This is a genomic window from Anaeromicrobium sediminis, assembly GCF_002270055.1.
GTDB lineage: Bacteria > Bacillota > Clostridia > Peptostreptococcales > Thermotaleaceae > Anaeromicrobium > Anaeromicrobium sediminis.
In genome coordinates this window covers 1-207,095 of the sequence record NZ_NIBG01000006.1, presented here as the reverse complement: position 1 = coordinate 207,095, position 207,095 = coordinate 1, and the positions used below count along the sequence as shown (strand labels likewise).

Sequence of the window (207,095 nt, the reverse complement as noted above, 5' to 3'; positions counted from 1 at the left end):
AAAAACTCAAGACTTTTAATATCAATCCTTCTTATAGTGGCAAATAAAGCGTCTTTGTAATGAATAATACTATCTACACCCATGACAGAAATGCACGATTCTACAATGAGTATATAAAGAATTCCTATAACTCCTACCATAAAGGCTGTATATTTAAATATTCGTTTATTATTCTTTTTATTAAAAGGTATGATTATAAGTATTTCTATCCCTATAAATGGAAGTATTGTAACTAGAGTGGCTTTTATATATGATTGTATTTGTCCTACAACGAAAAAGGGTTTTAAATTCATTAATTCTCCTTGAGTTAATACTGTTAATTGTATAGTTATATACCCTATAATAATGATAAGACCATATATTTCACAAATCCTTGCGATTACTCCTAGTCTTTTTACTACAGCGTAATATGCCACTGAAAGAAATAGTAAACTTAATGCCCATACAGGAGTCTTTATTAATATGGTAAGCTTAATAGCTTCACAGGCCAGTCTTATGAGCATAGTAAAAATTGTAAAAAAATATATACTATATATAAGTATGAATATATATGTAATATATTTTCCAACTAATATGTTACTGTACTCATATATTGTTTTGTTTTCATGGACATATCCAAGATATGTAATTATATATGTAGAAATCATTGTTATTGCTGTAGCAATTAATAAGGTAAACCATCCTCCTGTACCTGCATTTTCTGCAACATTTTTAGGCAGACTTAAAACACCATATCCTACTACTAATCCGAAAATACAAAAAGCAATTTGTCTATTTGTAAGAGATTCTTTCATGTACTTATTCCCTCCATACTATTAGCTTTTCCATTAATAGTTAACTAATGCATGATTTGCATAAAAGGCACCCTTATTATCTTAAAGTAAAATTCTCAATAAAATTAAAATACAGCCAACACTGGCTGTATTTATCTATTTTATATATAATTTATAATCTATATGTTCTATCATTTTTATAAAGGCCTTGGCTGTAACATAGGCATCACTTTCAGCTCTATGGGCCCTTTCATTAGTAAGGTTAAAGTGTCTTACTAAATCTTCTAACTTTTCTCCCTTTGACCCTATTCCATTTAGCTTTTTATATTCCTTAAATAGCTTCTTTGTACAAAGATAATTATTAATTCTCTCTTCTCCCATAGCTTCTAATTGATTATTTAAAAATCTCATATCAAAGGAAGCATTATGGGCCACTATTAATTTATTTTTCAGAAATTTATGAAATTTAGGGAATATATCCTCTATCTTGTCTGCTTTTTTTACCATATCTGTAGTTATACCTGTAATAGCCGTTATTCTAGAGCTTAGCCACTTTATTCCTGGATTAATTATTTTTCCTCCAGTTCTCACTATGTCATTCCCTTTCACATGGGCATATCCTATTTCTATAATCTTATCTTGGTTAGATAAGCCTGTAGTCTCAAAATCTATAATTACAAATTCCATATTAATCTCCTCATCTGTCTTTTATCTATTGTAATTATACTATTATACCACAAGATTACTCTCATATTTAAACTGGAATTTAATGATTATTTCCGTCTTTTATCATATAGGCTCGCTCCCCACAAAAGTATGTCATCCCAAAATTGTTCTAAACATATTACACCTATGGGAATAAGTACAAACAACAATACAGGCGTAAATACTACTATAGCCCCCACTCCCATTAAAATGGCAATTATAGTAGAAATACTAAATCTCTTTTTCTCCAACATGATCATCTCCCTGTTGAATTATTTTTCTCTTTTTAATACTCATAATCCCTTAGCACCTACGAGGCACAATACGTTTAACAATTTTTGAAAAGGTGGAACATCAGAATATCTTTTGCTGCAAACAATTATGAATCTTCTACCTTAATTATAAAATTTACACTCTATAGTCTGATAGTGACTTCCTTTGAAAAAACTTTAAATTTATTGTGGCCAAGTAGGTTCACACAACTTCAGATTAAATATAACATATCTATATTTTCTATTTTAATCATTAATTGTCCTTTTCATAAGAAAAACTCCTTCTAAAAATAGAAGGAGTTTTAATTCTATAGTATGCTATCTAATGCATCTATAAATTCTTTAGTTTGTTCTAATGTGCCTGTACTTACTCTTAACCAATCATCATATTTCCATAGGAATCCTGGTCTTATGATAATACCCTTTTTAAGTAATTCTTCAAATACAACCCTAGAATCTTTACCCACATTCATAAAGATAAAGTTTGCATTAGATTCTACATATTCAAGGTTATTTTCATTACAATAATCTGTAATCATCTTTAATGACTCATAATTTAACTTAACAGTATTTTCAATATGCTCCTTATCTTGTAGAGCTGCCCTAGCTGCTGCTTGAGCTATTTTGTTCACATTAAATACGGTCTTACTCTTAGTCATTTCACTTATGATTTCTTCACTTGAGATTGCATAGCCCACTCTCAATCCTGCAATACCAGAAGATTTAGAGAAAGTTCTTATAATTACTGTGTTTGGTCTTTCTTTTAATATGCTTAAACTATCTGGATAATCTTCATTCATAATAGCATAATCATAATATGCTTCATCTAAAACTAAAATTAAATCCTTAGGAATATTGTCAACTAAATACTTAACCTCTTCCTTAGTCATAATATTTCCTAATGGGTTATTTGGGTTACATACAAATATGGCTTTAGTCTTATCATTAATACTAGCAATAAACTTTTCAAAGTCATGCTTGTAATCCTTTAGTGGAATCTCTACTGCTACTCCGCCCATGTGCATAGACCAGTTTTTATATAATATAAACGAAGGAGTTGCCATTATAACCTCATCATCCTTTTCAACAAAGGTCTGAGCTATAATCCTTATAACATCCTCTCCACCATTTCCAAGTATAATATTATCTGCCTCTATTCCTAAGTCTTTAGCTATATCGGCTCTCAAATCCATACTTGCAGCATCTGGGTATACAAATACATTCTCCGCTTCATTCTTAATAGCTTCAACTGCTAATTTTGATGGTCCTAATGGATTCTCATTAGAAGCGAGCTTAATGATTTTATCTAAGCCATATTCCTTTTTAACTTCTTCAATAGGCTTTCCTGGAACGTAACAGCCTAAAGTTAATAATTCTTTTCTAAACTTACTCATAGATATTGCCCCCTTATCCTAAATCATATTCGTAAGCCGTCTCCTCACCATTTAATACCCTTAGTCCACCTAAGGCTAAAGCTTCCAATTCATTTTCTCCTGGAACTATTTCAACGGGTGCTATAAATTCAACTCTACTTTTAATCCATTCACTTATTAATTTAGAATGAGCTATTCCACCTGTGATTATAACTCTATCTACCTTTCCATCTACAACTGTGGCAAGTTCTCCAATACCCTTTGCTACTTGATATGCCATGGCTTCATAAACAAGCTTAGCTTCTTCATTTCCTTCATCAATCATTTTTTGTACATCAAGTGCACTGTTAGTGTCTAAGTAAGATATTAATCCACCTTTACCTCTTAACATTTTACTCATAGTTTTCTTGTCATATTTGCCTGAAAAACAAAGATTGATTAATTCTCTACAAGGCACTCTTCCTGCCCTCTCTGGAGAGAAAGGTCCTTCATCATCAGATACTATGTCAACCATTTTCCCCTTATTGTGAACACTTATGGAAATTCCGCCACCTAAGTGAGCAACTATAAAGTTACAATCATAATAGGATTTCTCAATCTTCTTAGCAGTTTTTATGGCCATAGCTCTCATGTTCAGTGCGTGAGAGAAACTCTTTCTCTCAATTTCTTTCATACCAGATATTCTAGCTATAGGCATTAGTTCATCTACAGCCACAGAATCATATACATATGCATTAATCCCTAATGGATTAGCTATTTCATAGGCAATAATACCTCCTAAGTTAGATGCATGCTCTACTACAGGCCTATTAGTAAGTCTGTCAATCATACTCTCATTTACCCTATAGGCACCTGACTTTACTGGCGGCAACATGCCACCTCTACCTACTACTCCAGACAATTCTTTAACATCAAACCCAACTTCTTCTAAAAACTTTAGTATGGCATCCTTTCTCATAGAACATTGCTCTATGGTCTTGTCATACTTTTTAAGTTCTTCACTTGAATGGTCTATGGTAGTTTTATGAATTTCTAATTCATTTTCATATATGGCCACCTTAGTAGATGTGGACCCTGGGTTTATTGATAATACATAATGTTTCATATTACTCCCCCTTATCCATAGCTGAAGATAGTACTAAAGATAAATATTTTTCTTCTGTAGAAGAACCCCTTGATGTAAGTACTATAGGAACTTTGGCACCTACCACTATTCCAGCCATTTTGGCATTGGCTGAATATATAAGTGATTTTGAAACTATGTTTCCAGTTGCTATGTTTGGCATTAAAAGTATATCTGCTTCTTCTACAATAGGACTCTCAAATCCTTTAATTCTTGCAGATTTTTTACTCATAACTAAATCGTATGAAATAGGACCCTCTATTATGCAGTCCTCTATCTTACCATTTAAACTCATATCCTTTAATTCTTTAGCATGAACTGTTTCTTCCATCTTAGGATTTACTTTCTCGACAGCACAAAGTGCTGCCACTTTAGGCTTTTCATAGCCTATTAGCTTTAAAGTTCTCACTGCATTTTCCACAATACCCTTTTTTTCTTCTAATGTGGGATACATTACCATTCCGCCATCAGTTACTACTAGTAACTTTTTATAAGTAGGTATTTCTAAAAATGCCACATGGGACATGACACTACCTGTTCTTAATCCTGATTCTTTACTTACTACGGCCTTAAGAAGTTTTGAAGTATCAATTTTACCCTTCATTAAATAATCTGCTTTGTTCTCACGGATTAAATCCACTCCACATTTAGCTGCCTCTTCCATAGAGTCAGCATGGATTATGTTTTCATGGTCTATCTCATTCTTTTGATTACTTAATATTCCTTTTATTTTCTCACTATCTCCTATTAATATAGGATTTACTATTCCATCACGTTTAGCTAAGAATACGGCCTCTAGTGTGTGCTCATCTCCAGCACACACTACAGCCACTCTCTTTTTTTCTTGATTATTTTTAACTTTATTTATAAGTTTGTTGAAATTTTCAAAAACCATATTATCCCTCACTTTTACAATTCCATTCCCTTTTTCAATGCTTTGATATTTATATCATGTAATTTTTCTGGAATATTTTCCTTTAATACTTCTACCCAATCTATAGTATCTATTCCTAAGGCCTTTATTAAAGCTCCTAATATTACTATATTTTGAGTAAGGACATTTCCAACTTCCTCTGCCACAGAAAAGGCATCAAAAACCTTACAATGCTCCACTACTTCCTTTAGTTTCTCTATTACACCCTTTGGATATTCTTCTTTTCCTATTAAAACAGGAAGGGAATATATTTCATAATCATTTACTAATAGTGTACCACCTTTTTTCAATTTGTCTAACCATCTTACGGCTTCTATTTTTTCAAAGGCAATTACTAAATCTGCACTATTCTCCACAATACATGGTGAATATACCTTTTCTCCAAACCTAATTTGAGTAGTTACACTTCCACCCCTTTGAGCCATACCGTGAATCTCTGACATTTTAACATCATATCCTATTTTCATAAGACCACTTACTAATATTTTAGATGCAAGGATAATCCCTTGTCCGCCAACACCTACTAATAATAAACTCTTAGTCATATTATTCACCCACCTTTACAATTGAATCAAATTTACATACTTGTTTACATAGTTCACAACCATTACACATAGCCTTATCTATTAAAATATCTCCATCCTTTAAAGTAATAGCTGGACATCCTATCTTTAAACACATTCTACACTTTTTACATTTTTCTTGAACTACTTCACAATTTAGATGAGCTCTTTCTTTTCTAACTTCCTTAATTAAAGCACAAGGTCTCTTTGTGATTAATACAAATGGCTCCGTTGCATTGTATGCCTTTTCAACACCTTCTCTAGTCTTCTCTAAGTCATACGGATCTACCACTACTACGTTTTCCTCTTTTATTCCACAGGCCTTTACTACTGCTTCTATATCAATAACTTCTGTTATTTCACCCATTAAAGTTTTTCCTGTTCCAGGATTTTCTTGATGACCAGTCATGGCTGTTATAGAGTTGTCTAATATAACTAATGTTATTGGAGTTTTATTATAAACTGCATCAATAAGACCCGTTATTCCAGAGTGGAAGAAAGTAGAATCTCCTACAACTCCAAATACCTTCTTATCCACATTTCCCATTTGGAAAGCCTTTTTAAGACCTATAGCTGCAGAGAAACCAGCTCCCATACATATTACCGTATCCGTTACATTAAGAGGTGGAATTAATCCTAGAGTATAACATCCAATATCTCCAGATACAACTAAGTCCTTATATTTGCTCATGGCATAGAATATACCCCTATGAGGACATCCAGCACATAGCATAGGAGGACGTTTTGGTAAGCTAACATCCACATCATATCCTGCACCTTCATCTTCCTTCTTAAAGGCCTTTCTTAGTATATGAGGATTTAACTCTCCACATACGGATAGTACTTCTTTACCTGTACACTTAATCCCCATGGCTTTCACAAAATTTTCAATATATGGCTCATTTTCCTCTATTACATAAATTTCATCAACTTTATCTGCAAATTCCTTTATTAATTTGTCTGGCATAGGGAAAGTAAGCCCTAATTTTAAATAAGATGCTTCTTCTCCAAATACTTCCTTAGCATGTTGATACGAAACACCACTTGTTATGATTCCTATCTTAGTATCATTCATTTCCATTCTATTTAAAGAACATTTATTTGAATATGCTCTTAGTCTATCTAAATTTTCTTCTAATACTACGTGCCTCGCTCTAGCGTGGGCTGGCATCATAGCATATTTTTGCACATTTTTCTCATATTTTTTAACGCCAACTTCTTCTCTGTCTGATAAAGTAACTAATCCCTTAGAATGACAAATTCTTGTAGTTACTCTAAACATAACGGGCACATCAAATTCTTCACTGATTTTAAAGGATTCTTTTATATAATCTAAACATTCCATGCTATCGGATGGTTCTATCATACAGACTTTAGCGTGGGGTGCATATAATCTATTATCCTGCTCATTTTGTGAACTATGCATTCCAGGTTCATCTGCACTTATTACTACTAATCCTCCATTTACACCTTCGTATGCTATAGTGAAAAATGGATCTGCTGCCACATTAAGTCCTACATGTTTCATAGCTACTAATGTTCTAGCTCCACCTATAGCTGCTCCACATCCAACCTCTAGAGCTACCTTTTCATTAGGTGACCACTCTGAGTTAATTTCCTTGTAGTTAGCCACATTTTCAAGTATTTCTGTACTTGGTGTTCCTGGATAAGCCGCTGCTACAGTACATCCTGCTTCATAGGCACCTCTAGCAATGGCCTCATTGCCTGACATGATTTTTTTCATATAACCTTCCTCCTTAGTCCCATTTTAGTAATTTATATAGGTAGACAAAACATTTTTAGACAAATAAATTTTTTTAGCTTTTACACCTATAATTTTCTCAATTCATTTCCCTATATACTTAATAGCAAAGTTCGTACCAACTTTTTTTGCATGACATTTTCAGTGTTTTTGCCTTTTTCAGAAAATTCCACATACAAAGAAAGGGTTAAATGGTGTAAGCTACTTCCCCATTTAACCCTTTTTCATATAAGATAATGACCTTTTACCAAAGTCTGTTATAACCGTACCACTTCTCCCCTTATATATTTCTACCATTAAAAATTTTTCCAATGTAACAAGGATACTTCTAACTTCATTCTCACTTATATACAAGCCTTCTTCCTTTGCCAACTGGTACAAACTGCGCCTTCCCATTCTTTTACTAATTATTTGACTCTTTTCTAATTGTTCTAATACAAATACATACTTCCTTATGCCCTTTCCCACTTGCTTTTTTAATTTATCTATAAAAGCCAAATCTTCTTCTTCCAATCCTTCTTCATATATACCTATATCATCAAAGGGTAGATCCTTTACTCCAACTTTCGTTAAGCCAATATTAGTAAAGTATTCTACATAATTTCTAAGTTCCCTCACATTCCCTCTCCAATTATGGGTTAAAAGGGCGTCAATGGCATTAGGCATGAAATAAAACTCACTATTAAATTCATCTTTCATTTTTTCTATAAGTGGAATAATATCCTCCGTTCTAGTTCTAAGGGGAGGTATTCTTAAGGGTAATACATTTAATCTAAAATATAGATCTTCCCTAAATTGTCCACTTAAGACCATTTCCTTTAAATTTCTGTTTGTTGCAGCTATAATTCTAATATCTACTTTTATTAAGGTATCTCCGCCTATTCTCATAACTTCTTTTTCTTGCAATACTCTAAGCAATCTTAATTGCAACTTAAGTGGCATTTCACCTATTTCATCTAAAAACAAGGTTCCCCTATGGGCCAATTCTAATAGTCCCGGTTTTCCACCCTTTTTAGCTCCTGTAAAGGCTCCTTCTTCATATCCAAAGAGTTCACTTTCAAGAAGACTCTCAGGCAGCGCTCCACAATTAATAGCCACAAATTGGTACTCTCTTCTATCAGAACTATTATGCATGGCATGGGCAAATAACTCCTTCCCAGTTCCACTTTCTCCAGTTATAAGAACAGAAGAATTAGATTTGGCCATTCTCCTAGCCATCTCCTTACACTTTTCTATTTTTTCACTCTTTCCAACAATATTGGAAAATTTATATTTTGCCCTATGTCCTTTACCTATTAATTTGGCCCTTATTTTATGCTGCTTTCGCTCCAAGTCACTAAACTTTTTAAACAAGCCTACCATTCCGTACATTCTATTTGAATGAAATATAGGATATATTGATACTATAATGTCATCTCCGTTTATCTTTATAAGTTGCTCCTTTATATATATATAATCTTCTAAAACTGGATTAAAATATATTTGTGGAAATAATTCTATTAAACTCTTATTAATCACATCTTTTTTCTTATATCCAATTATGTTACAACAATTATCCGTACAAATATTTATCATTCCATTTTTATCTGCTATTATAACCCCTTCATCAATGACTTTAAATAGTATATCCAGCTGGCTTTCAAATTTATTAACCCTTCCAAGCATATTAAGAAATCCAGCTTCATTAGTAATCATTTCTTTGTATTTTTCCATTATATTTTCGTTTTTTATTATGTAATCTATATTAAACCTTACTGCAATTTCTATTATTGTACTTAAATCTAATAATACTCTTCCAATAAAATCTTCTTTTTTTTCATCATTTAAATCTAGATATATATGTGAATTTTCACATTCGCAGGTATGTAGCTTTTTTCCTGTGAGATTATATATTACACATACTATTTTATTCATTATTTCAATATTTTCATGAAAAAGACTAACCTTCTTATCATTGTCTAAGCTTTTAATCTTATCTATGGATTCTTTAGACAAAGTTAACTTGGCCTCTATTACATTACATCCTTGTCCTAATTTTTCTTTAATACCTATAAAAGTCCTATTATCAGGAACTAAAATTAAGCACTCCCCTTTAGGAGCACTTAATTCCTCTGATTCTATACACCTAATATCTATATTATCTTCAAATAGATTGTCCAATTGCTTTTTTATGTTTTTTCCGTCCTCATAATTAAAGTTTAATATATACAATTTCTTTTCCAAAGTTGCCCACCTCTTTGCTCCCACAAATCTTGTTAACTTTTTCTATCTTCAATTATATCATTTTATATACACAAGTTAAATTTCATAAATTGTAAAGGCCACATTCCTATCTTCCTTGTCTTTAACTACTTCCACATTTATAAAGTGATGGTCTATAGTTTCATTAAAGTTTTTACACAATAATCCACCACCGCCTCCAGTAACTATTATGGGTACATTATCTATAGTCTGCAATCCATAGGCATGAATGTGACCACAAAAGACAACTTTTATATATTTTTTATAGGTTTTAATTATGTGTATAAACTCTTCTACACCATGTTTAAAGGTGTGGTTATCAGTTTTTCCTCCATCAGTCCAACTGCCCCAATTAGGTGGAATATGCATGCTTATAAAAAAGTTTGATATATTATTTTTAATTGCATTTTCCATAGGACCTATTAAATTTTTTTCAAGATACTCTTTAGAAAATCCCATGTATTCTTTCCCATTCTCCACATGCCCTGTATTATTAAGCCATATGAATCTACTTCCATCCACGTCTATAAAGTAATCAGAAGGAGCAATATGTTTATTAAAAGCATCTGTGTCTCCTACAACCTCAAAAGAGCCTATTCTATCATGATTTCCGGTGGCACAAAATATGGGAATTTTATTTAGTGTTTCATCATCATTTATAATTTTCACAAAATCTTTCATTCTATCTTCAGATCTTTTGTGAATCGTATCTCCCACATGGATTATAAATAATGGATCTAATTTTTTTTCTTTAAATAAATTAACCACCTTGTCTAATCCATTTCTACAATCAGAACCCTTATGAAACAAATGAGTATCTCCAACCACTACAAAATTCCATTTATCCTTTAAATTCTTTTTTCTTTCTTTTAATAATTCCAACGATTTATCATATAAAGATTTATAGTACAAAACTTTAACACTCCCTAATCTATTATAATATTCTATTTTTCCCTTTTAACAATTAAAAAAAACTGTGTTTAAAACACAGTTTTTTCTAATTTTTTCACCTCATGTTATACCTTAACAACTAGCTTTCATTTATTAAGTTATACATAAAAATATATGGTATTTTTTTAGTTAAATCCAATTACAGTAGCTATCATGACAAATGCAGATGCACATGCAAATAATATCATTTGGAATTTGAATTGCCATTTTGCCCATGTCATCCATTCTATTTTAGTAATTCCTAAAACAGCAATTAGAATTCCTGAAGTTGGAACTATTAAGTTTGTAAATCCATCTCCTAATTGGAATGCTAAAACTCCTACTTGTCTACTTACTCCTACAAGGTCAGCAAGTGGTGCCATTAGCGGCATAGTAAGAGCTGCTTGTCCTGAACCTGATACAACAAAGAAGTTAAATACTGATTGGAATATATACATAAACCATGCAGCAACTGCTGGTGGTAATTTTCCTACAATATTTCCCGTATAGTGAAGTACAGTATTAAGTACTGTTGGTGTAGTTGGGTCAGAACCTCCTAAAACTAGGATAATTCCTTTTGCCATACCTACTACTAATGCTGCACCTAATAAATCTTTTGAACCCTCTTTAAAGGCTTGTGCCATACCATTCATTGTCATATCATTTAATTTAAATATGATACCAATGATTCCTGATACAATACCCATAATAAAGAATTGTGTTGCAATCTCTGGAATATAATAACCATACTTCATTACACCCCATATAACCCAAGCCATACCTAACACAAGAGTTAAAATAACTAATGTATGCCCTAGTCCAAAATCTGAACTTATATCTTCATCAGATTTAAGTTCATTTCTATAAACTTCATCTTGCTCATAAGAAATAGATATTGTTGGGTCTTTTTTTACCTTTTTAGCATGGATCATAGTATATCCTATACCAAGAAGTGTAAAGAATATCCACATAGATACTCTAAATCCAGCCCCTGATAAAACAGGGATTCCTGAAACTCCTTGTGCTATAGCAACACTAAAAGGATTCATCCAAGAAGTTGCAAAACCTATTTGTGTTGCCACATATGTGATTAATATACACGTAACTGCATCATAACCCATAGCAACAATAATAGGAACTAGAATCATTACAAAGGGAATAGCTTCCTCCCCCATTCCAAATACTGCGCCTCCTAATGAAAATAAAATAAACAGTATAGGAATAATTGCAACGTCGAAGCCTTTTGTTCTCTTAATCATTGCAAACATTCCCGCTTCTACGGCTCCTGTTTTTAAAATAATTCCAAAGGCTCCTCCAATAACTAAGATAAATGCAACAACCCCAACGGCTGAACCCCATTTATCTCCACTTACAAGACCTTCAAACATGTAGTTTGTAACTCCTACTCCACCATAGGGTTCAAATAATTTTATCCCATTTTTTACGGATTCACCGTTTTCATCTTGGACAATTCTAAAGCTTTCTGGAATAAGAACTGTCTTAGTTTTTTCAGTTCCATCCGCCTTTGTAAAACTAATATCATGGGTATCAAACTGGCCTACCGGTACAATATATGTTAATGCCGCTGCCAATAAAATAACAAAAAATATGATTACATATGTATCTGGTACTGCAAATCTTTTTTTATTTCCCATATATTCTCCTCCTGTCAAATTTTATATTGTAAAATCGATTTCCTGTATTATCATACATGCTACAAGTATAAATAGTCAACACTTTCTATCCTAAAAGATTAGTTTTCTCTAAAAAATATCGTTTTTTTCATTTGAGTGTATATTGTAACCAACCATTCGTTCGAATAGCAAACACAATTCTCATTATCCATTAATTGGTAACCATGATTTTATAAAAAAATCCTTTTGTTTACACCGAATAAAGCTAGCTCATACCAATGTAAATAATGATTGGTTATTTAAGAAAAAAAACTGTGTTTAAAACACAGTTTTTTAATTTTTCCATTTGAAATTTATTCTAGTTCTATAGCTATATTTTCCATATAATAGCTATAAATTTCACTGAAGTTAAGTCCTATTAATTCTGCTAGATTTAAGTATCTAGTAAACAATCTTACATAGGTATTTAAAGCATGGAAATAATCATCTTTTTTAGCTGATTTCTTAAGATCAGTTATATCATCATATATGTATGAAAATAATTTTATTATATTATCCTCATATTTTGATTTATCTATAACCTCTTCATTTATAATGTTAAAGTTATGGTCGTTACCAATAGATAACAGAAATTTCAAAGCATCAATATACCTTATTAATAGTTTTTCTTTAGATATAATTTTCTTTACCTTATAGTATTTATAGCATTTAGTAGTATTAGCTATTTCTCCAGTTTTAACCTGAAGAGCCAAAAATTTTAAATCAAATAAATTTTCTTTTCCCTTAATCTCTTCATCAATATTAGAAAGTTTCTTAATGTGATTTTCCATAATTTCTTGTACTTTAAATAGTTCATTTAATTCCATATCTAGACCTCCACTTACTTTATATTTTAAAATATAATATATAATATTTTTAATATAAAGTAAAGAAAGCTTCTGATACAGATTCATATTCGTCATTTGATTTTATCTCTGAGAGCTCTGCTCTATCACCAGTTTCCTTATATCCAAATAAATATACTTCTTCTTCTTGTCCTTGTGGCAATAGGGCCACATAACTCTTCCCTTCCATTTCAAATTGAGCTAATATCTCACAGGGAAGATCATCTCCATCTTTATCTTCTATATATATAACATCTGCTTTGTTGTTATTATCCATTTTCTACCTCCTTATTTGTCATTACTATTAGGATTTCCTAAATCCTTATATGAATACATGTAATTTATATTCAAAATAAAAAGCAGCCAATTGACTGCTTATATTTTGAATACTTTTATTTGACCTGCAAGTTCCTTAGAAAGATTGTTCATTTCATCTGCAAGTTTTGCCACTTCTTCAGTTGCCATTAATTGTTGTTGCATAGAAGCATTTACTTCTTGAGATGAAGATGCACTTTCTTCTGATACTTCTGCTATATTCTGTATGGATTCTACTATTAAATCTTTTTCTTTATTTATACTGTTTACAAAATCACTTATCCTATTGGTTTTATATGTTATATCACTAACAGATTTTGATATTACCTCAAAGGAATCATTAACTTTAGAAACAGATAATCCTTGTTCTTTAGATAACACTTTTACTTCATTCATTATATTAACAGTATTTTCACTATCATTTTGAATATTGTCTATTATATCTTTTATATTATCAGTGGCCGCCTTTGATCCTTCTGCAAGCTTTCTTATCTCATCTGCCACAACGGCAAATCCTTTACCATGTTCTCCTGCTCTTGCTGCTTCTATAGATGCATTAAGTGCAAGCAAATTTGTTTGCTCTGCAATTGATGTAATTGTATTTAATATATCTTCGATATTTTTTGATTTTCTACTAAGTTCAATTATAGCTTCTTCTATTTTATGAGTAGCTTGAGCATTTCTATCAGTCTTTTGTACTAAATCTTTAACAGCTTCAAATCCTTGAAGATTAGAATTAACTACATTTTCAGTTGATTCAATCATATCTTTTGTATTGTTCATAAGTTCATCAAATTTATTAGACAAACCATTAACTAATTCATATCCTTTTTCTGCCTCTTTCGCCTGAGATAATGCGCCCCTTGCTATTTCTTCAACTGTTGCTCCTACTTGTTCTGAAGTTGCACTAGTCTCCTCAGCTATAGCTGCTAAATTCTCAGATGAGTTTCTAACTTCACTAGATGCATCTTGTATATTGCTTATTAAGTTACCTAAAGTCCTTACTGTATCATTAAATATATTGGAAAGTTTTTCAAATTCATCACCCGTTTTAATATGAGATTTTATAGATAAATCTCCCTGTTTCATTTTCTCAGTATTATTTACTATATTCTTTATTTGCTTAGTTATATAATTTGAAAATATATATGCTAATCCTATAGATACTATTAGAAATATTACTCCTATTATTATAATCCTATACAACATTGTATTAGCTCTATGAAATACTTCATTAGTATATAAACTTCCTATTAATGTCCATCCAGTTGATTTTATAGTTTTAAATATTGCTAATTTAGATTTTAATTCTCCATTTTGTTCATATTTATATGATACACTTTTTTTATTATTATCTAGTGCATCTAATATCTCTTTACTATCTACATATTTCCCTATTTTTTCTTTTTCTACATGTGTTATCATTATTTTTTCTGAAGAAATCAAGGCAGCATATCCATCTTTACCTATTTTCATCTTATTTATTTTTTGGGATAATGTATCTAAATCAATATCAATTCCAATAACTCCTATAAATTCATCCTTGCTATTATATACAGGAGTTGATGCTGTTACTACTAATTTATTAGTAGTAACATCTATATAAGGCTCAGTCCATGATATGGTATTTTTTTCATATGCACTTTTATACCAAGGTCTTGTTAACGGATCAAACCCTTCTTCAAATTCTGTATAAGGATATGTATGCATAGTTTTATCTTTAAGGCCTAAGTATATAGATATACAATCTTCATGAGAATCTATGAAGTTTTTGAACATTCCAATCATATATACTTCATATTCAGGATGTTCTATAATTTCTTTAACATCTGTATTCTTAGAAATCATATTTAAACTTTCACTAAAGTTATTTAAATAATTATCAATAGATATTTCAATCCCATCTATTGTACTAGTACATAATTCATTTAAATCCCCTTCTATTATTTTTATAGTTCTGTTATAAGAAGTAAATCCTAAAAATAACAAGGGAATAGATATTAATATTATAAACATCCCTACCAATTTAGTTTTAATTCCCAGCTTCATATGTGGTCCCCCCTAATTGAGCCATAGCTTTTGTATTTCCTGTTCCACTTAATATATTATAACTGTTTTTTCATGGGCCCCTCCCCTTCTTTTTGATAATGATTATCATTATCATCTATAATTTACCATATTATCTAATATTTGTAAACATTTTCTTGTTAACTATGTCATTTCTTAGTTTTCTATGTGTATTTATTAGAAAACTTCCCATTATTTATAGGTTAAAATATTATAATTTTCTTGCATATAAAAAATGGTTAAGAGATTATCTTAACCATTAAACTTCTTCAATATTAGTACCGTGTTATGTCCTCCAAATCCAAAGGAATTACACATGACATAATCCATATATTTTTTTCTACTTTCATTTTTTACATAATCTAAATCACATTCTTCATCATAAACTTCATGCCCAACAGTAGGATGTATACACCCTTCCTCCATTCCTTTAATGGAAGCTATAACCTCAACAGCTCCTGCTCCTCCTAATAAATGGCCTATCATAGATTTTGTAGAACTTATAGGAATGTTAGATGAATTTTCTTTAAATACTTCCTTTATGGAGTGGGTTTCTATCTTATCATTATATGGAGTAGAAGTTCCATGGGCATTAATATAATCAATTTGCTCTGGACTTATATTACCATCTATCAAGGCTAGTTCCATACTTCTAATGATTTCTTTTCCGCTTTTTTCAGGAGCCGTTAAATGATGAGCATCACAAGTAGTTCCGTACCCTACCACTTCTCCATATATATGAGCACCACGGCTTATGGCATGATCAAGGTTTTCCATAATGAGCATTCCTGCTCCTTCTCCCATTACAAAACCTTCTCTCTCTTTATCAAAGGGAATGGAAGCACGTTTTGGGTCATTACTTAAAGATAGGGCATTTAAATTAGTAAAACCACCCATCATAAGGGGATTTATACAACTCTCACTTCCTCCGGCCATAACTACATCCATATATCCATGCTTTATGATCCTATAAGCATCTCCTATGGCATTAGCAGATGCTGCACAGGCTGTTATGACTGTATTTACCATACCATTAATCCCAAATTCGATAGCCAGGTTTCCCGATAATATATTTGGAATAAATTTAGGAACTAACAGAGGAGATATCATATTACTTCCGCCATTTAAGAAGTTTTCGTGTTCTTCTAATATGGTATTCATCCCCCCTACACCTGTGCCAACCATAATTCCCATTCTACTTTTATCCACATTTTCGTCATTTAGACCTGAGTCCCTATAAGCTTCCCTTGCTGCTATAATGCCTAATTTAGAATATCTATCTAATCTTCTACTTATTTTTCTCTTAAAATGATCTGTTTCATTTAAATTTTTAATTTCTGCTGCTACCTTTACTTTAAAGTTAGAAGGATCAAAGGATTTTATATGATCAATACCGCAAATTCCATCTTTGCAACTTTTCCAAAATTCTTCAACATTATTTCCTATGGGAGTTATAGCCCCAAGTCCCGTAATAACTACTCTTTTATTCATAGTTCCTCCTATGCTGCTAGTTTTTCAACATATTCTACAATATTTCCAACCGTATCAAATTCCTCAAAGACCTCATCATCTATCTCTATAGAATATTTATTTTCTAAGGCCAACACTATTTGTGACATATCTAATGAATCCGCATCCATTTCATCATATAGATGTGAACCTAACTCTATTTCATTCATTGGTATATCCATTATTTCATTTATTATTTTCTTAAGTTCTTCAAAAACCATAATGACCTCCAAAATTTATGTATTTTATTTGAATTATATATTATTTTGAGACAATTGTAAACTTGTCAGTTGAAATAAGTTTACAATTAATATAATATAACTATATAGATAACATTTAACTTATCAAAATTAGGAGTTGGAGTATGGATAAAATAAAAGAAAAACTAGAAAATATCAAATCTAAAGGATTATATCGAAATTTTAAATATCTCCAGTCTTGCCAGAAGAGTAGAGTTACCATAGATGGAAGCGAAATATTATTATTAGGTTCTAACAATTACTTAGGTCTATCAGATAATCTTCTTTTAAAGGAAGCTTCTAAAAATGCCATAGATAAATATGGCTTAGGAGCAGGTGGCTCTCGTCTCACCACAGGTACTTATGATTTAAACAAAAAATTAGAAGAAAAAATAGCTTCATTTAAAAATACAGAATCAGCCCTAACTTTTAGCACGGGGTATATGGCAAATGCGGGAGTAATATCTTCCCTTTGTGATAGAAAATGGGTAATATTCTCTGACAAATTAAATCATGCAAGCATTATAGATGGTTGTACCTTAAGTGGTGCAAAGCTTGTAAGATATAAGCATTGTCATATGGATGATTTAAGAAATAAAATAGAGATTCATAAGGGTGAATATAATCTTATTGTTACAGATGGAGTCTTTAGCATGGATGGAGATTTAGCACCACTTGATGAAATTGCATCTATAGGTAAAGAACATAATATATTAACCATGGTAGATGATGCCCATGGATTAGGAGTATTAGGTAAAAACGGTAGTGGGACTCCATCTCACTTTAATGTATCTAGTGAAATAGATATTCATGTGGGTACCTTGAGTAAGGCCATCCCATCCATAGGAGGATATGTGGCTGGAAAAAAACATATTATTGATTATATAAAGAACTCAGCAAGAAGCTTTATATTTTCAACGGGTCTTCCTCCAGTGAATTTAGCCACAGCCTTAGAATCTATAGATATAGTAAAAAATTCAGATGAAAAGCGAAAACATCTTTTAAACCTAGTTTCTTGGTTCAAAGAAAACTTAATCCAGTTAGGATTTCAAGTTCCAAATACATGTACACCTATTATCCCCATAATAATCGGTGATCCAAATATATGTACTAAATTTAGTGAGTATTTATTAGAAGAAGGCATATACGTAAATGCCATCCGCCCGCCTACAGTACCAAAAAACACTAGTAGACTTAGAATATCTCTAATGGCAACTCATACTTATGAAGATTTAGAATATGTTATTGATAAATTAAAATATTATGGAAATAAATTAAATATAATTTAGGAGAATCTATGAAAAAAGATTTATTAATATTATCTGGCTGGGCATCTAATGAAATACTATTTCATAATTTAATTCATTTACTTAGTAAGGACTACAATGTAACCTTAATGGACTGGAATCATATAAAAGATATATCTTTTATAGAAAAGTCAGCTATGGATTTTTTTAAGGCTAAGGATAAAGTACATATAATAGGTTGGTCTTTAGGAAGTTTAGTGGCTCTAAAGCTATTAATGTGTAGTCCTAATAAAATAGATAAGTTCACACTTATTAGCGGTTTTAGTAGATTTACATCTTCTACAGATTATAAAATAGGTTGGAGCAAACGTATCGTAAAGAACATGATAAAGGAAATGGACAATGATCACACCATTATATTGAAGCAGTTTTATGAAAATATGTTTTCTCCTAGTGAACATGAATTTTATAATATATTCTTAAAAAATATAAATATTTTAAATTTTCATAGGGAATCTCTACATTTAGGATTAGAATATTTGATGGATAGGGATTTTAGAGAAGGTTTAAGTAAAATAAAGCATCATGTGACTTTAATTCACGGTACTGATGATTTAATAGCGCCTATTACTTCTTCGTTTTACCTAAATGACCATATAAAATGTTCCACCCTATACGCCTTAAAAAATGCAGGGCACGCACCCTTTTATACAAATCCAGTGGAAGTTTTTAAAATAATTAAAGAGGAAGATGACAATGATTAATAAGGATAAATTAAAGAGAAGATTTTCTAGAGGAGCTAGGGAATACGACAAATATGCAAATGTACAAAAGATCATGGGCGATAAATTAGTAAATCTAATAGATAACAAGAAGGTTCACTCTATTTTAGAAATTGGCTGTGGTACTGGATATGTTACTAAAAAGCTAGTTAATGATTTTCCTAATGGATCTATTACAGCCCTAGATTTAGCTCCTGGCATGATAGAATATGCACAGGAAAGAGTAAACTCTAATAAAGTAAATTTCATATGCGGTGATATTGAGTCTATGGATTTAGAAGGTAAATACGATTTAATAATCTCTAATGCCACCTTTCAATGGTTTAATAATTTAAAAGAAACGGTAGATAAATTACATGACCTATTAACTCCCCATGGAATAATACTATTTTCTACCTTTGGAGAAGAAACCTTCTTTGAATTAAAGGAAACTTTCTTAAAGGCTAGTACTGAATTAAAAATAGACCCCATATTACCAAGTCAGAGCTTCTTTTCTAAAGAGGGATTAGAAAAGGAACTAAATAGAAATCTACAAATAGTAGAGTCCAATGAAGTGGAATATTTTAATGATTGTAATGAATTTTTCTTGTCCATAAAAAAGATTGGAGCCAATAATAGCTCTTCTAATAGAAAAAAGCCTAACCCTACTTTTATACAGAAGGTTATGGACATATATAACGAAGACTATCGAGTAGATGATAAAGTAAAGACCACATATCATGTTATATGGGCTAAGTTAAATAAGTAATATGTATATTAATAAAAATACTACTTCCTCTCTCTCTAAGATTAGAAGTAGTATTTTTACTTTCATAATTATTTATGTGTCAGTATAACTTTTCATTGCTTTCTTGCCTTTTTAACTCTGTTCTGCATTGCTTAATTCCGCCTTATTTAGTCTTGTTTTTAATTTTTTCAATTCATATTTCTCATAATACTTCATTTCTTCTTTTAATGATATAAACAGTGAATAGCACATAATTAATACTAGAACACCAAAGGGTAACCCAGTAATTATAACGGCCCCTTGTAATGTATTCAATGCTTTCGTTCCACCTAGTACTAAAACGGAAGCTGCAATAAGACCTTCCATTACTGCCCAAAATACTCTTTGTGTTTTAGGAGAATCTAATTTTCCTCCACTAGTTAAATTATCTACCACTAAAGAACCTGAATCACTACTTGTAACAAAGAAAAGTATAATAGCAACCATTCCTACAAATGATATGATTCCTTGTAAAGCCTTTGAGCTTACAAAATTTGCAATCATTTCAAATAAGGCCGTAGAAATATTTGTATTAACTGCTTTCACTATGACACCATCATTTACACCATTAAGAAAAACAGCTGTAGCGCCTAAAATTGTCATAGCAAAGAAGATAACAAGGGAAGAACAGAAAATAGTTCCTATTCCTATTTCTCTAATGGTTCTACCTTTAGATATCCTTGCAATAAACATACCTACAAATGGAGTCCATGCAATCCACCAAGCCCAGTAAAATATAGTCCAACCACCTTGCCATGCTATATCAGCCTTATCCATTCCTATAAAAAGTGAAATATTAACAAAATCCGATATATAAGAGCCAAGACTATTAGAGTATGTTGATAATATAAAAGAGGTAGGCCCTAATACTAGAATTCCAAATAAAAATATACCTGTTATATAAAAGTTAGCTTCACTAAGTAATTTAACTCCCTTTGAAATACCGCTCACTACAGATAAAGTTGCAATAAATGTAATACAAACAATCAATATAATTTGCACTTGGTAACTTATAGGTATTCCAAAAATATAATTTAGTCCTGAATTAATTTGCTGAGCTCCTAGACCTAAAGAGGTTGCCAACCCAAACAAAACTGATAGTACTGCTAATGTATCAACAATATCTCCCCATATTCCAAATATTTTTTCCTTTAAAATAGGATAAAACAAACTTCTTAGAGAAAGGGGTAAGTTTTTATTATATGCAAAATATCCTAGGGCAATGGCAACTATACTATATACAGCCCACGCATTAAATCCCCAATGTAAATACATAATCTTAAAAGCATCTGTAATTGGATTATCTCCTGAAAGAGCCTTTGGTAGTGACTGCATATGATAAATAGGTTCTGCAACACCAAAGAAAAAGATTCCAATTCCAATCCCTGCACTAAATAGCATAGAGTACCATGCAAAATTAGAAAACTCAGGTTTAGCCTTTGGTCCCCCCAATTTAACCTTACCAAATTTAGAAAAGGACAAATATATAGTAAATATTAATGCAAAATTAATTGTAAATACAAAGAACCAATTATATTTAGTGTTTATATAGTCTTTAATTCCATTAAACACCTCTGCCGATTCATTTGGCTTAGCTATAGTAAATACAATAAACCCTAAAACCAACACTGCAGATACAATAGATACGAATAAATTCATATCTAATCCATATTTTGTGAAATTTCTGTTGTGTAACTTTTTACTTAAATCAATATTATTCATTTTGCCTCCTTATTGTAACTATTTTAATATATGTATAAACAACCTGTGAGTATGTTGTTTATTCACCTATATTAAACCGCCACATTCTTTATATACAACTGACACTCATTCTTAGTATAAGGATATAAATCTCCTTATTGCCAATACTAGATCATGAATATTCTTTGAAAATTAAAATAGCACTCTAACTCATATCATAAAGATAAGAGTTAGAGTGCTTAAGTTTCGCATAAAATACTCACATTATACCATTAATATAGTATAGTTCATTACCTATAAAATAGATCCTGAACAAGCCCCAGTTCTTTAATTTACTGATTTTCAAAATTACTTTTGCCTATATATGTGAATTTGTACAAAATCTGCATAACTTAAGAAATTTTAGCATATCTTGCCTTATTCACAGGCTACTAGAAATTTTTACTTCTCTCATTTGTATTTAGATATAATCATAGCACATATTGGCATACTTCGCAAGTATACAATCATTTTACTTAATTATTCAAAAATTATATCCCTCCTAATTTATTGCACAGTTTTAGCTGTTTCTTCCACATCACCATAATAATTTAAACCAACTAGACTTTCATTAGCTATTTTGGTATAGCTACGTGCTAATTGTGTTTCTTCACGTGTAGTTCATACTCTATTTCCATTTCCCACTATATAATATAAAAAAATGTGGCTAATTTTAGCCACATCTTTTAACATCTATTTCTTTAATTTAAAAGAACTCTTTAAAGCTACTATTCTAATAAATACTAATTTTTCATCAGTACTATATTTATAGTCCACATTAAAGTATCCATTTCAAAAGAATTGAAACTTATCTTTGGCCTTAGCTTTAGCATATACTCTGACTGGCATTATTCTGGAAGATAATCTTCACTCCATTTCAATCCAATAACTTTGTCTTCCACCATTTCATCTATTTCTTTTTCTATATATCCTAATCTTTTTAAAATTTCCACTGTACTTTGCCCATATTTTTGAGATGGAACCATAGGATTTATTGTAGCTTCTTTCGGCCTTACTGCACATGGAGCTGATAAATATACTCTACTTCCACATGGATGATTGTTATATTTTACAAACTGATACGTAGGCTCTTCATAATATGCAATACCATTTTCATCAAAGGAATAATCCCTTCTTAATTCTGTTAAAGACCCTAACCGACCAGCACCAATGCCAACTTCTGAAAGTTTTCCTACCCAATAATCAACCCTTTGAGATTTAAAGATATTTGATAAAAATTCTATTCTTTCTTCTTCATTCATTCTTTTAACGCCTTTAATTTCTTCAATTTTTTCCAGTTCATGAATCTTATCTTCTCCGCAGCGTAAAAAAAACCATTTGTCCTCAGCTTCATAACATCTTATTAGAGAATTCCAACCTTTAACTTCTCTTCCACTTGGCTCATTGAAAGGTTCTCGTCCTTCATAATCATACATAAAAGGTACTTGTATTAACTGTCCTGCACTTGCTAAAGATGCATGAGCCATTTCCGCTACACCTGTTTTTCTTAATTTGTAAAGGGCAACCATTGTAGCAAAAGCAGCACAATGTCCACAAAGTACATCTATAGTTCCCATATGTGCATGTTCTTCTGGAGTATCCATTCCACCACCAAATCTAGACATAACTCCTGTTGACGCTTGTAATAAATCGTCATATCCAGGATAATGGGTTTTAGGACCTTCCATTGGTCCACTATAAGCATCTACTTTTACTAAAATTGTTTTTGGATTAATCCTTTTTACAGTTTCAAAATCTATTCCTAGTTTTTCAAATTGTTCATCTCTTCCGTTATAAGTTATTACATCTGCCCTTTTTATAAGTTTATCTAAAATCTCTTGACCTTTTTCAGTTTTTACATTTGTAAGCATACTTTTTTTACTTTGCTGAGTAAGAATTCCTATAGCAATTGTATTCCAAGGGTCAAAAGTTGGCTTCACAGCATCAAGTTTTATTACTTCCGCTCCAAATCTCACTAAAGTTCCTGCAACCATAGGTCCCGCTATAACATTTGTCATATCTAAAACATTTAAACCTTCTAACCAACCTTCCTTAGGATGATTTTTATTACTTTGTATAGGTTTTACATCTTCTAAACTTTTTAAAATTTCATCTCTATTGCCATCTAATTTTGGCGGCAATTCTCCTGTTCCACAAAGTTCTTTACTACTGTCTACCCATCCAATTGGTCCAATTTGTCTTACTAATCCCCGTTCAGGATGATTAACTTCATGTATTAATCCTGATTTTATCGCATGTTCAGAATTTATCCATTCTTTAGTTGTTCTGTGAGCCCCCAATGGACAACCAGCTTCCCCAAAAATCTTTTCCCATTCAAGGCTAGTTTTTTCCGAAAATTTTTCTTTCATCTTTGGTGCTATCCATTCAGCCCATTTCCTTGATAAAGGATATAATCCTAACGCACAATCTACTCCTTTTGGCCACTCATTTGTTGGTAAATACCAATCACCTAATTCTGGAAATCCAGCTTCCATAGCTTCATCATATAAAGATAATAGTTTTAAGGCTGTATGAGAATGTGTTATTTGAGATGCACAAACAAGATATACTGGTCTACCATCTTTACAAAAATATGATCTGTAAAATGGATCTAAAAATTCTTGTAAATCATCGAATTCCATATCCATAGGTCTACCTTCTGCTCGCCTTTTATTAATTTCTAATTCTCTAGGTGAACAATATCTATCTGGATAGTTTTCTACTAGCATAGAATTGTAAGCTAGGCCTTCTGTTAGGGCTGTTGCAATAGGAACCTCTATATAATCTCCTATTTCGTGGGCTTCTCTTGCAAATAAAGCCCCTGAAGCTGCCATAGCCGCAAATACACTTGCATATGCAGAAGAAAGTGTAAGTGAAGTAAAGGAAGGATTTATTCCCATTAGAACTCTATTAAGTCCCATATCTGTAAATTGTCCCGATACTGCTGCAATAACTTCTTCCCATGCTTTTAAATTTATAAATTCCTCATCCTTTGAAGAAAATCCAGGAATAGACACATATATTAATTTGTCATTTAATTTTTTTGTTTCTTCGTAAGAAAGGCCTAGTCTTTCCATAACTCCTAATCCAAAATTTTCTATTAATACATCCGCCGTCATTATTAATTTTTTTGCTATTTCCAAATCACTTTCATCTTTTAAATTAAGTGCAATACTTTTTTTCCTTCTATTTAATGCATCAATTATTGGATTATCCCATTTGTTGCCTGTTTTATAATCAATTCGTATAACCTCTGCTCCTTGATCTCCCAACATCATTGCCGCTGTAGGTCCCGCCACATATTGTCCAAAATCAAGAACTCTAAGTCCTTCAAAAGGAGCTTTTTCCTGTAAACTTTTATTCATATCAAATTCCTCCTTCTCAACTTTTCAAGAAACTATTTTGATTCTAAGTTTTCATTTTTTAAAATCTATTTTTTTCTCTTAAGTTTATAATTCCTTTTTCTTGGTCAGCTTTTACCATTTTTATAAATGATATTGCCGCTAATATAATTACAAAACTTACAGGTAATCCTAATGCTATTGATAAAGTTTGAAGAGGTTGTAATGGTGAACCAATCATTATAAACCCTAAAGGTATTAGTCCCAGTGAAAATGCCCAAAAAAGTCTTAACCATCTTAAAGGCTCCCCATCTTTATCTAATTTCAGTTGGGAACAAGAGGCTAAAATGTATGAAGTAGAGTCATATGTTGTTGCTAAAAATATAGTTGTAAGTAAACCTACAATAAATACAATTAATTTTCCAACAGGGAGACTTTCCATTATTGCCACAATAGTTGTAGGAGTACCTTCATTTGCCAAAGATGCCATTACATCTAATTTTCCGGTTACCTGTAAAGATAATCCATAATTCCCTAAGATTGTAAAAAACATAAAGCAACCTAAACTTCCCCACAATATAGTTCCTAGAAGCATTTGTCTAATAGTTCTTCCTCTAGAAATTCTAGCAAAAAACATGCCTTGGAAAGGGGCAAAAGACATCCACCAAGCCCAATAAAAGACTGTCCAGCCTTGAGGAAATCCACTATTTCCTACAGGGTCAAGCCAAGTACTCATTCTCATGAAATTTTGTGCAACATATCCTATAACAGTTGTGCCCATATTTATAAGGAAAAACGTATCTCCAACGAATAAAACAAATAATAAAAGAACAAAAGTTAAAATTACATTGATATCACTAAGAACTTTTATCCCTTTTTTCAAACCTAAGTAAGCGCTTACTCCAAAAATCGCCGTTACACAAAATAAAACTGCAATTTTAACAAATAAAGTTTCTTCAATTCCAAAAACACTATGAAGACAAGCTGTTACTAAAGGGGTTCCAAGTCCCAAAGAAGTTGCAACACCACCAATTAATCCAAAAATAAAAGCTATATCTATAACTTTTCCTAAAATTCCATCAGCTTTATTACCAATTGCACCTCTACAAGCTTCACTTAATTTAAGAACATTTCCTTTTCGCACATAAAGAATGTATCCAACAGCACAACTTGTAACTGCATAAATTGCCCACGCAGAAGGTCCCCAATGAAAAGGTCCATAAGATGCTGCAATTTCTGCTGCTTGCCAAGTTCCAAATTCAGCACCTAAAGGTGGCGCAGCATAATAACTAGCCCACTCAATAATTCCCCAATAAACTACTCCGCCACCAACACCAGCACAAAAAAGCATGGCAACCCACGAAAAAGTTCTAAATTCAGGTTTTGAGTCTTTATCCCCAAGAATAATATCTCCGTATCTACTAAAAGAAATATACAGAACAAAAGTAATACTGGCTAATCCAAACCACAGAAAATAAAAACCATAATTGTAAGTTATGTAAGCATGAATAGAATTTACAATCTCAGCACTTTTATCTGGATTTACTATTATTGGAATTGCAATTAATAATAAAATTGCTAATGCACCAAAAAATATGTGTTTATCTAATTTCCCCTCTAAATTAGAATTCATTTCTTTTTTTACCTTTTCACTCATAAGTTGATCCCCCTTTACTATTAAAACTGTGACAACCATTTTCTCTATTCCTAAAATAATTTTTTTACATATATCACTCCTTTTTTAGTTTTTTAAACTCCTTTTTATGACTATTAATATTGCAAAATATATGCCAATAAAGTTCTTTGGAAAATTCAAGAAAAAGAATATTATTTTATTCTATTTTGACTATTTAGTCATTTTTGAATAAATTGTGTATTCAATTTTGACTTAATTATAAGTATAAGTTATAATTTCAACAAGAGGAGGGTTGGAATAATATGAATTATTTGGAAAATATTTACGGAATAAATTATGACGAATTTTTGAATTTAGTAGACAATTTTTATGAAGCAGTTTGGATATACGATAATAATTATACAATAATTTATACAAATAGTGCTACTGAGCGAAATTTTGGTAAGTTAGCAAAAAGTTATATTGGAAAAAATGATTTAGAAGAATTTTATGAAAAAGACTGGGATCCAAGACTTCTTCCCCTTGTTTATAAAAATAAATCTACATATATTTCAAGACAAAATACTCCTACAAATTCAACTATACAAATAGCAACTCCCATATTTGATATTTATAATAATATAAAGTATGTAATTTTAAATGTTCGTCACCTCCTTGATAATTCTGATTTTCACATTCCTTCAAGTAATGCTATAGAACTTAATGACGTGGATACAAATGTATCTGATTCTATTTTTTTTAATAGCACTTCCATGTCTAATATGATGAAGCTAGTTCAAAAAATTTGTAGAATTGATGCAACTGTACTTATAACAGGAGAAAGTGGTACAGGAAAAACTATGCTTGCAAAATATATACATAATATAAGCGAAAGAAAATCTGAAAATTTTGTTAGCATTAATTGCGCAAGCCTTCCAGAGAATTTAATTGAAAGTCAATTGTTCGGTTATACAAAAGGGGCTTTTACCGGGGCGGTAGCCACAGGAAAAACAGGACTTTTTAAACAAGCTCACAAGGGTACAATTTTTTTAGATGAAATAAGTGAGTTATCCTATGGTTCCCAAGCAAAGTTACTTCACGTACTTCAAAGTAAAGAATTTACTCCAATTGGGGCAAGCTCTCCTGAAAAAGTTGATGTAAGAATAATAACCGCTACAAATATTGATTTAAAGAAAATGGTGGAGATTGGAAGGTTTAGAGAGGATTTATATTATAGATTAAATGTTTTTGAAGTTTCTATTCCTCCTTTGCGAGAAAGAGGTAATGATATAGAAGCTTTAATATATCATTTTTTACATGAATAAAATAATAAATATGGATTGGAACATGATTTTTCTAAAGAGGCCCTAGATATTCTATGCAAATATCCTTGGAAGGGAAATGTTAGGGAACTTAAACATGTTATAGAAAGACTTGTAGTAATAGTAGATGTTTTCATAATAGACGTGGAACATTTACCAAAGACTCTTTTTTCCATAACTCCTGTTTTAAAAAAGGACGAAACAGAATTTGATTTTAAAAATAAAAATTTTAAAGAGTATTTGGAAGAGTATGAGGAGAAATTAATAAAATCTGCATATTCAAAATATAAAACTTCCGTCTCCGTTTCAAAAAATATTGGAATTAGTCAATCTAAAGCATACAGATTAATTAGAAGATATATTAAAGAATAAATAATCGATGTATTTAAAATATGAAATTAAAAAAATGACCTATAGGTCATTTTTTTAATTCTTCACACTTATATCTATAAAATCAAATTTCGTCACATCAAATAGTCCCACATCCGTAAGCTTTAGCTCTGGAATTACAGGAAGTGCAAGAAATGCCAATGTCATAAATGGATCAATATCTTTATTTACACCCATACCATAGGCTATTTTTAACATTTCCTTAAGTTGGAGACTTACTTCGTCCAAAGCTTTATCAGATATTAAGCCTCCTATAGGAAGAGGTAATGATTTTAAGACCTTTCCTTTGGAACAAATTGTAATTCCACCACCTATTTCTCCTAGTTCTTTAATTGCCAAAAGAATATCCTCATCGTTATCACCAACCACAATAAGATTATGTGAATCATGGGCAACAGTTGAAGCTATAGCGCCATCTTTAAGATTAAAGTTCTCAACAAGGCCAAGACCAATATTACCCGTACCCTTATGTCTTTCAACAACTACTAGCTTTAAAATATCAAGCATGTGGTTGTATTTAAAGTAACTATCTTCTGTATCTACCTTTCTAACAACCTTCTGAGTTACTAGGCTGTGGGGAATCAATCTCATTACATTGACAATGCCACTACTAAGTTTTATTTTTAACATATCCTTATCTATCTGCTTTAGATTTACAGTATTCATTATTTTTGAATCCTTCTTAGATTTAACCTTGAATAATGATTTACCATTTTTAGCAACTATCTTACCATTTTTTAAAACTTTTTCTATGTTAAATTTTTTAATGTCATCTATAACTATTAAGTCTGCCATATAGCCTGGAGCAACGGCTCCTCTATCATATAATCTATAACATTCAGCTGCATTTAATGATGCAACCTTAATTGCAGAAATTGGATCAATTCCATTCTTTATAGCTAACCTAATGTTATTATCAATATGTCCGTCATTTAATATATCTTCTGGATGCCTATCATCTGTACAAAAAAGTATTCTTCTAAGGTTAGCCTTAGTTATTCCTTTTGTTAATACCTCTAGATTTCTTGCGGCAGAACCTTCCCTGACTAAGACATACATACCTAATCTAATTCTATTTTCCATTTCTTCTATAGTAGTACACTCATGCTCTGTTTTTATTCCTGAGGTTACATAAGCATTTAGATCTTTTCCATCAATACCTGGGCCATGTCCGTCCTTCATTTTATTTCCAGCTATTTTTATCTTTTGCAAAACCTCTTCATTTCCGCCTATTATAGCAGGGTAATCCATTAATTCCCCTAAACCTAGTACTCTATCTATGTGAATCATTTTCTCAAGTTCTTTAGCCGAAAGCTTTGCACCTGAATTTTCAAATGCAGTAGATGGCACACATGAAGGAAGCATGACAAATACATCCAAAGGAATATCCTTGCTCTCCTCCAAAATATACTCTATTCCATCTAACCCACACACATTAGCAATTTCATGGGGATCAGCTATTATGCTTGTGGTTCCATGGGGAACTATTGCTTTTGCAAATTGACCAGGTGTTACCATTGATGATTCAATATGAACGTGTCCATCTATAAGGCCAGGAGCCACATATTTACCATTTAGGTCCACTTCCTCTTTTCCAGAATACTCTCCTATTGCTGCTATTCGTTCATTACTTATTGCTATATCACCTTCAATTATTCTTTCAGAAAACACATCCACAATTTTCGCATTTTTTAAGACTAAATCCGCCGCTCTCCTTCCAGCTGCAATATCTATTCTCTTTTTTATGTCATCTGTCAAATTCATCACTACCTTTCTTTAAGAGCCTTTAAAATTTTCTCAGGAGTAGCGGGTAAATCTCTTATTCTAACTCCAACTGCATCATATATTCCATTTAAGATTGCTGGAGCTACAGGTATGATAACGGGTTCTCCAATTCCTTTTGCCCCATAGGGGGCAGTTGATTCGGGATCTTCAATAATAATTTTCTCTATCTCTGGTATATCAAGGCTTGTAGGTATAATATATCTTGAAAACTTATTATTTTTAATCCTTCCATTCTTAAGACCTAAATCTTCAAATAAAGCATAGCTCACTCCCATGGCAAATCCCCCATCTATCTGCCCTTCTACCATGGAGGGATTTATTGCCTTTCCCACATCATGAGCACATACTGCCTTGATAATATCAACCTTTCCAGTTTCTGTATCAACTTCTACCTCCACACCGTAACAATTAAAAGTATAGGGCCAATATGGCGCCCCCTGTCCCGATTCAGCATCCATTTCAGTTGTTTGAGCAACAAAACGCTCTGTTACTTTTAGTTTTTTACCCTTATTTTTAAGATTCTCAGCTATTTTCTTAAAGCTTATTCTCTTTTCAGGAAACATTTTCAAAAAAACAACATTATCCTCAACCTCTAAACCTATAGGTGAATTTAGCTTTAACTCGTTCTTAACTATTTCAAAAAGTTTACTCTTAAAAGATTCCATTCCTAATTTCACAGCATTTCCCGTATTGTAGGTTTGTCTGCTAGCAGCAGCAGTACCAGAATCCGGAGTTTTACTACTGTCTTCATTAATAAGCATAATATCATTAATATTAAGATTTAAAACCTCAGCTCCTATTTGACACAAAATCGTTTTGACTCCTTGCCCTACTTCAGAAGCTCCAACAGAAATAGATATTCTTCCATCATCTTCTAATCCAATTATAGCTACTGAAACATCTGGGAATCCGTTGCCATAGCCTGTGCCATAAAATGATGCTGCAATTCCTCTACCCCTTTTCTTCATATTACCCCATCTCGCTTTCGTTAAATGACATTTGTTTTGCAACAGTTTCTATACATCTTTCAAGGGGAACACTCTCGATAAGTACCTGTCCAGTTGCAGTTGTACTATTATTTCTAAAACAATTCTTAAGTCTCATTTCTATAGGACTTATACCTAGTTTTTCTGCTAATATATCCATTTGCTGCTCACAGGCTACGGGAGTCTGTGTAGCTCCAAAGCCCCTCATTGCTCCGCAAAAGGGATTATTTGTATAAACAGCATAGCTATCAATTTTAACGTTAGGAATTTCATAGGGGCCTGTTGCATGAACTCCCGCTTTTCTAAGTACATTAACTGCCCACGAAGCATATGCCCCTGTATCGCCAACTATTTCAGCCTCCATAGCTACCAATTTTCCTTTGTTATCAGCACCAGTTTTAAATTTCATGTAAAGTGGATGTCTTTTAGAATGAGCATAAAAAGATTCTTCTCTAGAATAGTCAACTTTAATTGGTCTTTTGGTAAGAAGGGTTCCTAAAGCAATATGTATCTGCATTGTTATATCTTCTCGCCCACCAAAGGCTCCACCTACAGCGGGGTTTATTATCCTTATCTTTTCTTTAGGCAATCCTAAGGCTTCAGCTATTTCAATCTGATCAAAATGAGGATATTGAGTAGCTGCACATATTACAACGGTTTCATCATCCTCTAAATAAGCTAAACCGCTTTCAATTTGCAAAAATACATGGTCTACCATAGAGGTTTTGTATTCATTTTCTACTATTACATCACATTTCTCAAACCCATCCTCTATATCTCCCTTTCTACATTTATAGTGATAAATCACATTACTATCCCCATGTATTTTAGGAGAATTTCCTTTCATAGCCTCCCTAGGGTCAAATACAGTAGGTAGCTTCTCATACTCTACTTTTATACGTTTTTTTGCTTCGATGGCTATATTTTTACTTTCGGCAATTATAAAGGCCAGAGGATCACCGATTCTTCTCACTTTATTCTTACAAAATACCTCATGGTCTTTAAAATATACTCCATGATGATTCTCTCCTGTAATATCTTCATGGGTCAATATCTTTACTACTCCATGTAAATTTTGTGCCTCACTCAGGTCTAATGAAAAATATGCATGGGGCTCCGTTGATCTAACTGTAACTCCATAAAGCATATCCTCCATATATAAATCTCCTGGATATGTTGCTTTTCCAAGTATCTTTTGTTTTCCATCTACTCTGACTAGATTCTTTCCTATATTCCTAAAATCACTCACGGGCTTCACTTCCTTCCTCTTGCATGAACTCAGAAGCCCTTTCAATGGAATCTATAATTTTTTCATATCCCGTACATCTACATAAATTGCCTGAAATAGCCTCTCTTATTTCCTCCCTCTTAGGTGTGCTATTTGTATCAAGAAAAGCCTTTGCCGATAAAACCATTCCTGGTATACAATACCCACACTGTACAGCACCTTGCTCTAGAAATGCCCTTTGTATAGGGTGTAAATTGTTTTCATCTCCTAGTCCTTCTATAGTTGTAATCCTTTTACCATGTACCTGAGCTACTAAAAGTAAGCATGAGTTAACACTTTTCCCATCTAGTATTACCGTACAAGCTCCACATTCACCCTCACCACAACCTTCTTTTGTTCCTGTTAGATGTAATTTATCCCTCAGTAAATCTATCAGTCTTAAATCGTCCTCCACTTCAAGCCTATAGTCCTCACCGTTAATATTTACCTCTATATTAATCATGGAATCACCTCCATTATTTAGTTAAGAGTTATTAGGATCATAACTATTAACTAAACTATATATTGCTTTCTTAAAAACGCCCTTTGATGCTTCTTTTTTATATGGCCAGGAGTTCCTGCCTGAGAGCCTTTTTTCTAAAGCTTCTGAATATTTCATTGCTGCAACTTCTATAAATTCATCACTTAAAACTTTTCCCTTTATAAAATCTTCAACAATATATTCCCTAATAGGATAGCCTCCTAATGCTCCCGAAGCAATTCTAATATTATTTATTGATTTATCTTGAACTTCTAAATAAACAGCACAGCTGATTTTTGATATGGCCAAAGCATTTCTTACTCCAAGTTTTTCAAACCCAATATGTTCCCTCCTATTTTTAAGATGAGAGAATCCTACGCTAATTATCATTTCATTGGGTTTTAATGCAGTTTCCCCTTTATCTCCATAGAACTCACAAAGTTTTATACTTCTTTCTCCATCATTACTCATCACCCTCAAAGTAGCATCTAATGCTAATAATGGCGGAACAGTATCTGCTGCTGGTGAAGCATTGCCAATATTCCCTCCAATGGTGCCCATATTTCTTATTTGAGGTGATCCCACTGACTTTGCCGCCTTCCAAAGGCCTGTAACATTCTCTTTTATATAATCATTTTGGACTATCTCTGAAAAAGTAGTTAAAGCCCCTAATACTATTTCCTTTTCTTTAATCTCTATTTTTTTCATTTCCCTAATATTAGAAATATCTATAATTATGCTTCCTCTGTTTTTTTCTTCTCTAAGGTGAACTAATAGATCTGTACCACCTGCTAAAAGTTCTGCCTTTTCTTTATACTTTTCCAATAGAGTTATAGCATCACCTATATTTGATACCTTATGAATCTTTTCAATTGCCACAAAATATCGCCCCCACTTTATGTTTCTTAAAATCCCTATGAACTCATATTTTAAGCTTATCCATCTGTCCTTTAATAAGTCTGTTTGCATCACTCATAATTGATTTTTCATTTAAGGTTAGAAGTTCTCTATCCTTCATAACAATTTTTCCATCTATAATTGTTGTTTCAACATCAGAAGCCGATGCGGAGTATACTAATTGTGATATGATATTAGCTCCTGCATTAGGTGCATTACTGATCTTGTTAAGATCTATTATTACAATATCAGCTTTTTTTCCTACTTCTAAACTTCCAAGGTCATCTTCCATCCCCATTGCTTTAGCTCCATTTAATGTGGCTAACTCAAATACTTTCTCCGCTGGCATTACAGTAGGACTAAGAAGTCTTGCCTTTTGAATTAGTGCTGCACTCCTCATTTCTCTAAATATATCCAAATTGTTGTTACAAGGTGCACCGTCAATCCCTATTGATACATTAGCTCCTAAGTTAAGTAACTCTGGAATTTTTGCAATACCTGAGGCCAACTTCAAATTAGAATTTGGACAGTGGGCCACCTTCGTTCCCGTATCCGCCAATATTCTCATTTCCTCATCATCAAGCCATACACAATGGGCTAATATAAGATCTTCTCCTGTTATTCCAAGCTTATGCAAATATTTAATGTTTCGCATACCCCTATCCTTTTCAACTAATTCTATCTCTCCTCTATTCTCTGACGCATGGGTATGTACCATAACTCCGTATTCTTTTGATAAATCCCTAACCTTAACCAGTAATTCCTCTGTACACGAAACAACAAATCTTGGGGCAAATGCATACTGAATTCTTCCATTTCTACTTTTGTGCCATTTCTTTAATATCCTAACACTCTCCCTTATGGATTCCTCAGTATTCTCCATTAGACTATTTGGAACACCTGTCCCGTAATCCATCATACATTTACCTACTATTGCTCTAAATCCGCTTTCATCTATGGAGTTTAGGGTAGCTTCAGTATGATTTACTGTCTCCATATCTATTATTGATGTGGTACCACTTTTTATAAGTTCTGCTAATCCAAGCTTTGCAGAAATATAATTTGTTTCCTCAGTATGGTTTCCTTCTAGTGGCCATATTCTTTTTCTTAGCCAATCAAGAAGCTCTAAGTCATCTGCCATCCCCTTGAATAATGTTTGAGTCAGATGGATATGGGTCTGTATCAGTCCAGGAATTATAACTTTCCCCTCTGCATCTATCTCTATATCTGCATTTCTCTCAATAGATGGGGCAATTTCATCTATCCTATCATCCTTTATAAAGATATCACCTTTAAAAATTTCTCGTCCCTTATTCATAGTTACGATTGTTCCTTTAGAAATCTTCACCGTTGACATATATATCCCCCTTTAAATTATTAAGTCTATAGATTTATGAATTCCAAGCTAGGTTTATTCAAATTTTTCCTGAACTAGGTTTAAATGAACCTAGTTTGCAATTTACAAATCTATATACATAGTGTAATTTAATAAACCCCTGTCCCTTACTAAAAAGATAGGGGTTTTTAAATTTACACTATGTATTTAAATAAAGAATTTAATTACGAAAAGTATACTAATTATATACATCAATGGAGATACTTCTTTAGATTTTCCTGTTAATGTTTTTAGTAACACATAACTAACCATACCGAATACTATACCTTCAGCAATACTGTATGCAAGGGGCATCATTATTATAGCTAAGAATGCTGGAATTGCCTCAGTGAAATCATCAAAGTCTATCTTAAGAATAGGACTCATCATGAACAAACCAACAAGAATTAATGCTGGAGCAGTTGCTGCTCCTGGTATCATAATAAATACTGGAGAGAATAGTAAAGCTAAGGCGAACATGCCAGCTGTTGATAAAGCTGTTAACCCTGTTCTTCCACCTTCTGCAACACCTGAAGCACTTTCAACATATGTAGTAACTGTACTAGTTCCTAAAAGGGCTCCTAATGTTGTTCCTACAGCATCAGCAAAAAGAGCTTGCTTAGCTCTAGGCAAAGTGCCCTTTTCATCGAGCATATCTGCCTTAGTTGCTACTCCAACCAACGTTCCTACCGTATCAAACATATCTACAAATAAGAAGGTAAATAATACAATTAGCATATCCATAGAAAACACGTTTGAGAAATCAAGCTTAAACAGAATTGGCGTAAGTGATGGAGGCGCACTTATGAGCTTAAAACCTTCTACGTTAGTAACTCCCATAGGTATACCAATAATTGTGCTTAGTAATATACCAATTAATAAAGCTCCTTTAACTCCTCTTGCAAGTAATACACCTGTAATTAGTAATCCAATTAAACCTAACAATGGTGCACCAGAAGTCACATCACCTAACTTCACTATAAGTCCATCAAGTTTTCCATCACCTACATGAAATTTACCCGATACTATAATGCCTGCATTTACTAATCCTATTAATGCAATAAATAATCCAATACCAACTGAAACAGCTCTTTTTAGATTTAATGGTATACTATTTATTATTGCTTCACGAACATTAAAGAAGGTAAGGATAATGAAGATAATACCTTCTATAAATACTGCTGTTAATGCGAACTGCCAAGAATAACCCATGCCTAAAACAACACTAAAAGCAAAGAAAGCATTGAGACCCATACCTGGAGCCAATGCAAAAGGTAGGTTAGCATATAATGCCATTATTAAGGTTGCAAATATTGCTGATACAGCTGTAGCTGTAAATACTGCTCCAAAATCCATTCCCGTTGCAGATAATGTTAATGGGTTGACTATGAGGATATATGCCATGGTCATAAAGGTAGTAATACCTGCCATGATTTCTGTTTTTACATTTGTATTATTCTCCGAAAGCTTAAATTTTCTTTCAAAAAATCCATCATTCTTTGTGAAACTTGACAATTGTTTTCCCTCCTTTATTTTCATAAATTACTGACTGAATTTATAGATGAAACCTCCTTTCTAAAAAACTTGTAAGTCAGTGCTTTTTAGTCAACTATCTGCTAATGGTTATCTGGGTTTGGATCATGACACTAATTTTCTTATATACTCTATTCTCAGTCTTTTATTGGATCTAAAATCCTAAAATTATTAACATCTATAAGCCCTTTGTCGGTAATCTTCCATTTAGGGCTAGTTGATAAGGCAAGGAAAGACAAGTGCATGAATGGCGCATGAACCTTACATCCTAACTTAGTCTTTACCGTATTTTCTAATTCCTTAATTTTTCTACTAACTTCACTACCTGTAAGTTCATCTGTTATTAGTCCTCCTACAGGCAATCTAAGTTCATCTAATATTCTACCTCTATCTGCAATAGCCAGTCCTCCACCCATTTCTATAACTCTATTTACTGCCAGTGTCATATCTTCCATATTTGTACCCACAGCGATTATATTATGAGTATCATGGGCAACACTTTCTGCAAAGGCCCCACTAGTCATACCAAATCCCTTTACAAAGGCCTTTCCAATATTACCGTTTCTTCCATATCTTTCAACACAGGCTATTCCAAGAACATCCTCTGAAGTATTAGGTAAAACTACACCATTTTTCACCTTCAAATCAAACTCAAGACTTCCAGATAGATTTTGGTCAGGTATAAGCTCTATACATCTTACAGTAGCCATACTTCCAGAAGCATTTATTTCCAGATCATCCTTAGAAATTGGTCCTCTTTTAACAGAATTTTTCACCGTATTTGGATATACGTACTTTGGTATATCTATTACCATTTGTCCCTTTGCTGCAACTAAATTACCTTCTACAAATACTGCATCAATGGTCATATTCTTTAAGTCACTTATTATGGCAATATCTGCAAGTTTTCCTGGAGCTAAAACCCCTCTATCGTCAAAACCAAAATATGTTGCAGGATTTATTGTTACCATTTGTATAGCCTCGAGTGGGTCCACTCCCTCAGCTATAGTCCTCTTTACTATTTCATTCATATGACCTAGATTTTCTAAATCCTCCGCCACCATATCATCCGTAGCAAGTATAGCTCTCCTTGAATCTAAACCATCTTCCGTTATGGCTCTTATACATTCTGCCATATTCCTTTGGGTAGAGCCTTCTCTCATGAAAACATATACCCCTTGTCTAAGCTTTTCTACACACTCTTCCTTAGTTGTAGTCTCATGGCATGAACATCTGCCACCTGTTGAAATAATATGGGCTGCAAGCTCACTTCCAAATAATTCAGGAGCATTTCCATCTACAACCTTACCTATACTTGTAGCATAGGTAGTTGAAGCTACTAAATCAGTTATTATTTCTGGAGTATTTCTATATACATGTTTAGCATTACTAAATCCTTGAAGTTCTCCAATACCAATTATATTCTTATAGTTTAAAAGCATGGCCATGTCCTTGGAGCTAACATCTACTCCAGCAGTTTCAAGTTGAGGACAATCTGGAGTCAAGGCAGGTACTACTAAGTGCACATGATTGGGTGTGACACTAGCTTCATCTGCCATGGCTAACATGCCTACAGGTCCTAATGCATTTCCTATCTCATGGGGATCTGCCACTAAAGTTGTAGTCCCTGAAGGTATAGAAAGCCTTGAAAACTCAGATATGGTTAGCATACTACTCTCAAAATGCATGTGAGAATCTATAAAACCTGGTGATATGAATTTTCCACTTACATCTATAACCAATGTATCGTTGCCAATAAGTTTTTCAGATTCTCCAACCACTAATATATGCTTACCCTTTATGGCCACATCAGCCTTATAAGCTTCTCTAGTGATTACATTAATTACATTTCCGCCGTATAAAACTATGTCAGCATAATTAAAATCTGACATGAGTACATCAATAAGCTCTCTATATTCCATAGCCTTTTTTATAACATCTGGCTTCATTCCCATCACCGCCTTTCTAAAGTTCCTAGATTTTAAAAAAGTATTTAAATATATTTTTGAACCTAAGTTATCTATGTTTATTTCTTGTCAAATACATCCAAATATATATCAACATTATCAATTATTCCAATAATTGCAGCATCTATGGGAGCATCATTCTTTCTAGCAGCATAACGGGCTGCTGTTCCCTTAGTAAATATTACATATTCTCCAATACCTGCTCCAACTGTATCTACAGTAATTATTGGCTCTCCAATAGGTTTTTTGTTAATATTTAGGGGTTGTGTTATCAACAATTTACTACCAACGAGCCTTTCATCCTTTCTTGTAGCTACAACCGTTCCAATTACTACTCCTGTATACATAGAATCTCTCCTTCAAACAAAGCATCTGACGAGGCTTTGTTAGCGCCTAGCTCTCATCTCTTAGCTTGTAAAAGTCATTCTTTCAGGTCATAAGAGGCAGTGGCTTTCTCCAAAAATTTTACTCCTAATTTATTTCCGTAAAATTTTTACTTCCTTTTCTTTAGCTACATCTTTAGCTAGTGGAGTTATAATCGTCCTTTTATCAATAACTAATTCATTCGATGTACCTACTAAATTCAAAACGTCTTTTTCGGTTACTACCTTCTTAAAACCTACTCTTTCATTCTTTCCTTCCTTACTATTGTCATATCTTAATTTTTCTGGTTCCTTATTCATATATGACATATAGTTATAATCATTTATAATTTTTGCTCCAAATTCCCTTAATCTTTCCACATGATTATTTATTAGCTTAAGCATTTTTTTATTTTCACAGGGCATATTGTTTTTATCTAATGCAGAATTTGGATTAACAAACACCTTTTTTCCAGACCATAAGAGTTGCCATAATAGGCCCGATATGAAGCTATCCTGTATTCCTACAGCTACCTTTGCCAAGGTGTTTTGCGTTAGGACAGGTACTATGACCATATCTGAGGATTTTATTATCTCTAAATAATTATTCTTATCCTCTTCTAAGTAAAGTTTATCTACCCTTAATAAATCTGAGATTCCTTGAATATCAAGTATTTCTCCTCCATTCTTTGAGAAGCATAAAGTCAATGAATAATCATTTTCTTTAAGCTTCTTTAGGCCATCAAGGGCCTTATTAATCTGGAAATTGCTCCCTGTAAATAATACTAAAATTTTTTCTTTTTCTACTTTAAGGTTTTTTCTTGGTTCTATACTTTGACTATTTATTCTTGTGGTGATATCTCCAAGAACCTTCATTATTAATTCTTTATTAGACATGAAAATATCTCCCTTTTAGAAGTTGAATGTTATAGGTAAAATGTTGATCATTAATCAAAATAAAACTTTCCTTAACTTTCAACATTTTCCCTTCACACATCCCTATTCTTTATTTAATATAACTCTTTCAACTTCAGCGTGTGGACGTGGAATTACGTGTATAGAATGAAGTTCTCCTACTGATCTAGCCGCTTCTGCTCCTGCATCTGTAGCTGCTTTAACCGCCCCTACATCTCCTCTTACCATAACTGTTACTAGTCCAAAACCTATCTTCTCATAACTTACTATTGTTACATTGGCTGCTTTAACCATGGCATCTGCTGCCTCTATAGCTCCTACTAAACCTTTAGTTTCAACTAAACCTAATGCTTGACTCATATAAATGACCTCCTTAGTTTTATTTTTTTAAGTTACTTTCCTTTTATTCTTCATTTTCATTTCTTTCATCAGTTTGTTTTTTCTCAACTTCTTTCTTTTTATCTTTTTTGATATTTTTGTTAAACATGTCTATTAGTTTATCCACATCTTCGTGGGGTCTTGGTATTACTTTAGATGATAAGACTGTGCCCACCTTTTCAGCAGCCTTAACTCCATATTCAACTGCAGCCTGTACTGATGCTACTTCACCAACTAGATTTATGGTTACACTTACAGATTTACCTACACCTATAACCTTTTCATATCCAGCAAGCTTTACATCAGCAGTATCTGCTGCTGCATCCAAGGCTGCCGCTGCTGCCGATAGTCCTACGGTCTCTATAAGTCCTAGTGCCATACCCATAAAGCCTTACACCTCCAAACTTCTATCTTTTCTTCCCAATGGAAGTTAAAGAAACCTTTGGAACTATGTCTTCTAAACTTACTTTATTAATTCCTTTTGTATAGGAATCTTTAATTTTTTCATTTTCTGAGCCTTTTGAGGATTTATTATCTCCTACACTTTTATTTATGAGCTCATCTAATGTAATACGCTTTCTTGAATCTCTGCCTTCAAGTTTTGTATTAGCTTCCACTTTTACACTTATACTATTTTCCTTATGAATAATATTCCTTAGCATATTCACGTCTCTATTGCCAATATGTATTTTAGATGTATCATTTCTTTTATTATCTGAACACCTATCAACAATATTTTTCATAATTACTCTAGTTAATTCATTTGACATGCTACCACCCCATTACTCGCCAAATAATTTGTCAACTTCTTCATTAGGCCTAGGTATTACATTAATGGATATTACCTCAGCCATATTTCCAGCTGTAGCCTTTGCATTCTCAATTGCAGCTCTTACTGCGGCTACATCCCCTTCAATAATAACTGAAATCACTCCGGAACCTACTAAATTAAAATCCTTTATCCTTACATCGGCGGTCTTGAGCATAGTATCTGCAGCCTGTATTGCGGCTACCTTGCTCCTAATCTCGAAGAATCCAATTGCTTGCCTCATTTACAAACCCCCTTAATCCTTTAAATTGGGGAAATATTTTTCTATATCTATCTTTTCATATCCAGGAATTATTGCCTTATTAAACTTCATTCCATTTTCTCCTAGTGGCTTTGTTGCATCAATCCCTATCTTATCAGTAATCCCCCTCATATTATGTGAAGGATCTAGCCCTGAACCATGGGCTCCATTTATCATTACTACATCCCTTGATCCTTGAACTCTTGTTGCAAGAGCCCCCTCTATATCATCTCCGTTAAAAATGTCTATATCATCATCCACAACAATCACGTGCTTTAAATCCTTATTGCTTCCAAGTGCTCCTAAAATAACACCCTTGCCATCTCCCTCTTGCTTCTTGTTGATTGAAACAATTCCATGGAATCTGCATCCACCACCGATGGTCACATTTACATCCTTAACGTCGGCAAATTTCCTAACATGCATATACAGTTCAACTTCCCTTATCAAGCCATTTGAAAGATGCTCTTCCCTACAAGGAAATGAAACTTGAAAGATTGGATTATTTCTAAACATAACTGCTTTAACCTCTATAACAGGATGATTAGCTACCTTTCCATAGTATCCCATTAACTCACCAAAGGGACCCTCTTGCACCTCTCTGTCATGGGGTATAACCCCTTCAAATACTATCTCACAATGGGCAGGAACCTCTAAATCGATTGTATGGCATTTAACTAGTTCTAGTGGCTCGCCCCTTAGAGCACTATCTACTTCATATTTATCCACGCCATAAAGTTCACTACTGAGTTGTGATGCTAAAAGAAATGGGTAATCATAACCTAATATTACTGCAACCTCCAGGTCTTTTTTCTTACCTTTTAGTTCCTTTAATTGATTTGTGAACATTGGTGATGCAATTAAAATGCTGAGATTGTCCCCACCATTTACCTGAAGCCTTCTAATAGAGGTGTATCGATTTCCAGTTTCTGGATCTCTAATCACTACTATTCCTGCTGTAATAAATGATGACGAATCATTTTCATGGAATGTTGGTATTGGAAAAGTATTTGATATATCTATATTTCTAGTAATGATATTTTCTTTTATAGGACCATTATCAAGTAGTTTGGTCCTTTGGGGATTGACTATTGTATCCATGAACTTGAAAATTCGCTTTTCATGGTTTGTACCTAGCATGTCATAGAATATATGTCGGTCTCCAAACATGCCTCCTATAATGGATAATTTACTTCCCTTTAAATTGTTAAATAATATTGGTTTTTTATTGCTAAAGTGTTTAAGAACAGCTCCCAATTCATATTTGGGGTCAACTTCTTTGTCACATACTAAAAGTTTTTCATTTTTCCTTAATTTTTCTAAATCAGCTCTTAACATTTGCCTTTCCATTTGATCACTCCTATAACAAAGGTTCCTTTGACACTTTGTTAGCTCCTAGCTCTCAGTTCTTAGGGGGTCAAGGTCATCCTTTTAGGTATTTTAAATAAATTTTTTAATTGACCTATTAGAATGACCTAGACATTATTAATTATTTATTGCGTGTAAAACACATTTGACAGCCTACTTCCATCTTTCAAAAAGGTTTGCTTCTATACCTAACTGATCTAACACTCTCCCCACCATGATATTCACTAAATCACCTATTGTTTGAGGGTTATGGTAAAAGCCTGGGGACGCTGGGACAATTTTCACTCCTATCCTAGCGAGCTTCAGCATATTTTCAAGATGTATTACACTAAGAGGTGTTTCTCTAGGTACTATAACCAGCTTTCTACCTTCTTTAATAGTTACATCTGCTGCTCTATGAATCAAATTTAAACTTAAGCCACTCGCAATAGCTCCTAAGGTATTCATGGAACAAGGTATTATTATCATTCCATCAGCTTTGAAGGAGCCACTAGCAACAGGTGCTGCTAAGTCATTAATTTCATGAAAATAGGTTGCCATTGACTTTAATTCACTTATGTCTATGTCACATTCATGCTTAGTAACATACTCTCCCATCCTTGATACAATTAAATGAGTCTCGATACCTAGCTGTTCGAGAGCCTTAAGGAGGGCTACTCCATATAAAGAGCAGCTTCCTCCTGTCATCCCAACTATTATCTTCATAGTTTTGTCTCCCTTTACTCAACTTTGTTTTCTTTGTCTCCTCCACCAATCCATGGATCAAGACCCTTTTCCCATGATTCAATATATTCATCAATACTCATTACCTTTGTAAATATACTTAAATCATTTAATCCATATTCATGCATTTCTTTAGTTTTTGATGCACAACCATCACTTAATGTGATAACCTTATAAGCATTATATAAAGCATCAGAAGCAGTACTTCTTACACACACATTAGTCCAAACCCCTGTAACTACTACTGTATCTATATTTTCTTCTCTCAAATAAAGGTCAAGATCAGTATGGGCAAATCCACTATGTCTTCTCTTAGGAACTATATACTCATCTCCCTCAGGGTAAAGCTCCTCTATAAAGTCAGAACCCCATGTACCTTTAACAGCGTGAACAGGTCTAACTCTAAAGTCAGCATCATTCTTTCTATGAGCCTCTTGAATATGAACTAGATGGATATCATCATTTTCTCTCTGTCTAACCCATTTAAATAATTTTTGTAAATCAGGTATAATATCATCAGCTCCCGGACATCTCAGTGGAGCCTTCTCTCCAACAAAATCATTTAACATATCTATTACAACTATGGCGTGTCTTGGCATATTAATCCCTCCAAATTTAATTTTTATTGAGCAATAAATATCTAACTTACCTGTAACTTAGTATTTAATGGCCTTATCAAGCTTTTGAATATTTTGTCTTCTTATGAACTCTCCATATCCTTCTTCTCCAACGATTCCAGATTCATCATCATAAACTAATTTACCTCTAACTACTGTTTTAACTGGCTTACCCTTTAATTTATAGCCATGGAAAGGAGTATACTTAGCCATTGTATACATTTTGTCCTTGTCTATAGTCCATTCTTTTTCCAAGTCTATAATAGTAAAGTCGGCATCTGATCCAATGAACATGGCACCTTTCTTAGGATATATTCCATAGTGTTTTGCTGGACTACTGCAAAGTACCTCTACTAATCTGCTCAAGCTCAATCTGCCCTTATTGTATCCTTCACTTACTATCATTGGAACCATAGTCTCTACTCCTGGAATTCCTGGAAAAGCATTCCATATATGCATTCCTTCCGCTTCTTTCTCAGTAGGTATTTCATATGGAGCATGATCTGTGGCTACGAAGTCGATTCTACCATCTTGTAGCGCCTTCCAATGTTCTTCATTATCTGACTTAGTTCTAAGTGGAGGAGCAATTTTTGCAAACTGCATGAATTCTGTCATTGCATCTTTATAATTTAGAGTTAAGTAGTGAGGGCAAGTTTCAGCAGTAACATCTAATCCTCTTTTCTTTGCATCTCCAACTAGTTTTGCACCGACTCCAGTACTCATGTGAACTATATGTAATCTAGCTCCTGCTTCTTCAGCAAAGCTAATACCTAACTCAATGGCAACCTTTTCAGCTAAAGTCATTCTCGCTTCAGCCCATGCAGGACCATCAGTTCTTCCTTCTTTTTCAAACTTCTTAACATAGAAATCGCACATTGCAAAGTTTTCAGCGTGAATTCCTATTGGAAGCCCAGTTTCTGCTACAGCCTTGAAAGCTTCAAGCATTTCAGGATCAGTAACCCTTGGATATGTTGGAACTGAAGGAGTCATATAAACTTTAAACGCTAAAACACCGTAATCAGCTTGTTCTTTAACATTATGAAGCCATCCATTTCTAACGTCTTCGCCAGTAACTCCTCCCCACATACCATAATCAACTATGGCCTTATTCTTTATAGCATTAAGTTTGTGTTCTAAGTTTTCTACGCTTCTTACTGATGGTACGGAGCAACATGGCATATCAACTATAGTTGTAACTCCACCACTTGCTGCTGCAGAGGTTCCAGTTAAAAAGTTTTCTCTATGGGTAAATCCAGGGTCATTTATATGTGTATGAGAATCTATGCATCCTGGTAGAGTAAGATGTCCCTCTGCATCTATAACCTTATTACCTTGAATACCATCTAAATCTAATGTAAAGCCTACAATTTTTTCGTCCTTCACTAATATATTTGTAAGAACTGTATCATTCCCCTGTGGTATGCGTGCATTTTTTACAATAACATCGTAATTCATGAGTAAGTCCCCCTTATTTTTTTATATTTATTTGCCTAATAGCTAATGGTAAAACTCTAAAAGTAAATCTTGGGTCATCTATATTTATGTCAGACTTTAAAGCTTATACCTTTAAAATAATCAAACTATTTCTTCTTAGTCCATCAAGTGTGTTTCTAAGATTTGTTCCTTTGTAAAGTTTTCAAGACCAAGTAAATACTCTAAAGAATTTAGTAAATAATCTAATTTAACTGGACCAACTAGCTCAGAGCCAGTAACTGCAACACCGTATCTTACTGCTTCTTGTTTTACAAAGTTGAAAGTCCTATATAAAGGTGTCTTGCCACAATCAAACATATTCATTGATACAACTACACCTTCTCTTTCAGGGAATTTGATCCCTACTGCTCTTACTGTTGAGAATCCACCACTTGGACCTCTTACAGCCTTTGCTATCTTTTTAGCTATCTGCACATTCTCCGTATCTAAGAAAACATTGTATGCAGTTAATCCTTCAAAGTCAGCACTTAGAATAGTTGCTCCTGCAGTTGTATGTAATTTAGCAGGTCCCATATCAGGTTTTCTTTCGTCTGTGTGTGCAACTTCCTTTAAACCTTCATATTGTCCTTTTCTAATAAATGATAAAGCCTTTCTTTCCTCACATCTTGCATTTAACCCTGAGAAATATAATGGTACTTCACACTTTTCATAAAGTTCTACAGCTAGGTCTTCTATAAAGTCTTTGCATTCTTCTATGGAAATGTTCTTAAATGGGAAAATAGGTATAGTGTCCTGAGCTCCTATTCTAGGATGGGTACCAGATTGTTCTTCCATATTAATCAGTTCATAGCTTTTACTTGCCAAATTAATAAGTGCTCCCTTAAGTGGTTTAGGTTCACCTATTAAAGTTACTACAGTTCTATTGAAATCATGTTCTGGTTCATAGCTTACAAGTTTTACCCCATCTATGTTTTTAACTTGATCAACTATAGCTTCAACTACTTCTGTTCTCCTTCCTTCACTAAAGTTTGGAACTGCTAAGATGTACTTTCTTTCATCCATAATATATATTTCCTCCTTTTCTATTCACAGCTGTTACTTGTTTTTTTCCCTATTAAATATCTAATTCAAAATTCAATAAAATATGCTAAATAACCTTTGTGTAAATTCTATGAACAACAGCTAATTTTCAGAATTTTTTTACATCTATTTTTGTATATTTTTTATAAGGGAATTTTATATATAAACATCAAATATAATTAAGAAATATACTTACTTTAATAAGGAGGAGTAATAGAGATGGGATTAAGTTTAATTGATCTTTCCCAGGAAATATTTCAAGGAATGTCCGTTTTCCCTATGCATCAACCTACCTTTATAATGGTTAATATGACCCATGAAGAAAATATGAAGGTAACAGGAAGTAAAACATTAGGTTTTTCTGCAAGAAATTTACTTATTAGTGAGCATGGTGGTACCCATAGTGACGGAGTATGGGAATATAATCCTAATGGCCCCACCATAGATAAAATGCCTATAGAATATTTTTGGGGCAGTGCAATCTGCATAGATTTATCTCATATACCGGCAAGCAGATATATCGAGCCACAGGATTTAGAAGAAGCTTTAAAAAAATCTGGACAGGAAATTTTAAAGGGAGATATAGTTCTACTCTATACGGGTCACCATGATCGAAATTTTGGTACTGATAAGTGGCAGACTGAATATACAGGTTTAAGCTACGGGGCTGCAAAATGGCTAGCTGATATGGGAGTCGTTAATATAGGAGTTGATGCACCTGCAATTGACCATCCTGATGATTTAGATTTTTCCGGTCATTTAATCTGTGGAGAATACCATATTTCAAACACGGAAAATCTTTGTAATCTAGATAAGGTTGTCAATAGAAGGTTTCTTTATATAGGACTTCCATTAAAGATTCGAGATGGTTCAGGTTCACCTATTAGAGCCGTAGCCTTAGTAGAAGATTAACAAATATCTATAGTTTTTGTGGAATGTTCCTTGAAGAATGAACAAAAAAAGATTAAGTCATATGACTTAATCTTTTTTTATTTCTAAATTACTTTAAAATATATATTATTTATCTACAAATTTTATATTCCCATAATTTTTTTTATCTTTAGGGCAGTTTCTAAATTAAATCTATCTCCCTCATCATCTAAATTCATCTTAGTAATTTCGCTTATCCTATTAATTCTATATAAAATTGTATTATAGTGGGTGTAAAGATGTTCTGACATCTTTTTTAGATTTCCATTCATTTCAAAATATACTTCAAGGGTTTTCACTAGCTCCGTGTCCCTCTTTTCATCATATTGGCATAATGGAAGTAATGTGGCTTGAAAAAATTTTTGTAACTCATCCCTTAAATTATCATGACAAAATATTTTATATATGCCAAGATTATCGAAGTCAATAACAGTTTCATTTATAAATGTTTTTCTTGCTTCAATTGCCTTGTCAGCATCCTTAAGGCTCTTGTGAACATTCTCTAAACCCCTATAAACTCTTCCTATTCCAATACTATATTCAATAAAGCTCATTTTTTCCTTAATTGACTTATCAATATTCTGTACTATATTGTTTATCTTTTCCTTTAAATTTTTATTTTTGTTCCACATGAACATGATAATTATACTTTGTCCTTTGCTTGTAATTAAATGTTTCATGCCCTCATCTTTGCAAATCTTATTTATAAGATAAATGCCTTTATTTTTGTATTGATTAAAGTCATATTCATTGGTTATACAGGGTGTCTTTTGATTGAAATAAATATTTATAATATTAAAATATGCCTGTGGATCAAACTTGTAATATTTTGCTCTTTTTATAGCTTTTTCTTTTCTTCTTTTATCTAATGAAATAATGTCTTCAAAAAACTCTGCTGTATATCTGTTCTCTACATCTTGAATTGACATTCTCTTTAAAAATTCTAAAGCTATAATTGTAGATGCCGTCTCTATTGATACAACGTCAAAACTTGTTACACTTTTTTCTGCCTCTACAGCTATAATGTGTCCATAGACACTATTTTTCAACACTATTGGAACCATTACAATTTCATAGGTTTTATCATGAATCTCTATATTACAGGAGTATGTTTTTGATAGACTTTGGTTATATACATTCTTGTTTATGAGTTTTTCAATTTTAATCGTAAGTTCGTTGTAATCGAAGGGATAGAATTTATCATCATATATAAACTCATCAAAATAGTTATTTAAAACTAATATGGGATTGCATAATGTTTTAGACAAAGTAGTGACAATATCTTTCACTTCTCCACCTGTCAAAATAATATTCATTAAATTATCATGTAAATCCTCAACTTTTTGAAGTAACAGGGCCTGCTTATTAAATATCTTCTTAAATATGGGGCCCATTATATCAGTAAAGGGTATTGCATAATTTAACTCAATAATTGGAAACTTCAATTCATTTGCTAATTCTAGCACCTCTTTTGGCAGTCTATCTAAGTAGGGATATATTTTTATTGCTATCCCAGCTAACTTTTTCTTTTTAAGGGACCTTATGAACTCAAGTTGTTTTTCAATTTCTACAGCTTTAAAAAAATAGGCTGTAGTTAATAACAATTCATCCTCGCTAACCCAATTTAGAATCTCAGAATCCGCCATAATATTGACTCTATAAATAACATTATTATAGCCTTCAAATCCAGCAATTAGCTTACAAGTTTTTAAACAATCCATTTCTAGCGCTTCCTTAATAGAAATCCCTGTTTCTTTTAACAAACTTCCCCCCCCTTTACTAAAGCTGAATACCTATAATATACTCTTTCTCAAAAAATAAGAAAAAACCTTCCTCTTTTGAATATATTTAACAAAGTTATTTCCTTTATATACCTATTTATCTGCTTTTATTTGTATGTTTTATACAAACAAAACTTAGTATTGATTCTTTTTTAACACATTGTCTCATTGATAATTGAAAATTTCTCGGGAAGTTTTTGTATACATTTTACAAATCAATTAAAACGAGGTTCGAAATATCGAACCTCTTTTATCTACTACTATTTTACAGCTACCTCTTCATCTATATATTCTTCCTTAAGAATTATATTAAGCAATAATGCAGTTATAGTTCCAGCACTTATCCCTGAAGAAAATAGACTCTTTAACACATTCGGTAAATGCTGTAAAAAATCAGGTCTTACAGTAACACCAAGGCCAATTCCTATAGATATGGCTAGTATAAGCATATTTCTATTGTTCAGCGGAACATTTTTGATGGTTTTTATACCAGCTGCTGCTACCATACCAAACATTATTATACCTGCTCCACCTAACACTGGATTAGGCATTATAGCTATGAGGGCTCCAAATTTAGGGAATAGTCCTAAAAGAATAAGTATTATACCTGATATTATTACTACAAATCTACTTGCCACCTTTGTTAAAGGAATTAAACCAACATTTTGACTAAAGGATGTATTAGGTCCTGCATTAAAAAAGCCAGCAATAAAGCTTCCTACTCCATCTGCTAAAATACCTGATGAAATTTCTTCACTACTTAGCTCTTTTCCAGAGGCTTCGCCAATAGCCATTAAACACCCTACTGTTTCAATAGTAGTAACTAGATAGGCTGTTATAAATGGAATCACAGCTGTTAAGCTAAAGGTAATTCCATACTTAAAAGGTGTAGGTATTGCCACCCATCCTGCATCCTTAATTGGTGTAAAGTCTAAAAGACCTAAAGGATAAGATATTATATAACCAAAGATCAACCCTAAAATGACTGCTGCTGAACTAAATATTCCCTTAGCATATCTATTCAATAACATGATTACAACCAAAACCGATACTGCTACAGAAACATTAGTTAAGCTTCCATAATCAGGAGCTCCATATCCTCCAGCAGCCCAATCAATAGATACTGGAAGCAATGTTAATCCGATTAACATGACCACTGTGCCAGTTACTATCGGTGGAAAAAACCTACGTAAAGGTTTAATAAAACGACTAAGGATAATTTCTACAAAGGACCCTAGTATTGTAGCTCCAAATATGCCCGGCAATCCCATTGTTGATCCAACAGCTATTGATGGTCCAACAAAGGTAAAATCAGTTCCCATTACACATGCAACCCTCGCTCCTACTATACCAATACCCTTTGCTTGAATAAAAGTAGCTATTCCCGCTGCAAATAAAGCAGCACTAACTAGAAAAGCCAAATCATTTACAGGTAAACCTAATACCCCTCCAACAACTAATGGAACCGCAACAATACCACCAAATGCAGCCATAATATGTTGAAATGCCAGAAGAATACTAATCTGAATAGGTGGTTTGTCATCAATCTTATACATAATTTCTGAACTAGCTCTAACCTTCTTGTTACCTTCCATTCGACATACCTCCAAATTTGTTAATTTAAATTACTATGTCACCTCCACCTTTTTATTTCTGAATTTTTTATATTTTCATATAATTATTTTCTAAATAATCACGAGTTAATCCTTTATAATAATTTTATAAATAGTTTTAATAGTGTTTTTCAACTGTTAAAGTTTTAACATCCTTCTTTGGATTTTTCACGTCTATAGCTTTCTATGTTATATGTGAGAGTCTAATGTTTTTTATAACTCATGTAAATTCTACACAAAATTATTCGTCGAATAAGCATACTTTACACATGTAAGTTGTAATTTTTTTATAATATGTTATTTCTTTACAATGAATGCTTGATTGAAAATATAGTAGCCCAGTTACAGGTTATTATAGAATTTTAAAAAGATGTAACTAATTTTAGTTACATCTTTTCATATCTACTTATTTAATTTGAAAGAACTTTTTAAAGCTACGATTCTATTAAATACTAATTTTTCATCAGTACTATATTTAGAATCCACATTAAAGTATCCATGTCTAAAGAATTGGAACTTATCTTGTGGTTTCGATTCAGCCATATTTGGCTCAATGAATCCTTCTAATGTTTCCATAGAATTTGGGTTTATACAATCTAAGAAATCTTTTCCTGGTTCTTGTGCTTCATCTAATAATAAAGGCTCATATAATCTAAATTCAGCTGGCACTGCACCCTTAGCATCTACCCAGTGAAGAGTTCCCTTTACTTTTCTTCCTGTAAATCCAGTACCACTCTTAGTTTCAGGGTCATAAGTACAATGAATTTCTACTACATTTCCATTTTCATCTTTAACTACATCATTGCATTTAATGAAGTATGCATGCTTTAATCTTACTTCATTTCCAGGATATAATCTATGATACTTCTTTGGAGGCTCTTCCATGAAGTCTTCTTGTTCTATATAAATTTCTCTTGAGAATGGAATCATTCTAGTTCCCATCTCTGGGTTTTCAGGATTAACTTCTGCTTCAAGCATTTCTACTTGATCCTCTGGATAGTTTGTTATAACCACCTTAAGAGGTCTTAATACCCCCATAGTTCTAGGAGCCTTTAACTTTAAGTCTTCCCTTATGAAATGCTCAAGCATTTGAGAATCTACAGTAGAATTATTTTTAGCAATTCCAATTTCCTTAGCAAATGTTCTTATAGATTCAGGAGTATATCCCCTTCTTCTAAGACCCGATATAGTAGGCATTCTTGGGTCATCCCAACCATCTACCACATCTTCATCTACTAATAATTTTAATTTTCTCTTACTCATAACTGTATTTGTCATATTAAGTCTTGCAAATTCATATTGATTTGGTACACATTCCATTTCACATTCTCTTACAGCCCAATCATAAAGTGGTCTATGATCTTCAAACTCTAATGAACATAATGAATGAGTTACACCTTCTATGGCATCTTCCAGAGGATGAGCATAATCATACATAGGATAAATGCACCACTCATCTCCCGTATTATGGTGAGTTGCATGAACTGTACGATAAATTACAGGATCTCTCATATTTAAGTTAGGAGAAGTCATATCAATTTTAGCTCTTAATACCTTTTCTCCATCTTTAAATTCACCCTTCTTCATACGCTCAAACAAATCTAAGTTTTCTTCTACAGATCTATTTCTATAAGGACTTTCCTTACCTGGTTCAGTTAAAGATCCACGATACTCTCTAATTTCCTCAGCAGTTAAATCACATACGAAAGCCTTATCCTTTTTAATTAATATTACAGCTCTATTGTACATTTCTTGGAAGTAGTTTGATGCATAATATAATCCATCCCAGTCAAACCCTAACCACTGTACATCTTTTTTAATAGACTCAACATATTCTACATCTTCTTTTACTGGGTTAGTATCATCAAAACGTAAATATGTCTTACCTTCAAACTCATCTGCCAGTTCAAAGTTTAAGCATATAGCTTTTGCGTGCCCAATATGTAAATAGCCATTTGGCTCTGGTGGGAAACGTGTCACTATTTCTTTATGTTTTCCTGACTTTAAATCATCAATAATTATATTCCTTATAAAATTTGAAGGAACATGATTATTCTCCATCGTCTAACAACTCCTTTTAAGTTCAAGTATAATCTTTATATAATGCGGCCTAATAGTACTTATTGTATTAGAAAGACACATGTATTTATTCCATTTATACAAATATATCACAAAAACTGTCTCTTTTCCAGTTTGTAAGGACCTACTCATAAACATATAAAAAAAATACTAATATTATATTAGTATTTTTTTCTATATGTTTAATAATTATTATATTTTTTATATGTCTTTTTTACCATTTTTCTATTTCTTTTCTCTCTGGTTTCTTATTGTTTTGTACCTTATGCCTACTGGCTAGTATATGACCTACATCATCTAAACTTACATCCATTTGAACCATAAGTACCATGAGATGATATACTAAATCTCCTATTTCTTCTTTCAAGTTTTCCTTATGCCCTTTACTAGCCTCTATTATGGTTTCTGTACATTCTTCTCCAACTTTTTTTAGTATTTTGTCTATTCCCTTTTCAAACAAATAGGAAGTATATGAACCCTCTTTAGGATTATCCCTTCTATTTTCTATGGTCTCATATAGACCTTTAAGTATATTATTCTCCATATAATCACCCTAATATTTTAGTATAAAAACAAGATTCTGCCCCTGTATGGCAAGCTACTCCATCTTGCTTTACCCCTATTAAAATAGTATCCCTATCACAATCAATATAAACTTCTTTCACATGTTGAAAATGTCCAGATGATTCTCCCTTGTTCCATAGCTTTTGTCTAGACCTACTATAAAACCAAGTTTTCTTAGTATCCATGGTCCTCCTAAAAGATTCTTCATTCATGTAAGCTAACATTAAAACCTTACCACTTTCATAATCTTGTATAATAGTAGGAACTAACCCCTTTGAAAAATCTATATTATATTCGCTCATATTAATCACAACCTTACAGGAATATTTTTTTCACCTAAATATTCTTTAACTTTTTTTACAGTAGATTCCCTATAATGAAAAATAGAAGCTGCTAAAGCTGCATCCACATTACATGAGTCAAACACTTCATAAAAATCTTCTATTTTACCACATCCCCCAGAAGCTATCACAGGTATATTAACTGCTTCACAGACAGCCTTAGTCAGTTCTATGTCAAAGCCACTTTTTGTTCCATCTCCATCCATACTAGTTAAAAGTATTTCTCCAGCCCCAAGGGATTCTACTTCCTTAGCCCACTGAACTAAATCCATGCCAGTATCTACACTTCCACCTTTTACATATACGTTCCAACCCATATTATCTTCTCTCTTTTTTCCATCTATAGCCACTACTATACATTGACTTCCAAATATTTTAGCACCCTCTGTTATCAACTTAGGATTTTTAACAGCACTAGAATTTATAGACACCTTATCAGCACCAGCCCTTAAGGTATTTTTTATATCCTCCACAGTATTTATTCCACCACCTACAGTTAATGGAATAAATACCTCCTTAGCTGTATTTTTCACCACATCTAACATAATATTTCTACCTTCTTGAGATGCAGTTATATCTAAAAACACAATTTCATCTGCCTTATGCATATTATACACCTTAGCAATCTCAACAGGATCTCCCACATCCTGTAACCCTACAAAGTTTACCCCCTTAACCACTCTTCCCATCTTCACATCCAAGCAGGGGATTATTCTCTTAGTAAGCACCTACATCACCTCTCCATTCTCATAACTCTTTTCAATCTTTTAATCAATTCATCATATACAAACTCCATCACTTACAAGGGAATATGAATAAAAAATTTTTAGAAGGTGGAGCATCAGAGCATCCTCTGCTGCAAACAATTATGAACCTTCTACCGTAAGTATAATATTCACATCCTATAGTCTGATAGTGACTTACCTTCTAAACGTTTTTATTTATATGACCGAAGTAAGTTCACATACCTCAATTTAGAACAATTTATTTACTAATCAAAATAGCCTCATCCAACTTTACATTCCCCTTATATATAGCCTTACCTACTATAGCACCACAAAAATCCTTTTCTCTCAAAGTCTTTAAATCATCCAAAGAACTTATTCCTCCTGATGCTACTATATCCATATTGATATTTTCCTTTAATTTAACTAGTTGTTCCACATTAGGCCCCTGTAATGTGCCATCCTTACTAATGTCTGTGAATATGATAGTCTTAACTCCTATCTTCTCCATCTCCTTAGAAAAGTCTATATAATCTATAGAACTCACATCAGTCCATCCATCCACTGCCACATAGCCATTTTTAGCATCTATCCCAACGGCTACCCTATCTCCATATTTCTCTACCACTTCTATTAAAAAGTCCTTGTCTTTAATGGCACTAGTTCCTAATATGACACGAGCAACTCCCATATTTATTAATTTTTCCACCTTATCCATAGTCCTAATTCCCCCACCTATTTGGACGGGAATATTTATACTTTCAACTATGGTTGCAATCACCTCTAAATTTACTGATTCACCCTTTAGAGCTCCATCTAAATCTACCATATGTAAAAATTCTGCCCCTAAAATTTCAAACTCTTTAGCAACTTTTAATGGGTCATTTCCCATAACTTCCACCCTATTAAAGTCCCCTTGATACAATCTTACACACTTTCCTTCCTTTATATCTATAGCTGGAAATATGATCATTTTACAACCTCCCAGAAATTCTTTAGTAATCTCATACCCACTACTCCACTTTTTTCAGGGTGAAATTGCATACCATATATGTTTCCCTTACTTACTATGGCTGGTATATTTATTCCATATTCACAATAGGCATCTACCACCTCGACTAGTGTCTCTGCATAATAGGAGTGAACAAAATAAACATAATCCTCATCTATATCCTTTAATATGTCACTTTTATTATTTATTTTTATATTATTCCAACCTATATGGGGCACCTTATAATCTACTTCCATTTTCTTTACCGTCCCCTCTATTAAACCTAAACCTTCTATTTCTTTTACCTCTTCTCCCTTTTCAAATAATATTTGCATTCCCAAACAAATTCCTAATATTGGTTTTTTAGTACTTTCTTTCTTGATGAGCTTATCAAGACCCATGTCCCTCATATTTTTCATGGCATCATAAAAGGCCCCTACGCCTGGAATTAATATGGCCTTGGATTTTTTTATTTCTTCTTTATTATTAGTTATCATAAAGGGAATATCTAAGTAATTTAGAGCATTTGATACACTTTGCAAGTTCCCCATTCCATAATCTATTACACTGATCATATTTTCACCCCTTAAATTTCAATTGAGCCCTTAGTAGAAAGAAGAGTATCTTCTATAGTTACTGCCTCTTTCAAGGCTCTTCCAAATCCTTTGAACAAACTTTCTACCTTGTGGTGATTATTTTTCCCATATAATATATTTAAGTGGGCCGTTATTTTACTGTTATATACTAAACTTCTAAAAAACTCTTCTATCATTTCCGTATCCAAATCTCCAAGCCTTTCCACAGTAAATTCACCATTAAATACTAAATAGGGTCTTCCACTCACATCTAAGGAAACAAAGGATAAAGTCTCATCCATAGGCGTATAGGTAGTGGCATATCGTCTTAACTTCATATTTTCCTTCAACCCTTCATTAATAGCACAACCTAGCACAATTCCCACATCTTCCACTGTATGATGACAATCCACATTTAAATCCCCTGCGGCCTTCACATTTAAATTAAATCTCCCATGCTTAGCAAACAACTCCAGCATATGATCTAAAAATCCTACCCCCGTATCAACCGAATACTTCCCACTCCCATCTAAATTTATCTCCACACTTATCTGAGTTTCTTCCGTCTTTCTCTCTAACCTGCCAATCCTACTCATCTCAATCTCTCCTTACCACTTCAAAACTCTAGCTACCTACTAGGATTCACACACCTTTAGTTTAGAAAAGTTTTTCTATAGATATACTCCTTCATAACTCAATAAACTCTGCTCACCTACGAAGTGAAATGAATCAAAAATTTTTCATAAGGCGGAACATCAGAACATCTTCCGATGTAAACAATTGTGAACCTTCTACCCTATATATTAAATTCACACTATTTAGTCTGATAGTGACTTGACTTTGAAACGTTTTGATTTATTGAACTGAAGTAGGTGTCTATACATTTAGCTTAAACACCACTTAAATATAACTTCATTCCTAAATTTTCAAAATTTCCTCTAAAAGCCTTTCATTCTCTTCCTCACTACCTATTGTTATCCTAAAATAATCCTTCAATTTCCCACTAAAATTGCGAACCTTAATGCCCTTATCTAAAAGTTTTTCATATATATAATCTGCACAATCACTTTTAATAAATATGAAGTTTCCATTAGGTTTTGTAGACTTTATCTTTGGATTATCCTTTAATTTTTCATATACTTTATCCCTTTCCCTTAAAACTCTACCTATATTTTCATATATTACTTCCCTATTTTTAAAAACCACTTTTCCCAATTCTCCACTTAATCCACTCACATTAAAGGGAGACTTTGCCTTTAAAATTTCACTTTTTAACCCTTTGTTACACATACAAAATCCTAATCTTAAAAATGCTAAACCTAGAGCCTTAGAACAAGTTCTTAGTACTATTAGATTCTCAAATTCATTAACCAAATCCACCACAGATTCACCTGCAAATTCCATATAAGCTTCATCTATAACTACTAGACAATCTACGCTATTTAGTAATCTTATTATGTCATTCTGGGCAATTATCTTCCCTGTTGGATTGTTAGGATTGGATAAAATAAACATGTCACATTTAGAATCATTTATTTTTTCTATAATTGAATCCACATATATTTCATCCACTGTATAGTCATATATTTCCTTAAAGTTTACACTTAATAATTGAGAATAGACCTTGTACATGGAGAAGTCAGGAAAAACCGTTCCTAACGTATCTCCCCTATTTAAAAAGGCATTAATAATAACTTGGATAAGTTCATCAGAACCATTTCCAGCCACTATATTAGCTTCATCTACACCTATATACTCTCCATATAACCTGCATAGGTCTTCACAAGAACCATCTGGATATCTATTTAAACTTACATTTTTTATAACCTGTGCCATTTCATCTTTTATTTTCTCTTCATATTCTAAGAAGTTCTCATTGGAATCTAACTTTATTTCATATTTTTCTTTTCCCACTTCATAGGGCTTTAAATTTTTTAAGTCTTCCCTTCCAAACTTACTCATTCTTCCAACCTCACTTTAATAGAATTTCCGTGTCCATCTAATCCCTCTACATTGGCAAAATTAATGATGTTTTCCCCAATACTCTCAAGAGCTTCCTTTGAATAATATATATAACTAGATTTCTTTATAAAATCGTCTACACCTAGTGGAGAGAAAAATCTTGCCGTTCCATTTGTAGGTAGTACGTGATTTGGACCTGCCATATAATCACCTAAGGGCTCTGGTGAATAGGCCCCTAAAAATACTGAACCTGCATTTTTAATTTGTCCCAAATATACAAAGGGATCTTTTACCATTAACTCTAAATGTTCTGGACCTATTTTATTAGCTACCTCTATGGCTTTTTCCATATTTTCCACTACAATTATTACGCCATAATCATTTAGAGATTTTTCTATAATCTCTTTTCTATTTCTTTCTTCAATCTGTCTCTTTAATTCTACTTGGACCTTTTTAGCTAACTCATCACTAGTAGTTACTAATATGGATGATGCCAATTCATCATGCTCTGCTTGAGATATTAAATCGGCACTTACAAACTTTTCATTTGCACTTTCATCTCCTATAACTAATATTTCACTAGGACCTGCTATCATATCTATGTCCACATCTCCGAATACTTGCTTTTTAGCTAACGCCACATAAATATTTCCAGGACCTACTATCTTATCTACCTTCTCAATAGATTCTGTCCCATAGGCTAAGGCTCCTACTGCCTGAACTCCACCTATTTTGTATATGTGATCTACCCCTGCCATATAGGCGGCTACGAGTACAGCTTCGTTAACTTCACCGTCCCTATCTGGTGGTGTTACCATAATGACCTCTTCTACACCTGCTACCTTTGCGGGTATTACATTCATTAGTACGGAGGATGGATAGGCTGCCTTTCCACCAGGTACATATACTCCAACTCTTTTTAAGGGTCTAATTTGCTGACCTAATATGATTCCCGTTTTTCCATTATCAATCCATGAATTTCTAAGTTGCTTTTGATGAAAGTCCTTAATGTTTTCTATGCTAATTTTTAATGCATCTATATAGGATTTATCTGCTTTTTCATAGGCCCTTTCCATTTCCTCTCTAGGTACTTTCAAATCATTTAACAATACCCTATCAAACTTATAAGTGTATTCTAAAAGGGCCGCATCTCCCTTATTTTTCACATCCATTAATATTTTATCTACATCCTGAAGTACATGTTCTTGTACTTCATTATCTCTCTTCTTCAAACTGTTCATATATTTTTCTATTTCAATTTCTGTTTTTAATATCTTCACGCTAGGGCCTCCTCTCCATAATTATTTAAGTAGTCTTCCAGTCTTCTAATAATAGAAGATATGTGCTCCTTTTTCATTTTCATACTGGCCTTATTAACTATCATCCTGGCACTTACATCACATATTTCATCTACTATTATTAATCCGTTTTCCTTTAAGGTTCTACCCGTTTCCACTATATCTACAACGGCATCTGTCAATCCCAGTATGGGAGCTATTTCCACAGATCCTTCTATACGAATTATTTCCACATCTTCTCCTCTATCTACAAAATACTTCCTAGCCACATTAGGATATTTTGTAGCTATCTTTTTTCGTCTATAAGAACCATCTAATTTAAATTCTGGTGTAGATGCTAAGGCAAATCTACATTTCCCTACTTTTAAATCTAACACTTCATAAAAATCTCGTGTTTCCTCTAATATAGTATCTTTCCCTACTATTCCCATATCTGCTGCCCCATGTTCCACATAAGTAAGTACATCTTTAGCCTTTACTAGTATGAACTCTAATGTATTATCATCACTTTTAAAAATTATTTTTCTACCCTTATTTTCCAGTTCCTTTGAATTTATACCAATACTTTTAAATATCTTAATGCTTTCCTTCTCAAGCCTTCCCTTAGTTAAAGCCACACGTACTACAGCCAACTTTACTCCCCCTCAAAAAAGTTTCTTACTTTATCATAATTAATTTCTGTAGTTTCTTTATTTTCTCTTATATATACTTTATCTAATGAGCCAATTTCTATTAAATAATCATATGATTTCTCTTTAAAATATTTAATACAATCCTCTTTAGAATCTAATAGGCACAATTCTACTTTATAAGTATCCCCTAACTCCTCATAAAGATAATTCCCTTCCTTTATAAAATCACTTTCGTACCAAATTAATATTTTCTTCTTTTTAACCTTATTTTCCACATCTACCAATTTCACTAATGAATCTATATTTATAGCCATACCCGTTGCTGGAATTTTTTCTCCAAAGGTTTCAAATAGTTTATCATATCTTCCACCACTTAAAACTATTTCACCTGAATTATTAACATACCCCTTTAACACAAGGCCTGTATAATAACTTATATCCTGTATCATACCTAAATCTATGGATAAGTATTTAGATAATCCTAATGAATCTACAAGACCATAAATATTTTTAATTTCTTCTAATGCATCCTTTCCATCTTTATCCTCAATTAGACTTTCCACTTCATCTATAATATCCATGTTCCCAAATAGATTAGGAAGCTTAGTCAGTAAATTTACGTGTTTATCTCCAAGATTCATATGAATATCTTTCAAAAAGTTCTTAATTCCTAAAGAATTTTTATTCTCCACAAGTTCCTTTAACTCTTTTTCCTTTTCCTTATTAAGATTTAATTTTCTAGTTATGGCCCTATAAAAGCCACTATGACCTATTTCTATTTTAAATTCACTAAATCCAAGTTCCTTCAGTGCATTTATGGATGTTACTATTACTTCCACATCTGCCTTTATACTTGAAGAACCTATTATTTCAATTCCCCCTTGGGTAAATTCATTTAATTTACCCTTTAGGCTTTCATTGATCCTATAAACATTACAAGTATAAAAAACCTTTGTAGGAGTGATTATACTCTTCATTCTTGAAGATATTATTCGCGCAATAGGAAGGGTCATATCCGGTCTTAAAACCAATATATTTCCCTTCCTATCTAGTAGCTTATACATGACCTCTTCATTTATAGGCCAAGCTCCTTGATTAAATAAATTATAAAATTCTAATGTGGGAGATATGATCTCATCATAGCTCCTGTTCTTAAAAACATTTCTTATGGTAGATTCTATTCTCTTTTTTTCCTTAGCCTCAGAGAATAAGACATCCCTAACTCCATCTGTGGTCACCCTCATATCTATAATTTCCTTTCATTATTCTTTTTATTTTTACTTTATTATGATAAAGCGTTAAAGTGGATATAGAAAAGAATAACAGTTAAACGAGTTAACTGTCAAGTGTTTTTTTATATTTTTTTATCTATATATATTCACATTTTCTTCTTTTATAATAAACGGGTCTTAAATTACAACTACTAGCCAATTCCATTGCCTCTTTAAAATTAACACCTATACTTTCTGTAGTGTGTCCATCAGAGCCTATAGTTACAGTTTTTCCACCTAGTTCATAGAATCTTTTATAAGTATTAAATAACTCATTTAAAGTACTTCTATTTCCAAGTCTTCTCGTATTTATTTCTAAAGATTTCTCCCTCATTGCCACTTCTCTTAATATTTCATCTATTACTTCCCTATAGTCATCATAATATATTTCCGTATCATCATACTTTGCATATCTTCCTATATAATCTATATGGGCTAGACTATCTATGAACTCATTTTCCCTAACTCCATCTAACATGGCTTTAAAGTATTCTACATAAGCTTCCTTTTTACTTTTTTCTAAATAAAATCTTTCTTCATATATATCCACACTATTTACCACATGAATAGAGCCTAGTACATAATCGAAATCATAATTCTTTTCTAAATTTCTATTTTCGTCTATGGCATCAGGTCTCAAACCCATTTCTATTCCCAATAAAACTTTATCACTTCTATATTTTTCATATCTATTAAAAAAATCATCCACATCAAACACAAATAAATTATCTTTTGGATAATTTATATCCATATGATCTGTTACAACCATTCCTATACCTAATCCTTTAGCTCTTTTTATAGCATCTTCTATGGGCATCTTGCAATCATCAGATATGCTAGTATGTACATGTGTATCAAACATTCTTACCCCTCCTTTTGAAAATATCAGCTATATTGTATCATATTAATTCTAAGAGTCAATTTTAAAATTTCCTAAACTAAAAAAAGTAATTACCCCAAGAGGTAATTACTTTTTATAATAAACTATATTTTTTATAACATAAGAGCTCCTATAACACCAAATATTACAAGTGGAATATTAAAGTGAAGGAAAGTTGGAACACACGTATCCCAAATATGATCATGTTGTCCATCTACACTTAATCCTGATGTAGGTCCTAATGTACTATCTGATGCTGGTGAACCTGCATCTCCTAATGCAGCTGCTGTACCTATTAGTATAGCTGTAGCAAGAGGGCTAAAGTTTAATTTTAAACAAAGAGGTACATAAATAGTTGCTATAATTGGAATAGTTCCAAATGAAGTACCTATTCCCATAGTAATGAATAAACCGATTAAAATCATTACTACTGCACCTAATAACTTACTTCCACCAATAATACTAGCAGTTGAAGTTACTAGACTATCTACACCACCTGTTTCTCTTATGACACTACCATAACCTGCTGCTACTAACATAACAAAGGCTATGAAACCCATCATTTTTATACCGCCGCTCATCATATCATCCATCTCAGACCATTTAATAGCTCCACCAGCAATCATAATTACTAGTCCTACTAAAGCTCCAAGAGGTAATGATCCTATAGTAAGCTGTATCACTAATGCAGCTACAGCTCCTATTAATGCTACAAAATGATTCTTTCCAAATACAATTTCCTTTTCCATAGTAGCTGCCGCTTCATCAGCAGCACTTATGTCTTCATATGTTCTAGGCTTTCTATAAGTTATAAGTACGGCTATTAATAAACCTACTAACATTCCAAGACCTGGCATCCACATACCTTTCCATACGGCTGTTTTTGCAATTGCCATTCCATTGTTAGTCATTTCATCAGCGATTATTCCGTGGAATATTAGTCCAAATCCAATAGGTAGAGCAATATATGGAGTTTTAAGTCCAAATGTTAAAGCACATGCAACTGCTCTTCTATCTATTTTTAATTTATTCATTACTCCTAATAGTGGAGGTATTAATATTGGAATAAATGCAATATGAACAGGTATTACGTTTTGAGAAAAACAACTTATAAAGGCAATTATAAAAACTAATATTTTTCCTCTTCCAGAAATTGCTGAAGCTATCTTTTTAGATAAAATCGTAGCTAAACCAGTTTTATTTACTGCCACTGCTAGTGCTCCTAGTAGTATATAACTTAAAGCAGTTTCTGCATTACCACCCATACCACCAATTAAAATACTCATTACTTCAGATAATGGTATGCCCGCTAATAATCCTCCTATAAGACCAGAGATTATTAGGGATAGAATTACATTCATTTTCATTAGACATAATATGGTCATTACAAATACTGATATTACAACTGGATTTGTCAACATAAAATTCTCCCCCTTATTCTTTTTATCATACTGCCAACAAAATTCATTCAATGTTCTTATTGACAGGTTGATTTCAATGCTTAATATTTTCTTTGTCATACAAGGGCTTTTGTGATTCTTATTATAGAATTAACATTCTCAATTTTGCCACCTCTTACAAATATTCTTTGCATTTTTTTCTAGGTAAAAGGTTTTCACAATCACACGATGCCACTTTTTCTGATTTACTAATTCTTTTTTCAGACTTTTCTAACTCTATATCCATCATAATATCTAATGCATATTTTGTCAAATACTTAGATATATATTCAAACAACTTACAGTAGTACCACTTTATTCATATAAAGCAATTTCCTTGCATCCACTTCACTTCTCTTTCATTTTATCATACTAAAGTAGTATAGTTGAAAATAAAGTAAATTCAATATTTTCTGTATATTTATGCATTTTCACAATGTAAATGCATGCCTCTTAGCTAAATTTAGCATAATTTTCAGTACCGAATTGGTCATTGCAAATATTATTAACCCATGAAACTTACCATTTCATTAATTGTTTTCAATATATTATCTTTAGCAACTACTAAATTATATCTATCCAACTATTGACTAAAAATCAGTGTTCGTTGCAGTAATATGTGATTATTCTGTCTTTATGTTTACGTAATTTCTGCAAAGGGCTCTTTTCACTAAACTCTTAATAGTAGCCTCTTTTTATAAAAACTTGAGTGAAAAATTACTAATTTGAGTAAAAAATCACTCAATTTTAGTTTTAAAAATTGATCAAAATTTAGAAGAATGCAGTAATTTCAACAAAAAATTAAGATGGCATATATATTGCTACTATATATAACATGTAGCACTCATAGTCTACTTTAAATACAAAATCTATTAAATAGGAGGTATTATGATTGAAAAAAGTTATAAAAAAATCTAGTAATGATAATGTGGCAACCGCATTAGAAAGTATTAATTCTAGTGAGAAAGTACAAATAATTTCTGATAAGAATGAGAATTTAGGAGAAATTGAAGCACTTGAATCAATTCCCTTTGGTAACAAAATAGCACTTGTCCATATTAAAGATAGTGATGAAATAATAAAATGTGGATTTTCTATTGGTATAACAACAAAAGAAATTTCAAAGGGAAAATTAGTTCATGTTCATAATGTGGAAAGTCAAAGAGTTGACATACCAGCAATGGCAAAAAAAGAAATTATAAAACAAATGGGAATTAAAGTAGATTAATTTTTTTAGTATGTGATAAGTGAAGGAGAGACAAATATGAAACTTAATGGATATTTAAGACCAGATGGCAGCGTAGGTGTTAGAAATCTAATTTTAATTATTGCAGTAGATGAATGTTGTGAGGGTATTGCAAGAAAAATTTCTGAAAAAATAGATAACTCTGTAGTGGTTACAAATTATTATACTTGTATGCTTGGAGGAAATGAAGAAACCTTAAGCAATATGATTAATGCTGGATGCAACCCAAATGTTGCAGGGGCATTAGTATTAGCTATGGGATGTGGAAGTATAGACCCTAATTTAGTAGCAGGTCCCATAAACAATGCAGGTAAGTTAGCTAAAACTTTAACTTGCATTAAAAACACTGGAACAAGAAACACAATTAATAAAGGAATTGAGTTGGCAAAAGAAATTGAAGAGTATGCTAATACTTTTAAACGTGAACCTGTGGATATTTCAAAACTAATCGTTGGTGTTAAATGTGGTGGCTCTGATACCAGTTCAGGTATTGCATCTAATCCAAGTGTGGGAAAATCAGTTGATCTATTAGTAGATGCAGGAGCAACAGCTGTATCTGGTGAGTTATTTGAACTTATCGGATGTGAAGACGCCTTATGTAATAGGGCGGTTAATGATGACGTTGCTCAGAAGATTAGGAAGCTAATTGCAGATGAAGAAAAAAGATGGAGCGTACCAGGAGCAGACCTTGAAACTATGAGTGTTGGTAACAGTGTTGGTGGACTTACAACAATTGAAGAAAAATCACTTGGTGCCCTTCATAAAACAGGTTCAAAACCAATTCAAGGAATTCTTCAGTTTAATCAGATGGGATATGAGAAGCCTACAAAGCCTGGAATGTATTTGTCAGAAGCAACAATGCTTTGTGGTGGATCTGCAATGCACTTTGCAGCAGTAGGTGCTCAAATTATATTATGGACTAGCGGTGGAGCTGGATTTAATAATCCTCTAGTACCAGTTATACGTGTAAGCGGAAATGAAGATTTAATAAATGAAGATATAGATATTGATGCAACAGACATAATGAAAGGTTTAAAATCATCTGATGAAATTGGAAAAAGAATTTTTGATGAAGTAATTGAAGTGGCTAATGGAAAGAAAACTAGTATAGAAGATATTGGATATTCTTATTGTAGTCTTATTCAAAAGGATATACGACTTGAACATTATTTAGGTATCAAATTAGATAAATGTAAATAAGGAGGATTTAGGATGAAAAAAATTGATAAACTATTAATCTCAATCAGTCTTAGTGTTGTATTAGCTATAGTAGGCTTATTGTATTTTAAACCAGATGAATCACAAGCTGTGGCAAACGTTATTTTTGGTAAGATGACAAATTGGTTCGGATCAGCCACATTATTGTTCACATTCTTTGGTTTCATATTATTAGTATATGTTGCCATTAGTAAGTATGGAAATATTCGTTTTGGCGATAGTGAACCAGAGTATTCCACATTTAAATGGGTTTCTATGATGATTAGTTGTGGCCTTGGTTCTGCTACCATATACTGGGCATTCATTGAATGGGCATATTATATTGGTACTCCCGGTTTAGGTATTGAAGCAAATACACAAAGAGCCTTTGAAATGGCCCTTCCATATAACATGTTCCATTGGGGATTTAGTGCCTGGACATTATATGCTTTAGTGGGTTTACCAATGTGCTATCATTTTCATGTGCGCAAAAACAAAGGATTAAGTCTTAGTTCTATAATAAGTGAAATTACTGGTATTAAGCAAAATGGAATTATAGGTAGAATTTTAGATGTTATGTTTATTTTTATATGTTTTGGCGGATTAAGTATTACATTAGGAGTATCAGTTCCGTTGGTTTCTCAGGTTCTTTCAGCTGTACTAGGAATTACACCTTCATTCATGATGAATATAGTGCTTATTTTAATAATATCTGTAGTTTACTCCTTAAGTTCATATATTGGAATACAAAAGGGAATGGCTATGATATCCAATATGAATACTAAGCTTGCCATAGGGTTTTGTGTAGGAATTGTAATACTTGGACCAGGGTTATTTATAATTGCTAATACAACAAATGCCTTAGGTTTAATGCTTCAAAACTTTGTACAAATGAGTCTGTATACAGATCCAATAGGAAAAACAGGATTTCCACAGTCTTGGACTATCTTCTACTGGTTATACTGGATCACTTACGCGCCATTTACAGGAATATTCATAGCAAAGGTTTCAAAGGGAAGAACTTTACGTTCAGTTGTAACGAATACCATAATTAGCGGAAGTGCTGGTTGTTTCTTCTTCTTTGGTGTAATATCTAGTTTATCCCTTGATCGTCAATTAAGGGGAATCGTTGATATGGTTAAGATGCTAGGTGAAGGAAATGATACAGTTGCAATCATAGAAGTATTAAGGACTTTACCTTTTAGTGGAATCTTCATGTTAATATTCTGCATTGTTTCCGTATTATTCCTTGCAACAACTTTAGATGGAGCTGCCTTTACAATGGCATCAACGGCAACACCTGGGCTTAAGGAAAATGAAGAACCTCATCCTATGCATAGATTATTCTGGTGTGTTGCATTAGCTCTTGTTCCACTAACATTGATTTTTATCGGAGCAAATCTTAATACTATAAAAACTGCTGCTATTATTACAGGTATTCCAATTCTTGTAATTATGATTGTTATGATTATTGGTTGGATGAAGTGGATGGCGAAAGATTTTGATTCTCTATCTATAAAAAAAGAGCAGGTTTAATTTCTAAAGCCTGATGTCAACAAGATATCAGGCTTTTTTTACACTTTATATGGCATAATTTTTTTAAAATTAGATAGGCTATAAATAGGTTTTATATGCAGAAATTTTATATTTGCATGCTACTTTCCAGAGATTTTGAAATTATATTCACGTAGTATATACTAAGATTATTAAAAAAATTAGAGAATTTATTGTGCTTAAAAAACCTATGTTATAATTTATGTTAAATTCAATTATAGTATTTAAAAAAATATTATAGCTAGAAATAGTATAACAGTTTAATAATAAAAAAATATCTAATGTGAGGTTAGAAATGGATAAACAATTTAGTGGAAATAATAAGGAAGAAGTAAAAAGTTTAATTTCTCCTGAAAAGCTAAAAAAGATATTAGATAATGCCTACGACGAAATTTTTGTTTATGATAATAACTATGATGTAGTTTATGTGAACAGAGCATGTGAAAGGCATTACGGCATGAAAGCAGAAGCCATTATTGGGAAAAACTTTTATGAATTAGAGGATGATGAAAATTGGTATCCTTCCGTATTACCTATGGTTTATAAGAAAAAAAGAAGAATGACTATTGAACAGAAATCCTATCTTGGACAAACACTAATTACAACAGCAGTACCTGTATTTGATGATGATGAGAATATCGAATTTGTAGTTATGAGTGTAAGAGATACTCTCCCTGACATAGCCTTAATAAGAAATGAATTTGAAAAAAATCAAGATAATCTTAGGAAAAAAAAATCAAAGAAATTAGAACGTGATGAAATTGAAATAGTATCAGATAAAATCATTCACAAAAGTGATAGTATGAAAGAATTGATTAGCTTCACAAATAGAGTTTCTAAGGTTGATTCTACAATAATGATTCTAGGTGAATCGGGGGCAGGCAAAGGAATCCTTGCAAAGTATATACATAGTATGAGTAAGCGCTGTGATAAATCAATCCTAACCTTAAATTGTGCTGCAATACCTGAAGATTTGCTTGAGTCAGAATTGTTCGGTTATTCTAAGGGAGCCTTTACTGGAGCGGATTATGGTGGAAAAGTAGGACTATTAGAATTGGCAGATAAAGGCACATTATTCTTAGATGAAATCGGAGAACTTTCTCCAAGACTTCAAGCAAAGCTTTTACATGTAATTCAAGATAAACAATTTATCCCTATAGGAAGCAAGGAAATAAAAAGTGTTGATATAAGAATAATAACTGCCACTAACCGTGACTTGCTAGAACTTATAGAACAGAAGCAGTTCAGAGAAGATTTGTATTATAGACTAAATGTTGTTGAAATTGATATACCACCCTTAAGGGAAAGACCAGATGATATTATAGCATTAAGCAATTATTTTATAAATAAATTTAATAAAAAGTATGAGCGTACTTGCAGTATATCAAAAGAATGTATGAATTTTTTCATTAGATATCATTGGCCTGGGAATGTGAGACAGCTCATGAATGCAGTTGAGCGATTAGTTGTAACATCAATTAAACCTACTATTGAAATTAACGATCTCCCAAAAGTATTTTTTAGAAAGTTAGAGTCGGATAATAGGTATTTTCCTGAATCTTATGCTTCTGCTAAGGAGAGCTTTGAGAAAGATTTAGTTATTAAAGCTTTTAAGCGATTTAAAACTACTCGAAAAGTATCAGAAGCACTAAAAATAAGTCAGAGTAAAGCATCCTATCTTAAACGAAGATATTGTCCTTCCGAATAAAATAACCACTATAATTTATATAAAAATAAGCTCTAAATTGATATTTTAAAATTCAATTTAGAGCTTGTTTTTATAGATTATATTCTTGCTACACCCGATTCTCTAGCAGCTTTTTTAACAGCTTCTGCCACATTATCTGCAACGGTTTTATCAAATGCCTTTGGTAATATATGATCTGTACTTAATTCTTCTTCTTTCACCGTATTAGCCACTGCATAGGCTGCAGCTATTTTCATTTCTTCATTTATGTCACTTGCCTTCACATCTAAGGCTCCTCTAAATACTCCTGGGAATGCTAATACATTATTTACCTGGTTAGGGAAATCACTTCTTCCAGTTCCCATAATGTAAGCTCCTGCCTCTTTAGCTAAATCAGGCATAATTTCTGGTACTGGATTAGCCATGGCAAATATAATTGACTTTTCATTCATAGAACTTACCATTTCCTTAGTTACAATATTAGGTGCAGAAACTCCTATGAATAAATCCTTTCCTACCATTATATCTCCTAATTTTCCCTTTTCATTATTTTTATTAGTTATCTTAGCCATTTCCTTTTGAGCCCAGTTTATATCAGGGCTATCTAGTGTTATAGCTCCATTAATATCACTCATTACTACGTTTTTAATTCCCATGTTTAATAAGAGTTTAGTTATGGCAATACCAGCAGAACCGGCTCCATTTACAACGGCCTCTATATCTTCAATTTTCTTATCTACTAACTTTAATGCATTTATCACTCCTGCTGCCACTACTATGGCTGTACCATGTTGATCGTCATGAAACACTGGAATATCTAATATTTCCTTTAATTTAGATTCTATTTCAAAACATCTTGGTGCTGCTATATCCTCTAAATTTACTCCCCCAAATACAGGTTCCATAAGTTTTACAGTTCTCACTATCTCATCCACATCTTGAGTATCTAAACAAATAGGAAATGCATCCACATCTCCGAAAGCCTTAAACAATACAGCCTTCCCTTCCATTACTGGAATAGATGCACTAGCTCCAATATCGCCTAAACCTAATACGGCACTTCCATCACTAACTACAGCTACTAAATTTCCCTTTGATGTATATCTATACACGTCATCTTTATTTTTATGTATTTCTCTACAAGGCTCAGCTACTCCTGGAGTATATGCTGTAGATAAATCATCCTTATTTTTAACTTCTACTTTACTTACTACGGCTATTTTCCCCTTCTTTTCTTCATGGATTTCTAATGCTAATTTATTATAATCAGCCATTATTAACTCCTCCTACTTTTCGTATTTTGCTCTTTCTGTCTTATATACATTGTTTCCTTCACTATCTATTACAGCTATAACTGGAAAATCCTCTACTCTTAATTTTCTTATGGCTTCAGGTCCTAAATCCTCATACGCCACAATTTCTACTTCCTTAATAGAGTCAGCAATTAGTGCTCCAGCTCCTCCTATGGCAGCAAAATAAATAGCCCCATACTCTTTCATACCTTCTATTACTTCGTCACTTCTACTTCCCTTACCTATCATACCATTTAATCCTAGTTTCAACAAAGGTACTGTTAAATCATCCATTCTATAACTAGTAGTTGGTCCAGCTGAACCAATTACTGCTCCTGGTTTTGCAGGGGCAGGTCCCACATAATATATTATTTGGTCTTTTACATCAAAGGGTAATTCTTCCCCTTTATTCAATGATTCTATTAATCTTCCATGGGCCGCATCTCTTCCCGTATATATGGTTCCTGTAATATATACAGTATCTCCAGCCTTTATATCTTTAAGCTTTTCTTCTGTTAAAGGTGTTGTTATCTTCTTTATACTCATATTATTCCCTCCCCCTATATAACTCTTTCTTCATGTCTTGAAGCATGACAATTAATATTAACAGCCACAGGTAATCCTGCTATGTGAGTAGGGAAGGTTTCCACATTTACTGTTAAGGCCGTTGTTCTACCGCCTAACCCCTGTGGTCCTATACCTAAATTATTAATCTTTTCAATTAGTATCTCTTCTATTTCTTTTATATGTTCTTTGCTACTTGCTTCTCCAATAGGTCTAAGTAATGCTCTTTTAGCCATGTTACAGGCCTTATCAATTGTTCCTCCAATTCCAACACCTACTACTATAGGTGGACAGGGATTAGGACCAGCTTGAGACACTGCATCTACTACAAAATCAATTACACCCTTCATTCCATCTGATGGCTTTAACATTTTAGTCTTACTCATATTTTCACTACCAAATCCCTTTGGAGCCACAGTAATTTTCACTTTATCTCCAGGTACCATATCATAATAGATTACAGCAGGTGTATTGTCCTTAGTATTTTCTCTAATTAGGGGATCTTTGACTACAGACTTTCTTAGGTACCCTTCTGTATATCCTCTACGAACCCCTTCGTTTATAGCATCTGTAATTAAACCACCAGTTATATGTACATCTTGTCCAACTTCCACAAACACTACTGCCATTCCCGTATCCTGACACATGGGTACTTGATTATCTTTAGCTATATTAGCATTTTTAATTAAATTATCAAGTATTCCCTTACCTATAGGTGACTCTTCCTTTTCCCTAGCACAATTAAATGCATCCATCACATCTTTACCTAAATTATAGTTTGCACTCATGCACATTTCTTTTACAGATTGAATAATTTCATCAACATGAATTTCTCTCAACAATAATCCCTCCCGCTTAATCTTCTCTTCTTAATTTTAACAAATTTTGTGTAATTTTTCGACAACTTAGATTAGATTATTTTGCACTATAGATAAAGGTTAAGAGATTCCCTCCCTTAACCCTTATCTATTATACCTCAAATGGCTCATTTAATTCTTCTGTTCCCTCAAGTACAAATCTTCCGTCTCTTATAATCTCTACTTCTTCCTTCTCCTTACTTATAACCACTATAGTATCTAATGACTCATAAGGAAGGGTTATGTCCGTATGACAATTTGTATAGGCTTCATTTATATTAGTTTTTCTAAGTAATGATTTTTCATTATCCCTTGCTATAATTTCCTTTTTATCTAAGAAATTATAAACAGGTATATCTTCTGCCCAGGAGAAGCATGTGTCACCTACGGCAAAATGTGGTCCCATCTTTTCTATTATTAGGATAGGTAACTTATCCATAATGTCATATTTTTTAGCTATTACATAGGCTAATGTGTTAGTTCCTATGGCAAACTCTCCTAGTGGTAGAGTATTGTGTGGGAATATTAGATTTTCTTTTATGTATTCCTTATTTTCTTCTTCCTTTTCGAAGTTTGTGCATGAATATTCAGTTATGTATCCATCTTCAAACTTTAACTTTAAGTTATAATATCTAAATCCATCTAAATATATATCTTCCACATGTAGTACTCCATTAGTATCCTTTAAAATTGGAGAGGTAAATACTTCACCCAGTGGAATATTAACGTCAGCTACACAGTTTACAAAGTTAGTCTCTTTTTCTGGATCCTTTATTTCATGCATTTTTACATATATATCCGTATCGTTTCCGTCTTTCCCCTTAACATGGACAAATTCACCCTTGTCTAGGGCATCTATTATATGTTGTTGAATTCTTTCATATTTATTACTATCTAACATATTAATTTTTACTGTTTCTTCAAATATTTCCTCAAAGTTATGTCCTATATCTGGAGTTGGGAATGCAACTATACAAAAGCTTCTTTCCTTTTCTGGAATGTATTCCTCTATAGTTTTTCTGAGTTCATTTCTCATGTTTTGGTATAAACCTAATTGATTCTCTGATAATTTTAATCTCTCTTTTTTACTACTTGGTGAAAATGGTTCTTCTCCAAATCTTTCAATAAATAATATTCCAGAGTAATCCCTTAATTTTTCTTCATTTTCCTTAGCTTGGTTCTTAAGGCTTTCCATATATAATTTTTCATATTCCTTATTTAAATAAATAGAGTTATCAAACTTATGGTCATAATCAAATTGTTTATTGTACTCTGTAGATTGAACCTCTGCCACAAATCCATTTAAGTTATTGTCCTTTAGTTTTTTAATTATTTCCCTAGTTATTCTTTCCTGCCCCACATTAGCCACTATTCTCACATTGTGTCTCTTTGTAATATCCTTATTATCTCTAATAAAGCCATTTATGTAGGCCTTCACAATACTATCACTTACTGTGTCTATTTTATCTTGTTCATAACCATTTAAGAACTTAGCCGTATTAATTTCATTGTCACTTATATATTTTCCATACTTAAATAAATAAGATAGATCATTTAAATCAGATTTCATCACTATATTAGTATAAAAATCAAAATCTAAATCATAAGTTTCCTTAAAGAATAAATTATTATTAAGATCTAATGTGCTTGTTACATGCTCACCCATTAGAGATTTAAACTTTTCGTAATTTAATTCTTTATTTTCATGGCTAGTATAAACTTTCATGAAAAACTCATTTAACTCATTTATTTTAAATAATTTCCCTTTAAATATATAATCAACATAGTTTAAGTATTTATCATAAAATCCACAAAAGACCTGTCCCAATCCATCTCCTAGTCTATTAACTGCATAAGTAGGATTTGAATAGGATTTATTATAGTTTTCACCTATTAACTCCTTATATAAGCTATTATTCTCTTCTCTAAGGTTTTCGATAGAACCCTTGAAGTATTCTTCATTAAGTTCCTTATGAAAATCTACTAATTCTAATATTAACTTAGCCGTATGATGAAAAAATTCATCTACAGGATCTTTTGAATCTCCAGTTTTTTCCACAATTTTTTTTATTCCCTCTAGTTTCTCTTCATATCCAGTTATAGATTCATTATACACTTTGTACATATGCATATTCCCCTCCATTAGATGCTATTTTGAAACAATCCTATATATTCAATTTTAACCATTTATATCTATTATAAATCTTTTTTTCCTAAAGTTCATTAATATGTAAAAATAAAATGTGACTAGGATAAAATCCTAATCACATTTTTAAAGGAATTAAGTGAGAACAAATTTATTTTATTGGATTTTGATCTACACTCCAAATTTCATTAGCATATTGAAGTATAGTCCTATCACTACTGAATTTTCCAGCATTAGCCATGTTTAACCAACATTTTTTTGCCCATTCTAATCTATCCTTATAGGCATTATCTACTTCATCTTGTGCATCTTTATACATATTAAAATCTGCAAATATAAAATAATTATCTGCTGTATGCCAGCTAGCCCCTTCTAGTAATGACGTATATAATTCATAAAACATTCCAGTGCCACCGTCACTAAAAGTTCCATCTATTAAAGTATCTACCACTCTCCTAAGGGCTGGTATCTCTTCATAGTATTTCTTTGGATCATATGAATCCTTCATTTCTTTTATATCTTCTACTCTAAGTCCAAATATAAAGTTATTTTCTTCTCCTGCCTCTGCCACTATTTCCACATTGGCTCCATCATAGGTTCCTAAAGTTGGAGTACCGTTTAACATGAATTTCATGTTTCCTGTTCCAGAAGCTTCCTTTCCAGCTGTGGATATTTGCTCTGATACATCTGCTGCTGGGAATAGTTTTTCAGCGTAAGATACCCTATAGTTTTGCACAAATATTATTTTTATTTTTTCATTCACTTCTTTATCATTGTTAACTAAATTAGCAATCTCATTTATGAACTTTATAATTCCCTTTGCCCTAAAATATCCAGGTGCTGCTTTCGCCCCAAATATGAAGGTCCTTGGATTTATGTCCATAGTTGGATTTTCCTTTAATCTATAGTATAGATCTAATATATAAAAGGCCTTTAATAATTGTCTCTTATATTCATGAAGTCTTTTTATTTGAATATCAAATATGGACTTATCATCTACTTCTATACCTTCATTCTTCTTTATATAAGAAGCCAATTCCCTTTTCTTTTCATCTTTAATTGATAAAAATCTTTCTAACAGTTCTTCATCATTAGCATATTTTTCTAGATTTTTTAATAAATCTAAATTTTTAACCCACTCTTCAGTTCCTAAAAGTTCTGTAATAAGGGATGATAATTCTTTGTTGCAAAGCCTTATCCATCGTCTAGGAGTTATACCATTAGTTTTATTTTGGAATCTTTCTGGATATAGTTTATACCAGTCATTTAACTCTGTTTCCTTTAATATATCCGTATGAAGTTGTGCAACTCCATTTGTAGCATAAGTACCATGGATGGCTAAGTGTGCCATTCTGATCATGTCATCACGTACAATTCTCATCTCTGCGATTTTTTCTTTTTCATAATTCTTAGCCTTTAATTCTCTAATAAATTCTTCATCTATTTTTTCTATTATTTCATATATTCTAGGTAGTATTCTTTTAAAATATCCATTCCACCACTTTTCTAATGCTTCTGATAAGATAGTATGGTTAGTATAAGCAAAGGTCTTTCTCGTTACTTCCCAAGCATCTTCCCAACTTAATTCTTCATCATCTACTAGAAGCCTCATCATTTCAGGTATGGCCACCGTTGGATGGGTGTCATTTAATTGAACTGAGTTGTATTTAGCAAAATCTAGTAAATCCCTATTTAGACTCTTATGTTTTCTAATAAGGTCTTGTAGTGATGCTGACACAAAGAAATATTGTTGCTTTAATCTAAGTATTTTACCATCATCATTAGAATCATTTGGATATAATACTCTAGAAATATCTTGTGCCTTATTTTTTCCTCTTACAGCCTCATCATATTTCTGTTCGTTGAACAATTCAAAATCAAAGTCCACTAAAGGCTCACATTGCCATAATCTTAAAGTATTAATATTATTAGTTCCATAACCAATTACAGGAGTATCGTAGGGAATAGCTTTTACTATTTGATCTGCAAACCTAACTAAAACTGTATTTTCTTCTCTTCTTATAGACCATGGATCACCATATTTTAACCAGTTGTCTCCCTTTTCCACTTGAAATCCATCTACTATCTTTTGTCTAAAAATACCATGGCTATATCTTATTCCATAACCTGTTAGGGGTACATCACAAGTTGCCGCTGAATCCATAAAACAAGCTGCCAATCTTCCAAGACCACCATTTCCAAGGCCTGCATCCTCTTCTATTTCTTCTACTTTATTAATATCTATATTCATTTCATTTAATAATTCTTTTACATCTTCGTAAATACCTAAGTTTATTAGATTATTACCTAGGGCCCTTCCCATTAGGAATTCTGCTGATAGATAATAGGCTTCTTTACTTTCTTCATAAGTTTCCTTTGTACCTATCCATCTATCTACTATTTGCTCCATTATACTCTTAGATAAGGCCACATACTTTTCATGATCCTTCGCCTTTTCTAGAGTTTTTCCATAATCTATTTTAATAATTTTTTTCATAGTATCCTTAAGTGCTTCTTTGTTTAACATGAATGTCCCTACCTTCCATACAACTTAGTCATATCGTATATATTCTTAGCTAGATCCCTTGTTAAGTCTTCTTTTTTAACTCTCCATTGCCAATTGCCACCTATAGTTGATGGTATATTCATTCTGGATTTACTTCCTAAACCTAAGAAGTCTTGCATTTGTCCTATAGCCAGGTTACCTACACTACTCCAAGTACCTCTAATAAATCCCCAATGTTCCCCTTCATCTTTATTTAATTTTAAATATTTTTTAGAATACTCTATATCTTCCTTTATTCCATTTTCAAGCCATCCTGCTACAGTGTCATTATCATGAGTACCCGTGTATACTATACAATTTTTATCATAATTGTGAGGTAGATAATCACTCTCCTCCCTGGTGTCAAAGGCAAATTGTAATACCTTCATTCCAGGATAGCCACTATCTTCCCTAAACTTTATAACTTCCTCTGTTAAATAACCTAAATCTTCTGCTATTACATCTATATGTCCCATTTCCTGTTGAATAGCATTAAAAAGTTTCATTCCAGGACCCTTTACCCATTCTCCATTTATGGCCGTATCCTCACCATATGGAACTTGCCAATAGGATTCAAAACCTCTAAAGTGATCTATCCTTATGACATCATAAAGGTCTATACTTCCCTTCATCCTGTCTATCCACCACTTATATCCTGTCCCATCTAAATATTCCCATCTGTAAATTGGATTTCCCCAAAGCTGTCCCGTAGCTGAGAATGCATCAGGAGGGCATCCTGCCACCTTAATAGGATTTTTTTCTTCATCAAGTAAAAATACTTCACTATTAGCCCAAGCATCAGCACTATCTGCTGCCACATAAATTGGAATATCACCTATTATCTTTAATCCCTTTTCATTAGCATATGACTTGAGTTTTGTCCATTGTTCAAAGAATATTACCTGTAAAAAAATCCAATAATCTATTTCATCCTTTAATTCTTTTTCGTATCTTTCTAAGGCATCTTCTTTTCTAAGCTTTATATCTTCATCCCACTTTTGCCACTCTACCAAGTCAAAGGTTCCTTTAACTGCCATATATAGGGCAAAATCCTTAGCCCAAAACTTTTCTTCCTTAAATCTTTCTATTTCTAAACTATACTTTTCATAACCCTTTTTATAGGCCTTTTTTAGTATTGGCATTTTATTAAAAAATATCTTTTCATAATCTACAGATTCCACATCTTGTCCAAAGTCTATATCCTTATAATCGTCTTCTTTTAATAGACCCTCATCCTTCAGTAAATCAAAGTCTATAAAGTATGGATTCCCTGCAAAGGCTGAAAAGGATTGATATGGTGAGTCTCCATATCCCGTACATCCTATAGGTAGTATCTGCCAATAACTTTGCCCCGCCTTACATAGGAAATCTACAAATTCGAAAGCTTCCTTTCCAAAAGTTCCTATACCATATTTCCCTGGTAATGATGTTATATGCATTATAATTCCGCTACTTCTTTTCATCCTATCACCCACCTACATCTTCTTATAACATCTATATAGACATACTATTTTCAAACTCTATAAAGCCTAGCTACTTACAAGGAAATATGAATGAAAAATTTTTATAAGGTGGAACATCAGAACATCCTATGCTGCAAACAATTATGAACCTTCTATCGTAAATATAATATTCACACCCTGTAGTCTGATAGTGACTTACCTTATAAAACATTTTTCATTTATATGACCGCAGTAAGTTTAGATACACTTTGCTTGGACATAGTTTTTCTATACTTCAACTGTCTTCTCAATTACATTTCCCGACATATCTATAATTTCAAACTTAATAGTTTTAATCTCTTCATTACCAAAGTTTTCAATAGTTACTTCAAAATCCTCATCCTTCTTTTCTATAACTATTTCTATCTCAGAATATTTTCCTTCTTTAAATTCTTTAGTTAATCCATCATCATCATATAATGTATATGTGGCCCTATGTTCCACAAATGCTATTACATGTACACTAGAATTGTCCATACTATCTACATTTTTAGCTGGATTTCCTAGTACTAGCATTTTATTTTTTCTAATAAATATTGGTGCTTCTTCTAAAGGCACATCTATGTATGCATGGCCCTTTTTCATTACTTCATAACTTCTTTCATCATATCTTCTAGCCTTCCATAAAAGCATATCCTCTGGTAAATATACATATCTACCTAAACTATTTTCTTCATATACAGGAGCCACCATTAAGGAATCTCCTAGTAAAAGTTGATTCTCCACCCTCTTTGACATGGCATCTCCATAGACAAAGGATAAAGGCATAAAATACATATCCCTATTTAATATGGCTTTCATATATTCAGAATAGATATATGGTATTAAACTATATCTAATTTCAATCATATTTTTTAATATATCTTTAGTTTCTTCCTCAAAGGCATATGGCTCTTGCCTTCTCGTTCCCTTTGCTGCATGGTTTCTGTAAAGGGGTGTGAACATGCTAAATTGATTCCATCTTATTAATAATTGAGAGTTGGCATCTTCACTAAATCCTCCCGTATCTGCACCAGAATATAATAATCCACACATGCTTAGGGAAGGCATCATCTTTAAATTTAAAAGAATGTGATCCCACCATGAATGATTGTCTCCAGTCCAAATTCCAGAGTATCTATGCATTCCTATATAAGAAGATCTAGAGAACATTAAAAACCTTTTGTTTTCATCTATATGTTCAAAGCCCTCTGCTGCTGATCTTGTCATGTTGTATCCATATAGATTGTGTACATCATAGTGATTTAATCTTTTTCCATCCATATTGTGATACATGGCCTTGTAGTCTTCATCATTATTGTTAACATTCCTAAAAGTGTCCATAAGTCCAAAGAAAGTATCTATATCTAAGTTCTTTCCCTCAGATTCCTTTGCCTTATCTATTGCTTCTTTTATTCCTCTTTCTGTGTAGAATATGGCAGGTTCATTCATATCATTCCAAAATCCTTCTATACCACAATCTACAAGGGTCTTATATTTTAATCCAAACCAAAGTCTTGTGTCCTTATTTAAGAAGTCAGGAAAATGTACTTTTCCTGGCCAAACTGCTGCCACAAAGGGCTTACCATTTTCATCAGTACAGAAATAATTGTTTTTTATTCCCTCTTCATAAACTTCATAACCCTCTTCAATTTTTACACCTGCATCTATTATGGGAATTAATCTAAATCCCTTATCTTTCATCTTCTTAACAAAGTTACTAAAATCAGGAAAAGCTTTGTCACTTACAGTAAAATCCTTATATCTCTCCATGTAATCTATATCTAAATATATAGTGTCACATGGTATGTTGTTTTCAATAAACTTATTAGCAACTTCCTCTATTTCATTATTATCTTCGTAACTCCATCTACATTGTTGGTACCCAAAGGCCCATTTAGGTGGTACATAACCCCTACCAATTATATTTAAAAAGCTCTTTACTATGGCTTTAGAATTTTCACCTTCAATAATATATACATGTACATTATTATCATCTAAACTTATTTCTAAATTTTCTTTATGAGTAAATCCTATATCAAACTTTACTTTTCCCGGGTAATCTATAAACATTCCAAACTTTTCTCTACCCTCTACTATGATAAAATTGTGTGCTCCGTATAAGGATTTTTTATTAGGAGTATGATTAGGGTCATCAGAACAAAAGCTCTCATATATTCCGCCTCTTTTGTTAATTCCCCTTTGATTTTGACCTAATCCATATACAATATCTGAGTCGTCCATCTTATATGTGATTAATAAATTTTCCTTACAATTAATATTCACGTAAGGTATTTCCTTCTTGTCTATCTCTTTTCCACTTACTACTACTGCATCTGTATTTACTGGTTTTCCAAATGTATATCTAATTATTTTTTCATCAATTTTATATGCCTTCACCATAATCACCTTTTTCTATTTAATTGAACCTTGTGTAACCCCTTTAATAATGTGTTTTTGTGCAACAAAGTAGAATAATATTATTGGTATCATTGCAATAACTAGTCCTGCTAGGGCTAGATCCCATCTCTTAGAGAATTGTCCAAAGAAGTAGAACATCTTAAGAGGTATTGTATGCCACTTAGGATCATTTATCACTAATTGTGGTAATAGGAAATCGTTCCAAATCCACATAACATTTAATATGGATACAGTCACTGTAATTGGCTTTAATAATGGGAATATAATATAGAAAAATACTTGAAGCTTATTACATCCATCTATTGTTGCTGCTTCTTCTAACTCTTTAGGAATTCCCTTTATGAATCCATGGTATAAAATTATTGATAAACTAGATCCAAATCCAAGATACATAAACATAAGTCCACCTGGATTTAACAATCCCACTTTACCCATTATGTTAATAAGTGGTAGCATTACAGATTGAAAAGGTATAAGCATAGCTGCTGCAAATACTAAGAATAAAAAACTACTTAACTTAGTCTTCGTCCTCACTAACATCCAAGCTGCCATGGCAGATAGGACTATGATTATTAAACTACTACCTACTGTAATTAATAATGAGTTAGTAAATGATTTAACAAAATCTAAGGCTATAAAAGCTTCCACATAATTGTTTGTAGTGAAAAAATCCTTTGGTAATCCCATTACATCAGTGAATATACCCTTTTGAGTTTTAAAAGAGTTTGTTAAAACTATATAAAAAGGAGATAAAAATAGTAATCCACTTAAAATAGATATTATCCATAATGAAAGTTTGTTTTTATTCTTCATTACATTTCAACCTCCTTCTTCTTACTATAATAAATTTGGGTTATTGATATTGCTGCCACTGTAATTAAGAATATTACAGCCTTAGCCTGAGCTAATCCAAAGTCATTAAATTTAAATGCCGTATTATATATATTCATGGCAAGCATTTGAGTAGAATTATATGGACCTCCACCTGTTAAGGATAAGTTTTGATCATATAACTTAAAGGAGTTAGATAGTGTTAAAAACAACCCTATAGTAAATGCTGGAGCTACAAGAGGTATAGTAATATGAATTAATTTTTCAAAACTTCCGGCTCCATCTATTTCTGCAGCTTCTAGTAGTGAGTCTGGTATGTTTTGCAGTGCTGCTATATATATGACCATCATATATCCGGACATTTGCCAAGACATTAATATGACAAGTCCCCAAAATCCTGTCTGCGTATCTGCAAGCCATCCTCTTAAAAATTCAATTCCAAGCTTTGCTCCTACAGCATCAAAGCCCTTGGTGAATATAAACTGCCATATGAATCCTAATATAAGACCACCAATTAAATTTGGTAAGAAAAATGCACTTCTTAGGAAGTTACTTACTTTAAGTCCTTTTGTTACAAGTAAGGCCAATAAAAATCCTATTAAATTAATACTTATTACAGATACAATTGCAAATTTTGCTGTGAATAAAAATACATCTAAAAATTCTTTATCTTCTGTGAATATTTCTACATAATTTTTCAAACCTACCCATGTGGCATTATTGTTTATTCCATTCCAAGAAGTGAATGAATAATATACTCCCATAAACATAGGGATAATTACTACTACAATAAATGCAAATAATATAGGCCCTACGAAAATACTAAACCAACCCTTTGAAGTTTTCATCAGTAGCCTCCTTATTAAACGAGGGGGAACTCTCCCCCTCTTTTTTTAGATTATTAACTTCTTTCCTTTGTCCATCTTTCTTGAGAGTCTTTAATTAATTCATCCCAAGTCATTTCTCCTGCTAAATACTTTTGAATATTTGCTCCTAACATATCCATTCCCCATCCTGTAGGATATCCCATGAATACCCAAGGAACAGTCTTTCCAGCTTCAGCATAGGCTTTAACTGCTTTTCCTAATGAGTCCTGTGGCTCAAAGTTTTCATATCCTTTAAATGCAGGAATGAAATAGAACTTGTTAACTACATAATCTTTTCCCTTTTCAGAAGTGTATAACCAGTTTAAGAAATCTTTAGCTGCTGCCTTAGAAGCATCATCACTATCCTTGTTGATTGCCCAATGCATTGGAACTCCCACTGGAATTGAATCTTCTTTAGCTCCTACAACTGGCATTGGTAAAATTGCTAAGTTATCTGCTACCTTTTCATCTATACTCTTAACTCCACCATATACCCAGTTTCCTTGTTGGATTATAGCTACACGCTCAATTGCTAATCCTTGCTCTACTTGAGTTGAATAGTCAACTGCATTTAATTTTGCTCTAGTCTTTCCATTTGATGAATAATCTGCTTGTAAATCAATTATCTTCTTTAAAGAATCTCCATACTTAAACTCCACGTTTTTAGAGTTGTAAGCATCTAATGAACTAGGGAATTCTTGGCTAAGTGCCACATTTGATGTGTGTAATCCTGTTACCCAAGTTTCCTTTGCCGCATACTCAAATACAGCTTCTAGCGTAGGATACTTTTCTTTTAATTCTCCTGCTTTAATCTTTCCATCTAATGTCTTAACTGCTTCTTCTAAAGAAGCATAGTCTACTATTTTAGTAGGATCAATTCCTGCTGCTTCAAAGATTCCCTTATTATATACGAATCCATATCCTTCAATGTTAAATGGTAATGCATAAACTTTTCCGTCCATAGTAGCTCCTGATAATACTCCGTCAAGTGCCTTTTCTACCCATGGCTCATTTGATAAATCTTCTAACTTTGAAGTCCAATCTTTTAGATCTTGTGGACCACCAACGTTGTATATATCTGGCTCATTTCCAGATTGGAATCTAGCCTTTAGAGCTGCACCATAGTCATCTCCACCACCAACAGTTTGAATGTTGATCTTAACATCTGGATGTTCTGCTTCATAATCTCTTGCTGCATTTTCTAATTCCTTTGCTATTTCAACTTTAAATTGGAATACATCCACTTCTACTTTTCCTGTTTCTTGAGCTACTTCTTCCTTCTTTGAGCAGCCTGTAAAGAACATACTAGCAGCCATTACTAATATGATCGTTAAAGCTAATAGTCTCTTTGACTTAAACATTTTTCTTCCCCCTTAATTTTATAAGCTTATATTTTTTTCAGTATCATAATCAAATATATGACACTTATCCATGTCCACATAAAAAGCAGCCTTAGTATTAGTTTTTAACAATTTAGAATCTAGCGAATCTATTCTAGATGTGATCTGTAATTCACCTAGCTTAAAGTATATGAATGTTTCATTTCCCATATGTTCTAATACTTCAACTAATCCATCCATTTTCGCCCTAGACCCTTCTTCTTTAAGACCTATATACTCTGGTCTTATACCAAACCATACTTCTTTGCCAACATGGTCTTTAACTTTTTCAGCCTTTTCTTTTGATAATTTTAATAATGTATCATTTACTTCCACCATTAAATCATCATTTCTTTTAACTAACTTCCCCTTTATTAAGTTCATGGCAGGTGAACCAATGAATCCTGCTACAAACTTGTTTTCTGGGTAATGATATAGATTAAGTGGCGTGTCTACTTGCATTATGTTTCCCTTGTCTAGTACACATATTCTATCTCCCATAGTCATGGCTTCTACTTGATCATGGGTTACATAAATCATGGTAGTCTTTAACTTTTGATGAAGTTGAGATAATTGAACTCTCATGTGAACTCTTAACTTTGCATCTAAGTTTGATAAGGGTTCATCAAATAAGAATACTTCTGGATCCCTAACTATGGCACGGCCAACTGCAACCCTTTGTCTTTGACCACCTGATAATTGTTTAGGCTTTCTCTTTAGTAAATCCTCTAACTCTAAGGCTTTTGCTGCCTCTGTAACTCTTTTATTAATTTCATCTTTAGGCATTTTCTTCATTTTTAACGAAAATGCCATATTATCATAAACGGTCATATGAGGATATAAGGCATAATTTTGAAAAACCATAGCTATCTTTCTATCTTTCGGTGCCACATCATTTACGACTCTATCTCCGATTGATATGGTCCCTCCACTTATACTTTCAAGACCTGCTATCATTCTTAAAGTTGTAGATTTTGCACAGCCAGATGGTCCTACGAATACCATAAATTCCCCATCTTTTATATCTAGATCTATTCCGTGAACTGCTTTAAAACCATTTGGGTAAACCTTTTCCACATCCTTTAAAGTTACCTTAGCCATATTATTCCTCCTACCTTACTTTTTTACATGATTCTCTTTCTAGTAATTCTGTCTTAAGTACTATATGTTCCTGTTCTTTCTTTCCCTTTATTAAATTCATAAGTATTTCTATACTTTTTTCTCCCATCTCTTCACGTGGCTGTTTAACAGTGGTTATGGATGGATGAAAATATTCTCCAAACTCTAATCCGTCAAATCCTATTATGGATATGTCCTCAGGTATTTTATACCCTCTACTTAAGATCGCCTTAGCAGCTCCTATGGCCATAATATCTGATATGGCAAAAACTGCTGTTATATTTTCATTTCTATCTAGTAGTTTGTTCATAGCTTCAAATCCAGATTTAAAACTATAATCACCAAACTCTACTAAATCATCCTTCGGATCTATGTCATACTCCCTAAGGGCTCTCTTATACCCTTTATGCCTTAACTGTCCTACATTCGTATCTCCTTCACCAGTAGTTATAATGCCAATATGTTCATGTCCTAGTTTGCAAAGATACTCTACTGCATCGTATGAAGATTTTTCATTTTCTATGATCACACTAGAAAACTTCTCTTTATCCACGTCATCATTAATATTTATAGAAGATAATACTAAAGGTGTGTTTAACTCTACTAAGTTATCTTCTTTTAAATCATTAAAATCTCCACCTAGACAAATAAGACCTTGTAGCTTTTTTTCCTTTATTAATTGTATTGCTCCTTCTAGGTCACTAGTTACATCATCGTTGTAGTGAAGTATCATAGAATATCCTTCTTCATCAATTCTCTTTTCTATAGAATTAACTAATTCTGCAAAAAACGGATTATATATACCTTTTACTAATACTCCAATATTCTTTGAGTTACTTCTCTTAAGATTTCTAGCACTATTATTAGGTATATAGTTCACTTCATCTATGACTTTTAATACCTTTTCTCTAGTGGCGGCTTTCACATCGGGGTGATCATTAAGGACCCTGGATACGGTACTTACCCCAACCCCTGCCAACTTTGCTATATCTTTAATATTTAATGCCTTCATAGTTTCCCCTCAATTCTGAAATCGTTTTCGGAATCGTTACTGGAAACGTTTCCAATTTTCATTATAATATTATTTTAGCATAACGTTTTCATATGTCAATATATTATTAATTTGTATAATTTTCCAAAAACTTATACAAGTAGCTATTTTACCAATTTAGTGATACATTATTATTATAATTTTTTCATTTTATCAAATTGGAGGTTTTTATGGTTACTCATAGTTTAAGACTCACTAAACATATGGATTTAAAAGAAAAATTGGTGGAGTTTACGAAAGAAAATAACATAAGTGCAGGAATAATACTTACCTGTGTAGGTTGTATATATAAAGGCACTATTAGGCTAGCAGATGGGGTTAGTACTAAAGCTTTTGATGAAAAGTTAGAAATTCTATCTTTAAGCGGAACCCTTTCAAAGGATGGAGTTCACCTTCATATTTCCCTTTCTACTAAGGATGGAATGGTCTTTGGAGGTCACTTAATGGATGGATGTTTAATAAATACTACAGCTGAAATAGTTATTGGATCATTACCTGACACTATTTTTTCTAGAGAATTTGATTCATCTACAGGCTATACAGAATTACTTATATCAAAAATATAAATATCACATTATTTTCCTTATAAACTCATATGAAATAGTTAATACTCATATAAATACTAGGAGGTGTTTATATGAGTATTAATCTTATATTGTGCTTATTATCTTTTTTAATGGTAATTGATTATATTGTCACATATATTGAAATTCATATATTAAATATTGCTACAGAAATGAATCCTTTTATGAATAATTTTATGGATCGTCCCTTTTTAGAAGGGATTTTCTTAAGAATATTATTGGCCTTATTTTTTGTTACATTATTTAAATCCATAGAAAAGTATAGGGATAAAAAGTACTTTAAAAAAATACTTGTCATCCCCTTGTCTATTCAAATAATACCTGTTGTTATGCATATTAAAACATTATGTTTATATGGCTTTTCTAAGCTTTAAGCCGTCTGCCCTTTATTATCTATTTTTTCAATAGTCCATCCTAAATTACCTATAATTATAGATACAATAGGGTTTACTAAATTTAATATGGCATAAGGAATATAAACGTATGGACTTATGCTTAAGGCTCCCATTATAAATGCTGCATCTGTACTCCACGGAACTAAAGGTGCTACTAATGTACCTGAATCTTCTAATGCTCTAGATAAATTCTTAGGTGCAAGCCCTCTCTCCCTATAAACATCTTTAAACATTCTTCCTGGTAATACTAGAGCCACATATTGAACTCCCGTTGCAAAGTTAGTAAATATACAAGTGCATATGGTGGCTGTTATTAAGGATCCGTCATTCTTTGCAAGTTTTAATATTCTATCAACAATAGCTTTTACCATTCCAGTTCTTTCAACTACACCAGCAAAGGATAATGCTATTAGTATAAGTGATACGGTCCACATCATGCTATGGATTCCTCCACGGTTCAAAAGCTTATTTACCACTTCAATACCCGTATCTGTAGAATATCCATAATGGGCCGATGCAATCACTTTACTAATGCTAGCTCCTTGAAATACAGTTCCAAACAAGGCTCCCAATACACTTCCCCCTATAAGACCTGGTAAAGCTGGAACTTTCTTCGCAACCATAAAAATTATTAATAATGGTGCTAACAGTAAAATAGGACTAATAAAGAATTCATCATTTAAGGCAGATAATATAGTATTTATACTAACCGCATCTATGGATTTTCCAGCAAATTTCATACCTAATACTCCATAGAATACTAAAGTAATAATATAACTTGGGCCTGTAGTAAATATCATATGTTTTATATGATCAAACAAATCTGCTCCAGCCATGGCAGGTGCAAGGTTTGTAGTATCTGATAGGGGTGACATCTTATCTCCAAAATATGCGCCAGAAATTATAGCTCCAGCAATCATTCCTGTAGGAATTCCAAGCCCTGTTCCGATTCCTAATAAAGCTATACCTACAGTTCCCATAGTTGACCAGGAACTTCCTGTGGCTACAGATATGATAGAACAAATTAAACATGTGGCTATTAAAAATATACCTGGTGATAATATTTTTAGTCCATAAAATATCATGGCAGGTACAATACCACCTAATATCCATGTTCCTATTAAGCTACCAATTATCATCAGAATTAATATTGCTTGCATAGATGCCTTTATAGTGTCTATAATACCACTTTCTATATCACTCCATTTAAATCCATCTAATACAGCAACTATAGCTGCCACAATGGCAGACACTAATATGGGAATATGAGGGCCCCCATCAAATACTTTTATAGTAGCCAATAAGGATACAATTAAGAAACTAAAAACAAATAATGACTTATGGAATGATACTTTTTTAATTTTACTATCCATATTATCCTCTCCTTTGCATAGTCATAATCTTCAGAAAACTTTCCATAAATTTTTAATATTAATTTAAGTCTTATAATTAATGTAATGCTAAATAAGTTTAATATTCTTATATAATTTATATACTTAGCATCACGTATAAGGTTTAGTGTATATTAATCAAACCACTCACACATTCATAAACTTTATCTAGTATTTTTCCGCTCTTAGCAAGGGATATGGCTGGCTTAGATTGAGCTGGCATATAACTATCGTTCATTTTGAACTCAATTTCATTTCTTAAAATTTCATATGCAATTTGTGTTCCCTTTCCCAAATCAAATCGGCCCAAGTGTTCTTCTGTTACAAAGATAGCTCTTGCTGCTAATAAGTACTCTATTCCTAATATTTGGTGAATATTATTTATGATTTGTTTTACCTTTCTACATGCCCATGGTGCCATACTAACATGATCCTCTTGATTACTCTTAGTTGGAATAGTATCTACACTTGCTGGGAAACATAAAGTCTTATTTTCTGATGCTAATGCTGCTGCAGCACAAGATATAACTGGGTAACCACAATTTAACCCCACAGGCTCTCCTACCAACATTGGCGGCAGACCATAATTTAATGCAGAGTCACATAAACTAAATATTCTTCTTTCAGATATATTTCCTATTTCAGCTAAGGACATGGCTACTATATCCATGGCAAAGGCAATAGGTTCTCCATGGAAATTACCACCACTTAAGAATTCCAATTCTCCCTTGTCATTCCAAAATACTAATGGATTATCAGTAGCTGCATTTATTTCTTTTTCTAGTAAATCTTTAGCATAGGCCATATTGTCTCTACATGCCCCTTGTACTTGTGCCATACAACGTAGAGAGTATAAATCTTGCACCCTTGGTTGGTAGACCGGATGAAGTACATCATGCTTTAAATGAACCATTCTAGCTTTTTCCGTAACACGCATACTATCCTTTACTATATTTCTTACATTTGAAGCACAATCAATTTGCCCCTTTTGTCTTCTAACCTTATGAATTCTTTCATCAAAGGCAGCCATTTCTCCACGCATGGCTTCAAGACTTAATGAGCCGGAAATTTCTGCTTCTCTTACTATTCTGTCCGCATCATAATAATTCAGAGCAGCCATTGCAGCAAACATGGTCGTTCCATTAATAAGAGCTAAACAATCCTTTGCCTTTAGTTGATACTTAATAGGTGTAATACCAGCTTTTTGTAATGCCTCAGGTGCACTCATTTTAACCCCTTCATAATATGCTTCTGCTTCTTCATAACCAATTAACACAGAAGCCATATGTGCTAATGGTGCTAAATCTCCACAAGCTCCTACAGATCCTTGAATTGGAATTACTGGATGGACTCCCTTGTTTAATATTTCAAGAAGTCTATCTATTACTTCCATCCTTAATCCTGATACCCCCTGACAAAAGGCATTTATTCTTACGAGCATAGTAGCTCTTACTAACTCTTCTGAGGCTGGCTCACCTACACCACCACAATGGGACATTACTATATTATTCTGAAATGTATCGTTTTCCTCCATACTAATGTTATAGTCTTTTAATTTTCCTACTCCCGTATTAAATCCATATACAGGTGGAGCATCACTTCTAATCCAATTTTTTTCTATATAGTCTCTAACTTTAACTATTTCATTTCTAGATTCCTCATGAATCTCAACTTGCAAGTTTTCCCTTGCAACCTTAATCACATCTTTTATTGTCAAATTTCTGCCATCTAATATTAGTTTTTTCACTGTTACTCCTCCATTCTAATAATTGATCCTATGTGTTCTTAACATGTATTAAGTTTAGCAAAGGTCTATCAAAAACTTGTCAAAAGAAAAAGACCTTATCTTTTTAGATAACGTCAAATTTTTCTTATCTCATATACAAACTTAGGAGTTTTCAGCTTTTTTTTCATATTCATATACAGTTTCCACAAAATAATTATTAAGTACATTATTTTTTATTTTCCTATTTTTTATCTTCCTTTTTAACTCTGCCATACGTCTATAAAAAATTCCAGTTTCATAGGGACTTTCTAGTTTAGTACAATATTTATTTGCATATATTAAAGAACTAACACATTTATTATATTCACCTTTATGAAATAGAACCATTCCATAATAGGTATGGGCTAATGATCTTAACCATAAGGTATCTACCTTTTCATAATACTTCAAGGCATTAGATAAATATCTTTCGGCGCCACCATAATCCCCCATTTCATAAGCAACCTGTCCTGCATTAGTGTTAAATACGCAAAGGGCCTCTGTTAATCCATACTTCTTATTCATATCTATGGCTTTGTTAAAATATTTTAGTGCATTTTCATAATCCTTAACATTTTTTTTACTTTCCCCAATCCAATTATATGCGGCTGCTAAGTTTGATATATACTTATATCTTTCTTTGGATCTTTCAAAAACTTCAATGGCAGAACTAAGAAGTTTTTCCCCTTCCTCATATTCTCCCTTCATAATATATAAAAGACCCTTTAATCTCCACCAAATGGCTTCTTCTTCAGGTACTTTAAATTCTCTAACTATGCTTAAAGCTTTATCAATTGTAGTCTTCATACCCCTTGTATTATAAGTGTTTATGTGATAACACATAAGTTGTCTATATGCCTTTATAATGTTTCTTTCCATATGGTTTTCTTCACTTATATTTATTAATTCATATATATATTTCTTACCCTTTTCGTACTCTCCTTGTCTAATATGAAATCGCCCTATCATATGTAAATATTCGCATATTAGATTTATTCCATCTTCACCCTTCATATCATCCCTTACTTCATCTAATAATAATTCCATTTCACCTATACTTTTTTTAATCTGCCTATTAGTTATTCTTCTATCTAGAAATGTCTTTTTCTCATTACCTTTAAAATATACTAACGGAAAGACCTCGTGTGTAAATTGTAAATATTCATATAGATATTTTATTTTATATTTAAGAACTTTATATTTTTTCCCACATCTTTCAAAATGATATATTAGCTGAGAATACATAATCACATCTCTTTTGTTATTTTTTAGTTTCTTTTCTAAAGTTTCTCCTGCACGATTATGTAAAATTCGCTTCTTTGATAGGGACATATCTCCATAAATATACTCCCTTATTTTTTGATGGGTAAATTCATAATAGACTTCCTCTAAATTTCCTTTTTCTACTATGAGATTCTTTTTTATTAGCTCATCTATTATCTCTACTAAATCTAAACCACCTGTTAAAGATATATCTTCTAAAATCTCATAGGTCGTCTTATTAAAGAATATGGATAATATATCCAAAATCTTTTTTCCACTTTCTGATATAGGCATAATCCTATTTTTTAGTACATCTTGTATTTTAGGAGTAATCTTATGAAATTTTTTATTTTCTTTAATATTATTTAAAATTTCTACTAGAAAAAAAACATTTCCCTCAGTCTCCTTATATATACCCTTTTTCACTTGTAAATCTAGCTTTGTAGTATCTAGTACTTTTTTTGTAAATTCAATAGTTTCTTCCTCTGTAAATCTTTCTAGCTTAATTTTATCTATTAGATTATATTTAAACATATCTAATAAAAATTCTTCCACATATCTATTAGAGTTTTCTCTACAATTTATTATGAATAATATGGATTTGTTTTTATCCCTAGTTATTATACTTCTCAATAGGGATATACTAAGTTCATCTGCCCACTGAAAATCATCTATATATATTATTATTTTCTTATTCTTGGACACCTGAATTAAGAGCTCCACAATAGCATTTTCTGCCGTTTGATACTTTAAAAAGTCTAATTTTTCTGTACAATTCAAACTATATTCATTATTAAAATCAAAATTTGGAAAAGTTAAGGATACAATATTAATAAGTTTTTTAGAAATAGATATTTGATCCTTCTTTATGATTTTAGATATTCCATTAAATATATCATTCCAACATTTTAACAAATATTTTTCTTCTGCCTTGTAACATTGAGTAGTCAAAACGTGTTGGTTTGATATATTCTTAATAATATTTAAACACTCTGTAGCCGTCTTACTCTTTCCAATGCCCATTTCCCCCATAAGACATACTGATTTTGTAGTATGTTCATTATAAAATTTTTTAAAATTATCTATAATTTTTTTTAATTCCTTATCTCTACCATAAAAGAAACCATTGCCACCTAAACAATCTTCCTTTAAATCATTCAAATAATTTAAATCATTATATTTTTTCATATGATCCTTTTCTTCAATTCTCTTATTTTTCACATTTTCTATTCTCTTTTTCGTTAAATGATCTGGAGAAATTAAAAGTTCGTCATTTAAAAGTTTTTCTAATTTTTTATATAAATCTAAACACTTATTGTAAGAACCCTGTCTTTCATATATATCAATTAATAGCCTATAAGCTCTCTCATCAAATTCATCTAATTTAATTAATCTTTTGCAGTATTTTTTCCCTATTATTAGCTCATCTCTTTCAATATGATTCTCTATTCCTTTAATTAGTTTATCGATGAACATATCCCTATATTCTTGTCTCTTAAATTCTACCCACTCTTGAAATTCACAAGAATCCTTTATTGTAAACTTGTCTAAAAAATCTCCCACATATATATTAATGATCTCAGAGCTATCCACATATAAAAATTTGTTTATATCCACATTTTCTAGATATTTAGGATTAATTTCTATTACTTCATTTCCTTTTTTTATAATTATATCTTTACTTATAAACTTTTTTATGGTGTATATGGCATTCCTAAGATTTTTTTTGATTAATTTATCATCATTTGTGTTTTCCCATAATAGATTACCTAGAATCTCCCTAGTCTCTCTTTTTTTCACAACTAAATAATATAATAATGCTTCTGCCTTTTTATATGGAAAGCTTATTTCAGTACTATTTACTATTATCTTTGGCTCTCCAAATAAATTTATTTTCAATGCTTCTCTTTCAATATTCATGCTCATACAATCACCCTTATACATAGCTTTTGTAATTAGTTTATAATACGAATTTACAATTTTCAATATTTTCTATAATTTATAATAATAACGTCAATAAAACGTAAAAAATAGAGATGTAAATAATAAATACATCCCTATCTAAACTTATTTAATTCAATTTTTACTCTATCATGTAATTCCTTATACCAGGATACTTGAACTTTACTTAAATCCATATCCTTATTTCTCAGGTCCATAGGGGCTATTACCACTTCCACATTTTCTTTTCCCACTTCATTAACTAATAAAAACACTTCTTCTATAGCTTCATCTCCAATAGCTATACAACCTATTGAGGCTGCCTTTCCATGGATAAATATATTTCCACCTAAATTTTGTCTATTATCTTCCTTTGCTTTTTTCATATCAAATTCATTTGGATAATTAACCTTCATGGACAAATGATATGAACTATTTGGGTTTAAGCCTTCTATTCTATAAATTCCTTCTGGTACTTGCTTATCACCTTCCTTTAATTTGGGTCCCGACTGTCCACTGGCCGCTAATATGTCATACTTGTGTATAAAAGTCCACTTTCCATGACTAAGAGCCCACAATTCTAATATTTTTTCTTCTTTTAACCCTATTAAGGCTATTTTCTCTGGCACATATATGGCTTGCTTTTTTTCAAAGTAACTAATTAGTTTCTGCTCATTTTCAGGTTTTATTTTATTTATTACTTCCTCCACAGTTCTTCTTCCTGCCACTTTACTATATACAGGTACCCAAAGGCTTCTTCCGCATAAATATGTTCCTAAACCCAATACTATAATTAAACTTAAAGCAATATATATTTTTTTGTTCATATTTAGTCTCCTATCTATATTCCTCTCTTATTTTGGCATATCTTTTTCTATTAACTTTAAAATCATAATATCCTACCCGTGCCACTGACCTACAATCTATTATTTTTTTTTCTTCATTAAAATAAAATTCCACATCATCTTTAAATTTCATTTTACTACTTTCAAATACTACGTGTAAATAATTCTTTTCTTCTTTTATTATTTTACTATTAGAATATCTATTAATTATTTTCTTTATTCGTTCCTTACTCTTCTCTAGACTTCCCTTAAACTTCATAGGTTCAATTTGTTTTTCAAAATTATTAGTTTGGGTTGATACTCCCTTTCGTGCATAAGGTAATTTTGCCAATCTGCCCTCATGCACACCTAAATTATTAGGTATACTATTATTTTTTGAATATGTATATACTGTAATGGCTCCTAAACCGATCCATCCTGTTTTCATAATATCACTCCCATATTCCTAGTATTCATATTATATTTAATTTTATGTAATAAGCCTTATCTTATTTTAATAATATTATAAACTAAAAGAAGAATGTAATTAAGGAAAACTTAATTACATTCTTCTTTTACCATAAAACTTTTTCTATCTATACTAAAATTGTAAGCTAAACCAATTATGATAAGTACTCCTCCTAAGATTTTCCCCATTGAAGCCATGTTACCTACCATATAATCTATAATAATTCCCATAAACAACTGTCCTATAAACAATAATAATGTAGTATATATGGCTGGAATTTTAGAAATTATTATATTTGAACAAGAAACTACAAATATACTTAGAATACCTCCCATATATACCCACAAAGGTACATTAATTAATTTTTCCATACTTACGAAGTTTTCTCTGTTCATAAGTAAAAATGTTAAAATTACTATGGAAGCTACTATATTATTAATAAATGCCCCTTGAGGGACCCCTATTCTTTGAGATAATTTTGAATTAATTGTCATAGATATTACTATTAAAGATCCACCTATTAACGCCAATATTAAATACATGATAAATTCCTCCTAAAATACTGTCATAACAACTATTCCACCTATTACTACTCCATATCCTATTAATTTTTCCTTTTGAAACTTATGAGTATTCATTCCAAATAAGCCAAAATGATCTATTATACAGGCTGCTATAGATTGACCAGCCAAGCCTAGGGATAATGTTAAAGACATTCCTAGATACTTAAAACACAAATTATTAAAAATCACTATAATTACACCTAATGCTCCTCCACTAAATAAATATAGGGGAATATGCTTTTTTATATTAATTTTCTTTTTACTCATCATTAAAAACATTAATACACCAACAGCTCCTGTAATGTGTATTATAAACACGGCTAAATAATTACCTATTCCATTAGCTAACATGCCATTTAAACTTATCATTATTGCTATTATAACTCCTGTAAATATTGCTCCAACTTTATACATATCTCTACCCTCCATTACATATTTCATCTATAATTTTAATCCTTTCTAATAAGAACATGTGTTGCCTAAATTAGATTAACATATACTATTTATATCTCTAAGGACATATGTCATATTTCTTTAATGTTTTCCTACTGTTACGTTATTCCATAATTATTAAAGATAAAACTTCAATTATGGTGCAACCTATATTATAATTAATTTGGGTGAATTTAATATGAAGATAGAAGACAATTACACATTAAATTATTATATAGATAAATACTCAATAGATACTTTATTTAAAAAAAATATAAGAAAGTATATGGAACTTCATAAATTTAATAAAAACGACTATTTATTAACGTCCAATCAAGAGGCTGATTATTTTTACTTTCTAGTAAAAGGAAGTTTAAAGTGTTATACCATACTCAAAAATGGAAAAGTTCTTTTGCATGAAATACTAACGCCACTTCATGCCGTAGGAGATGTGGAATTAATTAATAATACAATTCCTGCATGTAATATTGAAACCTTAGGCCCTAGTATATGTATAGGAATTAAAATGAATTTATTAAGAGAACTGATTTCTAATGATTTAGTTTTCTACAAATACTTAGCTAGTACTTTAAGTACTAAATTAGTAACATACACTCATTCTAGTTCCATAAATCTAATATATCCATTAGAAAATAAGCTAGCTTCCTATTTGTTAGGAGTACATGCTACAAATCCTGATGCACCTCATATAAAAATAGATAGTATGACGGAACTAGCCAGCCTATTCGCTACTAGTTATAGACATCTCGTTAGAACCTTTAATAATTTATGTGACCAAAACATAATAAACAAGGATAGAAATCGCATATCTATATTAGATTATAAAACTTTAGAAAAATTAGCAGGCTCTATAGACTAGAACCTGCTAATTTTTTAGAAGTAATATAAAAGCAAATATTATCAATATAACACCTACCACATAATCTAATCTCTTTAAAATCTTGTCACTTAATAACTTATATATCCTGCTTCCAATGGCACTAGTCACCGTTAAAAATAATAGGGTTGCACTTATACAGCCTAATGAATACATTAAAATAGTATTAAATCCTACTAAAACCTTTGATGCAATTAAAGATCCAAAGGTTCCTGACCAAAATAATATGGTAAGAGGATTAGTAAAAGTTAGCTTTATTCCAAATAAAAAACTATTACTTTCTCTCTCAACATTCTGATTATCATCTAAATTTTCAATTTCATTATTTTTAGCATTTTTTATGTACATAATTCCAAAATAAATTAATATTATAACTCCCAAAACTTTTATTATCATATTTAGTATTTCTATTTTTAACAAAGTAGATATGGCACTAAAGGATATGCATATATAAAACCCATCTACTAAAGTAACTCCTAATGCCATTTTGAATGCTTCTTTAAATCCTTCTTTCATGGATTTAAACAATAATGCAAAAAATACAGGTCCTATGGACAATTGAAGTGTCATCCCTAACAAAAATCCCTTTACATAAGCCAAGTTTCATTCCCCCCAATTTATTTTTTCTAGATAAAAAGAGCCTTAAGCCCTTACTTTTATGATTTTAATTATATCCTATTATTTAATCCTACTGTTATATTTTTATTCTTATTACTCTAGTTCATATGTAATAGAAAAGCAGCTATAAAAATAGCTGCTAACTCTATACTTTAAATCTATCCGTATGATTTTTTAATTCCTTAGCCACATTGCTTAAACTTTCCACATTTGCAGTTATTTCTTCAAAAGCACTTACCTGCTCTTCAATTACTCCATTTATTTGTTGTACTTGTCCTGCATTATCATTTGTAGTATTAGATATTTCATCCATGGCACTAGTCATATCTTGTGCTATATTTGCTTGACTTTGAGATGATTTTGATACTACCTCTATTTTATTAGTAACTCCATCTATGGCCTTTAATATTTCTTCAAATTTGTCGTTTACTTTATTTGCCTTAGTTACACTATTTTTAACTAATTGGCTTCCCTCTTTTATAGATTCATCTGCCCTATTTGACTTTAATTGAATATCATCTATAAGGACTCTTATTTTAGTAGCAGATTCCTTACTTTCTTCTGCTAATTTCCTAACTTCTTCTGCTACTACTGCAAATCCCTTTCCATGTTCTCCTGCCCTTGCAGCTTCTATTGCTGCATTTAATGCTAATAGATTGGTTTGCTCGGATATTCCCGTTATAATTGATACTATTTCTCCAATTTCCTTAGAAGATTCATTTAGTTCTACAATAGACTCATATACTAAATTAGTAGATTTCTCCACGTCTTTTATAGTCTCTACCACATCTTCTATATGTTTCGCACCTTCACTAGATATATTTAATATTTCTTTACTTCTTCCAAAGGTTTCTTCTGCTTCTTCTGATATTACATCTGAAGAGCTGGCCATTTCCTCTATACTTGCAGTAGTTTCTTCTACTACACTTGCATTTCCTTGGAGGGAATCAGATATGGATGTGATACTTCTAGCCATGTCTTCCATTCCACCAGTCGATTCTTCCATGACTATTCCAATTTCCCTAGAAGATGAGGCCATAAGTTCTGACCCTTCTTTTACTTGACCTATTATAATATGTACATTATCTATGAAAACATTAAACCATTTAGCCAATTGTCCTATTTCATCCTCTGTATAAACTTCAAGTCGCTTAGTTAAATCCCCTTCTCCCTGAGCCACTTCCTTTAACATTTCTGTAGTCTGTATAATAGGTTTTGTAATTTTTGCCGACACTAAATTTATAACTACTATTAATATAATTAGTACTCCAATACCTATACCTCTAAACATATTTCTTATTTCATGTAGGTCTTCTAATATGGCATCAGTAGGTATACTTACGGCAAAGGACCAGGGAGTATTTGTCTTTCCTATGTACATAGGAGTATATAGTCTATGTACTTCTTTCCCTAGAGAATTTGATAGTAAGTTAACACCATATTCCTTACCTTCTTTTATAAGTCCCTTTATCTTTTTTCTTTCCTCCGTATTCCCCATGTCCTTTCCTAGATGATCATCATCTTTATGGGCCACATATACTCCATTATTAGCCACTACTGCAGCATAACCCACATCATAGGGTTTAATCTTCTGTACACGCCTTTGTAGGGTTTCAAGGGATAGGTCTATTCCCACTACTCCTAGGACTTTTCCATCTATTTCTATAGGTACTGCAAAAGTAGTCATCATAATTTCTTTCCCATTTATATTATATTTAAATGGATTCATTATAACTTCCCTTTTAGAGTTTTTGGCAAGTAGGTAATAATCACCTTCACCTTCCTTATCATATCCTGTAAGAGGTGAGTATTCTATTCCTGATTCACTTCTAGACCAATATGGAACAAAACGACCTTTAGAATCCTCTCCTGCTTTTAAGGCGTACTCCATATCCTTGTTATCAAAAGCATTTGGCTCCCAACAAGTCCATACACCTAAGTAATTCTCGTTCTCTTTTAAAACTGTCCTTAATATGTTATTTACAACAGTTCTATTTGTATCTCCTGATTCTTTCATTCCCTTTAACGTAGCTTCAAGGCTCCTTGCTGTATGCATTACACTATTAAATTCTCCTAATACGGAATTCCCATAATCATGGGCTGTCTCCTTTGCATTTTCATATGCTGCTTTTGTCAATAGCTTACTTGTCATTGAGTATAATCCCCAATTAGTTACACCTAATGCGATTAATACAAAAACTCCTATGTAAGCTATTATTCTGCTCTTAAGTTTTTTAAACTTAAACATGTGTCCTCCTCCTTAAAGCTGTTATAGTTTGCAATTCTGCTCCCATTTTTAATTATATATGAATTTTTTATAACATTCTACATTCTTTGACATTTTTAGTCATTTCTGGACCATATGTAATTCTGTAGACCTAGTAATTAAAAAATCAAGTGATATAAATTACCTTCTAGGTAATTTATATCACTTGACCTTTACTTTTCCATATTATCTAAAATATCTTCTTTAGTTTTTTCTAATTCTATAGTGCCCTTTAACCTATCCTTTTCCTTAAAATATTTTTCTATTTCTTCCTTTATGTGTGAATCTTCTAATTCACCTTTTCTACGTTCATACTCCTTTAATAGGTCATTCTCATCCTTAGATAAGTTCGGATCATGCTCAAGATTAATTTCTTCCAATGTATATATTTTTTCATCTTTCTCCACAACTACCATGGTAGATGCAGCATAATCTCCCACTCGTTTATGCTCCTTTGAAAAGAATATCATCACAACTCCAATACCCTGATCATCTAGTATACTTCTAAATAAATTCCTTATTATGGAGCTTTTTATATCTATGGGTTGTCCATTATTTTTTAAGGTCCTTAGTTTAAATATTTTTTTCCCTGGTGTTCTACCGTTCATCTTCATCTCAAAGAATATAAAATAGCCATAAGAGACTACAAAAGTTAATATAATTAAGGCTCCTATTATCCAGCCATCTCCCTTTGATTGTAAATACTCTAAACTTCCAGCCCAAGTAAAAAATACCCCTAGACCAATTATCCCTAATGCGGTAAACTGAATAATCATATCTATTGCAGCAGCCGCTACCCTAGAACCTACACTGGCTAAATTATATTCTATTTGTGTATTTTCAGGAGTGGTTATTGTAATTTTTTTCACAGTATATCCCCCTTTTTTCCAGACTTTGGTATAATCATAAATGAGGTGTTTATTATGAATGAAGAAATTTTTATAAAAAAGAACAAATCTCGTTGGGATAAGCTAAATTCCTATGTGGATAGGATAGATAAAAGTGGACATAAAAACTTAAACTCCAAAGAATTACGAGACTTTCTATATTTATATAAGGAAAGTTCTTATCATCTTTCCTATGCTAATACTCACTTTCCCAATACTAATATAAGTAATTATTTAAATTCTTTAGTGGGTAGAGCTCATAATAACCTCTATTCTGTTAAAGAAAATAGTTTTAAAAAAATGTTGAATTACTTAACAACAGGGTTTCCTAAAAAAATAAAAGAATTTTCATTTTTTATTAATTGCTCTACTGGAATTTTCTTTTTAGGATTTATCTTGTCCCTAGTAATGGTCTTAGTAAATGAATCTAGTGCCTATTATTTTCTTCCTAAGGATTTAATAGAAACTATAGATTACTCCATGGACTCACAAAGACAATGGGATTACCCCCTAATGTCTAGTTATATTATGGTAAATAATATTTCCATATCCTTAAAGGCCTTTGTCCTTGGAATAACCTTTGGTATTGGTACCATCTATGTACTATTTTTAAATGGAGCATTACTTGGAGGATTGACTGCACTCATATATTTAAATGGCAATCCTACCGTATATTGGTCTTTAATATTACCCCATGGAATATTAGAGTTAACAGCTATTTTCATAAGTGGTGGTGCAGGATTCCTCCTTGCATATCACATGCTCATTCCCAAAGATTTATCTAGAGCCCATTCCATTGTATTAGGAGCTAAAAAGGCATCATCCCTTTTATTAGGAATAGTAGTCATGCTCATAATAGCCGGAATTATAGAAGGATTCTTTACACCACTAGCCATATCTCCAAATATAAAATTAGCCTTTAGTTTAATGACCCTTATAATGCTTATATTTTATATTGTTAGAGGAAATAAATCTCATAAACAATAGTCCTAAGGACTTTTAATTTATTTTATTTCATAGATAAGATAAACTATAGCACTTACAAGAGAATATGAATGAAAAATTTTTATAAGGTGGAACATGAGAACATCATGTGCTGTAAACAATTATGACTCTTTTACCGCGAGTATAATATTCACATTCTGTAGTCTCATAGTGACTTACCTTATAAAATATTTTTCATTTATATGACCGCAGTAAGTTCACATACCTTTGGATTGGCCTTAGTTCATCTATATCCATTTAAAAATCCATTTGATTTTTAATCTCTAAATACTTATTTATTACCCTAAGGGATAATTCTTCCCTATCTGCTTCTATACACATTATTTTTCTCTTTTTAATTAAGTTTATAACCATTTCTCTATTTTTCAACATTTCCATAGCTACAGCCTTATCATATATCTTTTCCACAGAGTTACTTTTTTCACCTAATACATTCTGTCTATTTTCATCCTTAATCAACACTATGGTAACTATATTATTTTTGCTTATAATAGAAAGATGTTTAAGTATTTCTTCTCCCTCTTCCATTATGGAGAAGTCTGTAAATAAAAATATTATCCCCCTATGCTTTTCCTTTTTCTTCAAATGTAAAAAGGCTTCCTTATAGTTAGAAGTAATACTGCTACCTTCTATATGATATAAAGTCTCCAGTATATTATTTCTGTGTCCTGGACCCTTATTTGGTTTCACATAACTATTAACGTTCCTGTTAAAGGTAGTTAAACCACATAAATCTCCCTTTTGATTAGATATATCCCCCAAAAGTAGTGCTGCGTCTATTGCTACATCTAATTTTTTATATCCCCTTATTTCTCCTGACATAGTTCGTCCTTCATCTAGTAAAATATGTATCCTCTGATTCTTTTCTGGTTCATATTCATTTACTATTGGCTTATTTTCCCTCGCGGTTGCCTTCCAATTTATTTTTCTATATTCATCCCCTACCACATATTCCCTTAGATGGCTAAATGAAGTTTTACTGCCTATAGATCTTAGGCTTTTTCTCCCAGGTTCCATCAATTTATTTTTTGCAACTAATAATTTATATTTCTTTAAATTTTTCAAATTAGGATATACCTTATATTCCCTAGGTAATGATATGACCTTTCTTAAATAAACTAATTTAAGCCTACTTTCTATTCTCATATGAATTTTATTAAATTCATAGGCACCTCTTTTCTTAGGTCTTAGCCTATAGGATATATTGGACCTATTTCTTGGTAATACTTTTTCTGATATTACCTCATCCATAATTTCAAAATGAAAATCAGGTACTTCATCCTTTATTTTCACATTAATAGGTTCATTGTTCTTATTATGAATTGTAAAACTAATATGCTCCACTTCGTGAATAGATAATTTATCCTCTCCAAATCTACCTATTTCAATATTCTCATCATATTTCGTGGTCTTATAATCATATAACAAAACTAATAGGACTCCCACATTATATATTAAAAATATATAATAGGATATGTCTAATATATGGCCTAAAAGTAGTGGTAATATGCCTAACCCAATAATCATTACAAACCTTTTTGTAAATATCAAATCTATCACCAAACTCTCTATCTAGGCACTTTTACTACATCTAGTATATTCATTATTACATTTTCCACTAAAACTCCTTCTATTTCCATCTCAGCCTTTAAAATAATCCTATGGGTAAGGGTAGGTATTATTACTTCTTTTATGTCCTCTGGAATAACATAATCACGCCCCTCCATTGCCGCATGAGCCTTAGCTGTTTTAAGTAGCGCAATAGCTCCCCTTGGGGAACTTCCAATTTCTATTAATTCATTTTCCCTAGTTCTAGATACTACCTCCACAATATAATCTATTAATTCTTCTTTTACTATTACATTTTCAATTTCTTCTCTACACTTTAATATGTGTTCCTTACTACATACGGCACTTACATTCTTGTCTATATCCATCATATTTAAATTATGTTTCATTAAAATATTTTTCTCTGCTTCTTTTGATGGATAACTTATCTTTATCTTCATTAAAAATCTATCTGTTAAGGCCTCTGGTAATACATAGGTTCCCTCATACTCTATAGGATTTTGAGTTGCAAATACCATATATGGTTTTGGTAATTCTAATCTTTCTCCATCTATGGTTACAAACTTTTCTTCCATTGCTTCAAGGAGTCCTGCCTGAGTTTTAGGTGGAGTACGATTTATTTCGTCTGCCAAAAGGAAGTTAGTAAATATGGGTCCCTTCTTTAACTGAAATTCACGAGTCTCCATATTAAATATTTTAGTTCCTGTCACATCAGATGGCATTAAGTCCGGAGTAAACTGTATTCTTTTAAATTCTAAATCTACAGATTGAGAAAGGGTTTTTACAAGTAAGGTTTTAGCTAACCCAGGAACTCCTTCTAACAAAACATTCCCTTCACAGAAAAGGCTTATTAAACAATTTTTTATTGCTTCATCCTGATCCACTATTATTTTTTTTACTTCCTTCATTATTTTATCTGCTGTTTCTTTTGTGGTTCCTTTAATATATCCTTCCAATAGGATTCACTCCTTTTTTCTAATGTTTTCTTTAATTTCTCCATGTCCCTTATTATATTGGTAAATTCCTTATTACTAATTTTTTTATCATTAATATTTGAGTAGATTTCATGTACCCTCTTAGCTCTATTATAATTTTCTATATTTTTTTCATTCCAAGTTTCTATCCAACTCTTCTTCGAACCTATTGTCTTAAAAGTTTTCTTCACATTAAATTCTAAATCTTCATAATATATCTTTATTACTTCCTCTTTACAGTCACCCCTTTTGTATAGGGAAGAAACAGCCTTTAAGTATTCATCCTTATCCCTTTGAGTTTCCTCATAAAGAGGTCTTATTTTTCCAAATCTAGAGCCTTTATATATGAAAAATAATACTATTACTATGACTAGTTGTTGTAACATTATTCTAATTCCAACAGGCAAGTCTTCCCACAGGGAATACCTTTCAGAATCCATATAGTTATAATATTCATTAAAAATTATATTTACATATGACCACCTATCCACATATGTAATGATTTCGTAGGCCTTTTCCTTATTTTCTAATAAATACTTATTAGTGAATACCTCTGCTCTTCCTATTAGGACAAACCCCTGTCCATATTCATATACTAAAAAGTCTTCTGTGGACTTGATCTCATTACCATAGTGAAGGCTCTGCAGAGAATCATCTCCTAAGTAAACTATTTTACCTCCATCTTTAATCCAATTTTTTATCTTCCCATCTTCTAATGAGAACTTTCTTTTAGGCATGGTTATCACATGGATATTATCTGTAGGTACATTTTCCAAGTTATTATTTTTAAATTTCACTGGATAATCTAAATTTTTCAAGGTTTCATAAATCACACTAAGACCCTTATGTTCTTTATTTAAAATAGAATAATCCCCACCTAAACTCTTGCTCTTTCCTGAAAATATTAAAGTCACATATATTAATGTACCAAAGAGGATTAAAAGTATGAATATATCCTTTTTAGACTTCTTCTTCAACTTTTAACACCTCATTCCATAGGGGATTTATATTTCCTTCCCATCTTTTAAAATAGTTACTATCTACATGTACTTCTCCATAATGGGATTCATTAAATATTTCTACCACATTTATAAACAAATGGGTATATGATACCCCTTTGTTTCTCAGTTCTTGTGTGAATTCATAGTTAGTCTTAGTTTCATCTAAGTAGAGAATATGATTTTCATCAAGTTTAAGCAATAATCCTATGAACTCAAGTCTTATGCTATCCTTATATTTGCCTATTTTCTCCATTTCCTTAGCTCTATTTCTAAAGGTATCACTAGTAATACCCTCTTTTATAACTTCACCTAATATGTTTTTTTCTTTTAAAGACATATCCTTAGATTTTTTAAATTTTAATAAAACTAATACTACTAAAGCAATAATGGCTATTATTATTAAAGCTAATATGGCCTTTGAAATGGGTTCACTTACTTCCATAACCCGCTCTCCCATATTAGTATTTTCAAAGAGACCTTCTAACCATTTTCCTATTTTTTCTACTATCTTTTTAATTACATTCATGTAATCTCTTTTTAAATGTGCATATTCACGACTATTTAATATATTAGATGCTTCTCTCTGAAATTCTTCATAAGTTAAGTTTTTCAATTTAGTTCTCTCCTATAGAATTTCTTTTAATATTTTCAAGTGTAAGTTTTAAATCATAACCATCCTTTTTAAATCTTTGATTGTAATAAAGTATAGTGACTAATATATCTGCCACAGGAGCCACAAATACAGACGTAAATAAGTTAACAGGAATTCTGCTTAGACTAGATGCCATCAAACTATTAGCTAACATCTCTTCACTTCCTGAAGTAAATTTAGTTATTAAACCACCTATTAAACTTATTTCTCCCATTAAAGCATATATGGAAAACTTTATGCCTCCCACAATAATATAAAATGCCATTAATATTCCAAATATCTTCCAAAACTCCCCCTTAACTAATTGTCTACTTTTCTTTAGAGCTTTAAAAAATGACAAGTCTTCTAATATGGCCGTATGGATGGCAAATCGATGTAATGTTATATACGTATATATTATTAACATAATAATAGCAACGAATATTATGGTTGATATAACAATTCCCACCATAGATGCAGGTCCTGTATTTATTAAATTGCTCATATATATGGAATTTGCACTTTTTCCATATATAAATCCGACTACACCAATACCTACTAAAAAGGGAATAAACCATATTATTCCTGCTATTGTAACCCCTATAAGCCTTGGAATAGATTTAAAACTTACTAAAAAGGCCTCTTCCACACTAACATTTTTACCTAAAAAAGCATTAGAAGCTATATTGATTATTCCAGCATTTCTAGCTAGAGTAATTCCAAGAAATAAACTTCCTAAAACTAATATTATTAATATACCCCCTGCAGATTTCCCAAGAATCTCCACTGCCGATGAAGGATTTTCTATGCCACTTCCAATTAAGCCTATTACAGATACTCCCCCTATCAATGCTCCCAATATTGCAGCTACCAAATATATGAGACCATATGCCACTACAAATATGGCCAATGTAATTAAATTTTTTTTGTGAATACTAAAACTCTTATCTATAACTTCTGTTTTTTCCATTATTTTATATGTTTCTTCCACATTCACACATCCTTTCTAGACACAGTACTTAATTTAATTCTACTTATTACATTTTTTTCCTTCTTTTTTAAATTAATGCATGTTTTTAAAATATTTTTTAATCTAATTTTAATCTTTCTTTAAATGTACATTAATTTTAAAATCCTATACTAAATCCATAATAAAAATTTATTAGGAGGGATTTAATATGAGCATTGATTTAAAACAAATAGACCTATTAAGAGAAAGGGTTAATGTTTCTTATGAGGAAGCCAAAGAGGCCTTGGAAAAAAATAACGGGAATTTATTGGATAGTATTATTTATCTGGAAAAAACAAATAAAAATACTTCTAAAATAAATAAGGAAAAATTTACTCAAAGCTTAAATAAATACAATAACTATAAATTAACCATTTCGAAAGATGGAGAGACCATATTAAAGCTTAATTTAATTCTTAGTATATTAATCGGACTATTTACAACTCCAGTATCATTACTTTGCATATTGACAGCATTAATACTAAAATGTGAATTCAAAATAATTAATGTGCCTAGTCCTACAACTTCCTGTAATGAATCTATTAATTTAAGCAAAGAATAGGCTTTATATAGTATAATTTAGTTGTAAAACTGTTTATTAGGGGGATTACAATTGAAAAAGACAATTTTAATAGTGGAAGACGAGATTAAAATATTAAGATTTTTAGAATTAGAATTAAAATATGAGGGATACCAAGTCCTAAAAGCACAGGATGGTAAAGAGGCCTTAGATAACTTTTCAAAAAATCAAGTAGATTTAATTTTACTAGATATTATGTTACCTAAATTAAGTGGCATTCAAGTATGTAGAAGAATAAGGCAAACTTCTCAAGTTCCTATTATAATGTTAACAGCTAAAGATGATACTCTTGATAAGGTTATGGGCTTAGATACTGGTGCTGATGATTATATGACTAAGCCCTTTGAAATAGAAGAACTTCTGGCTCGAATAAGAGTAGCTTTAAGAAGAAATTCTTTTACTGAGAAGACAACTCACATTATACGAATTGGTGATTTATCTTTAGATTCAGATAAACATATGGTGTGTGTAAATAATAATCCAATAGATTTAACTAAAAGGGAATTTGATTTTTTAAAATACCTTATGGAAAATAAAAATATTGTCTTATCTAGAGATAATATAATTAAGGTAGTTTGGGGATATGATTATGTGGGGGATACAAATATAGTAGACGTATATATTAGGTATCTAAGAAGTAAGATTGATGATAAATATAATAAAAAATTTATCCATACAATTAGAGGGGTAGGTTACACAATTAAAGATGAGAATTTTTAAAAAAGCCTTTAAAATCCTCATGTATATAATCAAATTCCTTTTTACGTTTTCAATTAATGTATTTATATATTCTTTCTTATTTATAAAATTTCTGTTAGATAAAACAATATTTACTTTATTTAGATCTCTAAGAAGATTATTTAGGTTTTCTCTAACATTTAAGATTACAATAGTGTATTCCTTTTTATTTTCCCTATTAGTGATTTTTCTAAGTGTATGTATAGTAATTGCATCCTATGTAATACTAGTAGATCCTTCTAATTCTAGTTACTGGGACCCCTCTTCCGATATATTATCACAGATAGAAAATTCACAAGAGTTACCTCTTGATACTATTAAAATTATATCTAAATATGAGAATCTAGATATAAGCATATATAAAAGATTTGATAGGCAAGAAAAAATCTTTTATTTTAAATCTCCTAAGAAAAACTATTTATACGATTCTATTGTAAACAATGGGTATATTAGAATCAATGAACACACATTAAGAGAGTTTGATACTTTATTCATGGCCAGTAGAGTTGATAGGGTCAAGTCTAAAAATAATGTGGATTATACTGTAATAATCGAAAAATTTTATAGGGAAGAAAGCACTTATATATTACTTTTAGTAATTGCTTTATTCTTATTATCATCTACAGGCATTTTATTGTCTACTCTCATAGGCTCTAAATTAAGCAAGCGAATGTTACGACCTATTAAAAATATGACAGAGACAGTTAATGACATTTCTGTTAATCATCTGTCTACCCGTTTAGATATTAATAAATCCCATGATGAGCTTAGGGAGTTATCTATTACCTTTAATAATATGTTAGATAGGCTTGAACGTGATTATGAGAAACAAAACCAATTTGTGTCAGATGCCTCTCATGAACTCAGAACACCTATCTCTGTAATCCAGGGATATGCCAGTTTATTGGATAGATGGGGCAAGGATGATAAGGAAGTTCTAGACGAATCTATAGATGCATTGAGATCAGAATCACAAAATATGAAGGACTTAGTTGAACAATTATTGTTCTTAGCTCGAAGTGACAAGGGAACTCAAGTGGTAAATAAAAGTCTATTCTCCTTAAGTGAATTATGTGAAGAAATAGTTAAAGAGACAAAATTAATAGATAAAGACCATGATATTTTATTAGAAAATAATAATAATATTAGCTTATATGGAGATAGAAAGTTAATAAAGCAAGCAGTACGAATATTTGTAGATAACAGCATTAAATTCACACAAAATAAAGGTTATATAAAGGTTCAGCTTTATAAAGAAAATAAGAATACAGTTTTAGCCATAGAAGACAATGGAATTGGAATTCCTAAAGAGGATATTCCCCATATATTCGATAGATTTTATCGTTCTGACAAATCTAGAACAAAGGAAACGGGAGGAACAGGACTTGGTCTATCCATATGTAGGTGGATATTAAATGAACACTATGCAACTATTCGAGTATATAGTGTTGTAGATATAGGAACTAAAATTTTAATATATTTTCCTGAAAAGTAGTAATATACAAAAAGCTAAAAAGCAACTTATTATAAGTTGCTTTTTAGCTTTTCAATACCAAAATCAAATTATAGAAAGGAGCTTACTTCATAAGGCTTCTACAGCATTATTGGGTTTAAGTTTGTTTAAGGTATTTATATAATACCCTTCCTCTGAGACTTTAATCATTAAATTAAAATTTATTTTATTTTTTCTTCAATTAAATCTATACATTTTTTTATATATTCATCATTTATATTTACGTTTGAGTACCACTTTTCATCTAAACCTATATTTTTAGAAAAATATTTACTCTTGATTATAAACTCTGGCCTATATTCAAAATGTAGTATGTCAAAATGATTCCACTTTCCACCCCATATGAAATAGTTCTTTTCAAATATATTTACTATCTCTTGAGGATAGGATTTTAGCCTTTTAGCTCCAGCCTCTTTACTAGCCCATTTCCAATAATCCCTATTATCTCGAGCTAAATCTATGGCAATTCCAAAGGAATGGGGACTAAGTCTTCCTGTTCCTGATATGACCCTATAGCAAAAGGTTCCACTCATGGGATATACGCAAGCACCTATTTTTCCATTACTCTTAGCTAATGGCAATAATTCATTCATTACATTTTTTATGTTTTCTGCTGCCCTATTATTTTTATTAAATCTTACACCCTTGGCAGATACTAAATTCTTTTCTACTCCAATCTTACTATTTCCATATACCTCCTTTAGTAAGGCATATACCCTAATTCTTCCTGGGTCAAAGTTTTTCTCCATTATTTCATCCACATGGGATAAGGGATATATTTCCTCTAACATATCTTGAAGATCAGGATTATTTAACTTAGCAGAATAGTTCTTTTTTTGTTTATCATCATACAATATTTTATTTCCAGATTTCATAATCACATAGACCTTATCATCACTGGTCATTTCCACATCTGTTATATATTCAGGATAGGCCATCATTAAAGTCAACAAATCCCTTTTCATATTTATTTCATAAGCCATATCCACCGAATTAGTCTCTTTAACCTTTTCCGCTGTCTCCTCTTTCTTAGTGCACCCCATAGAAAAAATCACTGTGAATAAGAACATGTATAAACATATTTTTTTCATTTTTCTCAGTCCTTTTAATAAACTTAATTACCTTAATATTATTTGTCTCAAAAACCTATTATATGCTTTTCTTTCAATTTTGAATTATTTCCAAATGCAAAAATAACAGGTGAATATGTCACCTGCTATTTGAAAATAATCCTTTGTATTGAGTACAACCATAACTATATTAAAGTATCATTCTTATGCTCATCTACTAGAAAAGTATCCGTTTTCTCATTTTTAATAAAATCTAAATTTAAAAACATAACTGTATTTACAATAATAGTAAAGGACATGACTATGGCATTTACTGATTGAACAATAATATATCCTATCATTGAATCACCTATAAGATTAAATGGACTTGTTACTACCAGTGCTAAAAGACCACATATTATATTTACGAATAATATTTTCCACCAGCTACCAGATACTACATTCTTACTATAGCTTAAGGATTCTAATACTTTAGTTCCTCTAAGGGCCATGGATTGATATTTAAATACTATATATATGGCAATAGCTATTCCTGGTATGATTAATAGAATCATTCCAATAAATATTAAAAAGTTTCCTGCTATAGCTAATAAAATAGAACTACCTATTATACTAAATGCCCTTGAAAATGCCTCTTTGTAAGGCAAATCCTCATTCTTTACTAAATAACTTTCAACTACATATATTACACCTACAGTCCCAGCTACTCCTAATATGCCTGTAACAATACCAGCTATAGGTGTCATAAATAACATAGAAGTTGTAAGCATTTCACTTGATGAAGAAAATATTGCCATTCCAAAAAATACATTAATAGGTACATATATGCTTAGCATTATGGCCGATATGGTTTTAAACTTATCTTTAAATACATTAAATGCATATGAAAATATTTCTCCTATATCCAGCACTCTTCCTCTTAAATCCATTGTATTCGCCTCCTTAATTACTTATTAGTATTTGCTATCCTATTAGCTCATACTCATTTAAGAGTAAACTTAATTCATCCTTTTTAGACTATGAAAATTTTTAAAAAGTTATGAATCCTATTCCTATTAAGAAATTTCCATGATTCATAAATAGTCGCATATATAATCATACACTAACCTACGCATTTTTACAATATTTTCCTGTTTAATATTTCACATAATTAAGAGGGTCTATTGCCACACCATTTTTACGCACTTCAAAGTGAAGATGTGGTCCTGTGACTCGCCCTGTCTTACCTACAGTGGCTATTACCTCACCTTTCTTTACGTACTCTCCTACTTTAGCCTTTAAACTATTGCAATGGGCATAATAAGACTGAAATCCATTTCCATGATCTAATATAATTATCTTCCCATACCCATTTTTCCAACCTGAATAAACTACTTTTCCCCCTCCAGTGGCCTTTATAGGTGTTCCAATGGCTGCCCCTATATCTACTCCCTTGTGATGTTTCCCCCAACGTTTTCCGTATCTAGAAGTTACTCTTCCCCTGGTAGGTTTAAGTAGACTCCCTGCTGCTATGGTAAATGTCTTTAACTTAGTTCCCTTTATAACTATCATGTTCTTAGGTTTTTCTATGATTTCTTCATTGATTATATTTTTTACTTTTATTATGCCATTCATCTTAACGATTTCCGCTTCTATCTTTTTCTTTCCCTTTATACCTTCTTCTTTTATTAATTTATCTCCCATATCTAGGGCTGGAGATTTTTCATATACTATCTCATATGGAATCTCTTCTTCATAAGATGCCAATTCTATAGTCTCCACATGTACATAGGCATTTGCTTTAGATAAATTTAACTCTTGTCCAATTTGAAGAATTGCAATATTTATTCCTTTGTTAGCCTTCTCTATCTCTTCTATGCTCATGTTATTAGCTATAGCTATATCCCATGCAGTATCTCCCTTTTTTACCTTATGGACTTTAGTTTCTATTCCACCTGTCAGCAACTCCTTTATTCCATCATCTTTACTTGTAATTTCATCTTTGTCTAATTCTTTTTTCTTTATCTTCACATCTTCCACAAAAGTAGCTTTTTTAAGTAGATTCCCCTTTGATATATAATTTTCTTTAATTTTATCTAGCATATCTTTAGCATCTTTTTCACTTTTTAATGATATAATTTCCTTTCCATCCACTTCAATTACAGATCCATCAATTTTATAATTTAGTTTTTCTTTATATATACTTACTATATCTTTTACTCCATTTATATTTTTCTTTAATACAATAACCCTATTGTACTTTAACTGATTTTTTACTATTATACTGCTCTCTAAGTCTTTCTCAATGTCACTCTTTATTCCTTTTATTTCTTTTTCTATAATATATCCATTCTCTACAAATCCTACCCTTTCCCCATCTAATACTACTTCGTAAGCAGTACTTAATAAGCCTAAACAACTAAACAATAGCATAAAAAAGATAGAAATATATATTACTTTATTTTTTTCACTTAGCACACTCTTTAAGTTCATCCCTCTCAACCTCGCTATTTATCAATATTTGACCTCATTCTATCATATATTTTGGTAGACATGTAATTTTTGGTAACATATTGATAAAAAACGAGAAAAAGGTCCCTATATTTTTCAGCAAAAGTCCTAGGACCTATTTCTTATTTGTTAATTTCAACATAATCAGGACTTGTTTTTTATATAAACATAAAAAAGGTATACGACCTATGCTTCGCTAGGAAACCCTATGGTTTCCTTCGACGATTGCTACTGCAATCTGAGTACCTCCTTTGAAGCGGACAGGGGATGTTCCCCCACACCCCTTCTTTTTTATTGATTTATATGTTTTGTGTCAATTAACTTTCCTTGTAAGTAAAAAAAGGAACGATGTTTAAAAAACATCATTCCCTCTATTTACGCTCCTAATAAATTCATTAGGTTCTTTAATTTTTCTACTGTCTTTTTCTTTTTGTCATCATCAATTAAAACTGTTGCTCCCCTATTACCATCTGCTAAAGCTCCACCTATTTCATCTAAAACCATTAATATATCATCCACATCATATGCTTCATAACAGTCCTTCTTTAAACATTCCATAAGATTTCTTATTTCAACTAAGTTTTCCTTTAATTTAACTTGCTTATCCTCTGTTGAATCTTCTAAATTAATTTTTAAAATTGAATTATAATCTTTTCCCTGCTTTTTCAATTCCTTATCTATTATTAATACTTCTTCCTTATTCTTAAATTCTTTTAAATGTTCTAATATGTAAGCTCCTTCTTGTGTATCTCTAGTTAATGCTTGGATACAACGTTTTAGACTATGGTATGTGGCATTAGTGTCGCATACAAATTTTATATGAACCTCTTCTTCTTCTAATTTAAATTGATACAAAGCATTTGCCATATTTCCTAGTACCATTCTTAGTGGTACATATCTATTGTCCTCATCTCTTTCCTTATCATGTGGGATTTTACATTTAAAATGCTTATTATACTTTTTAATGCCTTCTTCATTCAAATTGGTAAACTTTTCACAACAAAAACTTATCTCATCCACATATTCTTTTTCAAACTTAACATTAGTTTCAAATTCTACACTCTTAATAGTTGAAGCTATTAAAACAGTTATAGTATTTTCTTTTATTTTTGCTTTTTTAATCATTTTTGTTGCCCCCCTTGATGTACGTTTCAATTTTTTTATTTAACTTTGTATTTTATTTAACATACTATTTTAATTAAATAATACACTATTTTTTAGATTTTTACAATATTTACCTCGAAAATTTTTCTGAATATACTGTATACTTTATCTTTCAAAAATAAAAAGCTGTAAAATAATTTTACAACTTAATAATTCACATATGAAATTGGATTTATCGGCGTTCTATTTTTCCTTACTTCGAAATGCAGATTAGACCCTGTTACTCGTCCCGTCTTTCCAACGCTAGCTATAACTTGATTTTTCTTTACATAATCGCCCTTTTTTTACCTTTAGTGTATTTGCATGGGCATAATAAGTACTATATCCATTACCATGGTTAACTATAACTACCTTACCATATCCATTTTTCCAACCAGAGAAGGTAACCTTTCCTCCTTGTGCTGCCTTTATGGAAGTTCCCACTGGTGCTGCTATATCTATACCCGTATGGGCCCTTCCCCATCGCCTACCATATCTAGAAGTTAATCTACCTCTAGTAGGGTTAGATAATGTTCCTGATGCAATGGTAAATGTTCTTTTCTTAGTCCCTTTAACTCGATTCCTTCTTTCATGTAAAACTTTTTAACTTTCTCTAATACTGCATTAGCAGTATCTTCATCCTTTAATGCTACTAGCTCTTTACCTTCTATATTTATAGTACAGGCATATACTTTGTATTCTATAGACTCTCCTATTTTAGCTCCAATCTCTTTAACAATAGAAAAAAGTTATGGGTAATACCCATAACTTTAGTACTTAACATATTTAAGTGGATCTAATGGTACATTATTTTTTCTCACTTCAAAATGAACATGTGGTCCTGTAGACCTTCCTGTATTACCCACTTTAGCAATTACCTGTCCCTTTTTCACAATATCACCTTTTTTCACAAGTAAAGAACTACAATGGGCATAATAAGTTTCATATCCGTTACCATGATCTAGTATAACTAATTTTCCATAATCACCCTTCCATCCAGAGAACACTACTTTTCCTCCTTGAGCAGCCTTAATAGATGACCCCATTTTATTAGCTATATCTATTCCAGTATGCCTTCTTCCCCATCTAGTACCAAATCTAGAGGTCATTGTTCCCCTTGTAGGATTGTATAGATTACCAGAAGCCACATTAAATACTCTTTTCTTAGTACCCGTTATAACAATCATTTTTTCTGGTTCAGATATTAAACTTTCTTCTAATACAGTTCTACTTTCTTCTTCCCCGTTAAAACTTATAACTTCTGCTTCTATTTGTTTCTTTCCCTTTATACCTTGCTTCTTTATTTTTTTATCCCCTTCATATAAGGCACTAGATCTTTCATATTCTATATCATAATCTATGTATTCCTCATATGATACTAACTCTGTAGTTTTCACATGAACATAGGTCTTTGGCACGTTAAGCCTTATTTCTTGGCCTATTTGTAACCTTTCTACATTCACATCTTCATTGGCCTTTTCTATTTCTTCTAAGGGCATATCTAATTTAATTGCTATATCCCAAGCCGTATCTCCCTTTTGTACTTCATATATCTTTTCTTCTATTCCACCAGTTAATATGTACTCTACTGCTTCTTCTTCTTCTTTTAATTGATTTATAGGAACTTTTATTTCCTCAACTTTCACATCTTCTTTAAAAGTAGCTTCCTTTATTTCACTACCTTCTATCGTGTATGACTTTTTAACTTCTTCTAATACCTTCTCAGCCGTTTCCTTATCCTTTAGGACTACAATATCTTCACCATCAATATTTATAACAAAACCTTGTATATCATAATTTAATAAATTTGATAATATGCTAATCATATTTTTTTCAGATGTTAATTCATCTTCTGAGGCATTTATTTTTTTAAATTCTAATTTATTATCATCCACAATTTTAGTTCCGATTTTTTCTTCTACCTGCTTTTTCATTTTGTTTAATTCTTCTTCTAGTAGAATTTTATTTTTCACTACACCTACTACTTTACCATTTACTTTTACTTCATAGGCGCTATTAGCAAAAATTGCATACGAAATTATCATTAGTGCAAAAATACTTATTCCTATACATATTTTTTTATTTTCATTTATCATTTTTTTAAAATCCACTCTCATCAGCCTCTTCCAATTAAACATCATTCTTTAGCATACTAACATATAAATGTTAACAAATTTTGAACAATTTCTTAACTTTATCTTATTGATAAAAATTCACATAGGTATATACTATCATATTTTCACTGTTTTCTAAACTCTCTGGGAGAAATTCCCGTATACTTTTTAAAACTTTTTGAGAAATATCTATAGTCAGAGTATCCTAGTTCTTTGGCAATATCTGCAATAGTATAATTTTCATCACTTAAATACTCCATTGCCTTTTTAATTCTTAGATCAGTTATGTACTCTACAAAGTTTTTTCCTGTTACCTCTTTTATCTTGCGACTTAGATAGCTCTCTGATAAATATACTGTTTTAGCTACTTTTGATAAGGATATATCCTTGTTATAGTTATCTTTTATATACTTTAACACCTTACTCATATTAGAATTACATATGTTATTCCCTCCTTTTATGAGGTTTGCCGTTTTAATACTAATATTTAAACTGATTTTATATAATTCTTCTATAGTATCCCTTTGTTCAATCAATTGAAAAAAATCTTCCTTTGAATCAAAAACATTTTCTGGGCATATGTGATTTTCTTTTAAAAGGTTAAAGTTCAATAATACTATATGTATGGTACTACTTTTTATGAAAGTAGGTGCCGTGTGATTATTCTTAAATTCAATCTTATACAGTTTGTCTATTATTTTTTTTATTTTCTCTTTATTTGAAGAAGATATATGCATTTTTAGTTCTTCTTCCTTATGAAAGAGGGGCATTAATTTTTTATTCTCCACATCTTTTACTTTACTATAATAGTTTATACTTCCCTTTCCATCATAAATTTTATTTTCCAAGGCTCTTTTGCTCTCTTTATATAATTTTCTCGTATCCTTTAAAGAACCCCTGTTTGATATGCCTATTGTTATATTCAATAAAAAATTATGATAAAAGGATTTTTGTATCTCTTTTATTCTATTACATATATCTAATATTTTATCTTTAGAATCAATCTCCACTAAAAGTATTATCTTCTCATTTCTTTCTATAAAGTAGTTCTCAATTCCTTCAAATTTTTCAAATATTTCTCTTTTTATATATTCTAATTGTTCATTCAGTTCTTCCATATGATTAGTTTCATAAAATTCTTCTAAATACTCTGTTTCTAAAATTATTGTACATAATTTTTCCATGTGGATTTTATACTTTTGTCTGTAATTATCTATTTGAAATTCATCCTTTATCTTACCCTTTACTAAGTTTCTTATAAACTTCTCCCTTTCAACAGTAAAAGTATATTTGTCTTCTCTAATGTGCTCTATTACTTTTTTTATGGAATCTTCTAACTCATCCTCATCTATGGGCTTTAGAATGAAATCAAAAGCATTTATTTTAAAAGACTCCTTTGCATAATTAAAATCATCATAGCCCGTTATTATGATAAATTTACAGTCTTCATTAAACTTTTTTATTTCCTTAGCCATATCTAAACCATTTAATCCAGGCATACTTATATCTGTGATTATAAGGTCTGGCATATGCTCTTTAGCTTTTTGGATTCCTTCATAACCGTCCTTAGCCTCTCCTATTAAATCACAGCCTAAGCCTTTCCAGTCTATGGTTTTTTTCATACCTTCCCTTGCAAAATACTCATCATCAACTATTAATACTTTCTCCATGAACTTCCTCTCCTTGAAGATTTTCTCCTATAGTTAGTTTACAATAGGTTTTATTATCTACCCTATTAAACCTAATTCCATATTCTTTCCCATAATAAAGTTTCACTCTTTTGTCCACATTTGAAAGGCCTATTCCCATTTTAAAGTCCTTTTTAAAGTTCATTCCATTATCTATTATTTCAAATACAATATTCTCAGCACTTCTATATACTTTAATTATTATTATGCCTTTATCTGTATTTTTTTCTATTCCATGTATTAATGCATTTTCAACTAATGGCTGTATTAGTAACTTAGGCATTTTTTCATCCATAATAGTTTGATCTATGTCATACTCTATGGTCAGTTTATCTTCAAACCTAAGTCTCATTATCTTTAAATAATTTTCTATTTGGGTAAGATCTTCCCTAATAGTTACAATATCATCAGTCTTACTAATAGAGTATCTCAAGAACCTCCCTAAGCTAGTTATCATCTTAGATACCTTTTTATTTTCTCCCAGTTTTGCCATCCATTTAATAGATTCTAGACTATTGTATAGAAAATGAGGATTAATTTGGGACTTTAAATTTTTAAGTTCTGCTTCCTTCAATAAATATTTTTTCATATACACTTCTTCTATTAAGATATTAATTTTTTCAATCATCTTATTAAAGGTTTTTCCTAAATTATAGATTTCATCATCACAATTGGTCAAATCTATAGATATATCTAATCTACCCTTTTCTACTTCCTCCATGGTGGTAGATAACTTTTTTATAGGTTCAGATATTTTATTAGACAATAGATAGGATATTAATATTGAACTAATAAACAAGATTACAAATATACCTATAAAAGTCTCTATAATTATTCTTTTTTCATAATTAATATGTCTAAGAGGTATTAATCTAACTATCGTAAATTTAGTATTTTTTAAAGTAGTATAATATACTTTATATTTCATGTTTTTCATATTAAATTCAAAGGGATTATTTTTACCTTCATTTATTATTTCTAAACACCTGTCATTATACTTAAAAGTAGTTTCAGTTTTATATTTATTATCTGTTATAATAATTCCATTTTGATCTAATATAAATATATTACTATCCTCATATAAGTTAAATTTCTTAAATATATTATCAAAGTATTCATCATATATATCTAAAAATACAAATCCTAATACTGTATCCGTCTCTAAATCCCGTATCTTCCTTACTATAGTAAGGACTGTATCTTTGCTTTCCCTACCATCTACTTTCCTATGTACATAAAAAAATTTATCCCTATCATAATCCATAAACTTCCTTATTAAGTAACTTTGCTTACTTCCATACATATTTGAAAAATAGGGTTGAGTAGTAAATCTACTATAGGGTGTATTTAGTCCCAATATGTAAATTGGTATATCCATACGCCTTACTTCTATACTATTTACTATGGTATATACCTTCTGAACATCTTCAAATCGTTCTTCATAAGTCTTATACTCTGTCTTTTTTAATATATTTTGTATCTCTTTATTCTCCACTATGAAATCTGATATGCTTCCCAAGTTCACTATGGTAGAGTCTATAAGTTCCTCCATTATAGCCATATTTTCCTGAGTAGAATTATCTATCTTATCTGATATTCTGTAGGAAGTATTGTAATAAGAGAAAATAGCCATTAAAACTAAGGGAATAGTTCCTATTAACATGAATAATTTAAATAATCTGCTTCTAAAAGTTCTGTTTTCAAATATCATTTTAATAAATTCAATCCTTTCTCCTTACAAAATTGTATTATATCATCAAAGAAGATTTCAATACAGAAAAAGGGACTAAAAATAATTTTTATGTCCCGTTTCCCATTTTGAGTCTATGTAAGTTTATCTAACTACTTATTTTTTTATTAGATGCATTATATCTCCATCTAAGTTTATATAAGCCCTTTGTCCTTTATTATAAACCTTTTTATGTTGTGGATCGTATTGAACTATTTTTAACTCCACCCCATCTATATCTATAAGATAATCTTGATATGCTCCCATAAATATGGATGATTTAATACTTACTTCCGTATTTCCTGTATCACTTAATTCCACAGCTTCAGGTCTAATTACGATTAATACATCCTCATCCTTTTCAAAGTCTTTATCAATACTTAATTTAAATTCCTTTTCCCCAATAGATATGGTTACTGCCTTGTCCTTCTTATCTATAATTTTCGTATCAATAATATTAGCTTCTCCTATGAAATCAGCAATGAACGCAGTAGCTGGTTTTTCATATATTTCCTTTGGAGTTCCAACTTGTTCTATATTTCCTTTGTTCATAATAATAATTCTATCTGACATACTCATGGCCTCTGATTGATCGTGAGTTACATATATACTAGTAATTCCAATTTCCTTTTGAATTCTTCTTATTTCATTTCTCATATATACTCTAAGCTTAGCGTCTAAGTTAGATAAGGGTTCATCAAATAAAAGTACTGCTGGTTCCATAACTAAGGCTCGAGCTAAGGCAACCCTTTGTTGCTGACCTCCTGATAATTGGTTTGGAGCTCTTAACCCTAAACCTTCAAGGCCTACTAGCTTTAATATACTATCTACCTTTTCTTTTATTTCTTCCTTGCTCATTTTCTTTAACTTAAGACCATAAGCCACATTGTCAAATATGTTTAGATGTGGAAATAGAGCATAGCTTTGAAAAACCATAGCCGTATCCCTTTTGTCAGGAGTTTGTCTGCTTACATTTTCATCTCCTATGAAAATTTCTCCATCTGTAGGAATTTCAAATCCTGCTACCATTCTCAAAGTAGTAGTTTTTCCACATCCTGATGGACCTAGTAACGTTACAAATTCCCCTGGATTTATCTCAACGTTTATACCCTTTACTGCAGTAAATAGGTTCCCGTCATTTCCTATATAAGTTTTAACTAAATCTTTTAATACTACACTTTTTAATTTACTCATTTCTCTGCCTCCTATATTTTAGATTGGCTTGTATCTACACCCAATTTACTAAGTAATAATTTCATGATTCCAACTACTGTTACAACTATTACAATTAACACTGTACAATATCCAGCAGCAACTCCAATTCTACCTACGTCTACCTGATTCATAATCTCTGCCGTAAGAATGTTATGTCTTGCAGATATTAAGAATATTACTGCACTTAAAGCTGTCATACTTCTTACGAAAGAATATACTAGGCCACTAAAAAATGCTGACTTAATAAGTGGAATAGTAACAGAAGTAAATACTTTCAAAGTACTTGCCCCTAAATCTTGTGCTGCTTCCTCTATGGCTGGGTCAATTTGTTGTAAAGATACAATACCAGATCTTATACCTACTGGCATACTTCTAAATATGAATGAAATAATTATTATAGTAGCAGTTCCTGTTAACATGAGTGGCCTTTCATTATATGCAAGTACATATCCTATACCTATTACAGTTCCTGGGATTGCCATGGCAAGCATGGATGTGAACTCTATCATTCTTCTTCCTATGAACTTCTTTCTAGTAATTAAGAATGCTATAACCATTCCTAATACCCCTGTAATTGGCATAGCTATAAGGGCCATTATTGTAGTATCCTTTATGAATTTAACTCCCATCTTTCCTATATACTCATAATGTTTCATAGTTGGAGTGTAATCAATTCCCCAAACCTTAACAAAAGAACCGATTGGGATTAAACAATATAATAAAATTATGAAAGCTGTTACTAATAAACATATGGAAAAAATAGGTATTCTTATATGATTTTCTTCTATTAAATTTCTACTTCTAGATGGCTTTCCTGTTACAGTTACATATGATTTTGAACCAATCCAATATTTTTGTAGAACAAACATTAATATGGATATACTAAGAAGTATTGATGCTAAGGCTGTACCACCCTTTAAATCGTAATTCCCCATGGACTGAATATATACCTGGGCTGATAGGGTAGTATAATTTCCACCTATAACCATGGCATTTCCAAAGTCAGCCACACTTTGAATGAATACTAATAAAAATGCATTTAAAATTCCTGGTTTTACTAAAGGTAATACTATAGTCTTAAAGACCTGTCCCCTTGAAGCGCCCATATTTCTAGCTGCTTCTTCTATGGAAGGATCAATTTTTTTTAATATTCCTAGTAACAATAAGTATGCTACAGGGAAGAATGTTAAAATCTGAACTGAGGCCAAACCCTTAAATCCATATACATTTGCATCTGGAATTCCTAATAATTTATAAGTAATAATACCCCTTTGGCCAAATAACATGATAAATGCCATAGCCAATGCAAAGGGCGGTGATATAATTGGTAATATGGATACTAGGTTAAATATCTTTTTAAATTTAATTCTTAAAAAAGCATCTGCATAGGCAAATACAAAGGCTATAGCAGTGGCAATAATTCCTACGAATACACCTAGGCCCACCGTATTAAATAATATTCTCCTGTTCTCACTACTCGTTAAAGCCTGTTTATAAAATTCTAATGTTAAAACTCCACTTTCACTTACGAAACTTTCCTTTAATATTTCATATAGAGGCCAAACTATAAAAACTACTAATGATATCATAACTAATAATATTGATGTAAATAGTATTGGGTCCCTTACAATTTTCTCCATCTCTTTTAGTCTATATTTTAAAAAACTATTTTTAGAGGTCTGAAGATTTTCCATATTATCACCTCATATATTTGTTTATTTAGTAAAAAGAACAGGAATCTTGCCCTTGGCAAGATTCTCATTCTAAAACATATTTATTTTACTGCCTTATTCCACTTTTCAACCATTTCTCCTCTGTTCTCTCCAGCCCACTTGAAGTTATAATCAATTAACTTAGTGTCTTTGATAGTAAGAGCTTGCTCTGGTGTAGAAGCTTCTGGATTAGTTAAGAACTGGTAAGAACCTACTGTTTGTCCAATGTTTTGTGCTTCCTTAGTTAATACCCAGTCTATAAACATTTTAGCTGCTTCTTGATCTGGACCATCTTTAATAAGTGCAACAGATCCAATTTCGAATCCTGTACCTTCTTTAGGTGCTGCAATTACAATATCCTTCATTCCTTCTTCTTTATACTTGATAGCATCATGTAAGAATGTAATACCTACCATACATTCTCCTTGTCCTGCCATTCTGCCTGGAGCTGTACCTGACTTAGTATAAGTCTTCATTTGCTTATCTAGCTTAGCCATATATTCTAAGCCCTTTTCTTCCCCCATTAATTGAACTACTGTTGCTAATGCTGTATAAGCTGTTCCAGAAGAACCAGGATTTGCCATGATTATTTGTCCTTTAAATTCTGGTTTTAATAATTCTTCCCAGCTTTGTGGCATTTCCACACCCTTTTCCTTTAATAATACTTCGTTACCAACTAATCCTAAGTATCCTACATAGATACCAGTCCAGTAATCTTCAGCATCTTTAAACTCAGCTGGAATCTTAGCTGCATTTGGAGACTCATATTTTTCTAATAATCCTTGCTCTTTAGCACTGATAAATCCATCAGCTGGACCACCAAACCATACAGAAGCCTTTGGATTTTCCTTTTCTGCCTTAATTCTACTTAGGATTTCTCCTGAGCTCATTCTTACGGCATCCACTTCGATACCTGTTTCCTTTTCAAACTCTTCAACTGCTTTAATCATATGATCTTGCATAAGACCACTGTATATAGTAAGACGCTTTGTTTCTTCAGCTTGCTTTTCATTGTCACCACATCCTACTAACATACCTAGTACTAATATTGCACTTAGTCCTAATGCCACTAGTCTTTTCTTTAACATGATTTTGCCTCCTTTAACTGAGAATGTTTTCCCCTCATAAATCATACCTCATATAATGTGAATTCTCGTAAAAGTAAACAAATTTTTACACATTTTTGCAAATTAATACACATTTAGCAATATGACTGAAAATTATCATGTTATATGATTTAAGTTATTTACGAAAAATGTATAATTTTTGCAATTTTAAGAGTTTTTTCAAAGACAACTTATATAATAAAAATCAACATATTTTCTAATACTATTTTTATAGCAATTTAAAAATTTGAAAATCTAAGGAGGGATTCTCATGAAAAGGATACTCTTTATTTTTGGTTTAATTTTATCATTAATCATTGGAGTTTCCTGTACTCAAAATCCTGCTCAAAAACCAGTAAAGGGAGTAGCATCTTCTGTCTCCAAAGCTGGAGATGTAAAAAAGATAAAAGTTACTTCTGATAATTGTAATGTAAGAAAAGGTTGTTCGCCAGATGCACCAGTCCTTCAAGCATCAGATAAAAATAAGACATTTGATGTAATAAATGAAGTTGCAGACTGGTATGCTGTAAAGCTTCCTGACAATACAATTGGTTTTGTTCCTAAGGGACAATGTAAACCAATAGTTCCAGATAGTATGGATAGAGGTAAAGCTCCTGCCCCAGGAACTAAACCAACGACTCCAGGTACTACACCAGGTACTACACCAGGAACTAGACCAAATATTGGAGCAGGTAATGGAGCAGTTAATGGAACAGGTAGAACACCAGGAGATACTGGTACAAATACTACAAACAATAATAATAAAACAGCTCAACCAGCTACAGATACAAATTCTACTTCATTAACTAGTCAAGAAAAGGAAATGGTAGATCTAGTTAATCAAGCTAGAGCTCAAAACAATTTACCAGCATTAAAAGTAGATATGGAATTAACTAAGGTTGCTAGGATTAAATCTCAAGATATGATAGATAATAATTACTTTAGCCATAACTCACCAAAATATGGTAGCCCCTTTGATATGATGAAGCAATTTGGCATAAATTATGTTAAAGCAGGAGAAAATATTGCCGGTAATCAAAGTGTTAAAGGTGCTCATGATACTTTAATGAATTCTCCAGGTCATAGAAAAAATATACTAAGTCCAGAATTCACTCATATTGGAATAGGAATTAAAAAAGGTGGACAATATGGAAATATGTTCACACAAATGTTTATTAGTAAGCCTAAATAAAAATTTAAGCAGAGATTAATCTCTGCTTAAATTATTTCAATCCTATTTCTACCATTCTTTTTAGCCTTATATAATAATTTGTCTACTTCGTTTATATAATACATAATATCTTCATTATTATTTGTAGAATTTATTTCTATAATACCTGCACTAAAAGTTGTCTTAACATTTTCGTATTCCCATTTTAAATTTATGCAGATATTTTTTATACGTTCTATTATTTTTAATGCTGCAATTCTATCAGTATTAGAAAGTAGCACTATAAATTCTTCTCCTCCGTACCTACCAATAAAATCTATCTCTCTTAAGTTATCCTTAAAGGTTCTAGCTAATATTTTTAATATCTTATCTCCAAAAATATGGCCATAGGTATCATTAATCCTTTTAAATCCATCAATATCAAGTAGTACTAATGATACTTTACTATCTATTTCCTTTATTTTTTCAATTTCAAGTCTTAATTGATTAATTATAAATCTTCTGTTATAAACTTCTGTAAGCTCATCTATGGTGGCCATCTCTTTTAATGTTTCTTCATAAATTCTTCTCTTTGTTAAATCTCGTACATAGGCAATAAATTTATTTTTTCTATTTAATTCTATACTCTTTATATGAAGTTCTACAGGTATTAGTTCATTATGTTTACTTTTTAAATATGTTTCTTTACTAATTTTAGTAATACTATCTTTAAATAGTGGTTCTTCCATTAACTCTTTAAAATTTAATTTAATTACATCCTGTTCAGAACATGAAATCATTTCTAAGCCTTTGTGATTAGATTCAATTATTTTTCCATATGGTTCCAAAATAAATATGCCATCTTCTGATAGATTTGTTAAAATTTCATATAATTTTTCTTCCTCTATTATAGCCTGTTCAGCTCGTTTTAATGAATATAACTGAATGGATACTATGAGACCTCCTATTAAAAATATAATTAGAGTTATTCCTATTATATTTGACTTAATTTCTTCCCTTAAATTTATTTTCTTCATCTTAATAGTATTTTCTATTTCATCTACATAAGCACCTGAACCAAAAATCCATTTCCATTCATCAAATCCCTTTACAAAGGTAATTTTAGGATATATTCCTTTAACATTTGGTTTAGGCCAACAATATTCCACAAATCCTTCACCACTGGCATTTATTAGTTTTACCTGTTCATTATGTATATTTATGCCATTAACATCCCTTATATGGCTAACATTCTTACCTAAATATTCTTCTTGTGCAAAAACTAGAGCCATTCCATCATAATTGGTTACAAATATATACCCATCATTTCCATATCTTATTTTTGAAACTCTATCTAAAACTTCTTTTTTTACAATTTTTTCCATGTAATTCATGTATGTTCCTGTTCCAATATATATGTCTAAAGGTTCAAAGTATTTAACAAAGGATATCTTTCTGTATTGATTTTCTCCTTTATTTGGCTTAGTCCATGTGTATTCATAGAAACCTTCTTTAGAAGTTTTTGCTATATTAATCATGTCTTTTATAACATATCTACCTTCACTATCTTGGACATTTAACAAATTACCATTTTGGGGTTTACCATTAGGATAATACACGATTCCAGTACCATCTAATCTAGTAATAAAATAATATCCCTGTCCCTCATTAAATCTAACATCTTTTAATGCATCTTTAATCATTTTTTCTATTTCTTCTTTTGATTTATCTTTATTGTTTTCATACATATTAAGGATCATACTATGGGCTTCATAGACTCTGTTTTTCATTTCTTTTTTTAGCCTTTTTTCAGTCTTGTCTTTATAATACTGAATATAATCATATGCCCTATATACTTCATATTTTATTAATTCCTTTTGTTTATTATAATATTCTTCCCTTATAAGCTCTGATTCTTTATTGAATTTTTCATAGGAAGTATTAAAAATAAAAATTCCTATTATAACTAATAATAAAAATGTGGACAATATTGAACTTAGAATAGTAATTTTTTTTATTTTTCTTGTCAGTTTCATTAAATACCTCCAAAGAAATATTAACTCTTATGACTAATTATACTAAAAAATCACCTTTTAGTAAGTATCCCTAATGAACATTTTGTTTTTGTATGTGAAAAATTGTTGAAATATATTAAATATAAAAGAAGTAGAAGTAAACTTATAAGTTGTACTTCTACTTCTTTATATGGACATCTAGCTTTAAAAACAGCCTGCTTTAGATTTGTTTATTCTAAGATCTTTGTTATCTTTAGCTCTTAATACGGCTAATATACCATCTAAATGATCATATTCATGTTGAAATAACTCGGATAAATCACCTTCAAATTCCAATACACAATCATTCCACTCTAAGTCCTTATAATAAACTCTACACTTTTTATATCTTTCCAGATTCACTTCTACTCCAGGGAAACTCATACAATCATCCCATACTTGGAATTTCTCATCATCATAAAATTCCACCCTTGGATTTATAAAATCAATGGATTTTCCATCTAGATTAAAATAGATAACTCTATAGAATTCATTTATCTGGGGAGCTGCTATGGCCCTTCCAAATCCATACTTTTCTTTAAAATCCATCATAGTATCATGAAGCTCCTCTAATATTTTACGCGCTTTATCTATTTCATCTTTTTTTATGTCTATAGATTTTTCATAAAGTCTTTTATCTCCTAATAATAAAATATCCCTTACTGCCATAATTTCTCCTCCAATTTTAGTTTATATATTTTTTATTAAATTTGTATAAAATTCACAAGCCTTAACTATGTCATCTATTGGACAGTGTTCATCCTTTACATGGGCCATTTTAGAATCTCCTGGGCCAAATCCTATAGTAGGAATATTTAGTTTATCTGTTGCAACTCCATTAGTACTAAAATCCCACATCATTAATTCTGGCTTCCTTTCATTTCCATCTTCATATGCCTTAAATGCAGCTTTAGTAAGTCCATGTTCTAATGAAATGTCCCAAAATGGCATAAACGAATTTAATACAACTTCTTCTCCTGTCCAACTTTTCCCTATAACTTTAAATATCTCCCAAGTTGCACCAGTTCCCTCTACTATTTCATTCATTTCGTTTTCTACGATTTCATAAGTTTCTCCTTTTATTAATCTTCGATCCACATAAACTGTAGATTTAGATGGAATTGCATTATATGAAGCTGTCTCACATTCTATTTTTGTAAGGGCTATGGAAGGTTTTTCTCCTATTTTCCCTGCCATGTTAATATATTTTTTCTCTAAATCTTCTATTCTATTTATTATCTCTACCATTTTATATACTGCATTTACTCCCTTCTCTGGGGCACTTCCATGGGCCGAAACTCCTTCCATATCTATCTTCATTAAAGCCCTTCCCCTTTGACCTATTGCTAATCTACATTGAGTAGCTTCACATATAACTGCATAGTCTGGTTTTATTCCTAAATTCTCAAATTCATATAATAGGGCTTCTCCATCATAATCTTCTTCCATAACTGAAGTGGATACATATATAGTTTTTCCTTCAAGTAATCCTAGCTCTTTGGCAATATATCCTGCATAAACAGATGCAGCCCCTGCACTTTTCATGTCTACTGATCCTCTACCAAATAGCTTCCCATCCTTTATTACTCCACCAAAGGGATCTACACTCCAATCCTTTTCATCATCTACAGCAACCGTATCTATGTGGGAATCAAATAATAACTTTTTATCACCAGTCCCCATTCTTCCAATTACACTCCCTAATCCATCAACTATAACTTCATCGTATCCCAATTCAATCATTTTCTTTTCCATATATCTTGATACTTCTTCCTCTCTACCAGTAAAACTCTTTATTCTAACTAAATTTTGACAAAAATCAATTAAATCCTTCTCAACATTTTTCATAAACTCTTTAATTTCTAACATTCTATTAACTCCTCTCTTATTAACAACTTGGATTTTTACCATCATATACTACTTTTTTATAATGTTCTGGATCCGTATCCCCCTCTGTACTGAAGCAAAGAACTATAGAATCTTTGTTTAAACCTAATTTATCCCTTAAATCCTTTAATTCTTTCCTTTCCATTATCATAGTAAGTAGGCCCAGTCCCACTGCACCAGATTCTCCAGATACTACCTTATCATCCATCATCATAGGAGAAGCCATAACTCTCATTCCTCTGGCTGCCACATAATCTGGGCAAGATACATAAGCACTAGCAAAATCCCTTAATATTTCCCAGGTAATTGTATTCGGCTCTCCACAAGCAAGACCTGCCATAATAGTATTCATATCTCCTCCTACAAACCTAGGCTTTCCATCTTCTGCAAGGGCAGATTTATATATACAATCAGCTAAATTTGGTTCTACTATAATAGTCGTAGGTACATCTTCTTTAAATACATTTGCATAATAGCCTAACATGGCTCCTGCAAAGGACCCAACTCCTGCTTGTAAAAACATATGAGTAGGCCTTTTTATTCCCTCTAGTTTTAATTGTTCTAAAGATTCATTAGCCATTGTAGTATATCCTTGAGTAATCCAGTTAGGAATTTCTTCATATCCATCCCAAGCCGTATCTTGAACCATATACCAACCATGTTCCTCTGACATTTTTTGTGCTAATCGTACTGCATCATCATAGTTTAGATCTGTTATAGACGCCTCAGCCCCTGCCTCTTTTATGGCCTCTAATCTTATTTGTGAGGAGCCCTTTGGCATATATACTACTGATTTGCAACCAAGTTTCGTGGCAGCCCAAGCTACTCCTCTACCATGGTTCCCATCTGTAGCTGTTACAAAAATCATATCTTTAATCTTTTCTTTTACCTCTGGTCTATTAAAATACTCAAAGCTAGCATCATTTATATCTATATGAAGCTTTTTACATAAAAGCTTAGCTATGGCATAAGTCCCACCTAATCCCTTAAAGGCATTTAGCCCAAACCTATAGGATTCATCCTTAACATAGATTCCTCCTAGGCCTAGATATTTAGCTAAAGTTTCTAACTTTGCAAGGGGTGTAGCCTCATATTCATCCATAGATAAATGAAAATCTCTTACTTTTTTTATTTCTTCTGCTACTAAAAATTCTGGGTATATACCTCCCCTTATTTTGTCTCTTACCATGTATTTAATTTTTTCTAAATGATTATCCATCTTATTTACCTCCTAAAAATAATATCACCTACATAATGTAGCAATTCATATGCCAACTTATTTCTTCATTAAATCCTTTAAATAAATCTAAACTAATCCCTATTATTATCATAATGATAATAATAGGGATTAGTTTGCTTCTAATTCTTCTCATGTATTCTTTTATAACTTATCTTTTTCATTAAAAAAGAGGTTTTATCAATTTGATAACACAATATCATTTTGATAAAAACTCTTATGTTTGCAATTTTCTAGTGAGTAAAAAATTTAATCATATATTATATTTTTTCATTTTCCTATATAAAGTAGCTATGCCTATTCCTAATTTTTCTGCCACAATTTTTTTATCCGTTCCCTTATTTCCATACTTCTCTATGGCCTTTTTAATTATATGCTTTTCTATATATTCTAAATTATAATTTTTTAACTCTAAATCCATTGATACATTTCTTATTTTATTAGGAAGTATATTTTTGTCTATGATACATGTAGATTCTCCTATGTTTACTATATATTCCATCACATTTTGTAGCTCTCTAACATTTCCTGGCCAACTATATTTTTCTATATTCTCAAAGAAATCTTCTTCAACTTTCAAAATTGGTTTGTTAAACAGCTTGGAGTATGTATCTATAAATTTCTTTGATAATAATCTAACATCTCCAGCCCTTTCTCTTAGAGGTGGAATATGAAGTGGTATTACATTTAACCTATAGTATAAATCTTCTCTGAATAGATTTTCCTTAACCATTTTTTCTAAATTTTTATTAGTTGCTCCAATAACCCTTACATTAATTTTTTTAGATTCATTAGAACCAAGGGGTGTCACTTCTCTTTCCTCTAGTACTCTAAGTATTTTAACTTGAATAGGTATGGGCATGTCTCCTATCTCATCTAGAAATATAGTTCCTCCATGGGCCATTTGGAATTTCCCTATTTTCCCCTTTGGATCTGCTCCTGTAAAAGCTCCTTTCACATATCCAAACAATTCACTTTCTAATAGATTTTCTGGAATGGCACCACAATTTACTGGCACAAAGGGTTCCTTATTTTTTTTACTTTCCTCATGGATAGCCCTTGCAAACAATTCCTTTCCTGTGCCACTTTCACCTGTTATAAGTACTGTGGAGCTAGTGTCACAAATCATTTTAACTCTTTTCTTTACCCTTTCTATTTCCTTAGAGTTTCCTATTATCCTATCTAACCCTGTTTTTTCCTTTCTATTAGCTAGTTTAAATATCTTCTCACGAAGAAGATTCGCATCATTAAATATGAATATTTTATTATAATTATCTATATTAATGTTATAATCACGACCAATTAAATTATATGTTTTATCATTTACAGTTAAATTATATTCTCCTATTTCATTGTCCTCTTCTCTTAACTTTTCTAAAGACATATTTTTCATGTTACTTTTCTTGCAGTTTAATATTTTTTCTCCTGTAGAGTTTATTTTTAGTAGGTTAAGATTTTTATCAAATACTACAATCCCTTCGTCTATCTTATCTGTTATATTATTGAGTAATTGTAAAATCGCCATATTATTATGATTTTCTATTACTTCATAGGCCTTTGAAGATATTAAATCAGATATTTGGTCTAAAAACCTTATAAACGTATTATAATTTTCCATTATATGTATTTTTTGTTCTTTACTAAAACAGACTAACCCAATGGCACCTATAACCTGATTGTTCAAAATAATAGGTGTACTTACTTCAAATGTTTCTTCACAGGATTCCTTATTAGGACAAGATCTACAAACAGGGTCTTTACCAGGATTTTCTATTAATATTCTCTCTGAGGTCTCAATAACCTTCTTAGTCACATAGCCTGAATCATATATATATTTATCTATTTCTTTAGAAAATTTTCCAGTTCCTGCAATCCTATACAAATTACTATCTACAATTTCCACATCAACTTTCAAAACCTCTGATAAAACCACACTATATTTTTTTATAATATCTTTCATTTTTCTTAAGACATTCTCCATAAACTCACCTCATATACTATGTTTATTATTATATCCTAAATAGTTTTATTATTTATAATTTATTTTTTTATACATTTATGGTTATACTACTTACGTGGATGTAATTTTTGCTGTTTTGTCTTTCATAGTTAAGCAATTGTCATTATATTTTATACACATGAAAATTTTCAGTCACATTGTTGAAATATAGCCTATGTTATTAAATCCGTATCTGTTATAATATATAATAACATGGGTAGAAATTACATTTATGCCAACTTAGGTTATTAATATTTTTACATATTACAATAATCTAACTATGAAATTTGAAAAAAATTTACTATAGGGGGGATATTATGCAAAAGGATGCAAATATCGATTGGAAAAATCTTGGTTTCGGATATACAAAAACAGATTTTCGTTACATATCTATTTGGAAAGATGGAAAATGGGATGACGGAAAACTAAGTGAAGATAATATGCTTACTATGAGTGAATCCTCTACTGCATTACATTATGGACAACAATGTTTTGAAGGTTTAAAAGCCTATAGAAGAAAAGATGGTACTATTCAACTATTTAGACCAGATGAAAATGCTAAACGTTTTAATAGAAGTGCATCTCGTCTACTTATGCCTGAAGTACCAGTAGAAAAATTTATAGATGCATGTAAGCAAGTAGTTAAGGCTAATGAGCATTTTGTACCGCCATATGGTACAGGAGCTACATTATACCTTAGACCTTTCCTAATAGGTGTTGGACATAATTTAGGGGTTAAACCTGCTCCTGAGTACATATTCTGTGTATTCTGTTCTCCAGTTGGTGCTTATTTTAAAGGTGGTATGACTCCAGTAAACTTCATGATAACTGAAGAATACGATAGAGCTGCACCTCATGGTACTGGTGATGTAAAAGTTGGTGGAAACTACGCAGCGAGTTTATTAGCCCATGAAGATGCTGTTAAGAAAGGTTTTGCAGATTGTATATACTTAGATGCTAAGACTCAGACTAAAATTGAAGAGGTTGGAGCTGCTAACTTCTTTGGTATCACTCAGAACAATGAATTTATAACACCAAATTCACCTTCAATTTTACCAAGTATAACTAGATATTCATTAATGCATGTTGCCAAGGAATATTTAGGACTAGAAGTAAAAGAAAGAGATGTTTATGTTGATAAATTAGATGAATTTAAGGAAGCTGGTGCATGTGGAACAGCTGCTGTTATTACTCCAATCGGAGGAATAGAGTATAAGGGAAAACTACATGTGTTCCATAGTGAAACTGAAGTAGGTCCTGTAACTAAAAAACTTTACGACACTTTATATGGAATTCAATTTGGTGATGTTGATGCTCCAGAAGGTTGGATATACGAAGTTAAATAATATAGTCACAAAAATAAGAGGGTTTAAACCCTCTTTATTTTTATCTTACATAACCTTTTGAATTTCATCATGTTTATAGTTTTTAACTAACTTTTCATTTCCTTGGGTCATTACTAATAAGCTTACTTCATCATCTTTAATCTTAAAAACTCTTCCCTTTTGTTTAGTTCCAATAACATTAACCGGAGCATTAGTTTTTAATGGTTTCACAAATTCACAGCTACAAGAAGTGCATTTTGCTTCATCCTTATGAATTTTTCTACATTCAGGACAATAATAAAGTTTCGCCATCTTACATTTCCCCTTATCATAAATTTTTGTCACTATATATATTCTCTATTTTTTCGGAATTTCCTTTTTATTCTGAAAATTTTGTTAATTATCTTTTTATAAAAGGGATAGTTTATAATTACTATCCCCTTATAGTTTATCAATATTTTCATTTACCTTTATATAAAACAAATTTACTGCTACTGTTTCTTCAAATTTCAATTCCTTATCCTTATTTAGTTCTTTTATTTCATCCTTCAACCTATCCCATTCTTCTTTTCCACTTATTTCATCAGACATATATAGAGCTGTTGACTCTATTTTATTAGGATATTTACTAAGTTCCTTTATGAATTTCTTAGGTTCACTAAAAAATATGCTCTTAATTAATTGACCATATATGGTTTTTGATATATTTTCTTTCTTATTTCCTAGTTCGATTATATTTCTAAAATCCTTTTCAGTTTTTAATTCTATGTTACTTAGTTCTTTTATTACATCATTATAATTAAAATATGCACTTTCATATAATTCATGAGATTTAACTTCCATTAAAAGATTTAACAATCGCCTTTTTTCTTCATTGGTTTTTTCTTCTTTATAATATAGTTTTATGAGCTCTATCAGGTTCTTATTTTTCATAGTATTACTTAATAGTAGTATCTCACTTATACATAAGTCCTCATATAATAATCCATCATAGGTATCTAGTATAGTTATTTTTATTTTATCCACTTCCGGCCCTGCATAAACAAAATCACTATAATCAATAAAATCCTTATAATATTCTTTATCTAAATCCTCATAATTTCTTTCTTGTATATATCTAATTTCTTCAGTTATTTTATTCTTTCCATTGTACAACTCTAATTTAAAGGCTTTAACCTTTTTATTTTCTTCATATACGGTCTTGTCTTTCGTATATCCATTAATAATTCCAACTAATGATACTTCAATTGGATATTTAAATTCTATTTGAATCCACTTATCCCAATCTTCCTTTATGGCCCATGTGGTGTCTAAATCTTTATCATATAAATTCTCCACACCGTATCCCTCTAAGTGAGAAGAACTAGTTATATTCTTTATAAACTCCTCATCTATTCTAGTATTTTCTAATTCTTTCTTTTCTTTATGCCTTATACTATTATAGGCTAACTTAATATTTGGCATTTCATCTATATTTAAATTCTCCCTATTCACCTTATATATGCCCTCTTCATAGACAAAATCATCCACATTTAAATAATCTACATCTCCATCTTTATATATTAAAGGTTTTACATCAATTTCTAAGTTAAAGTCTTTAATAATTCCTTCTCCCAACACCTTAGCAGGAGTTAGATTGTATTCAAAATAATTTTTATCAAACCTGGTAAAGAATTCATTACTCATTCCCCAATCTACGTATAGGGTCTTTATTTTATATTCTATGTAAACAGTTTTCTTTTCATTTTCATCAAAAGTAAGACTTGTTATGAACCACTTTCTTACTTCATTATCAACATTTATATTAACATCTTCATAAAGATTTTCATCCCTCTGTACTACTTCTTTTTCTACTTTCACATCTAGTATTTTTAATTCTTCATCTCCATCATACATTTTAAAATTAAATATGGTCTCTTTTAATTGGGATTCATACTCATTAATCTTATAATCTACTGGAAAAGCATATTTAAAGTCTTGAGCCCCACCCATATTTAAGAAGTCATATGTGACTTTCACATTCACATAATCTTCATCTACTCTTAATTTAATATGCTCCCTCTCTATGGATATATCCTTCTTCTCAATTGGCTCCACATTTCCAGTAACCGTATATGTACCTGTATCTACAGGTGCTCCATTAGCATATACACCTACAGGTATTAGGATTATGAATAAAATTAAAAGAATCAATCTTCTTGCCATAAAGTTCTCCCCCTTAATTCCACTTCATTCCATTATACCAAATTTTGCATATAACTTTTGCCTTATTTTGTAAAATATCCATAATTTTCTAAATTCATATTTTTCTGCAAGTAAAAAAAGGACTATAAACATAGCCCTTTTCGTATTAACTAGCAATTTTTTTCATTGCATTTTTCTCCAATGAATTAAAATACTTTTTAGTTTCTGATGATATTACTTTACTAAGTAATATTAATGCTATTAAGTTTGGTATAGCCATAAGCCCATTTACAATATCGGCTAAAACCCATATCATATCTAACTTTAAGAATGCTCCACATGCAACTAGTAATATGTATATGTATTTAAAAGGTTTAATTCCTTTTACTCCAACTAAATATTCTGTACATCTTTCACCATAATAATTCCATCCTAAGATAGTAGTAAATGCGAAAAACGTAAGACCTATAGTTACTATCCATTTACCAAACATAGGCATACCAATTGAAAAAGCATAATTAGTCATGGCTGCTCCTGCATATTCACTACTCCAAGCACCAGTCATAATTAATACTATACCAGTCATAGTACATACTATTATAGTATCAAAGAAAGTTCCTGTCATAGATACCAAACCTTGTCTTACGCAAGAATTAGTTTTAGCAGCGGCTGCTGCAATAGGAGCACTTCCAAGTCCAGATTCATTTGAGAATACACCCCTTGCTATACCATTTCTAATGGCCATCATTACAGTAGCTCCAACGAATCCACCAGTGGCTGCCTTTCCAGAAAAAGCACTAGTTAAAATAAACGATATGGCCTGAGGTAATGCATGCACATTCATAAAAATTATAATCAAACATCCTAATATATAAAATAATGCCATAAAAGGTACTATCATTTCTGATATTTTAGATATACTCTTAATACCACCTAAGGTAACTGCTGCAACTAATATGGTAAGTATTATAGAAGTTACTATGGTTGGTATATTAAAAGCTAAATTTGCTGCATTAGTAATTGCATTAACCTGAGGAAAAGTTCCTATTCCAAAGAAGGCTACTCCTACTCCAAACAAAGCAAACATTTTTCCAAGCCATCTATATTCTTTTCCTAATCCATTTTCAATATAATACATAGGACCACCAGATATTTCCCCGTTATTATCTACAGTCCTATATTTAACAGCTAATAAGCCTTCTGCATACTTAGTAGCCATTCCAAAGAATGCGGCTATCCACATCCAAAATAATGCACCAGGTCCGCCAACCTTTATGGCAGTGGCAACCCCAACAATATTACCCGTTCCTATAGTTGCAGCTAAAGCAGTACAAAGGGCTGCAAAACTAGAAATATCACCTTGTGCCTCATTATTACTCTTCTCTTTACTAAACAAATACTTGATAGCTAAAGGAAGCTTTAGAATTTGAATAAATCCTAACTTAAAAGTCAAATACATACCTGTAGCTACTAATAGAATCAATAAAGGCGGTCCCCATACAAAGGAATCCACCTGATTCAAAATTTCTGTCAATTTCTCCATTGGCCAATACCCCCACATATAATATAGTTTGTTTTATGCTGATAAAATCAATATATGTCGTAAGGAGAAAGAGTTTATTAAATTTTTTATTTCGGTCAAATCGTATTGTGTCAAGTATAATGAATCTTTTCTCTTTAACATATTTCTCAAGTCCTTTTTAGACATTGAGGATTTTTAAGGATTTTTTATCATAACAAGATGGAGTTTGAGAGGTTATTTTAGCAACTTAAGAAAATTGTCCCCGTTAGAATCATTCCCATATGTTCATATCAGCATTTCTCCTAAAATACCCTTTCAGTTTGCTATTCATGTAGTTATGATTATTTTGGTAAATGAATTTAAAATTCTCCTAAAATTTCTGTTAAAAAGTTAAATCTTTTAGTGACAACTAAATAATAGCTTATTTTGCATTAAAATACTAAAGGCCAAATCATAAGATTTGGCCTCTTTAATACGAAGTAATTAGCAGTTTATATACTGATATATTAACAGTCTGCTTTTACTCTGTCCTTTTACCTGAGAGATTCACCCATATGGGCTTGCTCCTTCGGTGCTCTTAATAGAGGCTCTCCAGAGACTCGTCCGATAATGGTCCTGTTTAAAAAAACACCTGAAAGTTTCACTTCTTCGGCGGCATATGCCTTCTCCCACTATCATCATCCGATATTATTTAATTTTACCAGCACCCAAATTATAACATAGGATAAAATTTTATTCAATATTTTATATTTATGATTTTTTATTGAAGTTTTATTTTAACTATATTCTTTAATCTTTCATTTGGTATATTTAACTTTATGACCTCACTATCTTCCTTTTCTGATGGTCTATAGAAGAATAATACTTTTTTTCTCTGAAGACTAAATCCAAGATCTTCAATGTTTTGTAGTTTTTCTATATCTTTATTCATAGCTTCTTCGTTAATCACATTTATTAATTCCTCTTCTTTGTTACCTTTAATTAAATCATTAATAGATAATTTTTTGGAATTTTGTAAATCCATATTCACTCCTTTAAAAATATTTATTTCTCCAACACCTTCCCTTTTTCCATTCCCAATATACACTACACTTAAATACATACTGTCTTCTCTAGTAATATCATGTTCCACATTTACGTCCATATAATCCTTTTCATTATACATGTCTGCTGTTTTTTTCAATGTGGAGTTTATAAACCCACTGTCTTCCTCTTTAGAATAGTCTTTTACTTGAGGATAGGTTATATCTATGTTTCTATTTGAGTCTTGGATTTTTTCTGTAATTATGTCATATGTAATCTCTTCTTTTTTTGTACACCCTGGTAATAATGAAATTATTATAAAAATAAATAAGAAACTAAATTTAACCTTTTTCATATCTTTTCTCCTTTTCTTAGTCATAGCTTAATTTCTATTAATAGAATCTAACCCTTATTATCTATCCATATTAAATCCATGTCCTAATACTTCTCTCACATGAGCTGCTATGAGAAAAGCATTCTCATCTATTTCCTGTACAAATTGCTTTAGTTTTATAAATTCCCTTTTATTCATTACGACGGTTATAACTCTCTTCTTTTCCCTTGTATATGCTCCTTCTGCTTCATATATGGTAGCACCTCTTCCTATCTCCTCATTTACAAATTGTCTCACCCTTTCAAATTTGCTAGTTAATACGGAGACATGAATTTTTAATCCTAAGCCTTCTATTACATTATCTATTACAAAGGCATTCAGTATTACTCCTAATAATGCATATAATCCAAGTTCTAATCCAAATGTCAATCCAGCTAATAGGGTAATCAAAAAATCTGACAATAACAATGCCTTTCCCATGTTTATGTGAAAAAATTTATTCAATATTTTAGCAACTATGTCCGTGCCTCCTGTGGATGCATTTTGATAAAATATTATGGCCATTCCAATTCCTTGAACTAAAATACCGAAGAATAGATTTAAAAAGATATCATCTACTAGGGGATTTTTTATGGGAAAAACACTCTCAGTTATCCATATGCTACCTGACAATGCCAAACTAGCATATATGGTTTTAGCTCCAAATTGAGGCCCTATTAATATGAAGGCCACTATAAATAATATGACGTTCATTACTGACATTATGGCTCCTATGGACAACTGACTAAATACACTGTTTATTACCATGGCAAAACCAGTTACTCCTCCCGTAGCCAAATCTGCTGGCACAAGAAAAAAGCTCAGACCAAATGCCACTATAATTACTCCCATAGTTATAATTATGTATTCTCTTATTTTATTCATCTACAACCATCCTTATAAAAATACTATTATGCTATTAGTCTTGGTTGTAGCTACTTTATGTATGCACATTAATATATATTGTCCATTATTTTTTATAAAAAAATATGTATATATTCAAGTCTCATATTGAATATATACATATACATGTTAATTTACGTGAACTCATTTCAGTTCAATAATTTTTAACTTATTTCACTTAATAGGCAACATAATCGCTAGCACTTACAAGGGAATATGAATGGAAAATTTTTAGAAGGTGGAACATGAGTATGTATTATGCTGCAAACAATTATGAACCTTCTACGTTTATTATAAGATTTGCACTCTCTAGTCTCATAGTGACTTACCTTCTAAAATATTTTTTATTTATATGACTGAAGTAAGTTCATCGCCCTCTAGATTGGACATATTTTTTTCTCTACCTATTTCTTAAAATATATCTTTTGGCTTTCCTATATTAACAATTTCTCCTTCTTTCAGAATTACCACTCTATCTGCAATTGCCTTAGAGTCTTCCTTATCATGGGTAACAAATATGGATGTTATATTTGCCTTTCTTATAATTGATTCTAATTCTTTTCTTATCCGCTCTTGCAAATCTGAGTCTAAGTTACTAAAGGGCTCGTCTAATAATAATAAATCAGGTTTTGGCGCTAGGGCCCTAGCTAAGGCAATCCTTTGCTGTTGACCTCCACTTAGTTCATGGGGATACCTTTTTTCAAATCCCTTTAAATCTACTAGTTCTAAAACTTCCTTAAGTCTATTATCCTTTTCCTTACTATTCATATGTTTTAATCCAAATTTAATGTTTTTTTCAATGGTCATATGTGGGAACAAAGCATAATCTTGAAATACCATACCCATTTGTCTATTTTCCGGTAATGTGAAATTATTATTATCTACTATTATTTTATCATCTATTTTAATACTTCCTGCTGAAGGCACTTCTAGGCCACATATTATTCTAAGAGCAGTACTTTTACCACTTCCACTTTCTCCAAATATAGAAATTATTTCGCCATTGCTGATTTCCATGGAGAAATCTTTTATTACATCTTTTACAGAATTTTTATATTTAAACTTTAATCCCTCTATTTTAATGCTCATTATTTCCCCTCCTATTTACTATGAAATTAAAGAAAATTATTGATATACTACTTACTAGTATGATTATTAGGGAACCTATGGATGCCTCATGAATCATTTCATCACTGGCATATTCAAAGGCCTTTGTAGCTAAAGTATCAAAATTAAAGGGTCTTAATATTAAAGTAAGTGGTAATTCCTTTAAAACATCTACAAAAACAAGGATACTAGCTCCTACTATTCCTGGCTTTATCATTTTAAGGTCTACCTTAAAGAAGGTTTCTATTATTCCCATTCCTAGGGTTCTTGAAGCCTCAAAAAATCTTTTTCCCACCTTTTCAAATCCAGCCTCTATGGAATTATATCCTATAGTCAAAAATCTTATTACATAAGCAAATAGTAACATTATTATACTACTACTTAATATAAGTTTAGATCCTCTAAAAGTTATATCCTCATAAATCCAACCGAACTTCCTATCTATCCCTATAAAGAAGACTATAACACCTAGGGCTATAACAGATCCAGGTATGGAATATCCCACTACTGTTATTTTTGAATATGCTTTAGATAATGTACTTTCATTTATTCTATTGTAATTTCCTATTATAATAGAAATAATTACTATTAATACGGATGTTATTATGGCTATAATTAAAGAATTTCCCATTAATTTTATAAATCTATGATTTAAAATCTTTTCATAGGTCATTAAGGCCCAATGGATTAATTGTAATGTTGGAATTAAAAATCCTAAACTAAATATGATAAAAGAGTACATAAAAGCACCTATGGATTTTATTCCCTCTAATTTTATTTTCACCAATGGTCTTACTTTAGCCGTACTATAACTAAACTTTTTTCTGCTCCTTAGGAATTTTTCTATCATTAACGAAGTAAATACTAAGATCATTAAAACAGATGCTAGTCTAATGGCAGAATCAATATCTCCCATGGCAAACCAAGTTTTAAAAATTGCCGTACTAAAAGCTGGAACACCAAAGTACTTAACAACACCATAGTCATTTAATACTTCTAAAATTACTAAACTAACTCCCCCCACAATGGCAGCCCTTGCTACAGGTAATATTACATGTATGAATATTTCTAACTGACTACGTCCTAAAACTCTTCCATTTTCCACTAAATCTGCCGATTGTTTTTCCAAAAATGATTTAGTAATAAGATATACATAGGGAAACAAAAATATTGTAAATATAAATATTGCTCCATTAATGGACATAATATCAAAGTATTTTTGATTTACATATATGCCGAAATTATTTCTTAGAAAGCTTTGAATTATTCCCGTATAATTCAATATGCCCGCATAAGTATAAGCCCCCATATAAGGAGGTATTCCTAAAGGTAGTATGAGGCCTATTTCTAAAACTTTCCTAAAGGGGAATTCATACATGGTAGTAATCCATGCCAAACTAGTTCCTATAACCATACTTAGTATCCCAGTACAGACTGTTAATATAGTAGAGTTAATCATATAATCCTTTAATAAATATTTCTTTATGTGAATCCAATTTTCATTAGGTTCATTAAATAGACTAATCATAATATTTAAGTTTGGAAGTATGATTAATAACACAAATACAGTACTCAATACAGACCACAAATTCAAATTCATTTTTAACCATCTCATCTTATTCAACTGTCTCCACCTCCTAGTCACTATTATATATAGATAAACTACCTTTAAATTCATAAACGCTGGATACCTATGAAGTGCAATAAATTAAAAATTCTTGAGAGTGTGGAACATGACAATATCCTATGCTGTAAACAATTATGAATCTTCTACCTTCCATATAAGATTCACACTTTATAGAGTCATAGTGACTTCACTCGAAAGAATTTTTAATTTATTGAACTGAAATAGGTTCACATAAATATAGCTTATCTACATTTTATACAAGTTAAAAAACAGCCTTAAAAAGGCTGTTTCCTATATTATTTCCAACCAACTTCATTGAATATCTTCACTGCTTGGCTATTTAATTCTCCTAGTCTAGATAAGTTAATATTTTGTGCCTTAAACTTACCCCAAGATTTTAATAATTCTGAAGGCTCTACATTTGAATTTACTGGATACTCGTAGTTAGTTTCTGCAAATTGCTTTTGAGCTTTCTCACTACTTAAGAACTCCATAAGTTTTATTCCATTTTCCATATTTTTAGAGTGCTTTGTCATTCCAACTCCACTAACATTTATGTGGGTTCCTTCACTATCTTGATTTGGGAAAAATACTCCTACATTTTCAGCTACTTTTACTTCTTCAGGGTTAGATGAATTTAGCATTTTTCCTACATAATAAGTGTTCATTATAGCTATGTCACCTTCTCCAGCCACTACAGCAGTAGCTTGAGCTCTATCATTACCCTTTGGCTCTCTAGCCATGTTTTCTACTACACCTTTAGCCCACTTCTTTGCTTCTTCTTCTCCCTTTATTTCTATTAATGATGCTAATAGGGATTGATTATATATGTTTGATGATGATCTTACTAATATTTTTCCATTCCATTTTGGATTTACTAAATCTTCATAAGTTGATAAATCTGAAGGGTCTACTCTATCTTTTGAATAAACTAATACTCTTCCTCTAACTGTTAATCCAAACCAATTACTATCCACATCTCTTAAGTTTTCAGGTACATTCTTAGATAATGTTTCGCTAGATACAGATTGTAATAACTCTTTTGACTTAGCTCTATGTAATCTTCCTGCATCTGCTGTGATTAATAAATCTGCTTGTGTGTTTTCTCCTTCTCTTGCAAGTCTTTCTATTAATTCATCACCCTTTGCCTTAACTACATTTACTTTTATTCCAGTTTCCTTAGTAAATAAATCAAAAAGTTCTTGATCCGTATCATAATGTCTATCCGTATAAAGGTTTACAACTTGTTCTGCCTTTACCTCTTCCTTTACCTCTTCGTTACTAACTGCTGCCTCTTCATTACTTGAGCATCCTACTAGTCCTAATATTAACATCATGCTCAAAGATAACACTAAAAATAGTTTTTTCATATATTCACCCTCCTATAATTCGTTTATTGATTGATAATCATTTTCATTAACCAGTATAAATGATAATCATTCTCATGTCAAACAAGATCTTCCACGACTTTTATTTTTATCAAAAAAAGAACCCACTAATGGGTTCCTATTAAAAGGGTTGTATCTACATAATTGACTGTATGCACATATAGGCAAGCTTTAAGCCATAGTATATGACTATACTTCCACATACTATATTTAATTTTTTCAGTACCTTTTCATTAAATAGATGACTAAAATGGGACACAAAGGTACTTATACCTAAAAACCAAAGAGCAGATGCTATACAAACTCCTATAATAAACAAATTTGATTTATCAGGTGGTAATGAAGCTCTAAATCCACCTAGTAATAAAGATCCATCTATTATGGCCTGTGGATTTAGCCATGTGACTACAAAACAAGTACTTATTACTTGCCACAGGGGTTTATCCAAATCTACTTCCCCAGATAAGTCAGGTTCTGATTTTATAAGACCATATCCTATATATATGACAGCCATACTCCCAACCAATAATATTATTCTCTTAATTAATATACTCTTATCAATTAAAATTCCCACTCCAAAGAAACAAGCTAACGCTAAGGTTATATCAAAAAATATGGTAGCTAGAGCCACTTGGTAGGCACGTTTTTTACTCTTACTAATAGCTGTATTTATAACGTATAGATTCTGCATTCCTATAGGAGCCACATATGCTAATCCTAGCGTAAACCCCTGTAATAAATATTTAAACAAAGTTCCCACCTCTTATCTATAATTTCATTATGTCTATACAAATTATATATGATAAATCACTATTTTTCTCCAACCAAACACAAAAAACTTTTCCCAACCAATTTCAAAAAGACAGTCAAAGGACCATCTTTTTAAAAGTTTTCCATATGATTTATTATGATAGCTAGTTTTTTCAATCCTTTCTCTAATTTTTCCAATTCTGCATAGGAGTAGGATATTCTTATATTCTTATTATTCATATGACCATACATATATCCTGGATTTATTAATAAATTTTCCTTCAATGCCTCATCAAAAAGCCTTTTCATATTTATATTTCTTTTTACTTCTAACCATATATAAAAACCACCCTTTGGAATGTTCCATGTGGCAATTTCCTTAAAATATTTATTTAATAAATTCTCCACTAAATCTCTTCTGATTTTCAAGTTCTTTCTACTAATTTGTAAGTGCTCAAAGTAGTGACCACTTGAGATTAATTCTACTATGGCCCATTGTGAAATAGAACTGGAGCCATAATCTGTTTGCATCTTTATGTCTGCCAATCTATCTATTATAGGTTCTGGACCTACAATCCAACCAATTCTAAATCCTGGTGCCAAGGATTTAGATATACTTCCTAAATATAGTACATTACCATTTTTGTCAATAGATTTTAAAGGCATTGGAGGCTCATTGTCTATCCATAGTTCCCTATATACATCATCTTCTATAATAGGCATACGTTCCTTTTCACAAAGGTTTATTATATTTTTCCTTCTGTCCATAGGCATTAAGGTTCCCGTTGGATTATGAAAAGTAGGTATAGTATATAAAAAGTTTATATTTCTCTTGTTAATCCTATTTAATATTTCACTTTCCATAATTCCATTCTTATCCATATTAAGGCCAACTAATTTCATTCCTGATGACTGAAATATATGTAGGGATTTTATGTAGGATGGATTCTCAATTAGTATAGTTGAACCTAGTGGAGTTATACCTATGGATATTAATTGAAGTGCTTGAAGGGCCCCTGATACTATTAGTACCGATTTTGGAGATACATTTATATTAAATTCTTTCAGATATTCACAAATTACTTTTCTTAAATCTAATAAGCCCTTTGGTTCCAAATAGCCTAGATCATTTATTCTATCAGGCATTTTTGTTAATATGTTCCTCATCATTTCCTTTGGAAATAAATTTGGAGATAATTCTCCTGTCCCTAATCTTATTATATTAGGTTCAAATTCTAACCTATTTATTGCTTGAATGGTAGGTAAGTTAGGCCGATGAACTCCATTTTCTATATACTGTTCCCAATTAGTCTTGTTATTTGAAATTAATAGAGCCCAAGTATTATTGGCAATTCTGGTGCTACTGCCACCTTTTCCCTCTATTATCCCCTCTGCTTTTAATTCTTCTAGTGCCTCTATTAAGGTACTCCTATTTACACCAAATGATTGGGCCAAAAGCCTTTGAGCTGGTAACTTAGTTCCTACAGTCCAGTTACCACTACTTACTTCACCCTTTATAAAATCTATTATTTGTTTATATAATGGCACTTGAGAATTTTTATCCGGTTTCCAACTTATCTCCACACCTGATCCCTCTTTTCCTCTTATTCTTAAGAGTATATTATCTAATGAAAGCCATTTTATCAACTCTTTTAACCTGAAAGTATGTAATTTTGTGCAGAAAAAAGCCCATCCAAAGGATGAGCTAGAAACTTAAGTATTTATATGAAGTAAACAGATGGCAATACCCTGAGTAAATTTTACGGCTTAGGTCTGGTTGGTTTTCCCAAGAAGATACTGGTCTGTCGCCAGATCAGCGGTTTCCCTTCACTTCTTCCTATGCTATGCATTACCAGATTACCACTTAGTCCGTACTTTAATCCCCAAAGTATCTCAGAAGAACAGTCTAGGAGCTTTCCTCAACAGTCAAGCCATTTCCTAGCCTCTTTTGCAGAACAGGTTTCAAATAGTAAAAAATATTATTTTATTGGCCGATAAAACAATATCATAACTATCTATCCCCCATATTCCACTCAAGGCAGGCTACTCTACACGTAGCACGTATTGAACCACATTGTAGGTTTAATCTTAATAAAAAAGTTACTTTTATTAAGTCTCCGCGAAAAAAAGGGTACACGCCCACATGCCATTGTGAATCGCCCTCTTTTTCTTACTCCCAGCACTCACCCCCAACTGGGCGTTGTAAGCAAGTACCAGGAGCTTCATCGATATGCCCTCTGACGGATTTTTAGGCCCGCCTTCAGAAATGGATGATCCGACTAGAATACTGCACCATCTGCACTTATTCGTAAAGAGTATTATATGATATATTAGTTATAATGTCAAATGTAATTTGTTTCCTTTTAGTTAAATGTCATAAAGGAAAGACTTTATTATGGCAAAATACTCTCTTAAATAATACTTAGGAATTTGATAGAATTTGGTTTTAGATACTATGGCATAGGGTTCAAATCCTATTTCTTTAGCCAATACCCCTGCTCTAAATTGATGGAATCTATTAGTTACTATACCTATTCTTATTTTTTCTTTCCTTTCTTCCTCTTGCAAAATATCATAAGTATTTTTTAAATTCTCATAGGTGCTAGTAGATTTATCCTCTTTTATTATCCTGTCCTTTGATATACCTAAGCCTACTAGATATTGTTCCATGGCAAATGCCTCTGATGTGGCTTCATCAGGTCCTTGACCTCCTGAGACAACAATCTTTATATTCTCATTCTTATTTAAGTACTCATAGGATTTATCCAATCTTTCTTTTAATGTTGCTGATAACTTGTCCCACTTTAATCCTGCCCCTAATACTACTATATAATCTACTTCCTTATATTCTTTAGATACCCCATTTACAAGAATTAAACCTTCTATTAATATAAAACTTATTAGCCATAATAAGCCTAGTATTTTCAATAGATTAATAGCCTTACTTCTTTTCTTCACAGCCTATACCCCTTTTTCTCTCTTTTTCCTATATTATAACCTGAATTTTCTATAGAATTAAAGAAAAAAAAGATATGACTAAAAAGTCATATCTTTTTAAAGGAATTACTGTATGTCCGCAATTATAGCATCAAATAGCTCTGCTCCAAATTCATCCTTTAACTTAGGCCATACTTCTGCTCTAGCCTTCTCAGCCATTGCAGTTAACTCTTCTTGTGTAAACTCATATACGTTAACACCTGCTTCTGCCAATTTAGCCTCATAACCCTTTTGGTCTTTTTCAGCTAATTCGTATCTTGTGCTTTCAAACTTAGCACTAGCATCTTCTATAGTTTTCTTTTGCTCATCGCTAAGACCTTCCCACGTTTCCATATTCATATATAGGAACCACATTTCGAAGTGATCATTTACTGGTAAATAATACTTAGTTACATCTCTAAAACTAGCATAGTATCCTTCTGCTCCTCCACCTATTGCTCCATCAACTATACCTGTTTGCATAGCAGTAAAGGCCTCTGAATAAGGAATAGGTGTAGCTAAGTATCCTTGTGCTTGAGCATTTAATTCATATACTTTCATTCCAGGAACTCTTATCTTTAATCCCTTAGAAACATTAGGGTTTCCTGCTTCATTAGGTTCTTTTACTAAAGCAATTCCGCCAAAGTATACTGGGTATGTGCTTAATAACTTAATACCTTGCTTTTCAAATCTCTTACCTAATGCATCCATCATAGGACCATCTTTTCTAAATACATGTTTAGCTTCTTCCCAGTTAGTAGCTAAATAAGGAACAGCTGTAATTCCTAGTGCCTTATCTACGTTAGTGCCTGCTGGTGCAAGTTGCATTTCAACATCACCTATACCAACACGTTCTTGTACTATTTGATAATCACCTAATGTACTTCCTGGATAAACCTCAATGTTTATATCTCCGTTAGTGCTCTCCTTTATTGCACTAGCTAGAGCTCTAACATCCTTATCTGCCACTGCACCCTCTGGTCTAATATGACCTATTTTCCAAGTCATAGTTTTACCTTCTTGAGATGCTGGCGATGAACATGCTGCCAAACTTCCAATTACTAGAACTACACAAATCAATATACTCATTATTCTTTTTACATTCCTCATTCTATCCCTCCTAAATTTTAATTTCACTTTATATGAAAAATAATTGAGTCCTATACTAATCCCATTAATCTAGGTAAAAATAATGATAACTCAGGAAAAAATGTTGTTAATATAACAATTGGTAAATACCCACATAGTAAGAATACCATTGTTGGTTTAATTATTTCATCAAATTCGCATTTACCTATTCTCATTCCCAAATATAGGATACTTGCATATGGTGGTGTTACTCCTCCCATGGCCAAATTAACTCCCATAATAGCCGCAAAGTGCACTGGGCTTAAACCCAACTTTGTTACTAATGGAAGAAGAAGCGGTGCAACTAAGATCATTCCTGTAGAATCGTTAACTATCATTCCCACAAGGAAAAGGAATACATTTATAATTAAAAGCATTAATATTTTATTGCTTGTTATATTGAAAAACATTTCTATTATAGCCTGTGGTACTTGTAACATTACATAGGTTTGACTAAGCATTAAAGTAAATATGATCATAGTCATGATAGCACCAACAGATACAGTTGATTCTTTAATTAATTCATAGAATTTTTTTGGGCTTAGCTCTTTATATATGAAAAAACCAATAGGTATAGATATGATAGTTGCAACTCCTGCTGCCTCTGTTGGAGTAAATATACCTCCATATATTCCACCTAATATAACAACAGGTAGGCATAGGGCTGGTATAGCAATCCAAGTTCTGTTAGTAAGCACTTTTATTTTCTCTTTAGCTTCTAGAGGTGGATCTAGAACTAAATCAGGCATTTTTTTAGCCCACATTAAGTTTATTACAGAAAATGTTATTACTATTGCCAACCCTGGACCTACTGTAGAAAGGAAACATGCCAAAATCGATGTTTCTGTAACCCATCCGTAAAGAATCATAATGACACTTGGAGGGATCAAAAGTCCTAAGATAGATGAAACGGTTACTATTGACGTAGCATATCCCCTTGGATAACCTTGTTTTACCATTCTAGGTATTAGTATGGGTCCTGTAGCTGCAACACCTGTAAATCCACTTCCTGATATGGCTCCTATAAAGGCACATGTGGCTACAGTTACAACTCCAAGACCACCTCTTATTCTTCCTACAAATACATCAGCCAAATTTAATAGATGCTTTGCAATTCCACTTCCACCCATTAGAGTTCCTGCTAGTACAAATAATGGACTGGCTAATAAAACAGGACTTATAGTCGAACTAAATCCCCAAAGCATCATACTTTTCATAGAAACGCCGCCAAATATGGACATAAAAAGCAGTGCTCCACCAAAACAATAGGGAAGAGGTACACTCATCATAAGAAGTACAACAAGTAATATTACATCCATTAACACAATATTTAACATTCTTTAGCCTCCTCCTTATTTTTATTTCCATTTCTAAAAATGTTTATATAATCACGTAGCTCTAATACTGTGAAAAGCGTCATTAAAACTAGACCTACAAGTAGTGCACTTTCGCCAAAGAACATTGGTACTCCTACTAAATCACTGTACTTCCACATTTTAAGTGAGTAGGCGAAATACCAATATGACCAATAAGTCAACCATAAACTTACTAATATGGATATTAATGCCTTTGCAATATTAAAAATCTGCATAGATTTTTCTTTCTTAATATATAATGTTAAGATTCCACATGATATATGTTCTCTCTCATAAGATGCATTGGCTCCTCCTAGCATATATAACCATATGGTTGGAAATAACATAAGTTCCTCTATCCCCATAAGTGGAGCTTTAAACACATATCTTAGTAAAACTTGGAAAAAGACCATACAGGGTAATAATATCATTAAAAATGCAGATACATATCCTTGTATATTCATCAAAATACTAAATAAGTTCTTCTTCTTACAATCTTGTGTCATTTGAGTCCTCCTTTACTTTTCGTAATCTTCCTATCTTTTAAAAAGAAGGCAGGAAAACATTTTCCTGCCCATATTAAATTTTTCTAAATTCACGTAGATAATAGATAGTTAAATAAAAACTAGACTACAAATGCAAAATTATCTCCTAATCCCTTTTCAATTGCTCTGTCCCTAACTACAGTTGCAATGGCAATATCCATAGCACCAGTACCGATTGGTACACATAATATACGCTCGTCACTTTTAATTCCAGCTGCTTTCTTACCAGCTGCTACTTCACCTATAGTTGCATATAGAGTTTCTTCTGTAATTTTTCCTGCTTCTGCTAATTCTTTTAAAACTCCTCTATGCAGACATTGTCCTACATGGTCTACCATAATCTTGTCTGCACTAAGGATAAACTCATCATCACACTCTTGGTAAGATCCCATAGGTACTACTACCATTCCTGGCTTTATCCATTCGTTCTTTAAGAACTTGTTTTTAGATTGAGTAACAGTTATAATTGCATCCACATCCTTAGCTGCATCTTCAGGATTTTCTACAACTACGATTTCGCCCTTAACATATTCTTTCATATCTTCTTTAAATTTCTCTCCAGCACTCTTATATAAGTCATATACTCTTAACTCATCTATATCGAATATTTGAGATATCGCCATAGTTGAAGTACGTCCTTGCATTCCGGCTCCGTAGATGGCAATCTTAATATTTTTCTTATGAGTGATAGTATACTTTAAACTAATAGCAGCTTGTGATCCTGTTCTCCAGTTAGTGATTAATGCTCCATCCATGGCTGCAGTAAAGTTACCCATTTTAGGATTCATTAAAAGAATCATAGATGTTATATAAGGTAATCCAGCTTTTTTTCTTTCTCCTAGTAATCCACCGGCCCACTTAATCCCTGCAGAGTCACACCATCCTACGTATGCAGGCATAGCATTCATAAATCCTTCATAAGGAGGATATGCTGCCTTTTCTCCTAAATCTAAACCTACTTTAGTAGGGTTTATAGTAGTTCCTTCTCCAAATCCTACAAAAGTTTTATCACAAATTTCCACAACATCCTTCATAGTTAAAACTTCTTTAATGTCTCCTTGACTTAATAAAATTGTACTTTCCATTTTTATTGCCCCCTTAGATAATAGTTAGTAATTTTATTTTGTGAGCCAACTGAAAAAATCTTTAGATTATAACAATTGGCTAATTTTATACTTTGTTAAGTCTTTATATGCCTCCTCTCTAATGTCTTTTCATGTGATTATAAAGGAAATATATTCTCGCTCTTATATATTTGCAATTGTTGTGCCATATTTAAAAAAATCCAATTTTTCCACCAAGCAAGGTTGTACACTCATATACAGCTCTTTTACATTTATTTCCTGATCCAAAATATATTTCTAATTTTTAGAAATTATATATAATCTTTAGATTTTTCTGTAAATTCTACATATTTCCACAATTTTCGTCGAAGGTTTAACCTATCCTTATGTAGAATATATAAATTTAGATAATCTCTAAACCAAATAATAAAAATTTACTTTAATAGGTGGGATATGAAATGAAACTCATGGAAAACGCATTTTCCCAAATTTCTTGGAATTCTTTTAAGCCATTAGATTCTTCCTCTTTGTTAAATACTAGTTTAATCATATCTAAAATAATTTCCGAACAGGAAAATTGTAATTTAACTGAAGGTGAAAAGGATTGTATAAAGTCCCTATCAGATATTTTAATAAGTAGAGAAGTACTCATAAAAATGTTGGATATTATCCCTATAGCAGTTCAGATTGTAGATAGCCACGGTATAATCCAGTATATTAATCCGGCTTTCTTAAGTATAGTTGGAGTAAAAAAGAATGATAGGCTAAAAAAAAGCGTATTTGATGTGTCTAAGGATGGCAGTTTAGTACAAGTTATTCAAACGGGGAAAAGGGTAAGCAACGTAAGAAATTATCCAAGTGGCAGTCCTACAGAATTAGTATCTAGTGCTGCCCCCATATACTACAATGGCAAATTATTAGGAGCCATTGCCGTAACTAACGATATCAAAGAAGTTATAGTTTTAACTAAAAAATTAAATGAGAGTAAAAACAAATTGAAAACCTTATCAGAAAAAATAAGCAATATAGCCTCTGCAACTTATACATTTGATGATTTAATAGGGTCTTGTTCTAATATGGAAAGATGTATTGAAATGGGAAAAATAGCCTCCCATACGGATGCCACCGTACTAATTCAGGGTGAGACTGGAACTGGTAAAGAAGTAATAGCAAATGCCATCCATAACTCTAGTAATAGATCTAAACAGCCATTTATAAGCATTAACTGTTCTGCCGTTCCCCTTAATCTTTTAGAAAGTGAATTATTTGGCCACGAAAAGGGAGCCTTTACAGGAGCTTTTAAGAAAAAACTTGGAAAATTTGAATTAGCAAATGGCGGAACCATATTTTTAGATGAAATTGGAGATATGGATCCTCTCCTTCAAGTCAAATTACTCAGAGCCTTACAGGAGAGAAAAATCCATAGAGTTGGCGGTGAGAGCCCTATCCCTCTAAATATAAGAATAATCTCAGCCACAAATAGGAACTTAAAAGAGATGGTTAAGGAAGGCACTTTTAGGGAAGATTTATTCTATAGATTAAATGTTCTTAATATAGAATTACCTCCCCTAAGGGATAGAAAAGAAGATCTTCCCCATCTAATAGATTTTATTATGAAAAAAACCTGTAGAAAGTTAGGAAAGCCCTTTAAAATCTTTACTAGCGATGCAATGAAAATAATTGCCCAATATAATTGGCCAGGTAATATTAGAGAGTTAGAAAATGTTTTAGAAAGGGTAGTAATAAGTACTAGGGATAATAGGGAGATTAAAGGAACGGATTTAAAATTCATATCATCTAATGAAACAGTCATTTCAGCAGATACATGAGATATAATACTGCCTTTGGATAAGGCAGAAAAAATTATGCTTCAAAGAGCTATTGATAAGTATGGCTCATCCTATACTAGTAAAATAGAAATTGCTAAGGTATTAGGAATTTCCTTAGCAACTCTCTATAACAAAATTAATAAATATAGATTATTAGATTAAAAAAGACTTTAATTTAAATAAGGAGGATTTTAACATCCTCCTTACTTTTCCTATCTAGAATAGAATTCTATAACCAATTGATCATTGATTTCAATAGGAACATCTTTTCTGTTTGGCATACTAATTAATTTTCCTGTAAATTTGTCCACATTCTTTTCTATATATGGTAGATTGAATCCATTTCCATCTTGGAAATTTTCTTTGAATATACCTACTTGTTGTGATTTTTCTCTTAAACTTAATTCATCCCCCACCTTAACTCTGAAAGAGGGTCTATCTACCTTCTTACCATTTACTAGAATATGTCCATGATTTACCATTTGTCTAGCTTGACGTGATGAACTAGCAAATCCCATTCTATATACTAAATTATCTAATCTACATTCTAGAAATTCTACTAAAACTTCATTAGTTAATCTAGGAGAATCCATTGCCTTTTCCACATATCTTCTAAATTGTTTTTCCATCACTCCATAGTAAGCTCTTAATCTTTGTTTTTCAAGAAGCTGACGTCCATAATCTGAAAGCTTTCTATCAGCTCTACTAGTACCTTTTGTTGCACGATTCATTGCCTTTGGATGTCCACATACATTTAATCCTAATCTTCTACATTGTTTAAAACGTGGACCCATCATTTTAGCCATATTATACCTCCATATTATCATTAATATTTTTTGCCGCGGTAATATATCAGATAAATATGCCATTTCATTAGTTTCATTTTTTTCACATAGATTCTTTATTAGGGCAGGGAAAATCGAGAATTTTTCCCTGCCCTAATAAAACAAACTTTTTTTCTTAGATGACCAGTCTAAGAGATTTTTAAAAGCGTAAAATTTTCGGCGATTTATAACAGCAAGATATACATACGCCATAATTTTTATTGTTTGATAATGATTATCATTATCGTATCTTTATTATATCCTCATCTTTCCATTTTGTAAATAGGAAATTATAATTTATTTTAATAATTTCCTAGTAAGTAAAAAAAGCCTCTGTTCTCCCATAAGAACAAAGGCCTTTCACTAATTTATTCAGTTATTTCATTAGATACATTATTTTCTCTTTTTCTCCTATTCATTAAAAATGTTTCAATTAAGCTATATATAACTGGTATTACTACCATAGTTAAGAAAGTAGATACTAACAATCCAAACATTAATGATACGGCCATAGGTGTAAATAAACTACTATTAGCAAGAGCAAGTGGTATTAATCCTATTATAGTGGTTCCAGCACTTAATATAATAGCATTAAATCTCTTATCTACTGCATCTATACAAGCTTCGTTTATGTTATAACCATTTTCCCTAGATTCATTCATGTACTCAATTAATAGTATACCGTTTTTAACAACTAATCCTACCAAGGCGATTATACCCAGGAATGCTGTTAATGATAATGGTTGCTTAAATAGGTATAATCCAACTATAGACCCTATTAAAGACAGGGGTACTGTAGTTAGTATTACTACTGGTTGTATGAAGGAATCAAACTGTATTACTAATATAATGTATATTATCACTATTGATAATCCTGCTAGCAATCCAACCACACTAAAGTTACCATTTACTTCTTCTCTCTCTCCGTCAAACATTATCTTTGTCCCTGTAGTATCTAATTTAGGAAGTAAATCAAACTCTATTGTATTTTCCAAATCCGTTGGATTATATCTTGGTAATTCTTTTACTAATATGGTCACTGTCTGATCTCTATTGTATGTGCTTATGGTATCTAATTTGCCAGAATATCCTACTGCGGCAAATTGCTTTAAAGGAACTTTCTTACCTGTCATTGAAGATTTTATCTTCATATTTTCAAGCATTGAAATATTCTTAATATTACTTTCTACCTTTATATTATACTCTTTACCATTTTTTCTATATACAGAAGATTTTTTACCGTATAAAGCCATATTTATTTGCTTTTGCACATCGTATTTAGTAATCCCCATATTAATAGCTTTATCTTCGTCTACATCTACTTCAATTTGATATATTTTATCTTTCATATTGTGTTCTACACTAGCAACACCTTCAATAGTACTAATTTCTTTTTTAAGTAAGTTAGCCACTTCTGTTAGTCTATCTAAGTTATCTCCAGATAATTTTAAAATGGCCTTTGCATCTGCTGGCTTAGCATTAGCTAATAATCTAGCTTTACATACTCCTGTAGATATGTTTTCATCTAATAGTTCTTGTATATGGTTAATTAATTCTTTATTACTATTAAATCTATTATCTCCCTTTTCTAAGTCAAACTTACAAAGCATTTGCCCATAGTCACTAGATGGTAGTGCTGGTGGCATAGATATATAAAACTTTGGAAGACCATTACCCACTGCCACTGTATAATTAGTTACCTCTGGTACAGTTTTTAATAAGTTTACTACCTCATCTGTAAGTTCTTCTGTGGCATCTACATTAGATGATGCCTCCGAATTCATCTCCACATAAAATACATTCTTATCCGTATAAGGGAAAAACTCAGATGGTAATTGGGGCATCAATGTTTTTACTACTAATATAAGTATTACAAAGATTCCTATAGTTACAACCTTAGAGCGTTTTAAAGCACTTTTTAAGGTAGTACTAAAGAACTTTCTTAATGTTCCCTCTTTGCCATTTTTCTTTTTACTCTTTTTAAACAACATAGCACACATGGCTGGTGTTATAAACATGGATACCACATAAGCTGCTATTATGGAGATTATAAGAACTTGTGGTATTGCCTTTAAGAAATCTCCAGCTACCCCTGGTAACCCTAACAACGGTGAGAAAGCTGCTATAGTTGTTAATGTTGCAGTAAATATAGGTAAAGAGGATAGTATAGTTCCCTTTTCAGATGCTTCTAAAGGATTTTCTCCATTATCTATTCTAACCTGTATAGTATCACTAATAACTATGGCATTATCAACTAGTATCCCAAGTGCTACTATTAGTGCTGTTAAAGACATTTGGTGTATTCTAATTCCAGATAAATACATAACTATAAAAGTTATTAATATGGACATAGGTATTGCTGCCGATACTACTAGTGCATTTCTCATTCCTAACCCTAAAAACACTACTACGACAACTAAAAGTACACCTTCTACCAGGTTTATCATAAAATCATTAACTGATTTTGCCACATCGTCAGGTTGATATATAACTTCATCTACTTTTAAATCTTCTGGTAACTGAGCCTTTACTTCATCTATTTTAATTCTTACGTCCTTACCTATTAATACTACGTTTTTTCCATCTTTAAAATATCCAGTTAATAAAACTGCATTTTTCCCGTTTTGTTTATACTTTTCTGCTCCATCTTCAAGACCCATATATACATCTGCCACATCACGTAGCCTTATAGAACTTCCAGTCTGAGAAGATATTCCTATTATAGTATTTTCCACATCCTTTATGGAAGTAAATATACCTGGTGTCTTTACAGTAATTTTATCTTTCCCATAGGCTATATCTCCAGATGGGATTTCTATATTCTGTGCTTGTAATATACTATCAACATCATCTATTCCAATTCCATACTGATTTAATTTTTCTATATCTATAACTATCTTTACCTCTTTATTAACTTTACCTTCTATACTAAATTTTGATACGCCATCTACATCGGCTAATTTATCCTTAAACAGCTCTCCAAAGGATTCTAATTGTTCATAAGTGTAATTATCTCCTGATAAACTTATGATAATCCCAGCTGTTTCTATTAGGTTCGTATTTACTTCACTAGGTATAGTCCCACCAGGTAATTGAGCTTGAGCATCTGCCACTGCATTTCTTACATCTTGCATAGCTTTGTCGTTATTTACCTCACTATCAAAGGCCACCGTTACAATGGATAAACCTTCTTTAGAAGTTCCTTCTACTTTATCAAAACCATCTAACTCTATCATCTTATCTTCTATTTTTTTTGTCACTAATTGTTTAACATCATTAGGTGATGCTCCGGGATAAGGGGTTATTATAAGAGCAAAAGGGGCTGATACGTCAGGGCTTTCCTGCCTTGGTAATACATGATAACTAAAAGCTCCTCCCAGTGCTATTAACACTGCTAAAAACATTACTATTACTCTTTTTTCTATAAGCTTTTTTATTATACTTTTCATAAGGATGACCTCTCTACTCAACTATTTTCACTTTGCTTCCATCATCTAAATTTTTCATACCACTTATGGCAATTTTTTCTGACACTTTTAGTCCCTTTACCAACATTTTATTATCAGATATTTTTTCTATGTTTATAGTTCTTTTAAAAGCCCTATCACCTTCCACTACATATACATAATCTTCTCCATTAGAGAATATAGCCGTTACTGGCACCCATATACCTGACTCTTCTCCTATAGGAAAATCCACATTTGCAATAGATCCCAATCTATATTTACCTTCGTTAACTGTCACTTCCACATTATAAGTTCTACTCTCCTCATCTGGTACTTCAGAAATATTTGTTACTACTCCTGAAGCTTTAGCTCCTTCCACATTAACTTCTACACTTTGACCTAACTTTATCTTATTAATATCTCTTTGAGCAATTCCCACATTTACAATTTGTTCATTACTCCTAATAACTACTACTGGATTATATGATCCTACTAATTCATTTTCTTCAGCCATTAAATCTAGTACTACACCTTCTTTTTTAGCCTTTAGAACTGAATCATTCATTAAGTTAGTCTTATATCCATAATCTGCCTTTGACTGTTCATATTGGGCTTGGGCTTGTAAATAAGCCGCTTCACTTTGTTCTAATTTTAAATTCACCTTGTCATAATCATCTTTAGATATTGCCTTTTGTTCAAATAAGTTCTTTATTTTAGCAAAATATTCTCTATCATAATCTAGTGCATCTTTTGCCTTTTTAATATTTAGTTCTGCCCCATCTAATACACCTTTAGCTGCCGTTAATTGGAAGTTAATATCTGAATTATCTAATGTAGCCAGTATCTGCCCTACTTTTACCTTATGTCCCTTTTCTACATTAATTGAACTTACTTTACCATTTGATTTAAATCCATATTTAGTAATGTCCTTAGAATCAACTGTACCTATATAATCTAAGCTAACAGGTTTTTTATCAGTTGCAAGTTCTTGTACCTTAACTGCTTTAACTCTTTCATTTTTTTCATCTGCTTGTGCTTTCTCACAACCTGCTAAAGAAAACATCAGCATAAATGCCATTCCCAATGATATTATTTTTTTCATCTTTTCTAACATTCCTTTCTCCCTTAATAATTTTTTATTGAATTATCTTCAAATTACTGTAATATTGTGTTTTTATCTCACGAGATCCCAAATTACCACTTTTACAACTGAACGTTCATTCTATATTATTTGTTTTAAAAAACAATAGACTGAACATTCATTCTGTTGCCGTCAAAAAATTGATGATATGTAAAACATCAATTTGTCACTTCTACTATTTAGTCAATCCGTTCCAGATCATTTTAATAAATATATCAGTATGTTCATTATCCACTTGAATTTCCTCATATATTTGTGCTCTAATAAATTCAGAAATGGCCCCACTAATATAAATGGAGGATAAATCATATGGAAGTTCCTTTACGTTTTTTTTAGTTGGTATATTGTTGAAAAAATTACTACTTTCTTTCCTCAGCATCTGTTCCATTTCCATTTTTAACGCTTTCCCTATGACAGGATTTCGAGAATACCTCTCCATAAATTCATATTCATCTGGATTTTCTAATCCATAGCTAATTATACTTTTAATGAGATTACAAAAGGTCTCATAGGGCTTATCTCCTTTAGGTATACTAATAAACTTTTTTAAGATTTTCATGTTTACCTCTTTGTAAAGTTCTCTAATAAGATCTTCCTTACTAGAAAAATGATGATATATGGTGCCTACCGCTACCCCTGATTCTTTAGAAATTTTACCCATAGATGCAGCTTGTATTCCATTCTCAACAATCATTTTCAGTGCCGTATCTAATACTATTTGTCTTCTATCTATATTATCCTTAGCCATTGAAATCAACTCCACATTAATCTAACTTTAAAATTAGATTATAACATTACTATGCCCTTGTCAACGATCCTTATTTTAATGTATGTAATAATATTTGTTTGATAGAATATTTATAGATCGAATGTTCATTCGGCAATAAGATTCTATCACCCTTTTCATTAATAGTCAAACAAAATGAGAAATAATTAATATTAATTATTTCTCATTTTGTCCTATATAAAATTTTTATTAATATTTAAATTTACTTATAAGATTTGATAAATCTTCAGCTGTTGTCTTTAAACTTGCCGTAACCATATTAATATCTCCCACAGAGTGTTGAAATTCATCTGAAAATGCTGCCACTTCTTCTGTGGATGCTGCTGCCTCCTCCGATACTGCAGAAATACTATGTATTGAATTAACGACTTCATTCTTATGATCATCTACTACTGTAATCTTCTTATTTACATCCTCTATTTTTCCTACTATCCCATTAAGAGTTGACGATATGGATTCAAAGTCTCCCTTAGTAACTTTAACTGCACTGGACTGTTCCATAGTAAGCTCCATAATGCGTCCCATTAGGTTCTTAGTGTTCTCCACATCACTTTGTATTTGCCCAACTAACTGAGATATTTCATTTGTAGATGTGGCTGATTGTTCTGCCAGTGAACTTATTTCATTAGCCACAACGGCAAATCCTCTACCATTTTCTCCTGCCCTAGCTGCTTCTATGGAAGCATTTAGAGCAAGAAGATTAGTTTGATTAGCTATTCCATCAATAACTTCCGTTATGGTATTTATCTTATTTGCATTATTATAAAGCTTCCCTATAGCACTATTAATTTCATCTGATGCTTTAAGATTTTCTATACTATGATTATAAAGCATGTCCACATTCTCTCTATTACCATTGTTTAAAGTTATAACCTCAGTTGAAAATTCTTTCATATCTACTGAAAGTTCGTTAATTCCTCGAATTTCATCTCCAAGCTCATTAATATTTTCAACCATTACATGAACATCTTCAGCTTGATTAGTGGCCCCTTGTGCAATCTCTGTTATAGAATCTGCAAGTCTAGTTGATATAATAGCTACCTCCTCCGTAGTTCCATGCATAGTAGTTGATAGTTCAAGAACTTTTGTAGATGTTTCATTAATTACGCCTACCATATTACGTATATTTCCAAGGAAAGTATTAAAATTAGTGGCCAATAAACCTATTTCATCATTACTTTTGTGTTCTATCTCTTGAGTTAAATCACCGCCACCACCAGCTATCTCTCCAAGTTTATCTGTTATTCTCTTAATAGGTGTAACGATTATTTTATTTGATATTCTCATACCAACAAATAGTACTATTATGCCTATGACAAAATATATGTATAATACTGTTTTAAATTTGTTAATTTTCATATCATACTTTGATTGATACATTTGTACTACATTGTTAATCTTATTCTTTATACTCAAAGCATTATCTACTATATACGTCACATTCTTATCCATATCAATTCCATTAATAACATTTTCAACGGATTTAGAATATTTATCTACATCCTCTTTTAATCCGTTTAACGCTTTTAATATATCTTCATCACTATTAGCTGAAATATTTAAACTAGAGTCCCCCTTTTCAAGGGCCACCATAATCTTTTTGTATTTAGCAAGTTCTTCCGTTAATATCTTCTTAATTTCATCTTCTTTAACGGAAAGAGTTCCTTCTTTCCCATTCTTATACATTAAAGAATAATTGCTAAGTAGCATAGTCCGCATACGTTGACTTCCTGATAAGTTAATAGCCACACCATCATCATTTAAAGAACTAAATGTGAACAGTAGTTGTATCATTGTAATAACAAATATAGAAAATACGATGCCCAATATGAGAGCGATCTTCTTATTTACCGAATTTGTAAACATATTCTTCCTCCTTATAAAATGTATTAAAATATGACATTCCATATAAAATTTTACAATATACGCCAATATATTACAACATTCTATTGATAATATTTATCATTATTTAATAAAAAAGATATACGACCTATGCTTCGCTAGGAAACCCTATAGTTTCCGCAGGCGTATGCTATCGCAATCTGAGCACCTTCCTTCAAAGCAGGCAGGGGAACTTTTCCCCTACACCCTCTTCTTTTTTATTGATTTATACGTTTTATATTAATTAACTTTCTTAGACAATAAAAAAGGTTGAAAATGATTTAATCACTTTCAACCCTTATATTTTAATTATATAAAACTAAATAAAATACGTAATTCCTAAATAGTTACTCTATTAATTAGAAAGTATATTCATGTATAAGAGAGAATATAGTTGTTACCTTACATTAAAATCTAACTACATTACTTTGGACTCTGTAGAATTTTCATTAATATAATTTCCTTGTAAACCTATATTATTCCCTTCCATTTCCAAATTATCTAACTTAATTAATATTTTTTCTACTATCTCTGCTATTCTTTTATCCATTTTAACTCCCCCCTCTTACTATATTTATTTCTACACAAAAACAAAAAATCCTACATTTTTTTATCGCAAATTTCGACATTTCATTTTAAAATATAATATACTAAAAAACAGTCCCTCCTTAAATGGGACTGTCCGCTCTCTAAACTTATATTCTTTTACTCCATTAATTCAGCTTTCCTATATATGTCATTCATCTCATCCTTAGATATAAGCATGCACAAAGTATATGCAATCAATATGATCCCTGGAATATCTACTAATAATCTAGTTAGGGCAAATGGTGTACCTAATGCTGACATTTCAAATAGAAACATGGGAATCTTGGTAGTTGACCAAGCTCCAATGAATATAAGTACATTACTAAATTTTACTCCCTTTTTCATAAATACTCCTGCTACTGGAAAAGCTCCATATAAAGGTCCTGCTGCTGCTGATCCTAATATGATGGCTAATATTATACCCTTTAATCCAGATCCTTCTCCCATATATTTCATCATTATTTCCCTTGGAACCCATATATCCAATAATCCTAAAAGGACAAATACAGGTGGTATAACGAGGATCATCTCTTTAAGACTATATTCAACAACCCCAAGAGCCTTCATTCCTAAACTTTTATTTATAATAGTCATAACCACTATTATTAACACCGTGATTAGAAAAAATCTGTATCTTTTTAAAAGCTTCATATGCCACCAACTACCTTTCCTATTACATAAGCCACTATAAATGAAAATAAAAATGCAAAAATATTTCTTAATATTGTAAGCCTCTTTCCAAAATATTTTATTTCAACTGGCATAGTTACAACTCCAACCATCATTAATGCAGATATGAATGCACCTATTTGCATATATCCAGCTCCATTTTTAATGAGCATAGCTGCCGTTGGAAAGGCTACAAAACCAGGAATTAATGTAATTCCTCCCACACAGGCTGATATAATAACTCCAATCCATCCTGATTCTTCACCTAGCAGATTAGATATTAGATTTGGATCTAATACAGCTAGGAGTATGCCTACTAACATGATTACACCTAAGAACTCAGGTAATATATTAGAAAAGGCTTTCCATGCTTTTTTCAATGCCTTTTTAGTTTTTATTTTATCCTTTTTAAAGGATATGCCAATCAATATAATTGTAAAAAAATACATGCTATAAGTATTCATTATATCCCTCCTCTTTGTTACATAATACACATAAGCATATCGCAATATTACAATATAGTTGTCAATTTTAATAATATTCCTTTTTATTCCATTTGTCAAAGTTTTTCTATCTTTAATGTATGAAAATAATAAGTACTACTCCCATATGAGAGTAGCACTTATTATTTGAAAATTATTCTTTAACCTCCGTATGCTTATCAAGTTCCTTAAAGAAATCAGAGTATAATCCAGAGATAATTATTGTCTTATGATCATATTTAATTTCTAAATTATAAGAAGCTTCTCCTAATAACTTTGTAAGCTTAATATTCTCATATTCAAGATAGTGCACTACTTTTTCTTTAGTATCTTCATTATAGATATTTAATCCTTTTTCAAGAATTTCTAAATTACCATAGTACTGGTTATCATCTTCGTAAATAGATACTGGGTATAGGGATAATCCCTTAAAAGAGTCATCATTACTATTTAACTCTTTTGAATTCTTGTTATTAATTTCATTATTAATTCCTTCTACTGGATAACTTTCTGGCTCTTTTATACCAATTCTTTCTTCAATTAGTATTACTTTATCTGTTAATTTACTTAACTCTTCTAATTTATTTTCTGCTTCTTTTTTAGTTTCAAAGGATTGAATTTCTACAAAGAATAGACCATTCTCATCCTTAAGAATTCTTGTTTCATTATTAGGCATAAACTCCTCTTCTAAAATACCTAAAGTTTCTCCATTAGGGTAAGACTCCGTTCTTAATGAGTATGTTTTCTTTTCCTCATAATTTTTATCTTTCTTTAACCCAATTATTATACTTGCAGGGTCTTTCATCTCTTTTACCTTGTATTCTACAGGGCCTTCAAATTCAATGACAAATCTAATTAAAGAATCATCTAAAGTGATAATTGTATATATATCTTTCACATACTTATTCTCTAATATCTTTTCAAAGTTCTCCTTTGCTGAAATCCTTCTAGCTCCCCCAATTTCGAAGGTCATAGTGTATGGATTTTCATCATATCTTACTTTAAATGCTCCTACATTTTCTTGTAATTGACCATCTTGTGAGAAATTTATAATAATATTCTCATATCCTTCCTTTTCAAAGGATTCTATGGCACTTATATCTGTCCTGTCTGTTATTGATCCGCCACCAGATTTACCATTATTAAATTGAAGAACCTTCACTAATTTCCCTACAATAGGAATATTCTTTAATGAATCTGCAAAGGCCGGCGACATATTTACACCTGCAGTAAATAATGTTAAGGCCACAGTAAAACTAGCGCATACTTTCATAATTTCCTTTCTTCTTCTATTTCTATTATGTTTATTCATTTCTGCTCTACCTCTTTCTACTCCTATTTGTACCATATTATTAAGTTCTGAAGGAATTTCAATTTCTTCATATTCTTTTTTCAAATCTGTCAAACTATTTTTATCCATATTATCTACTCCTTTAAATCAATCTTCATTTCTTTTAATGCCCTATAAAGTGTAGACTTTATAGTACTTACAGGTGCCCCCAATATATTAGCAATTTCCTCTAGCTTCATATCCTCAAAGTATCTTAATATTATTACGGTCTTTTGTTTTTCATTTAGTTTGTCTAGGGCCTCTTTTACTGCCATCTTTTCGTCAATATGATCCTTACCAGAATGGCTTATATTTTCAATAACATTCATATCAATTGATACTATCTTCTTATTTTTCCTTATAAAGTCAATGGCCGTATTAATGACAATCCTTGTCAACCAGGTCTTTTCATATTGAGATTTTTTCACTTTATCATATGAAATATAAGCCTTATATACGGACTCTTGAACTATATCTAAAGCATCATCTTTATTTTTTACATAACTATATGCAATCTTATAAAGTTTTTCTTGATTTTCATTTATCAAAGAGAGAAATCTTTCTTCTCTCTCCTCATCTGATTTTTTCTTTCTAAAACCAATAATCACATTCTCACTTCCTTGCTTTGTAATTGAAATTTCAATTTCACTAATTAGACTGTTAACCCATTGAAAAAGTCTCAAATTTTATATATATAATAATTTCCAATTATTTAGTCATATATTTTCTTATATAGATATACCACTTTCAAACTCAATAAACTTTAGCTACCTACAAGTTTAAATAAGTTCAATAAAATTTAGCTACTTACAAGGGAATATAAATGAAAAATTTTTATAAGGTGGAACATCAGAACATCCTATGATGTAATCAATTGTGAACCTTCTACTCTAATTATAAGATTCGTAGTATTTAGTCTGATAGTGACTTACCTTATAAAATATTTTTTATTCATATGACCGAAGTAAGTTTATATACATTTTGTTTGGACATAGTTTATCTATATACTATAAGCATTCCCATTAAACATAGAAAAGACCTCTATCTTTTAAGATAGAGATCTTTTCTGTGTTTATATATTTAAAACTAAATTCTCATACACTATAAAAATATTGATAATAAACTAGTAGCTAAAATTAACATGAATGCTCCACCAATACGTGATGAAATCTGAGCAAATGGCATTAATTCCATTCTCTTACTTGCAGAAAGTACTGCCACATCTCCTGTTCCTCCCATATTTGCCATACATAATCCTCCAGTTATAGATGCTTCTATAGGATAGAATCCTAAGAAGTGACCTACAGCCGCTGAGCCTATTGTAGCACCTACCACAGTAGTAAATACTAATACTATATATATTATTGATAAAGAATTAATAACTGCATTTAAATCTGTATATGCTACTCCAATTCCTACTAATAGTGCTGGTGTGAAGTTTGTCATAACAAACCTAAACCATTGAAATGCACCTTTTTCGTATTTTTCAGGCATAATTCCTAGTACTTTTACTATGGCCACACTGATAATCATTAAAGCATAAGAGTGGATAGGAATGAACTTAGCCAATACTTTACCCCATACAAAGAAAGTAGTAGATAGCAGTATTCCTATTCCCATCAATTTATAATCAAGTTTTATCACTTCATTTGATTCCTCTTTAACAGCATCCTGTGATTTCATTAATTTCCCATTTCCCGTTAGATTTGTTCTTTTCTTACCAATTTTATCTAATAATCCAGCCACAACAATGGCCATAGCATTTCCTAAGGCAAGGGCAGGAACCATTTTTGACATCATTTGTGCCGGATCCACCTCTAATACTTGCCCGAATATTTGAGATAATGGAACTGCTCCTGCACCCATACCTCCACCCATAATTGGAATGGCTATATAAAGAATTGCTTCCTTTGCCCCGTATCCCATAATCATACCAATAAGTCCAGTTAATCCTAAGGATACAACAACTCCACCAATAATAACAGGAAGATATCTTATGGAAGCACTAATTAGAAGTTTTCTATTCATACCTAAAATACTACCTGTTATAAGGGCTGCAATATAAAAACTTAAAAAACCTTCACCCTTCATAAAATTAGTCATAATTTCTTTTGAACTTCCTGGTAGTACTCCATATGTTACTAATGCCGCCGATGCAAATATAATAACAATTGCCCCTCCACCTAAATAATCCTTTACTACAGGTAAACGGTTTCCTATTTCGTTCAGTACTGCACCTACAATCATCATAAGTGGGAATGCACCAATCATTCCCTTAGGCAGTGCTCCCATATAAGTTGCTCCTAAAACAACTGCTGTTAGTACCATAAACATAGGAAGGGAAATTCCCATTATTTGAAATCCTTTATTCTCTATTTTATTAATTTCTTTATTAGAAGATACGGACATATTCTCTCCCCCTTTTATATTCTTGAAATACCTGTATCCTTAGCAGCCTTCTCAACGGCCTTTGCAACGGCTTTCACAATTCTTGTGTCAAAAGGTTTTGGAATAATATATTCCTCATGTAATTCGCTCTCTTGAATGATTTGTGCAATAGCATTAGCTGCTGCAACCTTCATTTCTTCATTAATATCACTTGCTCTTACGGCTAGTGCTCCCTTAAATATTCCTGGGAATGCTAGAACATTATTAATTTGATTTGCAAAATCAGATCTTCCTGAACCTACTATTCTTGCTCCTGCTTCCTTTGCTAAATGGGGCATAATCTCTGGAATAGGATTAGCCATGGCAAATATAATTGCATCCTTATTCATGGAAGCTACCATTTCTTTTGTTACCACATCTGGAGCCGAAACACCAATGAATACATCAGCATTTTTCATGGCATCTTTTAATAATCCCTTTTCATTATTAGGATTTGTAATTTTAGCCAACTCTTCTTTCAGTGCATCATTTCCCTCTTTGCCTTCATATAATATTCCGTTTCTACCACATACTAAAATATTCTTTGAATTCATATTCAACAACATCTTAACGATTGCAGATCCTGCTGCCCCTGATCCGTTCACCACAATTTTTATGTCTTCCCATTTTTTATTTACCAATTTTAATGCATTTATTAATCCTGCCGTTGTTACAATGGCAGTTCCATGCTGATCATCATGAAATACTGGAATATCTAGTTCTTCTTTTAGTCTTTTCTCAATTTCAATACATCTTGGAGCAGAAATATCCTCAAGATTAATTCCTCCAAAGGTAGGAGCTAACTTTTTTACTAGGTCTACAATTTCATCTACGTCCTTTGTATCTACACATATAGGAAATGCATCTACCCCTGCAAACTCTTTAAAAAGTACAGCTTTACCTTCCATTACAGGCATGGCCGCTTCAGGTCCAATATCTCCAAGACCAAGTACGGCAGTTCCATCACTTACAACTGCAACCAAGTTCCCCTTTGAAGTATATTTATATACATCTTCCTTATTTTCTGCAATCTTTCTGCATGGCTCTGCCACACCTGGTGTATATGCTATACTTAATTCTTCCTTATTAGTAACAGCAACCTTAGATACCACACTGATTTTTCCCTTATATTCCTCATGAACCTCTAATGCTTTTTTAGAATAATCCATTTTTTTCATTCCTTTCTTCTATCCTTTGAGATTAGTTCTGCAACCCTGTTTCTGTTATTTAAAATTATAGGTAATTTTCTCACTTTTTTTAATATTTAAAACTTATTCTAAAGTTTTTCTAAATAAAAAATATATGGTTAATTATTTCTCAAATTTTAAAAATGGTGAACCCATTAAAAAAACTCTTATAGACAATATTTTGTCAATAAGAGTTTTATTTATTTTATTATTTATTTTTACTTATATTTATAAAGATAAGAAGGCCTTCCCCTAGAACCATACTCTATTTTCTTATCAATACTTCCTATTTCCTCTAGATAATCTAAATATCTTCTAATAGTAACTTTAGACATGCCCATGTTTTCTGATATGATTTCACTAGAAAGTAATTCTTCTTTATTTTCTTTTAAAAACTTCATTATTCTATTTAAAGTAAATTGGTGTAATCCCTTTTTCAAGTCTTTTACTTTTTCTTCTTTATATGAGCCTATAAAGAGTCTATCTATTTCCTTTTGATTGACAAAGGGCTTTTTTATTAATAGGTTTTTTCTAGCTTTATAATTTAATAATGACTTTTCTAATCTTTCAAATTCGAAGGGTTTTACCAAGTAATCTACTGCACCTAACTTTAATGCTTCCTTAATTTTATCCGTATCATTGGCTGCTGTAACTAAAATAAAGTCTATCATTTTATTTTGTTTTCTAACCCTTCTAAACAATTCCATGCCATCAACCTTAGGCATGTAAATGTCTAATATTACTAAATCAATTTTATTATTTTTTATTTTACCAAGGGCTTCTTCTCCATTCTTTGCAACAAATTCAACAGTAAAACCATCAATTTTCTCTACAAACCTTCTATTCAGTTCAGCCAACATAGGATCATCTTCTACTACAAGTACACGAATCATATTTTCCCCTCCTTAGGTATCCTAGCCAAAATACTTGTTCCTTCTTTGTACTTTGAATCTACAAAAAATTCACCATTTAATTGTTTCATGCTCTTATCAACTAAAAATAATCCTATGCCTCCTTCATCCTTCTTTGTTGTAAATCCCCTTTTAAAAATTTTATCTATATTCTCCTCTTCTATGCCAATGCCATTATCATGCACTTCTATTTCTATAAAATCATTAACTTCTTCTATTCTGAAATAAATCTCTCCATCCTCTTCTTTTTTTACAATGGCCTCCATGGCATTATCCAGTAAATTTCCAATAATAGTAACTAACTTGTCATTCTGAATATTTTTATAGTGTTTTTCCAAATAAGAATTTTCATCTAGTTCCATGTTAATATTCAGTTCTTTTGCTCTGTTTAACTTCCCTAAAATAATTGCTGAAATAGTTGGATTCTTTATCTTTTTCATGAGGAAAAATCTTACTTGTTCCTGTTCCTTTACCACATCCTTGATATATGCTCTTACTTCATCTATTTCATTTAATTTTATAAGACCTAATATAACATGTAATTTATTCATGAATTCGTGAGTATTTGCCCTTAGTGCTTGAATAATTTGCCTTACACCTGTAATCTCTTCTGCCAATCGTCTAACCTTTGTCCTATCATTGAAAGAGGCCATAGCTCCTATAATTTCATCTCCATCCTTCATAGGAACCCTATTAGTTAATATAACTGTATCATTAATAATTTGTTCTTCGTTATACTCACATTCTCCACTTTTTAAAACTTCCAACAATCTACTTGTGGGAAATACATCTAATACATATTCTCCTATTACATTTGAATTATTTATATTAAGTATTTTTATGGCATAATCATTAACTAAAGTAATCTTTCCCTTTGAATCAATGGCAATGATTCCTTCTCTTATGGCTTCAAGCATAGCCCTATTTTCTTTATACAAATACACAATTTCATCAGGCTCTAAACCTAAAAGACTATCTCTAGTTCTCTTTGCAATGGCTAATGCACCTATTATACCTAGAACTATTCCAAATAAAGTAAATCCAAATATGGTTATGAGTGCATCTGTTCTAAATTCTTTAATATCCTCATATAGTACACCTACCATTACAAAACCGATTTGTTCTTTTCTATAAAAAATCGGTTCAAAGGCTCTAATAGAAATTCCTAGGGTTCCTTTAGCTTGTGATATATAACTTACCCCTTCCTTTATTACCTTTACTTCATCTCCTCCTACAAACCGTTTTCCAAGCCTATCTGGATTTGGGTGGGCATACCTTATTCCATTCATATCAGCTATAGTAATAATATCTACTCCATCTAATCTATCTAATAGTTCATGCATGCTAGTTTGAACCTTTGTAGAATCCTTTTCCTTCAAGGCCCTTTGGATATCAGGTGAACTAGCTAATATTAGTGATACATTTTTTATATTCTCTTCTACCTTCTTTTGAATATTATCTAATGACCATTTTCCTACAAATAAAATACTTATACCTATGGATACAAGAATTAATCCGGTTATTAACATAGTAATTTTAGTTTGAAGAGAAAGATTCTTCTTCATTATTATCACCTCATTAATCCTATAATTTCATATTATTAAGTTTATTATAACAATTTTTAAAAATCAAACATAAGTCATCTATTATAAAAAATGCATACTTCGTATGCTTCGTTATGGAACCCTATGGTTCCCTTCGACGATTGCTAATGCAATCTGAACACCTTCCTTTAAAGCGGCAGGGGATGTTCCCCACACCCCCTTAATTTTTTACTTATCCATAGTTTTGAGAATTTATAATTTTCTAGCAAGTAAAAAATCCTAGCCAAGTTAAAACTTGGCTAGGATTTTTTATTCCTTAAAATTATAATATTTATACTTTTAATGCATTCACGATTATGGCTACTCCTTGAGGTGGTATACTCTTTGTTAATATGCCATTAAAAATTATATCAACCCTTTGACCAACTTTTAACTTCTCAAAGGTCAATATAATTGTATGTTCACTTATATGAAAAACATATTCAAATCCCTTTTTATCTTCAACTACTAATGACCTCTTACCATCTTTCATGGTTATTTTCGTGATTTTACCTTTAATCATTTCTAACTTATCTTTTTTTACTTCCTGTGTATCCTTTTTAAGACTATCTTCTACTAAATTATAAGCATTTTGAGAATATGCTATATTTTTTTCATTAAAGGCTGAATACAAACTAACTATAGAAAGTATCATAATTAAAGAAGCAATAAATATCTTTTTTTTCATTTAATTCATTCCTTTTTATAGTATTTTATTTTTTTCTTTCACCTATATTTATTTTACGATTTTTATAAAAGTATAACCATGTTATATAAAGCTAATTATAGATAGAATTGTGTTATTCAAATTATTGTAATAGGGTCCATGATTCTTATATGTTTAATAATTATATGTTATAATTGAATTTTTTTACTTTATAAAATCAATATACATAAAATAGCAACAAAAAAACAGAGGTTTCTATTGCCTCTGCCTTCTAAGTATACATTCTTAATATAAAATTTTTAAGACTATTTCCATTCCTCCATTAAGTATACAGAAAAGACTTTCTCTGTACTAGGGTCATATTGTACATGTAAAACCAGTCCTTCATAATCAAAATTACTGTACGCTGATCCAGTATCCTCTCCTACTGGTTTTCCAAAAACATTTGTAAAACACTCTATCTTTTCGCCAACTTTTGCCCCATTGAAATCAACATCATTGTTATTTATAAAAATTTGATTTACTTTTTTTCCATCTTCTCCAAACCAAACTCTAATACTAGCATTTGAAAACTCCAATCCACCTTCATCAACAGAATTAGGTTCTTCTCCCATGGCCTTAATAATTTCTTCTTTACTTAAACCAATTAACTTTTTATACTTTTCAATATTGTTTTTTTCTTCTTCCACAGAGACGTTTACTTCTTGAGATACTTCTGAATCTGATATAGTCACTTCCTTTGTCTCTTCCTGTTTGTCTGTACACCCTATCATAGATACCCCTAATAATAAGGCAATACATACACTCATTATCTTTTTCATATTTCTCTACCTCTTTCTTATAATTTTGTAATTACATTTTCATGAACTAAAGTTATTATACAAAATAAGTATTTCTAAAATATATAAATTTGTTTCCAAATTGTAAATTTTTTAGTTATGAAATAGTTTATTTACAGTCGACTTTTCATCTGAAAATTTGACATAAATGAAATGTATGATACAATAGACAACCATATGGAGATTTAAATATAGTCTTATTTTTTAAGTCTTTCAAACTAAAATAAAAAAGGAGCGATTTGATGCAAGAATCCCACGGGATTAGTAAATTAGGTGTTTTTTCAGTTTCCCTAGGAGCAATAATAGGTTGGGGTGCTTTCATGCAACCAGGAGAAACATATCTACCCAAGGCAGGTGTTGTAAATACCTTTATAGGTCTTTTTATTGGAATGCTTATGCTTATGGCTATTGAAAAAAATTATGCTTATATGGTGGATATATATGATGATTCTGGTGGCGAATTTTTATACGCAAAAAAAACTTTAGGAGATAAGATCGGATTTTTAACAGGCTGGTTTTTAGTATTGGCTTATATAGCCACCCTTTCTTTAAACGCCTCAGCTTTCACCATTCTTGTAAGTGGTTTTCTTCCTGATTTTCTTAAAACTGTCTATCTTTATTCTATCAATGGTTTTCATATTTATCTTGGAGAAGTATTATTTACTATAATTAGCATTGGAATAATATGCTATATTAATTTAAGGAATATACAATTTTCTTCAAGATATCAAATTATGTTATCCGGAACATTAGTGTCCATAATATTATTGCTTTTATGTGTATTTTTATATAAATACGATCCTCAAAAACATGTTCTAAACACATATCTTGGATTTGATAAAATAAATATGTCTAAAATACTTTCAATAATAGCTTTAGCCCCTTGGGCATTTTTAGGATTTGATACGATAGTTCAAATGTCCGAAGAATATGAATGTGAAAACTCTACGGCTTCAAAGCTTGCCGTTTTATCAATAATATCAGGCTTTATTATTTACAACATATTAAATGTTATGACTGCATCTGTCTACACAAAAGAGGCAATTGTAAATGGAAATATTCAGTGGGCTACAGGAGATGCTGTTTCTCATTATTTAGGAGATATAGGACTTGTCCTATTGTTTATAGCTTTAGGAGCATCTGTTCTAGCTGGAATGAACGGATTTATCCTAGCATCTAGTCGTCTTATACTTTCTATGTCAAGAGAAAAAGTACTACCTGAATCCTTTGGGAACATATCTGAGAACAATATTCCTCACAACGCTGTAAAATTTGTAGCACTTGTTTCCTGTCTTACAGCATTTCTTGGAAGAAATATTATTGTTTTAATTGTAAATATGGCATCCTTAGGAGGAGTATTAGCTTTCTTCTTCACATCCATGTGTGTATATAAACTCAACAAAAAATTCAATATTCATAAATTCTTTGCAGGTCTGGGAATGATTTTTAGTACAATTTTTATGATCATACTTCTCATACCAAGTTCTCCTGCATTTATGGGAATCCAAGGATATATACTTTTAATTCTATGGGGTATTACAGGATTTTTCTTTTATAAATATAAAAGTAATTATAAATTAAAAAACAAAGAAGCTATCACCGATAAACAGTCTTCTTTATCTTATTAACTTATATTTGATTACTATAAATATATATATTAGAAATATAACAAAGAGAGGCATTTTCCAAATCTAACAAAAAAATTTGGAAAATGCCTTTCTTTTTACTCATATATTTTTTTCATTTATTTATTTTTTGTACTACTTCTCATAAGAGTGACACATTTTACTAGACTTAAATTTATCGAATCAATTTTTATAATCAATTTATAATACCTATAATTCTCAAAAGCACCTTAGAACTTTCCAAGAAAATCAATGGCAAACTTGAAATATAGTTCAGTACCTATAGCTAGGCTGTCTTCGTCCAGATTAAATTTTGGGTGGTGATGAGGGAAATTTGCTTCTTTTTCATCATTTCCTGACCCTACAAAGGCTATCAATCCCGGTATTTTTTCGAGATAGTATGCCATATCCTCGCTACCTGTTGTTTTTTCCAGATTTATGAGACCACCTTCTCCAACCATACTTAAAACAGTTTCCTTAGCGAGAGAAGAACATCTCTCATGATTAATTGTTGGAGGAGTTCCATGTATATACTTAAGCCTAGCTTCTGCTCTATATGTAGAAGCTGCGTAATGTGCATATCTTTCTATTATGTGGGGAAGCTTTGCCCTTATTTCAGGATCGAAGCATCTTGTGGTTCCTTCAAGATGGACTTCTCCTGCCATAACATTAAATCTTGTGCCAGCTTTAATTTCTCCTATTGTAAAAACAACGGGATCTAATGGATTTATTTCTCTACTTATAATTGATTGTGTATTCATGACAAGATCAGAAGCTGCAACAATTGCATCAACACCTTGATGGGGCATAGAACCATGTCCCCCCTTACCTATGATATCTATGATAACATGGTCTCCCGAAGCCATTCTTGGACCAGGATCTACTGATATCTTTCCAGTTTTCATGTCTGACCATAAATGTATTCCCAATATACCGTCAACACCTTCTAGGACACCTTCTTCGATCATTTTCTTTGCTCCTTGAACCATTTCTTCAGCAGGTTGGAAGATTAGTTTAATAGATCCGTTTATCTTATCCTTCACTTCATTTAAGGCTCTAGCAGCTCCTAAAAGCATAGCTGTATGACCATCATGACCACAGGCATGCATTACTCCTGGATTTTGAGATTTGTATTCTATTTCATTTTTTTCAGTAACTTCTAGTGCATCCATATCTCCTCTTAAAGCAATAGTTTTACCTGGCAGATTACCATTTATAGTACCAACAACTCCTGTTCCAGCCATTTCAACATAGGAAATTCCCATGTTTTCTAATTCTTCCTTTATTCTCTTGGATGTTCGGAATTCCTTCCAACTGAGTTCAGGGTTTGCATGGAAGTCTCTTCTTAACTTTATAACATAATCCTTTTGCATTTCCAATATCTTTTTATAATCCATATTACTTCCCCTTTACTTATTCAAAAAATCAATTGCAAACTGAGAATATAAAGCTGCTGCTATCTCAAGAGCATCCTCATCAATATCAAACTTAGAGTGATGGTGAGGGAAATATTCTAATTTCTTTTCATTTTTTGATCCTACAAAGGCAAATGCTCCTGGTGCTTTTTGAGTGAAGAATGAAAAATCTTCTCCTCCCGTAGTTTGTTTATATGTCTTAAGAGCATCACTACCCCTTATTTCTTTAACTGCTCCCTCAGCTATAGACGCCATTTCAGGATCATTTATTGTAGGTATAACAAGTTGTTTATAGTCAACTAGAGCCTTAGCGCGATAGCTTTTGGCAGTGTTTCCGGCTATTCTTGTAATCATTTCCTCAAAAGCGTCATTCACTTCCATACTAAAGCATCTTGTTGTTCCTTCAAGGTATGCTTCACCTGCAATAACATTAAATCTTGTTCCTGCATTAAATATCCCTACACTTACTACCGCAGGATCTAATGGACTAATTTCTCTACTCACAAGGGATTGAAGATTCATAACAATTGCAGAGCCAACCACTGCTGCATCTACCCCTTGGTTAGGCATAGAACCATGTCCACCTTTCCCTATAATATTTATTTTAAATATTCCAGCGGAGGCCATTCTAGGGCCTGCTTCCACAGATATTGTGCCTACTTCCATATCATTCCATACGTGAATGCCAAAAATTCCATCAACATCCTCCATAACACCTTCTTCTATCATTTTTATAGCTCCCTGTGCTACTTCTTCACCGGGCTGGAAAAGTAGCTTAACTGTACCATTAAGCTGATCCTTCATATCATTTAATATTCTAGCTGCAGTAAGTAATCCTGCCGTATGGGCATCATGGCCACAAGCATGCATTATTCCATGGACCTTTGATTTATAGTCCTTTTCGTTTTCCTCTGTTACTTCAAGGGCATCCATATCTGCTCTAAGAGCTATAGTTTTACCAGCAGAAGCTCCTTTGATGATTCCAACTACTCCAGTTCCAGCTACTTTTTTGCAATCAATACCCATTTTTTCTAATTCTTCCATAACTCTAGTAGATGTCCTTATTTCCTTCATACTGGGCTCTGGATTCATGTGAAAATCTCTTCTTAAATCAATAGCATATTGTTTATATTTTTTTGCCAGTTCCTTAACTCCCATTTAGATTTCCTCCCCTAAATCAAGTATAGTATTATATATAACTTCAATTCCCTTTTGCAAGTCCTCATAATCAGTCCATTCCTCTGGACAATGGCTTCTGCCATTCTTACTAGGAACGAATAATAGTCCTACATCTGTTATAGACGCCATAACCATAGCATCATGTCCTGCACCACTAAGCATTTTAATATATGAAAAACCACATGATTTTCCGTTATTTTCAAGACTTTCAGTAATTTGATCAGACATTTTAACTGGGTTTACATCTAACATCTCTATTATCTTTATTTCTACACCTGAAGAGTGAGCTTCTTCATTGAGACATTTAATAATCCTATTTTTTACTGACCTTATACAATCACCTTTTTTCGATCTTATGTCAACAGTGAATGTAACCTCTCCAGGTACAATATTTGCTGCTCCGGGCTTAACATTAAGTATTCCCACAGTAGCCACAGTACCTTCTGAAGCATCCTTTGCATAACCGTCTATTTTGCTTATGACCTTTGAGGCTGTACTAAGAGCATCTGATCTCATATCCATCGGCGTAGTTCCAGCATGGTCAGGTCTACCTCTGACTATGACCTTAAACTCATTGATTCCAACTATAAAATCAACAATGCCTATATCCTTATTTTCAGTTTCTAAGATAGGACCCTGCTCTATGTGAAGCTCAATGAAGGCTTTTATATCCTTAGGAGCTCTCTTAGCCTTTTCAATTTCATCTGGATTAAAACCAAATTTTCTGAGGGCCTCAGCCATATAGATTCCCGCTTCATCTTTATTGTTATATAATTGGTCAGTGGATACTTTCCCTGTCATTGCTCTACTTCCAAACACTCCACCACCGAATCTGCCGCCTTCCTCCTCTATCATACCCACAAACTCAATAGGGTACTTAGTTTTAACATTATTTTCTTCAAGTACCCTCATTATTTCCAGTGCCATGACTATACCGGCAGGACCATCAAAATTACCGCCATTTTTTACTGAATCAAAATGAGATCCTATCATAATAACTGGAAGGTCATTATTTATTCCATCTCTTTTTCCAAATATACTTCCAGCAGGATCTTCATAAACCTTAAGACCTAATTTTGTAAGTTCACTTTTTATGTATTCCCTTGCTTCTCTGTCTTCATTTGTAAGTGAAAATCTTGTAAGGCCTTGGCCAGGGGTAGCATTGAACTTTGACAATTCCTCGATATCTCTTCTAATTCTATGTAAATTTGTTATCATAATATTTTCCTCCCAAATTTTAAAGAATTAATATTTCATGAACTATCTTTGCTGATTTAGATAAAATAGCACTTACATTGCAATATTTCTCCTCGGACAATTTTATTGCCCTCTCTAGCTTATCCATATTCAAGTCTTTGCCTTTAAAATAAAACTTTAGCTTTATTTCTTTGTATGTTTTTGGTTTACCATCATCGATTTCGCCTATTACTTCTAAGTTCATACTTTCGATTTCTACTCTCATTTTATCAAGAATCATTTTTACATCAACTCCCATGCAACCTCCAAGGCCTACTAGAAGCATTGGCATAGGAAGAAACCCTTCATTATTGCCTCCAACGTTTGGATTAACATCCATCAACACATCATGACCAAACTCATCCATTGCTTTAAATTTCATTTGGCCTTCCCATGAGCAATTTATTTTATGAGCCAAAATAATTCCTCCTTTTTCTCAAATGAAGCATCTCTAATCTAGAGATGCTCCTAATTTTTATAATAAATTAACAAATATGCCTGCAATTATTACTGATACAATTGTAACTGTTGTGAATCCTCCAACAAGCATTTTAGGAAGCATTTCATCCATAAGGAACTTATTTTCCTCATCAGTTTCAGCTAGGGCTTTTGATGCTTCCTCAGTAAGAATGTAGTTTGGAGGGAATCCATAAAGTGCAGTAAGTGCTACAGCGAAGGACATCTCCTTAGTGTATCCTAGTTTCTTTCCAACAAACATCGAAAGGATAGCCATACCTGACACACCTAAAACTATTATTCCAGCAAGAGGAAGAGCTATTGTGGCAAGCATTGCAGGTGTAGCTTTAGCAAGACCAGCAAATACAAATGCCATAAGTCCTGTAATTAGGAAACCAAATGAACTTGAGAGATTAAGAGGTCTTTGTTCTACAAAGCCTAATTCTTGAGCAATCACGCCAAAGAATAGACACATAACAAATGGTGAAATATTAACAACTGGCTTAATTAGGTTTGCAAATCCTACAGCAGCCCAAGCAGTTATGCCCAACTTTGCAAGAATAACATAGGTAGTTGCATATTTCTCTGGAGTAACAGGTACAAGTTTTTTCTTAGTTGTAGATGGGATACTAGCTGTAGTTTCTTCGGCAGCCTTCAATTCACCAGATCTAAATCCCTTTAGAAGTCTTTTACCTTCTTTTTTCAACATAAGTGCTGTAAGAGGGTAACCTACAAAGCCTTGCATTACATAAGTGATAATAGCTAATACCGCTAATTTTTCTATTCCTAATGAGGTAGCTGCTTCAGACATAATGATGGCGGCAACAATACCACCTGTCAGTGGTGGAGTAGCTACTACAACTGTTTCCCAACCAAATAGGGCTCTCCCTACTGTAAGTGTGAGAGCACAAATACCCACAATACCCATTAGGGCAATAGTAATAGTTTTCCACTGACTAATTAACTCCTTAACCGTTAGTAACGTACCCATATGGGTTATCAATAAATACATTGACAAATATATGATTGGTTTCTGAAATCCTGCTATAGCAACGATGTCCTGAGGGAAGAAAGTCCAAAATCCAAATAAAAACAATAATGCCGCAACAAATACAGATGGAACCCAAGCCTTTGTCCTAGTTGAAACAATATCCCCGATGGCTAAAACCACCAGTACAATAGAAAATGCCATTAATAAACTCATATTACTACCTCCTTCTTTCAAAGTATTTCAACTATTATATTCTTAATATGCTGTCAATATGCCGTATTTTTAATTCTTAAAAATCAAATATAAGTCACCTATTTAACTATCACAAAAAAATCCTAGTCTAGTTAAAACTAGACTAGGATTTTATGTTTCTTAACTTATAGCATTTATACTTTTAAGGCATTAACTATTATAGCTGTCCCTTGAGGTGGTATACTAGTTGTTAATATGCCATTAAAACTTATATCTACCTTTTGACATAGGATTTTTAAGATTATTCCCATTCCTTCATTAATGTATCTCATTAAATCTGATTTGGTATAACATCATCTGCAATTGGACAAATATATTCATTTCCATCAAGATTCTCTAAATGATCTTCCTTTATTTTATCTATGACAGCAGGATTTTGAAAAACTTCAGCTGCTGTTAATGCCATAATTTTAGCTGCTGCAATCATGCCTTTATGAGTGATAGATGACTTCCCTTGAGCTACCATTTGCCAACTGTGCGCTGGTGTTCCTAATGCATAACAATTACCCATGAATTGTGCCATTGGCACAACCCAACTCACATCTCCAACATCTGATGAACCTAATAATTTCTTTGGTGGTGGCAGTAAACCCTTCATAATCGGTTTTTTCATAGCTTCTTTATCTAAGTTCATGATTTTTTCCATTGACTTCAGTTCAACACCAAGTGTATTCTTGAATTTCTCTGCATAAGCCAATTCATCATCAGTATAATCAATTTCATTAACAACCTCCTTTGCATGGATAGCCATAATCCTTGATAAGGTGTCATTTGCTAAATAATCTGAATAGCCCCCAACAACTCTTGTGGTAACTTCCGTACCTGTCATTAAGGCTGCACCTTTTGCAATATCTTTTACTCTCATAAATAATTCTTGTACTTGTGGAGATTTAAGTGCCCTGATAGTATAGAATACTTGTGCTTTATGCTGTACAACATTTGGCGAATTTCCTCCTGCATCAGTAATTGCATAATGAATTCTAGCTTCATCAATCATATGTTCTCTTAGGAAGTTAACACCTATATTCATTAATTCCACAGCATCCAATGCACTTCTCCCTAATTCAGGCGAAGCTGCTGCATGAGCTGAGATTCCTTTGAAGTCAAACAATACTTTTACATTGGCTAAGAAGCCACTCTCCAATACACAATTACTAGAGCTAGGATGCCAAGTCAAAGCAACATCCACGTCTTTAAAGTATCCATCTCTAACCATGAATGTTTTACCACCGCCACTTTCTTCCGCTGGACAACCATAATATCGAATTGTCCCTTTTAGATTATTTTCTTTCATATAATCTTTTAGTGCAACAGCACTTGCTAAAGATGATGCCCCAAGGGTATGATGGCCACAGCCATGACCGTTGCCACCTTCCACAATAGGTTCCCTTACAGCCATATCTGCTTTTTGGCTTAATTCAGATAAAGCATCAAATTCTCCTAAAATTCCAATCACTGGATACCCTTCTCCAAAACTACCGAAAAATGCTGTGTCTATTCCGCTTAAACCTTTCTTCACTTCAAATCCTTCTTTTTTAAGAACTTCCATTTGTAACTTAGCAGACTCATGTTCTTGAAATCTTATCTCAGCAAATTCCCAGATTTTATCATTGATACAAATAAATTCATGTGATTTTGAATCTACCAATTCTGATATTCTCTCTTTAAAAGACATATAGCACACCCCTTGATATTAATATTTATTATACCTAATTATTAAACCATGAATTTTCTCACAATTGGCACTAGAGTAAAATAAATTTGACATATATATATAACCTAATACCCAACACACATTTGCCAACAATTTGCTCCACCAACATAATTATAATACTTGAATAGTAGGGGTTGTTAATATAAAATGCCTATATAGATATAATTAAAATTTATACCAAGTTTAAGGAGGTTCTTTATGACACTTCAACAATTAAGATATGCTATTGAAATCGAAAAATGGGGTTCCCTTTCAAAAGCTGCAAAGAAACTCTTTGTATCCCAGCCAAATTTAAGTACTTCAATTAAAGATTTAGAAACTGAAATGGGTATTACTATTTTCAAAAGAAATAATCGGGGTATACAAGTCACAGAGAAGGGTCAGACCTTCCTCCTCTATGCTCAATCAATATTAAATCAGTGCGAAGAGATGAAACATTTTTCAACTAATACTAATTCTTCTTCTTTTAGATTGATTGCACAAAACTATTCCCCTGTCATGGAATCCTTCATAAAGTACGTAAAATTGAACTCCAATAATGAAAATTTTAATTTTGAACTAATCAATGCACAGGGTTTTGAAGTCATTGATAAGGTATATAAACAAGAAGCTGATTTGGGTATTTTTATTATTGTGGAAAGGAAACTAGAAAACTTTATCGATCATCTAAAAGACAGAAACCTAACTTATGTATCACTTGGGAAGCTTTCCTTTTATGTTAACGTAAGACAAGGGCATCCCATATTAAAACATAAAGATTCACTCTTCTATGAACTACATAAATATCCATTCGTCCATTATAAGGAAAGCATTTATAATCAATATGGAGATATATTTGATACTGAAGAATTTAACTTTATAAATTTTGATAAGGAAATTTCTGTGTTTGACAGAGACGTAAAATGTAAAATAGTTAACGAAACTGATGCTTATGGGATTGGATGTAAACTCCATCCTAATTTTTCTAAAAACTTCAATTGGGTGCTGATTCCAATTCCTGATATTTATGTTGAAATCGGTCATATTCATAGTTCAACTCGTCCAATGAGTATAGAATCTCAGACCTATATTAATATCCTAAAGGAAGAACTAAATGGATTAATTCTGTAGATACAACTGAAGTAGAAAGATATTTTATTTTAAAAAATGTTGAGAAACTATTGAATTATGAAATAAATATAAAATGTGCTAATTCTCATAGGAGTAGCACATTTTATTTGTCATTTAATATATCCATGGAATCCTGTAAGGCCAAGCTTCAACTAGGCTAGGATTCTATGTTTCTTAACTTATACTATCTATACTTTTAATCCATTTACTATTATAGCTGTCCCTTGAGGTGGTATACTAGTTGTTAATATTCCATTAAAAATTATATCTACCTCTTGACCAACTTTTAACTTTTCAAAGGTTAATATAATTGTATGTTCACTTATATGGAAAATATATTCAATCCCCTTTTTATCTTCAATTAATAATGACCTTTTACCATCTCTTACAGTTATTTTTTTGATTTTTCCTGTGATCATTTCAAACTTGTCTTTTTTTACTTCCTGTACATCCTTTTCCAAACTATCTTGTACTAAATTATAATCGCTCTGGGAATATACTATACTTCTTTCATTAAATGCTGAATAAAAACCAACTATAGAAAGTATAACGATTAAAGATGTACTAAATATTTTATTTTTCATCTAATTCATTCCTTTATATAGTATTTTATTTTTTTCTTTCACCTATATTTATTTTGAGATTTTTCTAAAATTATAACCATGTTATATAAAGTTAATTATAGATAGAATTGTGTTATTCCAATTGATGTAACATGGTCCATGATTATTAAATTTTTATATATTATACAAGCTATAAATTTTGAATTTTTTTTAAAAATTTTATTTTAAATTAGGCTTAACTGTTCCATAGAATCACTGTAACTGAATCTTTATTCCCTTTACATCCAATCTACGGATAAAGAATATTTTTTCAAGAAAAATTACAATTCCCTCTTTTTCACTCTCTATCTTAGAAGATAAGTAAACATCTATTCCATCAACTCTTAATTTCTTATATTGATCCATATTTTTTTCATCTTTAAATCCCATTCTCACGGAAGGAGTATAATACCTTTTGGTATTTCCACATCCTCATCCTCCGCTTATCTCATCTGGAATCATATACACAATAAGTGAAACAGCATTTTGTTTTTTAATATAGGCCTTTGTCTCTTCTGTAATTGTAACATTCATAAACTCTCCTCCATATGGAATAGTGTAACTATCTAGCTCAGGAAAAAGCCTGGATTAACTATCCTTACTCTAGATTTCTGCATCTAAATACAAAACCCTTTCCCTCAGAAGTATAAAATCATGCGCCCAGAACCAATAATATATTATTATGGCGAAGGAGGTGTACAAGTGAATAAAGAAGTGATTTCTGAAAAACAAGGAATCTATCTAATAACTCTATTTATTGTTGCAGAAACATTTATACTTACTAGAGGAATGGAGGCAAAAAAAGATTTTTGGATAGCAATCATTTTAGGTATTATTATTTCTATTCCTTTCATGTTAATGTTCTCTAGATTACATAGACTTTATCCAAATAAGGATTTATTTGATATTAATGAAGATGTTTTTGGTAAAATCTTAGGAAAGATAATTAGTTTTTTAATGTTTTACTATGTTGCAACTAATATGATGTCTGTTATGTATGTTTTTAATGATTTTATTGTTTCCGTATCCCTTTTAAAAACTCCTAAAGGAGTTACTTATATGTCATTAACATTATTATGTATATGGGTAGTTAAAGAAGGTATTGAAGTAATGGCCAAATGGACAGAAATTATCTTACCTATAATTCTCATAACTTTATTCGTTGGAGTAGTTCTACTCATTCCTCAAATGCGTCTAGTAAACATGCAACCATTTTTCACTGAAAAAATTGGCGCAATTATGGAAGGGAGTATATTTACCTTTCTCTTTCCTTTATCAGAAACTATTGCATTTACGATGATTTTCACAGGATTAAAAAAACAAGGTTCTTTCAATAGACTATACCTAATTGGTTTGATATTTGGCGGGGGCTTAATACTTATTCTTGTATTAACTGAAGTTTTGGTCCTAGGAGTTAATGATACATTATCCTTTTATTTTCCTGGTTATAACACTTTCACTAGAGTAAATATTGGAGTATTACTCCAAAGGTTAGAAATAATATCTGGAGCAACATTTCTATTAGGTGGGTTTATTAAAATAAGCGTGTTATTAATGGCTGTTAGCAGAGGTGTTGCTAAAGTGTTTAATTTTAATGATTACAGGTTCATTGTAACTCCAACAGCTCTAATCATTTCTAATGTTTCGTATTTTTTCTATGAGAGTACAATGTTTATGTTCGAATGGATTAGCGACTTTTGGGGATATTTCGCCTTTCCATTCGAATTTGTAATGCCAATTGTAATCTGGATTGGAGCAGAAGTTAGGAAAAAAATAAAGGCCTAAATCTATTACTTATTTTCCTCATTGGATACAGGTACGGTTTTATCCTCAAATTGAATATATTTAATTTCATCTCTTAGCTCTGTAATCTCTTTATACCGCTCTTCTTCATTTGCTTTTTTTGTAGCTCCCTTTTCAGGATCATGAAGTTCTTTTAAATTTTTTAATTCTTTCATATTATCACCTCTTCATTAGTATTTAATAAAGGAAGAAATCATATTCAATGTTATTTTTGCATATGAAAAAAGAGCTTTTAATAGCTCTTTTAACATATAATCCTAATCTTATTTATTTTTAGTTTTCTCAAATAGAGAAATATTCCTTAAAATTATAGGGGTCTCCTTTTGAGGCACTCATAATTTTATGTATTTTTATTTTCTAGAATGGGCTACACTTGATTGTTCCAAATTTGGTTTGCCCCAAAACCCCATTACTCTAGCTGCAATTAAGAGTACAACAGCTATTCCTAAGAACATTATACCAGTCTTTAATGCCCCATACTTAACTGCTAATACTGGGAGTATTGAAGTTATTAATCCTCCACCTGCAAATGGACTGAAAAATGGTGCTCTTAAGGCAAATGCACGACTAGCTTCTGTTTTCATTTCAGGGTCTACAGTCCTTAATAACATTAATCCAACAGCTGTAACTCCAGTAAGGGCTCCAAAGTTAACAATTGAATGCTCAAACCACTCATTTTTAAAGATACGTGGTCCTGCCCAGAAGAAATATAAAACTGTTATTATAGCTGTAGATATCATTAGAATTAATAGTGGAACTGCATATGCAACTACTACAGGCACCTTAATAGATGCAATTGCTCCAATGATTAAAAATTCTAATGCAAGTCCTTGGATTCTTTGTAAGGTTCTCACATCTACTGCATCTGCAATTTTTGTTTTTGCTATGGCAAGTTGTACGATTAATCCACCAATCATAGCCATTGGGAATAATGGCATTCCAATATTTAAAGCTGAAGCTATTTGTTTTTGAAGTATCCATCCTATAAAAATAGCTATTGATATTAATGACCCATGGAATGCAAATGACTCCACAACGTCTTTGTTTATTGTAGTCACAGCAGCTGCCTGTTGCTCTGACTGTGGAATTATATCATAACTTACAGAACTATTAATACTATCTTCTGATTTAAGAACTGATGTATATCCTTTCCTAACACCATAGTTTATTATAATCATACCTACTATAATTCCTATAAACAAACCTACAGTAGCCGAAGTAAGTCCTAAAGGTCCTCCATCTTCCCAATTTAGCTGCTTAAATACATCAATCATACCTCCAGCAGTTCCATGACCGCCACACCAACCTATCTCAACAATAGATCCTATCATGTCATTCACATTCCATAATGGTTTTAAAATCAATGCTGTAATTATAAATGGTATCCCTATTTGAATAAAATCTCCCACATATCCAAATATTAATTGTGGACCAATTAAATTTCCAACTTTTTTAGGATTTGGGATAGTTAAGCCAATTAACATAGGGGCAAATACTATAGTTATTAATCTACCAGGCATAGCTCCCCAACTTTGAGTCATTTCAGGTGGCAAAACACCTATCCCATATTGGCCTAGTATAAGCCCTAAAGTACCTGCAATTAAAGAAGCTGGTATAAATAGGTTTTTGAATAACTTAATTTTAATTCTCAAAAGAGTAGCAATATATAACAAAATTCCCATTACTGAACAATAAAATAAAAGTGCATTTAATGTACCCGATGCTATTTTTTCTGTAGGAAACATATTTTTTCTCCTTTCTGGGCCTTTATTTTTTGTAAACCTATATTAAAACACAAACTTTGAAGCTGCAGCTTCATCATTAATAAATTCTTCTTTTAAAATTCCCATATCTTCTAATTTTCTGCCATTTTCTCTATAGTCTTTATCATGTATTATATTTGCTAAATTAATAATCATATCTATTGTAGGAGTCTCCACATCTACTAGCTGCCCAAATTCAGCTATAGGCACTAAGCTCATTGGAACATCTTCAGATATATACCTAGTATTTATATTACTTGGAGCTTTGATTCCACTGTATGATTTGTTTTTCTGAATGCATTCATATATGCTATTTCCTTCTACCCCATAGGCATCTTTTAGCCATTCTATTGTAGACTTGTTCTTCACACCTAACCCTTTTGCAACATTCATTCTTTCTTCATCAATTTTTTCTAGTATTTTCCCTAGAGTAGGTGTTATTCCCTCATGATAGTATTCAAAATTACCTTTAGTAGATTCAATTCTTGCAGCATTAAAAATACATGGAGCTGGGTGGAATATAGCACCAATATTTAGTAAACTGGTTTCTAAAATATTTTCTAAAGGTGTAAATTGTGGAAAAATCTTTTGAATTTTTTCTTTTGCAACATCGATAGCACTTGATGGTAATACTGCAAATGAAACCTTTTCCTTTATACCAAAAATAGTTGCCTCCGCTGGTCCTACTTTTCTACTTGCATATATTAGTGTTTGTGCTTCTCCAATAACAATAGATTCTAAATTCTTATTCTTTTCTTTGACTATTTTTCTAAACTGTAATGCTCCACCTGTTCTTCCAGGATTAAGAATAACTATTTGTGAATCCTCTAAATGGGGTGCAATCTCATTTGCAATATCTTTATGTGCAAAGGCTGGAGCCACTACCATGATTAGTTCAGCATCTTTAATTACTTTTGAAATTTCTGTACTAGCTAGCTTCATTTTTGCAAATCCTTCTACACATCCATTTTTAAGATAAATCCCCCCCTTATCAATAATTTCTTTCATTTCATTGTTAAACTTGCTATAAATTGATACTTCATTTCCCTTTAATGCCATATGTGCAGCCATAGATATTCCACCATTTCCTGCACCAATTACTGCTACTTTCATAAAAACCACCTCTCACTTAGATTAATAATATATTTGTCATCCTATATATGAGCAAAACCTGTGCCAATGAAAAATCATGCTTTTTTCCTGCAAAATGCCCATTCTGCCATATAATTTTTGCGACATGCGCATTTTTTGCAATTCATCTTTTCAACCTCTGCAATTTTTGCAATTTTCATTTGTTTGTAGTAAAATTTTGCAATCATTTCTTATGTGAATACACATATAAATAAAAAAAGAATACCCACATTACGTGGCATATTCTTTCTTAAATCTATTCAACAAATATGAAATTCAATTTTTTTCATGATCATACCCATTATATCCAAATTGGTTTATCCCATAATTCTAAAACTGTTCCAACTCCATTTTCCAACGCCTTAGAGTATATTCTGTTGGCAACAATAATATCTTCCAATGCCATTCCTACTCCATTAAAGTATATGAACTCTGTCTCATTTTCTCTACCTTTTTTCTTCTGAGTAATAATATCTCCAATCTCAGCATAGATATTTTCATCTTTCATTTCATTTTTTTCGTGCATAATTGCCAACGTCTGAGTTCCTCTATGCTTAATTTGCTCCCAATCATCAACTACAATTTTATTAGCCTTGCTTATAACATCAAACTCAGCCTCATGTCCTCCCACATGAGAATAAAAACACCCTTCTCCTATCCATTCTGCTTTAACAATTGGTTCCTTTGCAGTTGTTGCAGTTACTATAATGTCAGTATCTCTAATAGCTTCCTCTGCACTTAATACGGGTACTACTTCTATGCCTAATTCTTCACTCACTTCTACTGCAAATCTCTTGCTGCGTTCTAAATACAGGTCATATACTTTTACCTTTGACAATTTAGGCATTACTGTTTTTATTGCCATTATCTGAGTCCTATTTTGTGTACCTGCTCCAATTATTCCTGCTATTTTAGAATCGGGTCTGGCTAAGTACTTAGTTGCAGTTCCCGTAACTCCACCAGTTCTCATAGCACTAATAATCGTACCATCCATTATGGCAAGAGGAAGCATTTTTTCAGCATCATTTAGAATAATTAGTGCAGAAGCTCTTGGCAAATCATATTTCATAGGATTTTGTGGTCCACTTCCTATCCATTTAATCCCAGCTATATTTGTATCTCCACCTACATATCCTGGCATGGCATTTATTCTTCCTCTCGTTTCCTCTGTATGCTTATCCCCCCAACGAAGTGATACCTTATAAGGTAGAACATAATCCTTTTTATTATGCAGTATAAATACCTTTTCTAAATCATCAATAACATCCTTCATAACTAAAGCACCACAATCTATTACTTCCTTTTGAGATAAGTATAAAATATTATGACCTTGCACTATAAATCCCTCCCTATTTTAATTTTAATATTTAAAATCCGGAAAAATCTTTTGTATTTTTTATGAAGTCCTCTCCTCATTTAGATTTAAAGCAAAATCCGTGCCACTAGAAACTCATGTTTTTTCTTCCAAAAATGTACATTCTCACATTAAAATTTTGCAGTCATTTCTCATCACATTATATCTAGGCACAAAAAAAGAATATCCCATTATTGGGTATATTCTTTCTTAAAATATTCAATAAATATGAAATTCAAAAGTTATATTAATCATTCATTTCCATTTATTATTTTAAATTTATTATAATATTTGATAGCACCAAAATGCATTGGAATAGGCATTCCACTTATATTATTTTCTAATTTAATATTCTTTCCTTGAGGATGGGCACCTTCGATTTCATCAACATGCTTAAATAAAGCCTCTAAAGTTTCATTAACAAGATTTTCGTCCACATCACTATTTGTAGCTAACAATGCGGAGCTAGCTACAGTAACAACATCTCTATCTACGCCTTTATATGTGCCTTCTTTTATAGTAAATAATTTTAAGTATTTCATATTATCTTCTTTGGAGAAAACGCCTTTATCAATAGATAATAAATCAATATCCATCATTACTGAAATATCTACAACTGCTGCTGTAGGCATACCTGATCCTATAATTACACAATCCACTTCATTTTTTTGTAACGCAGCTAACCCTTCTTTGAAAGATAAAGGTTTAGCAGTAATATCATCAAAGGTAATTCCATGATATTTTAACAATTCCTTTGCAGTTCTAAATGTCCCACTATTTACTTTTCCTACAGCAATTCTTTTTCCTCTTAAGTCATAAATATTTTTCATACCTGAATTCTTTAATACTACAAACTGAAAAACTTCTGGATATAAATTAGCAATAGCTCTTAAATTTTCATGGGGTTCATGAAATGGTTTTTCTCCCTTATATGAAGCATATGCTGTGTTAGATGCAACAAGTATAAAATCTACTTCCTTATTTTTTAAAAGCTTTAAACTTTCTATTGATCCACTTGTTGGCTCTGCTATAGCATCAATTCCTGATATATATTTTGTTATTATGGCAGTTATTGCTGCTCCAATTGGATAATAGGTCCCTGATGATTCTCCTGTAGCAATAGTTATTTTTTCATATTTTATCTCAGTATTATCTGTTTCAATTATTTCTTTATCTGCATAATTACATGCCACATTAGTTAATAATATGAAAATACTGATAGCCAATACAAAACAATATTTTATCTTTCTTCTCATATCTCTAACTATCCCTTCATAGTTTAATATTTAAACTTTTATTTTATATTCTTTTATTTTATAATATAAAGTTCTTTCACTTATACCAAGAACTGCAGCCGTCAATCTCTTATTCCCATGGTTTCCTTTTAATGTATTTTCAATAATTTTCTTTTCAGCTTCCTTTAAACTTTCTCCTATCTGAATTGCAATTTTATCAGAATGAAAATTATCCTTTGAGCTAGATTGCCTCATGTCTATAGGAATATCTTTATAAGATATTTTACTGTCATCACATAAAATTATTAATCTTTCAACTATATTTGCTAACTCTCTTATATTTCCTTTGTAGTCATAGCACTCCAAAAACTTTAGAACATTTCTATCTATCTCTTTAATTGTTTTATTGTATTCTTTACTATATTTTCTTATAAAATGCCCTATTAGTAAGGGAATGTCTTCTTTTCTCTCTCTAAGGGAAGGCATTTTAATCTGTATTACATTTAATCTATAAAATAAATCTTCTCGAAAATTCTTTTTTAAAATCTCCTCTTCTAAAATCCTATTTGTAGCCGCTACAATTCTTACATGAATTTTTCTTTCCTTATTTGAGCCCAATTGGGTTACTTTTTTTTCCTGCAATACTCTTAATAACTTTGATTGAAGTTGAATATCCATTTCCCCAATCTCATCTAAAAAAATCGTTCCCTTATTAGCTATTTCAAATTTTCCTGCTTTATCATGAACAGCACCTGTAAACGCACCTTTTGCATATCCAAACAGTTCACTTTCAAGTAAATCAGATGGTATAGCTGCACAATTGACAACCTCTAAATGCTCATTACGTTTATTACCTAAATAATGGATAGCTCTAGCAACTAGCTCTTTTCCTGTTCCACTTTCACCTGTTATCAGTACATTACAATCAATATCCTTAACCTTATTTATCAATTGAAATACTTCTTTTATGCTTTCAGATTTACCGATTATATCCCCTAATTTGTGTCCTTTTTCTATCTCCTCATTTAAGTGTACAATTTCATTATTTAACTGCTGATGTTTAAGTGCATTATTTATCAAGCTTTTTAGATCTTTAATATTTACTGGTTTTGAAACATAATAATAGGCTCCACCCTTTATAGCCTTTATTGTAGTATCAATACTAGAAAAAGCAGTAATAACTATGACTTCAATTCCTATATGATATTTTTTTACCTCCTGCAATATATCTAATCCATTATATTTTCCTAGCTTTAAATCTAATATCATAATTTTAATGTTATTGTTTCTTAAACATTCATATACTTCACTCGGTTTATTAGCTATAAATACTTCATATTCCTCCTCAAGGGCACACTCTAAAGATGCACAAATTGCAGCTTCATCATCTACTATAAGAATCTGTTCCAACTTCATCCCACCTTGTATATACTTTTTATTGAATAAAATATGCATATTAATCTTTCAATCCAACCTATTTTCTATTGCCTATTTGGAAATGTTAAAGCTACTTCAGTTCCTTTTCCAACTTCACTAATTATTTCAAACTGTCCTCCATGCTCCTTTATAATTTCATAACATATTGCCAATCCTAATCCTGTCCCCTTTTCTTTATCTGTAAAAAAAGGTTCTATCACTCTTGAGAGTTTCTCTTTTTTTATACCAACGCCATTATCTATGATTTTTACTATACAGCATAGGGGAGTACTATAACAAAGAACTTCAATTTTTCCTTCTTTCTTATTCATAGCTTGTATACTATTTAAAATTAGGTTTATAATTACTTGTTTTATCTGTTTTCTATCTGCATAAATAGTAACATTCTCCTCAATTTTACTGATCACACTAATACTGTTTTTTTCTATTTTATTTTCAAATAAAACTAATACTTCTAATATTAACTTACCTATGTCTACTTCCATTTTGTCCATTTTTTTTAAACTAACATAATCTAGTAAATCTGTAACTAGACCATTCATTCTATCTAATTCTAATGGTACATAATATAATAGCCTTTCCCTAAATTTCTTATTTTCAAGTTTTTCAGGTATTAGATCAATAAAAGTTTTGATTGATGCCAATGGATTCCTTATTTCATGGGCTACCATAGCCATAAATTCTCCAAGTACGTGCATTTTATCCTTTTGTATTAATTTTTCTTGTATTTTCTTTTCTTTTGTAATATCTACCAAGGTTATGACGGCACCTATACACTTGTCATTTTCATCATTTAAGGAATATACACTATACCTTAATACTATTCTTTCATTATTAATATGAATGGTTTTTTCCTTGTTTAAATATGTTCTTCCTAATACTAAAACATTTTCAAGTTCTATTTTAGATATTATTTTCATAATATTTGTGTCATTTATATTTTTATTTAAAGTACTATTTTCTCCTATAATTTCTTCTGCTTTTAAGTTTACAAAATTGATTATTCCATCCTTATTTATTGTAACTATACCATGATAAACACTGTTAAATATCTGTTGTCTTAATATATATTCTTTTTCTATTTTCTTATTGCTCTCTAGCAAGCTATTATTTAATTTAACCAATTCTTCTGTTTTTTTCATTACCTCTCTCTTTAAAATCTGATTTGCTCTTAATACTACAAAGACAATAATCATTACAATAATTAAGGCCCAAAATATTCTTTTGAAAATATTCATCTTAATTTCTAAAGGCGTTTGAATAATTTCGCCAAACCATTTATTGTAAATTTTATCATATATACCATCATTTTTTATTTCTTCTAATCCCTCATTAATTGTTTTAACTAAATCATGATTGCCTTTTTTAAAAGCAAAGGAATATTTAATAGGTGCTATAGGTTTACCTACAATTTTAATAAAATTTGTCTGTTTAAACTTTTGTATTGTGTATAAGCCAGTAATCCTATTTCCAACAAAAGCATCTATCTTTCCCATCATTAATAAAAGAATACCTTGTTGCTGATTTTCCACATATTCAACTGAATCTTCCCTTATATACTGTTTTAACTCCTTTGGAATATTTCCCCTTTGAATGCCTACTTTTACGGAAGCTAAGTCTTCAATATCTGCAATAAATTTATTATTCTTTTTTACAAATATACAATTAGATATTTCTAAGTATGGTGAAGAAAATTCGTAAATATTAGGATACTCTTTCTCTCTTTCTATGCCCAGTATCATATCAATATTATGATTATCCATAATCGAATAAAATGGCATAGGGTATAATTCAATATCTAACTCTTTTTCAATAGCTATAGCTCTAATAATGTCCACAGAAAATCCCTTATAAATACCATTATCATTTACATAATGGTATGGTGGCAAATGATTATCCCCAGCAACTTTTATAGTTTTTTCAACTTGTGAGTCAGCTATCGAATAGCTTTCATTAGTAAAAATAAATATAAACATTAAAATAAAAATTATTTTTTTCATTCTCAATCTCTAAACACACCAACCAATCTAATTTTTCCGAATAATTATTCAATTCTACAAATTTTCCATTATTCCTTTGTTACAATAGTTGTTCTTTTGTAAAATCATTCTTGTTTATAAAAAATGATTAGAGGTAGTGATTTTTTATCACTACCTCTAATCATTTAATATTTTTGCAAAAAATTATTATTCTGCATCTACTCCGTAACAAGCACACAATGCAGGTAATCCGTCGTTAAAACCGCTTCCTATAGCAGTAAATTTCCATTCTCCCTTATGTCTATATATTTCTCCCACAACTACAGCTGTTTCTATACTATAATCTTCTGAAAGATCGTATCTTAAAAATTCTTTATTAGTATTTGTATCAACTAATCTAACAAATGCATTTCCAACCATACCAAAGTTTTGTCTTCTCATCTCTGCTTCATTAATAATGATTGCAAATATGATTTTTTCAATGTCAGCAGGAACAGTATTTAAATCTACGGCTACTACCTCATCATCTCCTGCCCCTGCTCCTGTTCTATTATCTCCCATCAATTCAATAGAACCATTACTTAATCTCATATTATTAAAAAAGATAAAATCTCCTGAATTTCTTACTTTACCATCACCCTTAACAGCAAAAGTAAATACATCTAAGTCAAAATCATGTCCGCCATCATATTTATTTAGATCCCATCCAAGGCCAACTTTAACTTTTGATAATGTTCCTCCATTTAATCCTGCATCTGTTGCCATTTTCTTCAAAGATACTTTTTGACCCTTTTTTAAGGATACTTTTTCACCAACAGGCCTATTTAAATTTGTTGATTGTGCTGGTGTCTCCATGCCTTCACCTAATCCACCAAGGCCTCCTAAACCTGCTGTTTGTTCTTGAGGTTGCTGTGATTCATTGCTACTTCCTAATCCTCCAAGACCATTTAACCCCATTTTTTCTACCTCCTTTTTTTATCTATCAAAGAAATTTCCTAGTACATTTCCTACTTGCCCTAATGTATCACCTAAGTTTTCTTGTGTATTATTAAATGCACTTGATTGTGTGCCCGCTTGATTTCCTCCATCAATGCCAATAGCAAGGCCAGATTTCCTCTCTGAAGGTTGTAGTACTACATGGTATCCTCCTTGCCTAAATTCAAACATATAAGACTCTCCAGATGTTTGGCCCACAAATGTCTTCCAATTTACATCTGCCTTAAGGTCTGGATCTGGACCGGTCCAACAGATCATAGCATCAGGATCTACTCTACAAGGAGTTTGAATTACGATTCCATTTCCATCAGTAATTATAGCCACATGCCCTTCTTCACCAGAATTATTTTGGAAATTAGTAGTAAACAATCCCTTTTGAGATAAAACTCCTGCTCCAATGAATCTAACGCTATATTTTAAATTTCCTGAAAAAGCTAAAATATTTTCTGATTCTACCCCAACTGCTTCTCCTGGTTGTAATGGAACGATAGTTACATTTCTTCCTTGCCAAGCTAAGATACACATTCCATTACCTGTAACTTTCATGATTTCCATATTTTCACCTGTTAATCTACGAGTGACACTATTTAAAATACCTCTAGCCAGACCACTTCCAGCATTTGGATCTAATAATACTTTTTCATATTTAAATTGTCCCTTATCTGCTACCATAGCTCCTTTTTTCGCATAAAAAAATCCATTTCCCTGTGCTACACATGAAAATGCAGGAGTCTGCTTAGTTGCACCTGTTAAATGTTCATAAGTTGATAATTTAAAATTGCTCATATTTTTTAGCCCCCTTTAATTTTTTATATTTGCAATATGTCTATATAATAATATCCGACTTATTATCATATTCTTTTTAAGAAAAATTTCCTCTTTTAATTTCTATGAAAACTAATATAATCATTAATTTAATGTTTTATCTTAGTTTTACAAAATAGAAATTTTATATTCTGATTAACACTTTTATCCTATGTATTAACTTTCTTTGTTACTTCTCATTAAAGGATATCATTAATTCTTTCCTACAACAACTATCTTACCATGTGGGGAGTCTTTAGCTTGATGGAAAAAACTCCACTATAACTCTATATGTATTATGGATAATAATTGTTGTCTGACCTACTGGCAGTATGCACATATTATTTTAATTCTTTAACATGAATATCCTTCTGAAAATGCTGATAATCTTTTACCGTCTTCCAATCTCCACCCCAAATCCAACCTTTACTTTTAAAAGCTTTATAGCATATATCATCTTTTATAATCATACCCATTCTAACATTATTTCTATCTAAATATTCTTTTCCAGCTTTAGGTGATACCTTATCTCCTTTTACATAGGGATTTTGTAATGGATTAATATCTATAGCAATACCATAACTATGCTTTGAAAGTTTTTTACTTCCCGATACCACTCTGAAACAAAATGATGATGTATTATTATCTTCCATGGATAGATCATCATTTGCTCCATATTCATCTATCAATTTAATTCTTTCTATAGGAAATTTTCCTTTATACAATTCCTCAAATATTTCTACTACTTCTTCTGCAACTTTTTCATGAACTATCAACTCTCCCACATGTTCTCTATCATCAAATCCCCAATAGGTAACTTTAACATAGGACAATTCTTCTAAAGATACTGGCGCTGATGGTTTCCATGAAACTTCTTTAATCTTACGAATGTTTTCTTCAGATAAAGAGCTATAGGAAAAAACTGGTTCAAATTTATTATGATTTGGTTGTGGGGTAGTTTTTTTACTTGAATTTTTATTAATATGATGATTATCAACTCTGATTTCCTCAGTTTCTTTAAAAGTATCTAAGTAATCCTGAACTCCTTCTACCTTTTCTTCAAACATAAAACCCATTGTAAAAAATATAGTACTTATAATAAATACAAGTAAAATAGACCATATTGCTTTTTTCACTAAAAACATATTTCATTCTCCTTATCTAATTGATTCTTCTCTTTAATAATATATTAACTTATGCAATTCCCATGTCATGTTATAACTTAAAATTTATTCTCTCATAACGCATCTAGAAGGTACATATATTTACTTTAAAGGTAGATTATCGAAATATAGGGGGGAATACTATGTCGCGCAAGCTTAAAGGTCTTATTTGTTTTTCACTAGTTTTTGTTTTATCTTTACTTATAGTGCAGGTTTTATCATCTAATGGTATATATGCACAAAATAAGGAATCCTCTGTTACTAAAGAAGTTGCAATTGATAATCCCAATGAGCATATAAAAGTTACAGATGGAGCTTCTCCAATGATAGATTCAATAACATTTGATAAGAGTAATATAGAGACACTTGGAACTGTATTTAGATTTACAGCTATTTCTAGAGGGAAAGATTTAGATTATGAATGGACCATATTTAAAGACTGTGATGAAATATACAAAAAGGAATATGATGAAGAAAACTTTTTAGATTTTAATATGAATGAATTAGGTAGATACCAAGTTCTTGTAAAAATTAAGAATGAGAATGGAATTACCAAAAGTAAATTGTCAGAAGAAATTAATATTATTCTCCCCATTAGAATAAATTCTGTTTGGGTAAATAAAACCGGTAAACAGCTTGTTAATACGCCCCTTAGTTTTTCCGTTTCAGCAGATGGAGATCATTTAATGTATCATTGGTACGTACTTAAAGATTCAAATGTAGTATATGACGGATTACTTAGTGAAAATAATAGTATTAATTATACTCCAAATGAACCAGGCATATATAAGGGGATTGTATATGTTAAGGATAGGTTTGGAAAGTACACAAGGGAGTATTCAGAAGAACTTATAATATATGAAAATATTCTTTCAGAAAAAGAAAAATTAGAAGCAATTATAAATGAAAAAGACTTTAATAGTAAAACAAATCATTATGTATGGGTTGATACAGATAAGAATGCAGCTTATATTTTTGAAGGAGAAAATAAGAATTGGAGTCTTACTAAAACAATGGTATGTACAGATGGAAAAGCATCAACACCAACTGTAAAGGGGAATTTTACAATTGGCGGAAGAGCACCATGGCTCACTTCCTATAATGGAAAAGTAAAGGCAAAATATAAGGTTAGATTCTTTGGAAATTATTATTTCCATTCAATTTTGTTCGATTCTAAGGGAAAAAATATTGTAGATTCACGACTAGGCCAATCTATTTCGCATGGCTGTGTTAGATTAAGCGTAGATGATGCTAAATGGGTATATGATAATATTAAAGATGGTACAGGAGTATATATTTATTGAAAATACTTCTAATAGACAAATAATACTTTATTGTAAAATCTGCTCAAACAAAAGAACCTTGGGAGTTCATAATCTCTCACAAGGTTCTTTCCTAACCAATAGGTTTAGTGACTAACACCTATTTTCTTTTCACTTTTATTTTCATTTAACTTAATTTTAAACATCCTATTATCAGAATAAATCCATCCTGCAAAAACTGCTGTTATAGGTGCTACCAGAACAAGACCTATACTTCCTACTACTGTTCTCATTATTTCAGCTGAAACCATTTTTATATTTAATATTTGAATTAAGCTTGTTTCTCTTACCATAAATAACATTAGCAAAGTCAAATATCCTCCAGAATATGCCAATAGTAGGGTTGTAGTCATTGTTCCTATTACTGATCTTCCTACATTAAATCCCGATTTAATTAAATCTTTTTTTGATATATGTGGCATATTTATTTTTATCTCTTCCATGGAAGCTGCTATATCCATGGCAATATCCATAGCTGCTCCAGAGGCCCCTATTATTATAGTTGCATAAAAAATATGTTGCATATTAAGGTCCATATATCCACTAAACATTAATGTCTGAGCAAAAGGAGTTGTCATGCCATAAAAGCCCATTCTATTTCCAAAAAATACAGTTATTATAATTGTTGAAATAAGTCCAAACATGGTTCCTACAAATGCTGATATTCCCTTTTTATTAATGCCAGCAACTGAAAATATAATGATTCCTGATAATAATGTTAATGCTAAAGTTGTAATAATTAGTGGATTTTTTCCTGCTAATAAATTTTTAATTAAAACTTCCCATATGACAAATAAGCTTGCAACAAAGGAAAAAAGTGCTTTAAGCCCTATTAATTTTGCATAAATTAATAAACATAAAACAAATATGCCAAACAAGATAAACTGCCAATCTTGTCTATATAAAGAAACAGTTTTTGCCCCAACAATCATATCATTTTCTATCATTAAAGAAACAAGTATTGTATCTCTTTCTTTATAAAAATCATCAATCTCTAAGCTACCAGTTAGATGATTAACTGCTTTAATTTCTTCATTTTTAAATTTAGTATTGAGTATTTTAATATCTAAGCTTTGATCTCCAATTCTAGATATACCAGCTCGATTAACATTGCTATTGTCGATTTTTAATACTTTAGCTTTAGCTTCTATGTAATTCATACTTTCTTTTGATTTATTATGACTATCAATATAAATTATAGAAACTATTAAAGATACTATAACCAAAAATATAAAAATCTTATATTGTCTTTTCATATACAAATACCTCTTATTATTTAATCATTACATGATAAGAGCCAAGTATAAACTTGACTCTTATATTCATTAAATTATTGAGCTTTATTGACTTCTGTTAATTGAAACTTCATTATTTCAGCCATAGTTTTAGCTATTTCAATATTATCTTTAAACCCTTCAAATGCCTCTGCATTTACTCCTATTGCTGACATAGGTATTTGAGTTCCTGAGTGAGCAAAAGTTGTCCAATATGCATTAGCTCTCTTTGATAATATATGGGTAGTTGCTGTAGCAACAGGATTATAATAGCCATAAGTTTTTTCATCCTTTTGTCCATTATCCACTAGATCCATAGCTTTATTTAATTCTTTTAATTCTTCTTCATTTAAATCATTTAAAGCGAAATTCTCTTCTATATATTTTAAGTATTCTTCTCTATTTCCGTTGTATATCTTTTGTAAAGTATCCTCAACAGAAACTTTTACATATTTTAATTGATCAAATTTCAAGAAATAATTTTTACCAAATCCAAGTCCCATTCCACCTGTCTCATGGTCTCCTACTACAACAATTAAAGTTTCATCTTTATGCTCTTTATAAAAATCTAAAGCTTCATTAATTGCTTCGTCAAAGGCTAATACATCATGGATAACTCCGGCTAAATCATTGGCATGTCCTGCATGGTCTATTCTTCCACCTTCAACCATTAAGAAGAATCCATCTTCATCCTTTGATAAAGTTTCTATAGCTGTATCTATTATTTCAGCTAATGCTGGGGTTTCATTAGTATTTTTTCTATCTACTTCGTACGGTAAATGAGAAGAAGTAAATGAAGCAAATACCTTACTTTCATCAGATGCCTTAAAGTCTCTAAACTCTTTTGTACTTTCTTTTCCTATAAATGTCTTGTATCCTTGATTTTTAAATTCTTCTACCAGATTTCTATCATCTTTTCTTTTTGAACCTTCTTCAGATTGAGGTATAAAGTTTCTATATCCTCCACCTGCAAAGAAATCTACTCCACTGTCTAAATAATCTACAGCTATTTCATTTTCATTTCCTCGACTTATATTATGTGATGCAAATGTTGCAGGAGTAGCATGTGTTAATCTGGTACTAGTTACTATACCTGTTGCCATTCCCTTTGTTTCAGCTTCTTCAATTAAAGTTTTTACATCTGTTCCATCTGGTAATTTTGAAATTACTCCATTATTCGTTTTATTTCCTGTAGCCAAAGCTGTTCCTGCTGCAGCCGAATCAGTTACTAGGGAGTCTGCAGAATGAGTAGTATTTATTCCAACCTTTGGTAAAGTGTTCATATTTAGTTTAAATTCTTTATTTCCAGTAGTCTCGTGAACATAATATTCTCCAGCTTGTCTTTGTGCTGCTCCTAGACCATCTCCTATAAAGTAAAATACGTATTTAGGAGCTTTCCCTTTTACAAAAGTTTTTTCACTTGCTAATACTTTATTATTAGATATTTTTCCAACACTAACAAATACAAAAGCAAGTAATAATATACCTATTAAAGCTTTAGTCGTAAAATTTTTCTTTTTAAACATTTAGTTACGCCTCCCTTATGTAAGTCTTATCAATTCCCTAGACTAGTATATTGTGATTTTGCTAAACAGATATTAGATTTATGTAAAAGAAGTGTTAATTAGCCTAATTTAAAATGTTTTATCCCTTAATATTAGTATTCTGATTATAACCTTTCTATATGTAGCAAATCATATTCCTAACATATTAAGAAAGGAGAAAAAGGCAAAAAAATTTATGATATAAAATAATCCAAGGACATATTATAAGTATGTTATCCTTGGATTTTAGTAGCTTATTAAAATGTCATCCTTTCTTTGCTTTCAAAGTCAAACAAATTAATGATTTAAATTAAAGTCATCAATTTACATGATTACATATGTAAAATATATCAAAAATCAATTAAATGAGCTAACACCCAAACTGATAGGATATTAGCTCTAGTTTAATTGCTTCTTTTTTGCCAAATTAATTTTAACTTAAAAACAGATTTATCTCATGCCATCATGGTGCGTACTTATCAATATATTAAGAACCTCTTCAGGAGTTTTCCCTTCTGCCTCAATAATAGGTACATTAATTTTTGAGTTATGTCCCATTGGAATATTCTTAGCACTTGATACTACAACTCCATCATATTTAGTGGATTCTATTTTATTTGCATTTTCATTTTTATATAATTTATGAACATCATATCCACTCTCTTCAAGAATATCAATATATGGTTTTAGTGTATTTTCAACAACAACCTTTTTGTCCATAATAATCACCTCCATTTCTTATGATTATTATGCCCATGTCTTCTTTAAAATGTTTACTAATAGTATTGTAAACATATGGAGAACATACTAAAGAGGTGAAATATATGAAATTGTTTATACCAGATATCGCCTATATAGATCCTAGAATTCTGAAATATGAGGTAGGAAAAAATGCTGTAGAATACTTAGAAAATTTAAATGTCCCCATTATTAAGTCCAGAAAAGTTATCATTGAGGGCAAATCACCTGCCCATAATTATGCTAAAGCTAAAAAGGCTATCTATATTACAGTAAATTCGCAAAAAAAATTAAGACCTTGCAAACCTTCTGCTGACTACCAGTTTTCTTTATCTAGTTCTTGTCCAGGCCATTGTGAGTATTGTTATTTACAAACAACTCAGGGTGAAAAACCTTTTATGAAGGTATTTGTGAATATTGATGATATACTTAATGTTCTACAAAATCATATAGATAACAATTGGCCAAATATAACTACTTTTGAATCAGGTAGTATTACTGATCCTGTAGCACTTGAGCACTTAACTGGAAATCTGAAAAAGTGTATTGAATTTTTTGCTAAAAGTGAAAAGGGAAGACTTAGAGTTATAACAAAATATAATAATGTAGACTCTTTCTTAGACATAAAACATAATAACCATACTAAATTTAGATTTAGTATAAATACAAAACATGTAATAAGTAAATTTGAACATGCCACATCTAGCTTTGATGAAAGATTAGAAGCGGCAAAAAAAATTGCAAATGCAGGTTATCCTATAGGTTTTATAATTGCACCTATAATGATTTATGATAACTGGAAGAAGGATTATAGAGAATTACTTGATAAACTAAAGTCTCAGTTAAATAATTATAATGATAAGATCACCTTTGAACTTATTCAACATAGGTTTACTGCTACAGCTAAGGAATTAATACTTACTAGATTCCCTAATACAGAACTTGATTTAGACGAAGAAAAGAGAATATTAAAATGGGGACCATACGGCAAATTTAAACATGTGTATCCAAAAGAACAAAGTACTGAAATGAAAGAGCTTATTACGGACCTTATAAACAATAACTTTAAAAACGCAAAAATTGAATATTTTACTTAACAATTAAAACAACCTTTTAAAAATGTATTTTTAATTTATTACTGTGTTAATTAATTTATTTAATTTTCAATAGAATAGGGAGAGGTAGTTTAATCACCACCTATCCCTATGTATCGTATAAAAATAAACTATACTATTTTATAATAAATAGCCATTTACATACACTCCGTCATATTCACTATAATATTTCGGCAGCTAACCTTACTAATTGAGATCGTTCTCCTTTTTTAAAGGTAATATGTCCTGATAATCTATGCTCTTTAAATTTTTCTATTAAATATGAGAGTCCATTATTACAAGAATCAAGATATGAATGATCAATTTGCTCTTGATCACCTACTAAAACTATTTTACTCCCTTCTCCTACTCTTGATACAATTGTTTTTATTTCATATTTTGTTAAATTTTGAGCTTCATCAATTATAATGATGAGAAAAAGCAGAAGAATTAACTCCTGCTTTAATAGTTTTTACTATAATAAACGTTTCATCAACACCCTAGGAGGCGTTTGTTGGCTTCAAATGTTTACAAAATTTCTTTTCAATTTTGGATGTATATATTTTATACGACCCCCAACCACTTGAATTTTCACCATGTATTATCCATTTATAACCAATTCAATAATCTCATCCATAGTCATCTTATCAAGACCCATATTTTCAAAAGATCTTCCATAACTTGTAAGATCCTGCTGCAACATAAATTCAGATAATTTTATGATGGTTTCCATTCGCTCCACCTTTACCCCTAATTTTTTACCTAAAGACACAAAAGGAACTAAACCCATGGGTATATCCTCAAGAATATAGCGTGTTTTAAGAGTTTTTTGACCATACACTCCTGAATAGGCATCTGTTTTTCTGAAAATCTCACTTAAATTTTCTCCCTCTGCATGATATTCAACACGATACTGATCTTTTATAGCATCCATCTTGTATCCTAGCTTTTTAGCTATATTCAATCTTTCATGATCCATTTCTTCTATGAAATTTCCTATAGAATTTGTAATCCCATCCCAATAAAATAACCATTCTTTATTGGATTCCACTAAAGAAGTACTAAATAATGTGGCTGGAGGATGAATCATAGGATTTGTATTGTCCAAACTGGTCATCATTACATTTTCAAGTCCTTCTATCTGTGGATATGCACCTTTTAAAATTCCTACCACTTCTTCTGTTTTAATCGCTGGCAAAGCAGCTATTTGCAGTCTATCTTTGATCCCTAATATACGTGCTGTGCCAGATTTATTGAGACGACATGCATAGATTAGTGTACTGGTTTCAACAATTGTAATATCCGCCTTACAACTTTCATCCTTCAAGACTTTATAAAATGCCAATGCGCCAAAAGTTGCTCCTGGATGAAGTACAATCACCTGACCATCTTTTAAATAGGGGGCACAATCCTTTGCAATATGCCCATGAGCTAATGCTGGAGTAATTACCATAATAATATCTGCACGTAAAATGGCTTCTTCTAAGTCATTGGTTGCATATACACTTCCAAAACCTTTAACAACCCCTTCTAAAAATACGCCTCCTTGCTTTTTTATTGCTTCTATTGGCTCTCGACAAATATCATATATAGTCACATCAAACCCCATGAATCCTAAATGTCCTGCAACAGATTGTCCTCCATTTCCAGCTCCTACGATAGTCCATTTTAGATCTTTGCAATTACTCATAATATTTTCTCCTCCTATTTAAACAAATTCATCTATTCATACTTATGACTTTTATCAAATTCACATAGATCAACATCCATATTTCTTATAGGTACTATATATTTTTAAATTTATTGAATTTAAAATGAGCTATTAAAAATTTCAAGCAAAAGGCTATAAGATTTATTGCCTTTTGCTTTATTTTCCTCTTACTTTTTATTACTCATTTGCTAATTCCGTTGCATATGTAACAAATTCATCAATCTTTCCTTCATTCTTTAGTTTTTCTATAATATTATTTAGTTCTTTAACAAAATCTTCATTCCCCTTCTTTATTGCTATTGCAGAACCATTTCCTCCACCTAAAGAGAATTCTGGTACAAAAAGGTCTTCATTTCTATCTGCATATGCTTCTGCAGTTGCCTTTCCTAAAACAAGGGCATCAATTTTATCATTAGATACCTCTAATACTAAATCAGTTATTTTACTGATTAGTTTTAATTCTGCGCCTTCAATACCTTGTGCAATACCTTCCTGTATGGATGATTTTTGTGCACCTATTTTTAGATTTTTTAAGTCATCTGCTGTTTTAATCATTCCTGCATCTTCACTTTTTATTAAGACCTTATGTTCATCTACAAAATATTCCTTAGAAAAATCAACACTTTTTGCTCTTTCTTCTGTTGGTGTCATTCCTGCAATAACAAAATCGATTTTATCCGCAAATAAAGCAGCTAATAATCCATCAAATTTTATATCCTTAATCTCAAGTTCAACCCCAATCTCCTCTGCTATTGCTTTTGCCATTTCAATCTCAAATCCTACAATCGCATCTTTTCCATCGATTTCTTTATGGAATTCATAAGGTGGATAGTCCGCGGATGTACCTAATACGATTTTCCCTGCTTTTTTAATTTCTTCAAGCTTCGTTAGAGGGGTGTTATCCGCACCACTTTTTTCTTTTCCACATCCCGAAAATGCAAATATCATACATAGCATAAGTATTACAGCCAATGTCTTTTTACCATTCATCTTCACCATGTTCATCATCCTCCTAATAGAAAAGTTCTTTCTTTATTTTGTATTATTATTCATTTATTTTTATATTTATGCTATTTATTTTTCTATTATTTCCTACTTACAAAAGTGAGAAATTAAGAAAAAGATTGTTAAAATAAGAAAAAGGGGGTCATTAGACCCACCTTTCTAATTGTTAATATCTCTTGGTTCCCAGGAATACCAATCCTTTGCTACATTTGTAATTTCTTGCTGTACTGCTTTTCCTGTTTTAAGTGCTTCGTCACATTTATTTATAACAAAATCTGTAAGAAGTTGTTTTGCTTCATCTTTATTTTGTACTGAAATAAACTGTTTTTCTATTTCTGCTAAACTATTCAGCATGTTTTCTTCATACTTGTCAAAGTGTTTGCGCATGGCATCATGATACATGTTATAGAATCCAAAGGTTCTTGTATCAATTGCTTTAAATAACACAGCTGCAGTAGGATTTTCAAAATCAGGATGCACTTTGTCAATGCCTACATAAAACGGAACATATACGGACTTACATGGAGTTCCAAGAGCATGTAACATCAATCCTAATTCATTTGGTACATTTGGTCTGGCAATCAAAACAGCTGATGCTATAGTACGTCCCCAACCTATGTCATGGCCACATACGCCACGAACATACATATGTGCAGGTGTTTCATCACTATTTGGTGCTTCATTTAAAAACTCCTTATTTTCCCAATCTGCATATTCCGTACTATAGAAAGGAACTTGATTTAATTCAATAACTTTTCCACTTGGTAAAGTATATGTATCATAATGATCTCTAGCCCCATTCATCATCATTGAATATGTAATATTTCCTTCATTTTCTTTTAGAAGCTCCATTGCTCGTTCATAACGCATTTCTGTATTGTAGAGTTTTTCTACATTTTTACGCTTTGATAAATCATTATCGTCAGGGTATCCTACGTCACAAGAGTAAACTTTTCTAAAATTTATTTTTTCTGTTCCTTCATCTACCCATCCTTGTTCAATTGCAAAGCTTATTAAATCTGCTGAACACAAATCATAGTCATCTTCGATTTGATATTGATTGGATCTTGCACTTATAGTATCATTGTATTTTTTAGCAACCCAACGATGACCTGTTACTTCTACTACCCATAATTCATTAGGATCACCGATTTCAAACATGATACCATTCCATGCCTGACCATATTTTTCTACAATTTTTCCTAAAATATCCACGGCTTCCCTTGCTGTTTTTGCTCTTTCTAGGAGCAATCTTACAACATCATTATCATGTAACCCTGCTTTAAAATCCAATATATCTCTACTAGGAGCATCGTTATCAGCAACTATAACTTGATGTTCGTTAATTCCCATGCCGTATCCCCAGCGACCTGCTGTACGATTTGCTACAACTTTGTAAGTTTTTTCTGCTTGTGGAATATCAATATAGGCAGCTCTATAAATAGCTCCATTTCCATATGTAGCTGGCTCTTTAACACTTATTTCACACAGGGCATTTGCTCCTTGATCACGATTTTTCATAATCATTGTTCCTTGCCCACTGGCCAAAGCTTTTCCTTGTGCTAAAAAGGTTGTGCATTCTCCTTCAAATCCAACCATTTTTTTATCAAAAGTATTTAGGATTAAAATGTCTTCATACGGAATACTTGTGCTATCTGCAACACCGTGCATCCATTCTACTTTTTCTGGAAGCATTTCTTTGTAGAATTCATCTACTTCTTTGGCATCTTTTAGAAGTTTTTTCAAGCTAATTTTATTTTCAGTAGCTTTTTCCTTCATTGCTGAGATGTTTTGTGCAATTTCTGCTTTGTTCTGACTACCAAAAGAAAAACCATTCTTATAACTGTTTGTTTCCATTGTGTAAGCCGTATCCATTGCATATGATGAACTTATACACATTGAAAACAACATTAGGATGCATAGCATCATAGAAAAAATTTTAAAATGTGCTCGTTTCATTAAGTACCCTCCTTTTGATATTTGTAATAATATGAAAATTTAACTAAAACTAGTAGTAACAAATATCCATTTGTTACTGCAAGTTTTGTGTCCTGTTTGAAGACTCTTAAATTGAGTTTTTACTGTTTACCGTCTTCAATACAGGATGCTCATATATATATTAATATGGTACAAGTTTATAAGATATTAATAAATTTCAAATAAAATAACGAGGGGTAGCTTAATCACCACCTCTCGCTATATATACATTGTATTGTATAAAAATACACCATGAAATTTTATAATTAATAACCATTTACGCAAAATCTAGGATATTCTCTAATGCCTTATTTATTCGTATATATCTGAGA

Annotated in this window: 181 protein-coding genes and 2 riboswitches; of the genes, 26 read left to right on the top strand and 155 right to left on the bottom strand. The window is 31.6% G+C overall.

Features of this window, described 5'->3' with window-relative positions; all coding sequences use genetic code 11:
• The 16 genes from CCE28_RS09350 to CCE28_RS09275 all read right to left on the bottom strand — a co-directional run.
• Positions 1-794: GerAB/ArcD/ProY family transporter (locus CCE28_RS09350; protein ID WP_095133257.1), on the bottom strand; the 794-nt coding region annotated here is incomplete at its 3' end.
• Between the two features lie 135 nt (positions 795-929).
• Complete coding sequence (locus CCE28_RS09345) at positions 930-1,460, bottom strand: 3'-5' exonuclease (RefSeq protein ID WP_095133255.1); 531 nt, start codon at positions 1,458-1,460, stop codon at positions 930-932.
• A gap of 86 nt (positions 1,461-1,546) precedes the next feature.
• Positions 1,547-1,729 carry a hypothetical protein gene (locus tag CCE28_RS09340; RefSeq protein ID WP_141228343.1) on the bottom strand — a complete coding sequence of 61 codons (183 nt, stop codon included), beginning with the start codon at positions 1,727-1,729 and terminating at the stop codon, positions 1,547-1,549.
• Positions 1,730-2,058: 329 nt separating this feature from the next.
• Positions 2,059-3,144, bottom strand: coding sequence for a histidinol-phosphate transaminase (gene hisC / locus CCE28_RS09335; protein WP_242972943.1), 1,086 nt, complete (start codon positions 3,142-3,144; stop codon positions 2,059-2,061).
• A 13-nt stretch (positions 3,145-3,157) separates the two neighbouring features.
• The gene (gene buk / locus CCE28_RS09330; protein ID WP_095133252.1) at positions 3,158-4,228 is read right to left on the bottom strand and encodes a butyrate kinase; all 1,071 of its coding nucleotides are present in this window, start codon (positions 4,226-4,228) and stop codon (positions 3,158-3,160) included.
• A 1-nt stretch (position 4,229) separates the two neighbouring features.
• Entirely contained in the window at positions 4,230-5,141 is a 912-nt protein-coding gene (locus CCE28_RS09325) for a bifunctional enoyl-CoA hydratase/phosphate acetyltransferase (protein ID WP_095133251.1), read from the bottom strand.
• A 14-nt stretch (positions 5,142-5,155) separates the two neighbouring features.
• Positions 5,156-5,725 carry an indolepyruvate oxidoreductase subunit beta gene (locus tag CCE28_RS09320; RefSeq protein WP_095133250.1) on the bottom strand — a complete coding sequence of 190 codons (570 nt, stop codon included), beginning with the start codon at positions 5,723-5,725 and terminating at the stop codon, positions 5,156-5,158.
• Position 5,726: 1 nt separating this feature from the next.
• Complete coding sequence (iorA, locus tag CCE28_RS09315; protein WP_095133249.1) at positions 5,727-7,487, bottom strand: indolepyruvate ferredoxin oxidoreductase subunit alpha; 1,761 nt, start codon at positions 7,485-7,487, stop codon at positions 5,727-5,729.
• Between the two features lie 231 nt (positions 7,488-7,718).
• Entirely contained in the window at positions 7,719-9,728 is a 2,010-nt protein-coding gene (locus CCE28_RS09310; RefSeq protein WP_095133248.1) for a sigma-54 interaction domain-containing protein, read from the bottom strand.
• A gap of 75 nt (positions 9,729-9,803) precedes the next feature.
• Complete coding sequence (locus CCE28_RS09305) at positions 9,804-10,658, bottom strand: metallophosphoesterase family protein (protein ID WP_176461747.1); 855 nt, start codon at positions 10,656-10,658, stop codon at positions 9,804-9,806.
• Positions 10,659-10,822: 164 nt separating this feature from the next.
• A complete protein-coding gene (gene yfcC, locus CCE28_RS09300) occupies positions 10,823-12,331 on the bottom strand; it encodes a putative basic amino acid antiporter YfcC (protein ID WP_095133245.1) in 1,509 nt (502 codons plus the stop codon).
• A 332-nt stretch (positions 12,332-12,663) separates the two neighbouring features.
• Entirely contained in the window at positions 12,664-13,176 is a 513-nt protein-coding gene (locus CCE28_RS09295; protein ID WP_176461746.1) for a dUTP diphosphatase, read from the bottom strand.
• A 49-nt stretch (positions 13,177-13,225) separates the two neighbouring features.
• Entirely contained in the window at positions 13,226-13,471 is a 246-nt protein-coding gene (locus tag CCE28_RS09290; RefSeq protein WP_095133240.1) for a DUF1292 domain-containing protein, read from the bottom strand.
• A 98-nt stretch (positions 13,472-13,569) separates the two neighbouring features.
• Positions 13,570-15,558, bottom strand: coding sequence for a methyl-accepting chemotaxis protein (locus CCE28_RS09285; protein WP_095133237.1), 1,989 nt, complete (start codon positions 15,556-15,558; stop codon positions 13,570-13,572).
• 270 nt (positions 15,559-15,828) lie between these two features.
• Positions 15,829-17,067 carry a beta-ketoacyl-ACP synthase II gene (gene fabF / locus CCE28_RS09280; RefSeq protein WP_095133235.1) on the bottom strand — a complete coding sequence of 413 codons (1,239 nt, stop codon included), beginning with the start codon at positions 17,065-17,067 and terminating at the stop codon, positions 15,829-15,831.
• A gap of 8 nt (positions 17,068-17,075) precedes the next feature.
• Entirely contained in the window at positions 17,076-17,306 is a 231-nt protein-coding gene (locus tag CCE28_RS09275; protein ID WP_242972942.1) for an acyl carrier protein, read from the bottom strand.
• A gap of 143 nt (positions 17,307-17,449) precedes the next feature.
• Between CCE28_RS09275 and bioF the strand changes: the two genes are divergently transcribed.
• From bioF to bioC, 3 genes are read left to right on the top strand one after another with little or no spacing between them, the layout of a single operon-like run.
• Complete coding sequence (gene bioF / locus CCE28_RS09270; RefSeq protein ID WP_095133233.1) at positions 17,450-18,613, top strand: 8-amino-7-oxononanoate synthase; 1,164 nt, start codon at positions 17,450-17,452, stop codon at positions 18,611-18,613.
• Positions 18,614-18,621: 8 nt separating this feature from the next.
• The gene (locus CCE28_RS09265; protein ID WP_095133231.1) at positions 18,622-19,335 is read left to right on the top strand and encodes an alpha/beta fold hydrolase; all 714 of its coding nucleotides are present in this window, start codon (positions 18,622-18,624) and stop codon (positions 19,333-19,335) included.
• Positions 19,328-20,101, top strand: a complete 774-nt coding sequence (bioC, locus tag CCE28_RS09260) for a malonyl-ACP O-methyltransferase BioC (RefSeq protein ID WP_095133229.1) — start codon at positions 19,328-19,330, stop codon at positions 20,099-20,101. Before CCE28_RS09265 ends, bioC begins: the two co-directional genes overlap by 8 nt.
• Before the next feature lie 111 nt (positions 20,102-20,212).
• On the opposite strand, the gene CCE28_RS09255 is transcribed toward bioC, so the two are convergent.
• The 3 genes from CCE28_RS09255 to CCE28_RS09245 form a co-directional block, all read right to left on the bottom strand.
• On the bottom strand, positions 20,213-21,841 hold the full coding sequence (locus CCE28_RS09255) for a BCCT family transporter (RefSeq protein WP_095133227.1): 1,629 nt from the start codon (positions 21,839-21,841) through the stop codon (positions 20,213-20,215).
• Positions 21,842-22,707: 866 nt separating this feature from the next.
• Complete coding sequence (locus tag CCE28_RS09250) at positions 22,708-25,224, bottom strand: CoA transferase (RefSeq protein WP_095133226.1); 2,517 nt, start codon at positions 25,222-25,224, stop codon at positions 22,708-22,710.
• A gap of 58 nt (positions 25,225-25,282) precedes the next feature.
• Positions 25,283-26,857, bottom strand: a complete 1,575-nt coding sequence (locus CCE28_RS09245; RefSeq protein ID WP_176461745.1) for a BCCT family transporter — start codon at positions 26,855-26,857, stop codon at positions 25,283-25,285.
• 281 nt (positions 26,858-27,138) lie between these two features.
• On the opposite strand from CCE28_RS09245, the gene CCE28_RS09240 reads away from it, so the two are divergent.
• Positions 27,139-28,140 carry a sigma-54 interaction domain-containing protein gene (locus CCE28_RS09240; RefSeq protein WP_095133222.1) on the top strand — a complete coding sequence of 334 codons (1,002 nt, stop codon included), beginning with the start codon at positions 27,139-27,141 and terminating at the stop codon, positions 28,138-28,140.
• A gap of 15 nt (positions 28,141-28,155) precedes the next feature.
• The gene (locus CCE28_RS09235; RefSeq protein WP_095133220.1) at positions 28,156-28,509 is read left to right on the top strand and encodes an AAA-type ATPase lid domain-containing protein; all 354 of its coding nucleotides are present in this window, start codon (positions 28,156-28,158) and stop codon (positions 28,507-28,509) included.
• A 54-nt stretch (positions 28,510-28,563) separates the two neighbouring features.
• On the opposite strand, the gene ade (CCE28_RS09230) is transcribed toward CCE28_RS09235, so the two are convergent.
• From ade (CCE28_RS09230) to ftcD, 19 genes are all read right to left on the bottom strand, one after another.
• Complete coding sequence (ade, locus tag CCE28_RS09230) at positions 28,564-30,285, bottom strand: adenine deaminase (RefSeq protein ID WP_242972941.1); 1,722 nt, start codon at positions 30,283-30,285, stop codon at positions 28,564-28,566.
• 8 nt (positions 30,286-30,293) lie between these two features.
• Positions 30,294-31,280 carry a xanthine dehydrogenase family protein molybdopterin-binding subunit gene (locus tag CCE28_RS22750; RefSeq protein ID WP_095133216.1) on the bottom strand — a complete coding sequence of 329 codons (987 nt, stop codon included), beginning with the start codon at positions 31,278-31,280 and terminating at the stop codon, positions 30,294-30,296.
• Between the two features lies 1 nt (position 31,281).
• Positions 31,282-32,547 (bottom strand): xanthine dehydrogenase family protein molybdopterin-binding subunit, encoded by a 1,266-nt coding sequence (locus tag CCE28_RS22745; protein ID WP_095133212.1) that lies wholly within the window; start codon positions 32,545-32,547, stop codon positions 31,282-31,284.
• Complete coding sequence (locus CCE28_RS09215) at positions 32,540-33,028, bottom strand: (2Fe-2S)-binding protein (RefSeq protein WP_095133210.1); 489 nt, start codon at positions 33,026-33,028, stop codon at positions 32,540-32,542. Before CCE28_RS09215 ends, CCE28_RS22745 begins: the two co-directional genes overlap by 8 nt.
• A 21-nt stretch (positions 33,029-33,049) precedes the next feature.
• The gene (locus CCE28_RS09210; protein ID WP_176461744.1) at positions 33,050-33,925 is read right to left on the bottom strand and encodes an FAD binding domain-containing protein; all 876 of its coding nucleotides are present in this window, start codon (positions 33,923-33,925) and stop codon (positions 33,050-33,052) included.
• 43 nt (positions 33,926-33,968) lie between these two features.
• A complete protein-coding gene (locus CCE28_RS09205; protein WP_095133207.1) occupies positions 33,969-35,300 on the bottom strand; it encodes a 5'-deoxyadenosine deaminase in 1,332 nt (443 codons plus the stop codon).
• A 186-nt stretch (positions 35,301-35,486) separates the two neighbouring features.
• Positions 35,487-36,857 (bottom strand): NCS2 family permease, encoded by a 1,371-nt coding sequence (locus CCE28_RS09200; RefSeq protein WP_095133205.1) that lies wholly within the window; start codon positions 36,855-36,857, stop codon positions 35,487-35,489.
• A gap of 131 nt (positions 36,858-36,988) precedes the next feature.
• Positions 36,989-38,800 (bottom strand): adenine deaminase, encoded by a 1,812-nt coding sequence (gene ade, locus CCE28_RS09195; RefSeq protein WP_095133203.1) that lies wholly within the window; start codon positions 38,798-38,800, stop codon positions 36,989-36,991.
• A 77-nt stretch (positions 38,801-38,877) separates the two neighbouring features.
• The gene (locus CCE28_RS09190; RefSeq protein WP_095133201.1) at positions 38,878-39,165 is read right to left on the bottom strand and encodes a EutN/CcmL family microcompartment protein; all 288 of its coding nucleotides are present in this window, start codon (positions 39,163-39,165) and stop codon (positions 38,878-38,880) included.
• A gap of 129 nt (positions 39,166-39,294) precedes the next feature.
• A complete protein-coding gene (locus CCE28_RS09185) occupies positions 39,295-40,077 on the bottom strand; it encodes a flavoprotein (protein ID WP_095133200.1) in 783 nt (260 codons plus the stop codon).
• A 102-nt stretch (positions 40,078-40,179) separates the two neighbouring features.
• A complete protein-coding gene (locus CCE28_RS09180; protein ID WP_095133199.1) occupies positions 40,180-40,455 on the bottom strand; it encodes a BMC domain-containing protein in 276 nt (91 codons plus the stop codon).
• Between the two features lie 43 nt (positions 40,456-40,498).
• Positions 40,499-40,858 (bottom strand): BMC domain-containing protein, encoded by a 360-nt coding sequence (locus CCE28_RS09175; protein ID WP_095133198.1) that lies wholly within the window; start codon positions 40,856-40,858, stop codon positions 40,499-40,501.
• 22 nt (positions 40,859-40,880) lie between these two features.
• On the bottom strand, positions 40,881-41,243 hold the full coding sequence (locus CCE28_RS09170; protein WP_095133197.1) for a hypothetical protein: 363 nt from the start codon (positions 41,241-41,243) through the stop codon (positions 40,881-40,883).
• A gap of 12 nt (positions 41,244-41,255) precedes the next feature.
• Positions 41,256-41,525, bottom strand: a complete 270-nt coding sequence (locus CCE28_RS09165; RefSeq protein WP_095133196.1) for a BMC domain-containing protein — start codon at positions 41,523-41,525, stop codon at positions 41,256-41,258.
• A gap of 12 nt (positions 41,526-41,537) precedes the next feature.
• On the bottom strand, positions 41,538-42,893 hold the full coding sequence (locus CCE28_RS09160; RefSeq protein ID WP_095133195.1) for a UbiD family decarboxylase: 1,356 nt from the start codon (positions 42,891-42,893) through the stop codon (positions 41,538-41,540).
• Between the two features lie 171 nt (positions 42,894-43,064).
• Complete coding sequence (locus CCE28_RS09155; RefSeq protein WP_095133194.1) at positions 43,065-43,616, bottom strand: UbiX family flavin prenyltransferase; 552 nt, start codon at positions 43,614-43,616, stop codon at positions 43,065-43,067.
• Between the two features lie 14 nt (positions 43,617-43,630).
• A complete protein-coding gene (locus tag CCE28_RS09150) occupies positions 43,631-44,233 on the bottom strand; it encodes a cysteine hydrolase family protein (protein WP_095133193.1) in 603 nt (200 codons plus the stop codon).
• Between the two features lie 57 nt (positions 44,234-44,290).
• Entirely contained in the window at positions 44,291-45,706 is a 1,416-nt protein-coding gene (gene allB / locus CCE28_RS09145; RefSeq protein ID WP_095133192.1) for an allantoinase AllB, read from the bottom strand.
• Between the two features lie 135 nt (positions 45,707-45,841).
• A complete protein-coding gene (gene ftcD, locus CCE28_RS09140; RefSeq protein WP_095133191.1) occupies positions 45,842-46,747 on the bottom strand; it encodes a glutamate formimidoyltransferase in 906 nt (301 codons plus the stop codon).
• 237 nt (positions 46,748-46,984) lie between these two features.
• Between ftcD and CCE28_RS09135 the strand changes: the two genes are divergently transcribed.
• Positions 46,985-47,677: a cyclase family protein gene (locus CCE28_RS09135; protein ID WP_095133190.1), complete on the top strand. Its 693-nt coding sequence runs from the start codon at positions 46,985-46,987 to the stop codon at positions 47,675-47,677.
• 122 nt (positions 47,678-47,799) lie between these two features.
• Here CCE28_RS09135 and CCE28_RS09130 read toward each other — a convergent pair whose 3' ends face one another.
• From CCE28_RS09130 to CCE28_RS22215, 16 genes are all read right to left on the bottom strand, one after another.
• A complete protein-coding gene (locus tag CCE28_RS09130) occupies positions 47,800-49,458 on the bottom strand; it encodes a PucR family transcriptional regulator (protein WP_095133189.1) in 1,659 nt (552 codons plus the stop codon).
• Between the two features lie 278 nt (positions 49,459-49,736).
• Entirely contained in the window at positions 49,737-51,071 is a 1,335-nt protein-coding gene (locus CCE28_RS09125) for a nucleobase:cation symporter-2 family protein (RefSeq protein ID WP_095133188.1), read from the bottom strand.
• A gap of 420 nt (positions 51,072-51,491) precedes the next feature.
• A complete protein-coding gene (locus CCE28_RS09120; protein ID WP_095133186.1) occupies positions 51,492-53,150 on the bottom strand; it encodes a glutamine--tRNA ligase/YqeY domain fusion protein in 1,659 nt (552 codons plus the stop codon).
• A gap of 232 nt (positions 53,151-53,382) precedes the next feature.
• The gene (gene hisE / locus CCE28_RS09115; protein ID WP_095133184.1) at positions 53,383-53,712 is read right to left on the bottom strand and encodes a phosphoribosyl-ATP diphosphatase; all 330 of its coding nucleotides are present in this window, start codon (positions 53,710-53,712) and stop codon (positions 53,383-53,385) included.
• A gap of 4 nt (positions 53,713-53,716) precedes the next feature.
• Positions 53,717-54,034: a phosphoribosyl-AMP cyclohydrolase gene (hisI, locus tag CCE28_RS09110; protein ID WP_095133182.1), complete on the bottom strand. Its 318-nt coding sequence runs from the start codon at positions 54,032-54,034 to the stop codon at positions 53,717-53,719.
• A gap of 5 nt (positions 54,035-54,039) precedes the next feature.
• Complete coding sequence (hisF, locus tag CCE28_RS09105) at positions 54,040-54,801, bottom strand: imidazole glycerol phosphate synthase subunit HisF (RefSeq protein WP_095133180.1); 762 nt, start codon at positions 54,799-54,801, stop codon at positions 54,040-54,042.
• A 256-nt stretch (positions 54,802-55,057) separates the two neighbouring features.
• The gene (hisA, locus tag CCE28_RS09100) at positions 55,058-55,771 is read right to left on the bottom strand and encodes a 1-(5-phosphoribosyl)-5-[(5-phosphoribosylamino)methylideneamino]imidazole-4-carboxamide isomerase (RefSeq protein WP_095133178.1); all 714 of its coding nucleotides are present in this window, start codon (positions 55,769-55,771) and stop codon (positions 55,058-55,060) included.
• Complete coding sequence (gene hisH, locus CCE28_RS09095; protein ID WP_095133176.1) at positions 55,768-56,364, bottom strand: imidazole glycerol phosphate synthase subunit HisH; 597 nt, start codon at positions 56,362-56,364, stop codon at positions 55,768-55,770. The genes hisA and hisH overlap by 4 nt, the downstream gene beginning before the upstream one ends.
• 11 nt (positions 56,365-56,375) lie before the next feature.
• Positions 56,376-56,960: an imidazoleglycerol-phosphate dehydratase HisB gene (hisB, locus tag CCE28_RS09090; protein WP_095133174.1), complete on the bottom strand. Its 585-nt coding sequence runs from the start codon at positions 56,958-56,960 to the stop codon at positions 56,376-56,378.
• Positions 56,961-57,282: 322 nt separating this feature from the next.
• Positions 57,283-58,326: a histidinol-phosphate transaminase gene (gene hisC / locus CCE28_RS09085; RefSeq protein WP_095133172.1), complete on the bottom strand. Its 1,044-nt coding sequence runs from the start codon at positions 58,324-58,326 to the stop codon at positions 57,283-57,285.
• Positions 58,323-59,606: a histidinol dehydrogenase gene (gene hisD, locus CCE28_RS09080; RefSeq protein ID WP_330396834.1), complete on the bottom strand. Its 1,284-nt coding sequence runs from the start codon at positions 59,604-59,606 to the stop codon at positions 58,323-58,325. Before hisD ends, hisC (CCE28_RS09085) begins: the two co-directional genes overlap by 4 nt.
• Complete coding sequence (hisG, locus tag CCE28_RS09075; RefSeq protein ID WP_095133170.1) at positions 59,603-60,256, bottom strand: ATP phosphoribosyltransferase; 654 nt, start codon at positions 60,254-60,256, stop codon at positions 59,603-59,605. The genes hisD and hisG overlap by 4 nt, the downstream gene beginning before the upstream one ends.
• Before the next feature lie 2 nt (positions 60,257-60,258).
• Positions 60,259-61,500, bottom strand: a complete 1,242-nt coding sequence (hisZ, locus tag CCE28_RS09070) for an ATP phosphoribosyltransferase regulatory subunit (protein WP_095133168.1) — start codon at positions 61,498-61,500, stop codon at positions 60,259-60,261.
• Positions 61,501-61,624: 124 nt separating this feature from the next.
• A complete protein-coding gene (locus CCE28_RS09065; RefSeq protein ID WP_095133166.1) occupies positions 61,625-62,389 on the bottom strand; it encodes a histidinol phosphate phosphatase in 765 nt (254 codons plus the stop codon).
• 131 nt (positions 62,390-62,520) lie between these two features.
• On the bottom strand, positions 62,521-63,828 hold the full coding sequence (locus CCE28_RS09060) for a Na+/H+ antiporter family protein (protein ID WP_095133164.1): 1,308 nt from the start codon (positions 63,826-63,828) through the stop codon (positions 62,521-62,523).
• A 154-nt stretch (positions 63,829-63,982) separates the two neighbouring features.
• The gene (locus tag CCE28_RS22215) at positions 63,983-64,144 is read right to left on the bottom strand and encodes a hypothetical protein (RefSeq protein ID WP_176461743.1); all 162 of its coding nucleotides are present in this window, start codon (positions 64,142-64,144) and stop codon (positions 63,983-63,985) included.
• 594 nt (positions 64,145-64,738) lie between these two features.
• Here CCE28_RS22215 and CCE28_RS09055 point away from each other — a divergent pair.
• The 4 genes from CCE28_RS09055 to CCE28_RS09040 all read left to right on the top strand — a co-directional run bounded on the left by CCE28_RS09055 (position 64,739) and on the right by CCE28_RS09040 (position 69,551).
• A complete protein-coding gene (locus tag CCE28_RS09055) occupies positions 64,739-65,074 on the top strand; it encodes a UxaA family hydrolase (protein WP_095133162.1) in 336 nt (111 codons plus the stop codon).
• 36 nt (positions 65,075-65,110) lie between these two features.
• A complete protein-coding gene (locus CCE28_RS09050) occupies positions 65,111-66,292 on the top strand; it encodes a UxaA family hydrolase (protein ID WP_095133160.1) in 1,182 nt (393 codons plus the stop codon).
• 12 nt (positions 66,293-66,304) lie between these two features.
• Positions 66,305-67,825 (top strand): BCCT family transporter, encoded by a 1,521-nt coding sequence (locus CCE28_RS09045; RefSeq protein WP_095133158.1) that lies wholly within the window; start codon positions 66,305-66,307, stop codon positions 67,823-67,825.
• Positions 67,826-68,138: 313 nt separating this feature from the next.
• On the top strand, positions 68,139-69,551 hold the full coding sequence (locus CCE28_RS09040; RefSeq protein WP_095133157.1) for a sigma-54 interaction domain-containing protein: 1,413 nt from the start codon (positions 68,139-68,141) through the stop codon (positions 69,549-69,551).
• A 77-nt stretch (positions 69,552-69,628) separates the two neighbouring features.
• On the opposite strand, the gene CCE28_RS09035 is transcribed toward CCE28_RS09040, so the two are convergent.
• The 12 genes from CCE28_RS09035 to CCE28_RS08980 all read right to left on the bottom strand — a co-directional run bounded on the left by CCE28_RS09035 (position 69,629) and on the right by CCE28_RS08980 (position 86,043).
• Positions 69,629-70,804 (bottom strand): NAD(P)-dependent malic enzyme, encoded by a 1,176-nt coding sequence (locus CCE28_RS09035; protein WP_095133155.1) that lies wholly within the window; start codon positions 70,802-70,804, stop codon positions 69,629-69,631.
• A 12-nt stretch (positions 70,805-70,816) separates the two neighbouring features.
• Entirely contained in the window at positions 70,817-71,362 is a 546-nt protein-coding gene (locus tag CCE28_RS09030; RefSeq protein WP_334293517.1) for a Fe-S-containing hydro-lyase, read from the bottom strand.
• 20 nt (positions 71,363-71,382) lie between these two features.
• The gene (locus CCE28_RS09025) at positions 71,383-72,225 is read right to left on the bottom strand and encodes a fumarate hydratase (RefSeq protein WP_095133151.1); all 843 of its coding nucleotides are present in this window, start codon (positions 72,223-72,225) and stop codon (positions 71,383-71,385) included.
• Positions 72,226-72,355: 130 nt separating this feature from the next.
• The gene (locus tag CCE28_RS09020) at positions 72,356-74,368 is read right to left on the bottom strand and encodes an aminopeptidase (protein WP_176461742.1); all 2,013 of its coding nucleotides are present in this window, start codon (positions 74,366-74,368) and stop codon (positions 72,356-72,358) included.
• A 172-nt stretch (positions 74,369-74,540) separates the two neighbouring features.
• The gene (locus CCE28_RS09015) at positions 74,541-76,916 is read right to left on the bottom strand and encodes a glycogen/starch/alpha-glucan phosphorylase (RefSeq protein WP_095133147.1); all 2,376 of its coding nucleotides are present in this window, start codon (positions 76,914-76,916) and stop codon (positions 74,541-74,543) included.
• A gap of 8 nt (positions 76,917-76,924) precedes the next feature.
• Complete coding sequence (gene malQ, locus CCE28_RS22465; RefSeq protein WP_207652876.1) at positions 76,925-78,397, bottom strand: 4-alpha-glucanotransferase; 1,473 nt, start codon at positions 78,395-78,397, stop codon at positions 76,925-76,927.
• Between the two features lie 267 nt (positions 78,398-78,664).
• Positions 78,665-80,815 (bottom strand): TIM-barrel domain-containing protein, encoded by a 2,151-nt coding sequence (locus CCE28_RS09005; RefSeq protein WP_095133144.1) that lies wholly within the window; start codon positions 80,813-80,815, stop codon positions 78,665-78,667.
• Positions 80,816-80,830: 15 nt separating this feature from the next.
• Complete coding sequence (locus CCE28_RS09000; protein ID WP_095133142.1) at positions 80,831-81,649, bottom strand: carbohydrate ABC transporter permease; 819 nt, start codon at positions 81,647-81,649, stop codon at positions 80,831-80,833.
• Positions 81,649-82,515, bottom strand: coding sequence for a carbohydrate ABC transporter permease (locus CCE28_RS08995; protein WP_095133140.1), 867 nt, complete (start codon positions 82,513-82,515; stop codon positions 81,649-81,651). The genes CCE28_RS09000 and CCE28_RS08995 overlap by 1 nt, the downstream gene beginning before the upstream one ends.
• Before the next feature lie 53 nt (positions 82,516-82,568).
• Positions 82,569-83,894: an ABC transporter substrate-binding protein gene (locus CCE28_RS08990; RefSeq protein WP_095133138.1), complete on the bottom strand. Its 1,326-nt coding sequence runs from the start codon at positions 83,892-83,894 to the stop codon at positions 82,569-82,571.
• 18 nt (positions 83,895-83,912) lie between these two features.
• The gene (locus CCE28_RS08985; protein ID WP_095133136.1) at positions 83,913-85,013 is read right to left on the bottom strand and encodes an ABC transporter ATP-binding protein; all 1,101 of its coding nucleotides are present in this window, start codon (positions 85,011-85,013) and stop codon (positions 83,913-83,915) included.
• A gap of 10 nt (positions 85,014-85,023) precedes the next feature.
• Positions 85,024-86,043, bottom strand: coding sequence for a LacI family DNA-binding transcriptional regulator (locus CCE28_RS08980; RefSeq protein ID WP_095133134.1), 1,020 nt, complete (start codon positions 86,041-86,043; stop codon positions 85,024-85,026).
• Between the two features lie 209 nt (positions 86,044-86,252).
• Between CCE28_RS08980 and CCE28_RS08975 the strand changes: the two genes are divergently transcribed.
• Positions 86,253-86,648 (top strand): PPC domain-containing DNA-binding protein, encoded by a 396-nt coding sequence (locus tag CCE28_RS08975; RefSeq protein ID WP_095133132.1) that lies wholly within the window; start codon positions 86,253-86,255, stop codon positions 86,646-86,648.
• Between the two features lie 71 nt (positions 86,649-86,719).
• Entirely contained in the window at positions 86,720-87,040 is a 321-nt protein-coding gene (locus CCE28_RS08970; RefSeq protein WP_095133130.1) for a DUF5658 family protein, read from the top strand.
• Here the strand turns inward: CCE28_RS08970 and nhaC are convergent.
• From nhaC to CCE28_RS08935, 7 genes are all read right to left on the bottom strand, one after another.
• A complete protein-coding gene (gene nhaC, locus CCE28_RS08965) occupies positions 87,037-88,434 on the bottom strand; it encodes a Na+/H+ antiporter NhaC (protein WP_095133128.1) in 1,398 nt (465 codons plus the stop codon). The two genes, CCE28_RS08970 and nhaC, sit on opposite strands and share 4 nt — an antisense overlap.
• A 142-nt stretch (positions 88,435-88,576) precedes the next feature.
• On the bottom strand, positions 88,577-90,199 hold the full coding sequence (locus CCE28_RS08960) for an HAL/PAL/TAL family ammonia-lyase (RefSeq protein WP_095133126.1): 1,623 nt from the start codon (positions 90,197-90,199) through the stop codon (positions 88,577-88,579).
• 141 nt (positions 90,200-90,340) lie between these two features.
• On the bottom strand, positions 90,341-93,400 hold the full coding sequence (locus CCE28_RS08955) for an AAA family ATPase (RefSeq protein ID WP_176461741.1): 3,060 nt from the start codon (positions 93,398-93,400) through the stop codon (positions 90,341-90,343).
• Positions 93,401-93,537: 137 nt separating this feature from the next.
• Positions 93,538-94,248 (bottom strand): L,D-transpeptidase family protein, encoded by a 711-nt coding sequence (locus CCE28_RS08950; RefSeq protein ID WP_095133122.1) that lies wholly within the window; start codon positions 94,246-94,248, stop codon positions 93,538-93,540.
• A gap of 10 nt (positions 94,249-94,258) precedes the next feature.
• Complete coding sequence (locus tag CCE28_RS08945) at positions 94,259-94,693, bottom strand: DUF1499 domain-containing protein (protein WP_095133120.1); 435 nt, start codon at positions 94,691-94,693, stop codon at positions 94,259-94,261.
• A 110-nt stretch (positions 94,694-94,803) separates the two neighbouring features.
• On the bottom strand, positions 94,804-95,256 hold the full coding sequence (locus CCE28_RS08940; RefSeq protein ID WP_242972940.1) for a DMT family transporter: 453 nt from the start codon (positions 95,254-95,256) through the stop codon (positions 94,804-94,806).
• 12 nt (positions 95,257-95,268) lie between these two features.
• The gene (locus tag CCE28_RS08935) at positions 95,269-95,691 is read right to left on the bottom strand and encodes a DMT family transporter (RefSeq protein ID WP_095133117.1); all 423 of its coding nucleotides are present in this window, start codon (positions 95,689-95,691) and stop codon (positions 95,269-95,271) included.
• A gap of 217 nt (positions 95,692-95,908) precedes the next feature.
• On the opposite strand from CCE28_RS08935, the gene CCE28_RS08930 reads away from it, so the two are divergent.
• The gene (locus CCE28_RS08930) at positions 95,909-96,589 is read left to right on the top strand and encodes a cyclic nucleotide-binding domain-containing protein (protein WP_095133116.1); all 681 of its coding nucleotides are present in this window, start codon (positions 95,909-95,911) and stop codon (positions 96,587-96,589) included.
• 6 nt (positions 96,590-96,595) lie between these two features.
• Here the strand turns inward: CCE28_RS08930 and CCE28_RS08925 are convergent, their stop codons facing one another.
• The 3 genes from CCE28_RS08925 to CCE28_RS08915 form a co-directional block, all read right to left on the bottom strand.
• Complete coding sequence (locus CCE28_RS08925; RefSeq protein ID WP_095133115.1) at positions 96,596-97,207, bottom strand: LysE family transporter; 612 nt, start codon at positions 97,205-97,207, stop codon at positions 96,596-96,598.
• Positions 97,208-97,370: 163 nt separating this feature from the next.
• Positions 97,371-99,473 (bottom strand): methyl-accepting chemotaxis protein, encoded by a 2,103-nt coding sequence (locus CCE28_RS08920; protein WP_095133114.1) that lies wholly within the window; start codon positions 99,471-99,473, stop codon positions 97,371-97,373.
• Positions 99,474-99,664: 191 nt separating this feature from the next.
• Positions 99,665-100,360, bottom strand: a complete 696-nt coding sequence (locus CCE28_RS08915) for an RDD family protein (protein WP_095133112.1) — start codon at positions 100,358-100,360, stop codon at positions 99,665-99,667.
• Positions 100,361-100,414: 54 nt separating this feature from the next.
• Here CCE28_RS08915 and CCE28_RS08910 point away from each other — a divergent pair, with 54 nt between their 5' ends.
• A complete protein-coding gene (locus tag CCE28_RS08910; protein WP_095133110.1) occupies positions 100,415-101,365 on the top strand; it encodes a stage II sporulation protein M in 951 nt (316 codons plus the stop codon).
• 255 nt (positions 101,366-101,620) lie between these two features.
• Here the strand turns inward: CCE28_RS08910 and CCE28_RS08905 are convergent, their stop codons facing one another.
• Genes CCE28_RS08905 through CCE28_RS08885 form a run of 5 tightly spaced genes read right to left on the bottom strand, consistent with a single transcriptional unit; the run spans position 101,621 to position 106,549 of the window.
• The gene (locus tag CCE28_RS08905; RefSeq protein WP_141228340.1) at positions 101,621-102,910 is read right to left on the bottom strand and encodes a DUF58 domain-containing protein; all 1,290 of its coding nucleotides are present in this window, start codon (positions 102,908-102,910) and stop codon (positions 101,621-101,623) included.
• 41 nt (positions 102,911-102,951) lie between these two features.
• Positions 102,952-103,908, bottom strand: a complete 957-nt coding sequence (locus tag CCE28_RS08900) for an AAA family ATPase (protein ID WP_242972939.1) — start codon at positions 103,906-103,908, stop codon at positions 102,952-102,954.
• Positions 103,860-104,903 (bottom strand): hypothetical protein, encoded by a 1,044-nt coding sequence (locus tag CCE28_RS08895; RefSeq protein ID WP_095133103.1) that lies wholly within the window; start codon positions 104,901-104,903, stop codon positions 103,860-103,862. The genes CCE28_RS08900 and CCE28_RS08895 overlap by 49 nt, the downstream gene beginning before the upstream one ends.
• The gene (locus tag CCE28_RS08890) at positions 104,887-105,540 is read right to left on the bottom strand and encodes a hypothetical protein (RefSeq protein ID WP_095133101.1); all 654 of its coding nucleotides are present in this window, start codon (positions 105,538-105,540) and stop codon (positions 104,887-104,889) included. The genes CCE28_RS08895 and CCE28_RS08890 overlap by 17 nt, the downstream gene beginning before the upstream one ends.
• Before the next feature lies 1 nt (position 105,541).
• On the bottom strand, positions 105,542-106,549 hold the full coding sequence (locus CCE28_RS08885) for a glycerophosphoryl diester phosphodiesterase membrane domain-containing protein (protein WP_095133100.1): 1,008 nt from the start codon (positions 106,547-106,549) through the stop codon (positions 105,542-105,544).
• Between the two features lie 187 nt (positions 106,550-106,736).
• Between CCE28_RS08885 and CCE28_RS08880 the strand changes: the two genes are divergently transcribed.
• From CCE28_RS08880 to CCE28_RS08870, 3 genes are all read left to right on the top strand, one after another.
• The gene (locus CCE28_RS08880) at positions 106,737-107,129 is read left to right on the top strand and encodes a DUF4342 domain-containing protein (protein WP_095133099.1); all 393 of its coding nucleotides are present in this window, start codon (positions 106,737-106,739) and stop codon (positions 107,127-107,129) included.
• A 51-nt stretch (positions 107,130-107,180) separates the two neighbouring features.
• Positions 107,181-107,867, top strand: a complete 687-nt coding sequence (locus CCE28_RS08875; protein ID WP_095133098.1) for a response regulator transcription factor — start codon at positions 107,181-107,183, stop codon at positions 107,865-107,867.
• Positions 107,868-108,066: 199 nt separating this feature from the next.
• Positions 108,067-109,380: a HAMP domain-containing sensor histidine kinase gene (locus tag CCE28_RS08870; RefSeq protein ID WP_176461740.1), complete on the top strand. Its 1,314-nt coding sequence runs from the start codon at positions 108,067-108,069 to the stop codon at positions 109,378-109,380.
• A 179-nt stretch (positions 109,381-109,559) separates the two neighbouring features.
• Here CCE28_RS08870 and CCE28_RS08865 read toward each other — a convergent pair whose 3' ends face one another.
• The 12 genes from CCE28_RS08865 to CCE28_RS08815 form a co-directional block, all read right to left on the bottom strand.
• Entirely contained in the window at positions 109,560-110,468 is a 909-nt protein-coding gene (locus CCE28_RS08865; RefSeq protein ID WP_242972938.1) for a M15 family metallopeptidase, read from the bottom strand.
• Between the two features lie 185 nt (positions 110,469-110,653).
• Positions 110,654-111,397: a hypothetical protein gene (locus tag CCE28_RS08860; protein WP_095133092.1), complete on the bottom strand. Its 744-nt coding sequence runs from the start codon at positions 111,395-111,397 to the stop codon at positions 110,654-110,656.
• Positions 111,398-111,602: 205 nt separating this feature from the next.
• Positions 111,603-112,940 (bottom strand): peptidoglycan DD-metalloendopeptidase family protein, encoded by a 1,338-nt coding sequence (locus CCE28_RS08855; protein ID WP_095133090.1) that lies wholly within the window; start codon positions 112,938-112,940, stop codon positions 111,603-111,605.
• Positions 112,941-113,333: 393 nt separating this feature from the next.
• Positions 113,334-114,083 (bottom strand): hypothetical protein, encoded by a 750-nt coding sequence (locus CCE28_RS08850; protein WP_095133088.1) that lies wholly within the window; start codon positions 114,081-114,083, stop codon positions 113,334-113,336.
• Positions 114,084-114,268: 185 nt separating this feature from the next.
• The gene (locus CCE28_RS23015; protein WP_207652878.1) at positions 114,269-114,373 is read right to left on the bottom strand and encodes a M23 family metallopeptidase; all 105 of its coding nucleotides are present in this window, start codon (positions 114,371-114,373) and stop codon (positions 114,269-114,271) included.
• Positions 114,366-114,563: a M23 family metallopeptidase gene (locus CCE28_RS22455; protein ID WP_278277537.1), complete on the bottom strand. Its 198-nt coding sequence runs from the start codon at positions 114,561-114,563 to the stop codon at positions 114,366-114,368. Before CCE28_RS22455 ends, CCE28_RS23015 begins: the two co-directional genes overlap by 8 nt.
• 308 nt (positions 114,564-114,871) lie before the next feature.
• A complete protein-coding gene (locus CCE28_RS08840; protein ID WP_176461739.1) occupies positions 114,872-116,212 on the bottom strand; it encodes a peptidoglycan DD-metalloendopeptidase family protein in 1,341 nt (446 codons plus the stop codon).
• Between the two features lie 128 nt (positions 116,213-116,340).
• Entirely contained in the window at positions 116,341-117,885 is a 1,545-nt protein-coding gene (locus tag CCE28_RS08835) for a response regulator (protein WP_095133084.1), read from the bottom strand.
• A complete protein-coding gene (locus CCE28_RS08830) occupies positions 117,863-119,614 on the bottom strand; it encodes a sensor histidine kinase (RefSeq protein WP_095133082.1) in 1,752 nt (583 codons plus the stop codon). The genes CCE28_RS08835 and CCE28_RS08830 overlap by 23 nt, the downstream gene beginning before the upstream one ends.
• Before the next feature lie 135 nt (positions 119,615-119,749).
• Positions 119,750-120,826 (bottom strand): ABC transporter ATP-binding protein, encoded by a 1,077-nt coding sequence (locus CCE28_RS08825; RefSeq protein ID WP_095133079.1) that lies wholly within the window; start codon positions 120,824-120,826, stop codon positions 119,750-119,752.
• An 11-nt stretch (positions 120,827-120,837) separates the two neighbouring features.
• Entirely contained in the window at positions 120,838-122,541 is a 1,704-nt protein-coding gene (locus CCE28_RS08820; RefSeq protein ID WP_095133077.1) for an ABC transporter permease, read from the bottom strand.
• An 80-nt stretch (positions 122,542-122,621) separates the two neighbouring features.
• On the bottom strand, positions 122,622-123,647 hold the full coding sequence (locus CCE28_RS08815; RefSeq protein ID WP_095133075.1) for an ABC transporter substrate-binding protein: 1,026 nt from the start codon (positions 123,645-123,647) through the stop codon (positions 122,622-122,624).
• A gap of 289 nt (positions 123,648-123,936) precedes the next feature.
• Between CCE28_RS08815 and CCE28_RS08810 the strand changes: the two genes are divergently transcribed.
• Positions 123,937-124,857 carry a CAP domain-containing protein gene (locus tag CCE28_RS08810; protein ID WP_095133073.1) on the top strand — a complete coding sequence of 307 codons (921 nt, stop codon included), beginning with the start codon at positions 123,937-123,939 and terminating at the stop codon, positions 124,855-124,857.
• A gap of 26 nt (positions 124,858-124,883) precedes the next feature.
• On the opposite strand, the gene CCE28_RS08805 is transcribed toward CCE28_RS08810, so the two are convergent.
• The 5 genes from CCE28_RS08805 to CCE28_RS08785 form a co-directional block, all read right to left on the bottom strand.
• Entirely contained in the window at positions 124,884-126,851 is a 1,968-nt protein-coding gene (locus CCE28_RS08805; RefSeq protein ID WP_095133071.1) for a cache domain-containing protein, read from the bottom strand.
• A 183-nt stretch (positions 126,852-127,034) separates the two neighbouring features.
• Positions 127,035-127,538, bottom strand: coding sequence for a peptide deformylase (locus CCE28_RS08800; RefSeq protein ID WP_095133069.1), 504 nt, complete (start codon positions 127,536-127,538; stop codon positions 127,035-127,037).
• Between the two features lie 21 nt (positions 127,539-127,559).
• Complete coding sequence (locus CCE28_RS08795; RefSeq protein WP_176461738.1) at positions 127,560-128,738, bottom strand: YgeY family selenium metabolism-linked hydrolase; 1,179 nt, start codon at positions 128,736-128,738, stop codon at positions 127,560-127,562.
• Positions 128,739-128,757: 19 nt separating this feature from the next.
• A complete protein-coding gene (gene dpaL, locus CCE28_RS08790; RefSeq protein WP_095133065.1) occupies positions 128,758-129,975 on the bottom strand; it encodes a diaminopropionate ammonia-lyase in 1,218 nt (405 codons plus the stop codon).
• A 271-nt stretch (positions 129,976-130,246) separates the two neighbouring features.
• Positions 130,247-131,974: a sigma-54-dependent Fis family transcriptional regulator gene (locus tag CCE28_RS08785; RefSeq protein WP_095133063.1), complete on the bottom strand. Its 1,728-nt coding sequence runs from the start codon at positions 131,972-131,974 to the stop codon at positions 130,247-130,249.
• A 335-nt stretch (positions 131,975-132,309) separates the two neighbouring features.
• On the opposite strand from CCE28_RS08785, the gene CCE28_RS08780 reads away from it, so the two are divergent.
• On the top strand, positions 132,310-133,338 hold the full coding sequence (locus tag CCE28_RS08780; protein ID WP_095133061.1) for a branched-chain amino acid aminotransferase: 1,029 nt from the start codon (positions 132,310-132,312) through the stop codon (positions 133,336-133,338).
• A gap of 45 nt (positions 133,339-133,383) precedes the next feature.
• Here CCE28_RS08780 and CCE28_RS08775 read toward each other — a convergent pair whose 3' ends face one another.
• From CCE28_RS08775 to CCE28_RS08700, 15 genes are all read right to left on the bottom strand, one after another.
• The gene (locus CCE28_RS08775; protein WP_095133059.1) at positions 133,384-133,629 is read right to left on the bottom strand and encodes a hypothetical protein; all 246 of its coding nucleotides are present in this window, start codon (positions 133,627-133,629) and stop codon (positions 133,384-133,386) included.
• A gap of 129 nt (positions 133,630-133,758) precedes the next feature.
• Positions 133,759-135,522 (bottom strand): NADase-type glycan-binding domain-containing protein, encoded by a 1,764-nt coding sequence (locus CCE28_RS08770; protein ID WP_095133058.1) that lies wholly within the window; start codon positions 135,520-135,522, stop codon positions 133,759-133,761.
• Positions 135,523-135,667: 145 nt separating this feature from the next.
• Positions 135,668-137,044: an alanine/glycine:cation symporter family protein gene (locus CCE28_RS08765; protein ID WP_095133056.1), complete on the bottom strand. Its 1,377-nt coding sequence runs from the start codon at positions 137,042-137,044 to the stop codon at positions 135,668-135,670.
• A 502-nt stretch (positions 137,045-137,546) separates the two neighbouring features.
• Positions 137,547-137,620: riboswitch (glycine riboswitch) on the bottom strand.
• Positions 137,621-137,623: 3 nt separating this feature from the next.
• Positions 137,624-137,704: riboswitch (glycine riboswitch) on the bottom strand.
• 79 nt (positions 137,705-137,783) lie between these two features.
• A complete protein-coding gene (locus CCE28_RS08760; RefSeq protein WP_095133053.1) occupies positions 137,784-138,401 on the bottom strand; it encodes a hypothetical protein in 618 nt (205 codons plus the stop codon).
• Between the two features lie 57 nt (positions 138,402-138,458).
• Positions 138,459-139,304, bottom strand: coding sequence for a YitT family protein (locus CCE28_RS08755; RefSeq protein WP_095133051.1), 846 nt, complete (start codon positions 139,302-139,304; stop codon positions 138,459-138,461).
• Between the two features lie 429 nt (positions 139,305-139,733).
• Positions 139,734-140,411, bottom strand: a complete 678-nt coding sequence (locus CCE28_RS08750) for an ABC transporter ATP-binding protein (protein ID WP_095133047.1) — start codon at positions 140,409-140,411, stop codon at positions 139,734-139,736.
• On the bottom strand, positions 140,401-142,044 hold the full coding sequence (locus CCE28_RS08745; protein ID WP_095133271.1) for an ABC transporter permease: 1,644 nt from the start codon (positions 142,042-142,044) through the stop codon (positions 140,401-140,403). Before CCE28_RS08745 ends, CCE28_RS08750 begins: the two co-directional genes overlap by 11 nt.
• A gap of 308 nt (positions 142,045-142,352) precedes the next feature.
• On the bottom strand, positions 142,353-143,426 hold the full coding sequence (locus CCE28_RS08740; protein WP_095133045.1) for a Fe(3+) ABC transporter substrate-binding protein: 1,074 nt from the start codon (positions 143,424-143,426) through the stop codon (positions 142,353-142,355).
• Positions 143,427-143,580: 154 nt separating this feature from the next.
• Positions 143,581-144,195, bottom strand: coding sequence for a LysE/ArgO family amino acid transporter (locus tag CCE28_RS08735; protein ID WP_095133043.1), 615 nt, complete (start codon positions 144,193-144,195; stop codon positions 143,581-143,583).
• A 131-nt stretch (positions 144,196-144,326) separates the two neighbouring features.
• Positions 144,327-145,778: an aminotransferase-like domain-containing protein gene (locus tag CCE28_RS08730; protein ID WP_095133269.1), complete on the bottom strand. Its 1,452-nt coding sequence runs from the start codon at positions 145,776-145,778 to the stop codon at positions 144,327-144,329.
• Between the two features lie 783 nt (positions 145,779-146,561).
• Positions 146,562-147,152: a YdcF family protein gene (locus tag CCE28_RS08720; RefSeq protein ID WP_095133042.1), complete on the bottom strand. Its 591-nt coding sequence runs from the start codon at positions 147,150-147,152 to the stop codon at positions 146,562-146,564.
• Between the two features lie 105 nt (positions 147,153-147,257).
• Entirely contained in the window at positions 147,258-148,280 is a 1,023-nt protein-coding gene (gene dctP, locus CCE28_RS08715; protein WP_095133040.1) for a TRAP transporter substrate-binding protein DctP, read from the bottom strand.
• A gap of 50 nt (positions 148,281-148,330) precedes the next feature.
• Complete coding sequence (locus CCE28_RS08710; protein WP_095133038.1) at positions 148,331-149,635, bottom strand: TRAP transporter large permease; 1,305 nt, start codon at positions 149,633-149,635, stop codon at positions 148,331-148,333.
• A complete protein-coding gene (locus tag CCE28_RS08705; RefSeq protein WP_095133036.1) occupies positions 149,629-150,159 on the bottom strand; it encodes a TRAP transporter small permease in 531 nt (176 codons plus the stop codon). The genes CCE28_RS08710 and CCE28_RS08705 overlap by 7 nt, the downstream gene beginning before the upstream one ends.
• A gap of 119 nt (positions 150,160-150,278) precedes the next feature.
• Entirely contained in the window at positions 150,279-151,283 is a 1,005-nt protein-coding gene (locus CCE28_RS08700; protein ID WP_095133034.1) for an ornithine cyclodeaminase family protein, read from the bottom strand.
• Positions 151,284-151,720: 437 nt separating this feature from the next.
• Between CCE28_RS08700 and CCE28_RS08695 the strand changes: the two genes are divergently transcribed.
• Both CCE28_RS08695 and CCE28_RS08690 read left to right on the top strand, forming a co-directional pair.
• Complete coding sequence (locus CCE28_RS08695) at positions 151,721-153,091, top strand: sigma-54 interaction domain-containing protein (protein ID WP_095133032.1); 1,371 nt, start codon at positions 151,721-151,723, stop codon at positions 153,089-153,091.
• Between the two features lie 15 nt (positions 153,092-153,106).
• Positions 153,107-153,253, top strand: coding sequence for a helix-turn-helix domain-containing protein (locus CCE28_RS08690; RefSeq protein ID WP_095133030.1), 147 nt, complete (start codon positions 153,107-153,109; stop codon positions 153,251-153,253).
• 50 nt (positions 153,254-153,303) lie between these two features.
• On the opposite strand, the gene rpsD is transcribed toward CCE28_RS08690, so the two are convergent.
• From rpsD to CCE28_RS08615, 16 genes are all read right to left on the bottom strand, one after another.
• On the bottom strand, positions 153,304-153,897 hold the full coding sequence (gene rpsD / locus CCE28_RS08685) for a 30S ribosomal protein S4 (protein ID WP_095133028.1): 594 nt from the start codon (positions 153,895-153,897) through the stop codon (positions 153,304-153,306).
• Positions 153,898-154,283: 386 nt separating this feature from the next.
• A complete protein-coding gene (locus tag CCE28_RS08680; RefSeq protein ID WP_095133026.1) occupies positions 154,284-157,364 on the bottom strand; it encodes an efflux RND transporter permease subunit in 3,081 nt (1,026 codons plus the stop codon).
• Between the two features lie 13 nt (positions 157,365-157,377).
• Complete coding sequence (locus CCE28_RS08675) at positions 157,378-158,463, bottom strand: efflux RND transporter periplasmic adaptor subunit (protein ID WP_176461737.1); 1,086 nt, start codon at positions 158,461-158,463, stop codon at positions 157,378-157,380.
• A gap of 214 nt (positions 158,464-158,677) precedes the next feature.
• Positions 158,678-159,250, bottom strand: a complete 573-nt coding sequence (locus CCE28_RS08670) for a TetR/AcrR family transcriptional regulator (protein WP_095133022.1) — start codon at positions 159,248-159,250, stop codon at positions 158,678-158,680.
• A 228-nt stretch (positions 159,251-159,478) separates the two neighbouring features.
• Positions 159,479-161,155, bottom strand: a complete 1,677-nt coding sequence (locus CCE28_RS08665; RefSeq protein WP_176461736.1) for a methyl-accepting chemotaxis protein — start codon at positions 161,153-161,155, stop codon at positions 159,479-159,481.
• Between the two features lie 433 nt (positions 161,156-161,588).
• The gene (locus CCE28_RS22740; RefSeq protein WP_278277535.1) at positions 161,589-161,720 is read right to left on the bottom strand and encodes a hypothetical protein; all 132 of its coding nucleotides are present in this window, start codon (positions 161,718-161,720) and stop codon (positions 161,589-161,591) included.
• A gap of 155 nt (positions 161,721-161,875) precedes the next feature.
• A complete protein-coding gene (locus CCE28_RS08660; RefSeq protein WP_095133018.1) occupies positions 161,876-162,409 on the bottom strand; it encodes a permease in 534 nt (177 codons plus the stop codon).
• Complete coding sequence (locus CCE28_RS08655; protein WP_095133009.1) at positions 162,406-162,891, bottom strand: permease; 486 nt, start codon at positions 162,889-162,891, stop codon at positions 162,406-162,408. Before CCE28_RS08655 ends, CCE28_RS08660 begins: the two co-directional genes overlap by 4 nt.
• Before the next feature lie 172 nt (positions 162,892-163,063).
• Positions 163,064-164,329 (bottom strand): DUF4179 domain-containing protein, encoded by a 1,266-nt coding sequence (locus CCE28_RS08650; RefSeq protein WP_095133007.1) that lies wholly within the window; start codon positions 164,327-164,329, stop codon positions 163,064-163,066.
• A gap of 5 nt (positions 164,330-164,334) precedes the next feature.
• The gene (locus tag CCE28_RS08645) at positions 164,335-164,922 is read right to left on the bottom strand and encodes a sigma-70 family RNA polymerase sigma factor (protein ID WP_242972937.1); all 588 of its coding nucleotides are present in this window, start codon (positions 164,920-164,922) and stop codon (positions 164,335-164,337) included.
• A 418-nt stretch (positions 164,923-165,340) separates the two neighbouring features.
• Positions 165,341-166,648 (bottom strand): 2-hydroxycarboxylate transporter family protein, encoded by a 1,308-nt coding sequence (locus CCE28_RS08640; protein ID WP_095133005.1) that lies wholly within the window; start codon positions 166,646-166,648, stop codon positions 165,341-165,343.
• A gap of 14 nt (positions 166,649-166,662) precedes the next feature.
• A complete protein-coding gene (locus CCE28_RS08635; RefSeq protein WP_095133003.1) occupies positions 166,663-167,835 on the bottom strand; it encodes an NAD(P)-dependent malic enzyme in 1,173 nt (390 codons plus the stop codon).
• 236 nt (positions 167,836-168,071) lie between these two features.
• A complete protein-coding gene (locus CCE28_RS08630; protein WP_095133000.1) occupies positions 168,072-168,746 on the bottom strand; it encodes a response regulator in 675 nt (224 codons plus the stop codon).
• Positions 168,743-170,329, bottom strand: a complete 1,587-nt coding sequence (locus CCE28_RS08625; protein WP_095132998.1) for an ATP-binding protein — start codon at positions 170,327-170,329, stop codon at positions 168,743-168,745. The genes CCE28_RS08630 and CCE28_RS08625 overlap by 4 nt, the downstream gene beginning before the upstream one ends.
• Before the next feature lie 310 nt (positions 170,330-170,639).
• A complete protein-coding gene (locus tag CCE28_RS08620) occupies positions 170,640-171,035 on the bottom strand; it encodes a hypothetical protein (protein ID WP_095132996.1) in 396 nt (131 codons plus the stop codon).
• 284 nt (positions 171,036-171,319) lie between these two features.
• Positions 171,320-171,835, bottom strand: coding sequence for a hypothetical protein (locus CCE28_RS08615; RefSeq protein ID WP_095132994.1), 516 nt, complete (start codon positions 171,833-171,835; stop codon positions 171,320-171,322).
• 260 nt (positions 171,836-172,095) lie between these two features.
• On the opposite strand from CCE28_RS08615, the gene CCE28_RS08610 reads away from it, so the two are divergent.
• Complete coding sequence (locus tag CCE28_RS08610; RefSeq protein WP_095132992.1) at positions 172,096-173,481, top strand: APC family permease; 1,386 nt, start codon at positions 172,096-172,098, stop codon at positions 173,479-173,481.
• A gap of 227 nt (positions 173,482-173,708) precedes the next feature.
• On the opposite strand, the gene CCE28_RS08605 is transcribed toward CCE28_RS08610, so the two are convergent.
• The 7 genes from CCE28_RS08605 to CCE28_RS08580 form a co-directional block, all read right to left on the bottom strand.
• Positions 173,709-174,875: a M20 family metallopeptidase gene (locus CCE28_RS08605; RefSeq protein ID WP_095132990.1), complete on the bottom strand. Its 1,167-nt coding sequence runs from the start codon at positions 174,873-174,875 to the stop codon at positions 173,709-173,711.
• Between the two features lie 12 nt (positions 174,876-174,887).
• Positions 174,888-176,051 (bottom strand): M20 family metallopeptidase, encoded by a 1,164-nt coding sequence (locus CCE28_RS08600; protein WP_095132988.1) that lies wholly within the window; start codon positions 176,049-176,051, stop codon positions 174,888-174,890.
• Positions 176,052-177,290 carry a M20 family metallo-hydrolase gene (locus CCE28_RS08595; RefSeq protein ID WP_095132986.1) on the bottom strand — a complete coding sequence of 413 codons (1,239 nt, stop codon included), beginning with the start codon at positions 177,288-177,290 and terminating at the stop codon, positions 176,052-176,054.
• A 19-nt stretch (positions 177,291-177,309) separates the two neighbouring features.
• A complete protein-coding gene (locus CCE28_RS08590) occupies positions 177,310-177,726 on the bottom strand; it encodes an OsmC family protein (protein WP_095132984.1) in 417 nt (138 codons plus the stop codon).
• Positions 177,727-177,783: 57 nt separating this feature from the next.
• A complete protein-coding gene (locus CCE28_RS08585; RefSeq protein WP_095132982.1) occupies positions 177,784-178,968 on the bottom strand; it encodes a hypothetical protein in 1,185 nt (394 codons plus the stop codon).
• A 173-nt stretch (positions 178,969-179,141) separates the two neighbouring features.
• Complete coding sequence (locus CCE28_RS22210) at positions 179,142-179,279, bottom strand: hypothetical protein (protein WP_176461735.1); 138 nt, start codon at positions 179,277-179,279, stop codon at positions 179,142-179,144.
• Positions 179,279-180,682: a M20 family metallopeptidase gene (locus CCE28_RS08580; RefSeq protein WP_095132980.1), complete on the bottom strand. Its 1,404-nt coding sequence runs from the start codon at positions 180,680-180,682 to the stop codon at positions 179,279-179,281. Before CCE28_RS08580 ends, CCE28_RS22210 begins: the two co-directional genes overlap by 1 nt.
• Positions 180,683-180,919: 237 nt before the next feature.
• Between CCE28_RS08580 and CCE28_RS08575 the strand changes: the two genes are divergently transcribed.
• Complete coding sequence (locus tag CCE28_RS08575; protein WP_095132978.1) at positions 180,920-181,831, top strand: LysR family transcriptional regulator; 912 nt, start codon at positions 180,920-180,922, stop codon at positions 181,829-181,831.
• Positions 181,832-182,019: 188 nt separating this feature from the next.
• On the opposite strand, the gene CCE28_RS08570 is transcribed toward CCE28_RS08575, so the two are convergent.
• Together CCE28_RS08570 and CCE28_RS08565 are read right to left on the bottom strand one after the other, a co-directional pair.
• Positions 182,020-182,415, bottom strand: a complete 396-nt coding sequence (locus CCE28_RS08570; protein WP_095132976.1) for a DUF3221 domain-containing protein — start codon at positions 182,413-182,415, stop codon at positions 182,020-182,022.
• Positions 182,416-182,646: 231 nt separating this feature from the next.
• On the bottom strand, positions 182,647-182,829 hold the full coding sequence (locus CCE28_RS08565; RefSeq protein WP_095132974.1) for a hypothetical protein: 183 nt from the start codon (positions 182,827-182,829) through the stop codon (positions 182,647-182,649).
• A gap of 306 nt (positions 182,830-183,135) precedes the next feature.
• On the opposite strand from CCE28_RS08565, the gene CCE28_RS08560 reads away from it, so the two are divergent.
• On the top strand, positions 183,136-184,218 hold the full coding sequence (locus CCE28_RS08560; RefSeq protein WP_176461734.1) for a GerAB/ArcD/ProY family transporter: 1,083 nt from the start codon (positions 183,136-183,138) through the stop codon (positions 184,216-184,218).
• 5 nt (positions 184,219-184,223) lie between these two features.
• On the opposite strand, the gene CCE28_RS22205 is transcribed toward CCE28_RS08560, so the two are convergent.
• The 10 genes from CCE28_RS22205 to CCE28_RS08515 all read right to left on the bottom strand — a co-directional run bounded on the left by CCE28_RS22205 (position 184,224) and on the right by CCE28_RS08515 (position 196,080).
• Positions 184,224-184,391, bottom strand: coding sequence for a hypothetical protein (locus CCE28_RS22205; RefSeq protein WP_176461733.1), 168 nt, complete (start codon positions 184,389-184,391; stop codon positions 184,224-184,226).
• Between the two features lie 195 nt (positions 184,392-184,586).
• Positions 184,587-185,981 (bottom strand): sodium/glutamate symporter, encoded by a 1,395-nt coding sequence (locus tag CCE28_RS08555; protein WP_095132970.1) that lies wholly within the window; start codon positions 185,979-185,981, stop codon positions 184,587-184,589.
• Positions 185,982-186,023: 42 nt separating this feature from the next.
• On the bottom strand, positions 186,024-187,112 hold the full coding sequence (locus tag CCE28_RS08550) for an NAD/NADP-dependent octopine/nopaline dehydrogenase family protein (protein WP_095132968.1): 1,089 nt from the start codon (positions 187,110-187,112) through the stop codon (positions 186,024-186,026).
• 319 nt (positions 187,113-187,431) lie between these two features.
• The gene (locus CCE28_RS08545; RefSeq protein WP_207652874.1) at positions 187,432-188,466 is read right to left on the bottom strand and encodes a hypothetical protein; all 1,035 of its coding nucleotides are present in this window, start codon (positions 188,464-188,466) and stop codon (positions 187,432-187,434) included.
• A gap of 269 nt (positions 188,467-188,735) precedes the next feature.
• On the bottom strand, positions 188,736-189,740 hold the full coding sequence (locus tag CCE28_RS08540; RefSeq protein ID WP_095132966.1) for a TAXI family TRAP transporter solute-binding subunit: 1,005 nt from the start codon (positions 189,738-189,740) through the stop codon (positions 188,736-188,738).
• 30 nt (positions 189,741-189,770) lie between these two features.
• Entirely contained in the window at positions 189,771-191,129 is a 1,359-nt protein-coding gene (locus tag CCE28_RS08535; protein ID WP_207652873.1) for a sigma-54-dependent transcriptional regulator, read from the bottom strand.
• Positions 191,130-191,200: 71 nt separating this feature from the next.
• The gene (locus tag CCE28_RS08530) at positions 191,201-193,156 is read right to left on the bottom strand and encodes a transporter substrate-binding domain-containing protein (RefSeq protein ID WP_095132962.1); all 1,956 of its coding nucleotides are present in this window, start codon (positions 193,154-193,156) and stop codon (positions 191,201-191,203) included.
• Positions 193,157-193,342: 186 nt separating this feature from the next.
• The gene (locus tag CCE28_RS08525; RefSeq protein ID WP_095133263.1) at positions 193,343-193,990 is read right to left on the bottom strand and encodes a TerD family protein; all 648 of its coding nucleotides are present in this window, start codon (positions 193,988-193,990) and stop codon (positions 193,343-193,345) included.
• A 120-nt stretch (positions 193,991-194,110) separates the two neighbouring features.
• A complete protein-coding gene (locus tag CCE28_RS08520; protein ID WP_095132960.1) occupies positions 194,111-194,917 on the bottom strand; it encodes an AIM24 family protein in 807 nt (268 codons plus the stop codon).
• Positions 194,918-195,276: 359 nt separating this feature from the next.
• Positions 195,277-196,080: a M15 family metallopeptidase gene (locus tag CCE28_RS08515; RefSeq protein WP_095132958.1), complete on the bottom strand. Its 804-nt coding sequence runs from the start codon at positions 196,078-196,080 to the stop codon at positions 195,277-195,279.
• Between the two features lie 161 nt (positions 196,081-196,241).
• Between CCE28_RS08515 and CCE28_RS08510 the strand changes: the two genes are divergently transcribed.
• A complete protein-coding gene (locus tag CCE28_RS08510; protein WP_095132956.1) occupies positions 196,242-197,402 on the top strand; it encodes a L,D-transpeptidase family protein in 1,161 nt (386 codons plus the stop codon).
• 104 nt (positions 197,403-197,506) lie between these two features.
• Here the strand turns inward: CCE28_RS08510 and CCE28_RS08505 are convergent, their stop codons facing one another.
• The 3 genes from CCE28_RS08505 to CCE28_RS08495 form a co-directional block, all read right to left on the bottom strand.
• Positions 197,507-198,676: a YibE/F family protein gene (locus CCE28_RS08505; protein ID WP_095132954.1), complete on the bottom strand. Its 1,170-nt coding sequence runs from the start codon at positions 198,674-198,676 to the stop codon at positions 197,507-197,509.
• A 74-nt stretch (positions 198,677-198,750) separates the two neighbouring features.
• The gene (locus CCE28_RS08500) at positions 198,751-200,220 is read right to left on the bottom strand and encodes an alkaline phosphatase (protein WP_095132952.1); all 1,470 of its coding nucleotides are present in this window, start codon (positions 200,218-200,220) and stop codon (positions 198,751-198,753) included.
• A gap of 468 nt (positions 200,221-200,688) precedes the next feature.
• On the bottom strand, positions 200,689-200,958 hold the full coding sequence (locus CCE28_RS08495) for a YkuS family protein (protein WP_176461732.1): 270 nt from the start codon (positions 200,956-200,958) through the stop codon (positions 200,689-200,691).
• A 104-nt stretch (positions 200,959-201,062) separates the two neighbouring features.
• On the opposite strand from CCE28_RS08495, the gene splB reads away from it, so the two are divergent.
• On the top strand, positions 201,063-202,073 hold the full coding sequence (splB, locus tag CCE28_RS08490) for a spore photoproduct lyase (RefSeq protein WP_095132948.1): 1,011 nt from the start codon (positions 201,063-201,065) through the stop codon (positions 202,071-202,073).
• A 178-nt stretch (positions 202,074-202,251) separates the two neighbouring features.
• On the opposite strand, the gene CCE28_RS22920 is transcribed toward splB, so the two are convergent.
• From CCE28_RS22920 to CCE28_RS08470, 4 genes are all read right to left on the bottom strand, one after another.
• A complete protein-coding gene (locus CCE28_RS22920) occupies positions 202,252-202,494 on the bottom strand; it encodes a PhoH family protein (RefSeq protein WP_278277536.1) in 243 nt (80 codons plus the stop codon).
• 177 nt (positions 202,495-202,671) lie between these two features.
• The gene (locus tag CCE28_RS08480; RefSeq protein WP_095132946.1) at positions 202,672-203,760 is read right to left on the bottom strand and encodes an NAD/NADP-dependent octopine/nopaline dehydrogenase family protein; all 1,089 of its coding nucleotides are present in this window, start codon (positions 203,758-203,760) and stop codon (positions 202,672-202,674) included.
• 198 nt (positions 203,761-203,958) lie between these two features.
• On the bottom strand, positions 203,959-204,780 hold the full coding sequence (locus CCE28_RS08475; protein ID WP_242972936.1) for a transporter substrate-binding domain-containing protein: 822 nt from the start codon (positions 204,778-204,780) through the stop codon (positions 203,959-203,961).
• Positions 204,781-204,945: 165 nt separating this feature from the next.
• The gene (locus tag CCE28_RS08470; RefSeq protein ID WP_095132944.1) at positions 204,946-206,745 is read right to left on the bottom strand and encodes a C69 family dipeptidase; all 1,800 of its coding nucleotides are present in this window, start codon (positions 206,743-206,745) and stop codon (positions 204,946-204,948) included.
• Between the last annotated feature and the right edge of the window lie 350 nt (positions 206,746-207,095).

What these genes read in the sequence shown, in the direction of transcription:
- CCE28_RS09240 (WP_095133222.1), top strand. Translation starts at nt 27,139, where the DNA reads ATGAATTATTTGGAAAATATTTACGGAATAAATTATGACGAATTTTTG.
- CCE28_RS09040 (WP_095133157.1), top strand. Translation starts at nt 68,139, where the DNA reads ATGGATAAACAATTTAGTGGAAATAATAAGGAAGAAGTAAAAAGTTTA.
- CCE28_RS09205 (WP_095133207.1), bottom strand. Translation starts at nt 35,300, where the DNA reads ATGTCAACGGTGAAGATTTCTAAAGGAACAATCGTAACTATGAATAAG.
- CCE28_RS09185 (WP_095133200.1), bottom strand. Translation starts at nt 40,077, where the DNA reads ATGTCTAATAAAGAATTAATAATGAAGGTTCTTGGAGATATCACCACA.
- CCE28_RS08835 (WP_095133084.1), bottom strand. Translation starts at nt 117,885, where the DNA reads ATGGAGAAAGTATTAATAGTTGATGATGAGTATTTTGCAAGGGAAGGT.
- fabF (WP_095133235.1), bottom strand. Translation starts at nt 17,067, where the DNA reads ATGAATAAAAGAGTAGTTATTACGGGACTTGGGGCTATAACTCCCATA.
- hisH (WP_095133176.1), bottom strand. Translation starts at nt 56,364, where the DNA reads ATGATCAGTGTAATAGATTATGGAATGGGGAACTTGCAAAGTGTATCA.
- CCE28_RS08970 (WP_095133130.1), top strand. Translation starts at nt 86,720, where the DNA reads ATGAGTATTAATCTTATATTGTGCTTATTATCTTTTTTAATGGTAATT.
- CCE28_RS08880 (WP_095133099.1), top strand. Translation starts at nt 106,737, where the DNA reads ATGAGCATTGATTTAAAACAAATAGACCTATTAAGAGAAAGGGTTAAT.
- CCE28_RS08530 (WP_095132962.1), bottom strand. Translation starts at nt 193,156, where the DNA reads ATGAAAAAAATAATTTTTATTTTAATGTTTATATTTATTTTTACTAAT.
- hisA (WP_095133178.1), bottom strand. Translation starts at nt 55,771, where the DNA reads ATGATCATATTTCCAGCTATAGATATAAAGGAAGGAAAGTGTGTAAGA.
- CCE28_RS22205 (WP_176461733.1), bottom strand. Translation starts at nt 184,391, where the DNA reads ATGAAAGAATTAAAAAATTTAAAAGAACTTCATGATCCTGAAAAGGGA.
- CCE28_RS08695 (WP_095133032.1), top strand. Translation starts at nt 151,721, where the DNA reads ATGAAACTCATGGAAAACGCATTTTCCCAAATTTCTTGGAATTCTTTT.
- CCE28_RS08940 (WP_242972940.1), bottom strand. Translation starts at nt 95,256, where the DNA reads ATGTATTTAATATTGGCGTTAATAGGTGGATCTTTAATAGTAATATCT.
- CCE28_RS08640 (WP_095133005.1), bottom strand. Translation starts at nt 166,648, where the DNA reads ATGTCCGTATCTTCTAATAAAGAAATTAATAAAATAGAGAATAAAGGA.
- rpsD (WP_095133028.1), bottom strand. Translation starts at nt 153,897, where the DNA reads ATGGCTAAAATGATGGGTCCACGTTTTAAACAATGTAGAAGATTAGGA.
- CCE28_RS08860 (WP_095133092.1), bottom strand. Translation starts at nt 111,397, where the DNA reads ATGGATTTAAGAGGAAGAGTGCTGGATATAGGAGAAATATTTTCATAT.
- CCE28_RS08770 (WP_095133058.1), bottom strand. Translation starts at nt 135,522, where the DNA reads ATGGCAAGAAGATTGATTCTTTTAATTTTATTCATAATCCTAATACCT.
- CCE28_RS09045 (WP_095133158.1), top strand. Translation starts at nt 66,305, where the DNA reads ATGAAAAAAATTGATAAACTATTAATCTCAATCAGTCTTAGTGTTGTA.
- CCE28_RS08950 (WP_095133122.1), bottom strand. Translation starts at nt 94,248, where the DNA reads ATGAACAAAAAAATATATATTGCTTTAAGTTTAATTATAGTATTGGGT.
- dctP (WP_095133040.1), bottom strand. Translation starts at nt 148,280, where the DNA reads ATGAGGAATGTAAAAAGAATAATGAGTATATTGATTTGTGTAGTTCTA.
- CCE28_RS08820 (WP_095133077.1), bottom strand. Translation starts at nt 122,541, where the DNA reads ATGGAAAATCTTCAGACCTCTAAAAATAGTTTTTTAAAATATAGACTA.
- CCE28_RS08595 (WP_095132986.1), bottom strand. Translation starts at nt 177,290, where the DNA reads ATGATAACAAATTTACATAGAATTAGAAGAGATATCGAGGAATTGTCA.
- CCE28_RS09265 (WP_095133231.1), top strand. Translation starts at nt 18,622, where the DNA reads ATGAAAAAAGATTTATTAATATTATCTGGCTGGGCATCTAATGAAATA.
- hisC (WP_242972943.1), bottom strand. Translation starts at nt 3,144, where the DNA reads ATGAGTAAGTTTAGAAAAGAATTATTAACTTTAGGCTGTTACGTTCCA.
- CCE28_RS09245 (WP_176461745.1), bottom strand. Translation starts at nt 26,857, where the DNA reads ATGAGTGAAAAGGTAAAAAAAGAAATGAATTCTAATTTAGAGGGGAAA.
- CCE28_RS08780 (WP_095133061.1), top strand. Translation starts at nt 132,310, where the DNA reads ATGCAAAAGGATGCAAATATCGATTGGAAAAATCTTGGTTTCGGATAT.
- CCE28_RS08505 (WP_095132954.1), bottom strand. Translation starts at nt 198,676, where the DNA reads ATGAAAAGACAATATAAGATTTTTATATTTTTGGTTATAGTATCTTTA.
- CCE28_RS08945 (WP_095133120.1), bottom strand. Translation starts at nt 94,693, where the DNA reads ATGAAAACAGGATGGATCGGTTTAGGAGCCATTACAGTATATACATAT.
- CCE28_RS09160 (WP_095133195.1), bottom strand. Translation starts at nt 42,893, where the DNA reads ATGGAAAGGCAAATGTTAAGAGCTGATTTAGAAAAATTAAGGAAAAAT.
- CCE28_RS08655 (WP_095133009.1), bottom strand. Translation starts at nt 162,891, where the DNA reads ATGAATACTTATAGCATGTATTTTTTTACAATTATATTGATTGGCATA.
- dpaL (WP_095133065.1), bottom strand. Translation starts at nt 129,975, where the DNA reads ATGGATAATCATTTAGAAAAAATTAAATACATGGTAAGAGACAAAATA.
- CCE28_RS08935 (WP_095133117.1), bottom strand. Translation starts at nt 95,691, where the DNA reads ATGTATAAAGTTGGAGCAATATTTACAGGAGTTATAATAGCAATAATG.
- bioC (WP_095133229.1), top strand. Translation starts at nt 19,328, where the DNA reads ATGATTAATAAGGATAAATTAAAGAGAAGATTTTCTAGAGGAGCTAGG.
- CCE28_RS08580 (WP_095132980.1), bottom strand. Translation starts at nt 180,682, where the DNA reads ATGTCTTTTAAAGAGAGAATATCAGAATTGGTAGATTCAAAATCACAT.
- CCE28_RS09180 (WP_095133199.1), bottom strand. Translation starts at nt 40,455, where the DNA reads ATGAGTCAAGCATTAGGTTTAGTTGAAACTAAAGGTTTAGTAGGAGCT.
- CCE28_RS08510 (WP_095132956.1), top strand. Translation starts at nt 196,242, where the DNA reads ATGTCGCGCAAGCTTAAAGGTCTTATTTGTTTTTCACTAGTTTTTGTT.
- CCE28_RS09275 (WP_242972942.1), bottom strand. Translation starts at nt 17,306, where the DNA reads ATGGTTTTTGAAGAACTTAAGAAAATAATAAATGAAATAATGGATATA.
- CCE28_RS08570 (WP_095132976.1), bottom strand. Translation starts at nt 182,415, where the DNA reads ATGAAAAATAAAATATTTAGTACATCTTTAATCGTTATACTTTCTATA.
- splB (WP_095132948.1), top strand. Translation starts at nt 201,063, where the DNA reads ATGAAATTGTTTATACCAGATATCGCCTATATAGATCCTAGAATTCTG.
- CCE28_RS08980 (WP_095133134.1), bottom strand. Translation starts at nt 86,043, where the DNA reads ATGAAGGCATTAAATATTAAAGATATAGCAAAGTTGGCAGGGGTTGGG.
- CCE28_RS08540 (WP_095132966.1), bottom strand. Translation starts at nt 189,740, where the DNA reads ATGAGAAGAAAGATAAAATATTGTTTTGTATTGGCTATCAGTATTTTC.
- CCE28_RS08760 (WP_095133053.1), bottom strand. Translation starts at nt 138,401, where the DNA reads ATGAAAAAGGTTAAATTTAGTTTCTTATTTATTTTTATAATAATTTCA.
- CCE28_RS08475 (WP_242972936.1), bottom strand. Translation starts at nt 204,780, where the DNA reads ATGGTGAAGATGAATGGTAAAAAGACATTGGCTGTAATACTTATGCTA.
- CCE28_RS22750 (WP_095133216.1), bottom strand. Translation starts at nt 31,280, where the DNA reads ATGAAGAAAAGGGGTAGAGGAATTGCAGCATCATTTTATGGCACAGGC.
- CCE28_RS09015 (WP_095133147.1), bottom strand. Translation starts at nt 76,916, where the DNA reads ATGTTAAACAAAGAAGCACTTAAGGATACTATGAAAAAAATTATTAAA.
- bioF (WP_095133233.1), top strand. Translation starts at nt 17,450, where the DNA reads ATGGATAAAATAAAAGAAAAACTAGAAAATATCAAATCTAAAGGATTA.
- CCE28_RS09065 (WP_095133166.1), bottom strand. Translation starts at nt 62,389, where the DNA reads ATGTTTGATACACATGTACATACTAGCATATCTGATGATTGCAAGATG.
- CCE28_RS08610 (WP_095132992.1), top strand. Translation starts at nt 172,096, where the DNA reads ATGCAAGAATCCCACGGGATTAGTAAATTAGGTGTTTTTTCAGTTTCC.
- CCE28_RS09325 (WP_095133251.1), bottom strand. Translation starts at nt 5,141, where the DNA reads ATGGTTTTTGAAAATTTCAACAAACTTATAAATAAAGTTAAAAATAAT.
- CCE28_RS08910 (WP_095133110.1), top strand. Translation starts at nt 100,415, where the DNA reads ATGAATGAAGAAATTTTTATAAAAAAGAACAAATCTCGTTGGGATAAG.
- CCE28_RS08600 (WP_095132988.1), bottom strand. Translation starts at nt 176,051, where the DNA reads ATGGGAGTTAAGGAACTGGCAAAAAAATATAAACAATATGCTATTGAT.
- CCE28_RS08765 (WP_095133056.1), bottom strand. Translation starts at nt 137,044, where the DNA reads ATGGAGAAATTGACAGAAATTTTGAATCAGGTGGATTCCTTTGTATGG.
- CCE28_RS08775 (WP_095133059.1), bottom strand. Translation starts at nt 133,629, where the DNA reads ATGGCGAAACTTTATTATTGTCCTGAATGTAGAAAAATTCATAAGGAT.
- hisE (WP_095133184.1), bottom strand. Translation starts at nt 53,712, where the DNA reads ATGGAGAATAATATACTTAAAGGTCTATATGAGACCATAGAAAATAGA.
- CCE28_RS08995 (WP_095133140.1), bottom strand. Translation starts at nt 82,515, where the DNA reads ATGAAAACTTCAAAGGGTTGGTTTAGTATTTTCGTAGGGCCTATATTA.
- hisI (WP_095133182.1), bottom strand. Translation starts at nt 54,034, where the DNA reads ATGAGCGAATATAATATAGATTTTTCAAAGGGGTTAGTTCCTACTATT.
- CCE28_RS08500 (WP_095132952.1), bottom strand. Translation starts at nt 200,220, where the DNA reads ATGTTTAAAAAGAAAAATTTTACGACTAAAGCTTTAATAGGTATATTA.
- CCE28_RS09000 (WP_095133142.1), bottom strand. Translation starts at nt 81,649, where the DNA reads ATGAAGAATAAAAACAAACTTTCATTATGGATAATATCTATTTTAAGT.
- CCE28_RS08520 (WP_095132960.1), bottom strand. Translation starts at nt 194,917, where the DNA reads ATGAGCAATTTTAAATTATCAACTTATGAACATTTAACAGGTGCAACT.
- CCE28_RS08615 (WP_095132994.1), bottom strand. Translation starts at nt 171,835, where the DNA reads ATGAAAAAGATAATGAGTGTATGTATTGCCTTATTATTAGGGGTATCT.
- CCE28_RS09060 (WP_095133164.1), bottom strand. Translation starts at nt 63,828, where the DNA reads ATGTTGACAAATCCAGTTGTAATATCAGTATTTGTAATGACCATATTA.
- CCE28_RS08830 (WP_095133082.1), bottom strand. Translation starts at nt 119,614, where the DNA reads ATGATATTTGAAAACAGAACTTTTAGAAGCAGATTATTTAAATTATTC.
- CCE28_RS08670 (WP_095133022.1), bottom strand. Translation starts at nt 159,250, where the DNA reads ATGGCTAAGGATAATATAGATAGAAGACAAATAGTATTAGATACGGCA.
- nhaC (WP_095133128.1), bottom strand. Translation starts at nt 88,434, where the DNA reads ATGGATAGTAAAATTAAAAAAGTATCATTCCATAAGTCATTATTTGTT.
- CCE28_RS09050 (WP_095133160.1), top strand. Translation starts at nt 65,111, where the DNA reads ATGAAACTTAATGGATATTTAAGACCAGATGGCAGCGTAGGTGTTAGA.
- CCE28_RS08865 (WP_242972938.1), bottom strand. Translation starts at nt 110,468, where the DNA reads ATGTTCTTATTCACAGTGATTTTTTCTATGGGGTGCACTAAGAAAGAG.
- CCE28_RS08575 (WP_095132978.1), top strand. Translation starts at nt 180,920, where the DNA reads ATGACACTTCAACAATTAAGATATGCTATTGAAATCGAAAAATGGGGT.
- malQ (WP_207652876.1), bottom strand. Translation starts at nt 78,397, where the DNA reads ATGAAAAGAAGTAGCGGAATTATAATGCATATAACATCATTACCAGGG.
- CCE28_RS08955 (WP_176461741.1), bottom strand. Translation starts at nt 93,400, where the DNA reads ATGAATATTGAAAGAGAAGCATTGAAAATAAATTTATTTGGAGAGCCA.
- CCE28_RS09155 (WP_095133194.1), bottom strand. Translation starts at nt 43,616, where the DNA reads ATGAAGATAATAGTTGGGATGACAGGAGGAAGCTGCTCTTTATATGGA.
- CCE28_RS09200 (WP_095133205.1), bottom strand. Translation starts at nt 36,857, where the DNA reads ATGAAAATAAAGGAGGGAAAACAATTGTCAAGTTTCACAAAGAATGAT.
- CCE28_RS09135 (WP_095133190.1), top strand. Translation starts at nt 46,985, where the DNA reads ATGGGATTAAGTTTAATTGATCTTTCCCAGGAAATATTTCAAGGAATG.
- ade (WP_095133203.1), bottom strand. Translation starts at nt 38,800, where the DNA reads ATGAAGCCAGATGTTATAAAAAAGGCTATGGAATATAGAGAGCTTATT.
- CCE28_RS08555 (WP_095132970.1), bottom strand. Translation starts at nt 185,981, where the DNA reads ATGTTTCCTACAGAAAAAATAGCATCGGGTACATTAAATGCACTTTTA.
- CCE28_RS08635 (WP_095133003.1), bottom strand. Translation starts at nt 167,835, where the DNA reads ATGGATTATTCTAAAAAAGCATTAGAGGTTCATGAGGAATATAAGGGA.
- CCE28_RS09320 (WP_095133250.1), bottom strand. Translation starts at nt 5,725, where the DNA reads ATGACTAAGAGTTTATTATTAGTAGGTGTTGGCGGACAAGGGATTATC.
- CCE28_RS08975 (WP_095133132.1), top strand. Translation starts at nt 86,253, where the DNA reads ATGGTTACTCATAGTTTAAGACTCACTAAACATATGGATTTAAAAGAA.
- CCE28_RS08855 (WP_095133090.1), bottom strand. Translation starts at nt 112,940, where the DNA reads ATGAACTTAAAGAGTGTGCTAAGTGAAAAAAATAAAGTAATATATATT.
- CCE28_RS08700 (WP_095133034.1), bottom strand. Translation starts at nt 151,283, where the DNA reads ATGGAAAGTACAATTTTATTAAGTCAAGGAGACATTAAAGAAGTTTTA.
- CCE28_RS08585 (WP_095132982.1), bottom strand. Translation starts at nt 178,968, where the DNA reads ATGAGTTTATTAATGGCATTTTCTATTGTACTGGTGGTTTTAGCCATC.
- allB (WP_095133192.1), bottom strand. Translation starts at nt 45,706, where the DNA reads ATGAATTACGATGTTATTGTAAAAAATGCACGCATACCACAGGGGAAT.
- CCE28_RS09215 (WP_095133210.1), bottom strand. Translation starts at nt 33,028, where the DNA reads ATGATTAATATAGAGGTAAATATTAACGGTGAGGACTATAGGCTTGAA.
- CCE28_RS08480 (WP_095132946.1), bottom strand. Translation starts at nt 203,760, where the DNA reads ATGAGTAATTGCAAAGATCTAAAATGGACTATCGTAGGAGCTGGAAAT.
- CCE28_RS08810 (WP_095133073.1), top strand. Translation starts at nt 123,937, where the DNA reads ATGAAAAGGATACTCTTTATTTTTGGTTTAATTTTATCATTAATCATT.
- CCE28_RS08515 (WP_095132958.1), bottom strand. Translation starts at nt 196,080, where the DNA reads ATGTTTTTAGTGAAAAAAGCAATATGGTCTATTTTACTTGTATTTATT.
- CCE28_RS22210 (WP_176461735.1), bottom strand. Translation starts at nt 179,279, where the DNA reads ATGAGATACATTAATGAAGGAATGGGAATAATCTTAAAAATCCTATGT.
- CCE28_RS08920 (WP_095133114.1), bottom strand. Translation starts at nt 99,473, where the DNA reads ATGTTTAAGTTTAAAAAACTTAAGAGCAGAATAATAGCTTACATAGGA.
- CCE28_RS08755 (WP_095133051.1), bottom strand. Translation starts at nt 139,304, where the DNA reads ATGAATAAAATAAGAGAATACATAATTATAACTATGGGAGTAATTATA.
- CCE28_RS09175 (WP_095133198.1), bottom strand. Translation starts at nt 40,858, where the DNA reads ATGGGTATGGCACTAGGACTTATAGAGACCGTAGGACTATCGGCAGCA.
- CCE28_RS08905 (WP_141228340.1), bottom strand. Translation starts at nt 102,910, where the DNA reads ATGATTATTGGGTTAGGCATATTACCACTACTTTTAGGCCATATATTA.
- CCE28_RS08990 (WP_095133138.1), bottom strand. Translation starts at nt 83,894, where the DNA reads ATGTTTAAGTCAAAGAGACTATTAGCTTTAACGATCATATTAGTAATG.
- CCE28_RS08525 (WP_095133263.1), bottom strand. Translation starts at nt 193,990, where the DNA reads ATGGAGACACCAGCACAATCAACAAATTTAAATAGGCCTGTTGGTGAA.
- CCE28_RS09345 (WP_095133255.1), bottom strand. Translation starts at nt 1,460, where the DNA reads ATGGAATTTGTAATTATAGATTTTGAGACTACAGGCTTATCTAACCAA.
- CCE28_RS08660 (WP_095133018.1), bottom strand. Translation starts at nt 162,409, where the DNA reads ATGAAGCTTTTAAAAAGATACAGATTTTTTCTAATCACGGTGTTAATA.
- CCE28_RS08630 (WP_095133000.1), bottom strand. Translation starts at nt 168,746, where the DNA reads ATGATTCGTGTACTTGTAGTAGAAGATGATCCTATGTTGGCTGAACTG.
- CCE28_RS09125 (WP_095133188.1), bottom strand. Translation starts at nt 51,071, where the DNA reads ATGGAAGGTAACAAGAAGGTTAGAGCTAGTTCAGAAATTATGTATAAG.
- CCE28_RS08825 (WP_095133079.1), bottom strand. Translation starts at nt 120,826, where the DNA reads ATGAGTAAATTAAAAAGTGTAGTATTAAAAGATTTAGTTAAAACTTAT.
- CCE28_RS08815 (WP_095133075.1), bottom strand. Translation starts at nt 123,647, where the DNA reads ATGTTAAAGAAAAGACTAGTGGCATTAGGACTAAGTGCAATATTAGTA.
- buk (WP_095133252.1), bottom strand. Translation starts at nt 4,228, where the DNA reads ATGAAACATTATGTATTATCAATAAACCCAGGGTCCACATCTACTAAG.
- CCE28_RS08745 (WP_095133271.1), bottom strand. Translation starts at nt 142,044, where the DNA reads ATGAGATGGTTAAAAATGAATTTGAATTTGTGGTCTGTATTGAGTACT.
- hisB (WP_095133174.1), bottom strand. Translation starts at nt 56,960, where the DNA reads ATGAGTAGGATTGGCAGGTTAGAGAGAAAGACGGAAGAAACTCAGATA.
- CCE28_RS09165 (WP_095133196.1), bottom strand. Translation starts at nt 41,525, where the DNA reads ATGAGGCAAGCAATTGGATTCTTCGAGATTAGGAGCAAGGTAGCCGCA.
- CCE28_RS09170 (WP_095133197.1), bottom strand. Translation starts at nt 41,243, where the DNA reads ATGTCAAATGAATTAACTAGAGTAATTATGAAAAATATTGTTGATAGG.
- CCE28_RS09290 (WP_095133240.1), bottom strand. Translation starts at nt 13,471, where the DNA reads ATGGATAATAACAACAAAGCAGATGTTATATATATAGAAGATAAAGAT.
- CCE28_RS09285 (WP_095133237.1), bottom strand. Translation starts at nt 15,558, where the DNA reads ATGAAGCTGGGAATTAAAACTAAATTGGTAGGGATGTTTATAATATTA.
- CCE28_RS08550 (WP_095132968.1), bottom strand. Translation starts at nt 187,112, where the DNA reads ATGAAAGTAGCAGTAATTGGTGCAGGAAATGGTGGAATATCTATGGCT.
- CCE28_RS08680 (WP_095133026.1), bottom strand. Translation starts at nt 157,364, where the DNA reads ATGAAAAGTATAATAAAAAAGCTTATAGAAAAAAGAGTAATAGTAATG.
- CCE28_RS08850 (WP_095133088.1), bottom strand. Translation starts at nt 114,083, where the DNA reads ATGATTAAAAAAGCAAAAATAAAAGAAAATACTATAACTGTTTTAATA.
- CCE28_RS08740 (WP_095133045.1), bottom strand. Translation starts at nt 143,426, where the DNA reads ATGAAAAAACTATTTTTAGTGTTATCTTTGAGCATGATGTTAATATTA.
- CCE28_RS08930 (WP_095133116.1), top strand. Translation starts at nt 95,909, where the DNA reads ATGAAGATAGAAGACAATTACACATTAAATTATTATATAGATAAATAC.
- CCE28_RS09250 (WP_095133226.1), bottom strand. Translation starts at nt 25,224, where the DNA reads ATGAATAAAAGTTTACAGGAAAAAGCTCCTTTTGAAGGACTTAGAGTT.
- CCE28_RS08705 (WP_095133036.1), bottom strand. Translation starts at nt 150,159, where the DNA reads ATGACACAAGATTGTAAGAAGAAGAACTTATTTAGTATTTTGATGAAT.
- ftcD (WP_095133191.1), bottom strand. Translation starts at nt 46,747, where the DNA reads ATGGATGAAAGAAAGTACATCTTAGCAGTTCCAAACTTTAGTGAAGGA.
- CCE28_RS22740 (WP_278277535.1), bottom strand. Translation starts at nt 161,720, where the DNA reads ATGGATAAAAGAATAGCAGAGATAGTAGAAAAAATATTAATTAAGTTA.
- CCE28_RS08625 (WP_095132998.1), bottom strand. Translation starts at nt 170,329, where the DNA reads ATGAAGAAGAATCTTTCTCTTCAAACTAAAATTACTATGTTAATAACC.
- CCE28_RS08750 (WP_095133047.1), bottom strand. Translation starts at nt 140,411, where the DNA reads ATGAGCATTAAAATAGAGGGATTAAAGTTTAAATATAAAAATTCTGTA.
- CCE28_RS08650 (WP_095133007.1), bottom strand. Translation starts at nt 164,329, where the DNA reads ATGGATAAAAATAGTTTGACAGATTTGAAAAAAGAATATGAAGAAATT.
- CCE28_RS08675 (WP_176461737.1), bottom strand. Translation starts at nt 158,463, where the DNA reads ATGAAAAAAATAATATCATTGGGAATGGCATTTATGCTGATGTTTTCT.
- CCE28_RS08470 (WP_095132944.1), bottom strand. Translation starts at nt 206,745, where the DNA reads ATGAAACGAGCACATTTTAAAATTTTTTCTATGATGCTATGCATCCTA.
- CCE28_RS09020 (WP_176461742.1), bottom strand. Translation starts at nt 74,368, where the DNA reads ATGTACAAAGTGTATAATGAATCTATAACTGGATATGAAGAGAAACTA.
- CCE28_RS08795 (WP_176461738.1), bottom strand. Translation starts at nt 128,738, where the DNA reads ATGTTAGAAATTAAAGAGTTTATGAAAAATGTTGAGAAGGATTTAATT.
- CCE28_RS08665 (WP_176461736.1), bottom strand. Translation starts at nt 161,155, where the DNA reads ATGTTTACAAATTCGGTAAATAAGAAGATCGCTCTCATATTGGGCATC.
- CCE28_RS08710 (WP_095133038.1), bottom strand. Translation starts at nt 149,635, where the DNA reads ATGTTAAATATTGTGTTAATGGATGTAATATTACTTGTTGTACTTCTT.
- iorA (WP_095133249.1), bottom strand. Translation starts at nt 7,487, where the DNA reads ATGAAAAAAATCATGTCAGGCAATGAGGCCATTGCTAGAGGTGCCTAT.
- CCE28_RS09190 (WP_095133201.1), bottom strand. Translation starts at nt 39,165, where the DNA reads ATGTATACAGGAGTAGTAATTGGAACGGTTGTAGCTACAAGAAAGGAT.
- CCE28_RS09035 (WP_095133155.1), bottom strand. Translation starts at nt 70,804, where the DNA reads ATGGCTGATTATAATAAATTAGCATTAGAAATCCATGAAGAAAAGAAG.
- CCE28_RS08495 (WP_176461732.1), bottom strand. Translation starts at nt 200,958, where the DNA reads ATGGACAAAAAGGTTGTTGTTGAAAATACACTAAAACCATATATTGAT.
- CCE28_RS08805 (WP_095133071.1), bottom strand. Translation starts at nt 126,851, where the DNA reads ATGAAACTGACAAGAAAAATAAAAAAAATTACTATTCTAAGTTCAATA.
- CCE28_RS09120 (WP_095133186.1), bottom strand. Translation starts at nt 53,150, where the DNA reads ATGGAGAATAATCATGTTCCTTCAAATTTTATAAGGAATATAATTATT.
- hisC (WP_095133172.1), bottom strand. Translation starts at nt 58,326, where the DNA reads ATGAGTAAGTTTGGAAGGGAAGACTTAAAAAATTTAAAGCCCTATGAA.
- yfcC (WP_095133245.1), bottom strand. Translation starts at nt 12,331, where the DNA reads ATGGGAAATAAAAAAAGATTTGCAGTACCAGATACATATGTAATCATA.
- CCE28_RS08800 (WP_095133069.1), bottom strand. Translation starts at nt 127,538, where the DNA reads ATGGCAGTAAGGGATATTTTATTATTAGGAGATAAAAGACTTTATGAA.
- CCE28_RS08985 (WP_095133136.1), bottom strand. Translation starts at nt 85,013, where the DNA reads ATGGCTAAGGTAACTTTAAAGGATGTGGAAAAGGTTTACCCAAATGGT.
- CCE28_RS09295 (WP_176461746.1), bottom strand. Translation starts at nt 13,176, where the DNA reads ATGGAATTAAATGAACTATTTAAAGTACAAGAAATTATGGAAAATCAC.
- CCE28_RS08620 (WP_095132996.1), bottom strand. Translation starts at nt 171,035, where the DNA reads ATGAAAAAAAAGATATTTATTGCTTCTTTAATTATGATACTTTCTATA.
- CCE28_RS09150 (WP_095133193.1), bottom strand. Translation starts at nt 44,233, where the DNA reads ATGCCAAGACACGCCATAGTTGTAATAGATATGTTAAATGATTTTGTT.
- CCE28_RS08605 (WP_095132990.1), bottom strand. Translation starts at nt 174,875, where the DNA reads ATGGATTATAAAAAGATATTGGAAATGCAAAAGGATTATGTTATAAAG.
- CCE28_RS09255 (WP_095133227.1), bottom strand. Translation starts at nt 21,841, where the DNA reads ATGAATAATATTGATTTAAGTAAAAAGTTACACAACAGAAATTTCACA.
- CCE28_RS08785 (WP_095133063.1), bottom strand. Translation starts at nt 131,974, where the DNA reads ATGGAGAATGTCTTAAGAAAAATGAAAGATATTATAAAAAAATATAGT.
- hisZ (WP_095133168.1), bottom strand. Translation starts at nt 61,500, where the DNA reads ATGAGGGTGACCACAGATGGAGTTAGGGATGTCTTATTCTCTGAGGCT.